This window comes from Microbulbifer rhizosphaerae (assembly GCF_014191725.1).
GTDB classification, from domain to species: domain Bacteria; phylum Pseudomonadota; class Gammaproteobacteria; order Pseudomonadales; family Cellvibrionaceae; genus Microbulbifer; species Microbulbifer rhizosphaerae.
Genome location: NZ_JACHWZ010000005.1, coordinates 57,414 through 269,388 on the forward strand (window position 1 = coordinate 57,414; position 211,975 = coordinate 269,388).

The following is a 211,975-nucleotide window of genomic DNA, read 5'->3' on the forward strand; positions in this document are numbered from 1 at the left end:
GTCGGATTCGCTCTCGTCAAAAGTGAGATGCACTTTCAGGCGCGTGCCCACTTCCGCCAGGGCGGTTTTGGATGGCTCGCTTAGACCGTCGGCGGACAGGGCGGTTACCCGGTAATGGTAATCCTGTCCGGTCTGGACATCGGTATCGGTATGGGTCAGATACTCGCCAGGGTAAATCGTGGCAATGGTGGCAAACTCACCGTCCACGTCGTCGGCACGCTGCAATTGATAACTCTCCGCGCCATATGCACCCCACCACGACAGGACAACAGTATCGCCTTCGATACGCGCTGTCAGGCCGCGCGGAGCGCCGCCGATTTCAGGTTCATCCAACGCTTCGGTCAGGGAGCCCCAGCCCAATTCATCGTTGCTCCAGCGCCAGACTTCACGGCCAACATCCGCGTGTTTGGCTTCCATCCACGGAGTCGCAATGCCGAGTCGGTTCCGGTAGTGGTTCAACGGCAACATCCAGGAACGGCGTTTGTGTCCGCGCGAGTGGCTGGAAATAGATTCATTGTACCTGTCAACACAGTTGGGTCCGTAGGGTGTGAAAGGCACTTCTTCATTGACGTTATAGCGGGCGATGTACTCCATCGCCGACAGCAAACGATAGTTCTCCCAGGCAAAAAGGTCGTCGCCCTGATTCCAGGCCTGTTTGGCAATCACACCCATCAGGGTGACGCCGAGATTGGAATGACCTTGGTCGCGTCCGCTTTCCTGATATTGCCCCATGTTGCCATCGTGCAGGTAGTACACCAGGTTATCCAGGGCACCGGTGCCCTGGCCGTGGTAGAGATAATCCAGGGCTTCCAGGTAAATGTCCTCGCGGTCGGCAAAAATGCCGATGGCCATCATCCCGGTGATGTTGGCCAGGTCCCAGTTGGCCCAAAAGTGGGACAGGCAGGAACCATCGTGTCTGGCCAGCCAATCGCTGTTTAAGGGGTAGAACAGCTCCAGTAGCATGGTTTGAAAGCGCTCGATATCGGCCTCTGCCCACCCCTCATAGCTGCGCATGATTTCCCCGATGTTGGCAAGTTGGTAACCGTAAAGACCGGCAGCAAGGTATTTGTCGGTATTGCCAGTCACTTCTTCCAGGGTGGACGACCAATCGTTCAGGAAGGTGACGGCCAGATCGCCATAGGCATCCTCTTTGGTGATATTCCAGGCCAGGGCGAGGCCGTACATAGCGCGCAGATCTTCGATCAGGGTCAGGTAATTTTCGTCCGATCCGCCTCTAATGAGAGTGGTGAACGCCTGGGGTTCCTGATCCAATTTGGTGTCTTCATAGTTGATCAGAGTATTCCAGGTTTCGGCCCAAGGGTTCTCGCCTGCGGCGATCTTGGTGCGCATACGCTCGAAATCCGCCTCGGTGTGCAAGAGGCCGGGATGAGTGAAGGGTGACTCTACTGGCTGGGATACATCCCCGCTCGTATCGGCGGTATCATTGTTGTTGTCATTATTGCCGGACGAGTCTGCCCCGTTATTATTGTTGGTCGAGGTTGTCTCATCATTATTATCGGACGAGGTTGTCCCGCTGCCCCCTCCGCCGCAAGCCGTCAATAGCATTACCAACAAACTGCCCACCAAAATCCTGTGCATAAATCCCCCCCTGAAGATAACGGCATTTGAACGCATTGGGTTTGGCGGAGAACCCGGCTTCGCGAGCCTATGGAGCCGACCAATCCACCAACAAATACCGGGCTAAAAAGAAGTGGGACACTCTATCAGAGAATGTTTTATCGAGCTGTTTGCACAACAGACATTTAATCCGGTTATGCGAACCAGTTAGCAGATCTAACGGGAGCTGGTGATTCTTGCTTCCAGTGGCATCGCGTACGTTTTGCCTTCAGCGCGTCAGCACATCCGCCAAGGTCAGCATTAACAGCAATGCAATCCACAGCAACCCGCCCAATGCGAACAGCCGCAGCAGTCCGCTGGCGGCCCGCAGTTGCATAAATACCACCATCACCAGCGCGGCCATGGCGATCGCACAAAGAAAGTGCACCGTGTAGCGCAAGGCTGTGGAAGCCATTGCGGTCGCCAGCAGGCTGATCCCGAGCAGGATGAGCAGTGCCAGCCAGGTAATTACGGCGGGGCGATAGTTCAATTCAGCCTCTCAGCAAATAAAACAGGGTAAAAATAAAAACCCACACCACATCGATAAAGGCCCAGTAGAGGCCGGCGATATGCAGCTGGCGGTCGAGGCGGTCCGGCCTGCGCCAGCGCCGTACCAGCGCCAGCATCACCACCAGTATCGCGATGCCCACCAGCATATGCACCGCGTGCAGGCCGGTAGCGATGAAATATAAGTTGAAAAACAGCTCGGCAATCGCGGGCTGTTCGCCGGGATAGCGGAACGGTAAGACCAGCACCGGCATCAATTGGTGCCGGAATTCGCTGTACCACTCGAAGCCCTTGATCGCCAGGAACGCCAGGCCGAGGAGGATGGTGGCCAGCAGCCAGTACACCGCGACTTTTCGCAGCCGCGCGCCCGCCGCCAGCTCGGCCAGCATCATGGTGAGGCCGCTGCTCAACAGCAGCGCGGTATTGATCGCGGCCAGTTTCAAATCCAGGTGATGCGCCGCTTCCGCGAAGACGTTCGCGTATTGCAGGCGCAGAATCGCGAAGGCGGCAAAGAGCCCGCCGAACAGCAGTAGTTCGGTGAGCAGGAACACCCACATGCCCAGCAGCCCGGCGTGGCGCTGCTGGTCCATATCGTCGAACTGGGTTTCCGGCGGCGTTTCGTCCTCCGGCCTTGTGCCGGCCTGTCCGCTACTTGTAGGCATAGGGTTCCTCGGTAACCACCGGGGTTTCCGCAAAATTGTGCACCGGCGGCGGTGACGGGGTCTGCCACTCCAGCCCTGTTGCGTCCCAAGGATTGGGTCCGGATTTTTCGCCGTGGCGCAGGGACCAGGACAGGTAGATCAGCGGCAGCAGGTAGCCCAGGGCCAGCACACCGGCCCCCAGGCTGGACAGCACTTGTAATATCTCGAACTCCTCCGGGTAGGAGTGGTAGCGCCGGGGCATGCCCGCGTAGCCGAGCAGGAACTGCGGATAGAAAGTGAGGTTGAGCCCGATCAGCAATGCCAGTGCGGCCACTGTGGCCCAGGGCCTGGAGTACATGCGCCCGGTGAGTTTGGGCCACCAAAAATGCAGCCCGCCCATATAGCCGGTCACCGCGCCGCCCACCATGATGTAGTGAAAGTGCGCGGTGATGAAATAGGTATCGTGCAGGTGCACATCCAACGCCAGGGCGGCGAGGAAAACCCCGGTCAGTCCGCCGACGGTAAACAGTTCGAGAAAAGACAGTGCATAGATCATCGGCACAGAAAAACTGATCTGTCCGCGAAACAGGGTCGCAGTCCAGTTCAGGGTTTTGATCGCCGAGGGCACCGCCACCAGGAAAGTAAAAAAAGAAAACAAAATCCCCGCGTACATGCTCTGACCGGACACGAACATATGGTGGCCCCAGACTACAAAGCCGAACAGTGCGATCGCCATTATCGACAGCACCATACCCATATAGCCGAAGATCGGGTTGCGCGAGAAGCAGGCGACGATTTCAGACACCACCCCCATCGCCGGCAGGATCATGATGTACACCGCCGGGTGCGAGTAGAACCAGAACAGATGCTGGAACAGCAGCGGATCGCCGCCCAGAGCCGGATCGAAAATACCGATGCCCAGCACACGTTCCAGCGCAATCAACAGCAGGGTAACCGCCAGCACTGGGGTGGCCAGCACCATAACCAAGCCGGTGGCATAGTTGGCCCACACAAACAGCGGCAGGCGCAACCAGCTGAGCCCCGGGGCGCGCATGGTGTGAGTGGTGACGATAAAATTGATCCCCGTGAGAATCGAGGAAAAGCCGACGATAAAAACCCCGGTGGCCGCGGCCAGTACCGCGGAGTTGGAAAACAGGGTGGAATACGGGGTGTAAAAGGTCCAGCCGGTATCCACGCCGCCGGCGATCACCGCCGCGAGCGTAAACAGACCGCCGAGTGTATAGATATACCAAGACAATAAATTCAGTTTGGGAAATGCCATATCCCGCGCGCCGATCATCATCGGCAGCAGGAAATTGCCCAGGGTGGCGGGTATCGAGGGGATCAGGAAAAACCACACCATCACGATACCGTGCAGGGAAAAAAGTTTGTTGTAGCTCTCCGCGCTGAGCAGGTCGCCGGCCGGGCTGATCAATTCCAGGCGGATCAGCAGCGCGGCGGCGCTGCCGAAGAAGAAAAAGCCGGTGATGGACACCGCGTACAGCCAGGCGATGCGCTTGTGGTCGACGGTGAGCAGCCAGGAGCGGATGCTCCAGCCGCCGCTCAGGTAGTCCCGAGGCGTCGCGTGGCGGTCTTCGTTTTCACTGTAAACAACGCTAGTCATTTTGCTCGCCGGGTGTCAGTGACTGGATATAGGAAATGATCTGCAGGATTTCCTCTTCAGAAATTTGCCCGGAATAGCTGGGCATGATTGGCTGGTAGCCGGACACCAGTTGTTTCTGCGGCTGCAAAATGGAGTCGCGGATGTAGGCCTCGTCCGCGACGACGGTCTCGCCGCTGGCGAGCGGCACTGGCTTGCCGAAAATGCCCGCCAGCTCCGGCGCCAGTGTGGCGTCGCCGGGCTTGTGGCAGCCGCTACAGCCGTAGCTCTGGAAAAGCTGCTCGCCGGCGTCCGCCGGGCTGGGTGCGTCGCCCTGCCCCGCCAGCCACCGCTGGTAGCCGGTCTGGCTCATCACCACCACTTTGCCGCGCATGCGCGAGTGGTCGGTGCCGCAGTACTCGGCGCAGAACAGGTGGGATTCGCCGGTGCGGATCGGGGTGAACTGGGCGGTGGTATACATGCCCGGCACTGCGTCGCGCTTGAGCCGGAACGCCGGAAACGACAGGCTGTGGACCACGTCCTGGGAGGTGATGCGCAGCTGCACCGTCTCCCCCACCGGCAGGTGCAGGGTATTGATCTCGCGGGTGCCGTCCGGGTGTTGGAATTTCCACATCCACTGTTTGGCCACCACGTCGATGGTGATGTCCGTCGCCGGTTTGCCATAGAGTTCCAGGTACAAATGGCTGGCCCAGAAGAAGAGCCCGATAAAGGCTGCGCACAGCGACAGCGCAAAGCCGATTTCCACGCGGCGGCCGCTGCGGTCGGACAATAGTTTTCCCCGCCCGCGACCCAGGGTGCGCCGGTAGCGCGCCGCGAACACCACCACCAAGCCGGCGAGAATCGCCATCAACAGCCCGGAAATACCCAGCAGGGCGTAATACAGGTGGTCCACCTGGGCCGCGTATTCGGAGCCCTGCTGGGGGATCAGTTGCAGCCCGATCTGTGGATCTTCGATCGCCTGCTCGCTCACGGCGACCTCCTCCGCTGTAGGCCGACGATCAGACCGCCCAGTGCGAGCAGGGACAGTCCGCCGGCGACCTGCAGCAGGCGCATCACCGCGACACTGTAGCGGCCCGTATCCGGATCGAAGTGATAGCAGCGCAGCAGCAACTGGTCCACCGGGCTGCCAAGTTTGCCGCGGCCGGCGTCCACCAGCGCCAGGTGCAGGTCCGGCTGTCCGCGCTCGATGCGCAGCAGGTAGCGGCTGACCAGGCCGCCGGTGGCGACCACCACCAACCCCGCCGGGTGCGCGAAGCTGTCGCGCTCTGCGTCGTAGGCATATTGAAAACCCACCGCATCGGCCAGGGTATCGATGGCTGCGGCGCCGCCGGTCAACAGCTGCCAGTTGGAGACGATTTGTCCGTGCCGCTCGCGCAGGCGCCGAGCCAGTTGCGCGGCCTGCGCCGGCGTCTCCCGGGGATCGATACTCACCACCGCCACGCGGTAATCCCCCGCGGCGAACGGCAGATCGGCCGCGGCCCCGGCGAGTTGGTCCAGCACCATGGGACAGAGATGCGGGCACTCGAACCAGGACAGCACCAATATTAGCGGGCCCTGTTCAACCAGCGCGGTGAGTGTCACGGCGTCGCCATTTGCATTGCGAAACCCCGTCGCCGGCAGCGGCGCGCCGATGCGCTGATTGAATGCCACCGCATCCAGGGTTTTCTCCGCTGTCGGCTTCGCTTCGACAGCCAGCGTGAGCAGCAGAAGCAGCGGGCAGGCGCGGGTGAGCCAGTTCACTGAGGTGCCTCCGCATCTGGCAGGCCGCGCTCGAGCAGGAGGTCCATCGCGCGCTCGATCGGCATATGCACCACCCCGGCCTCCCGGTCCACCCAGCCCACGCTGTGCAGCCGCTGTTGCTCGCGCTCTTGGTAGCCGGCCAGATCCGCGAGAGGGTTGCGCTGCAGGCGCACCTGCCCCGGCGGCACCGGCAGCGGTTCGAACACCGGGGCGGGGGGACGCGGCAGCCAGTAGAGATAGAGCGGCCACATGGCCAGGCCGCCCAGCAGCACCAGCGCCAGGGTGAACAGCAGGATGTAGACGATCGGGCGCACCCGGGAAAGGTCGGCCTCGTGTTTAATCATCTTCAGCCCCGCGGTTTATTCGCTGGCCGGCGTTGTAACCAGCCCCGTAGATGGCGCCGACGACCAATACCAGTGCCGGCACCAACCAGACCTGTGGTGCACTCCAGCCGCCGAACGCCGGCAGTATCAGCCAGCAGATTTGCAGAATATGTCCGGCCAGGCAGGACGCCGCCGCAAACATCAGCCAGTCCGCGCGTCCCTTGGCGGCGCTGGACAGCAGAACGATAAACGGCAGCAGGAAGAAGAGCACAAAGGAGATCACACTGATCGGCCGCCAGGCGCCTTGGCTGCGGTGGATATACCAGCCGATCTCGTCGGGCAGGTTTGCCGACCAGATCACGATGTACTGGGAAAAGGCGGTGAATGCCCAGCCCAGCAGTATCGCCAGCCACAGATTGGCGATATCCCGGCGCGCGCCCGGGTCCATGTGCTGAGCGCCCAGTAGCAGCGCGCAGGCGATGGCGGCGGCCACCATACCGGTACCCAGCATCAGCCCGTAGATATCCGAATAGAACTCCGGCTCCAGGGACATAAACCAGTCGAAGGCGAAAAACGTCAGCGCCAGCAGCCACAGGATCAGTCCCGGCGCCTGTACCGGCGCGGTGCGCCGCCGCCACACGCCCAGCGCCCAGGCGAGCCCCAGCCAGATCGCGAAATAGCCCAGGCTGCGAACGACAAAAAAAGGCCGGTTCAGGTAGGCGAGCTTGTTGCGCACCACCTCCGGCAGTTCCTGCGCGGGCAGGGTCCAGGAAAACAGCGTGTGCAGGCCGAACAGCAGCGGCAGCATGGCCGCGGCGAACAGCGGCAGGGTCGCCGCCAGCGCCAGCCACAGCGGGCGGCTCTGTTCGCCCCAGCGCCCGCCGGTGAGGCCCTGGGTCATCAACATCGCCAGCGCGCCCAGCGGCAGCGAGCCCCAGATCAGCGCCGCCGCCAGCCAGCTGGAGGCAAATGCCGCGCCGCCGAGCGCGGCGCCGAGCGCGCCCAGTGCCAGCAGTGCAATTCCACCGGGCAGTATCGCGCGCGGAGTCACGGCGCTTTTCCTCCCTGGTTTTGCCGCTCCAGTTCCCGGCGCTGCTGCGGGGTGAGGTCCTCCAGCGAGCCGTGCTGCGAGAGTTGCAGCGCGCGAATATAGGCGGCGATGGCCCAGCGCTCATCCGGCGGCACCCGCGCGGCGTAGGAATACATCACGCCGAAGCCGTCGCTGATCACATCGTAGAAATGGCCGAGCGGCGCGTTGCGCAGGCGTGCGCTGTGCAGTGACGGCGGCGCGGGAAAACCGCGCTGTACGATGGCGCCGTCGCCGTTGCCGGTACCGCCGTGGCAGGGGCTGCAAAAAATATCGAAACGCTCGCGGCCGAGTTCCAGCAGTTCGCGGCTCAGGGGTTCGGGCAGGGTGGTCGGGCGCGTCTCCACTGCCTGGTTGCGGGATACCGTGCCCTCCACCGGCATTCGGGCGGACTGGTCGTTCGGCCAGCCGGGCGCGGCCTGGTAGGGATCGTAGCGGGGCTGGTTGCGCATATCCTGGCCGCAGGCGCAGAGCAGGAATATTGCGGTGAATATCAGCACAGGTCCCCGGTGTGGGGCTGGGTTCCGAAGCTCCTGTAGGAGCGGTCCGGCCGGGAGCGGCCCATGGCCGCGATCGGACTTTCCGCCGGCCGCGGGCGCTGATTGCCGGCTCCCGCAACGCAGGATTACTTCGAACTCCCGGGGCGGGCCTGCGGCCCGCAAGCGGAGCTGGAGCTCCGCGTTCCCGGGCTGGGCCGCCACCACCCTGGATTCTGTGCGTGAACTTCTCACAACATCAGCTCCCGCACATTTTCGGCCCCCTGCGCGCGCAGGAAATCCTCCACCTCTGCGGGATCGCCGCCGCGAACACTCAGGAAAAATCCGTCCGCGGACGCGCGCGCAAAGTCGTCGCAGTTGAATATCGGGTGGTAGTAATGGGGCAGGCGGTCTTTGGCCAACATAGTGATGGTCGCGGCCATCACCGTGGAGAAGATGCCCACTTGAAAGGTGACCGGCAGAAACGCGGGCCAGCTGTTGAGTGGCTTGCCGCCCACCACAAACGGATAGTCGATCACCGCGGTGTACCACTGCAGGAAAAAAGCCGCAGCCGCGGCGGTTGCGCCCAGCGACAGCGCAATCAGCGGAATACCCCGTTCGCGAAAGGTCAGCGCCTCGGCCAGCCCCGGCACGGGAAAAGGCGCGTGGGCCTCCAGCCGCCGGTAGCCGGCCTCGCGCGCGCTTAGGGTGGCGGCTACAAGCGCCTCCGGGCCGGCGAAGCGGGCGATCAGGCCATAGTGGTCTTGCTCGGAGTGGTTTTGCTCAGTCACCGCTTTTCTCCTTGTGAACCGCGCGGTAGATCGACACCCGCATATCGTGCATCGACACCACCGGAGCCAGGCGCACGAACGCCAGCAGCAGGAATGCAAACAGTCCCAGCGAACCCAGTGCCACCAACAGGTCCCACAGGGTGGGCCCGGAGAGGCCCCAGGCGGAGGGCATATAGCTCGCATAGGTGCTGGTGAACACTATCTGGAAGCGCTCGAGCCACATGCCGATATTGCTGGTGATCGCCAGCGCAAGCAGCATCGCCGGCGAGCGCCGCACCCGCCTGAACCACAGCAGTTGCACCAGCAGCGAATTGCACACAAACATAGCCCACCAGGCGGGCGCGTAGGGGCCGGTCCAGCGGTTGATATACACCGCGCGCTGGTACGGATCGCCGGAGTACCAGGCGGTAAAAACTTCCTGGATATAGGCGTAGTTCACCACCAGCGCGAACAGCAGCATCATGCGCCCCAGGTAATCCAGGTGGCGGCGGGTAATCAGGTCTTTGAGGCCGAACATCGCGCGGGTGACCACCGCCAGGAAAGACACGGTGGCAAATCCGGAAAAAAGCGCACCGGCGACGAAATACGGCGGGAAGATGGTGAAGTGGAACCCCGGCACCAGCGACACCGCCAGGTCCAGGGAGATGATGCCGGTCACCGACACCACGATCGGCGCCGCCACCGCCGCCAGCACCCGGTTGACCTGCTCGTAGCGCGCCCAGTGCAGCGCCGAGCCGCGCCAGCCCAGCGCCATAACCCCGTAAAAAATCTGCAGTCCGCGGGAGTGCGCGCGGTCGCGCAGGGTGGCGAAATCCGGCAGCAGGCTGAAGTACAGAAAGCCCAGGGTGAACACGAAATAGGTGGAGATGGCGAAGAAATCCCACACCAGCGGGCTGCGCCACTGGGGCCACAGGTCCATGGTATTCGGATAAGGTATCAGGAACTGCATAAACTGCGGTCGACCCAGGTGGACGATGGCGTAGATGCCGGCGCAGACGATCGCGAACAGGGCCATCGCCTCCGCCAGCCGCGCCACCGGCGCGCGCCAGGGCTGGCGCGTGAGCAGCAGCACCGCGGAGATCAGGGTGCCCGCGTGGGCGATACCGATCCACCAGATGGTATTCACGATGGGGAAACCCCAGGCCACCGGAATATTGACCCCGAACAGCCCGACGCCGACGGTGAACACCGTGCCCAGACACACCACAAACATCAGCGCCAGCGCCGCGGACACCGCAAATGCCAGCCGCCACCGGCCTCGCGCGCGCGGCTCCAGCACCAGGCCGGCGATGCGCTCGGTCATCGTTGTGTGTGTCAGGCCCTCGGGCAGCAGGGTTTCCGGTGTTGTCTGCGGCATTTCCTGTTTCCGGCATTCCAGAGCGATGGTGCCCGCGCCTTCTCCCCTCTCCCGCACGCGGGAGAGGGGCCGGGGGAGAGGGTGGGCAGCTCACCCTGTGATTCGAAAATTGAAGATTTCAAGCGGGCTTGAAGCACCATTCAATTTCCGGAATTGTCGTCTTCCTTTAACTCGGGATTCGGATTATGCACCGCCGCCAAATAGGTGGTGCGGGGCCGGGTGTTCAGCTCTTCCAGCATGGCATAGTTCAGCGGAAGTGCTTTCAGCCGGTTGAGTTCACCGCCGGCATCGGCCAGGTCGCCGAACACGATCGCCTGCGTGGGGCAGGCCTGCTGACAGGCGGTCTGCAGTGGTGTGTCCGGGTCCCAGCGCGCGGCGGCGATGCGCTGTACGCAATAGGTGCACTTTTCCATCACTCCCCGCGCGCGCACCGTCACATCCGGATTCTGCAGCGCCGGCTGTGCCGGATAGGCGGCATTGCTGTCCGTGTAGTTGAACCAGTTGAAACGGCGCACTTTGTAGGGGCAGTTCTGGGAGCAGTAGCGGGTGCCGATACAGCGCTGGTAGATCATCTGGTTGAGCCCATCCGCGGAGTGCAGGGTGGCCTCCACCGGGCACACGTATTCGCAGGGGGCGTTTTCGCAATGCATGCAGGGTACCGGCTGGAAGGTGGTGCGCGGCTGCGGTTCTGTTTCGGGAAAATAGCGGTCCACGCGCAGCCAGTGCATATGGTGGCCGCGGATCACCTCCTCGGCGCCCACCACCGGGATATTGTTCTCCGCCTGGCAGGCGGTGACGCAGGCGTTGCAGCCGATACAGGCGGACAGGTCGATGGCCATGCCCCAGGCGTGCTCGCTCTCTTCTCCCTTTATTGGCCAGTCCTCCGGATAGAGCGACAGCTCCGGCGGATGGTGCCGGGCGAAGGCGGGGTTGCGGCGGTAGCTGTCCAGGTCTGTTGCGCGGATCAGATCCCGCCCCTCGATCCTGTCGTGGATTTGTATCAGCGCCAGTTTTTGCCGCCCGCCGGTGGGCGCCAGGGTCGCCGGCTGTGCCCAGGGGCTGGCGCTGCTGCGCAGTTGGTAGGCGCTCACTCCCACGCCGTCGCCGACCCGGCCGGCGGCGGTGCGCCCGTAACCGAGATACAGGGTGACCGCGTTTACCGGTTGCCCCGGCAGCGCCAGCACCGGCACCGGTAGTTTTCTGCCGCCGCTCTCCAGCTCGACCAGATCGCCGTCGCGCAGGTCCCGATCCGCGGCCAGTTGCGGGCTGATCAGCAGCGCGTTGTCCCAGGTCAGGGTGGTGAGGGGGCGGGGCATTTCTTGCAGCCAGCCGTTGTTGGCGTAGCGGCCGTCCCACAGCGCCGGGTCCGGGCGCAGTTGCAGGACCAGGTCTGTCGCTGTGGACGAAGGTTCCGGGAGCCGCCCGGTCCAGCCGGCGGTGGGCTCGGCGGCTACAGCTCCGGCCGCGGTGTCCGGCACCAGCCCGTCGTGCAGGCTGCGGCGCCAGAAAACCTCGAAGTCGTCGCCCCGGTGGCGGCTTTGCCAGTACTCCTGTAGCAGCTTCAGCGCTTCCTCGTCCACGCCCCGCTCCAGCGCGGCGAACAGCTGCAATGCGGATTTGCCGCCGTGCAGGGGCTGGATCAGCGGCTGCAGCAGGGTGACGCTGCCGTCGAAGGCGCGGGCATCGGCCCAGGTTTCCAGCGGGTGCGCTGCGGGGATATGCCATTGGGAGAGGCGCGCGGTCTCGTCAAAATATTCGCTCCAGTGCAGCCGCCAGGGCACTTTCCGGAAGGCCTCGGCAAAGGCGAGATCGGCGGCTGCGCTGTACACCGGGTTGCTGTCCAGCACCACCAGGTCCCGCACCGCGCCGGTGTTTATTGCCGCGGTTAGCTCCACAAGCGATTCCGCATCGGTGTCGAAGGCCACCGGCGGTATCCATTCCAGTGTTTTCCCGAAAGCGTCGAGTTTGTGGTTGATAGCGTGGGCCAGAGCGTGCACCGCGGCCGGTTGCTGGTCGCCGGGGACTACCAGCGCCGCGCCGGGATGGCGCTGCAGGTCCTTCGCCAGCGCGTCGATCCAGGGTTCGGGGAGCGGATTTTGCCGCGGCGGCGCCACCGGGATGCCCAGGGCGATGGCGAGCTGGCGCGCCGCGTCCTCTATCTGCGGGTAGGCCAGGCCGTAACGCTGGTCGGCGTTGGCGCCGGTGACGCTGGGGGTGGATTCGACGGCGTAAAGCCGTGCGAGGTTTTCATTGCCGTCCCGGGGCCGGCGGCGCGCGGTGAAATCCCGCGCGTAGCGCAGGAAGCCGGGCTGGGACTGCATAAAGTCCGCGTCCAGCGCCAGCGCCACCTGCACCCGGTCGAAGCGGTAACGCGGCTCCAGGGCCTGGCCCAGCAGTAGGCGGCTGCCGGCGTAGACACCGTCGCGGTCCACCGGATCATGGAAGAACCAGCGCGCTTCGGGCCAGCGTCGGCGCAGCACTTCGATGCGGGCCTGAACGCTCGGCGAGGTGATTCTGCCGCTGACGAAGCACAGGCCCTGGCCCCTGTTCGCATTCCACTGTGCCTGCCGTTTCTGCAGTGCGCGCAGGCATTCGGTGTAGCTGGCGATGGCGCCGCGGTGGCGCACCGAGGCGGAGCGTTCCGGGTCGTAGAGGGACAGCACCGAGGCCTGGGCGATGGCATCGCAGGCGCCGAGGGTCGCGGGGTGCTGCGGATTGCCCTCGAGTTTGATCGGCCGGCCCAAGTCGCTTTCCACCAGCACCCCCTGGGCGTAGCCGGCGACGATCGACGCGCTGGCGTAGTAGTTGGGGCGCCCCGGCACCAGGTGTTCCGGCATGCGCACATAGGGCACCAGGTGTTCCCGCGGCTCGCGGCTGCAGCCCGGCAGCCCGGCCAGGGCCAGGCTGGCGCCGAGCAATTTCAGCAGGCCGCGGCGGCTCAGGGGCCGGTCCGCCTGCGCCAGCTCCGCCAGGCTGCGCCAGTAGCCGGCGCCGCGCTTGCCGGCGAGCTGCTCTCGCAACGCTTCCGGGTCGCCGGGTTCTTTTTTGTCGCCAGGCTTTAGCGGTGGCATATCACGCACTCGGTTATTCGATCCGTGTGAATCCGGTATTGGTGCAGCAGGGCGTCGCCGTTGCCGGCGGGTGCATAGCCCATGGCGGTGATCCGATCCTTCGGGCGCAGTGCGGTTGCGGGGTGGCGGTGGCAGTCCAGGCACCACTGCATGGTCATCGGCTTCGCCTGTCTCATCAGCGGCATCCGGTCCACCCGTCCATGGCAGGACTCGCAGCCGATGCCGCGGGTTACATGGGCCTGATGGTTAAAGTAGACAAAATCCGGCAGCTTGTGCACGCGGACCCACACCAGCGGCCGGTCCTGCTTCAGGCTTTCGCGCACCGGCGCGAGCATCTGCGCATTGGTCCACAGCTGGGAATGGCAGCTCATGCAGGTGTAGGTGTCCGGCAGCCCGGCAAAGGTCGAGCGGTCCACGGAGGTGTGGCAATAGCGGCAGTCGATGCCCAGGCCGCCCACGTGATGCTCATGGCTGAAAGGCACCGGCTGTTCCGGCACCGCGCCCTGGCCGGTGAGGTAGGGGGAGCGGTCCACGAAATAGGCGACACAGGCGACGGCCAGCAGCGCCAGCGCGCCGCCGACGAGCAGAATACGTGTCAGCCCATTGATCCTGGGGTGAAAGATCTGCGGCATGGGCACCTTCCGTGGGGTGAATGCCTCGCTGGCTACAGCCTAGCGCATTTGGGCCCGTGCAGAGTCGGATTCGGAGCGCCGCCGGGCGGTGAACTGCGGCGGAAAAATTCACTCTAAACTCTCGTTATGGAATACCAATCCCTTTATCTTCTTGCCGCGGATGTCATCCTGTTGCTGCACACGCTGTTCGTGGCGTTTGTCGTGCTCGGGGTGTTGTTGATCTTTGTCGGCAAATTCCTGCGCTGGCACTGGGTTCGCAACCCCTGGTTCAGGCTGGCGCACCTGGCGGCGATCGGCGTCGTTGTTGCGGAGTCCTGGGCGGGCGTGATCTGTCCGTTCACCGTTTGGGAAATGGCGTTGCGCGCGAAGGCCGGGGAAACGGTCTATACGGGTTCCTTTATCTCCCATTGGCTGGAGATGCTGCTGTACTACCAGGCGCCGGCCTGGGTGTTCAGGCTTGTGTACAGTGCGTTTGGATTGCTTGTTCTCGCCAGCTGGTATTGGGTGCGTCCGCGGTCGTTCGGTAGGCGCCGAGTATGATCAGTCGTCTAACGCAACCTAAACCCAGAGCATGGCACCTGCTGGAGGCATCGCCCAACTTCCGCTAAAGTGCTTTGCATGAAAACCGCCGCCGCCCCTCGTATCACCTTCTACCGCCACAAAGTCCTGCTGGCCCTACTGCAGGCCTTCGGCGGCCGGCTGTCCAATATCGACCTGCAGAAATATCTGTTCCTGTTCACCGAGCAGTGCCAGCGGGACAAGAGTTATGAGTTCGTCCCCTACCGCTATGGTTGCTTTTCCTTCCAGTCCTATGCGGATCGCAGCAAGCTCGCCGAGTTGGGGGCCATCAGCGCCGATCTGGAGCGCTGGGAGCTGGCTCCCCGCGCCAACTATCTGGCCATGCTGACGGACAGCGATCGCGAGAAGATGAAGCGTTTTCAGGATAAGTACGCCGGCCTTTCCGGTGATGCTCTGGTGCGCGAGATGTATGCCCGTTACCCCTATTACGCCATCCGCAGTGAGATTGCCGGGCGGCTGATGTCGAAGGCGCAATTGGCCGCCATCGAGGCGGAGCGCCCTAAGCAGAAGCGCGCTTGCTTCTTCACCATCGGCTATGAGGGCAAGAGCTTCGAGTACTACCTGAACCAGCTGATCCGCAACAATGTGCGGGTGCTGTGCGATGTGCGAAAGAACCCACTCAGCCGAAAATATGGCTTTTCCAAGAGAGTGCTGTCGGCCACGTTGGAAAGCCTGGATATCCTTTATATCCACATGCCTGAGCTGGGCATTGTCTCAGAAAAGCGGCAGTCACTAGCTACGGTGACGGACTATCAGCGCCTATTTGACGATTACGAGGCCACTACCCTGCGCGACAGCGGGGAGGCGCTACAGCGTCTGGCCGAGGTCGTTAAACAGCACAAGCGGGTGGCCATTACCTGCTTCGAGGCGGAGGAGTGTATGTGCCATCGGGGCCGTGTCGCCAAGGCCCTTCAGCAATTGCCGGACTGGAAGTACCCGATCAAGCATTTATAAAAAGGAAAAAATGGATGGCCAGAGAAAGGATTCTTATAGCGGTCAAAACCTACCCCACCCTCTCCACCACCTATATCGAGCTGGTTCGCACCGCAGGTTTCCGCGAGGACGGCTCCTGGATACGGATTTATCCGTCGCCGTTCCGTTTTCTCGAGCGGGATAAGCAGTATGGCAAGTACCACTGGGTGGAGATGGATCTGAAAAAGAACACCAAGGACCCGCGCCCGGAAAGCTATAGCCCAACTAACATCGATGAAATCCAGGTGCTGGAGAAGGTGCCGACCGATAGGAACTGGGAGGCGAGGAGCCGGCTGATTCTCGACCGCAACACCATCTACACCAACCTGGACATGATCAATCAGGGAGCGAAGCACAATGACTTCTCACTGGCTATCTTCAAGCCAACGGAAATCCTTGATCTGGTGGCGGAGCGGTGTGAGCCGGAGTGGGAACTGACTCGCAAGGAGGCGGCACAGGCTGCGCTGCGCCAGGGCTCCCTGTTCGACGACACGGATCACTCGGATTTTGAACTGGTGCGCAAGCTGCCGTGGAAGTTCTCTTACCGCTTTCGGGACGATACGGGCAAGATCACCAGGATGATGATCGAGGATTGGGAAATAGGCCAGCTCTATTGGAATTGTTTAAAAAAATCCAATGAGACAACGGCGGTTGAAAAGGTTCGAGCCAAGTATCTGGACGATTTCGCCAGAACGAAGGACTTATACCTGTTTCTCGGTACGACATACCAGCAGCATGTGCGCAGGCTCGACAACCCCTATGTGATCATCGGGACCTTTCACCCCCCTTATGCACCTCAGCAGAGTTTGTTCTGAGAGTTTATCGCGGAGAAAATGTGGCGATCACTCCACTGCTCGAGAAACTTGACTAGTTACTACAGCAGGTTGTGGAATCGCAATATCGTTGATCAGCCAAAGTTGGCGCAGACCGGCCCGTTCATCTAGATAGACGCCGCATCATGGCACTGCTCAAGACGGGACTCCGCCAGGGCGGGCCTGCGGCCCGCTTGCCGAGCTGGAGCTCGGCGTTCCCGGGGTCGTCACCGCAAATAGATAGTTCCCTATTTTCCTCCCACCAACCCAAAAGCCGCCCCTTCGGGATCGACGGCGGTGAGGCAGTATTCCTCGCTTTGGGGAATCTGCGCGGGCGGCATGAGCAGTGTGCCGCCCAAGCGGCTAATGCTGGAGGCCGCCGCGTCTATGTCCGCCACCCGGAAAAAGTAGAGCCAGTTGGGTGCTGCGGCGTCCGGGGGGCAGGTCATAACGGCGCCGATGTCGGTCCCGTGGTTGAGGAACTCGTAGCTGCCCATTTTCCCCATATCCATTTCACCGCTTTTGCGCCAGCCGAAATGCCTGCCGTAGAAGAGCAGTGCGGTCGCCTGACCGGTGGTCATAAGCTGGTTCCAGGCGCAGTGGCCGATGGCCGAGGTATTCGTGCTAAAGGCCCGGCTTTCTTCCCCTCGGGCGGGGTGCATTATGTAGAAAGGAACGCCCTGGGGATCGCCGACCATCGCCAGGGTGCCCGCACCGGGAATCGCCATGGCCGGCATCATCACAGTGCCCCCGTCGGCGCCGATGGCCGCCAGGCTTTTCTCCACATCGTCCACGCAGATATAGCCCATCCAGTTGGGCTGCGCGCCGTGTTCCCGCTGTTCCCGGGTGAGCTGCAGCAGCCCGCCCACCGGTTCCTCCCCCGCATTCACGATGCGGTAGTCGCGGCCGGGCTGGCCGCTGTCGGAAAACCGCCAGCCCGTCAGTTCGCCGTAAAAGGCCTGGGCCCTGTCGGCGTCTGCGCTCATCAGTTCGTACCAGATAAAATCGCCGTGTCTGTTTGCCATGTCAGCCCCCTACTGCTTTCCCTCGCCCAGAACCACTACCGGCTCAAAGCCGCCGTAAATCAGGCGCATGCCGTCGAAAGGCATGGGATTCTTCTCCGGATTCATGCGCGGGTCCGTCTTCATCAACTCTTCCATCTTGCCCATGCCCGCATCGCGGGTCGCCTTGTCCGGCCATTCGATCCAGGAAAACACCACAGTCTCCCCGTCTTTGGCCTGGACGGCGCCGTAGAAGTCGTTGACCTTGCCTTTGGGCACGTCATTCCCCCAGCACTCCATCACGCGCAGCGCGCCCTGCTCAATAAACACACTGTTCGCGGTTTTGGCGTGCTCGATAAAGCGCTGTTTGTTGTCGGTGGGTACCGCCAGTACGAAGCCGTCGATATAGGACATGGGGTGATTCCTCCACTTGCCTGGTTGATTGTCCAATCCTAGTCGAACGGGCGCGGGAGATTTCGACAACTGGAGTGACGGCGAGCGGTGTTGTGTGTCGCAGCCATATCGCTCGCGGAGCCCCGGGCTCGGAAACACCGGGAAGGTGAGGGCTGAAGGGCAGACGGCGCACTCTGTTGCGCCGTCTTTCTGCTGGTCTGTTGTAGGGTTTAACCGGCTTTCTTTTGCAAGCTGTCGCGCACGCTCAGCGCATCGTAGCTGTCTCCATTGGAAGGCCTTACTCCCTTGCCCATGCGGATTTCCAGAACCGATTCCGCGCGGCTGCGCCCGCCGGCACTGACACCCGCCGAATAAGTGGGTGGGGTCGAGTAGGATCTGGTGGTGCAGCCGAGCAGGCCGCAGTCCCGGGTAATCACCCGGTCGCCGCTGCTGAACCCGCTTTGCATTTCGGTTTCCTTGCGGTCCACCAGGCTTTCGCGGTTCACGACCACGAACCAGTCATAGCCCTTGAGCAGGGTCAGCTCCGCGGCGCGCAGCAGCGCGTAGTCCATGGCCCGGTCCCGGTCGTCGCCCCGGGCTTTGAAGGTCACCCGGTAGCGATTGTCCGAAATCCGGCTCTCTTTATAGCCGTACCCGGAGCCGTTGGCCGGCTTGTAGGCCGACTGGGAAGCGCAGCCGGTGGCGAGGAGAATGGCAAATGCGATCAAAGCATGGATTTTCATGGGTCACCCCCAACAGTTTGTTTGTGTAATGGCGTCTTTATTGAGCTGACGGACGGGCCGGCGTTTTATTCCAATCTTCGGCGATAATTTTTGCCTCGGTTCCCGGGTCGATGTCCGTTGCGACCATGGCGTCCAGGGCGCTGTCCAGCAGCGAGCCGCCGCTGGCGGTCCGGTAGGTGCCGGGTTCCTGTATGGCATCCTGTTGAACCGACGCGGTCAACTGCCACTCGCCGTCCCCGCTTCGGCAGGCAATGTTTTCGGACCCTCGCGTGCCGCTTACCACCTGATACTGCCGACAGTAGTCGCCCTGTCGACTGATGAAGGTGAGCCGCGGTGTCAGTTGGCGGCCGTCGGCCAATTCCTGGGTCTTGCCGCTGGGTGCGTGCTCCAGGGTTGTGGCGACGGCCTGCCAAGCGTTATCGGCGCTTTGCCGCTGGTCCGGCAGCAGCCAGCCCGCGCCCAGGCCGATGGCCAAGGTAACCGCGGCGGCGAGGCCGGCGTGGCGCTGCAGCTGTTCGTGCGCCCGCCGCCAGAGCGGGAATTGGATCACCTGCGCCGGCCGGGGCGGGCTCTCCTCGGCGAGCATGGCGGTCACCGCCTCCGGCAGGGGGCGCTCGTCGATGGACGAGTAGGTGACGGCCAGCAGCTGGTCGACGCCGGCCAGCTCGGCGAGGCGGTCGCTGAGCGTCTCGTCATCGCACAGTCGCTGGCGAACGCGTTCCATCTCCACCTGCGGTAGTTCCGCGTCGAGAAAGGCGGACAGGATCTCGTCGCTCAGTTTGTTTTCGTTGCTGCTGTTCATGTTGCCCTCGCCGGGGATGCGTTCAGGATCTCGCACAGGGCCGCGCGGGCGCGGGCCAGACGGCTCATCACTGTGCCCATGGGAATCTCCAGAGTCGCCGCCACTTCCTTGTAGGACATACCCTGGAGGGCGACCAGGGCGAGAATGGACCGCTGGTCGTTCGGCAGCCGATCCATGGCCCGATTTACCCGTTCCAGCTCCATCTCGCCGGCAATGGCCCGCTCTCCGTCGACTATCTGACCTTCGCTCAACTCCGGCTGCTGGGCCGCCTCCTGGCGGACCTTGCGCGAGCGGTACTCATCGATCCACAGATTGCGGCACACGCGAAACACCCATTTGTTCAAATCCACGTCCTTTGGAATTTTTTTGCTCAGCACCCGCTCGACGGTGCTCTGCAACAAGTCGTCGGCGTCCGCCATGGAGCCTGTCAACGAGTAGGCAAAGCGCCGTATCATGGGCACCAGAGACGTCAGTTCTTGTTTCATATTTGAGGTCTCACAATATCTTCACCCGGAAGACGGCCGGGCCCCCGAATCTATTCCCCGGATTTTATGTCAAATCGGGGAATTTTATTGAGCCAGAAACGTGATTAGAGTATTGAGTCATAGTTAGCGGAACCGGTGATATGAAATACCACAGGCAAAAAAAGAGAAACCCTCTGATTGTGGGTGGGCTGGGACTGCTCCTGTGTCTTCCGCCTGCGGCCCAGGCCCAGGTGCTGGACTCCGGATCGATTCTGAACCAGGTGGAGAGCGTGACCAGTGAAGCGGAGCGGGTGACCCAGGACCTCGAATCCAGCGCCGCGGATGCCGTGCGGGAAACACAAGATGCGGTGGATACCGGAGAATTGACAGACGCGGTGAACGCCGGCGAATTGATAGACACAGTGAACGTCGACGAATTGACAGATGCGCTGAATGTCGACGAATTGACAGACGCAGTGAACGCCGGCGAATTGATAAACGCAGGCGAATCCACTTTGGATCCATTGACCGGTCTGCCGGAGCGATTGCCAATCGTCAATGCCGGCGGGGCCACGGTTTTTGTCGACGTCGAGGTGGAAAACGGCTGGCGTGCGGTGGAGCGCCAATGGCTGGTGATGCTCAAACCCGGTGAACTGGCTGTCTTGCGACAACTGGATATCGAAATCCTCGAGCAAACCGATTTCGGTGGACTGGGCCTCAGTTTATTGCGCTTCCGCGTGCCTAAGGAAATAGATTCCCGCGACGCACTGCGGCGGCTACTGCCGGCCGCGCTGGTGGACCGCTTCGATCGCAACCATATTTACAACCCCCAAATTTACAACCCCCAAAAAGCCGACGGCGAGACGGTTTCCCAGGAGGCGGCACAGGGGGCGTCGTCGTCGATTTGCGGGCAGTCGCTGAATATCGGCATGGTGGACACCGCCATTCAACTGGACCACCCCGCCTTTGCTCACAGCCGCATCCGGGAGAAAAGCTTTCTCGAACAGGATATCGACCAGCCCGATGCCCACGGTACCGCGGTAGCCGGATTATTCGTGGGCGCCATCGAGCAAATGCCGCCGCGCCTGCCCGGTGCGACGCTGTACAACGCCTCGGTGTTTTACTCGCGCAATCAATATGCCCAGGGCGCGACCATGATGCACCTGGTCGAGGCACTGAACTGGTTGATGAGCAAAGATATCAAGGTGATCAATATGAGCCTGTCGGGACCGGACAACCGGATCCTGGCGGCAGCCGTCGATCAGGTGATCGGGCGCGGCAAAGCCATTGTGGCCGCGGCCGGCAATGCCGGACCGGCAGCACCGCCGCTGTATCCTGCGGCTTATCCCGGTGTGATTTCCGCCACTGCCGTGGACAGTGAGCAGCGCATCTACCGCTGGGCCAACCGTGGCGGACACGTGGATTTTGCCGCGGTCGGCGTGTCCGTAGTTACCGCGCGCAGTGGCAGTGAATTCGGCCGTGAGAGCGGCACTTCCATGGCCGCGCCCATTGTTTCCGCATTCGTGGCCTGTGAACTGGCCGACAACCCCGGCGGTGCTGACGAGGTGATTGATCGCCTGGCCAACAGGGCTCTGGATCTGGGCGACCCGGGCCGAGACCCGGTATTCGGGTATGGATTGTTGCAGTGAATTCGCAGGTGGCAATGAATTAAGACGCCCTGGGAGCTGCCGTGCTCATTTGCTTCGTTTTACGGGGTTGCAATTATTCGCCCCTGTAGGAGCGGCCGCTCCTACAGTCGAACCAGGGAGACGGTTTCCCCGGTTAAAAACTGGCCTTCAGCATCAGGGAGGCGAGGGTTTCGCTGTAGTCGGCACTTTCCAGGTCGGAATCGTGGTTGCCGTATTCCACCTTTCCAACCGCGGAGATTGCCGGGCTGAGTTCTATCTCCCAACGGGTTTCCAGGGTGCTGCGCACGTCGTTGCGAGGGCCGTCAATGGCGGGGTTGAACGCGGAATAATCCCGCTCCGTACGACGCCAGGCCAGTTGAAACGTGTTATCCCTGCCCCACAGGGAAAACCGGTTGGAGTAACGGCCGCGAAAACCGAAACCCCGGTAGTCGAACAGATTTGAGTCGGCGTCCTCGTCCTCGAAGCTCAGGCCCAGGGAGAAAAAGCTCGCGGCTTCGTTAAAAAACACGAACAAGTCCGTATCCACACTATCGGCGGCGGCATCGCGTGCCGGGTTGTCGGAAAACGTTTTATCGCGCTGATTGAGTGCGGCGCGCAGATAAAATCGGTCGTTCAGCAACTTTCCCGCATACAGGCTGCGCTGTTCCAACTCCAGAAAAGGCTCGCCGGCCAGATCCGCGTTGGCGCGGTGATAACTGCTGCCCAGGGTTAGCAGGCTGAAATCGTAACTCGCCTCGAAGGACAGGTTGCCCACTGTCTGGTCGAATTCGTCAAACTCCCGGTAGGCTTTGCGGGTGTGTCGATAGCCGCCTTTCAGGGTAAGTTTTTCCGTGGGATTGAAGCGACCTTCCACGCGAGCGTTCAGGAGGGTGGCCGTATCGGCGACGTTTGCCACGCGGTCCAGTTCCTGAACCGTAAGATTGTTGTCGTATTCCAGGCCGGCGCTGGCTTCGAAATTGATGTCCGCCTTATCGTCGGCCGCGGCGGTTGTGGCGAGAGCGCAGCAGCACAGAGCCAACAACGGGTTTGAAAGTCGAATATTCATGATTCTGGCTCCTTCTATCTAATGGTTGGGGCCGTCTTGAAAAGGTCACTTTGGAGTGGGGCCACACTGCGGCCCCACGTCCGGGTTGGTGATTACAGGTCGCCCAGCAGACCGGCATCCAGACTTTCCTCGATGCTGCCATTCACGGTTTCCTGCACGGCAGCGGTGATTTCCCCATCCACCGCGGATTCCACTTGTTCGGCCACCTCGACGTCCACTGCCGCCGCGGTAGTGGCTTCCACGGTTTCGTCGATGCTGCTGGTAACCGCCGCACTAACGTCCGCGGCGATATCGGTATTTATTTGGCTCGCCAGATCCCCGACAGCCTCGGCCGAGGCGTCCATCGCGGCAGCGGCTGCTCCTTCGGTTCGGGCCCGGGCGAGATTGACATTGCTGTTGGCTTTTTCCTTTGTCTCGCCCGCTGCGTTCCTTGTCCTGTCCGCTCCGGCGCGCGCCTTAGTGCCGACAGCCACCGCCGCGGAATGGGCGTGATTGGCTCCGGCGCGAAGACCGCTTTGTGCCTTGCTGCCCGCTTCCTCCGACTGCCCGGCCGCGGTATCGGCCGACTTCCTGGCTCCCGTGCCGATTTGGAAAACCGAGTCGCCGCTTCCGCGGAGGGAGCTGCCGTTGGACAGCGATGCATTGCCGCCCGAACTTTGCCCATTGGCATTTGCTTCGGTGGACATCTGTGCGCGGGCCTGAGAGTTTTGATTCATTTGAACCTGCGACTCTTCCCCGGTACCCGTGGACACCTCCGACTGCATTTGCGCGTCGGCACTGACCTCCGCACTGACACTCGTTCCGCTTTGTGCATAAGTGTTCGCAACCAGGACAAGGCTGGCGGCGGTGATAAGGCTTGCTTCTAGAATTGATCGATAGAGTTGCATAGCTGAGTCCTCTTGTTGGTTTCACTGAGACGACGGGCGAGTGGGCGATTTATTCCATCGCCGGGTCGATTGTTGCCAACAAGGGCTCAGACAACTTGAAAGAGCACTGGTAGTTTGCTGAATGGCAGGTTGCCCGGGAGCAAAACTTCTGGACAATAAATCGGCCCGGTTCTCTGATTCCTTCTCAGCGAGTACCCGATACCATGCTCCGTCCCGATTACCTGGGCGCCTCCCGTCCGCGACTGATACTGTACCTGCCCCATCGCCCGGATGGCCTGATGCAGCTCCTGGACGCTCCCACCGCCCAGGTGTTGGTTACAGCCAACTCCAACCACTGGCGCAAGATAGTGACCCTGCTGGCCAAGATCGGGAGCCCGGTCGCCGATGACTGGCGCCGCTTCCGAGATGAAGATTTGTTCCGGCAGACGGCGCTTTGCTTTGCGCCCAGGCTGAGCGGCATTCCCACCTGGCACTGGATCGGTGGCAGGGACAACCTGCAGCGTTTTGAAGGCCTTCACCACCGTGCTCGGCCCTTTGCCGACAGCCCCGATGTTTCCATCGACCCCGACAAACGCCTGTTGCTGACGCCCTATCCGGACTATCGGCAGCTCAGCAATGCGCTGGTGAACCATATCCGCTCTGCCCTGGATAGCTGCGGCTTCTACGGCAACTGAGTCGCCGTCACCAAGGTCGATCGATGCTGACAACTCGGTAGAATGGCGCCCTGGCTCTTACTCATCGCAATGTTCAAACAATGACCCGAACCTATTTCCTCGGATGCCCGCAGTGGCAACACCCCGCCTGGAATGCAAGACTTCCGTCTGGCAGGAACCCGCTTGAGCGATACAGCAAGGTGCTTAACTGCGTCGAGGGCAACACCACCTTTTATGCCACTCCCAGCCGCGAGCAGTGCCGGCAGTGGCGTTCACAGGTGCCCGACGATTTCCGCTTCCTGTTCAAGTTTCCGCGCCAGGTCACCCACGATCGGTTACTGGCCGGGGCCGGTTCCGAGGTGCAGGCCTTTCTGGAGATTCTCGCCCCGCTCGAGGATGTGTTCGGACCTTTTCTCCTGCAGCTTCCCGCAGCATTTGGGCCCCAACACCTGGATAACCTGTGGCGATTTATCGATGCGCTGCCCGCGGCCCTGTCCTGCACTGTCGAGATGCGCCACAGCGCTTTTTTCAGCAAAGGCGAAGCGGAGAGAGCCCTGAACCGCGGCCTGCGGCAGCGGAATATCGCCCGTGTGTGCTTTGACAGCCGCGCCCTCTTCACCGCAGCGCCGGACAGCGAGGCAACCCGTGACGCCCAGCGCAAAAAGCCCAGGGTCCCGGTACACCTGCTCCCCGTCGACGCGTCCCCGGTGATCCGCTATATCGGCCATCCCGACCTGGAGGCTAACCGTCCCTTTCTGGCGCCCTGGGTAGAGCGGGTCGGCACCTGGATCGAGGAGGGGCGGCGCCCCTTCGTCTTTATGCATATGCCGGATAAAGGCGATGCCCTCTCCCTGGCTGTGCTCTGGAGCAAGTTGCTGAGCGAGCGTGTGCCGCAGGCGGCTGCCCTGTGCTTCAACGAAAAACAGCCCCAGATGGGGCTGTTTTAGAGTCTGTTCAAGTCAGATCAAATCTGAATCTCTACGCTTTATCTCTGATCAGCAAGCTTGTCCAAGCCAGAGGGTCATGAGCGCGGCCCGGCTGCTGACATTGAACTTGCGGTATATGCTCATTACATGTTTGTGCACAGTGTCGGGCTTCAGCTCAAGCTTCTCAGCCACCTCTTTTTCCGCCAAACCTGTCAACAGCAAGTGCAGGACTTTCTTTTCTGACGGTGTCAGCGGGCTGTCTGCAATCAGAAGGCCATGGGCCAGCAATACTTTTCGATGAAACCAGGCTAGTGGACGCAGAATGTCCATGGCGATGCTCAGTTCTGTCTGCCCGAAAGGCTGTTGTCCACGCATGCGATTGAAACAGAAATAGACTTCCGCATCGCGACCGGCCGGCGCCACCACAAAGAGCGTATCGCTGATCTGCTTGTCTGTATATAAGACGTGGTAATGGGCGGTGTCGAAAAATGTCTCGGACACATGGTCTCGCATTAACGTGCCGCGGAACTGCCCGGCCTGGCGGATATGATTCAGGGTGCTTTCATCAACCTCATATTTCCCCGCCACCACTTCCTTGGTGTAGAAATCGTGCTTCGGCCTGTCAGTCGGCAGCTCTTTATAGAAAAAAATGGGCCCGGGCCGCCAGCCGAGCATATAGTCCCGCTCGGGACACAGGTGCTCCAGGCACACCGCACTCAGCCAGTAACCGTGATCGGCACCGATCAGCGCACTGATTGATTCGAGGAGAAAGTACAGTCCTTCCGAGGACAGCCGAGAGGCGGGAATTTCGGCCAGATGATCCCAGATCTGCTGTTTGCCATCTTCTGTGGATAAGGTGGATGTCACAGTCCTGCCCCCTGTGTAGATGTTGGTCATTCGGTTAGTGGAACCGGCTAATCTATCACAGGGAGCAGGTGGGGACTTACCAATACATTTCGACAGTCATCCGGATTGCGGCATTGGTGATTTCCGCCTGGACGCGATTACTGTGTTCGGTATCGATAAAGGTCTCCAGGGACTCAAAGCGGGCACTATTTTCTTCGATAAAGTGGTTGTAAGCGCTCTGGTTCTCGCCGGCTTCCACCAGATTGGAAACGGATACCACCGTGGCAACTACACCGCCCACAACGATTGCTACAGGTAGCGCCGCCAGGCTGGAGGCGGTACCAACAGCTGCTGCGATACCCCCGGTGACGGCCACGGCGTGGGGAAGCGCTACGCTCAGTACGGCGGTGGAAGTCACTGCCAGATAAACGTATACCCCCGAAATGACAGCCGCGCCTCCTGCTGCGGCCCAGGTGGCGAGATCGGCATCGGTTTCAGCAATCGCGCCAGCAAGCACATCGGGAAAGCCCTGCTGCATAAACAGGCAGGCAGTGCCAACGCAGCTATCCCCAAGCTGTTGGTAGTATTCCTCGACTTTGCGCTCGGCAGTGGCCACGAGTGTTTCACGGCGATCATTGATATGCGCCATGGTAATGGTGAGCAACCAGAGTTCAGCATGATTCAGGGTGGCCTGTTCTTTCCTGGTCAGTTCCGAAATCAGTTTTTTCATCGCGGTAAACAGCAAGGCACCGGCCTCCTCATTGCCGTTGCCGGTATCGTGTGCGATTTGCGCCATTATTTCAGGCACCGGCATGCCCGAATCCAGCTGTATGTTGAGGTAATCCCGCAAGGGAGCAAGTGCTGCATCTTGCGCAGTGTCTGTTTCCAGGGCAACGCTGAAGGCCTGCAGAAATTCGTCCAGGATCTGTTGGCTTGCATTCCCTCTGACGGCGTCAAGAAACAACTGCTGACTCAGGTTGACCCCGTAGGCGGGTCCAGTGGGAACCTCAATGGTCACGCTGGGCGTATTGTAGGTCAGCTCAATAGGGTTGGGTTCAAACAGCTGCTCGAGAGGGATTGACAACAATGACGACCAGTCCGGAATTGTAATTGTGGTGCATATGGCTGGCGGCGGGCATATTTCAGCCAGTATCTCTCCGGTTGATGCCACCAGTTCCCAGCAGCGCATCAGATGATCGATATCAACCAGTGCAGACTGGTCTGCGCAGACATACTTGCGGTCGACTTCCGGAGCGGGGTTGATTGAAACACAGGTGTCATCATTGCACTCAACTTCCCACCCGGCTGGCGGGGAGCACAGTGCGGAAGGTACGCCGGTTGCGAAGATACTCTGGTCGCAAAAATAGGAGAGGAGGTTTTGTTGCGAGGTTTTACTGCCATGCAATTCCAGGTAAACGAATGCGTCTGCATTATTACTGGTCTGAATCGTCAGGTAGACAGTTCTCGCGTTATTGTTTAAAGCTCGGATCTTGACTCCTGAGGATGCAATCCCCTGCGCTTCTGGACTACCTGTGAAGTCTCCTTCCTCATATAGTTCGAGTGAATAGCGCGCTGCCTGCTCCGAGCGAATATTTTGCGCGGCAACAAAATAGTGTAGGTCCTGCATGATATCTGTTTGGGCAGGCACGGTAAGCGCTAGGTAGCCCCTGACCTCGCCACCGCCGGAAGTGGTCTCATCAAGCAGGAAAGGGCGAGCTTCGTCTGCGGCAAGCTCCTCTAGAGAAATCGGTGTGGGTGTTGCGGGATTGGTGCTGATCAACGGGGCAATACCAATACTGACCGTGGCCGGCTCTGAGGTGTAACTGCCGTCATTGACCGTGAAAGTGAAACTGTCTTCGCCACGATAATCAGGATCTGGAACATACACGAGATTTGGAGCCTTGCTCAGCAGCTTGCCGTGCTGTGGCATTGTCACCAGGGCGTAGGTCAGATTGTCTTCATCGGGATCTTCACCCGCGAGAATCACTTCGATAGGCCCCTGGTCGGGGTCCATACCAATTCGCTGAGGTATTGCCGTCGGTGCCAGGTTAGCGCTCACCAGACGCACTCTCAGGGCTTCATGGGGTTCCCTGAGCACGGCCTCACCAGACGGAACATCCAGCGCCCAGGCATGCCATTTGTCGCCGCCGTCATTGCTCCAGTACTGCAAACCCGGAGACCCGTCTATTCCGGGGAAAACCGTACTGCCGATATGGTGGACAGCGCCATTGTCGTCTTGGAATACGAGTGTTGCGAGTTCTGCTCTGCTGGGGACACGCCAATTGCTCTGGCCGCAGAGGGTGTGCATCCGTATGCGCTCGACAGAGGTGCGAGTATTGCAGTCGGAACCAGTGCTCAAGGTGCCGTCCACATAACATTGCCCCATGCCTTCAGCCTTGTTCAGGGTTTCGCTATCCGGTTGATGCCAGCTAAAACTACTATCCGCGGAATGCCGGCCTCGGTTGTCGCCAGGCTGTTTGACTTCCCAGGTCAGGCCGGTGGAGGTGTCTTGTACACAGGCCCACTGGCTGCCCTCGGTCTCACTGCCGCTGTCACTCCAGGCTACAGACTGTATTGCCAGGGGGGCTCCGTCGCTGCCAAGTTTGACCAGGGTGGATGGCTCGGAAGGTGGGGTTTCCTCGTCAACAGGTTCTTCAATCGGCTCTTCAATGGGATCCTCAACCGGGTCTTCAACCGGGTCGTCAATGGGATCTTCAGCGGGATCGCCGGTCGAGTTGTGTGGTGTTTCATTCGATGCAAAAGCTCTGGTATCGAGTTCAACCCCGTTGCCGCAGGCAGTCAGAGCCAACACAGATAGCAGCACAACGAAACTGTTGCGAATGAACATGGTTCCCCCCAAGCGTAATAGTCAGTTCTAATTATTCGCCGGGATACTATCTGAATTGAAAATTATTGGTATTCCCCAATCAGGGGGGGGCCGGCTTTCTGGCGCATAAAAAAGGCCCTTGCGGGCCCTTGATAACGTGGTTGGAGAATTACTTCTTCGCCCGCTTGCGCATATTCTCCTGCAGAACCTTCTTACGCAGGCGGATATGGTTCGGCGTCACCTCCACCAGCTCATCGTCTTCGATAAACTCCAGCGCCTGTTCCAGGGTGTGGCGGATCGGCGGGGTCAGGGTGAGGGCCTCGTCGGTGCCGGCGGCGCGGATGTTGGTGAGCTGCTTGGCCTTGGTGGGGTTTACCACCAGGTCGTTGCCGCGGGAGTGAATGCCCACTATCTGGCCCTCGTAGATATCCTCACCGTGGCCCAGGAACAGGCGGCCGCGGTCCTGCAGCGCGTAGAGGGCATAGGCCAGGGTTTTGCCCTTGACCATGGATACCAGCACACCGTTGATGCGCTTGCCCACCTCGCCCATTTTCACCGGGCCGTAGTGGTCGAAGATACTGGTCATGATGCCGGAGCCGCTGGTCATGGTCAGGAATTGGGAGCGGAAACCGATCATGCCGCGGGAGGGCACCACAAACGTCAGCCGCACGCGACCCTTGCCGTCCGGTTCCATATTGGTCAGGTCCGCCTTGCGCAGGCCCAACTCTTCCATGATCGCGCCCTGGTGCTGTTCCTCGACGTCGATGACCACCTGCTCGTAGGGCTCGTGGATTTCGCCATCGACTTCCTTCTGCACCACCTCTGGACGGGATACACCGAGTTCGAAACCTTCCCGACGCATGTTTTCGATTAATACGGAGAGATGCAGCTCGCCGCGCCCGGAAACCTTGAATTTGTCCGGGGAGTCCCCCTGCTCAACCCGCAACGCCACGTTGTGGATCAGTTCCTGGTCCAGGCGCTCCTTGATATTGCGCGAGGTGACGAACTTGCCGTCCTGGCCGGCGAAGGGAGAGTCGTTGACCTGGAAGGTCATGCTCACGGTGGGTTCGTCCACGGTGAGCGCCGGCAGCATCTCCGGTTTGTCCGGGTCGCACAAGGTGTCGGAGATATTCAGTTCGCCCATACCGGTGATGCATACGATATCGCCGGCGCTGGCCTGTTCCACTTCCATCCGCTCCAGGCCCAGGTAGCCCATTACCTGGAGTACCTTGGCCTTGCGGGATTTGCCCTCGCGGTCCAGTACCACCACCTGCTGGTTGGGCTTGAGAGCGCCGCGGGTGATGCGGCCAACGCCGATCACGCCCACATAGCTGGAGTAGTCCAGCGCGGAGATCTGCATCTGGAAGGGGCCGTTCAGGTCCACCTGCGGCGGCGCCACCTTGTCCACGATCATCTGGAACAGCGGGGTCATGTCGTCGGCCAGGTCGGTGTCGTCGAGGCCGGCGATGCCGTTCAGGGCCGAGGCGTAGATCACCGGGAAATCCAGCTGCTCGTCGCTGGCGCCGAGACTGTCGAAGAGGTCGAACACCTGGTCCATCACCCAGTCCGGGCGCGCGCCGGGGCGATCGATTTTGTTGATCACTACGATCGGGTTCAGGCCCTGCTCGAAGGCCTTCTGGGTCACGAAGCGGGTCTGGGGCATGGGGCCATCCACCGCGTCCACCAGCAGCAGCACCGAGTCCACCATGGACAGTACCCGCTCCACCTCGCCGCCGAAGTCCGCGTGTCCGGGGGTGTCGACGATATTGATGCGGTATTCGTTCCAGCGGATGGCGGTGTTCTTGGCCAGGATGGTGATGCCGCGCTCGCGCTCCTGGTCGTTGGAATCCATCACCCGCTCGGCGTTCTGGTCGCGGCGGTCCAGGGTTCCGGACTGCTGCAGCAGCTTGTCCACCAGGGTGGTCTTGCCGTGGTCTACGTGGGCGATGATCGCAATATTGCGCAACTTCTGTATCACTAGGGGCCTCTGGGGTTTAAGCGTGAAATGGTTTGAGCGGGGGGCCTGCGGGGTTTTTACAGCGGCTGTCCGGCCAAAGGCGGCGATTATAGGGCCGCAGCGCCACAATTGGGAGCGGGATTTGCGTAATATTTAACCTGCGACCCGCGTGCGGAGCTTGAGTCACCTGCACTCCAGGGTAAATAGCTCCGCGGCCCCGGGGTTACTTCTCCGGTTTCTGCGGCCGGAAAACCCCCACATTGCGATAACCCTCGTCCATCAGGTGCGCGGCGTGCAGCTGGCTCATCACCCCGCGGGCGCAGTAGAGAAGGTAGTGGCGGTCCCGGTCCAGGTTCCCGAAGGCGCTGCTCAGGCGGTAGAAGGGAATGGTCTCCACCTGGGTGCCGGGCAGTTCCAGCGGGTCCATTTCCTCCTCGGTGGGGTGGCGAATGTCGATCACCACCGCGTCGCCGGGCTCGGTGGCAATTTCCACCGGCGGGGTTTCACCCTGCAGGTCCTCCATCACCCGGTCGATGTTCTGTACCGTGCGGCTGGCGACGGCGCGATCGAGGATGGAGAAGTCGAATCGGGCCTCTTCTTTTTCCACCTTGTCCCTTTTTGCTCGGGTGGTGGGTTTTACCGAGATGACCCCGCAGTATTCGGGCATATTCGCCGCAAATTCCTCGGTGCCGATCTCCCGCGCGGTGCGGATGATATCGTTCTTGTCGCTGGCGATCAGCGGGCGCAGCACCAGGGTGTCGGTGACGCTGTCGATCACCGAGAGGTTCTTCAGGGTCTGGCTGGAGACCTGGGCGATGGCCTCGCCGGTAACCAGCGCGTCCACTTCCAGTTCTTCAGCGACGGTGCTGGCGGCGCGCAGCATCATGCGCTTGAGGATCACCCCCATATAGGAGTCGTCCACCCTTTCCAGGATCTCCGCCACCACCTCGTCGAAGGGCACGGTGATAAAGCGCACCCGGTGGGAGGCGCCGTACTTGTTCCACAGGTAGAAGGCCACCTCCTTCACGCCCAGCTCGTGCTGGCGCCCGCCCAGGTTGAAGAACAGGAAGTGGGTGCGGATGCCGCGTTTGATGGTCAGGTAGCTGGCCACGGTGGAGTCGAAGCCGCCGGACACCAGGGACAGCACCGGGTCCTGGGTCCCCAGGGGAAAGCCGCCGAGCCCCGGGGTCTGGGCCTCCACCACATTGAGTTTGTCGTGGCGAATCTCCAGTTTCACGGTGATATCCGGGTTCTTCAGCTTCACGCCGGCGGCGCCAGTGTGCTGGTTCAGGCCGCCGCCCACATACTGCTCCACATCCAGGGACTTGAAGTCGTGGTTGCCGGTGCGCTTGGCGCGCACGCAGAAGGTCTTGCCGGCCAGCTTGTCGCCCCACACCGACAGGGTCTTTTCATAGATGTCGTGCAGGTCGCCCAGGGGGAACTGGCGCACGCTGGAGAAGTTGGCGATCCCGGGGGTATGGGCCAGTACCTCCTGGATGCGGCCGGCCAGGTGGGCCACCGCGTCCGGGGCGATCACATCGATCTTTTCCCAGTCCTGGCGCACGCGGATGCGGTCGTCCAGCGGCTTCAGCTGGCGCTGCAGGTTGTCCCTGAGCTGGCGCGACATGCGCTTGCGCACCGGGTTGCTTTTGATGGTGATTTCGGGAAAGAACTTGACGACGAAGTGCATGGAGATCCGGCCGGGTACCGCAGTTGGATGAAAGCCGGGCATTATAAACCAGGTGGCGTCCTGATGGTGTGCACCGAAAATGTGCGTAACGCGACAGTTATGCGCAAATTTGGTGCGCCATTCGGTGGCCGTCCGGACACTTTGCATCTATTCTGCTCAGGTTGATCCCGCGCGCACGGCCACGGCTGTGGCGGCGTCAGCTGCGGCGCCATTGCCCCAATTTGGCACACTCTTTGCTTCACTTGATGCCACAAGAAGGGCTTAGCGACAAATAACTTTTCAAGACCTGGAGGACTGTAATGTCAGCGAAAACGCTCGGTTTGATTCAAGAGAGTGAAGCAAAATGGATAGACCTGCGCTTCACCGATTCCAAGGGGAAGGAACAACACGTATCGATTCCGGCGTCGGAAGTTAACGGCGAATTCTTCGAAGAAGGCAAGATGTTCGACGGTTCCTCCATCGCCGGCTGGAAAGGCATCAACGAATCCGACATGATCCTGATGCCGGATGACGAGACTGCTTTCCTCGACCCCTTCACCGACGAGAGCACCGTGATCGTGCGTTGCAACATCGTCGAGCCGTCCACCGGCCAGGGCTACGAGCGCGACCCGCGCTCCATCGCGCTGCGCGCCGAGGAATACCTCAAGTCCACCGGCCTGGGCGACACCGCGCTGTTCGGACCGGAGCCCGAGTTCTTCGTGTTCGACGACATCACCTGGGGTGCGGAAATGGGCGGCGCTTTCTACAAGATCAACTCCGAGGAGGCCGCATGGTCTTCCGGCCAGATCTACCCCGAGGGCAACATCGGCCACCGCCCGGGCGTAAAGGGCGGCTACTTCCCGGTTCCGCCGGTGGACTCCCTGCACGACGTGCGCGCCGCCATGTGTTCCGCCATGGAGCAGATGGGCCTGAGAGTGGAAGTGCACCACCACGAAGTGGGCACTGCCGGCCAGTGTGAGATCGGCGTGGCCGCCAACACCCTGACCAAGAAAGCGGACGAGGTGCAGATCCTCAAGTACGCGGTGCACAACGTGGCCCACGCCTACGGTAAGACCGCCACTTTCATGCCCAAGCCGCTGGTGGGTGACAACGGTTCCGGCATGCACGTGCACCAGTCTTTCAGCAAGGACGGCGTGAACCAGTTCGCCGGTGACGCCTACGCGGGCCTGTCCGAGACCGCCCTGTACTACATCGGCGGTATCATCAAGCACGCCCGTTCGCTGAACGCCTTCACCAACGCCTCCACCAACTCCTACAAGCGCCTGGTACCGGGCTTCGAGGCGCCGGTGATCCTGGCTTACTCCGCGCGCAACCGTTCCGCGTCCATCCGCATTCCATATGTGCCCAGCCCGAAAGGCAAGCGCATCGAAGCGCGCTTCCCGGACCCCACCGCCAACCCCTACCTGGCCTTCGCGGCCATGCTGATGGCGGGTCTCGACGGCATCAAAAACAAAATCCACCCCGGCGACCCGGCGGACAAGGATCTGTACGACCTGCCTCCGGAAGAAGTGGCCGAGTTCCCCACCGTGGCCTCCAGCCTGGAAATGGCCCTGAATGCCCTGGATGAAGACCGCGCCTTCCTCACCGAGGGGGGAGTCTTCTCCGATGACGCCATCGACGCCTACATCGGGTTGAAGCGCGAAGAGGTGGAGCGCCTGCAGATGACCACTCACCCGGTCGAGTTCGAGCTGTACTACTCCGTGTAAGATGGTGCGGCATCCCTGGATGCCGTCTCTCTTACAAAAGCCCGCACTGTAACCAGTGCGGGCTTTTTTATTCGGGGTACACTAGTTTGTAGAATCCCGGATAAGCCCTGTAGGAGCGGCCCATGGCCGCGATCGATATCGCTATGAAAAAATTTTCCCTGTTCCTGGCACTACTGCTGATCACCCCGCTACTGGCCCTCGCCGGCGACGACGGCACCGACGTCCCCACCCCCGGCAACACCATCTACAAGACCGTCGGCCCCGACGGCCAGGTAATCTTCAGCGACACCCCACCGTCGGGCAGCAAGGCGGAAAGAGTGGAGGTAGGCCCCACCAACGTGCAGCCGATCGTCGCGCCCCGCCCGTTGCCGACCCGCAAACTGTCGCCCAGGGACCGCGACCGACAGGACGACCAGGGGCCGATCAATTTTGCCATCGTCAGCCCACAGAGCGGCACCACCATCACCCCCGGGCAGCGCTTTATCGTGCTGCAAGTGGCGGTGAACCCGGTGCCGCGGCACGGCTACCGGTTTTTCGCGGTGGTGGACGGCCAGCCCTGGGTGGGCAGCTCCTCCGGTACCAGCCTGGACCTTTCCGCCCTGGAGCGGGGTACCCACCATATCCAGGCGGTGCTCACCGACCTCAGCGGCAACCCGCTGGCCCAGTCGCAGACCATCACCCTCTACGTCAAACGCGCCAGCCTGGACGTGCCCGACAACCCCGCGCCCCAGGCACCCCAGGCCCCCAGGGCCCAGCCCGCCCCGACCCCCTGACCCTTATCTGTAGGAGCGGCGGGGCGGCCATCCGCCGTTGGCCGCGATCGATACAGCTACGAAGCGAGATCGATCGCGGCCAACGGCGGCTCCTACGGGTGCGAAGACCTTGTCCCCTCCCTCCGCCCTTTTCTGTAGCACCAAGTCTGGCTATTTTTTAATCAATGCACAATAATGGTGCATTCGCCTGCGTGCAGATTCGCTCTGGCCCCAGCCTTTGCCCCCCTGCGCCATTTTGGTTTGCTTTTTGCACTGTCGTAGACATAGAGAGGGGAAAGTTTTTTACATGCTCAACGATCGCCAGTTGCGCCAGTTGTTGGACAACCTGACCTCCGCGGTGGTGGTGCTGGATGGCAGCCTGTTGCTCTGCTATCTCAACTCCGCCGCCGAGGACCTGCTCGCCGCCTCCAGCGCGCGGGTCAGCGGGCTGCCGCTGGAAGAAATAGTGCGCGAATCCGCCGCCTCCCAGCGGGCCATGCGCGAGGCCCTGGCCAGCGGCCAGAAATACACGGTGCGCCGCGCCAGCTGGCGCCTGCACAACCTGGAGCAGCGCACCGTGGACTACTCGGTGAGCCCGGTGCCCGAGCTGGGCCTGCTGCTGATGGAAGTGCAGTCCATGGACCGCCTGTTGCGCATCGCCCGGGAGGATGCGCTGATCTCCGCCCAGGAGACCACCCGCAACCTGGTGCGCGGCCTGGCCCACGAGGTGAAAAATCCCCTCGGCGGCATCCGCGGCGCCGCGCAGCTGTTGCAGCGCGAACTGCCGGACCGGGACCTGGCCGAGTACACGCAGATCATCATCGACGAGGCGGATCGCCTGCGGGATCTGGTCGACCGGCTGCTGGGCCCGCGCAGGCCGGCGCAGCTGAAACCGGTCAACGTGCACGAAATTGTCGAGCGGGTGGCCCAACTGATCGACGCGGAGTGCGAGGGCACACTGGACATCCGCCGCGACTACGACCCCTCGATCCCGGACATTCCCGCGGACAGTGGACAGCTGATCCAGGCACTGCTGAATATCGCCCGCAACGCCATGCAGGCCATCGACGAGAGCATCGGCCTCGCGGCCGGGGAAATCGTGCTGCGCACCCGCATCCAGCGCCAGTTCACCATCGGCCGGCGCCACTGCCCGCTGGTGTGCCGCATCGAGATCGAGGACAACGGCCCGGGCATCGCCGAGGAAATCCGCGAGCGGATTTTCTACCCGATGATCTCCGGGCGCGCCGAGGGCTCCGGGCTGGGGCTGTCCATCTCGCAGAACATCATCAATCAGCACCGGGGGCTGATCAAATGCGACAGCCGCCCCGGGCAGAGCGTCTTCCAGATCTACCTGCCCTTAGCTGGCGAATAGAGAGCCAACGAATAATTGATTACCGGAAATGTGAGTATGAGCAATCGCGTTTGGATTATTGATGACGACCGATCGATCCGCTGGGTGCTGGAGCGCGCCCTGACCCGGGCCGGTATCGAGACCAAGTGCTTTGAAAACGGCGACCGCGCCCTGGACGATTTCTACAGCGACTCGCCGGATGTGGTGATCAGCGATATCCGCATGCCCGGCGCCGACGGTTTCAAACTATTGCAGCGCTTCCAGGCGGAGCGGCCCGCGCTGCCGATTATCATCATGACCGCCCACTCGGACCTGGACAGCGCCGTGGCCGCCTACCAGGGCGGCGCCTTCGAGTACCTGCCCAAACCCTTCGACGTGGACGAAGCGGTGGCGGTCACCCGCCGCGCCCTGGCCCACGCCAGCGAGCAGCAGGGTGCCGGACAGGTGGCGCTGGAGAGCGGCAACGGCAGCAAGGAAATTATCGGCGAGGCGCCGGCCATGCAGGAGGTGTTCCGCGCGATCGGCCGCCTGTCCCACTCCAATATCACCGTGCTGATCAACGGCGAATCCGGCACCGGCAAGGAACTGGTGGCCCAGGCGCTGCACAACCACAGCCCGCGCAAAAGCCGCCCGTTTATCGCCCTGAATATGGCCGCGATTCCCCGGGACCTGATGGAATCCGAACTGTTCGGCCACGAAAAGGGCGCTTTCACCGGCGCCAGCGCCCAGCGCACCGGGCGCTTCGAACAGGCGGACGGCGGCACCCTGTTCCTGGACGAGATTGGCGATATGCCCGCGGAGACCCAGACCCGTCTTCTGCGGGTACTGGCGGACGGCGAATTCTATCGCGTCGGTGGCCACACCCCGGTGAAAGTGGACGTGCGCATTATCGCCGCGACGCACCAGGACCTGGAAAGGCTGGTGGAAGAACACAAATTCCGCGAGGACCTGTTCCACCGCCTCAACGTCATCCGCATCCATATCCCGCGCCTGGCCGACCGCCGCGAGGATATCCCGCGCCTGGTGCGCTTCTTCTTCAACAGCGCCGCCAAGGACCTGGGGGTGGAGCCGAAAATCCTCACCCGCGAGACCGAGGAATACCTCGCCGGCCTGGACTGGCCCGGCAACGTGCGCCAGTTGGAAAACACCTGCCGCTGGATCACCGTGATGGCCTCCGGCCGCGAAGTGCACGTCGAGGACCTGCCCCAGGAACTGCACCAGCAGACAGCCGCCGGCGAGACATCGCAGGACTGGCAAAAAGCCCTGCGCCTCTGGGCCGACCGCGCCCTGGCCACCGGTCGCCGGGAAATTCTCAGCGAGGCGGTGCCGGCATTCGAAAAGGCGCTGATCGAAATTGCCCTCAAGCACACCGCGGGGCGAAAAAGGGATGCGGCGGAGCTGCTGGGCTGGGGCCGAAATACCCTGACGCGAAAGCTGAAGGAGCTGGGAATGAACGGGGAGGAGGAGAGTGGTTAATCATTGCGCATGTCTCGCGTCCGATACTGACAGTCGGCACTGGCAAGGGGTGATTCATAGCGCCATTTTCGTGGATCTTCCTCCGGCGGCTTCGAAATTGGACTAGATTCACGCGAAAGTAAATAATTTACCGACGACTAACTCCATAAGGAGTCGAAGTGACCACGTGCAAAGGATTGGCACTGGCCCTATCTCTCTTTTTGCTCTTCCCCACGCCGCTGCTGGCGCAAACCTCCAGTACTACTTTTTGATGTTTCGATTACTGTCGAGAACGACTGCACAATTTCCGTCAATGACCTCAGTTTCGGTACGGTCAACGACCTGACCCCACCCATCTCCTCTTCCACTACCGGCTCGGTGACCTGCACCGGGATATCACCAGTGGAGGTGTCCTTTGATGCAGGCACCGGCGGTACCAGCACCTTTGCCACCCGACAGATGGACAATGGTACCAATACCATTGACTACAACCTCTACCGGGATGCCGCCCACACCGAGATTCTCGGCGACGGCGACGGCGACGGCGACGGCTCCGGCGGTACCTTTACCATCACTTTCACCAGTACCGGCGGCAACGATGAGTTTGACGTCTTCGGCCGGACCGATCCCGGGCAGAACCCCAAGCCGACGGGCACCTACAGTTCCACGATTACTGCAACAGTCACTTTCTGATATGAAGCTAATACATTGCGTGTTTTTGTTTGCCCTGGCGCTGTTCAGCGCTCCACTCTGCGCCAAGGGCCAGCTGCAGGCGGGGCCGATACTGCTGCAGATAGTGCCCGGAGACAGCGCCTCCCGGCTGCGGCTGTCCAACACCGGCGACAGCCCCCTGGCGGCACAGGTGCGGGTGTTTGCCTGGAGCCAGGAGGGGGGCGAGGACAAGCTGGTAGCCAGCGATGCGGTGGTGGCCAGTCCGCCGATCGTAGAATTGCCCCCCGGCGGCAAGCAGTTGGTTCGCCTGGTTCGCCTGGGGCCGGAGGCCCGGGACAGCGATGACAGCTATCGCCTGGTGGTGGATGAATTGCCGGAGGGAATCACTGGCGGGGAGGCGAAGGTCAGAGTGCGCATGCGTTACCTGTTGCCGCTGTTTGTGCGCGCCGCGGATGCGGCGGAACCTAACCTCTCCTGTTCGCTGCAGGTGGATAAGCTGAGTTGCTTCAACGCCGGCGGGCGGGCCGCGCAGTTGGGGGCCAGCCGGCTGGTGGGCGATTCCGGTGACGCGATTCAGCTGAGCGGCGGGCTTTTCGGCTACGTGCTGCCCGGCAGCCGCAGGGTATGGGCGCTGCCGGAAGAGATCGGTGCCCTCGCTCCCGGGGAAGTGCGACTGCAAACGGTGCTCAATGGCCAGCCCGCAACCATTCCGCTGCGGCAGTAAAGCCAGCGGCTACTACCTGCTCGGTTTCCTGCTCGCCTGGGCACCGGCGCCCGCCCGGGCCGCGGTCCCCATTCCCGACAGCCAGCCGCTCGCCACCAGCGGCGCCAAATTTTATCTGCGCGAGGTGCGGCGCGAACAGGAACTCTACCTGGAGATTTTTCTGGACGATGAATCCACCGGACTGATCGCGCCGGTGCTGTTGCGGGAGGGCCGGCTCTGGATTTCCTCCGCGGATTTGCGCGAAATCGGCCTGCGGATTCCGCGGGGTAGCGCGGAGCACTGAGTGCCACTGGACAGCCTCCCCGGCCTCTCCCACCACTACGATATTCCCACCCAGTCCCTGGCGCTTCACGTGCCCCCGGGCCTGCGTCGCGAGCAGCACCTGGGTTACCGGCCACCGCCGTCGGTGGAAGTGCGCCGCGATCACGGCCTGCTGTTCAATTACGATTTTTACGCGCGCGAATGGGCAGACCGTGAAAGTTACTCCCTGGGCACTTCCCTCGACTGGTTTGGCCGCTACGGCAGTGTGCAGATCTCCGGCGTCAGCCGCGGCGGCGACGAGGATGTAGGCTACCGCCGCCTGGACAGCTTCTGGACCTACAGCGACCCGCGGAACCTGTGGACCTGGACCGCCGGCGACCTGATCAGCGGCGGCCACAGCTGGAACCGCCCGGTGCGCATGGCCGGATTCCAGTGGCGGCGCAATTTCGGTGTGCGCCCGGACCTGATCACCCTGCCGGTGCCGCGCTTCGGCGGCAGCGCCGCCCTGCCCTCCACGGTGGAACTCTACGCAAACAATATCCTGCAGTACGGCGACGAAGTGGACCCGGGTCCTTTTGTACTGGACACCCTGCCCAGGATTGGCGGCGCCGGTGTGGCCACCCTGGTGGTGACCGACGCGCTGGGGCGCACCACCACCGCCAGCGCGCCGCTGTACGTGGACCACCGCCGCCTGGCGCCTGGCCTCAGCGATTTCAGTTTCGAGGCGGGCGTGCTGCGCACGGGTTTCGAGGGTGGCTGGGACGACTACGGGGAAAAACCGGTGGCCAGCGCCAGTTGGCTGCAGGGGATCACCGACACCTTTACCTTCGAGGCGCACGCCTCCGGCGCGGAGGGCCTGGGGTTGGCGGGGATCGGCGGTGTCTGGTCGCCGGATAACCGCTGGGGCCTGCTCTCCGCCTCTATCGCCTATAGCAATGGCGGCGCACCCGGCCAGCGCGACCGCTCCGGCCGCCAGTACAGCCTCGGCTATCAGTGGAACGGCCCCACCTATGGTTTTGACCTGCACAGCCTGCGGCGCAGCCGCGGCTACCGCGACCTGGCGGACCTGGACACGGACAGGACCCTGACGGAGCGCTGGCTCAATGCCCGGGATCGCGCCACCGTCTGGCTGCAGACCGGCCGCGGCAGCCTGGCCTATAGCCACGTTCGCTGGCGCGATCACCGCGATCGCCTGCTGCCGCGGGAATTTTCCAGTACCCACAGTGTGAGCTGGACGCAGAACTTCGGCTCGCGCCTGTCGGTTTCCGCAACGGTTTTCCAGGACGACGACAGCGGTTCCGGCGGCAGCCTGACCTTCAGCATCCCGCTGGACAACCTGCTCTATGCCGCGATCAGCGCCCAGCGGGGGGATGACGACATCGAGCCCAGGGCACTGCTGCGCCGCACCGCGCCCTATCACGGCGGCTGGGGCTGGTCGCTGCAGGGCGGCGATACCGACGGCGACTACGCCCAGGCGATGGTGGAAGTGCGCGGCCGCTACGGATCGGCCCGCGCGGGTATCGACAGGGACGACGGCGGGCACGGGCACTTTTTCGAAGCCAGCGGCAGCGCCGTGTTGATGGACGGCCAGCTGAAGTTCAGCCGCCGCATTCACGACGCCTTTGCCCTGGTGTACACCGGTGTCGAGGATATGCCTGTGCTCAGCGAAAACCGCGTCTACGGGCGCACCGACGACCAGGGCTACCTGCTGATTCCGGAACTGCGGGGCTGGCAGCGCAACCGCATCGGCATAGACCCGGATGGGCTGGGCCCCAAGTTTTACGTGGCGGAACTGGAGCAGTTCGCCGTGCCCGCGGATCACGCCGGGCAGCTGGTGCGTTTTCCGGTGGAGGAGCTGCGGCCGGCCATCGTCACCCTGCTCGACCCGTCCGGAACACCGCTGCCCGCCGGCAGCCGCGCGACCCTTTATCGCAACGGCGGCAGCCGAATGTTGCCGGTGGGTTTCGGCGGTGAAGTCTATATCGAGGATCTGGGTGACGGTGCGCAAATAGAGGTGGAGCGGGATGGCGGCCTGTGCAGTTATCATCTCCAACCGGAAGGGGCGACGGAAGCGCCGCTGTTGAGAATGCGCGTGCGGCCCACGATCTGCGGAGGGGAGCGGTGAAGGCGCAGTGGCTGTTATTTTTTCTGCTTTTTTCCTGCGCCGGAACGGCGTGGGGGCAGACCTGCACTTACACCGTGGAACCGACGGTGGATTTCGGCAGCATTACCGGCCTGCCCACGCCGCAGATTGATGTGAGCGCCGATATCACCGTGACCTGCCCCGCGATGGATCCGCCGGGGGAGCGCCGGGTCTGTATCAGCCTGCCGGTGGGCAGTGGCGGCGTCTCCTTCGCCGACCGTCGTATGGTCAACGGCGGTTTCGACGTGCAATATCAGCTCTACCGCAATGCCGGGCGCACCCTGGTGTGGGGCAATGTGGCCGGTGGGCAGGAGCGCATACTGCTTTTCCCCTTGGTCGGCGGTACCCGAGTGGCCACGGTGTTCGGCCGGGTATTTTCCGGGCAGACGGGAAAGTCAGTGGGGCTCTACCAGTCGGTGCTGAGCGGTATCGAAGTCCGCGAGGGAACCCCCATGCAACTCTGCAGCGCCATCACCAATATCTTCATTCTGCCCGACACCATCACTGCGCAGCTGGATATCCAGCCGGACTGCACCATTTCCGCCAATCCGTTGAATTTTGGTACCGTAAACAGCGTCGGCGTGCAGGACGCGAGCAGCAATCTCTCGGTCACCTGCACTTTGAACGGCGCTTACACTATTGCGCTGGACGGTGGCACCACCACCGGCGACGTCAACGACCGCAAAATGCAATTGGGAACCGACACCATCGACTACCAGCTCTACAGCGATGCCGCCCGCACCCAGGTCTGGGGCGACACCGCGGGCACCACCGTTGACGGCACCGGCAGCGGCGATCCCCAGTCCATCCCGGTATTCGGCCGTGTGCCGGCTCAGGGACCCAAGCCGGAGGGCACCTACCAGGATACGATTACCGCGACGGTGACTTTTTAGTGAAGTCGGGCTAGCCACCGGCCGCCGGGAAATTCTCAGCGAGGCAGTGCCCGCATTCGAAAAGGCGCTGATCGAAATCGCCCTCAAGCACACCGCGGAGCGGAAAAGGGATGCGGCGGAGCTACTGGGCTGGGGCCGAAATACCCTGACCAGGAAATTAAAAGAGTTGGGAATGAACGGAGAGGAAGAGCATTAAAATATTGTGCTTATTTCCCGATAATTCAGCGCATTAATGCCGCTGCTGAATTCGAATCTTTCCCCTGCATAAATGAGGTGGGAGGCTGAAACCCTGGGCGCAATAGCATTGATGCGTTTCAAGCCTTTGAGTAGTTCGGCGCGATAGGTGGTGCTGGACTTTATTTCGATCGCAACAAGCTCTCTGCCCTGTTGGCAAATAAGATCTACTTCATTGCCGGTGCTGTCCCGAAAGAAGTACAAGTTCGGGATCTTACCCTGGTTGGTTCTGTATTTCAGGCACTCCATAACCACCAGGTTTTCAAACATCTGGCCGACCAGTGGATCTCGTGTAACCTGCTCGGGTCTTTCGATGCCCAACAGGAAGGCGAGCAGACCGGTATCCATGAAATAGTACTTTGGAGACTTCACTACGCGCTTGCCGAAATTCTCAAAATAGGGTGGCAGTTTGTAAACGATAAAAGAGGCTTCCAATATGGAAAGCCAGTGCTTGACGGTGTTTGCGCTGACCCCTACGTCATTGGCGAGTGAACTGTAGTCCATCAACTGGCCGGTTCTGCCGGCCAGCAGTTTTATGAATTTTTCGAAATGGGAAACATCTTTCAGGTGGATAAGCTGCCTGACATCCCGCTCTACATAGGTCTGGTAATAGTTGGAGTAGGCCGGAGTTGGTCTTTGCCCCTGATCGTAAATTCTCGGCAGAAAGCCGTTGAAAATGTACTCTTCAGGTTTGTCGAAGGTAATCTTCGCCTTTGCGAGCTCTTCGATTGAAAACGGATACAGATTCAGAATACTGGTGCGACCGGCCAGGGACTGGGTAATGGCCTGTCTTAATTCCTGATGCGAACCGGTGAGCAGGAACTGCCCATTGCCCGGCTTCTCGTCGACAATGACCTGGATATAGCTGAGCAGCTCCGGCACCCTCTGTATCTCGTCGAGAATGACCTTTCCTTTAAATCTGGTCAGAAATGCCTTGGGGTCGTCCTCGGCCAGTTGGCGGGTTTCAGGGCTTTCCAGGTTGCTGTATTCATAGTCGTCCAGCAGCCCTCTGGCGAGGGTGGTCTTGCCCGCCTGTCGGGGGCCTAGTAGCGTGACCACTGGGTATTCCGCCAGTAATCTGCGCAGTTCCACACCGATTTGCCTGACAATCATTAGCCCCTCTATATATGTAAAAATGAAGTTCAACTGCATTTTTGCATGAAACTTGGGGGAGCTCAACGGCATGTCGAGGGATATTCCGTCGTACGGGTGCACTCAGTCGAACGCACGCTGATCGAAATTGCCTTGGCAGGAGTTGGCATCGGAAGAGCACTGCTCTGTCAGGCTGGGCGAGCACCTGCGCGCCTTGGGAAGCCCGAAGCCGGGTGACCGCGTAGTTATCGAAAAAGCGAAAGGAATCCGGTATGCAGCGCCTGGAAGTTGGTGCTGGCACTTTCGGTTACCAGTTGACCTTCTACCAGCGGCAGGGCTTTAGGGTTGAACGCATTGACAAGAATTTCTTCTTGAAGAGCTATCCAGAACCAATTGTTGAAAATGGGATTCAGCACGGAGATATGCTTAGGCTGACATTTGAATTCCGGGGCAAAAATTCTTGTCAACGAGCGGTTTGACGCAGGTTTTATAGTTGTTTATATCCCTATCTTATTGCAGCTCGAACTATTGTAGAATGACGCCGTTTGGGTGGCTACCGGCAGATGGAAAGCAGTCCTAGAGCCGGAAATTACAGATAACAAGCAGCGGAGCGAGCTGCACTGCGCATACCCCCCCTTTGCAGAAAATTTGATAAAAACATTGAACCCACACCGAATCGGTTGCGACTCATCGGTGACAGAGGTTCTTGCAGAGTGACCGCTGGATGGCTGTGTCCCCATTTCGACTACCGAAAACACTGGCGTTGCCGCTGCTGATCAGCAGTTGGCCGGCACTGTCTGTGCCTGTGGTACTGGCGCAGCCCGAAGCGCGGCTGAGCGCTCCGGAGGTCGACGATTTTTATCGGCCCCGCGAAAGACTGCGCCTTTCCCTGTCTGACGATACGGGAGCGGATGGCCCTGGCCAACTGAGCTTGGAATTGGATGGCATGGATGTTTCGGCACTGGTCCAGTGGCGCGGCGCGGAGCTGGTTTACGTGCCGGTGAGGCCGCTTACCCCCGGTGCCCATGAATTGAGGGTGATGTTTTACGGCGAGCGCGGCCGCGTTCAGGAGCTGGGCTACTGGACCTTTGAGGTTCGTCACTCGGCGACGCTTCGGGAGCTTCAGGCCAATGGTCAGTTGAATCTGGCGTTCAGTCAGCGTGTCACCGAGCGCGATCGGAGCGGGGGGAGCGACCTCCAAGGGGGCGGCAACCTGGAGTCCGGCCTGAGCGGCGACAACTGGCGGTTGGATAGTAGCCTGGACTTGATTGCGGTGAACAATAAGGATCTGGCCATTGCCGGGCGGAAAGTGGATCTGGCTCGTTTCAACCTGCGCGGTGAGTACGGCCGCTATCGGCTGGCCCTCGGTGATCAGCAGTTGGGCTCCGCAAGCCTGATCCAGGATGGCTTCGAGCGGCGCGGCCTGTCCACCGGTGCCCGGCTGCCCCTGTGGGACGGCACTCTGTCACTGTATCGAGCCGGCAGCCGGCAGCAGGTGGGCGTCGATGCCGGGCTGGGCACGGATGATGCCGACAATCGCCTGAGCGGCGGTCGCCTGGAGTTCTGGCCCCTGCGCGGGGACGGCGCGCAACTTATGGTGGCGGGAGGGCGCCTGTCCGGTCGAGTCGGCGAGCCGGACTACGGCAGTCTCTACCCGCAGGACGGCCCAGACAGCGATTCGGTGGTGCACGAGGGCGATGCCTGGAACCTGATAGTGGATGGCCAGTTCTTCCAGCGGCAGCTGCGTGTGCGGTTGGAGAAAGCCGGCAGTGAGTATGACTTTGACGGTATCGACAGCGGCTTTGAATCCGAGCGGGACAACGCCTGGTCCGCGCTGCTGGTATTGAACCCCACGCCGGGAGGTGAACTCGACTGGCGCCTCGGCCTGGAATCAAAAAAACTGGGCACCTGGTACAGAAGCCTGGCCAACCGGTACGCGCCCGCCGACAAACAGATGGAGCGGGTTTTCTTCGATATCACCAGGGATAAATGGACCTGGGATGGTGGCTACGCCGTAGAGGACAACAACCTCTCCGAGGACGCCGACTACGCCATATCCAGAACCCGGCAATGGCATCTCAGCACCCGCTATATGGATTACGATCTCCCCGAGTGGTCGCCGCTTGCGGCTTTGGGGCAGCCGAGTTACACCCTGTCGGCGGAGGGCGCCAGGTTGCGGGACCGATACACGCCGCAGGGCTATCTGGCGAACGATCTGGAGACCAGGCGCTACGCGCTGACGGCGGCCTTTACCCGGGAGCAGCTGCAGTGGTCGGCGGGGTACCACTACGACAGCCTGGAGGATGCCACCGGCTGGCAACCGGAGACCCGCACCCAGGCGACCCGGCTGGATGCGGGCTGGTACCCGAGTGGCCGGTACAGCCTCTTTGTCGGCTGGGAACTGCAGCACACCACCTATCCCGATCAGGGCGTCAGTACCGATCGGCATATTTACTCTGTGGATGCGAAGGCGGAATTTATCCCCGAACGGTTAACGGGCGGTCTCAATATGGGTCTGAATCAGACCAGTGCGAGAGACGACCCTTTCTTCGCCCAATGGGACGAAACCACCTATATCAGTGCCCAGCTGAACTGGCGGATTCGGCAGCCGGCCCCCCTGAGTTCGGGCCTGGAGCTGATTGTATCCCTCACCCGCAACGACTACCGGGATCGCTTGTTTGCGGTCGATTCGCCGGTCGGTTCACCGATTGATTCACCGGTCGATGGATATCAGGCATTTATTGAACTGCGCTCCAGTCTGCCGGTGGCGTATCCGGGGGTGCGACCATGAGCGTCTGTCGTCTTGCCATTGTCTTCATTCTTGCGGTCGGGTTCGCCGTCCCCGCATCCGCCCAGGAGTTGGAACTCTGCTCTTCCATGCAGCCCTGCCCGGCGCCCCGTCCGGTCACGGTGGGGGTGGAATCCACCCAGCCCATTGTCTGGCGGGGCAGGACTTATTTCGCCGGCGACATTGCCTCTGATGTGGGCTTTTTTACCCTCGACGAGACGGCTTCGGGAGAACGCCTGGGCGCTGTGCAGCGCCCCCTGGTGGGGCGGCTGGCCGGGTCGGCAGATGGCCGGTTAGTGAGTTTCACCCTCAATGAAACCGTGACGGTTCCCGCGGAGGTGAGCCAGCGCGCAGCCGCTCTGGGCGCCCGCCAGCTGTTATACGTCCGCCAGTTCAGCATCAACGGTATGTCGGTCACCGGTGTGCAAACCATTCGGCTGTCCGCTTCATTGCCCAATGCGGCGCGCTCCCTGCCTGAAGGGCAGGCGGTCACCGCCAGTGGTCTGATCGTCCGGCGGGTGGCGTTGCGATTCGATGACGGTGCCGCCGTGGCATCGGTGGGGCGTAGCGAACGACTGCGGGCGTTGGCCGCCATCCGTTACGACCGCGCCGGTTTGCTGGAGGCGGTGTGGGAGGTGGCGACCCCGGCGACCACCCGCGGCCAACCGGTATTCCGCCGGCTGGATACGGTGCGCCAGTATCTGGGGGGCGGCCAGGAGGCTTCCCTGCAAAGCCCGGTGTTACCGACCGACGAAGCCGGGCTGTATTTGCTGCGCTTACGCCTGCTGCAGCCTTCACTCGAGAGTGACAGTATCGAATTGCGCTACCAGGTGAGTGGCAAGCCGGCGGCGCCGGTGTTCGTGCCGGTGTTGCCCGTGACCAGTCCGCAGGCGGGAACTGCCCTCGACGCCGCGACGGAATTTCGTTGGCGGCCGGCCGCCGGTACACGGGCCTATCAATTGGAACTGTACGACCAGCCCCCGTCGGCAGCGACGTCGGTCACCTCGTCGGAACCCGGCACCGTCCCGGCGGAAATGACCGCGGCACCCGCTACGGGCGTTCTGCTGCAGGGCAATACGGACCGCACCCGGTTATCTCCCACCGTGTTACACCGGTTGCTGCCCGGGCGAATTTATTACTGGCGAGTGAGCGCGGTGAATGCCGAGGGAGCCATTGTGGCCGCCAGTCCGATTCAGTCGATTCGCACCGAGGAGTAAGCCGGGCCAATCTATGGAATATTCAGTACAGGATAGCGACGAACAGTTATTACGCACCATGGCGGTCGGCGATACGGAGGCGATGACCGCGTTTTATCGCCGGCACGAAACGCGTGTCTACCGTTACCTGTTGTCCAAGTTGAACGATTCATTCGTCGCCGCCGACCTATTGAATGAAGTGATGCTCGAGGTCTGGCGCTCGGCGGCACGATTTGCCGGGCGCGCCAAAGTCACCACCTGGATGCTCGGAATTGCGCACAACAAAGTGATGACCCACTGGCGCAAGCAGGGCGCGCGCGAATTTACCGACCTGGACGATAACCTGACCGACGATACGCCGGCCGCGGATCTGGAACAGGCACTGGCTGCGGTGAAGGACGGCCAGGTATTGCGCGCCTGTATGCAAACCCTGTCGCCACCCCACCGGGAAATCCTGCATCTGGTGTTTTTTGAAGAGCTGGATTACGCGGAAATTGCCAGTATTCTGCAAATTCCCGAAGGCACGGTGAAATCCCGGGTGTATCACGCCAAAAACCTGTTGAAGAAACAACTGGCCAGAGCCATGAGGTCGTCATGAACAAAATTGATGAGCAATTGAATCTGTGGGCCAACGGCAGATTGCCGGAAGCGGAACGCCAGGCGCTCGAGAAAAAAATGGCCGAGGACCCGGCCCTGGCCCGGGAAGCTGAATTTTTGAAGGCGCTTCGGCAGACGGTTCAGAATGAACCGGTGACGCCGCCGGGAGAACTCGGCCTGGCCCGTTTACAGAAAGCGATGCGGGAGGAGCCGGATGAAGCCCCGGAAATGCCGCCCCGTAAAAATTTCTGGAAACCCGTGGCGATTGCGGCCTGCCTCATGGTGGCGGTCCAGGCGGCACTGCTGCTGGGACCGACGCTCTGGAAGGGAGATACAGCGGTCGATATAAGCCCGGCATCGGGAGAGGGCATACCGGCGGGACCGCGGCTGCAAATCGCCTTCGCTCCCGAGACGACCGCGGCGGATATCCAGGCGGCCGTGCTGAGTGTGAACGGCAGCATCGTCGCCGGGCCCAGCGCCCTGGGCGTCTTTCGGTTGGGATTGCCGGAAGGCGTTTCGACCGAGGCGGCGGTGGAAACCCTGCAGGCGTTTGAGTTTGTGGATGAGGTTATTGCGCCGTGATGCCGGGGGCTGACAGGCGGTGCATTTTACTCCTGTCGATCTCGCTGTTGTCGATTTGGTCGGGTCTCCCGATGGCGCAGACGACGGAGGACGATCCGGCCACTGAAGTGCGCCGGGATGTGGAGCTTGCGGAGCGTGAAACGGCGGAGCAGGCGGTGAACTCGCGGGAAACCGGGACCGAACCAGCGGATGCCGGAACTGAACAGCCGCGCCGGCCGACGCGCGAACGAGAAGAGAATCAGGATTCCACTCCGGCTCAACCGGGCGAGGCGGAACCGCGGCCTGAAGCGGTTGCCGATCAGAAGCCCGAGCCCCAGCGCGAACCCCAACCCAAGCCCGAACCTGAGCCCGAACGCGAACCCCAACACGAGCCCGAACCCAAACCCGAGTCGAGCGCAGCGGACGTCGCCGAAACGAAAACGCCGGAAGAGGTCGAACCGGAATCCGCCGCACCCGCGCCGAGTCGCCCGCAGATTCAACGGGGCGGCAGCCTGCTGGGGCGTTCGGCCCCGCCGCCCCCACCGGTACCGCCACCGCGGCAAATCGCAGCCGCCGACCCGGCACCCGACCGGGATGCACAGAATTACGAACCGGGTGAAATATTACTGGTGAGTGCCGATATGGCCGAAGCGCAATCGGCGGCCCGCCAGCTTCAGGCTTATCAGCTGCGAGTGAAGTCCCGGCAGCGCCTTGGCAATCTGGGTTTGGTACTCAGCGTCTTCCGCCTGCCCCCGGGCGTCAGTCCGCCCACCCTGATGGCCCGGCTGCGCACGGAGTTGCCGGACCTGGACCTGGACACCAATCAGCGCTATCAGACGCTCAATGCCCGGCGGCGATACGCCCATCGGTTGATTGCCTGGCCCGATCCCATCGGCTCTTGCCATCGCGACTTCCGTATCGGCATGTTGGATACCCCGGTGGCGGACAAGCATCCGGCGCTGGCCGATGCGGCGCTGGTGCGACGCAACTTTGTGCGCGGCGAAGCGGCTTCTCCGGTACACGGGACGGCGGTGGCCAGTCTGTTGATCGGCGAGCCCGGCTCGCCAGCGCCGGGCCTGCTGCCGGGCAGCCAGCTATTCGCGGCGGAAGTCTTCCGCCAGCGGGGCGAGACCACCGACACCACTACGGATACCCTGCTGGCCGCCCTGGACTGGCTGGCCGGGCAGGACGTGCAGGCCATAAACCTGAGTCTGGGCGGGGAGCACAATCGGGTGTTTGAACTGGCACTGGAGCGACTGCTCGAGCGCGACATCCGGCTGGTGGCGGCGGCCGGCAATCGCGGGCCGGAGGCACCACCGGTGTTTCCCGCGGCGCAGCCGGGAGTGATCGCGGTCACTGCCGTGGATGCCTTGGAGCGACTGTACCCGGACGCCAACCTGGGCGATTACATCGACTTGGCGGCGCCGGGTGTGGATATCTGGGCGGCCGACGGCGAGGCTGTGGGCCGCTACCACACCGGGACATCCTTCGCCGCGCCTTTTGTGACCGCCGCGCTGCTGTTGGCGGATCACCGGGGTGTGGACCTGACCGGGACGGTGAAAGATTTGGGCCCCGAGGGGCGTGACGAGCGTTTTGGTTGGGGGTTGGTGCAGGTGGTTGCGGGGTGTCGATAAGTCGACCCTTCCCGGTTCTCTCCAGGTTGCATGCATCTATGCGAATTCAAGGCTACCTCCCCGGGATTCGGGAAAAACTCCGGGGCTTGCTGCGAAGGTCCTGGCCGCCACCGGCTCCGATTCAATGCTGTTGGGATCAGACCTTGAGAAAATAAAAGCCGGCTACTGGGAGCCGGCTTTGGCGGGTCAATCAGTGATGTCGACTAGGGGCAGGCACTGCCGCCGTTCGCATCCGAACACTGCAGTTCCAGCTCAACACTCTCACCATCGTTCAATGACCCGTAGGCAGAGAAGCTGTAGGCGACAGAACCATCATCCCCGGTGGCCATGACCTGAACCCAGTCGTTTTGAGCGGCCATACCATCCGGAAACTCCAGGGTGACCGCATCGCCCACGGGCACGTCGTCAAAGCTGTCCACTGGCCCATAGCCGGCCCCATTGCCTTCCCGGTTGATTTCGATATCGCAGGTAGTGGCCGCGGTGTCCTGACTGTTGCTGCAGTAGAGTTGAATGCTCTGCGCCGCGGGGCCCTGCACGGATTCTTCATCCAGGATTATTGCCACGCTGCTGACCAGGCCGGTTTCCTGGGTGCCGGACAGTTCGACAAACTGACCGTTCTGGCTGTAGGCACCGTTGGAGGTGGCGGACCATTGAATCAGGGTGGCCTCCGAGGGAACGTTGATGCTGAGACTGTCAGTGATCGACACCTCGGGCTGTGTAAATTGCTCACCGTTGGGCAGCGAGGCTACCAGTTCCACGACGCACGGAATGGTGGTCCCCATCGAGGACAGGCATTGAACATCCACGGCTTCAACCGGTGTTGTGGTGAGTGTGAGCAGCACGTCTTCGGCAATGCCGGAGTTGACGCTGCCCTCCCCCAACACCTGTTGTCCAGCGAAATCCACCGGGTTTGGGGTTACAGCCACCCAGCTGAACTCGGTGAACTCATCCAGGGCCGGCCAGCCGGTGAAGATGGTGGCGCCCTGCGCCGGAACGGTTTGAGTCAGATCGTGGGTGCCATCCGTCAGGGTGACCGAGCAATTTACCCCAGTGCCATCGGGCAGCTCGCAGCGTACAAAGTTCTCACTGGTGGGTGCGTCCAGCGCAATGACCACGTCGGCGGACATATCGCTGGTCAAGTCGCCCATAAAACCGCCAAAGGAAGTGGCATGCCAGTCGATGGTTGCGCTGGTGGGCATGTTGATAATGGTGGAACCGCCTTCCGGCAATTGCCCGTTGCGGGTAAAGACGGAACCGTCATCCAGCGTTACCTCGGCACTGATACCGCAGGGTACTGGGCTGTTATCGAACAGCCGACACTCCACATTGATGCTGCCCCCGTTTTCGAATTTGAAATCCCAGTTCCAGGTGGAAAAGTGGCTGACTTCCGCGTGCACCGCCAGGCCGACCGGGGAAGTGGCCGAGGCAACCACGGTACCGATGATGGAGTCGTCCTCTACCCATATGCCCTGGGTTTCGTCGAAGTGCCACATGGGCACAGTGCTGCCAACCGTGAGCGCCGCATTGTTGATACTGCCCTGCGGCAAATCCATCTGAATTTCCGCGGTGGTGCCGGGAGCCAACTGCAGGTAGTCACCGGCCTCGTTGTGCACGGAGAGCGTCAGCATCCCGGCGCTGATCAGCTCCGTTGGCGCACCCGCGGCGTCCACTGCCTGGCCGTTTCCGGGCATGGCATTGAGCTCGCCATTGGTGATATCCCAGGGGGTGATCTGCACCCTAGCAGAGCCGGTGGCTGGTTCGCCATCGGGAGTAACAAAAGCACCGGCGGGAAAGGTAATCCGCGCACCCAGGTCTGCCGCGCTCAGGGTCCGGGCCGATTCGATATCGTCCAGGCTGAGGGTCTGCTTTACCGGTGTCAGCCGGATGGGCATGACGCTCTCATTTTCGCCGTTGACTTTCATTGCCTGGGAGACAAAGCCCTCCGCTTCGGCGCGTACTACATAGAACTCCTGGTCGGGCAGGTTGAAATGAGCCCAACCGGTTTCATCGCTCTGGATGGTCGAATCATCGAGGGTAACTGACACACCGGATAACCGGGCGCCGTCGTGGGTTTGCACCACAAAGCTGAGATCGACACTGGCCGGCGGGGGATCAGTAACGTCGTTGTCGCTATCCGGTAAGGAGCTGCCGCCGTTACCACCACAGGCGAACAGGGTGGTGGTCAACAGCGCGAAAGATAACGTCTTCAGGTAGGTTTTAGGTTTGGCGAACAGTAGTTGGCCCATGGTGATTGCCTCTTCGGTTGCTTGGGTAAACAGCGTTTCCGTAGAGGTAGTCGCAGCGGCGGGCAGTGAGGTTCAAAAAAATGGTTCTGCTTTTCAGGAAATTCGGATAGGGGCTTCCGCCCAGCCTCTCCGCAACGGGCCGAACAGCAGCGCATCTTGGACCTCGCCCATATGAAAATAGCATTCGCGCAGCAGGGAGTGGCACTTACAGCTCGCTCGTATTGTCGGCCAGGTAGGGGGCGAGATCGACGGCGGTCAGGAATGGTGTGTCCTCTACCAGCTGCGACAGAATCGGGATGTGCCCCTGGCCGTAGATGACGACGATGCGCTTGGCCTGTCCCTCACTCTCCTCCACTTCCCGCAAAATGTTCTGGAAGATCAGGATATTGCGCTTGTACCAGTTGGCGATGGTGTGCGCGCCACCCTGGTTTTCTCCCTGCCACTGGCGGATCTGGTGGTTGAGGTAGAAGTCCTGGTTAGCGGTGAGGGCCTCGGGGGAGTTGTACCAGGCGAGAATATCCCCGATGCTGCGGGAAGCCATAACCTCATCACTGGCGGCAACAAAAGCCTTGCCGTAGCGCTGTAATTCTTCGGACAATCCCCGGTAGCGCCCCTTGGGGGCCTTATCCAGCGCGGCCTGCTGTTCGGAATAGAAACGGTGCTCCACATCCACCGCCGCTATGCGTTCATGGCCCAGAATATCCGCGAGACGGAAACCCAGCTGATAGGCTTCGTTGCGCTTGCCCCGGTGCATACCCTCGCGATACTCCGCGTAGCGGGCATTTACCTGTTCGCTCTCATCACGTGAATATTCAAGTAGCACCAGATCCGGTTTCCACTCCGCGAGCCGTGCCACCAGATCCCGGATTTCGCGCTGGCGCCGCTCGCTCAGAACATCGTCCGCCTTTGAATTAAACATATCCCGGCCTGGATTGGCGAAGTGGTAAGTGCCCACCAACATAACTTCCGCCCAGGGGTCGGGGCGCTGCAGGATCTCACTGTCGACGGAATTTTCGTCCGCGTCGGCAAAGGCAGGCGCTACCACCAGCAGGGCGACGGCCATCACGAATCGTTTCATTTGCGCATCTCCGTTTATTGATTTTTTTGATTATCGGAGGCTTGGACGCAGCAGGGAGGGATTTGGATGCAGAGCCGGGGGCGGGCATTGTGCCCGCCTCCGGCCGATTTGCAGATCAGCGGTTGGCGCAGTGCTCAATCAGTTCTTCCACCACCGAGGAATCGGCGAGAGTGGAGGCATCGCCGAGGGAGTCCAGCGCCAGGCATCTACCGGTGGCGCACTCGCTGCAACTGCTCGCAAAGCATTTCGGCACCATCGAGTATGCGCATGGTGTGCCGCTGAATAATATCCGGAGGCACAAAAAACAAGTTCTTCTCCCTTACCGCGGTAAGCGCTGGATATTCCAGCCAATCACCCAGCCACTCGGGGCGCTGCTCGCCCATGCCACTGGCAACGATGGCGTCCGGATTGCGGGCGAGGACAGATTCGATATTGACCTTGGGCGCCAGGGATACGGCATCGGCGAAGGCGTTGCGACCTCCGCACAGGCGAATCACATCACTCACCAGATGCTCACCGTTCAGGGTTTGCAAGGGGTCGTTCCATACCTGGTAGAAAACACTCACCGGAGCGGCGCCCCGATACTGCTGCTTTAGTTCACGCAGGCGCGCAAGCCACTGATCCCCTCGCTGGTTGGCCACCTCGCTGGTTCCGGCGAGTAACCCGAAGGTACGCACTTCACCAACAATATCTTCGAGGCTGCGCAGCTCGTCCACATACACCGTGAGCCCCAGCCGCTCGAGCTGGCGCGCCACTTCCGGGCCGTTGCCCGAAGACCAGGCGAGTACCAGATCGGGCTTGAGCGCGAGCACGGTTTCGTAGTTGACCAGCTTGTAGCTGCCCACCTGAGGCAGCTCCGCAGCTTCAGGTGGGTAGTCGCTGTAGCTGACCGCCGCTACCAGTTTATCGCCAGCGCCGGCGGAATAGGCGTTTTCCACGATATGCGGTGCCAGTGCAACAATCCGGCTGGCCGGCTCCTGCAGGCGAATTACCTTGCCCCGCGCGTCGGATACTTCAATAGGTGCCGCTCCGGTCGCTGCCGGGAGCAGAATACAAAAGAGTATGAAAAGCAAAACCTTCTTCATCACCTAACCCTTGACTTCGCAAGCATGGTCCAGAGCCAGCCCCAGGCGCCGACCACCATCGTCAGCCAGCCCCAGCCGCAACCAGGCCTGTTGTTCATCCCCGGGCATTTTATAGCCCCAGCGTGAATAAACACCGGTTCGCCCCAGGCGGTGGTACAAGCCATACAAGCTTTGCGGTTCGCCACGAAGCGAAATAAACAATCCGGCATTCGTGGCAACGGCGGCCTCAGGCAGACGCCCTTCAAGCAATTCCATAAGGCGCTGACTTGTATCTGCGATGCGTCGTCGCTGCACCCCGTGCCAGGCGGAATCCGCAAGCGCCCGGGTAGCAGCCCAGAGCGCGGGGGCGCTCACTGCCCAGGGGTCCATGGCATCCCGCAGTTGCTGGACACAGAAACCTGAGCCCAGCAGAAAACCCAAACGCACTCCCGCCAGGCCAAAAAACTTGCCCAGCGAGCGCAGAACGTAGAGTCGGGGGTTTTCCGCCACCCTCCCCGCCAACGAAAGCTCTGGATTCACATCGGCAAAGGCTTCATCAACCAGCATGATGCCCGGGAGTTCCCGATAAAGGTCGAGCAGCGCTTGCGGAGAGATGCGTTCACCGGTGGGGTTGTTCGGATTGATAACAACCGCGTGACGCACGCGCCCGGCGAGAATCAGCTCGGACAACTCCTCACGGGAGCGGTAGTACAAAAGCTGGTGCCCTGCGTTTTTCCAGCAGCGGGCGTGCTCCGCATACCCAGGCGCAGGCACTGCCACCGCTGCGCCATCTACCAGGCCCGGGAATCGCGATATCGCATATTGGCTGCCCGGTACCGGCAACAGGTGTTCTCGCCCCGCACCGTAATATTCACTGGCTGTATCCATCAGCGGAGACTGATCCGCGGGCAGCGAGCGCCAGACGTATTCGGGAGCCTCTCCCAGCGGGTAGCTCCAGGGGCTGACACCGGTGGACAGGTCCTGCCAGCCGCCATCCGGTTCGCCGAACAATTCCGTGGCATGGGCGAGATCACCGCCGTGAAATGTCTTACTCAATTGCGACTCCCAAAGAGAAACCAAGAAGCATCAGCAACACCAGTGTTGCGGCAACTGCACGGGCAGCCAGAGCCTGCGCGCGGGGAATGTCCGCCGCCGTTGCCACTCGCCCGGCAGTAGCCGGTTTTTCCTGCCACTGACCGTGATAACTGGCACCGCCGCCGAGACGAAGTTCGAGAGCCCCGGCGCCGGCGGCGATAACCGGGCCGGCATTGGGGCTGGCCCAGTGGCCCGCACAGCTGCGCCACTGCTGAAGCGCCTCCGGCCTGTTTCCAAACAGGGTGAAGGCGGCGGCAGTGATACGTGCGGGAATAAAATTAAGCAGGTCGTCGAGGCGCGCGGCGGCCCAGCCGAAGGCGCGATAGCGCCGGTTGCGATAACCCCACATGGCATCCAGGGTATTGCTCAAACGGTAAACCAGCACTCCGGGCAGGCCGGCAACGGCAAACCAGAAGAGCGGGGCTACTACCGCATCGGAGGTATTTTCCAGCAGGGATTCTATAGCCGCGCGCGCCGTTTGCTCTTCGTCCAGGTTATCGCAGTCGCGGCTGACAATACGTCCCACCGCTGTGCGCGCACCGGCCAGGTCTTCCCGCTCCAATGTCCGGGCAACTGGTGCTATGTGCTCATTCAAAGCCTTCCAGCCAACCGCAAAATACACGGAGCCAGCTCCGAGAATCAGTGCCCAGGGCCCCTGCGCCTGCTGCGCCCGCTCCCAGAGCAGGCTGCCGACCAACCACACCGGCACCAGCAGCAGCGCCACGGCCAGTATTCCGTACACCTTTGGGTATTTGGCATCGGTGCAATTGAGTTTGCGCTCGAGCCCGCTGGCCAGCCGCCCGAACCCCACCAGCGGGTGAAATTGCCGGGGCTCACCCAGCAACCTGTCGAGCAGCATCCCGAGCAGCAGTGCGGCGGCGATTACCACAGCGCCACCAGGAGAATCAGGACCAGCAACTCACTCAGTTCCACCAGCGCACCCAGGCAATCCCCGGTGTAGCCGCCGATCTGTTCATGCCAGAAGCGCCACCAGTAGAGCACCAGCAGCGCAAGCGCCGAAAATAACACGCCGGCGACCAGGGGGCCGAGCAGTAAACTGACCAGGGCACAGGTGACCAGGGCCACCAGCCAGAGTGTCTGCACACCAGCCGTTTGCGCAGGTGCCACCACACCCTCGCTGCGGGCATAGTCGGCCAGGGCCATAAAGGGCAGTACCACCGTGCGCGCGAGCAGCGGAGCCAGCAATACCGCCAGCAGCGAGCCCTCTTGCCCCCCATCCTGCTCCCACAGGCTGGCCACCGCCACCACCTTGAGCAGCAGCACCAACAACAGTGCTACCAGCGCTACGGCGCCACAGGCGGGATCACGCATTACCTGCAGAATGCGTTCGCGCCTTGCCGATTTGTCGGCCATCTTGTGGCCGGCGTAGTAGCCGTCCATGCAATCCGCCAGGCCATCGAGATGCAGGGCGCCAGTGAGGAGAACCCACAGGGTCACCACCAGCGCCGCCGCCAGCCAGGTGCCCAGGGGTGCAAGGATAATAGCGGAGAGCAGCAGCAGGCTTCCCATCAGCGCTCCCACCAATGGATAGAAATACACTGCCCTGGCGGCGACTTCGGTATCTGCACTCCGCACAAACCTCTCCACCGGCAGGCGGGTGAGAAACATCAGTGCATAAAAAAATGCCTCGGTACCCCGGCGCAGTTGATCCCTCACATAGGGTTTGTCCCCGGCACGCAGCTTACCCCTGATATACATAGGCGGATTCCTGCGGATAGAGAATATTCAGATTGCGACTATCGAAATTAAGCGAAGCGGCAAAACCGTACCCGACCGTCAACTGCATCATGTCCGACGGCGGCATCCCGCGCGCCACCGAGAGCAGCAGCCTGATCACACCGCCATGGGTGACCAGCAGTGTCCTGTCACCAGCCCCCGCGCGCGCTATCTCCTCCACCGCTGCCAATACCCGCTGGCGAAAATCCCCGTAGGGCTCACCGCCGGGTGGGCCGAATTTGTCCGGCTCCCGCGACCAGGCCAGGCAGAGGCTTTCCTGCTCCCGCCAGATTTTCTCGATGCTCTGCCCTTCCCACAGGCCGAAACCGAATTCCCTGACACCCGGTTCTATACTCAGGGGCAGATTCAATTTTTTCGCCTGCTGCTCGGCGAAGGTGCGGCACCGCTGCAGCGGCGAGCTGACAATGTGCGCCCAGGGTCCGGCGAGCTGTGCCAGGCCTTCGCGCATCTGCCGCCACCCCTCTCCCGTCAAAGGCACATCGGTATCCCCGCGAAAGATATGCCCACCCTCGCAGGCTCCGTGCCGCAACAGATCAATCTGCACCGGCCACTCCGGCCTCGGCAAAAGTGGCCATTTGGTTGTGCAGCGCCAGGGCCTGGCGAATCACACCCGCCGCCATGGCCGCACCGCTGCCCTCGCCAAGGCGCATATCCAGGGATAGCAGCGGTTCTGCCCGCAATTTGTCCAGCGCCAGCTTGTGCCCGGATTCATTGGATAAATGGGAGTACACCAACCAGGGCTCTATGCCGGGATTGATTGCCAGGGCAACGGCGGCAGCGGCGGTGGTGATAAATCCGTCCACCAGTACAGGTACGCCTCGCTGGGCGCAGCTGATATAGGCGCCCACCAGGGCGGCAATTTCAAAACCGCCCAGGGTCTGCAGCAGTTGCAACGGGCTCTGGCGTTTGAGGTTGTGCAGGACCAGCGCTTTTTCGATCACCGCGACTTTGTGTTCCAGGACCCGGTCATCAATGCCGGTGCCGCGGCCGGTGATGGCTGCCACAGGCAGCTGATACAGCGCGGCCAATATTGCGGCGGCGGCGGTGGTGTTGCCGATTCCCATTTCACCACCGAGGAACACATCCGCCCCGGCGACCTGATCGCGGCCGGCATTGAGTGCCATTGCCAGCTGCTCTCTGCTCATGGCAGGCCCCCGGGTAAAATCGCCGGATGCAGGCGCGATGCGCGCGTCGATCAGGTCGGGATGCTCGGGTGTCTCGCCGGTACAACCGAGGTTGACCACCTTGAAATCCGCCTCCAGTTTCCTTGCCAGCACACAAATCGCCGCACCGCCGCGACAGAAATTCGCCACCATTTGCGCGGTTACCGACTGGGGAAATGCCGACACACCCTGTGCGGCCACACCGTGATCGGCGGCAAAAACGCGAATGGCAATGCGCTCGAGCTGCGGCTCGGCGGTTTGTTGCAACCCGGCAAAACGCACCGCCAGACTTTCGAGCTGCCCCAGGGAGCCCGGCGGTTTGGTCAGATTTTGCTGGCGCGCGAGTGCCGCCTGGATAAATGTTTCGTCCGGTACCCGGGCGGGTACCGTCAGCCAGTCCAGATCCATAATTAAACCTCAACCCTTCAGTTGCAGTGGCAGGCCAGCTACCACCAGTGTCACCTGATCACAGCGTTCGGCCAACGCCTGGTGCAGCCAGCCGCTGGCATCCACGAATTCCCGGGACAGCTGCCCCAGCGGCACGACGCCCGAGCCGACCTCGTTGCTCACGAACAGCCAGTTAGGAGCAGTGCCGGTTGCCAGGCGCCGGTCCACTTCCGCCAGCAATTGCCCGCGCTCCTTTTCCCAGCAGCCGGCGTGCAGGCAATTGCTGATCCACAGAGTCAGGCAATCCACCAACACCCAAGTATCCGGCGCGCTGATCCGCGCCAATGCCCGCGCGAGATGGAGGGGCTCTTCACAGGTTTGCCAGCGCTGACCGCGGTCGTCTCGGTGTTTGACTATACGCTTCTGCATCTCGCCATCTCGGGCTTCCGCAGTGGCGAGAAAAATCAGTTTTTTATCGCCCTCTTCCCCCAGAGCTTCAACGCGCTCCTGCGCATACCGGCTTTTACCGCTCCTGGCACCGCCCAAAATCAATTGCATCGCGCACTATCCTCCGAGAACAACCGGCTTGCCCGATTCCGGGTGAGGGATAATCAGTACCTGTGTATCGAACACATCGCTCACCACGGTATCCGTCAATACGGTTTCCGGTTCACCCTGGGCGACGCAGTGGCCATTTTTTATCAGCGCCAGCCGGTCGCTGTAGCTGGCGGCGAGGGTGATATCGTGCACGGTCATCAGGACCCCCACCCCGGTTGCGGCAAATTCCCGCACGGCGCGCATCAGCTGATGCTGGTGGCCTATATCCAGGCTGGTCGCCGGCTCGTCCAGCAACAGCAGGCGGTACTGGCCCCCGGCATCCTCCGCCCGCCAGATTTGCGCCAGTACCCGCGCCAGTTGCAGGCGCTGCTGCTCGCCGCCGGAAAGCGTTGGATACAGCCGCCCGGCCAAGTGCCCCACATCCATCGCCTCCATGGCTTCGCGACAGATGCGCAGATCCAGGGCCGCGCCGGTGCTGTGCGGGCCCCGCGCCAGTGACACCACCTCCAGGCCGGTAAAGGCAAACTCCAGCGAATTGTGCTGGGTAAGCACCGCCACCTGTCGCGCGCGCTCGCGCGCGCCTATGCCGGCGATATCCCGGCCGCCGAGCTCTATCACACCGCTGGCCGGCTGCAGGTCATTGGCAATGGCGCGCAGCAATGTGGTTTTACCTGCGCCATTGGGACCGATAACCGATACCACCTCACCGGCGCCCACGGACAGTTCGGCGGCATGCGCCAGGCGCTTGCCCGCCACATCCACGGAGACCCCCGATACTTTCAGTACTTTCTGTAGCTTCAGCGAGCTCACCGGATCAGCTCCCGGTGGCGAACCAGCAGAAAGACAAAAAAGGGCGCGCCAATCAGGGCTGTCACCAACCCCACCGGCAGTTCGGTGGGCGCTATTACCGTGCGGGCAAGGGTATCGGCCAGCAACAACAGACTGGCGCCACCCAGCGCCGACAGCGGCACCAGCATGCGGTGGTCCGGCCCCACGCACAGGCGAATCATATGGGGCACCACCAGCCCGACGAAGGCAATACTCCCCGCTACCGCGACGGATACGCCCACCCCCAGTGCCACCAGCACGATCAAGTGGGATTTCAACCGCTCCACATCCACCCCCAGGTGCCGCGCCTGGGATTCACCCAGCAGCAGGGTATTCAGCCCGCGCACCGTGGATTTCATACTGAGCAAAAGCACAGCCAGTGTCGCCAGCACCAGCAGAGCCCGCGCACCGGTGGCACCATCCAGCCCACCCATGCGCCACAGGCTCATGCGCCGCAGGTTGGCGCTATCGGCGAAGTAATCCATCAATCCGGTCAGGCTGGCGGCCAGCGCCGTAACGGCGATGCCCATCAGCAGCATGGTGGCCACCGAGGTGCCCTGTACGCCCGTGGCAACCCGGTACACCAGCCACACGGCAACCAGGCCGCCGGCAAAGGCACCCAGAGATACGACTCCCAGCATAGCGCCTCCGAACATGATCGCCGCACTGGCACCCACGGAGGCACCGGCGGTTACACCGATCAGCGAGGGGTCCGCCAGTGGATTGCGAAACATTCCCTGTAGGTAGGCGCCACACACCGCCAGCACGGCGCCCACGGAAGCCGCCAGCAGCGCCCGCGGCAGGCGAATGGCTCGCACGATATCGCCGCCAAACCCCTCCAGTTCACCACCGGCCAGGGCCCGCAATACATCGGCAAAAGGCAGAGCCACCGAGCCCAGGGCTATGGCGACCACCAGGCTTGTGGCCAGCAGTGTCGCCAACACGATGGACGTCCACAGGCGGCGCTGTATACGGTTGGCGGCTAGGTTCATTGGGCGACAAGGTTCATTGGGCGGCCAGGCTGGCGAGCCAGCTTTTATCCAGATGCTGTTCGAACACTTCCGCCAGGCGTTCCAGCTGTGCCTCGCGGTGGGTGTTCAGGTCGAACTGTGCCGGGGATTGGGATGCAAAGCCGGCCCAGAGCAACAACTGTTCCAGTGTCTCGGGGTGATCGAAGAGACCGTGCATATAGGTGGCGAGAATATTGCCGTCTTCGCTCAGGGAACCATCACGGGTTTCCCCCTCTTCTCCATGTACTTTGAAAACACCCGAGGCCATGGCGGGGCCATTGGTTGCGCCGCAATGAATTTCGTAACCGGTGAAGGGCACGCTGAGATTATTCAGGGTGAGTTGCCCTTGCCGATTGTGCAGTTTTTTATCTTCCAGGAGTTCGGTGGAATAATTCAGATAGCCCAGACCGGTGATGTGCCCGGGAGTACCTTCCATGCCATTGGGGTCGTCAATAAACTCTCCCAGCATCTGTAGGCCGCCACAGATACCCAGGACTTTGCCTCCATAGCGCAGGTGCCGGTCGAGCTTGTTCCGCCAGCTGTTGTCGAGCAGGTGCTGTAAATCCGCGCGCACGTTTTTGCTGCCGGGCAGTATCACCAGGTCACAGGGCGGCAGTTCATCCGCCGCGGACAGATACTGGAAATCCACTTGCGGGTGCAGCCTCAACGGGTCGAAATCCGTGTGGTTGCTGATGCGCGGCAATACCGGCACGATAACTTTTAGCAGCTTTGCCCCGCCCTGCCGCTGGGCGTTGTGAATGGCATCTTCCGCGTCCAGGAAGAAATCGGCCAGGTAGGGCAGCACGCCCAGTACCGGTTTGCCGGTTTTCTGCTCCAGCCAGTCCAGCCCAGGCTGCAGGAGTGAGAGATCTCCGCGAAAGCGGTTGATGACAAAGCCTTTCACCCGTGCCCGTTCGCTGGGTGATAGCAGCTCCAGTGTACCTACCAGGTGGGCGAAGACGCCGCCCCGGTCAATATCGGCTACTAGTATGACCGGACAATCCACCGCCTCGGCAAAACCCATATTGGCGATATCGTTTTCTCGCAGGTTGATTTCGGCGGGGCTGCCCGCGCCTTCCACCAGTATGCAATCGTACTGCTGGCGGAGGCGATCAAAGGAAGCCAGCACGGCATTTTTCGCTGTGGCCTTGTAGGCGTGATAATCCAGCGCCTGCATATTGCCCAGGGCCCTGCCGTGAATAATCACCTGGGCGCTGGTATCGGAAGCGGGCTTTAGCAACACCGGGTTCATGTCGGTATGGGAATCGAGGCCGCAGGCCTGTGCCTGCAGGGCCTGGGAGCGGCCTATCTCGCCGCCATCGGCGGTCACGGCACTGTTGAGTGCCATATTCTGGGGTTTGAAGGGGGCGACCCTGACACCGCGTTTTTTCAGCAGCCGCGCCAACCCTGCCACCAGTGTACTTTTACCGGCATCCGAGGTTGTGCCTTGTACCATCAGGCAGTTCATGCTGCGCGTGCCCTGTTAATAATCTACGCCCTTCCTGGCTTTGACGCCGGCTTTATAGGCGTGCTTTATATCCTTGACCTCCGAGACGGTATCGACCAGTTCCTGCAGCGCGCTGCCGCCGCCGCGGCCGGTGATCACCACGCTCTGCTCGCGCGGGCGGCCGGCTATGGCTTGCAGCACCCGGGTTTCATCCAGATACTTATAGGCGATCATATAGGTCAATTCATCGAGTACCACCAGGTCGACGCTGTCGTCGGCGAGCAGTTTTTCCGCCTCGGCCCAGGTTTTTTCCGCCGCCCGGATATCGCCGCTGCGGTCCTGGGTATTCCAGGTGAAACCGGTACCCATTTGATAGAGGTACACTTGCGGGCAGTGGCTCTTGAGGTAAAGCTCTTCACCGGAGAGCTGCGCGCCCTTGATAAACTGCACCACGCCTACCTTCTGGCCGTAGCCCAGGGCGCGCATCACCATCCCGAAAGCAGAGCTGGATTTTCCCTTGCCGTTACCGGTGAGCAAAACGGCCACGCCCCGTTCGATATTCGCGGCGGCGATGCCGGCATCCACCTTGGCTTTCTGCTTTTCCATCGCCGCCTTGTGGCGTTCGTTCTTTCTTTTTTCCTGCTCGCTCATAGTCTCCTCACAGTCGCCTCGATGGGCGCCCGCATCGCGAGCGCCCTTTCCCCTTTCCGTAGATTAAAAGCAGTTTAAAAAGTGACCTCGACACCCGCGTAACCGGAAGCGCCGGCGGTGCGGTAACCCGGCACTTCCACGTAGGACTTGTCAGTGAGGTTTTCACCGCGCAGGTATACCGTTACCGAGGGGTTCAGTGTATATCGCAGGCTGGCATCCAGTACTTGATAGTTGTCCTGTGCTTCGCCGCTGGTATCCACGGCACCCCGGGCAGCACGCAGGTTCAGGGAGGCGCTGAGCGCATCCACCGGTACGTAGGTGAGGCCGATGTTGGCCATGTGCTCGGGCATGCGCGCGCGCGGCGCGTCGGCGGCATCCTCGGCATCGGTGTAGGTGTAGTTGGTGTTCAGTACCAGGGTGTCGGTCAGGGGCGCATCGGCAATCAGTTCTACCCCGCGCGAGCGGCTTTCGCCCTCACTCTGGATGTACCCGGTGAAGCCCACCAGGTCAAAACCGATCTCGTGTTCGATGCTCTGATCGAACAGCACGGCCTCCAGGTGCAGGCCGTCGTCACCAAAATATTCCACGCCCACGTCAATGCCTTCACTTTCTTCCGGCGAGAGGGCGGCCAGTTCTATACCGTACAGTTCCAGTGCCTGGTTGTTGTAGTCGGTTTCGAACAGGCTCGGCGCGCGGAAACCCGTGCCATAGCTGGTTTTCAATTTGAGTGAGCCGGCGGCAACGGCGTCGATCAGGTAGGCGCCGCTGAGGCGCAGGCTGTCGTGACGGCCGAAATCGTCGTTATCATCCCGGCGCACGCCGGCGGTGAAATAAAAAGTATCGGCGTAGTTGCCCTGGTATTCGGCGTAAAGGGCCCACTGGTCCCGCTCCAGTTCTCCTACCGAGTCCTCGCGCTGCTCCAGGCCATAGACCAGGGCATGCACATCACTCAGGTCGGCGCGACCGGTGAGGTTGAGCTTTTCAATCTCGCCTTCGGTATCGTAGGAGACTGCCCCCCCGGCGAAGTTTTTGCGGGCAATTTCCGTGCGCGAGTAGGCCAGTTGGTTTTCCAGTATCCCGGTTTTGTAGGTCATGCTTACGCGGGCGTTGGTCTGGTCGAAATCGCCGGTGCAGTCATCCACCGTCACGGGGAAGCCGCAGCGGTCGAACTCGTTGGATGCATCCGTATCCCGCGCCACTGCTTCCAGGCGTAGCGAGTCGCTGATGTTCCAGCCGCCGCGCGCATGCAGGGTGGTATTTTTGTAACCGTCGTCATCGCGCAGCTCCTTATCGCCCAGGCTGGTATTAAAGCCATCGGTGTCGGCGCGGGTGGCGGAGACAAAATAGTCGGCGGCTTCCCCGCCACCGCCAAGGCTGACGCTGTAACGTTGCGAGCCGAAACTGCCGCCCTCGGCGGCAATGTTGACTTCCGTATCCTCCCCGGTGCTCCGGGTGCTGATATTGAGTACGCCGCCGGCATCGGCGCCGTACATCATGCCCTGCGGGCCGCGCAACAGTTCCACCCGCGACACATTGCTGCTCAGAATATGCTGGATGGGTGCGCTGGCCTGGAGGTCCGTGGGGTCGGAGACGTCCACACCGTCAATTCGCACCAGGGTGCGGAAGCGGGCCTCGCCCCGCACTCGCAGGGAGCTGGCCTTGCCCATGCCGCCGGAGTTGCTCACGGAGACGGAGGGCATGGTCCGCAGCACATCCGCCAGGGCGGTATAACCGCGCGCCTCGATCTGCGCTTCATCCATCGCCGCCACAGAGGTGGCCACTTGGCGCAACGGCATCTCCCGGCGGGAGCTGACCACCACGACGGTTTCCAGGTTTGGGGTTTCCAGGCTGGGCACGAGCTGGGTATTATCGGTCGTCTGCGCCGCAACAGGCGCACTGGAAGCGGCAGCCACTGCCGCAGTGAGAATGGATTTTTTCAAGGTTCAATCCCTAAGTTAGAAAAGCTTGGGACCGAGGGAGGAATAGCAATGCGGACGCCGGGCGCGGTGATTCGTATTGCCAGATGGTAGCCCTCCGCTCCATCACGGTTTGATATTGGGCCGGTATCGGGCTGACAGCACCTTGTGGGAGGGCTGATCACCGTTGCGGGGGCAGCGCCGGATTTCCGGACTTCCCGTTTAACCTACTCAGCTATAACACCGCCAATTAAAGACGGGCCATGCAGCAGGCACCTGATATCGTGGCGCGCAATTTACGGGGCGCCAGACAAATTGTCAATTTGGTGGACAGGAGTTCAAGTCCCCAGGCCGCTTTCCCGGGCAACGCCCGCGGTTCTGGCGGCCAGCCTCTGCCGGTAGCCCATCCACACGAAGCAGACCGCCAGCAACAGCGCAGTCACATTCACCGCAGCCACTTCCCTCACGCCGGCATCACCCCCGCGAGCCAGTCGAACATGCGCTGGTCATAGAGGCCGCGCGCCTTGGGTTCGCAGTGCCAGTTGGCGCCTTCCGCGGCGGTGAATTTGGCGATGGTTTTCGGGCAGGTGAGTGCGTTGTAGACCTCTACGGACTGCCCGGGCCAGAACTGTTCGTCCTCCGGATCGGCGACAAACATCGGGCACTGAATCCGCGCGATCACGTCGCGGACGCTGTACTGGCGCACCGCCCTGTACAGTTGGTAGTAGCTCTGCACGCCGTAGGGCTTCATTCGCCAGAGGAGGTTCTGGCGCAAATCCGCGCTCTCCTCTTCGAGTCCGGTATCCATGGCCTCGTTGAAATCCTTTTCCCTGCCCGCATCGAGAAGTTCGATCATTTCCGGCGGCGTATAGCGGAAAAAGGGCGTGAACACATCCATCACACCCGGATCGGCGATGCCCGCGGCGATCCGGTGTTCGAATGCCAGCGCGCGCAGTATCCAATAGCCTCCCTGGCTCAAACCGGAGAGAGCGATCCGCCTCGGGTCCACGTCCGGCCGTTCTTCCAGGAAATCCACCACCGGCGTGATGACTTTTTCCCAGTCGTGGCGGAAGGGTATGCCGTGCAGCCACAGCATCGCATTTTGGCCGGGGCCGTCGAACACCAGCGCGGCGTAGCCCCGCTCCAGCGCCGCCGCCACTCCGAATTGCCACATGGCACTGGTGGCGCCGTCGCTGCCGTTGTTGAAGATAATTGTGGCTCTGCGCCCACCGCTCCTGTCGGGGTGGAAGAAATAGCCGGGCAATGAAGCGCCTTCATAGGGGATGTAAACTTTCTCCGCCGGCGGGCTCAGCCCGGCGCAGAACTGCTCCCAACAATCCAGGTGCCGCTTCCAGGCGGGTACGCCCCGGGACGGATCTTCGGTGCCGTCGATAAAAATGGCGGAAACGGAGAAATAACCGGCGGCACGCAGAAAGGCCCGCCGCGCACTCACCGGGTTGCCGGTCGCGGCACAGTCTTCCGCAATTTCCTGTATCCGTTCCGCGAGCGCATGCCACTCCCGATACCATTGCTCAAAATCGCCAGACCGGATGCGCCCTATTGTGGAAAGAATTTCTCCCGCGTCCGCCGCGCCATAGTAACAGCCGCCGAGGAGGGCCTGGGTTTCAAAGTCCATTTGCTCGTGCTGCATAAAATACTGCTTGCGCTGGGTTGCACTCATTGGCACAGCTTCCCCTCAAGGTGTTTTGATGTCCCTAAGTTTAGACCGGGGGATCGGATAGAAAGCTCGGGAGGAGGATGGCGGGCGGAGGCGGGGCGCTCTTTGCCTGCAAGTCACGACGAGGTTCCCGCCCGGAGCCTGGATTCGCTGCGGGCGGTTTCGCTGGATTTTGGCGCCGGTGGGCTACTGGTCCGGAACGTCGCTTTGCTCTGGACCGGCGCTCAATGGGGTGCTGTCGGAGGGGCTGACGAACTCGCGGATAAAAATCTCCCAGAAGGCCATAAACAGCGCTGCCAGCAGCGGCCCGATGGCGAAGCCGCTGATACCGAACATCATCAGCCCGCCCACGGTGGAGAAGAGCACGATATAGTCCGGCAGTTTGGTGTCGCGGCCGACCAGGATGGGGCGCAACAGGTTGTCCACCAGCCCGACCACCGTGATGCCGTAGACGATCAGCACCGTGGCCTTGACCGGCTCGCCGGTGGCATAGAGGTAGAGGGCGGCGGGAAACCAGATAAGTGCCGCGCCCACTGCCGGCAGCAGCGAAAGCAGGGTCATGACTACGCCCCACAACAGTGGTGCCGGCAGACCCAGGATCCAGAAGATCAGCCCGCCCAGGGTACCCTGGGTGACCGCGACCACCAGGTTGCCTTTGATGGTGGCGCGGGTGACCTCGGCGAACTTGGCCAGCAGCAGATGTTCGCGTTCATCCCCCAGGGGCAGGGCGCGGATCAGCAGGGTCACCAGCTTGTCGCCGTCGCGGAGCAGGAAAAAAGTGAGGTAGAGCATCAGCCCCAGCATTATGAAAAAGTTGAGGGTGTTCTGCCCCAGGGCGAGGGCGTTTTTGGCCAGGAAGCCGCCGGCGCTCATCACCCCGCTCAGCAGGCGCTCTTTCAACTGGTCCAGGTCTATGCCGATCCGCTCCAGCATGATGTTGATGCCGGGAAAGGCGCTGTGCACCTTCTCCAGTTGCTGGGACAGGTCTATCTCCCCGCTCTGGATTTTCTGGTACAGATTGACCCCTTCGTTGATAAAGGAGCTGGCCACCGCCAGCACCGGGATCACCACCGCTACGACGCACAGCAACAGGGTGAGCAGCGCCATCGCATTGCGCCAGTTTGGATAACGCATCAGCAGGCGGCGGTAGACAGGATAAAAAATCAGGGTGATGGCGCAGGCCCAGAATATCGGAGTGAAGAACGGCTTGAGCAGCAGCGCGAAGGCCAGGGTGACCAGCAGCAAGGCAAATAAAAACGAGCGCCGTTCCAGCTTTTCCTGCACTTGAGTTTCCCCTCGGTGGTTTTTATGTGTCGACGCTATTTCAAAGCGCTGAATGCGCTTTGCGGGCTTAATCGCGGGCCAATGAAAGCAGATCGGCGCAGTTTTTACCAGCGCCGGTAGCCGCAGGTGTCCACATGAAAGCGGATGCCGCTGTAGATGCCCAGCCCCATGTTCCACTGCTTGCCGGATTTCTTATGGATATCGCGCAGTACGGGCAGCAGCTGTTTGCGGGTGAATCTGTGCTGCGGCACCAGGTCCACGCCGCAGAAATGCAGGTGCTTGCTGGCATTGGCACCGCCGGCCTTGCCGTTGTAGTGGGGAGTGCGCCAACCGGAGAGCACCACGACCGGGCCGATGCGCGGAATGATTTCCCGCTGTATCACGCGCAGGGTGTCCACCATGGTCCCCCATTGTTCCATGGGCGGAATGGCGAAGGGGGGCTCGCCTACCAGCAGCCAGTCGCTGCCTTGGCGCAGCAATTCGTAGGGGGGCACCACCTTGTCCACCCTGTGGAGCTGCAGAAACTTCTCCAGCAAGGCGAAGCGCAAGCGGTTGTCGCCGCGGCCCAGGAATTCTTCGAACAATTTTTCCGAGGCGGCGGGATAGCCCTGGATGTCGTAGACCTCCGGGGTGGGTCTGTACTCCTCCGGGGTGACGACGCGTTCGGCCAGATCCCGAATTTTGTTCACGGTGAGCACCACCAGTGTGAGCAGACCGATAAGCACCAGTACACTGATCCAGATAAACCGGCGGCGCTCGATATGGATGTCGACGTACTCTTCGTCTTTCCTCTCATGTATATCCATAGGGAGAACCCATCACTCACCAGCTCCGGTAGCCGCAGGTGTCCACGTGGAAGCGCACATCGCTGTAGACCCCCAGGCCGAAATTGCTCTCGGGTCCCAGGCGCGCGTGCAGGCTGCGCAGCTCCTCTATCAGTTCCTTGCGGCTGATATTGGATTGAGGCACCAGGTCCAGGGCACAAAAGGTCTGGTGTGCCCGCCCGTTGGCTCCGCCGGCCTTTTGGTTGTAGCTGTCGCTGCGGTAGGCCGAGACGATCTCCACCGGGCCCACAGCCGGCTGCACCCGGTCGCGCACCATGGCCAGGGTGGCAACCATATTGCGCCACTGGTCCTGGGGTGGCAGGGCAAACGGCGGCTCCTCGATATCCAGCCAGTCGGGACCCTGGCGCAGCAGGTTTGCCGCCGGGGTTACGTCGCCCACTCCCGCGCGTTCGAGGAAATCCGCGAGTTGGGCCAGCTGTGTGCGGTTGTGCTCCCGGCGCAGGAAGGCCGTGAGGCTGCGCTGGTCGGCCACGCGGTAGCCTTTGAGTTCGTAATAGGGTCTTTCCAGGGATTTCAGGTAGACGTACAGCCACAGGGCCACGAGCACAAACAGCAGCAGCGCCATAAGCGCAAACAGTACTCCCCAGTTGGTCTTCTCCCCCCGGGACAGCCGGCGGAAGCGGGAGAGCAGCGGCGTTATGGGGTTGATTGGTAGTGGCATGGGTGTAGTGGCATGAGCCTGGTGTATCGCGATATTTCTTCACTCACTATAGCTACCAACAACAAAAAGCCGCCGCAGATTGCTCTGCGGCGGCTTTACTATTAACCCGGCAACCAAATAGGTTGCCGGGTTAATTAGAGGCTGGACTGGGCTCAGGTCTGGGGGACGATGGACGCGGTCCGCCACTGATTGATTTCCCGTGCCAGCAGCGCCGGGGCCTCCAGTGGCAACATATGGCCCGCTCCGGGCAGCTCGCATACGGGAGCGTGGCGGCCGATGGCGGCCATCCAGTCGCGGTTCACCAGCCGATCCTGCTCGCCGTAGCAGTAAGTCACCTTTGCGCCCAGCGCCGCCAGCGGCCTGTACAGGTCCCGCCGATCGCTGGTGGCCGACAACTGGGACACCAGGACGGCCTGTCCCATACGCTGGTCCATGGCCTTCATGCAGCCGGTGATGGTGTGGTTGGCCAGATTGGCTGGCGCCACCATCTGCGCGATCTTGCGGTCGCTCAGGCCGCCGTACCCCTGGCACTGAACCCAGGCTAAAAGTTGGCGCCGTTGCTTCACTTCATCGGCGGGCAGGGCGCAGGGACTGTTGGCACAGACCATGACCCGCGCGAAGCGGTCCGGCGCCGCCACTACCAGGGCCGCGGCAAGATATCCGCCCAGGGAAAAACCCAGCAGATCCACCGGCGTGTCGGGCAACTGTGCCAACAGCGCCCGCACCAGTCCGGGCACCGAGTCCGCATTGGGAATCGGGATGTGAACGAGCGGCTGCTCCAACTGCGGACCCAGAAACTGCCACAGCTGCTGGTCGCACATGGTGCCGGGGATGGCGTAGAGAGGCGATGAGTCGATCATGGTCGAACCGGGCCGGCGCCTGTCGACGGCCAACCTGTTATATGAAACCCGCAAAGGCGGACAGGAACACCGAGGGAGTTCGGTTGGGCAAACCCGGGGCCCGCTTGGGGACTCCCGGGTTCCAGGACTTAAGCTTGTGGCCCCGCGGCCCTGACCCCGTCACTTACCTGGAACTTTTCGATGTTCTCGGCGAAGAGTCCGGCCAGTTTGCGCGCCTGCTGGTCGTAGGCCGCGGTGTCGGCCCAGGCGCTGCGCGGGTTCAGGAAGCCCTTGTCCACGCCCGGCACCTCCAGCGGGATATCCAGGTTGAGGATATCCAGGTGCTCGGTCTCGGCATCTTCCAGCGCGCCGCTCTGGATGGCGGCGACCACCGCGCGGGTCACCGGGATCGGGAAGCGCTTGCCCTGGTTTTGAGAAGAGCCGCCGGCGCCGCCGGTCCAGCCGGTGTTGACCAGGTAGACCCTGGAGCCGAAGTCCTCGATGCGTTTCATCAGCAGGTCGGCGTACTCCCGCGGCGGGCGCGGCATGAAGGGTGCGCCGAAACAGGTGGAAAAGGTGGGGTGGATGCCCGCCTCCGCGCCCAGTTCGGTGGAGCCCACGCGGGCGGTGTAGCCGGACAGGAAGTGGTAGGCGGCGGCTTCCTTGGACAGGATGGACACCGGCGGCAGTACGCCGGACACGTCGCAGGTCAGGAATATCACGTTCTTCGGCTCGCCTGCGCGGTTTTCCGGCTGGCGCATCTCCACGTGTTCCAGCGGATAGGAGCAGCGGCCGTTCTCGGAGAGGCTGGTGTCGTCGTAGTCCGGCACGCCGCTTTCGTCGGTGACCACGTTCTCGACGATGGCGCCGAAGCGGATGGCCTCCCAGATTACCGGCTCGTTCTCGCGGCTCAGGTTGATGGTCTTGGCGTAGCAGCCGCCCTCGATATTGAACACCGCGCCCTTGGCCCAGCCGTGCTCGTCGTCGCCGATCAGGTAGCGCTCCGGGTCGGCGGACAGGGTGGTCTTGCCGGTGCCGGAGAGGCCGAAGAACAGGCAGGTATCGCCGTCTCTGCCCACGTTGGCGGCGCAGTGCATCGACATCACGTCCTTTTCCGGCAGCAGGAAATTCTGCACGGAGAACATGGCCTTTTTCATCTCTCCGGCGTAGCGCATGCCCGCCAGCAGCACTTTGCGCGCGGCGAAGTTGATAATCACGCAGCCGTCGGAGTTGGTGCCGTCGCGCTCGGGCTCACAGACGAAATTGGCCGCGTGCAATATACGCCACTCCTCCTTGCCCTTGGGATTGTACTTGTCGGTGCGGATGAACATGTTGTGCGCGAACAGGCTGTGCCAAGCGGTCTGCGCGGTAACAACGACGGGGAGGTAGTGGTCTTCGTCCTGGCCCACGTGCAGCAATTGCACGAAGCTGTCGCCGCCGGCGACGAACTCTTCCACCCGCTTCCACAGGACGTCGAACCTGTCCTGCGGGAAGGGGCGGTTAACGCTGCCCCAGTCGATGCTGTCGGCAGTGGAGGGCTCTTCCACGATAAAGCGATCCGCCGGAGAGCGGCCGGTGCGGGCGCCGGTTTCCGTCACCAGCGCGCCGGTTTCGGAGAGCCCGCCCTCGCCGCGCGCCAGCGCCTGTTCCACCAATTGCGCTGGCGCCAGGTTCCTGAAAACCTGCGCCGTGTCGTCGATCTGTGCCATTCGTCGATTACCCGTCAGTTGTATCTAAAGAAAATAGTCGGGTCGGCGCAGAAAGCGGCGACCGGGCAAATTCGGGGGCGCATTATGGCAAACTTCAAATTACCCGGATAGCAAGTCTGGTCATTTTCTGAGCGATGTTAGCGCTATCAGAGAAAATTTTGCGTTGTTTTATCTGTTGTATTTATGTATGTTTTTTGTTGTATAAATTTAGTGAATGTTTGTCCGCTCGTCGGCGTCAGTGCATCGTATGCGGCGGGGCGCTGAACAGGGCCTCTATCTGCTCCCGGTCAAAGCGGTACTGCCTGTTGCAGAATTGGCAGTCGGCGGCGATCTCTCCACCCTGCTCTTCCAGCAGCTTGTAGACCTCCTCCGGCCCCAGGGCAACCAGTGCGCGGGCGCTGCGCTCGCGGGAGCAGCTGCATTTGAAGCGGATGTTGGCGGTGCCGAGATGCGCCGGCGCCAGTTGGTGGAACAGGCGGTGCAGCAGCTGGTCGTGCGGCAGGTTGTGCAGTTCCTCCGCGGTGACGGTTTCCGCGAGGTGCTGGGCGGTCTCCCAGGCGTCGTGATTTTCCGACTCGGCGGCGGCGTTGTTGCCCGGCAGTACCTGTAGCATGATGCCGCCCACGGTGTCGGGGCCGGATTCGATCCAGAAGCGGGTGGCCAGCTGCTCCGACTGAGTGAAGTAGTCCTCCAGGCACTCGGCCAGGGTGTCCTTCTCCAGCGGCACTATGCCCTGGTAGCGCTCGCCTTTCCGGGGGTCCAGGGTGATGGACAGCACGCCCCGGCGGCCGATCAACTCGCGCAGGGTGCTGCCCCCGGCGATCTCCGCGCCCTCGGCCACGCGGGCGATACCGCGCAGGTCGCTGTGGTGAGTGCACTCGGCGAGGATCAGCGGCACGTCGCCCTCACCGCGGGCCTGCAATATCAGCAGGCCCTCGAACTTGAGGGTGGTGGAGAGCAGGCAGGCGGCGGCGAGGAATTCCCCCAGCAGTTGGGCGACCGGTTGCGGCAACCGGTTGTTCTCCAGTACGGCGTGGTAGGCTTTGGTGAGGGTCACCACCTGGCCACGGATATCGTGGTGGGAAAAGATAAAGCGTTCCAATTGGTCGGACATGGATTGGCCTCGGCGGAAAAAACCGCGGGATTCTAGGGGTTGGCGCCTGTAAATGGTAGCTGTCCGCGAAATTATAAGGAAGGTAATCCTTAATTTCCTGGCGATACCCTCAGAGCTGGCCTGCTTTGGCTGAGTTCACTTTTTGAAATTCGCTCGGTGTCACACCTGTACAAGCTTTAAATGCTTTGTAAAATGACGAGCGTGCATTAAAGCCAACTCCCATAGCAATATTGAGGACACTATCTTCTTTATTTAACAATTTTGTCTTGGCGGCTTCGATACGCGCTGCATTAACATATTCGAAAAATGACATATTTATGGTTTGGTTCAGTGTTTGCGATAAATAGTTGGCTGAAACTCCAAGATGGTTCGCGAGCTTATACAGAGTTAGGTCCGGGTCAAGATATAATTGCTCTTCATAAAGTGCCTGTTTCAGCTTGTTGGCGATCCGTCTGGATTGTTCGTCACCCAGTGCAGAGCGTTGATATTTGTTCTTACTCTCTTCTTGAATGACTACATTTAATGGCTCGCTTATATTGTTGTAGAGTTTCATAAATCCTGGCTGCTGTTGCAGCCCGTGATAAGCAAGTACCCAGGCGACCAGCAGGGTCAACATCATCCCGATCTCTTCATTCAATAAAAACGGAGCTCGGCTATCATCACTAAGCAAAGCCAAAACAGACCAAATCCAGGCGAGGGCGATCAGGTAAGTCAGGAAATTCAACCAAGTAAGCGTTTTACTCTTATTTTCTGCAAACACCTGATTCAATTGTTTGTTATACAAAATTATGCAGCGAACTATTTTATAGAGATAGACGCTACTTTGTGTTAACCAGAGTACAACGGCAACAAACAGGCTGACAACAACGAACAAGGTATATCCTGGATCCACTTCCTTGTTGGAAAAGAAAATAGCGTGCTTGGCCTGATCAGGTAAAAGCAGGATCAATACTGTGACTATCAAAGCAAAGAAACCAGGCAGATAATGTATAAAGTATTTTTGTCGGAAGTGCCACGGTAAATGTGAGGTTAATGCCTGGGAGTAAAGCCACAAACTCGGGGCTAATATAAAAAATGTCGGTGGTATTGCGGCAATATAGTAGTAAGTTAGTGATGGTATTGCAGAGAATACTAGTGCTCCGCTCGATATTGCCGCCAGGGACAGAAGAGCGACAATGAGCGGGGCCAGATAAGGGGCCGTTTTGACTTTTATAAGCAATAGGTGCAGAGAAAAGCCAATTATGCCCAATGTCATCATCGACAATGAAAGTGCCGCCATATTGTCCAGTATCTCTCACATTTAAACTAACCAGGGAGCTGAATAGCATACCTGATCCATTTGATATCTCTAATGCAGATGTCTGGCTTTACTGCCAACTCGCAAGCTCGGGCCAGTCTACTGCTGTTGGCTCATACCCCTGTGTAGTTACTGGCTTGGTAATCTTCACGCATTGAATTGTATTTGATCAAATCCAGGAACGATATAAAATCTGTCCGCGCTTATAGTCTGGGACATCCAAATAATTCAATAACCTTAATATATTTCCATGTTGCTGGACAAATATTTAACTGAAGGAGCTACGCATGGAAATACACACTGTATTGATCATCCATATTGTTACCGGGGCAATCGCCGTAATCGCCGGTTTTATCGGTTTATTAGTTAAAAAAGGAAGTCTACTCCATAAACGGCTCGGCAAAGGTTTTGTTGTTGCCATGCTCATTATGGCTGGATCCGGCGCTATCATTGCGATTGTAAAGCCTATGGCTATTTCTACAATAGCAGCTGCCTTTACGGCTTATCTGGTGATCACTTCATTATGGATAGTGCAGAATAAGTCCAAACAGCTAAGTGGGCGCCATTACATAACTCCAGTCGTGTCTGCCGCGATTGCTTTGGCCGGTGGTTACTGTGCTTTCCTCGCTGCAGGGGATGAGTATGGAGTAATGGATGGATTTGGCGCTGAACCTTATTTGTTCTTTGCTGTGCTCGCGCTGATATGCTGTATATTGGATATCCGACTTTTGGCGTCAAAAGGCTTAACTGCTACGCACCGTTTGGCGCGACATTTGTGGCGAATGTGTTTTGCGCTATTTATTGCCATCGGATCTTTTATTGAGCGGGGTGCGAAAATTCTGCCTGAGAGCATTCAACAGTCACTATGGCTTGAACTGCTGGACAAGCTCGTTCTGCTGGTCGTGCTCTTTTGGTTCATCAAACTTTTTATATCGCCGCGATTAAAATCCGGTGTGCCCTCCCCGGTAACAGGGCCGCCCAAGTCTTAACTTAGTGCCATTGACGTTAGATGGCAGTTCGGGGAAAAGTCTCAGCTGCAAACCCGCGCTATCTCCCGCTTCAACTGCTCCGCTTGTCGCTGCCGCTCGCGCTCGGTCATTTTCACTTCTTTGCCGTCCCCGCCCACGAAGGTTACGCGGCCCTGGAGAATGCGCAGTTGCCTGCGTGCGTTGTGGCAGGCTCGGGCCATCTGTTGCTGGCGCTGCTGCGCGTCCCGCTGCCGGCGGCTTTCGTATTCCTGTTGCAGTTTGGCCTGCTGTCGGGGGGCATTTCGCGCGGTGCCGCCATCGGCGCTATTGATGGGGCGAAGTTCGCCCTCGATATTCTTCGCCGCGGCTTGCGCCGGTGGGCGGTCGCCGAAGTGGACCTTGCCCTCGTCATCGACCCAGCGATAGACCTCTTCGGCGGTGGCTGCGGCGGCCGACAACAACAATGCGATAATTCCAATCCCTGCTCTTATCACGATTTCTTCTCCTCTGATCACCGGCCGCCGATCACTCGCCACCTTCCTCCTGCGCCAGGGTGCTGAACAGTCCCTGGGAGTGGCGGTTGGGGATGTGGTAGGTCTGTAGTATGAAGGGTTGTTGCTCGCGCGCGGCGGCGGCGTCCAGCACCATGCGATAGCCGCCCTGGTCCCGTAACTCGACGAAGGTCTGCTCGTTGCTTTCCATCAACTGGGCGAATTCCTCGAAGTCCGTTACCGGCGAGCCGTTGACCGAATCGATAATCCAGTTTTTCCAGTCGTGGTAGCCCAGATTCACCGCCGCCGGCAGCACCTTCAGCGCCACCACCAGTTCGCGGCGTTGGGCGTCCCCCCACTGGTTGCGCGCATGGAGGTAATCGATGGGCGCCTTGGAGTGCCAGTTGTTCCCCCAGCGCTTGATCAGGTTCATGTTCAGCGGCACGAACACCACGCCGCCGTAGATGTAATAGCGGGGACGCTGGTCGTACTGTTCGCTCAATACCAGCGAGCGTGACAGCGGCGCCGCCGCCAGTTCGACCTTCGCGCTGTGCACCTCGCCGTCGCGGGAGAAGCGCACCGGCAGTTTGTCGCCCACATGATACTGATCCACCGCGTAGTGGTAGTTGGTGCGCTGGTTTTCCCTCCACTCAACGGTGCGGTCTGCGGCCACCGCGTAGCCGTCCACCTCCAGCAGCACGTCGCCCGGGCGCAGTACCTGGGCTGCGGGCGAATCTTCGAAGACCTTCACGATCAGCGCGCCCTCCTGGCCGTCGTCGAGATCCGCCGCCTGCTTCATGGCCGGGCTCTCCATGCTCTGGGTGACCGCCCCCAGTTCTGGAAAGCCCTGGTGCACGCCGTCTTCGGCGTCCTCGAGCACGTGCTCGATCACGCTGGGGGGGACGAAATAGCCCAGGTTCTCGGCGCCCTGGCTCTGGTTGGTCTGCATGGCCACGCCGACGATACGGCCGTTGGAAATCACCGGTCCGCCGCTGTTGCCGGGGTTGATGGCGGCGTCTATCTGCCCGGCCATCAGGTAGCTCTCGGCGTGGGCGTAGTACTGGTGCTCAACCCGCGAGAGCACGCCGCGGGTGATGGACAGGGACTTGCCGCCGATGGGGTAGCCGTACACCGTGACTTCCTCCTGCAGGTCCGGCAGTTCGCCCATGGCCAGGGGGCGGGTGCCCTCGAAGAAGCTGTCGTCCTCCACGGTGAGCAGGGCCAGGTCTGCATCGTGGGACACGAACTGCACCCGGGCGCGGAATTTCTCCGCGTCTCCGTGGCGCTGTACCTGGATAAAGCTGCCATTGGCTATTACATGCGCGTTGGTGAGGATGCGCTTGTCATCGATCACCGCGCCGGAGCCGGACAGTTGCTGGGCGTTGAGCAGCGCCCAGGGATTGAAGTAGTCCGGCGCTGCGGCGGTAGTGTAGATCTTGATAATGGAGCGCTTGAGCTGCTCCCGTTCGCGGCTGTCGGCGGCGGCGGGCTGGGTGAATATCAGCAGCAGGAGGGCGAGGGGGGCTAGTCGTTTCATCATGGGCGGCGAAATTATTGCTTAGTGTGGCGAGTGTAGCAGTTGGTGCAGTACCCCTGTAGGAGTCTGTCTGCGGGCGAAAATTCCCTGGTGCCGTATCACGGCTAGTCCTGTTCGCGCAGAAAGCGGTGAATCTGCCGGCGCTGTTTCTTGTTGGGGCGCTCGCTGTGGACGCCGGCGTTGCCGGCCCGTCGCTCGGCGCTAGCCTGCTCGCGCCTGGCGATACTGGCCTCGGTTTCCCGGTACAGGGTGCGGGCGACGTCGGCGCCGCGGCGCTGATCGGACAGGGCCAGCACCTCCACTTCCACCAGATCCCATCCCTGGCGGATGCCCAGGGTGATGCCGGTGGTGATCTCCTTGCTGGCTTTGATCCGCTGGCCGTCGGCGTGCACCTTGCCGCCCTCGATGGCCTGCTTGGCGATGCTGCGGGTCTTGTAGAAGCGCGCGGCCCAGAGCCATTTGTCGATACGTACTTTGTCCATTGACGGCTTGGATTGGTTAATCAACTTTTGGGGTAACTACTTACCCCCCCTAGTAGGAGCGGCCGCTGGCCGCGATCGGTCTTGCTACGTAGCTGATGCCGATCGCGGCCAGCGGCCGCTCCTACAGCGCATAATCATTCCGAGTCCCGAATTAGATCGCCATTATCTCATCGAACTGGTGAATCGTCGGGAAATCCGCGATCTCCCGCATGGGGCCGCGGCTGTCCGGCTGGCGGATGCACAGCAACTGGCCGATGCCGTAGGCGCGGGCGGCGGCGAGTACGCTCTCGTTGTCGTCCACGAACAGGGTGCGGGAGGGCTCGAAGTCGATATGCTCCCGCAGCGCCGGCCAGAAGTGTTCGCTCTCCTTGGCGTGGCCCAGGTCGTGGGAGGAGACGATGCCGTCCAGCCAACGGTCTATGCCGGTGATTTCCAGCTTGTGGGCGAGGCCGGCCGGGTGGGCATTGGTGACCAGTTGTACCTGCTTGTCCAACCGGCGCAGCCCGTCGAGAAAGGATTCTGTCTGCGGGCGCAGGGCAATGCGGTCCTCAATCTCTCGCAGGATGGCGGCGATATCCAGTTTCAGTTCCCGGGACCAGAAGTTAAGGCAGTACCACTCCAGGGAGCCGCGGCGGGCATCGATCTGCGCGCCCAACTGCTCTTCCGCCTGCGCCAGCGGGATATCGTGGATTTCCGCGTAGCGCCTGGGCAGGTGGGTGAGCCAGAAGTGGTTATCGTAGTGCAGGTCGAGCAGGGTGCCGTCCATATCCAACAGCACCGTGTCGACGTTTTGCCAGTCGAGCATGGGATTCAGTTTACCTCTCGTTTAAGGGCGATGGAGCAGAGCATAGGCCATGTTCTTGTCGCCCTTATGAATTCCCATTATGCCCGCGCGCGAGCCAGCCCGTACAGCAGCGCCAGCTGCGCCCCGTAGTAGGTGACCATGATCGCGGTGCCGGCCATTGGCAGCGGGATCACGAATTTATTCAGCGCGATCAGGGTATCGGAAACCATAAAGCTGACAGCGCCGGCGAACAGCAGCGCAGAGTCGCTCCGGTGGGCGGCGGCGCAGAGGGCCATGATCACGATCGCCAGCAGGTAGACCAGCACTGCTGGCGCCAGTTCCCCCGCCGCCGGCAGCAGCGTCCGCGCCAGCAGGATGGCGGCGATCAGCACCGGTACGCCGCGCAGCGCGGTGCGCCGGCTGCGGAAGTCCGCCGCGCGCAGGAAGTTGCCGGCGTAGATCAGCTGCGCGAGCAGGAAGGCGCCCAGGCCATAGACAAAGCCATGGGAAAACTCCAGGGCCAGCAACAGGTCCCCCAGCGCGGAGAAAGTCAGTGCGCAGAGGGTCAGGGTGCGGGTGAGGCCGCTCAGGCTGCGCAGGGCGAGCAGCGCGAGTATGGCGATGGGCACGATTTTCATGGACGCCATCCAGGGGCCGCGCAGGCCGTAGGCGTCGAGCACCATATAAATCGCCGCACACGCCGTGAAGGCCAGGAGCGGGCGCGACAGGGACCGTGACAGCGGACTCGCGACGGTTGCGGGGAACTCGGTCATGGCTTTTCTCGCGTTTTTCTTGTATTTGTGTGGGGCAGTATTTGGCAAGAATATTCGACAGGCAAATCAGGAGAGCGTCGCGCATGAAGGCAGCCAATATTCTCGAAACCATCGGCAACACACCCCACGTTCGCATCAATCACCTGTTTCGCCCGGATATCGAGGTGTGGATGAAGGTGGAGCGCTTCAATCCCGGCAGCAGTATCAAGGACCGCATCGCACTGTCGATGGTGGAGGAGGCGGAGGCCAGCGGCGAACTCAAACCCGGTGGTGTGATTGTCGAACCCACTTCCGGCAACACCGGCGTCGGTCTGGCGATGGTGGCCGCGGTGCGCGGCTACCGGCTGATTCTCACCATGCCGGAATCCATGTCGGTGGAGCGGTGCAAGATCATGAAGGCGATGGGTGCGGAAATCGTGCTGACGCCCAGGGAGCGCGGCATGGGCGGCGCCATCGAGCGGGCCCAGGAGCTGCTGGAGGAGAACGACAACAGCTGGATGCCGCAGCAGTTCAACAACCCCGCCAACGTCAAGGCGCACCGGGAGAGGACCGCACAGGAAATCCTCGCGGATTTTCCCGAGGGGCTGGACTACCTGATTACCGGCGTCGGCACCGGCGGCCATATCAGCGGCTGCAGCGAGGTGCTGAAAGAGCATTTCCCCAAACTGAAGACTTTCGCGGTGGAGCCGGAGAAATCGCCGGTGATCACCGGTGGCGAGAAAGGCCTGCACCGGCTGCAGGGAATCGGCGCGGGCTTTATACCGAAGATCCTCAATATCGACGTCCTCGACGACGTTATCCTGGTCAGCGAGGAGGACAGCTTTGAGATGGCCCAACAGTGTGCCCTGAGGGAGGGGATCTTCGTCGGCATCTCCTCCGGCGCCACTCTGGCGGCGGTAAAACAGCGCCAGGACCAGCTCCCTGCCGGCAGCCGGGTGCTGATATTCAGCTACGACACTGGCGAGCGGTACCTGTCTATCGAGGGGTTCTTTCCCGCCTAGCATTAAAGTTACCTCCTGTGGGAGCCTGCCTCGCAGGTGATTAAATCGGTGCTATCTGGCACGCCCTATTCATCAGCGGGGCTGGCTCCCACAGAGCTGAGCCCTGGACAGCAAGGCTGATCGCCCGATGGCACGGCAGCCGGTGGGATCACCGCAGCCGATGCGTATAATGCCCCACTCATACAAGCTGGAGGGATTATGGACAAGGCGCTGGATATGAAGGTATTGGTGGAGCAGGTGATCGACATCTGCGCCCGCGCAGGCGATGCGATCCTCAAGGTGTACAACAGCAGCGCCGAACTGGAAGTGGACACCAAGGCGGACGATTCCCCGGTCACCGCCGCAGACCTGGCCGCCCACCGGTTGCTGGAGCCGGCGCTGGCGGCGCTGATCGAAGGTGTCCCGGTGCTCTCCGAGGAACAGGAAATCCTGCCCTATAGTGAGCGCCGCCAGTGGAAGCGCTACTGGATTGTCGACCCACTGGACGGCACCAAGGAATTTATCCGCCGCACCGGCGAGTTCACCGTGAACGTGGCGCTGATCGAGGACGGCGAGCCAGTGCTGGGGGTGGTGCACGTACCGGTGCTGGATATCACCTACGCCGGCTGCAAAAACAACGGCGCCTTCAAACGCAGCGCCGGGACCGAACAGTCGATTCGCGTGCGCAGCCTGGCGCCGCGCCTTGAGGCCGGCGAGCCGGTGGAGCTGGTGGCCAGCCGCAGCCACGGCGCCGGCGCCGTGGACCGTCTGGTGGAACGCATCGAATCCGATCTGGGCAGTGTGGCCTGCAAGAATATGGGCAGTTCGCTCAAGTTGTGCCTGGTGGCCGAGGGCGCTGCGGACCTCTACCCGCGCCTGGCGCCCACCTGCGAGTGGGATACCGCCGCGGCCCAGGCGGTGGTGGAGGCCGCGGGAGGCGTGGTGGTGGACGACAAGTTCCGGCTGTTGCGCTACAACACCAAGGATTCCCTGCTCAATCCCCACTTCTATGTCATCGGCGACTCCGGATTCCCCTGGCGAGAATTGCTCACAAAATAACCAATTTCAACTAAGCTTTACTGTAAGCCAAGTTTTCGGGCGACCCGGCTCGCCCGGCTGTCTGTATTGGTAGAGGTAAAGCCATGACCCGCCCCCGCAGCGCTCACGTCAACATCAGCGAGAGCGAGACCCGCAAGCTGCGCCAGCAGTTGGAAGTGGAAATCACCTGGCTGAACCGGCAACTGGAGGAGCTGCAGGGTGCGGAGACCGACCTGGATATCTCCCTGCTGCAGACCTATCGGGAGATGATCTTCTCCCGTCGCGCGCTGCTCGGCCGCATTCCCCGCTGAGGCGGAAATTTTTTCAAGGACCTGCATAGGTCTTGAAAAGGCGCGCAATTTTATTTTGGGAAAACTCCCAGGCCGGAGTTTTTTCGCGCGCAAATTTGCCACGGAAAACTGAAAGCCGTCTACGCTTGGTACGTTAATGTAATAAGAGTAACGTCCGATGCGTTATCCGGTTGTGGTTCACAATATTGAATACGCCGGCTTCGGCGCCATAGCGCCGGACCTGCCCCATTGCCATTGCCACGCCGACACCCTCGACGCCACGCTGCAGAAAATGGCGGAAACCATTTTGCAGCGCCTGGAAGAAGTGCGTGCCGTCGGAAAGGCGCCGCCGACGCCGGGCAATATAGAAACCCTGCGCAACAACCCGGCTTTTGCCGGCGGCATCTGGGCCATTATCGACGTGGCACATTCCCACTCGTCCCCCAGCGCCGAACCCTGAATATCTGTCGGTAAATCGTTTGCACCAAGGAAGGTTGTGATGAAAAAAATCCTGTTTGTCCTCGCTTTTCTCACCTCATCTACAGCCGGCGCGATAGGGTGGAACAACCCCATCGAAGGTATCTGCGCCGGCGAGTACCGGGTGATTACCACCCTAGGCTCTGGGCAGGGAGAGCTGCAGATCGAGAACGACCAGGATTTTTTCGGCCTCGCCAGTATCGGCATCACGCCCACGGTGGGAGTTTGGCAGGTGGAACTGCGCTACTCCCATTTCGACGGCAGCGGTGTCACCGTCGACCAGTACGGCATCAATTTCAAGGTGGATTTCAGCCTCGCCTGCGACGTGCAGTGCCTCTATTGGATGGCGGGCTGGAACTATGGCGAATTCGACGTGGACACCGTGGAGCAGCACGGCTTTGTGTTCCTGGTGGACGATCACGACGAGCAGGGCTACTGGAACGCCGGGGTCGGCTACCGCTACAACTGGACGGACGATCTCGACACCTCGCTGGAGTACAACTACAACGATATTGATCGGGTGGCGGGGGTTGACCTTGGGCACCTGCGTACGTGGACGCTCAATCTCAGTTATCGTTTCTAGCGCAAGCCGGCAAGCTTGATCGCGGCCAACGGCGGATGGCCGCCCCGCCGCTCCTACAAAGATTCTTTTCACTGTAGGAGCGGCCGTTGGCCGCGATCAGGTTTCCAGGTTATTTAAAAAGCGTAGGAAAGACTCATATTCACCCCATCCTCCCGCGCCAACTGGTAGCCGTTGTAGTGCGCGGAGATATCCCCCACCCACTCCAGCCCCAAGCGTATACCGGCCAGTGCACCGCCCTGCGCCACCAGGTTGAAACCCAGCCCCAGGTCCAGCATCTCACCGCCGTAGTTGCCCTGCAGATCCGCCGGGCTCGAGTGGTTGTGCGAACCCTTGTAGTGACCGTCGATATCCCCCTCTTTTGAGTACTGCAATCGCGCCGAGAGGCTCAACCAGTCGGCCACGCGGTAGGCACTCCAGGCAGTGGCGCCGTAGCGCTCGCCAAAAGCGAAGTCGGAATCGTTTTCGCTCTCCATCGGCAGGCGCGCGGAGAGCTGGGCGCCCCAGCTCAGCCTGTCCAAGGCGCTTGTGTAAGTGAGGGAGGGCAACAGGTCCCAGGTGCCGGTGCCCAACTGCATACCGTAGTGGACGAAGGTACCGTCGGCATTTTTCTCGTCCACTGAACCGGTGGGCGCGCTCACCGCCAGGGTTGCGTGCAGCCGCTGGGCGCCGGCGCCCGCCAGGCGGAAGAGTCCGCCTACCACCGTGTCGCCGGTGCCGGAAACCCGACCCCTGTGGCTGCCCATCTCGTGGCCGCCGTGCATATCGCCATGGCCGCCGCCGGTCATCGCCATATCCATCTCCATGGACATGACCTGGGGCATCAGCATCAGGGTCAGGTCGTTGGACACCGCGTACATGATGTCCAGCATATGCATTTCCATAGTCATGCCGGTGGGCATCATCGAATAGTCGGCTGCGGCCAGGTCCGTCGCCTCCACCTCGTCCGAACCGCGATAGATCCCGGAATACTCCTCGCGCATGGCGCGGTAGCCGAACATCCACTCACCTTTCGCGTGCAGGTGATCGGCCATCACTCCGGCGGGAGCGTGACCCTCGGGTAGAAAGATCGGTGCCCTGTCCCCGTGGGCGAAAGCGGTTTGCGCTGCGAAGCTAGCCGTTGCGGCCAGCAGAACGGAATTAATTTGTTTCACGGATTTTCTCCTGCAATATACCCGCACACCGCAAAAACTTTGCGGTGCGAAATCAAAAAGTTTTTTCTTTCTAGAGATGCAGGAAATTGGGAGGGGCGCGCTCGGGTGGTAGAAAATAGCGGTGCCTTTGCGCGCTATTCTGAGTGGGGCTGGAAAAGGAAGGGGAAATTCCCGCGATACCCGCGAAAATTTCCGCGGTGCCGGTGACCGCCGCGGCGGCGACGGAGGAAAAACTGCAGTGATTGTCGGCAAAACTCTGCGCCGTGGGGGCGTCGTGCTGGTGGCCGACCGGATGGTGATGGCCGTTGTGGCGCGGAGCGAGCAGTTCGAGCAGCAGCGCGCTACGGTTGTCGCCGTGGCAGTATCCGTAGGGAGCGCCGCCGGCCAGAGGCGCGGGCATAAAGCCCGCGGGCACCAGGCCGCGCACCGCGAGGAATACCGCCAGCAGCAGTGCGGCCTGCCAGCGGTGTAAATTGAAGGGTCTGCGCTGTGCCATTGTTTTTGTCGGGCCCGGCTTCGGCAGCGGGATCGATCGCGGCCAGCGGCGGATGGCCGCCCCGCCGCTCCTACAAAGATTCTTTTCACTGTAGGAGCGGCCGTTGGCCGCGATCAAAGTTTCAGGATAACCACGGGCTCAGATTCTACCGCTGCGCTTAAGGCGCCAGTAACTCTCCACCAGCGCCATATGCAGCTGCGCCGGCTCCGAGTCTACCACCAGTACGTTGCGCGCGCGCAGTTGTTGCAGCAGACGTGCGCGGCGGTGCAGGAAATCCCGCGCGGCGGTCCAGTCGATGGCGCTGTCGAAGTCGCGCACCGGTTCGTGCACCAGGGTATCCAGCGCGGTCTCCCGCAGGCTGGCCACCATCACCAGGTGACGGCGGCTCAGCAGTTGCGCCGCGGCCAGCAATTCGTCGCTGTCCTCGTCGCGCAGGTTGGTCACCAGGATCACCAGGGCGCGGCGCTGGTGCCGGGCCAGCAGCTGCTGCGCGGCGCCGCTGAAGTCGCTGTTGGCGGTGCCGGAGTGCAGGTCGTAGACGTGGTTGAGCAGTAGATTGATACCGCTCTCTCCTTTTACCGGCGGCAGCTCGCTGTCGCCGCTGCCGGTGGCGAAGGCGTGCAGGCCCACCGCGTCCCCCTGCTTGATCGCCACGTAGGCGGACAGCAGCAGCGCGTTGAGGGCGTGGTCGAAATGGCTGAGTTCGCCGTCCTTGGTGCGCATGCGACGGCCGCAGTCGAGCATGTAGACGATTTCCTGGTCGCGCTCGTCCTGGTACTCGCGGCTGATCAGTTTGCGCATGCGCGCGCTGGCCCGCCAGTCCACCTGCCGTTGGCTGTCGCCGCGGCGATATTCGCGCAACTGGCGGAAGTCCATGCCCTCGCCGCGGCGCTGCTGCTGGTGCAGGCCCAGGTAGCGCAGGCTCTGCTCGGTGCTGAGCGCCTGCAGCGAGGAGATGCCGAGGAAATTGGGGTAGACCTTCACCGTCTGCGGCTTGCCCAGCAGCACTTTTTTCTGCCAAAGTCCCCAGGGGGCGTCCGCCAAAACTTCGATGCGGCCGAAGTCGGCGCGGCCGCGATGGTGCGGTACCAGGGGGTAGTCGATCTCCGCTTCCTGGTTGCAATCCAGCTGCGCGCGGCGCGGCAGTGCGCGGCTGCGCAATTGATCGGGAAGCTGGTCGCTCACCAGCAGCGCCAGCGGGCGCGGGCCGAAATTGCGCAGGGTGAGCCGCACCCGGTTCTCAACCCCGAGGGCCAGGTTGCCGGGGAGCTGCCGTTCGCCCTCCGCTCCCCGCACTTTGCGCCCCACCAGCCAGTCCAGCAGCGCGGCCCCCAGCAGCAGGGCGCCGGCGCACCACCAGGCGGTGGCGAGCCCATCGGCGGCGCGGGGCAGCCAGATGCGCGCGGCGCTGACCGCCAGCGCCGCCAGGCACCAGTAGCCGAGCAGTTTTCCCAGGCGGCGGCTCGGTCTCACAGCCGGGGCGCTTCCACGGTGCCGATGATCTGCGCCAGCACCGAATCGGCGGTCTCGCCGTCGATCTCCATATCCGGCGACAGGCCCACGCGGTGGCGCATTACCGGGATGGCCATGGCCTTGACGTCATCCGGCAGCACGAACTCGCGGCCCTGGAGCAGCGCCTGGGCGCGGGCCGCCTGCAACAGGCCGATACTGGCGCGGGGGCCGGCGCTGCGGCGCAGCTGCGCGCTTTCGCGGGTGGCGCGCACCAGGCGCACCGCGTAGTGCAGCACCTGCTGGTCTACCGCGACTTTGGGCACCAGGGCCTGCAACTGTTGCAGCTGTTCGACGGTGAGCAGGCCGACCGGCTGTTGCAGCTGCTGCTCGATGCGCCCGCTGCTCGCCGCCGCGGCCAGTTTCAGTTCCGCCTCCAGGCTGGGGAAATCGATCAGCACCTTGAGCAGAAAACGGTCCAGCTCCGCCTCCGGCAGCGGATAGGTGCCCTCCTGTTCGATGGGGTTCTGGGTGGCCAGCACCATAAACGGGCTCGGGGTGGGCAGGGCTTCGCCGTCGATGGTGACCTGCTTCTCCTGCATCACTTCCAGCAGCGCCGCCTGGGTTTTCGCCGGGGCGCGGTTGATTTCGTCCGCCAGCAACAGGTTGGTGAACACCGGTCCGCGGCGCACCTCGAAGCGGCTCTCGCCCATGTGGTAGATGGCGTGGCCGGTGACGTCCGCGGGCATCAGGTCCGGGGTGAACTGGATACGGCGGAAGTGGCCGCCGAAGCAGTTGGCCAGGGCGCGCACCAGCAGGGTCTTGCCCAGGCCGGGCACCCCTTCGAGCAATACGTGGCCAGAGGCGAGCAGCGCAATCAGCACCTGCTCCACTACCTCCTCCTGGCCGATCAGCAGCCGGTTGATGGTGTTGCGCAGCAGTGTCAGCTGGGCGCCGGCGGCTTGCCATTGTTCGGTTTCCGCGGATTGGTCTGTGGGGGTGTTCAGGATTTCGCTCATAGTGCGGCCTCGATTTGCTGCAGTTTGCGCATCTGTTCGGTAAAGGTCTCTTCGCTCCGGGGCGGGTCGCCCCAGAGGGTCGTGGCGATGGAGGATTCGTCCAGCCCGGTCTGCGCGGCCAGCTGTGTGCAGAGTTTGCGCCGCACCGGCGGGCTGGCCCGCTCCTCGCCCAGCCGCCGGAGCAGCGCCTCCCGCTGCTGACGCACCAGGTTTTCGCAGTGCCCGGCGCGCCAGTAGTAATGGCCGCAGGCGGAGATATGTTCCAGCAGCGAGCGCCGCGCGGTCTCCGGTTCCGGCGCGCGGGGGCCGAAGCGGCGCGAGCGGTACAGCAGCCAGGCGAGCAGGGCCAGGGCGCCGGCGAGGAAGAACTCCCCGGCGTAGCGCCGCGCCAGCTCCCCCAGCGAGTCGAAACGCGGGCGGGTGAGAAAGACGAAGTCGCCGTCGGAGGCGAGCAGGCGCAGCAGGTAGGCGTGGTCGAAATGGCCGATGCGGTCCGATCGCCAGAGGCCGCCGTCCGCGACAATGGTGATCAGCCCCTCACCGCGCTCGAACTGCATAAAGGGCACGCCGGTGTCGTCGCGGTGAATTTTGGCCCAGAACACGGGCCCGTCGCTGGCCTCTTCTTCTTCCAGTGCCGGGTGTTGGAGCAAGTGGCGGCCGGTGAAATGCAATCGGTACTCGCCGCCGTCCTCGGTGGCCAGGGTGACCAGGTCCTCCGGGTCCACATCCGGATTGCGCGGCGGTTTTTCCTCTTCGGCGGGCTCCTCTTTCTCCTCCGGTTCGCCCTCGCGCAGGCGGCGGTTGTGTTCTCGGAGTATTTCGCTGGCGCTCTTGCCCTCGAATTCCCCCGCCTCTTCGCCGAGGAGTTCGCGGAAGGGGTGCTCGAAGTCGATTCCGTCCCGCTCCTCCAGGGAGACCTCCAACCGGTCCAGCAGCCAGTCCCGCTCGCCGTCGCCCGCGATGTGGGCCACCACGATGGCGTGGCCGCCGCTCTCCACCCAGCCGAGCAGTTCGTCCGCGCGCTTGAGGTTATAGGCCTGGCTGGAGCTGGCCAGATAGAGGGTGTCGTCGGGGGCGAGAGTATTCAGTACGGCGATATTGTCTGCGCGCCGGGTTTGCAGGCCGTCGGCGGCGAGGAACTGTTCCGCGGCCAGGTAGGGGTTGCGCCGGGCCTCCGGCCCCCAGCCGAGATCCACCTCCTCGCTGTAACGCTCGAACAAATACAGGAAGGCGGCGGTGGCTGCGGCGGCGATCAACAGCGTTGCAACGAGAAAGACCCTAGTCATGGGCAAACACCTCCTGCCACTGTCCGCACAGGGCCTGCACCCGCGCCGTTTCCGGCGCGCGGTGGGCATAGGCGAGTTGCTGCCAGGCCGTGGTCAGCTGCTGTACGAAGCTGCTCAGCGCCGAACTCACCGGTGGCTGCTCTTGGTTCCCGCCCCGGCGGTGCTCTACCAGCCGCGCGCACTCGCGCTCGGTGAGGTGATCGCCGAACTCAAAGAGGTAGTCCTCGATCAGGTGGGACAGGGTGGCGCGGTACAGCAGCCCCAGTCCGGCCCGCTGCTCGCCCTGTTGCCACAGGCGCAGCACTTCGGCACAGACATCCGCCGGCAGGCTGGACTGGCGAACGTCCAGGCCGAACAGGGTCTCCGGCGCGGCCTTTTTTTCCCGCGGGGGTTTTTTGCGGAATTTCAGCGCCCGGCCGAGCTGTTCGCGGTAGTGCCAGAGCAGGTAGATCGCCAGGCCGATGGCGCCGATCCACAACAGTACTTCCAGCAATCCGGCAACAAGCGGGCCCCAACTGGTTCCGTTCGGCTCCGGTGACTCATCCGCGGACAGGCTCTCCAGCCACTCGAGAAGGGCAATCAGCCATTCGGGAAAGGCCTCGTCCTCCCGCTTGAATTCCTTCAGGCGCCATCCCTTCACGGTCTCCATCCGATGGAAGTTCTCGCCCGCGAGGATTTCGTCTATCTGCTCCCGCGCCTGTTCCGGGGGTCCCCCGGTCTCGGCGCGGGCCTGCAGCGCCGGCGTTGCGGCGAAAATGCCCAGGGCGCACAGCAGCATCAGCTGCGCCGCCAGGGGGGCGGTCTTTTCGCTGCGCCGCTGGCGCTCCACCAGGTTGCGGAACTGTATCTCGATATCCCAGGCCTCCAGCTCGATGCGCCGGCCGATATACAGGGAGAAGCCGCAGACCACATAAAAAGGCGCAACCGCGGCCATCACCAGCAGGTAGAGGCCGTTCAGCGCCCACTGCAACCAGATTGCCCCGCTGCTCAGAAAGGGCATCCAATCGATCTCCACCTGCTCCGGTATCAACAGGTAGATCAGGGCCGCCAGTGCCAGGCCGAGGATCACTTCCAGGTGATACCCGGTGAGCGTCAGCCAGGTGGCGGCGCTGGCATGCTTGCGGTGCAGCACGCCGATGCGCGCCCCGCGTGCGGGGCCGCTGCTCTGCTCCAGCAGGGTCACCGGCATGTCAAAGGAGCGTGTGGGGCTGAGGCGCCGCCAACTGAGCCACGCCAGCCAGTCGCGGCGGTTGACAGAAAAGAACTGTTTCAGTGCCGCGCCGGCGGGCATCTTCTCGCCGAACAGCGCGCGGCTGGCAATCAGCAGCGGCAGGCGGTCGTACACCGGCTTCAGCCACCACACCAGGAATATTGCCCACCCCGGCGAATCCCACAGCAGCAATGCGGTAGCGCCAAACACCAGCGTCGCGGGCAGCAGCCAAACGATAAACAGCGGCCACCACTGGCGTCGCGCCAGCACCACGCCCAGATCGATGGATTCCCAGGGCGAGCGCAGCCGCGCGCGCACCGCCAGCCGGTTAAGGTCCACGGTTCGCCTCCCCGCGCCCGGCGAGGGCGAAGTAGGTGATCACCAACAGCCATAGCGCCGCGCCCACGCCCAGTTTTATTCCAATCCCCAGTTGGGTGCTGGAGGACCAGAAGGCCTCAAGGAAGGCGGCGATCACCAGCATCGCGAAGGTGCCGTACATGATCTTCATCGCCTCGACACTGGCCAGGCGCAGTGCCACCAGGCGACGGTGGCGGCCGGGATCGATCAGCGACTGGCCCAGGCGCAGGCCGGCGGCACCGGCGAAGACGATGGCGGTCAGCTCGAAGGCGCCGTGGCCGATCACGAAGGGATAAAAGGTGGATACGAAGCCCACCCGGGTGATTTGCCCGAATACCGCGCCCAGGTAGACGCCGTTGAACACCAGGAAAAAAATCGAACCCAGGCCGAAGAGGATGCCTCCCGCAAAGGTGCGGAAGGCGATGCCGATATTGTTCTTGATGTAAAAGCCGAACATCATCAGGTCGGAATCGGAGCCGCGCTCGCGGCCCAGCACGCGGTTGGCCGGGTCGTACATGGATTCGAACTGCATCACCTGCTCCGGGGTCATCACCGCGTAGATCAGCGCGTCGTTCCAGTAGCTGCCCAGGCCCAGCACCAGCGCCGGCAGCACGAAGAGCGCGGTGGCCAGCCAGACGTAGCGGGCCTGCTCGCGGATTGCCCGGGGAAAGCCGGCGGAGAGATACCACAGCCAAGTGTTTTTGCGCAGGGTCTGCTGCTGGTAGACCCGGTGGTGCGCGGCCATTACCAGCTGGTTGAGGCGGTCGACTAGGCGGTTGGTGTACTGGCGCTCCACCGCCACCGCGAGCTGCTGGCACAGGCTGCGATAGGCCGCCGGCAGGTCCAGGTCGGTATCGCCGTGCTTGAGCCACTGCTCCAACTGCTGCCAGCTTTCGCCGTATTTGTTCTCGAAATCGTTCTGTTTCATTTATCTGGAACCGAGCAGCCAGCAGCCCACGGCGCGCAGGTACTGTAAACCGGTTTCACCGGATTTGCCGGTCACCGGCTCCAGCAGTCCGGCCAGCTCCCGTTGGCGCGCCTCGCTGAGTTCGCCGTGGCGCTCCGCCAGGCTGATTACCGCCAGCTGGTCCTGCAACTGCAGGCCGCGAGGCGGCGCCAGCGGCGCGACCTTGGGCAGCTCCGGGCGCTGCCCGCCGGCCTGCCGGTAGACCACCAGGGTGCCCGCGGCCATGTCCCCGAGTCGCTGGAAGTTTTTGTTCAGAACCATGGACAGGGTGCCGGCGGCGTAGCCGAACGGCAGGAAGTCGGCGAAGCGCAGCAGGTTGCGCAGAAGGGAAGCGCCCCAGGATACGGGGGTGAGATTATCGTTGACCACGATCAGGCCGAAGGCTTTCTTGCCCGGGGTCTGGCCGTTGCGCACCACTTCAAAAAATACCGGGTAGAACCACTCCAGCAGAAAAGAGCACAGCAGCCATATCCCCATACCTGCGCGATCGGCGAACGCCAGCGCAATGCCGAGCGCGAGCAGGATCAGCGAGCGGTAGAAGACATCCACCGCATAGGCGAGGATGCGCGGCACAGGCCCGGCGGCCTGTGCTTTAAGGTCGATGCCCTCGGGGGTCTCGATACTGTAGGCGGTGTCCAACAAACCACCATCCCCCGCAAATTAAGCGTTTTCCGGCCCGGCACCGAAGACTTTGCGGTACACGACACCGTAGGCCACGGCCACGGTGGGAATCGCCCAGATCAGGCCGATCAACAGCGCCAGGCCGCCCACTATGTAGATCAGCAGGCACAGCAGCAGGAAGCCGAACATGGGGAACCAGTGCTTGGTGACCGCCTTGCGCGAGGTCTCCAGTGCCTGCCAGGGGCCGAGGCCTTTGTCCACGATCAGCGGGATCGCCAGGATGTAGGCCACCATCAGGTAAATGCCGGGGATGATCAGCAACATAAAGCCGATGACAATCAAAATCGACATCAGAATATTGCACACAACCAGCGGCACTATCTTGTCGAAATGGGAGAAGACCTCGGTGCCGGATACCGTTTCATCGCGGGCGATCTTGACGCCGATCATCAGCATCCCGGCCACCAGCGGTGCGGACAGGGCGGTGACAATCAGCTGGTGCAGCAGTGAGGAAGTGAGAGTTACGTTCGCGGCGTCCGCCGGATTGAAGGCGGGATAGCCGGTGATCAGGCTGGAGATAAAGGTAATAACCCCTACGGCGATCGCGTAGAGCAGGATGCCCAGCCACACAGTGCCCTTGTGGCCCTTGATGCGGCCCCAGGCCTCGCTGATGATTTCGCCAACGGAAATCGCGTAGTCCCCCGCCAGTCCTTTTTCCAGAGAGCCGTAGTCCCCGCTCTCTTCCCCCGCGGTCAACTCGGATTCCGGGGCTTTATAGATGTCACTCATTATTTTGATATCCTGTCTCGATTCTTTTTTGTCCAGAGTCACAGAGCCCATCCGACCAATATCTCACAGCCGCACCCCCTGCGACAATCCCACAGTAGGATTAGGCGATCGGTGCGGCAGGCGATAAGATCTGGCGGCGGAAAAAGTGAGAGCGCAAATTATGAAGAAAGGATTGCTGGTCTCGGCTCTGCTGCTGGCACTGTTTGCCGGCGGCTACGCCGCCCTGCCCTGGTACACCGCGAAGCAGATAGTGCAGGCCGCGGAGGCGGAAGACATCGAGCGGCTGCAGGGCTACATAGACTTCCCCACCCTGCGCGAAAACCTTAAGCTGCGCCTGCAGCAGCGACTGCGCGAATCCATGGGCGAGTCGGTGCCGGAAGAACTGAGCGAGCTGCTCACCGCCGGCGCCAACCTGTTTATCGTGCCTATCCTGAACCAGCTGGTAACCCCGGAGGGCATCGGTGACCTGCTGCGCGGCGGCAAAAACCTGCGCGAGTTCGAGCGGGAGCTATACCGGGATTCGCTGCCGAACGGGGAGTCTCCGGAGCCCGCCCCAATAGATCGCGAGGGCGACTGGCGGCTGCTGAGCTGGCATTTCGTGGACATCAACCACGTCGCCGCCGACTGCGGCGACGACAGCGGCGCGCAGCTGCGCCTGATATTGCAGCGGCAGGGACTGCACTGGCGGCTGGTGGATATCGCCCTGCTGGACCGGAAAGAAGAATTAAAGTGGACCGGAATTTGATATGAAAATGGAAGACTCCCTCAACGTATTCGGCGACCCCCTGCTGCCCTGCAGCACGGACCCGCTCACCGGCTTTTTTCGCGACGGCTGCTGCAACACCAACGAGCAGGACGTCGGCTCGCACACCGTGTGCGTGGAAGTCTCCGAGGAATTCCTGAATTTCTCCCGCGCCCGGGGCAACGATCTCAGCACCCCGATGGAGGAATTCGGCTTCCCCGGCCTGGAGCCCGGCGACCGCTGGTGCCTCTGCGCCGCCCGCTGGCTGGAAGCTCAAAAGCACGACATGGCGCCGCGGGTCTATCTGCAGCGGACGCATGTGAAGGCTTTGGAAATAGTGCCGCTGACGGTGTTGCGGCAGTATGCGGCGGATCTCAACTAGTTACTCGCCGAAAGGCACGGACACTTTGTAGGAGCCTGCTTGCAGGGCCAGCCCGCGCACAAAGCGGTGCTTTGTAAGCGCGCGAGCTGGCCAAGTAGGCTCCTACAAGGAAAGATCCGTAGGATGGGCAAAGCGGAGCGTGCCCATCAGGCGGTCGAAGATGGGCACGCTCCGCTTTGCCCATCCTACATAAAATCACCGAGATCAGGACGGCAGAAAGTCAATCGAGTAATTCAGCGTGGCTCGATCCACATTGGCCGCGCCGAAGTTGATCAGGCGGATTCTGGCCAGCAGTTTTCGCTCCAGGTCTGGGCTGTTCAGTTCGCTGCTGACTACCTTGATTGCGGAGACAGTGCCATTGGATTCGATGACCAACTGTACGGTGACCTTGCCCTGTAGCGTGGGGTCGCGGCGCAGGGCGCGGTTGTAGATGGCGTAGATGGCGCTCTTGTTGGCTTCCATTACGCTGCGGATGGATTCCTCGGCGCGGGCGGATTTTTCGCGGCGCGCTTTCTGGCCCGCTTCCCGGGCGGCGCCACTGGCCTGGGTGTTTTCGACCACGGTGGTCTCCCGCGCGGCCAGGGCTCTGCCGCCGGTGTCGCGGCTCAGTTTGCCGGTGTTGACGCCGCCGCTGGCAGTTTTGGAGCGGTCGGAGATCAGTGAGCGGCCTACGGTTTTCGCGCTGGTGGCGGCGCCCGCTGCCAACTGGCCGCTACTCACTTCCGCGATATCGACACTCTCGCGCATCGCCAGCAGGTCGTCCTGCATTTGCAGCAGTCCGCTGTTGGCGGCTTTCTTGCGTGCAAGCTCCACCTTTGCCGCCGGGGGCTTTTCCTGGATTTTGGGTTCTGGCTTCGGTTCGGGCTTTTTCGGTTCCGGTGCTTTTTTCTCCACCGGCTTTGGCTTGGGTTTCGGTTCCGGCTTGGGCAGGGTTTTCTTTTCCAGGATCACCTTGGCCAGTTGCGGCGGAATCCGTTCGGCCTGTTCGCGGGTGAGTTCCGGCACCGGTATCAGCGCCACGACGATGCCCAACAGGAGAAACGCGATCAGGCCGTGCTTGAGAAAGCGGACGAATCGCTTGTCCTCTTCCTCGCTGGCGGACCAGGGCAGTACCGTTTCCTGGAACAGCCAGGGGGCGAATTGGGGATTGATTGCACTGGCCATATCAGCTGCCGACCCCCACTTCCGGCGGGTCTTCCGGCGTTGTCTGGTTGACGGCAAAGGACATATCTCGGAAATCCGCCGCCGCGCAGGTTTGCATAATCTGTTTCAGCAGTTGGTAGGGCACTTTTTCGTCCCCCATGATGGTTACCGCACGGCCGGCTTCCTTTTTTTCCTCCGGCAGGGGGCCCGCGCGTTCGGCGTGGTATTTCAGTTCCGCCAGCAGCGGTGCTATCTGTTCGGCATTGCCGTCGATCTCGTCGACGCGTGCGATCGAGCGCTCGCCCACGAACAAGTGTTCGCCGTTGACGCGCACCAGGGTGGTCAACTCGGGTTTCTGGCTGGCGGTGGAGTCCGGCAGCTTGATGGTCTTGTCGGTCTGCAGCACTTCCACATCCGAGGAGTTCACCAGCAGGAAGAACACCAGGATGGTGAAGATATCCATCAGCGAAACCAGGTTGAGCTTCGACTGCTGTCTTTTCTGCCGCTGTTTGCGCTCTTGCAGCTTGGCGGCCACATTCAAATTCATTTTATTGCCCCGCTGCGGTTTCCAGGGATTGCGCTTGAGCCCGGGGCGCATCGCCCAGGGATACCTGTGGGAAGAGTTCCGCGTCCACCACCGATGCGGCTACCACCGCGCGATAGCTGCGCGCGGTGTCCATGGCGGCCACCAGGGTTTTGTAGGGGGTGTTCACTTCGGAGAGAATCACCAGGTCTTTTTTGTCGATGGATTTTTCGCGCAGCTGTCGTTTCACTTCCTGCAGGACATCCGACACAGTGTCAAAATCCGGATCGCCGTCCCGATGCGGTATGCGCTTGACCCGCATGCCCGCCGGGTAATTGATATCGATATGGGACTGGCGCAGCACCACTTCCAGCTGCCGGTTTTCCTCGCTGCTGGCGCCGCCGTCACTCAGACCGGGAAGGTTCAGCTTGAGCACTGAGATGTGCGAGAACACCATATTGAGTAGCAGCACCGGTACCAGGATGGTCATCAGGCTCATAAAGGAGGTGATGTCCAGTTCCCCTTCCTGCGTGGTGCGCCGGCGGATATTGAGCTTAAGCATGTCAGCTCTTCGCAGCCCGCTGCTCCGCCATTTGCGCGCGGCCCATGGTGAGCAGGTTGAGATACTTGACCCCGGCCATCTGCAGGCTGTCGATAATCTCGTTGGTCTTGTTCTGTAGCATGGAGTAGAAGAGCAGCAGGGGGATCGCGGAGATCAGGCCGAAGGCGGTGGTGTTCATGGCCACGGAAATACTGGAGGAGAGCATGGAGGCCTTTTCCGAGGGATCGGCATTGGCCACGGCGGTAAAGGCGGCGATCAGGCCCATGATGGTACCCAGCAGGCCGAGCAGGGTGGCGATATTGGCCAGGGTAGCGAGGTAGCTGGTGCGCTTTTCCAGGCGCGGCACCGCTTCCAGGATGCCCTCTTCGATGGCCAGGGCGATATTTTCATCCCGCTTGGCGTACTGCATGGTGCCGATGCCGGCGGCGGCGATGCGCCCGATGGCCGCCTTGTTTTCCCGCGCCAGCTGCAGTACGCCGTTGTAGTTGCGCTTTTGCAGCATCGGCAGTACTTGCTGGTAGGCGCGGCGGTTGGACGTCTTGGCGAGGGAGAGGAATATCCAGCGCTCCACCACCATTACCAGGCCGATTACCAGTACCAGCGCAATGGGGTACATGAAGGGGCCACCGTTTTGAAAGAAGCGCAGCAGCGCCTGGGTAAATTCCATGGTCAAAATCTCCGCGAAGATAAGTAATTAGTTATTTGGCAATGCGTAGGATGGGCAAAGCGTAGCGTGCCCATCACTCAGGTTTGATGGGCACGTCGCTGCGCTCCTTTGCCCATCCTACAAGCTGTTCACCCTGTAGGAGCCTGCTTGCAGGCGAACAGCTACGGAGCTCTGCTCTTGTTCGCCTGCAAGCAGGCTCCTACAGGGAGATGCTCCTTTAGTTAGCCTCTTCTTCTTCATTGGATCGCAGCAGTTTGATCTCCCGCTGAAATTCCGAATAATCCCGGTGCGCAAACACATCGCCGATGGTCTGCGGCAGGCCGCCGTCCAGGCGCGCGAGGCTGTCGGCCTGTTTCCAGGGGATGATATACAGCACCTTCGGTTGCTCCTGGTTGCCGATCACGGTGGATTCCAGTTCGATCACGTCCTCGGCGGCCGCGCCGCCGCCGGACAGTGCCGCGAGCAGGGCGCCGTATTGCAGCAGCTTTTTCATTGCAGTCTCCGCTCCAGATCCACTATCCAGCCGGCCAGCTGGCGGTCCTCTTCTTCCTGCAGCGCCTGGGCGGCGCGGTAGTGTTGCAGCGCCTCTTCCGGTTTGTGCAGGTAGAGGTCGAACAGTATGCCCAGGTTTATGTGGGCGTCCGCGTAGTCCGGCCAGCGTTTCAGCGCCTCCCGGTAGTGCTGTTCCGCCTCTTCGAAGCGGCCGGCGTCGCGCAGCAGGGCCGCCAGTTCGTTCCAGGCGAATACGTTGTCGCCGTTGGCGGCGATAGCCTGGCGTAGGCTCTGTTCCGCGGCCTCGGGTTTGTTCAGTTTTCTCTGCACTAAGCCCAGGTTGAGCCAGGGGCCGGAGAGTTTGGGCCAGCTTTCTGTCAGTTTTGTTAATTCGGCTTCCGCCGCGGCCAGGTCGTCGCGTTCAAAGGCCTGTCGTGCAATTTCCATTCCGTCCCGCGCAGCTTGCGGAGCGCGGTCCGCCTGGGACAGGTAGGGATTTGGGGTTCGCTGGCTTTCGCCGCCGGTTTCTCCTGTGCTTTCCTGCGGCCCGCGGGCGGGTGTGCAGGCGACCAGCGCCGTTAAAAATAGCGTGGTGAACAGGCGGATGCCGACGCGAAGGAAGGGGAGGGCAATCTCCTTCCAAGACCGTATGAGGCAGGGATGCCGATTACGAGCGTACAGGGAAGTATTCACAGCGTGTCTTGGAAGGAGGTTGCCCTTCCCTTCCGCCTCGTCAGTAAATTGTCTGTCAGTGCAGTGCATTGCTCCACCCCAGGGTTTTTTCCGGTTTCTGGTAGCGGGCCGGCAGCAGTTTGCCGAGGGAGTCGAAGCTGCGTTTTACCCAGTCGTCGTAGAGTCCGTCGGTGGTGCGCTGAATATTGGCTTCGTGCAGTTCAATGGCTTTTTCCTCGAAGGGATAGGCCTGTTCCTCCAGCAGGATTTCGTACTGCTCCAGCTCCAGCGCATTGAGGCCGTTGGGCCGCTGGGATTCCATCAGGTCGCGGCTCAGCTGGCGGTAGACTTCCGCCAGGCGGAAGTTCGCCTGGGTGGTGAATTCGGCGATATTGAATTTCAGCACCTTGCGGTAGTCGGCCACGGTGGTGTCCAGGGCGCGCTTCTTGTCCGCCAGGCTGGCCTTCAGCGGCAGCCGCAGGGGCAGGCGCGCGAAGGACTGGAAGCTCTGTTCCGCCAGTTCGCTCTGGGCGTAAGCGGCCAGGTAACGGCCCCGCGGGGATTCGACTTTGTTGTACGCCAGACTTTGCAGCCAAGGGTTGCGCTGTTGCCGCTGGGATTTGTCGTGGAGCTGGATCAACTGGTACTGGGCCTCCAGCCGCTGTTCCGCGGGTTGCTGCCACTGTTCGCTGTACTGTCGGTAGGCGGCGATGGCCTTCTCCGTTTCCCCCGCCTGCTGGAATTGTTCCGCGGCCATAAACAACGATTGGCGGCGCACCTCCGCGTCCGGATCGGTCTGCGCCAGCCGCAGCAGTTCGCCGGCAGCGGCGCCCGGCAGTCCCAGTGCCTGGAAAATCACTACCGCCTTCGCGGCCAGGGTCGGCGCCAGGCGGTGGGCGGGGTAGTACTGGCGGAAATCCGCCAGCTCCGCGCTGGCCCGCTGCCAGTCCTGCATGTCGATTAAATAGTTGATCGCGTCGTACTGGGCGGTGGCGGCGATATCCGTGCGCCCGCTGTCGCGAATACGTAGCAGATGGCGCAGCCCTTCTTCGTTGGGGCCCGACCCCATCGCCAGTTCCGCCTGGCGGTAGATGGCCGCCTGCAAACGCTGTTGCGCGGTTTTGTACGCGCTCTCCTCCGGCGCCGCCTCCTGAAGCACCGAGGTGTAGGCCAGCTCCGCCTGGGGATAGTCCTGCAATTCGAAATAGCTGTGCCCGAGCACTAGATAGAGGTTCTGTCTCTGGCGGCGGTCCGGTGGCGGCTGCCATTCACTGGCGCGTTGCGCTGCTGCGATGGCCTCGGGATAGCGGGCCTGGCGGAACAGGTTGTCGGCGGCGTCCAGGAGAACTGGCAGCGCGCGTCTGTCTCCGGGCCAGGCGTCGGCGAATTTCAGGCTGGCTTCGGTCTTGCGGTCCAGCCACAGGGTTTGCTGTTCACCTTCAGTGCGCTGCTGCATCCTGCTCGCGGCGAGAATGGCCCCGTAACCCGCCTCGGCGCCCCGCTGCGGGTCGCGGTATTCCCAGGCCACGGTGCTGTAAGCGATCCAGGCACCCGGGTCGTCGCCGGCGTGTTCCAGGCATTCCGCCATCAGGAAGACCATTTCCGGGGTGCCGCTGTCTTCGGGAAAGGTTTCCGCGTACTGCTGATAGAGGTCCGCCGCGGCCAGGTAGGCGGCGTGCGATTCGCGGGCAATTTTTGCCGCACTTTGTACAGACTTGCCGTTCTGTGTCGCTAGCGTCTGTTGTTTCGCTAGCGCTTGGGCCCGGGCGTGGTCGTACTTCGCCAGTTCCGCCAGCCAGGGGCGCAGCCAGTCGGCCAGTTTTTCCCGCTGGGCGTTGTCCGACTGCTGCCAGTAGTCGCTGCGGATACCGTAGCGTTGCACGAACTCCCGCTTTGCCGGCAGTACTTCTCCGGGCAGTCGGGCGTTCTGCAGTGTCTCGATGGCGCGCAGGTGGAGCGCCGGGGCCTCCGGGCTCTGTGGATGGTTTTCCACATAGGCCAGGTAGGTGTTGGCGCTCTCACGGTAGCGCTCCTTTTCCCCGTACCAGTCTCCCAGCGCGCGGTACAGATGGTGCTGGTAGGGCCGGTTTTCCCCGGCGGGGCTGAAGGATTCGATCGCCTCGGCGCCGCCCTGGTAGCTGAATCCCAGGGCCAGGCCGCGCAGGCTGTCCTCCGTCAGTCGGCGCTGGCCCGCGGGCAGTTCGTCGAAGGAAGCGCGTCCGTGGAGCTGGTCCAGTAGCTGCAAAAAGGTTTCCGCGGAGCGACGGTATTCGGAGGATTTGAATTCGGACCAGCCGAGCATGTAGCGGGCGTTGTCGGCAAAAGGGGTTTCTCCCTGTTGCAGCAGCGCGCGGAAGTCCCGCGCCGCGGCGGAATAGTCCCGGCGGTTGAAGGCGGCCTCGCCGCGGCGGAAGAGCACCTCGGCGATAAACGGGGATTCCGGGGTCTCCGCGGCGATTTTTTCCAGCGCCTGCAGGGATTCCCCCATTTCGCCATCCAGCGCCCGCGCCCGGGCGAGGCGGTAGAGGATATAGTCGTCTCCCGGGGTCCCCGCGGCCAGCGCCTCGTAGCGCTCTACCGCGCTGCGGTAGGAGACGGCGGTCCCGGGGTTGTCCGCCTGCTGCTGTTCCAGACGCTCCATTTCCAGGTCTGCCAGGCGCAGGCGGATCTGCCGCCGGGTGTGGGAATCGGTGTTGCTGGCCAGGGCCTGTTCGTAACTGCGCTGCAGTGTGGCGATATCCGGCTGTGGAATTTCGATCGCCGGTTCCTGCGGTATGGTTGCCGCGGGCAGGTCCGCAAGGGTTTCCGACGGCTGGTTGCCGCAGGCGGAGAGCAGGGTGCAGCCGATGGCGAGGGCGAGAATTTTTTTATTCACCGGCACCGCCTCCGGTGCCGGATTGCTCTCCAGATTGCTCTCCGGATTGAACAGCCGCGTCCTGCAGGCGCGCGATGGCCAGGCGGGTATGGGCGAGATACTGCTGTATCTGCCGCCGCTGCCGCGCCAGCTCGGCAATCACGTCGCGGCGTATGGATGCCTCGATGCTGCGGCTGGCTGCATCGATCTCCCGTCGCTGCGCGCGCAGCTGCGGGTGGGCCGCGTTGACTTTTTCTTGCAACAGGTTGAGTTGCGGCGCGCGCTGGGCGATGCGGTCTGCGCTTCGCCGCCGGCGGTCGGCATTTTCCAGTTGTTCGCCCAGCTCGTGCAGGGCTTTGCGCTTTTGCCAGAGGTTGTGGTGATATTCCTGGCCCGCCTGCCACAGCAGCAGGCCGCGGGCGCGCCGCAGGGTCTGCGCCTGCTGCGGGCGCGCCTTGCCGAGGGCGGCCAGTTTGCGGTAGCGGTCTTCCGCTTCCTCTGTCAGTGCGAGAAATTCCCCGCGCTCTCCATTTTCCTTATCCACCAGCGCGAGCGCGTCGCTGTCTTTTTCGATGCGCGCCAGCGAGGCCTCCAGTTGGCGATACTGCTGCCGGGCGATATCCACCTGCTGGTCGAACTGAGCACTGGTGTAGCTGTCCACGATAGCGCCGCGCCGCCGCTCCCGTTCGACGATCAACTGGTCGAACAGCGGCAGGCGCTGTTGCCAGTTGTCGATCACTCCTGCCAGCTGTCGCAAGTCGCGCAGTTCCGACAGGCGCAGCTGAAAATCGTCGCGCTGCAGAATCGGGCGCAGGTAGCGCAGGTTTTCCCGCATCAGCTGTGGGGCCTCCGCCGCCTCCAGCCAACCATAGCGCTGTGCGGTGCCGCTATTCATTATGGGGGCGGGGGAAAATTCCAGGGATTTCACCAATTGTTGCAGCTGGTGCAATTCGACCAATGCCGAGTGGTACTGCCGCTCGGCCTGTTGATAGGCGGTCAGGGCGGCGCGGGGCCGCTCGAGTTTTTCGTAGCTGTAGGGCAAGGCGGCCAGGGCTTCCTGCACCTCGGTGGACAGCGGCTCGCGCGCGGCCAGGAATTGGAGCGCGTCGATGGCGGATTGGTATTGGCCGCTGTTGATCGAGGACCATCCCAGCCCCAGCAGCGCCCGGTCCGCCCAGGGGGTGCGCAGGCGCACTTGGCGGAATTCGTCCGCGGCCTGCGCGTGGCGCTGCTGCAGGCCGTAGGCGTAGCCGGCGGCGATATGGGCCTTGTCCTTGAGAATGCTCAGTTCCCGCGGAGGTTCATCGACATCCAACACCAGGGCGCTGGCGCGGTGGTAGTGATCGATGGCTTCGGCGTAGCGCTGTGCGCGGGCCAGCGCGGCGCCGAGGTTGGTATGGCCGAGCACGCGGTATTTGAGCGGCAGGGTATCGCCGGCAAGCAGCTGCTGCGCGCGCTGCAGATCGCCGGTGCGCAGTGCCAGGTTCAGGGCCAGGTCGGTATCGTTCGCGCCGGATTTTTCCAGTTGTTGCGCGCTCTGCGGCCAATCCTCTTTCAGGTAGTTCAGTTCCGCCAGTTTCAGCCAGGCCAGCCGCCGGTATTTGGCCGGGGTTTCACCGCCGTTTTTTTCCAGCTGCTGCTCGAAGAGTTCCGCCGCCCGCTGCCGCAGGCCGAACCCCAGGCTGATACCGCCCTCGATCAGCGCCGCGTTGTCCGCGTGCGCGCGGATGCCGCCGCGATGCTCCGCCACCATCAGGGTGCTGAGTGCGTCGAAATAGTTGCCCTGGAAATACTCGTATAGGCCGGCGCCGTAGCGCATATCCTGGGCCTGTTGATATTTTTCTTCCGCCTCTGCGGGTATGGCGGCGCTGATTAGTGCCGCTGCCAGGAAGCGGGAGAGAGGAGGCACCAGAGAGGGCCGGGCGGCTCTGCTACCGGTGGCTTTTTGCGGGCACGGGCTAGGCGCCCCCCCTAAATCCGTCCCTGGAGGCTTGTCGGCGAGGTCCCTCTCGCCAACAAAACGGCAGGAACCGTTTTGGACGCCGAAGGCGCCCGAAGGGCAAGGGCCATGGATGGCCCGAGTCACTGTTCCGCAAAAAGCCACCGGCATCAGAGCCTTCGCATTGCGGTCATCGCATGGATTAGCGCTATTGGGTTTGTACTTCATGGCGAGCTAGGGCGCGGGCCACTGCACCAGCTGGAATTCCGGCTGCTGCTTGCCTTCCGAGTCCGCGATGCGCAGTTCGATCACTGCCGGTTCATCGGTTTTCTCCAGCTCCAGGTTGGCCGCGCGCTTGTACTCGCGGCCTTGGGGACCAATGCCGGTGAAGAAGGCGGAAACGCTGTAATTTCCGGATTTGAGGTTGCCCTTGAACAGCGGCTGGATGCCGCCGCGGATCAGCGCGTGCCGCTGGTGATCCGTGTACAGGTGGCTGGCCGCGAGATTGTTGTCGATATGCAGTTTTACCGCGTCCAGTTGGAAATATTCGCCCACGTCCATGGACACATAGACGGCGATCTGGCTCTGCGCCGGGTAGAGCAGGTCCTCCTCCAGGATCAGCAGGTCGCGGTTGAGCTTCAGCACTTCGCTCTTGAGCGACTCGAGTTTTTCCGCGGGAAAGTCCCCATCGCCGGCTGTCGCCAGCCCCGCGAAAGCGGCGAGGGAGATGATCAGGAGCTGGATACAGCGTCGCATCTGGGAGGTGCCTTTTTGTTTTCTTTTTGTAGGAGCCTGCTTGCAGGCGAACAACGAGGTCAAATCGAAGCTCGGTGGTGTTCGCCTGCAAGCAGGCTCCTACAGGGAATAGTGAACGATGAATTATCTCAGGGGATCATGTTTCCGGTGTGATCTGGTTGGCAGTTTGTGTCGCCGATGGTTGTTCAGTCGACGAATGGCGGGGCATATCCAGGCCGCGGCTGAAAAACAATCGTTTCTGGCTATCGATCACCGCCGCCTCGAAGCCGGGCAGGCGGTCGATCAGTGCTAGCCCTTTCTCTTTGCCCAGCACGAACACACTGGTGGACAGCGGATCGGTGTCGAAACCCCGCAGACCGATAATGCTTACGCTGATCAGTTTGTCGCTATCGGCGTCGCCAGTGTCGGTGGGCATGCCGGTAGTCGGGTTGAAGATATGGTGTACGCGGGCTTCGCCCTCGTCGATAAAGTAGCGTTCGTAGTCGCCAGAGGTGGAGATGGCGGTGTTTTCCAGCGGAATCACCACGGCGTTTTTGCCTTTGTCGCGGGGGTGGCGGATGCCCACCAGCCAGGGCTGGCCGCGTTTGTCACCGAGCATGCGCGCGTCGCCGCCGGCGCTGACACTGGCGCAGCAGACGCCGGCTTTGTGCAGGATATGGATCGCGCGGTCTACGGAATAGCCCTTGGCGATGCCGCCCAGGTCGATGCTGGTGTCCGGATGGGCGAAGCGCAGGGTGTTTTCCCCTTTGTTGAACCGCAGGTGGTGGTAGTCGATGGCCGGGAGCAGTTTTTCGGTAAGCTGGTTGTCCGCCCGCTGGTGCTTGCGGAAATCGTAGTGTTTGCCCAGGCTGGCGAAGGTGATATCGAAGGCGCCGTCGGTCTGTTGGCTGTACCAGAGGGATTTGTCGATCAGCGCGGCGAGTTCGCTGGAAATCTCCACGGTCTGTTTGCCGGCGCTGCGATTGACCCTGGAGAGCTCGCTGTCTTCCTTGAAGGGCGATAGTTCTCCGTCCAGGCGGCGGAATTCCGCCATCACCTGTCCGATCAGCTCCTGCGCCCTTTTTTCATCCTCGTGCCACAGCTGCACTGTGACTTCGGTGCCCATAATGGCCTGTTTTTCGTAGTGCCACTCGCAGAGTGCCGGTGCGGATAGGCAGGATAGGAGCCCGGTCAAAAATAATTTTTTTAGAAAGTTAACCATCAAATAATCGGTGCAAATGCAGTCATACTGTCGATTAGTGCACTGTTGCCCAGCCCGTGGTTGGGAAACAGGTTGGCAAAATTGCCCTGTTCGCCGTGCAGCGCCATATAGTTGAGTACTACGGTTTCCACCAGCAGGTTGACGTTGTTGGCCGCAGGGCTGGAGGTGGTCTCCACGTCGCCGGAGGCGCGCATATAGCCGAGCTGCTGGTGCAGAGCCTGCTGGTCGGTGCTGCCGCCGAGCAGTTGCGGGCGGCCTGCGGGATTGTATACCAGGAAGAAGGAAGCGGCGGTCTGCTGGTTGTCGCCGGTCCACACGCCTTTGCCGCGGCCGTCCACCGAGTCGTCGATCATGCCGTTGCTGAATACCGAGCCGTCGCTGAACACGTAGATCATCAGTGGCTGGTTCATCCGCGCGGCGTATTCCAGGCAGGCGCCGATACAGCGCCCGGCGCGCAGGTCGCGGATCTCGCCGGTGGCGCGGTCTCCGGTGTGGTAGTCATAGCCGCCCATGGTCACGGTGCCGGCGCCGGCGTAGCCGTTGACCACCAGCTTCATGGTGGAGGCGGTTTTCTGGAATTCGCGGTCGTTGTTGAACTCGGCACTGGTGAAGATGCCGGAGGGACCGACGATATCCGGGTCAGCGATCGGGTCAAGCTGAGAGGGATCGCCAAAGCGGTCGGCGAGATCGGCGCTTTTCATATAGCCGCACTTGACCAAGTCCTTGATTACCGCGTCCGCGGTGACTTTGGTATCCACCCTGCCCAGTTTGGCGTTGGAGATGCGGAATATGGATTCCATCACCGCCACTGTGTCCTGCTGGCTGAGCAGGCCCACCAGATCCCCCGAGTCCACCAGCCCGGTGACGTCGCTGGGCCTGTCCACCTTGGTGGGGCGCACTTCCGGATCGATCATCGCCATGGGCGCCATGGAGTTGCCACCGGACTCACTGGAATTGGAACCGATCAGGGCTAGCAGTTCGCCATTGGCGCCGGCGCGGTTGATGCCGTACATGGGATTGTGCGGGTTGTTGCCGGTGTCGTTTTCCGAGCGCGCGGGAATCACCGCGCCGTTGGTGGCGGAGGCGGTGCCCGCGGTGATCTTGTCGAGGATGCCGCGCAGCATGCCGCTGTCGCTGTGGAAGGCGAGGCCCAGGTCGGTGTTGATAAAGGGGCTGCCGGCGGTATCGGTGATGGACGGCACCATATCCCCGGGCAGCCCCTGTTTGCCGTAGCCGGCGGTGCTGAGGAAATCCAGCTGGCCGCCGCGCTGGCCGACCAGCACATTGGAACCGGCGATGTTGGCGCCGCCGGCCAGGTCGAAACAGATAAAGGGAATCTTGCCGGCGCCGCCTGCGGCGCTGACCCCGCAGGGCCCGCGCAGGGCTTCCAGGTCCGACGACAGCGCGGCGTGGGCACGGCGGGGATCGGCGAACAGGCTGAACAAGGAACCACCCAGCACCGTGGCAAGCCCGGTGCGGAATCCCTGGCCGAGAAAATCCCGGCGGCTCACCGGGCGGTGGTGGTCCGGGTGGCGCAGGGGCTGGTCGAGTTCGAAGTGTTTTTTCTTGCTCATGGTTTTTTCCCGATACCGATCGCGGCCAACGGCCGCTCCTACAGCGTGCGAAAACAACTTGTAGGAGCGGCGGGGCGGCCATCCGCCGCTGGCCGCGATCGATGTCGCTATTCCTAGTGAATCAAAATCATCGCACTGCCCATGGCCGCCGCGCAGGTCGCCTTCACCGTGGTCTCGGTACGGTCCGCTTCGCAGCCGCTGCCGCAGGCAGTCATCTTGTCGATCAGGTCCGAGAGCTCGCCTTCCACTTCCGCCCGCTCCGGGGCGGTGGCCAGCTGCGAAACAGTATTGTCGTGCCAGGTTATGTCGTGCCCCAGCAGGTGTTCGATCAGCGGGTCTATCACCAGCGACTTGTTGCTAAAGGCGGTATTTGCCGGTGCACTGAAATTGAAACCGGGGAAATAACTGCTCCGCGACGACGATTCAACCAGCGTGTTGCAGTACTTCACCGCCAACTGGGTGATGCCCATCTGCTGGGCGGCGAGGAAGCCGCGGATATCGCTGTCCACCGGCAGTTGCTGTTTCACCTTTTCCCAGGTTTCCACCACGTCGGGGTGGGTGCGGGGAATGCCGGTGGCGGCGGAGAGCGCCGCGTGTATCTGCTCAAAGCGGCGCAGGCCGATCCGCGGCTGCGGCGCCTGGTCCGCGGGCGCCGCCGGGGGCGCGGGGGTGGGCTCCACCCGCGCGAAGGTCTCGCCGCCCAGGCGCTCGAAGGTGAGGAAGAATTCGTCGAACTGCGGGCCTTTCTCCAGCGAGATAATCGTGCCCAGCGGCGAGAGCAACTGCCCCTCGGCCGGGGTGTAGCTGCCCGAATCCAGGGTGACGGAGAGGTTTGCCCAGGCCTGGCCGGTTTCCGCCTCGCGGCCGTTGATGCCGATACGCATACCTTCAAGGGCGATGCCGTCCGGATCGGCGCTGTCGTCCAGGCTGATAAATGTCGGCCGGTTGAACAGGTAGCCGTAGTTGTCGAACTGCTGCACCTCGAACATCACGTAGCTGTCGGGAATGCCGGTGTGCTCTTCCACCTTGAACAGCAGCAGGAATTTCTGCCCCACGCCCACTTCGTAGTTGGTGGCGATATCCTCCGCGGACAGCGCGCGGGAGTGAATCGCCAGCAGGCGCACCGCGCCCTGCCAGACGTTGTCGTTGGACACTTCGCTGCCCAGGGCCAGGGCGAAGGTGTCGTCCCAGGTGCTGAGGGTGTCCACCTCGGACGGATCGACGTCGCCGGTAAATTCGCCGTTGACGTACAGCTTGCGCCCCTCGACCGAATCGTAGGTGGCCACCACATGCTGCAGTGTGGCTTGGACGCGCTCGGCCATGTCGTCGGTCACCAGTGCCGGCATGCCGTCCGCGTCGGTGCTCTCGCTGCGGTTCTGGAACACGTAGTTGTACATGGCCTGGCCGAGGGTGAAGTTGCGAATATCGTTGCCGCCGGAGTAGGTCACGATGCGTGCCGGCCCCTCTTGGATGACGTTGGCCGGGGCTACCCAGGCCTCGACGGTGTATTCGCCGGTTGCTATCAAAGTGTCGTACAGCTTGCGACTGGTGGCGGTGGCCCCCTGGGCTTTGCCGCCCTTCAGCTGGATGCCCCAGGAGCCGAGCCATTCCACATCGCCGGACAGATTCAGGTCGATGGCCGGGTTGACCCCGGAGGTGTCGAAGGCGGTGGTGCCGGAACCGGTCTTGAACTCGTAGAGCGCGATCGCGTTGCTCTCGATACGCCCGCCGCTGCTGGCCACGATGCCGTCGGTGAGCAGCAGCGCCTTGCTGATCACCCAGTCGGGGTTCACCTCGGCGAGGGAGATGCCGTCGGCGAAGGCCTGGATGGCCGCGGTCATCTCTGCTTCGTTGTCCGCGCAGTCGTCCCAGCAGTTGTGGAATTCACTCCCCAGGCGCACGGAAAAGCGCGAGTCCGCCGGGTTGTCCAGGTTCATTTTGCTTTTCGCGGCCTCGTAGGCCTTGTCCACGTCGGCGCTGGCGAAATAGGGCTGCTGCGCGGTGCCGGCGTCCTCGCTGTGGCAACCTGCGCAGTATGTGCTCAGCAGTGGGTAGACGGTGGTGGAAAAGCCGGAACTGGAGGCGGGGAAGCTTTTACTCGCACCCACGGTGCGCTCCACCGGCGGGGTGAGGGTGATGCTGTTCACCAGGCTGCCGCTCTCCCTGGCCCACTCCTCGATATAGTTGGTGATGATTTCCGCACAGGCATCGGCGCTGGACAGCCAGCAGTTGTGGCCGCCGCCGACCTTGGTCACCAGGCGGGATTCCGCCGGGCGGGCCAAGTCCACCAGGCCGCGGCCGTCGCCGTAGGCCGCGTTGATATCGTCGCCGCGCACGAAGTGCGGGCTCTGGTTGCCCTCGACATGACAACTGCCGCAGCGGTTCTGCGCCGCCAGGTTGTCCCAGATATAGCGTTTGTACTGTTGTACGTCGTCGGTTTCCGGGGGTGGGCCGGAATAGCTGGTGCCGCCGCCGCCGGGATTGGTATTGGGTTGTTCTTCGGTGTCCTGGCCGCTGCCGCCGCTGCAGCCCGTCAGGATTGCCCCAGCCAGAAAAAGGCCCCAGGCAAACGGCGTTGAATGGACCCTGGTGGCGGCCCTGCTGCCGGAAGTTGTTTGCGAGACACGGGCTAGGCGCCCCCCCGGTGAATACATCCCTGTAGGCTTGTCCGCGAGGTCCCTCTCGCAGACAGTCTCGCAAACAACTTCCGGCATCAGGGCCTTAGCATTAAGTTCATAGTTTTTTACAGACGGGGTATTTTGAATTCCCATGGCATCAATCCCCCGCGCAATAAACAGCGGTGTCGGCGTACACCTGCTTGAGGCGGTAACCGCCGGTGGAAAAGCTGTCGGCAATGGTGTCTACCCGCGTGCGGTCCGCGGCGTCCTCCGGTGCGCGCAGGCAGACCTGTTCGAACACCTTGGTGACCTGGCACTGGGCGAAGGCGCGGCTGCTGGCCAGTTCCCGTCCCAGTGACTTGGCGCCGTTGCCGCTGCCGGGCAGGGACTCACTCCATCCCAGGTACATGTTCGGGCCCTGGCGCCAGTAGTTATCCCAGCGGTCGTCCGGCACCACGAAGCCGTAGGGGAAGTTGGCGCTGTTGATATGATTTTTCGCCTTTACCCGGGTGCCGGTTTGCGCATCGGTGTCCCCGGCGCTGTTGTAGTCCAGGCTGCCGTTCTCCCCTTCCGGGTCGTTGTCCGCGTCGTAGACGAAATCGTAATAGGCGAATGCCTGGGCCATGGGGTCCATGCCGCTGTGACAGCCGACGCAGTTGTTCTGGAACACCCGGCTGTCGCCGCCGGGGCTGCGGCTCACGTCCTGGCGGATGCGGTCCGGCGGGCGGCTGGTGTCGTGCACCTGCTCCATATCCCGGCACAGATGATTGAGCAGGGTGAAGCGGAACATCGCGCGGTTGGTGCCGGCGATCAGGAAAGCCCGCGCACCGGCGCGGCTGGTCATCACCCCGGCGGTGGCGTCCGCCGGCAGGCCGGTGAGTGACGACTGGCTGCTGCGCACCAGGTTGTCCTTCAGCGAATAACCGCCGGCCTCCAGTGCCTCGTAGTGGTCGTTGTCAGTGTTTCTGTAGGCAGGTAGGCCCAGGCCGTTGTCGCCCAGGTAGAGAAAATTGCCGTAGAGAATTTCCCGGAAATCCATATCATCGCGCACAGTGCCGATCACGCTCGCTGTGTAATCGTTGAGCGGTGCGAACACATTACTGTCTCGATTGGTCCAGGGCGTGGCGATGTTTTTCAGGGTGACATTGTAGAAAGCGTCGTTTTCCATCGCCGTGTAGGCGGCGGCGGTGGCGTCGCCGTTGGCGATATCCTCGGCCATATCCACCAGTACGCTCTCCTCGGGTTTTACTCCGGTGAGGCGGCTGTGGATCTGCAGTGCCTGCTCCTGGGGACCGGCGGAGGCGTATCCCGCCCAAAGGCAGGTGCCCAGCAGGGCCAGGTGCTGAACAACAGACTGTCGGGGCGATTGATTTTTCATTGAGGGTGGTAACGGTAACTGTAAGCCCCCGATACTAAGGCGTAAAAGTGATTTGACCAGTGTGGAATCTGGGAAGTGTGTCCCAGTCGGCAGTTTCAGAGTGGTTTATCTTAAGTGTCGACGAATCAACAGTGAAAATTTGACCTGCGACAATCTTTGATTTCGCGGAGCCGGCGGAAATAGTGAAAACAAAAATGAAATATTTTGGAGCGCTGTCGGCGCTGTTTCTGCTGGCTGCCTGCAGCGGCGGCGGCAGCGATGGTTCCGGCGGCGGGGACCAGTCGGAAGATCCGGTGGTGGTGGATTACCCGCTCGCCTTCGTGCGCCGCAGCCTGTCGCTCGAGGACGACGGCGGCCTGACACCGGACGACGTCTACTCCCCGGCCGCCTTCAACCCCGGTGCCCAACTGCTGCTGAAAGACCGCGCCACACCCAGCGCGCCGGAGCGGGTGCTCACCGAGGGCCTGTTCGAAGACGACGATTTCGTGGGCGGCTATGACGTAAAGGACCTGAACACCTCCGCCGACGGCACCCGGCTGGTATTCGCCATGCGCGCCCCGGAAATCGAGGACGCGGACGACGACGAACAGCCCACCTGGAACATCTGGCTCTACGACCTGGAAGAGAACGAATTACGCCGGGTGATCCAGTCCGACCTGATCGCCGAGGAGGGGCAGGACATCTCCCCGGCCTTCCTGCCCGACGGCCGCATCGTCTTCACCTCCACCCGCCAGCGCCGCTCCCGCGCGCTGCTGCTGGACGACGACAAACCGCAGTTCTCCTCCCTGACCGAGGAGCTGCAGAACGAGGCCTTCGTGCTCCACGTGATGGAACCGGACGGCACCGACATCCGCCAGATCTCCTACAACCAGAGCCACGACCTGCACCCCACGGTGCTGAACGACGGCCGCATCCTGTTCAACCGCTGGGACAATATGGGCGGAGTGAATAACCTCAGCCTCTATACCCTGCGCCCGGACGGTACCGATCTCTCTTTTCACTACGGCTACCACAGCCAGCAGACCGGTACCGGCCAGACCGACGCCGCCTTCGTAAGGCCGCGGGAAATGCCCGACGGCCGCTTGCTGGTGACACTGCGCGCGCCCGAAGGGCTGACCTTCGGCGGCGACCTGGTGGCTATCGACAGTGTCGAGTACACCGAGGCCTACAGCCAGCCCGAGGGCGAGGGGGAACTGCAGGGCCAGACGTCCATCGCCGTGGAACAGGTGATCACCGACGGCAGCCTCTCTCCCCACGGTCTCTTCGCCTCCGCCTGGCCCTTCCACGACGGCACCAGCCGCCTGCTGGTGTCCTGGAGCGAGTGCCGGGTGCTGGTGGAGGAGGATGATGATGAGGAGGAGGAAACCCTGCTGCCGCGCCCCTGCACCGAAGAATGGCTGGACACAGGGGAGCCGGTGCCGGCGGACCCCATCTACGGCCTGTGGATCTACGACTATCAGGAGGGCACCCAGCGGCCGATCGTGGTGGCGGAAGAAGGGGAAATGATTTCCGAAGGCGTCACCCTGGAGCCGCGCATCGAGCCGGAATTCCTGCCGGAGCCGGTGCCCGGCGTCGACCTGGACCGGGAACTGGTGCAGGCGGGCGCGGGCATCCTGGATATCCGCAGCGTGTACGATTTCGACGGAGTGGACATTCTTGCGGGAGAAGACGGGGCCGGCATCGCCGAGCTGGCGGACCCAGCGATCACCAGCGCGGAATTCCGCCCGGCGCGCTACCTGCGCATCGTCAAAGGAGTGGGCATTCCCGACGACGACGTGCTGGATTTCGATCGCTCGGCATTTGGCCGTAACGGTGCCCACGGTATGCGGGAAATCCTCGGCTACACGCCGATCCAGCCGGACGGTTCGGTGAGGGTTGTGTTGCCGGCGGATACCCCGCTGGCGATTTCCGTAGTGGACGCCGACGGGCGGCGCATCGTCGGTCGTCACCGCAGCTGGTTGCAACTGCGCGCTGGCGAAGTGCGCCAGTGCAATGGCTGCCACACCGCGGACAGTGAAGTCGCCCACGGCCGCGCCGACAAACAGCTCGAGCCCGCCTGGAACGGTGCCGCTACCTCCGGCATTCCCTTCCCCAACACCGAGCCGGCGCTGGTGGCGGAAATGGGCGAGACCATGGCCCAGCTGCTCGCGCGCATCGCCGGCGAGGCAGAGCTGGAAGGGGATATCACCTACGCGGACCTGTGGACCGATCCGGCGGTGCGCGCCAAGGACCCCAGCAGTGTTATTCCCTACGGCGAACTGGCCACGCCACAGCCGATGTCGCTGACCTGCCAGGACAACTGGGAAGGCAACTGCCGCATCGTTATTCACTACCCGGAACATATCCAGCCGCTGTGGGAGCGCACGCGGGAAATTACCGACGGCGCCGGCGCAGTCCTTGAGGATCACACCTGTACCGCCTGCCACTCCGCGCGGGATGCCGACGGCATGGTGCGCGTGCCGGCGGCGCAGCTCAACCTGGTGGACGACCCCTCCCCCGCCAACGCCGACTGGATGACCTCCTACGTGGAATTGCTGTTCGACAATCCGGCCCAGCAACTGGTCGGCGGCGCGCTGCAAAATATTCTGGTGCAGGATACCGACGACAACGGCAACCCGCTGTTCGAGACCGATGAGGACGGCGAACTGATACTGGATAGCGACGGCAATCCGATTCCTGTTATGGTGACCGTCGATATCGAAGGCGTGATGGGCGATTCCGCCAACGGTAGCCGCTTTTTCGAGATGTTCGAGCCGGGTGCCGGCCACGGCGATTACCTGGAGCCGGCGGAACTGAGACTGATTTCCGAATGGCTGGATATCGGTGCGCAGTATTACAACAACCCCTTTGCTGCACCGGTAAACTGATCCGTGATAACTGCTCAATCCGGTCGCGGCCCCGAACGACTCCCCTCTCCCGCTTGCGGGAGAGGGGCTGGGGGAGAGGGCTTCGGCTGGCGCCCCCTCTCCCTAACCCTCTCCCCAAGGAGAGAGGGAACTGTTTTGTGCCTAAATAGAGTCCGGTGGAGTAAGCAGTTGAGTGCCCGCGTCCATTTATATTTTTTCTGCATGGCGTTGCTCTTATGCGGTACCGCCGCGGCACAATCCCCGCCGGAGGATGCCGAGGAGGTCACTCTGCAGGCCCCCTACGTGGACGTCTACACCGGCCCCGGCCGCGGCTACCCGATCTTTCACGCACTGGAATACGGCGAGACCCTTTGGCTGCTCAAACGGCGCACCGACTGGGTGAAGGTGTCGACCCGCAGGGGAATCACCGGTTGGGTGCGCATCGCGGACCTGGGGGAAATCTACGGCGAGGACGACGAGCAGGTGGTGCTGCCGGTACCGGATTACCGCGACTACCGCACCCAGGATTTCCACCTGGGATTCAGCTACGGCGACTTCGACGGCGCCAGTTCCCTGGGAATGACCCTCGGCTACCGCTTTACCGCGAATATTTCCGCGGAAGTGCGCGCGACCCAGGCGGTGGGCGAGTTTTCCGACAGCCAGACCTACCAGGTGGCGGTGGTGCACCAGCCGTTCCCCGATTGGCGGTTGTCGCCCTACTTTATGCTGGGTACCGGGATCAATATCACCTCACCCAATGCCACTATCGTGGCCACCGAGGACCGGCGGGACACGGCGATGCTCACCGGGGTGGGAATAAAAACGCATCTCTCCCGGCGCTTTGCACTGCGCGCCGAGCTGGCCAATCACTACCTGCTCACTTCGCGGGAAAATAATCAGGAGATAGTGGAGTGGAAACTGGGTTTCGACGTTTTTCTGTAATCATCGCCGCGTCCCTGCTGGCTTCCGCCGCCTGGGCGCAGGAGGATGACGATATTCTCGGCGAAATTATCTCCCCGGATCTGGAGCGGCGGGAAATCCGCGAGGCGCAGATCGACAGCGAGAATTTCGAGATCACCGTCTTTGCCGGCGGTGTCATGAATGTGGAGGATTTCGGCTCCAATCCACTGTACGGCGCCGCGCTCGCCTACCATATCAACGAGGATGTTTTTATGGAGGCCGGCTACGGGCAGACGGAGCTGGGGGAATCCAGTTTCGAGCGTCTCAGCGGCTCGGCGCCGCTGCTCACCGACGAGCAGCGGGAACTCAGTTACTACAACCTGTCGCTGGCCTGGAATCTGTTTCCCGGTGAATACTTCCTGTTCGACCGCTGGGCCCTGAACAGCAATCTGTACCTGATCGGCGGTATCGGCAGCACGGACTTTGCCGACGAGGAACATTTCACCTACAACGTCGGTGCCGGCGTACGGGTGCTGGCCAAAGACTGGCTGGCGTTGCGCCTGGATGTCCGCGACCATATTTTCGAGCACGAGATTTTTGGCGAGGCGCAGAACACCAACAATCTGTCCGCCCAACTCGGCATTTCCATTTACTTTTAATGAGAGGGATTTTTCTCCATGATCCGTTTATTGACCACCATTTTACTGGCGCTTTCCACACAACTGGCCGCAGCCGCCGAGCCCTCCCCGGATTTCACCCTGGCCTCCAACAAGGGCGACAACCTGCGCCTGGCGGAACAGCGCGGAAAAGTGATCATGCTGAATTTCTGGGCCTCCTGGTGCGGCCCCTGCCGCCAGGAAATGCCGCTGCTGGACGAACTGAACGCGCGCTACGAAGCCGCCGGTTTCCAGGTCTGGGGCGTGAACGTGGATTCCAAGCGCGCAGACGCGGAGCAGATGCTGGGCAAGATTCCGGTGGAATTCCCCGTTCTGTTCGATAGCAAAGGCGAGGTGAGCAAGCTGTTCGGCGTGGACGCCATGCCCAGCTCGGTATTTATCGACCGCGACGGCAAGATCCGCCATGTGCACCGCGGATTCCGCGACGGCGACGAGGCCGCCTACAAAAAAGTTATCAAGGAACTGATCCGGGAGTAGAGCCATGTCCCGTTCGCTACTGCTGCTATCTGTCGCCGCCGGTCTGCTGTTCCTGCAGGGCTGCACCGTGACGCCCTGGGTGCAACCCTACGAGCGGCACTACCTGGCCGATCCGATCATGGGCTTCGAGCGGGACCCGGTGGCCGCCGGCTATATGAACCATGTGTACGAAGCCCGCGAGGCGGCCCGCGGCGCCGAGGGTGGCAGTGGAGGCGGTTGTGGCTGTAACTGATCAATTTCGACGGAACCTCCTCCTTTGTAGGAGCGGCCGTTGGCCGCGATCTGAGCGGGATAAAACCAGAAACCGATCGCGGCCAACGGCCGCTCCTACATGGGTGTTGTGGGTTTGGGTATTCTTCCCCCTCGCCGCCGGCGCCGCGGTACTGCCGGAAGAGCGCGCCGACACCATGTACCACTCCTACAGCGGCGGCGGGGTAACCATCGACGGCCCCTCAGTGCTGGTGCGCAAGAATGTCGGCAATTCCCTCTCCCTCTCCGCCAATTACTACGTGGACATGATTTCCGGTGCCTCCATCGACGTGGAGGCCACCGCCAGCCGCTATTCCGAACAGCGGGATGAATACTCCCTGGGCGCGGACTACCTGGTGGATAAAACCACCCTCAGCCTGGGTTACACCAACAGCTCGGAAAACGACTACCAGGCTGAGACGGTATCCTTCGGCATCAGCCAGGGTTTTTTCGGCGACCTCAGTACTCTGGGCCTGCGGGTCAGCTACGGCAGCGACGACGTCTTCCGCAACGGCGACGACAATTTCGCCGCACAGGCGGAACACCGGCGCTACTCCCTGAACTGGAACCAGATACTCACCCAAAAGCTGATTGCCGAACTGAGCGTGGAAACCGTCTCCGACGAGGGCTTCCTCAACAATCCCTATCGCAGCGTGCGCTACCAGGACCCGGATTCCGGCACCGGCTTCAGCTACCAGCCGGAACTCTACCCCACCACCCGCAACAGCGACGCCGTCGCCCTGCGCGCTAAATACCGCCTTCCCTATCGAGCGGCGATCAAGGGCGAGTACCGCTACTACGTCGACAGCTGGGGTATCCGCGCCGACAATATTGAATTCCGCTACACCCACCCGCTGGAAGAAAAGGACCAGTGGATACTGGAAGGCAAGCTGCGCTTCTACAAACAGTCCGGGGCGGACTTCTACAGCGACCTCTTTCCCTATATCAACGCCACCAGTTTCCGCGCCCGCGACAAGGAACTGAGCGACTTTAGCAATACCTCCCTGGGTATCGGCGTCTCCTATGTGCTGCCGGACCGCTGGTCACTGCTGGAGCGCAAGAACACCGTCAACCTCTACTGGGACTACATGCTGTTCGACTACGACAATTTCCGCGATGTGACGGTACACGGCGGCGGCAGCGACATAGCGCCGGGGGAGGAACCCACTTACAACTTCGGCGCCAATGTAATTCGGCTATTCTGGTCTATCTGGATCTGATGATCGGCAAACGCGATATCCCGCTGTAGGAGCGGCCGTTGGCCGCGATCGGCCTCACTTCGTTACACAGTCAGATCGCGGCCAACGGCCGCTCCTACAACAGAATCGCGATTTTCAAAGAAATCCTGATGACCTGGAGAAATTTACCATGGCCAAAGTACTGGTCCCCATCGCCGAGGGCTCCGAGGAAATCGAAGCGGTCACCATCATCGACGTGCTGCGCCGCGCCGGCGCCGAGGTCACCGTGGCCTCGGTGATGCCGGAAAAACACATCCGCGCTTCCCGCGGCGTGCACATCGAGGCGGACCGCCTGTTCCGTGACCTCCCGGAAGCCGACTGGGATCTGATCGCCCTACCCGGCGGCGCACCGGGCGCGGAGCACTTCCACGACTGTGAAGCGCTGATACTGCTGGTGGAGGAACAACTGAACAGCGGCCGTTTGTTGGGCGCCATCTGCGCTTCCCCTGCAGTAGCCCTGGGCCGTCACGGCTTGCTGAAGAACTACCGGGCCACCTGTCACAGCGGCTTCCGCGACGAATTGCAGAAGCAGGCCAAATCCGTGAGCGACGAACCGGTGGTCTGCGATCGCAACCTGATTACCAGCCAGGCACCGGGGACGGCGATGGCATTTGCATTGCAACTGGTTTCGAGTCTCTTTGGAGAGGAAAAAGCGCGGGAAGTGGCAGAGCCGATGGCAGTCAGTCTCTAGTCACCTGACCTCCTTCCTTGTAGGAGCGGCCGTTGGCCGCGATCGGCCTTCGATATACATCAAAACCGAATGGCCTTGGCAGACCTACCGCAACACCCAACGAAAAGCCCGTCTGAGCTCCCCAATCCCATCCCTCTCATACCAGCGCCCGTGCGCCAGAATAATACGCTCCGGATTCCAACCGATCATCGTCTCCACCGCAGACCGAAGCGTCTCCTTCGAATAGGTCATCCGCATATCGCGCGGCATGCCTCCGTCGGGATCGAGGGCTCCACCCCACCGGGTAAGCCAGCGCACAAAGCGGCCCCCGAGCTTGTGCCGCTCGAAATTCTCGATAAGGTCGGTGAGGATAAGCGTGCGGCTCGGGCGATGGAAAAAGACCACCTCGGTCATATAGCGCCCGATGATCGGCAGCGTCGTTATCTCCCCATCCCACGGATAGCCGCCGTTGGCATCGAGCGGTCGGCCGTCGAAATCGATGCGCCCGGCCGCCTGCTCCCTGATGCGCGGAGCCAGGTAGACCTCAGCCTCGGGAAAAGCGGCGTGCCAATCCGGAATCCACCAATAATGGATACGGTTCGGCCCAACGATCCAACGAGGCGGCCCGATAGCTGCGATCGCAGCCTTCAACCCGGCGGGCAGCGATGTCGGCGAATGGAGAAAAAGGCCACCCGCAAGCCTGACCACCGTCATCCGCGTGGAAAACGGCATCTTAGGCCACGGCATACCAAAGCGGATCGCCGGTCCATCGATAATCCACACATCCTCCGCGACTGGCTTTAGCGTGTGGAGCGGAGGATAAGTATTACTCGGTTCGTTATGCACAGAGCCAGCCTGCTCGGGGCCGCCGCCATTATTAAACTCTGAGATAACTACTCCCTCCCTGTAGGAGCGGCCCATGGCCGCGATCAGTCCCCACTACGAAGTGAGCCCGGTCCCAGTTCAATCACCAGCCAATGTCACAAGTTAAAAAATTGTAACGCAGGACGACTCCGCGGGCCGCAATAGGGATAGTGCTGAATGCATTTTACTGGATGGGTGTCCAACTTCTCATTATCAAGGTGCCCGGCTTCTCGTTATCCAGTTTCTCACCGGCAACATTGATGAAGTATCAGATCAAAGACTGAAAAAAAGTGTCTGTGTGGTCTTAGAGATAAGCTTATTTTTAGCACAAAACTTAATATTAATTGAAAATTTTATAGCGAATGGATATTTATGACGAAAGATAAATTTTTTCTCGCGAGGTGCAACTTTTTTAAAGCCTGTCACGTATCCCCATTGGTAAGTAACCACCAAAGGGAGGGCTTCTCAATGGAATGCCAATAAGAATAAAAGCGTTATCGACAACAACGACCTCACTTTAGCACCCAGTACAACACTCTGTGGTGGCGAAAGGGGGTCTGCATCATGACCAATGCCATTCAAGCCGGGCCTTGCTCACACCGAATTGGTATTGGCCTTCACAACCTTCCATGAGGAAGTAAATACAATCATAGATTATGGAGTATGAAATGATTAAAGACTATATCATCATTGGCGCCGGCCCTGCCGGGCTGCAGTTAGGCCACCTCATGCAGGAACATGAAGAAGATTATCTGATACTCGAAGGTGGGTCAGGTGTCGGAAGCTTTTTCAAACAATACCCCCGCCACCGCCAGTTGATCTCTATTAACAAAAAATATACGGGAGACACGGATTCAGAGCGCAATCTCAGAATGGACTGGAACTCCCTTTTGTCTGACAACGATGATCTTCTATTTACTAAATACTCGGATAAATTCTTCCCCAGCGCCGACACTTTTGTTAACTACCTGGAAGATTATTATCAAGAACATCAAATCAACGTTCGATTTAACACAAAAGTCAGTAAAATCGAGAAGAACGATACATTTACCATTCACACCACTGGCGGCGAAACCTTTCACTGCCGCCACTTGATTGTGGCTACCGGGGTTTCCAAGGAGAACGTACCGGATGTTCCGGGTATAGAGCTATGCGAACCCTATTCCACCACCAATATCGACCCAATGGATTTTGTTAACCAAAGGGTACTGATTGTGGGGAAAGGCAACTCGGCATTTGAGACAGCCGATAATCTTGTAGAGACAACGGCTTATATCCACGTCGCTGGCCGCAGCTCTATTCGCCTGGCCTGGCAAACCCATTACGTGGGGCACTTGCGCGCAGTGAATAACAACCTCCTGGATACCTACCAGCTTAAGTCCCAAAACGCGGTGCTCGATGGAGATGTGGTCAACATTGAAAAAGTCGACAATGAATACAAGGTTACCTTTAGTTTCTCCCGTTCCAATGAAGTCAAAAAGCTTCTCTGCTATGACCGGGTTATCCTATGTACCGGATTCCGCTTCGACGCCACTATATTTGACGCATCCTGCCGCCCTGCGCTGGCCATCAATGATCGCTTCCCGAAAATGACCAGTAGTTGGGAATCGGTTAATGTGCCCAACTTGTACTTTGCCGGTACGATCATGCAGCAGCGCGACTTCAAAAAATCCACTTGCGGCTTTGTGCATGGTTTCCGCTATGCGGTTCGATCCTTATTCCATATCCTGCGCGCTAGCAACAAACACATCTCTTTACCGACGCACAAGCTACCACTGGATGCCGATGCGCTGGCCAATTACATTGCCTATCGGGTCAACCGAACATCGGCACTATGGCAACAGTTTGACTTTCTGTGTGACACGTTAGTCGTTGACCAGGAACAGGGCTACTACATAGAAGAGCTACCCGTTGCCTATACCCACGACAATTTATCCCGGCAAATGCCCACCTATTTTAATATCACGCTGGAGTATGGCCCTGATCACGACAAAGTTGATCCATTCAATATCGATATCGCCCGGGTTGCCCAGGACGACCACGAAAACGCATTAAATGCGCAATATCTGCATCCCGTTATTCGTTTCTTTCAGGATGGGGAGCATGTCTCGACCCACCACATGGCCGAAAACCTGGAAAATGAATGGAACCGTTATGAATCGCATATCGTTCCATTGCGGGATTACCTGGCTCAGTGCCTGATATTCCTGACAGCCAACGAAACGATGCAGGCCGCAGTAGCGGAAGCCTGAATGGGAGTATCACGATGATTTCCCTGAGTGATCTGGAAAAACAGGCTCTTGCGCTTCTTCCTAAAGCCCATGCTGATTACTTCATCGGTGGCTCCGAAAGGGAAGTGACCGCCAACGCAAACCTGCAATCGTTTGACGGCCTTCAACTCTGGCCTCGCGTGTTGCGGGGCAACTTTGAAGGAGATCTGAACATTGACCTGTTAGGGAGCCAGCTCGATTACCCGATACTGGCCGCCCCTACCGCTTTCCATAAACTGGCGCACCCTGAAGGTGAATTGGCAACGGCGAGAGCCATCGCACGATGCAATAGCCTGATGATCGTCAGCATGGCTTCCAATACGGCCATTGAAACGATCACCGAAGCCGCTTATGAGGTTAACCCAAGGGCCGGAATCTGGTTGCAGATCTATATACAACCCGACAGGGACTTTACCCGCAGACTGATACGTAGAGCGGAAAAATCCGACTGTAAAGGCTTGGTTGTTACCGTGGATTCGCCCGTTTTTGGTGTCCGAGAGCGCGATATTCGCAACAACTTTAGCGAGCTTCCCGAGGGCCTGTACTGTGCGAATATGAAGGACCCAGACGGTATCTTTCGTGATATCGATTTCGATTCCGGACTGAACTGGAATGACATTGCCTGGCTCCGGGACAACACGCAGCTCCCCATCATTCTGAAAGGCATTTTGCACCCTGAAGATATCAGGCTTGCGATTCAGCACAATCTACAGTCTGTCATGATTTCCAACCATGGAGGTCGTCAACTCGATGGCGTACCAGCCACCATTCACGTCCTGCCCCTCCTGGCACAGGCAGCGGATGGTCGCATTCGATTACTTGTCGATGGCGGCATTCGCTCCGGTTCGGACGTGCTGAAAGCACTGGCACTGGGCGCGGATGCGGTTGCCATTGGCCGCCCTGTGATCTGGGGTCTGGCGGTAGATGGAGAGCAAGGCGTACAGGCTGTCTTTCAGCATTTACACAAACAGCTGCTGTCCTCCGTCAGATTATGTGGCTGTAGAAATCGTGACGACATCAATTCAGGTCTGATCTTTACCCCCAACAACCAAGAGGCTAAACCGTATGGATAGTTTCTTATTGATTGCAGTCTTCGCAGTCTTATTATCACTACCTTATTGGCTGCCGCCATTAGTAATACGACTTAGGATGAATATTTTCACCCGAATCAATGGTGAAGAAGCCATCCAGTTACCGGGTAACGGCTTCGACGCCGAAGACTTCAAAGCCCTCTATGCACATCCCGCCATGAAGGGAAGAAGTAAAGGCGCGGCATTGTCCGATCTTTTCTGGTACTGGTTGTCCCCCGGACCGGAAATGCACCCAGAACATCTTGAGCAGAGCGAACGCTACCGGAAGCTTGCGGGCTTCAGCCACAAGATCATGGCCATATCTCGGAAAGACATTGAAAGTCTGATCGACCAGTACCAGGATGACCCACTAAAGCTTGGTCTTGGCCCTAAAAGCAAGTGGACACATATACGTTTAAGAGATGCATTTATGTCTCTCTGGGCGGACTTCTTTTACCAGGTGGTATTTAAAGAAAAGTGTGATGATAAAACACGAAAACTGATCGTCAATCATGCCAAAGACGTCGTCAACGCGCTCAAATGCGTAAAACTACGAAACATGCGCAGGCGCAAGCAGTTGACGAATTTTCTACTGGAAAAGCTGTCACTGGGTGAATTTCCTCACACTTTCCCCGATGGCCTGACGCATCTCGAACAAGCCCATTATCTGCAAGGAACTTTTTTCAATACCGCAATTGTGCAAATGTCCGAGGCGATGGCCCACCTGACACTTGTGGTTGCCCAACACCCGGATTGTCAGGAGCGTTTGTGCGATAATCCGGATAACCATTATCTCGATGACGTGATCAACGAAAGCCTGAGGCTGCACCCCTTGTTTGGCATCGCTCACCGAATTGCCACCGAAACCGTCGAATTTAAAGGTAAAACCATACCCAAACATACGGTTGTTTGCTTTAACTACCCTGAATACCACAAACTGGACTATGACGAACCGACCCGCTTTGATCCGGGAAGGTGGGAAAAATGCCCCATCAAGGAGTCGAATTTTATTCCCTTTGGTGTCACCGCCAATCGTTCCTGCCCCGCGCAGGGCCTGGCGATGGTTTCAATGCGACAATTGACTAAACACCTATTCCGAAATTACCGCTTTTCCAGTCCGATCGTCCATACCCGATCCCTCCCTAATCGCGGTCCCTGCCTGGTCTTCAGCAATCAAAGCACAGTAAATCGGCGCTTGGTTGAATGTATTGTGTTCCCGTTGATGAAAATCAGGGATCGGTGGGAAGACCTATTCCGAAGCATCATGCAATTGTTCTTTGGAACCGCAATGATTCTCCATGCTAAAAAGCTGAGGTTGTGTGATCGCTATTTTGAGAAGCTGGAAAAACCGGCGTTCAGCTCCATTTAACCCAGTTCATAGTATCCCAGAGGCCAAAAATGAAAACCATTAACCTTTCCGTTGATATAACGCAATCCACTGAACTTCTAAAAACCTGCGCCGAGCAATTGGGGTCTTCACTGCCGACAGAGTTTGCGGAAATACTCATACGTTGGCGCCAACAAACGTTCACCGCTCCCTCTCCTTTCTTAAAGGAATTACTCGCTACGAATCCGATTCAGTGGGATAAATCTATTGCGGCTCATCGGGCACACTCCCATCCCTGGTATGATTTTATAAGTAGCACTATCGACATCGACAACATGGCCAGTTTTTTGCTGGAGAACAAGTATTACCCGACATTTATCGCGCTTCTGGAAAAAATTCTGGATATCCAGTTCACTGACGATGCAGTAAGCGCTGTTCAGGAAAATATCGACGATGAATTTGAACCGGAACCACACGCCAACCTGATGCGCAAAATGATGATGGCCGTCAAAAAAAGGGCCGCTGAACCAATCAGGCTCGACGACTACCCGGCACTGAACGACCGTACACTTATCTTCTATTATGGCTACTATCTTGAACCCTGGCACTTGGTCGGCTCCCTGTTCGCCACGGAGCAAATGGGCACGCATCGGGTTATCTGCATGAAAACGGGCCTGGAACGTATGGGCCTTAGCGCTGACGAGCTGGAATTTACCACGGTCCACTCCGAGTGCGATGAACACCACGCAGACGATTGGTTGCAGAGAGTGATTATGCCAAGCATCGAAGCACGGCCAGAGCTATTGAATAGGATTGCAGCCGGTATAGCCGAATGTCTAGATACGTCGGCGCTCTATCTGGACTATGTGCATGAACGCGCTCAACTAAGGATTGCCGGATAGTGGATTCACGAAGTACTAACGGTTTGATTGAAGTCTGAATCCATCCAGCATAAAAAGCGAGCCCGCCTGCTGTCGCAACAGCGTGGGGCAATGGCGGCCATCCGGCGGTGCCGTACAACCGCCACTGGGACCTGCGGTCTGGGCGGTTCTGTGGCTTGCAATAGGGGTAGCGCTGAATACCTCTTATTTTGGTGGGTGTCCGGCTTCTGCTGCCTTCAGCTCCGGAGGCAGCGGTGTCTGGATAAAAAGGCCATCCGTGAGCCTGCCCACTGTCACAGGCGTCGAAAACGGCATTTTCGGCCAGAGCATGCCGAAGCGGATCACGGGCCCGTCGATGAACCATACATTCTCCACGGCCGGCTTTAGTGTCTGGATTGGAGGATAGGCATTGTTTGGTTCGCAATGCATAGAGCCAGCCTGCTCCGAGGTGCCGCTGTCATTATTAAACCCCGAGATAACTACTCCCTCCCTGTAGGAGCGGCCGTTGGCCGCGATCGGCATCTAACCGGTATCGCTTGGCTCCTGGATGTAGGAGCCTGCTTGCAGGCGAATGGGCGAAGCAGGTCCAAGCCAAGAACCGCTCCGAAGCCAATGACGTTCAATCACCAGCCAAAGCCACAAGGTAAAAATTGTAACGCAGCACGGCTCCGCGGGTTACAGTAGGCGTGGTGCCGAATGCTTTTATCTAGTGGACGTCCAACTTCTATCTTGCTACTGACTACCCGTCTCAACGCAGGGTTTGTTTTGCTGGCGTCTAATTCTACCGAGATCAGCAGCGCTTGCTTCTATCTACCTGAAAAATTACGCAAGTGTTTGATTTATATGGGGATGCCGATATGATCAATAGCTGTAGTCGTTGGGGAGATATAGAGCAGCTGCTATCTATTTCTGGGGTGGTAGGCCTGGAGAATCTTCTAACTAATTGATTTTTAAAGGGAATGCCTGCATTTGGAACTATAGTGCTTAATTAGATAGTGAGCACATAGATATAAAGCAGCGTCTTTTGAATTAACTGTTATGCTTTTTAGAAAAGAGAGGAGACAACAGTGAATAAAGTAGTGAATGGAGTTTTTTCGTTGGTCATAGGCGTAGCCCTTAGCGCGTCATTTGTTTGGCTTGTCGGCGTTGGTGCCGCAAGTCCAGTACCGGAATTTCTTTCGGGCAGTGAAAAAATCGTGGTTAATTATTATTCGGGTATCGTTACGGCATTATTGGCCGTAGTAATTTCTGCTGTTTTACTTTTTGTGTCACGCCGTTTTTTCTCTGCTCCCGCGGGCAGGCAAGGAGCTCTTGCTGTTGTACCAGTCGCCCTCTACCTGTCTTATTTGGCTGTAGAAGCGCCTGCGACACTGCCAAGTATAATGTACGCTGCGGTTCCCGTGGTCCTGATTATTGCCGCATTTTTGGTGGTGCGGGCAGAAGCATAACCAAGCCATTAAATACGCTCCCTTCGGTCGCCGGACGCTCGTTCCTCGCGCCGTTTATGGCGGGCGTTAAATTTCAATCATGATTATATTTTCAGTAACAAGAAAAGGGTTTAAGGAGCTTGAGCCCATAATAAAATCGGGAAAGTATCCGGTATGGATAGGGGGCAACGTTCTTTCAGAGGAGGAAGTAGAGGCAGTTAGAGACGAAAATGTTTCTCTCACAAATTTTTCTTATCAAATCTACCCAACTGATAAAGAGGCTTTGGAGGAGGCGCTTTGCACAATAGCTGAGCACCACCCAAAAGAGAGAGTTTGGTGTGAGTGCCAACCCAAAATTTAACCAGGCCAGGCAGTACGCTCCGGCGCTGCGCGCCTCCGCCGGACGGTCTACGCAATGCGCTTTGCGCAAAAGGCGCTACGGCCGCCGCTGCTGGCAACGTTAATGGTCATTGAGAATATTAGAATAGCAGCCACCATCATTCTATCGCTCACCGGAAGTAAAGCTTTCGCATGTTCTTGCGGTGAGTTTCCAACTATTTCTGAACAATATAAATCGGCTGAAATAGTGGTTTTGGCTAAGTTGAAGGCTATCGGTTCCACTACCTTTAAGTGGAAGGTGACCGAATCAATAAAGGGCGCAAAACCCAAATTTTTAGATGTCGAGCAGGGTCTAACTTCATGTGATCCGCAAATTAAAGACGGCCAAGAATGGTTACTTTTCTTAAAAGAAAATGAGAGCCCGGTACTGGGTTGGTGTAGTTTTAATCGAAATACCGAGTTCCTTGAAAAAGGTTGGCGCCAATAGCTGGAAGGCAGTTATTAATAATGACCATTAACTTCGCGCCTGTCGCCACCGGGCAGCTTACGCTGGGCTCAGGCTGTCAGTTATAGCAACGTTATATCTGTATAGGAACGTTATGAGAAGCCTAGTTTTCCTATTATTTTTACTTTCGCTTTTAGCCTGTAGCGAAAGGCAAGTGGAGGAGTTCACCTTCAGGAAAACTCTGGAGTATGACCTTGTAAAATTGTGTGAAGATGATCAAGAATGTGCCGCTGCTGTTAAAGCTCAGATTAAAGGATGTATGGAAATCAGTGAATGGCGTAACTTTCTCAGCAATCAAAATGATGAAATAGAGCTGAAGCGATTTACAACAGAGTTCTATGCCTGCATCGTTGATTCTGAAGGAAGCCCGTACTTTGAAACCAATCTATAGATATAACCAAAGTATCAACTACGTGTCTGCGGCGCGGGACAGCCAGGGACGTGGCTTCACTACTGGTACCGGTTATAAACGGCATTATGAGCTACAGGCACCATGATTAAGTACCTTCTAAGCTTTGCGTTATTAGGGTCTGGTAGCTGTGCTCTAGCAGTTGGGCTTCCAAAGAACACTGAAGTGACTCCTGAAAATGCTGAGATGCTCTCTATCAAGCTGGCAAAGATGGATTCCGGAAGCTCGGATACCTATCTATATCGACTTGAATTCTCAGACCAACTTGAAGAATGTTCGGCGGGTCGCGTTCAAACTGCACTGATAAGTGGCGGGAATGAAATCTCAGCCTCATCTATGGATTACCAAGTAGGGAGTTCTAAACCCAGCATATTATTTCACATGCCCACGTTGGGTTATGACATGGCGGTTACTTTGCAGTATTGCTGTTCTAGCGGGTTTTCGCCCGGATGTAAGAAATCGCTTTCGATACAGTCAGTTAAGAGTTTGGCACAGGAATGAAAACTGCTCATGATAATCGCAGGTTAAGCCAGAACCCCAGGCCAATATAAGATATTGCCTCGAGAAATTGAGAGAGATGACTAAAGATCGTAGAGCCCAAGAGATCTAACGGACAAGGATAGATCGCGCGAAGCCGCGATCTTATAATGCAATGCGCACAATGTAAGCCCAGTCTGATTGCGAACATTAGGCGCCGGAGGAAGGGTACATCTTGAGAAGCCACCACTTCTATGTCATCACTGGTGCTTCGGGAGCTGGCAAGTCAACTCTCTTAGCGGCTCTGAGTGAGATTGGATATTCAACCGTCCCGGAAGTAGCCCGCGCAGTCATGCGGGAGCAATTGGAATGCAACGGCAGCATCCTTCCTTCGGTTGATCGAACAGTGTTCATGGAAGAAGTCCTAGCTCGCAGCGTCCAAGACTACGAAGCGGCTCAATTTTTGAAACCGCCCGTATTCTTTGACCGCGGCATTCCGGAATGGTTACGGTTACTGGGCCAGGACGCAACGCCCCGCCATATGGCGGCAGCTCAGTGTCGCTATGCCGATACCGTGCTTTTGGTGGAACCTTGGCAAGAAATTTACGTCTGCGACCGCGAGCGTCATGCGAGCTTCGAACGAGCAGCCCGATCTTATGAGCCAACGGTGTCAGCTTATATCGATGCAGGGTATAGGACTTGCGTTATCCCCAAAGTATCTGTCCAAGAGCGAGTAGCATTTGTTCTTGCTCAAGTAGAAGCGGTCGCCTAACAATTCATTCAACCCGCTTCGCGGCTCGACTTAATTCAGACATTTGGCAGCTCAACGAATGGAGGCTACGATGGCGAAGATTACCGGAATCGGTGGAGTCTTCTTAAAGTCTAAGGGCGATAGCGCCGCACTGGCAGCGTGGTATCAGACGCACTTGGGCATGCAACTGGAAGACTTTGGCGGCGCCATACTCAAATGGCCGGACGACAAGGCTGAAGACCGAGGCCTCACTGTGTGGCATCTCGCGGATAAAGACAGTCAATGGTTCAGTCCGAGCGATTCTTCCTTCATGATCAACTACCGCGTCGACAACCTCGATGAAATGCTTGCACAACTGGATGCGGCCGGTGTGGCAGTGATTGGTGGCCCTGAGTCACATGAGAACGGCAAGTTCGCATGGGTCATGGACCCGGATGGAAACAAGATTGAGCTTTGGGAACCGATGCTCTGGGACGACAAGAACAAAGGTGCCTGAAGTCCTTACCCACGCTGCCTAAAAAATCGCTCTAGTACGCCCAACTGACGCCGCCTGCGCCGGACCCTACGCTATGCGCTTTGCGCATAGGCAGTGTAGGCAGCCGCTCAGGCGTTATGTCTCCAAGTTACCCACAAAGGAGTTTCAATGAACTACGTACACATCGTTGCAGTGCTAGCAGTCCTTCAGTTCTTTCTGTTCGGTATTCTGGTTGGACGCGCCAGGGCAACGTATGGAGTTAAGGCTCCCGACACTTCCGGTAACGTCCACTTTGAGCGTGCTTTTCGCGTACAAATGAATACGCTAGAGCAACTAATCGGTTTTCTTCCCGCCTTGCTCATTGCTGGCCTATATTGGCCAAACGCGATAATAGCCAGCATCGGGGTGGTCTATCTGGTTGGCCGATTTCTTTATCGGCAGTTGTATATTTCAGATCCGGCACAACGCGGCGTCGGCTTCCTTCTGACAGTCATCCCTACGTTCGTTCTCTTGGCCGCAGCGCTGGTTGGCGCAGCTACCCGATTCGTGGCCTAACGATTCGTTCAAGACGAAGCCTCGGAGTTCTGCCACGGCATCTACATTGCTCTCCTCGCGAACATGAGTAAGAGACTGGAGCGCTGACAGACGGGTGTGGCCGCCGCTGCCGGCGGCCGCAGCGGGATCAGAAATCCATGCTCAGGGAGAGCGTGGACATGGTGATATCCGCATTGTCGGTGGGGTACAGGGTGTGCTCCAGGGAGTAGGTCCACTGGTCGATCCGCCAGTTGATAAAGGCTCCGTAAAAAGCATCCTGCCCGTCTTCGTCCGTGGACAGCAGCTGTGCGGAATCGTCTGCGAGGGTTCCCGAGACCATGTGGGTATAGTCCACCCGGGTTTTCGTTTTCCACGCGTGGTAGCCGAGCCGGATGCCGCCGGAATACGGCTTGCTGGTGTCGGTGCTCAGCACCGCGGCCAGGATTCCGGTGGAGCCGGAAACCTCTGTGCGAAAGGTTTTCGATTCGGAGCCATTCGCTCCCATGATGTATTCGTGTTTGTCCTTGCTTTTGCCGAAGTTGCTGTAGCCTGCTTCGAAGGCGATATAGTGATTTAGCCGGTAGCCCAGGCTGATGTTTTGCCCTCTCGGGACCTCAAGAGAGACCTCTGCGTCGGTATCCACCTCTTCTTCGATCGTGTCGGCGACGAATTCTTCGACCACAATCGCATCCGGATCGACCATTCCATAGCCGGCTTTTACATACCATTTGGGCTCCAGCACCGATGCATTGGCTGCCGAGGTAAAGATAATGGCCGAGCACAGAATCGCTTTCTTCATTTGTTGTTCCTTCTGGCAGATCCCAGCATAAATAAAAAAGCCCCGACGATAACCGAGGCTCTTCAGAAAATAATGCCCAGAGGCGGAATCGAACCGCAGAGACGGGAATTAACAGTTCTCCAGAATGGGCTGTCGGCTATTTATTGCCAAACTCCCTTAAAAGTCAATAACTTACCAGCCTGATTAAGAACCTGTTCACAAAGCTATAAACATCCATTCCCAATCAGGGGTGCCCTAATCCTCAGATAAAGTAATCCGGGGACAACATTTCACATTGCCCACAGGAGTTAGATATTTTGCGTTGAAACTTGGCGGGAACTTAGCTGCTTTGAAGGACATTAAAAAACCCGCGAAAGCTTACGCTGACGCGGGTTTGAAAATGGTGCCCAGAGGCGGAATCGAACCACCGACACGGGGATTTTCAATCCCCTGCTCTACCGACTGAGCTATCTGGGCCTTGCGCTGTTTCCGGGCTGCCCCGGTGTCGCGAGGCGCGTATTAAACCCGCTCCCCGGGGCCGAGTCAAGCCCTTGATTGCTAAATAGTTTTCTTGGAAGTGAGCGCTTCCTTACTCGCTCTTGCCGCCCTCTTCCGGAGGCACGTAACCCTCGGCCTCGTCGTAGTGTTCGCCGCTCAGGAACTTGCTCATCTGCTCGGCCAAGTAGGCGCGGGCGGAGGGTTCCATCATGTTCAGGCGCTTTTCGTTGATCAGCAGGGTTTGGTGGGCGAGCCACTCTTTCCAGGCCTTTTGGGAGATGTTCTCGAAGACGTCCTGGCCCTTGGGGCCGGGGAAGGGGGGGGCGTCCAGGCCTTCCATTTCCTGTTGGTATTTGCGGCAGAATACGGTTCTGGGCATGGGGTTCTCCGTTTTTGGTGGGCTCTTCTCCTTGTAGGAGCGGCCGTTGGCCGCGATGGTACTGTGGTTCAAACCACCGTTGATCGCGGCCAACGGCCGCTCCTACAAGGAAGGTGCAGGCGAATTGGCGAGCAATGGGGCCTGCAGGGCCAGCAGCTGTTTTGCCAGCTTGACGATCGGGGCCGGCAGGCCCAGTTGCTGCGCCGCCCGGGGGCGGTTGAGTTGGCGCAGTTTATACCAGCCGCCGCCCGCCTCTGCCACCTGCGCGGGCATTTTCTCCAATCGGACCCACACCGGGGTGATGTCCAGGTGGAAGTGGGTGAAGGTGTGGCGCAGCGGCGGCAATGTTTGTGTTTCCGCAGCGCGCCATCCGCGTTCCGCCAGCCACTGCCCCGGCTTCTCCGCCTGCGGCGGGCACCAGAGGCCGCCCCAGATGCCGCTGGGCGGGCGCTGTTCCAGGTAAATCTGTTCCCCGTGTTCGATCAGTAGCATGGTCGACTCGCGCACCGGCTTTTCCGCGCGGGGCTTTTTACCCGGATAGTCCTGGGGGTTGCCCTGGGCGCTGGCGGTGCAGGCACTCGCCAGCGGGCAGTCGCCGCAGCGGGGTTTGCTGCGGGTGCAGAGGGTGGCGCCCAGGTCCATCATCGCCTGGGTGTAGTGGTTGCAGCGCTCCTGTGGCGTGTAGCGCTCCGCCAGTTGCCACAGCCGGTTGGCCGCGGTGCTCTGCCCGGGCCAGCCGTCCACTGCGTGCAGGCGGGCCAGCACCCGTTTGACGTTGCCGTCGAGAATCGGCGCGCGCAGGCCCATGCTGATGCTGGCGATGGCCCCGGCGGTGGAGCGGCCAATGCCGGGCAGCTCCGCCAGTGCATCCGTATCCCGGGGAAGCTGGCCGTCGTGTTCCTCCATCACCACCTGGGCGCATTTGTGCAGGTTGCGCGCGCGGGCGTAGTAGCCGAGGCCGCTCCAGTGGGCGAGCACCTGGTCCAGCGGCGCCGCGGCGAGATCCGCCAGGATGGGGAAGCTGGCCATAAAGCGCTGGAAGTAGGGGATTACTGCGCTGACCTGGGTTTGTTGCAGCATGATTTCCGATACCCAGACCCGGTAGGGGGTGATGTCCTGCTGCCAGGGGAGGTCTTTGCGGCCGTGGTGGTCGAACCAGGTTAGGACGGCTTGTTGGAACTGGTTTGGGGTCATGGGGTTGCTGCTGGTTTGGTGGTGTGGCGGCCTTACGGCCGCTTGCCGAGCTGGAGCTCGGCGTTCCCAGGGGGCGGCCTTAGGGGCGCTTGCCGAGCGGGGGGCTCGGCGCTCCCGGCGTTAGCGGTTGAACAGGCCCTTGAGTTTGTCTTTGAGTTCTTCGACTTTTTTCTCCACTTTTTCGCCGTATTTCTTTTCGGCCTTGTACCTGAGTTCCTCGCGGAGCAGGTCGTCGAGACGGCGGCTGTCGGGTTTGCAGCTGCCGGCACCGGCGTCGGCGAAGCTGTCTTTGCAGCGCAGGGGCAGCGGGCGGTTGCGCCAGCGCTCGTTCTGCACGGTGCAGCCGTCGGCGGAGGTTTTATTACCCATCAGGGACAGGCCCAGGGCGAAGTCGAATTCCTGCTGTTCCAGGTCCACTTCGCCGTCGCCGGTGAGGGCGATATTTTCCACCCCGGCGAGTATTTCCTGAACCCGGACTTTGTCCCCCTCTACGACGATATCGGCGCGCAGGTCCTGCAGGCGGGTGCGGGCGGGCCATTCCCGCTCCGGCAGCGGGGTCTTCTCCGCGTAGCTCACCAGCTGGCACATGCCCTTTTCCAGGTTGAAGGGAGTGATCGCCAGCTGTTCGCTGGAAAGCTGCACCGCGGCGCGAAGCTGTTTCTGCAACTGTTCGGTGTCTTTGCCGGAGGTCTGCGCGGTCCAGTTGATATCGGCCTTGCCGGACAGCTGCACCCGCTCGTTGGGGAACAGGGCCTTCTGCACCTCGAAAATTTCCACTCCGGTGAGGCCGCCGCTCAAATCCGCCTGGGCGGACTGGCCGCGGGCGTTGAACTGGCCGCTGCTGTTTAATTGGCCACCGTAGAGGCCGGCGGAGAGTTTTTGCAGCCGGTATAGGCCGTTGTCCACGGTGAGCTGCAGTTGCGGCCGGTCCACCTGCAGGTCCACTGCGTTCAGCTGTTCCAGGGACAAATTCAGCTTGGCGGTGAAGCCGCGCATGGCGGTGAGTGGCAGCGGGGTGGGTTCGGTGGTTGCCGCGGGCGAGGCCTGCTCTTCCTCCTCGGCGGGGGACGGGGGTGGCAGGTAGTCGTCCAGCACCAGCTTACCGCCGCGCAGAGTCAGGTCCAGGCCGGGGATATTGTCGTTGCGAAACTGGGCGCTGCCGGCAAAGATGGTGTCGTCCAGTTGCAACTGCAGCGGGGTCAGGTCGAGTTTTTTCTCGGTGCCCTGGATATCGGTTTCCAGGCTGAATCTTTTCAGTACCGCGCCGCTCTGGGTCGCCAATTCGGTGCCGGTGAGCGTCAGCCAGGGGCGCAGGGGTTCGGCTTCCGCGCTGAGGTTCAGCTGGATCTGCCAGGGCTGGTCGGCGGCGCTGCGACGCAGGAAGCCGCGCAAGTTGATCTGCGCCGCGGCCTCGCCGCTCTCTGCTTCGATGGTCAACGGCTGCAGGCGCAGGCCGTTCAGGCCCTTGTCCAGGGCCAGGGAGCTGTTGAGCTTCAGCTCCACCGGTTGCTCGAGTGCGTTGCCGCCCACTTCCGCGCTCGCCTGTACTTGCCCGGGCTCGCCGCCGGGTACCAGGTTGTCGGCGCTCACGCGCAGCTTTTCCACGATGTATTCGCTCTCACTGCGGGCGTCGCGATAGCGGATGCGGCCGTCTTCGATGCGCAGTTTTTCCAGGGCGAAGTGCAGGCCTTCCCTGTCCCCGTCCGCGGGGACGTCCAGTTTCGGTGGTTCCTCCGCCTGTTGTTTCTGTTTGGCCTCTATCGCCTCGGTGATCAGTTCCCAGTTGCCGCGGCCCCGTTCGTCCACGCTCAGGTCGATCTGAGGGGCCATCAGGACCACTTCCCGGGCCTCGATACGCTTCTTCAGCAGCGGCATTAGCGCCACGCCGATGGAAATGGCGTCCGCGCGCACCAGCGGCTGTTCCGGCAGGGGCAGGGGCGCCAGTTGTATGCCCTCGAGCTTGAGGGCGATATTGGGCCAGAGCTGCCAGCCGATATCACCATCCAGCTTCAGCGCCACCCCCTGTTTGGCGGCCAGTTGCTCCAGTTGGGGCTTGTACTGGTTGACGTCCAGGCCGGCGAACAGCCAGGTGACGGCGCCGGCGAGAAGCAGGATGAGGACGAGCAGAAAGATCAGACCGCGTGTGATCCAGGCCATTGGAGGGGGTTCCTTGTTCTTACGTACATGTAGGAGCGGCCATTCAGAGGGCAGATGTCAGAGGTCAAACGACAGAAAAGGCATTTTCTGTCCTCTGACTTCTGTTCCGTGACCTCTGAATGGCCAGCTCCTACACATCGAGCTGTCGATCGGGGGCATGGCCCCCAATTGAAGCAGTTGCGGGCTAGAAAATAAACCTCACGCCCGCTTCAACACTTCGGCCCATCTCCGGGGCGTAGTCCCGCAGCAGGGAGGTGGAGTTGCGGATCTCCTCGTCCAGGAGGTTGCGGCCGCTGACAAAGAGCACCGCGTCGGTGTCGCCCAGCTCGAGATTGTAGCGGGCGGTGAGGTCCATGCGCGTGTAGCTGTCGGTGGGCTCCTCGAAGGCGCCGGGCCTGTCCTGCTCGTCGGCCCGGGTGGTGCGCCATTCCCAGCTCCACTGATTGTAGTCGCCGCCCAGGGCCAGGCCGACGCGCAGCGGCGGCATGCGCGGCACGTCGCGGCTATTGTTACCGGCAGCCCCGTCGATACTGTCGTCGAAGCGGGCGCGCACCGCGTCGCCGAACAGGGTCAGGTGGAGGAACTGGTGCAGCGGGACCTTCACCGAGGCCTCGGCGCCGTAGAAGGTGGCGTCGCGGTTGCCGTAGGCATACACGGGGAATCCGCTCTCCTCGTCCTCCTTGTCGGTGTTGCGGGCGTAGATATAGTCGCCCACCCGGTTGTAGAAGACGCTCGCCTCGATTCGCACGGCATGCCAGCCGCTGGCCTCCTGGTTGTGGTGGTGGTAGCCCAGCTCCAGGTTGACGGAGTTCTCCTTGTCCAGATCGGCGTTGCTGACCAGGTAACGGGGCTCGGCCACGTGGGCGCCGACCAGGTAACGGCCCTCGGCCACGTGGGCGCCGTCGGCGAACAGTTCCTCGGCCACCGGCGCGCGCTCGGCGCGGGTCAGTCCCAGGCTGAGGTGCTGGTGTTCGGCGAGGAAGTATTGCAGCGCGGCGCTGGCGCCGATCAGGTTATAGTCCTCGCCCGAGCCGTTTTGCGGGTCCACGCTGACCCGTTCCAGGCGGCCGCCCAGGTCCAGGTGCCAGTCGCCCCAGGCGCGCTCCTTCATTACAAAGGCGCCGGTGCTCTGGGTGTTGGAGGGCTGTACGAAGGCCTCCTCGCCGATGGCCGCGAAGTCCTTGTCGGACAGCTGCAGGCCGTAGGCGCCCCGCCACTCGCCGCCGCCATCGTGGGTCACTTCTATGCGGCTCTCCCAGGCCTCGTTGGTAAAGCGGGTGCCCGGTTTGCCCCCTTCCAGTTCCACGTGCACATAGTCGTTGTAGCCCAGGCGAAACAGCAGCTTGTCCCAGTACTCGCCGCCGAAGCGGTGTTCGCCCTTGAGGTCGTAGCGGGTTTGCTCCTGGTCGATGCGCACGATTTCCGGTTCTCCGCCGTGCTCCTCGTGTTCCTCTTCTTCCCCCTCTTCCTCGTGGTGGGCATGGGCGCCCAGGGGAATGCCGTAGTTGTTCTCCAGGCGGTTGATGGAGAAACCCAGATAGCCGCTGTCGGTGATCCAGGAGGCACCGCCGCTGTAGCTGTGGGCGCGGGCGTTGCTGTTGGCCACGAAGCCGTCGGTGTTGAACTCCTCTTCGTGCTCTTCCCCCTCTTCCTCCGCGTGCTCCTCTTCCTCGTGGTGGATGATCGCGAGGCCGGGGATTTCGGTGTTGTCGCTGTCGCGGTAGACGCCGTCCAGGTACCAAGCTACTTGGCCGGCGCCACCGGACAGGCGGAAGACGCCGGCGTCCTGGCTGTTGCCGGTGTTGTGGCGCATTTCCAGGGCGCCCTCCAGTTCCTCGGGAATCGCCGTGGGAATGCGCCCGTCGATCACGTTCACCACCCCGCCGATGGCGCCGCTACCGTAGCGCAGTGCGGCGGGGCCGCGCAGGATTTCGATACGCTCGGCCAGCAGCGACTCCACGGTGGCGGCGTGGTCGGAGCTGGTGTTGGAGGCGTCGCCCACGTCCAGGTTGTCGTTCAGTACCTTGACCCGATTGGCGCTCTGGCCGCGGATCACCGGCAGGCCCACGCCGCTGCCGAAGGAGGCGTTGGCCAGGCCCAATTCGTTCTGCAGCGTCTGCCCCAAGGTGGCGGAGGCGGCGCTGCGCAGTTCGTCGCCGGACAGTACTGACACCGGCGCGGCCACTGCGTCGGCGGGCTTGTCCAGCGGGGAGACGGTGACATTGATCTCTTCCAGGGTTTCGGCGGCGTAAACAGTGGGTACGGTCAGGGCGCCGGCAATTGCCAGGGCCAGTTTGCTGGTCTTGTTCATCGGTTTTTATACCTGTCACACAGGGCGGCGGGCGAAAGCCGCCACCGGAATTCGAAAACTATTGGTGTTGTGGTTTTTAGAGGTGTGACAGGGAGACGGGCGGCGCGCGGGCACTCTGGCGTTCCGGCTGGCAGTCGCGGGGGGCCGGCGCGCCCTGAGTGGTGTAGAGCACCGCCGGCGCCGGCTGCGAGAACTGCAGATCGCTGCCGTGGGCGGCGGGCATATGGTTGAAACACAGGTCGCACAGCTCCACCTGGCCGTCGTTCAGGTGGATATGCTCCGCCCACAACGGCTGTGCTGCGAGCAGTGCAAGCAGCAGCAACAGGCTGGCCCAAAAGCGGGATTGATGGCGGGGGTACTTAACCATGGCGCCTATGATAGATGTCGGTGGCCGGGAATCAAGTTTCATCTGTCACTACCGGGCCACAGGCCGGGTCTTTCGTCTTATAATTCGCGGCTTCCGCCGCAAACAGAGAAAAGCCATGCGCAGTGCCAGCGTCAACCGCGACACTCTGGAGACCCAAATCAAAGTCAGCGTCAATCTGGACGGGGACGGCAATGGCCGTTTCGACACCGGTGTGCCCTTCCTGGAGCATATGCTGGACCAGATTGCCCGCCACGGCATGATCGACCTGGATATCACCTGCAAGGGCGATGTGCATATCGACGACCACCATACGGTGGAGGACATCGGCATCACCCTGGGCAAAGCGATTACCGAAGCACTGGGGGACAAGAAGGGCATCACCCGTTACGGCCACAGCTATGTGCCGCTGGACGAGGCCCTCTCGCGGGTGGTGGTGGACTTCTCCGGTCGCCCGGGGCTGGTGATGAACGTGCCGTTTACCCAGAAGCGCATCGGCCAGTTCGATACCGAACTCTTCTATGAATTCTTCCAGGGCTTCGTCAACCACGCCCTGGTCTCGCTGCATATCGACTGCCTGCGTGGCCACAACGCCCACCACCAGGTTGAGACGGTATTCAAGGCCTTCGGCCGCGCCCTGCGCATGGCGCTGACCCCGGACCCGCGCATGGCCGGCACCACACCCTCTACCAAGGGAGTGTTGTAGATGGCAATTTTGCTCCCCTCTCCCATTTATGGGAGAGGGGCCGGGGGAGAGGGCAGGCCAGTGTGGGTGCAAAAGTTCAGTATGCGCGCTGCGCGCGCCCCTCTCCCGGCCATTCGGGCCACCCTCTCCCGCAAGCGGGAGAGGGGAAGTTTAGGCGGACCCAGGAGGTAAACTGTGCAGAAAATCGCAGTACTCGACTACGGCATGGGCAACCTGCACTCGGTGGCCAGTGCGCTGCAAAAGGTGGCGCCGGGCGAGGAGGTGGTGCTGGCCACCGAGCCGCATCAGGCCGAGGGGGCCGACCGCTTGCTGGTGCCGGGTGTGGGCGCGATCCGCGACTGTATGGAGGGCTTTGTCCGCCCCGGCTTCGCGCCGCTGTTGCGCAGCGCCATCCAATCCGGCCTGCCGGTGCTGGGCATCTGCGTGGGCATGCAGATCATGATGCGCCGCAGCGAGGAGAACAACGGCGTGGATTGCCTGGATATTTTTCCGCAGCCGGTGAAATTTTTCGGCAGGGATCTGCGCGAGAACAATGAGCGTTTGAAAGTGCCGCATATGGGCTGGAACCGGGTAGAGCAGAAGCGCGACCACCCCCTCTGGCACAATATCGAAAACGGCAGCCGCTTCTATTTCGTGCACAGCTACTATGTGCCCGCCGGGGGTAACGAGGATATTGCCGGGCAGGCCGAGTACGGCGTCTCCCTCGCCGCCGCGGTGGCGAGGGAAAACATTTTCGCCACCCAGTTTCACCCGGAGAAAAGCGCCGATGCCGGCCTGCAGCTGCTGAAAAATTTTGTCGCCTGGAACGGGCGAATTTGATTCATCCCCTGTAGGAGCGGCGGGGCGGCCAGCGGCCGCTCCTACAAAAAAATTTAAATTCATCGCCGATTTAAAGACTGAATATGATTGTAATCCCCGCAATTGATTTAAAAGACGGCCAGTGTGTCCGCCTGCGCCAGGGTGAGATGGAGGACGCCACAGTATTTTCCGACGATCCCCTGGCCACCGCGCAGCACTGGGTCGACGAGGGCGCGCGGCGCCTGCACTTGGTGGATCTGAACGGCGCCTTCGCCGGCAACCCGGTCAACGGCGAGGCGGTCACCGCCATTGCGAAACAGTTTCCCCAACTGCCGGTGCAGATCGGCGGTGGTATCCGCGATCTGGATACCGTTGAAAAATATCTGGATGCGGGTGTCACCTGGGCGATTATCGGCACCGCCGCGGTAAAGAATCCGCAGCTGGTAAAAGAGGCCTGCCGGGAATTCGAGGAGCATATTATCGTCGGCCTGGATGCCAAAGACGGCCTGGTGGCCACCGAGGGCTGGGCCGAGGTATCGGACGTTCAGGCCACCGAACTGGCCAAACGCTTTGCCGACTGCGGTGTGAGTGCCATCGTATACACGGACATCGCCCGCGACGGCATGATGCAGGGAGTGAATATCCCGGCCACCCTGGAAATGGCCCGCGCGGTGCAGATTCCCATTATCGCCTCCGGCGGCGTCAGCAGTATCGAGGATATCCAGAAGTTATTGGAGGCCGGAGAAATCTATGGAGCGATTTCCGGCCGCGCGATTTACGAAGACAAGCTGGATCTGCGCGCCGCGCAGCAGCTCTGCGACGACTGGGAAAAATAAAATGAGTCTCGCCAAACGCATCATTCCCTGCCTGGACGTGGACGCCGGCCGGGTGGTGAAGGGGGTCAATTTCGTCGATATCCGCGATGCCGGCGACCCGGTGGAAATCGCCCGCCGCTACAACGAGGCGGGTGCGGACGAAATCACCTTCCTGGATATCACCGCCACCCATGAGGAGCGGGACACCACCCTGCATACGGTGGAGAAAATGGCCTCGGAAGTGTTTATTCCGCTGACCGTTGGCGGTGGCGTGCGCACTCTCGAAGATATCCGCAACCTGCTCAACGCCGGTGCGGACAAGACCGCGATCAACTCCGCCGCGGTGAAAAATCCCGAATTCGTGCGCGAGGCCGCTGAACGCTTCGGCAGTCAGTGCATCGTCGTCGCCATCGATGCCAAGCAGGTGGGCGAGGGGCGATGGGAAATCTTCACCCATGGCGGGCGCAAGCCCACCGGCATCGATGCGGTGCAGTGGGCGAGACAAATGGCCGACCTGGGCGCCGGGGAAATCCTGCTCACCAGCATGGACCGCGACGGCACCAAGAATGGTTTCGACCTGGCCCTGACCCGCGCGGTGGCGGATGCGGTGCCGGTGCCGGTGATCGCCTCCGGCGGCGTGGGTAATCTGCAGCACTTGGTGGACGGGGTGTTGCAAGGCGGTGCCGACGCGGTGCTGGCGGCGAGTATTTTTCACTTCGGCGAATACACCATTGCCGAGGCTAAGGAGTTTATGCAGCAGGCCGGTATCGAGATGCGTCTGTAAATACTCTGTTTCAAGTCAACCGTTCACGGAATCGTCATACCGACGCAGGTCGGTTCCAGTTTAGTTGGCACCTGGGTTCCGGCCTGCGCCGGAACGACGACAGTGCGCTGTAGGGGGAACACAAGGTTCGCCCCTCCGGATGAACAGGGGTTAATCCGCGCGGGCGAAGCGCGCGGGAGCTTCCCTGTCTCGCTGGGCGTAGAGATTCAGGCCCTTCAGCACATTGAGTGCTTCGAAAATCTGGTTGTCGCGGTCGAGCCAGTTCTCGCGGCCCTCCTTCTCCCGCTTGCGGTCCTCGGCATTGCGCTCCTCGCCGCCGTTGCCGTTGCCCAGGTGGCCGGCCAGGTCCGCCTCGGTGGTGCGCGAGCCGGGTTTGACGCGGGTGACTTTGACCCGCTCCACCACGATATCCGGGGTAATGCCCTGGGCCTGGATGGAGCGGCCCTTGGGGGTGAAATAGAGCGCGGTGGTCAGTTTGATGGCGCGTTCGTTGTTGATGGGGATCACCGTCTGCACCGAGCCCTTGCCGAAGCTGTCGGTGCCCATCACCACCGCGCGGCGGTGGTCCTGCAGGGCGCCGGCGACGATTTCCGCGGCGGAGGCGGAGCCCTCGTTGATCAGCACCACCAGCGGCGCGCCGTCGGTGAGGTCGCCGGGTTCGGCGGAGTACTTCAGGTTGGCGGATTCGTTGCGGCCCTCGGTGTAGACCACCAGGCCTTCATCCAGGAAGGCGTCCGCCACTTCCACTGAGGACTGCAGCACACCGCCGGGGTTGTTGCGCAAGTCGATCACCAGGCCTTTCAACTCGCCTTTTTTCTGCAGCTTTTTGATCTCCCGCGCCATGTCGCCGCCGGTATCCAGCTGGAACTGGCTGATGCGCAGGTAGCCGTAACCTTCGTCCAACAGTTCGCTGCGCACACTGCGCACGCGCACGGTGTCCCGCTTGATGGTGACCTGGAAGGGTTCCTTGTAGCCCTTGCGCGCGATGGTCATGGTCACACTGCTGCCTTTGGGCCCGCGCATGCGCTCCACCGCTTCATCCAGGCTGACGCCCTTCATGGATTTGCCGGACAGGCGCAGGATCACGTCGCCGGCCTTTAGCCCGGCGCGGGCGGCGGGGGTGTCGTCCATGGGGGTGACCACGGTGATGTGTTCGTCCTGGATGCCCACTTCGATCCCCAGGCCGGCGAATTCGCCGGTGGTGTTGGCCTGAAGGTCGTCGAAGGATTCCCGGTCCAGGTAGGAGGAGTGGGGGTCCAACCCCTGCAGCATGCCCTTGATGGCGTACTCCAGCAGGGTGCTGTCATCGACTTCCTCGATATACCCCTGGCGGATCTGTTCGAACACTTTGGCGAAGTTGCGCAGATCTTCCAGCGGCAGGCGCATCTCGGCATCGGGGACGGTTATCGCCGGAGTTTCCCCTTCGCTGAGACCCATCAGCGGCAGTGCGGTTAGGGCGGCTGCGCCGATGAAAGTGGTCAGCGCTTTGGGAGTGAACATACTGTGGAAACCTCTGCCTTATATCTTCGCTTCTTTGCGAAAGTGTAGACCGCGGCGGCTGGCAGAGTTTTCAAGTTGGCGGACATTTTCACCATGTGAAAAGCGGACTGCCTTTCCGGCGCCTGTTTGGTAGGGGCGGATATTCAGGAGCGGCACCATACCGTGGGGTCCTGTGGCTTGCCCCGGTGGCGGATCTCGAAGTAGAGGCCGCTCTGGCTGAGGCCGCCGCTGTCGCCGACACGGGCGATGGTATCGCCGCGCTCCACCCATTCCCCAAGACTGCGGGTGAGCGACTGGTTGTGGCCGTAGAGGCTCATATAGCCGTCGCCGTGATCGAGAATCAGCAACATGCCCTGGCCGCGCAGATAGTCGGAGAATACCACCCGGCCGCGGTGGATGGCGCGCACCGGTTCGCCCTCGGGGGCGCGGATGGTGACCCCGGTCCAGGTGATGCCGTTGGCGCGGCGCTGGCCGTAGGCGTTGGCGCGGCGGCCCTTCGCCGGCCACTGCATGCGCCCGCGGTGTTTGGCGAAGGGCTGCTGGTCCTGCGGGCTCACCAGCGAGGCGATGGCCCGGCCCACTTCGTCCACCAGCCTCTGCAGGCGCGAGCGATCGCCCTTCAACTGCTGCAATTCGCCGCTCTTGTCGGCGAGGCGCGCGGCCAGTTTGTCCAGGGTGGACTGGCGCGCGCGGCGCGCGACCTGCAACTGGTTCTCCCGCTCTTGCAACTGGCGGCGCTCGGCGTCCAGGGTGTCGCGCTCGCGGCGTATGTTGCCGCTGACAGTTTCCAGGCCGGCGAGGGTGTCGAGGTAATCGTCGATAACGCGGCTGCGTTCTTGAAGGAAGTATTCGTGGTAGCGGAGCTGGCGGGCGATGTGTTGCGGATCTTGTTGGTTGAGGAGCAGCTTGATCTGCTCCTGTCTTCCCAGTCGGTAAGCGGCGGCGATCTCCTGCTCGACCCGCCGCTGCATACTTCGCCGCGATTCCTCCAGTTGCTGCTGCTCCTGTTTCAGCTCCCGCAGCTTGTCGGTGCGGCTGCGCATATCGTTTTTGATCTGGTCGACACGCCTGTGCAGCTCGGAGATATCCTTTTCATTCTCCTCCAGGTCCTTGAGCAGCTGGTCGCGCTGGCTCCGCACCTGGTTGAGTTCCTGTTGCAGCGATTCGATGCGCTGCTTGATTTCCCGCAGGCGCGCCTGCTGGTCCTCCTCCGCCCAGGCGGGCAGGACCAGCAACGCGGCGAGAACAGCGGTCAATATTTTCATTGCTCGAGTTGCACCAGGCTTTCGCCGGTCATTTCCTCCGGTTGCGGCAGGCCCATCAGCTCCAGCATGGTGGGAGCCACGTCCGCCAGGCTGCCGCCGTCGCGCAGGTGGAGTTTGCGCTCGCCGACGTAGACGAAGGGCACCGGCAGGGTGGAGTGCTGGGTGCTCACCTGGCCGGATTCGGGATCGTACATCTCTTCCACGTTGCCGTGGTCCGCGGTGATCAGCACTTCGCCGCCGGCGGACAGCGCGGCGTCCACCACGCGGCTGACGCAGGCGTCCAGGGCTTCCACCGCCTTTACCGCCGCCTCGAACACCCCGGTGTGCCCGACCATATCGCCGTTGGCATAGTTGCAGATAATGGTGTCGAAGTCGCCGCTGCCGATGGCCTTCACCAGTTTGTCGGTTACCTCCGGCGCGTTCATCTCCGGCTGCAGGTCGTAGGTGGCCACGTTCGGGGATTTGATCAGCTCGCGGGTCTCGCCGGAATAGGGGTCTTCGCGGCCGCCGCTGAAGAAGAAGGTGACGTGGGCGTACTTCTCAGTCTCGGCGATGCGCAGCTGGGTCTTGCCCAGTCCGGCGAGGTATTCGCCGAGGGAGTTGGTCATCTCCTCCGGCGGGAAGGCACAGCTGGCCTGGATACTGGCGGCGTATTCGGTGGTCATCACGAAGTCCGCCAGCTTGGGCGCAGCCTCGCGCTCGAAGCCGTCGAAGTCACTTTCGGTAAAGGCGCGGGTCAACTGGCGCGCGCGGTCCGGGCGGAAGTTCATATAGATGAGCGCGTCGCCGTCGGCGATCGGCGCCGGCTCGCCCACCAGGGTGGGGGCCACGAACTCGTCGTTCTCGCCGCGCTCATAGGCGGCGTTCAGGCCCGCCAGGGCATCGTTGACCCGGTGCCCGGCCTTGCCCTGGGTGATCAGATCGTACACGGCGCGGGTCCTGTCCCAGCGCTGGTCCCGGTCCATGGCGTAGTAGCGGCCGGCGAGGCTGGCGATGCGCGCAGTGCCCAGGGAGTCGCATACCTGTTGCAGGCGCGCCAGCGAGGATTCGGCGCTGCGCGGGGGGGTGTCGCGGCCGTCCAGGAAGGTGTGCAGGTAGATCTTCTGCGCGCCGCGCTGGGCGGCCAGGGTGGCCATGGCGATGATATGGTCCTCGTGGCTGTGCACCCCGCCTTCGGACAGCAGGCCCATGATATGCACCGCGCCGTTGTTGGCCACGGCCCTGTCCACCGCGCGGGTGTAGGCGGGGTTGCGGAAGAAGTCGCCGTCCTCGATCGCCTTGTTGATGCGGGTGAAGTTCTGGTACACCACGCGGCCGGCGCCCAGGGTCATATGCCCTACTTCCGAATTGCCCATCTGCCCCTCCGGCAGGCCCACGGCCATGCCGGAGGTCTGGATCAGGGTCTTCGGGCGGTTGGCCCAGAGGTCGTCCCACACCGGTGTTTTGGCTGCGTGGATGGCGTTGTGCTCGGGATTGTCGCTGTGGCCGAAGCCGTCCAGGATCAGCAGGATCAGGGGACGTTTTTGCGGGGACTGCGCAGATGCCATAGCGGAAAATTCCTATACCAATGTGAGTTGAACCTGAATCCGTGACTTCCGCCCTGAGTCACGGATTCAGGTTGGAGCCAGCGGCGGATTTTAACCTGTTTGCGCCCTCCAGGTCAGGTGTCCCGGTGGCGGGATGGCGAAATCACTGGTTAAGATTTCGCCACAATCGTGTATACTCCCGCCCCTGCCGACAAGGCAATAACAAGGCTAATCTCTTGGGGGAGCGGTGGATTTTTTCGTTTTTATGAGCGAGCAGTGGCTGCTGGTCAGCCTTCTGGTGGTTTTGCTCTACGCCTTTGCGCTCAGCGAGCGCTATAAAGCCGGCACGCCCGCCTCGGTGCACGAGGTGACGCGGCTGATCAACAGCGAAGGGGGGCGGGTGCTGGATATCCGCGACAAGAGCGAGTATAGCGCCGGGCACATCGTCGACGCCCTGCATATCCCCCACGGCCAGGTGGCGGAGCGGATTGCGGAGCTGGCCAAGGTAAAGGACAAGCCGCTGATCGTGGCGGATAAGATGGGCCAGCACGCCGGCGCCGTGGGCCGTCTGCTCAAGCGCGATGGGTTCCAGGTGCGGCGGCTGCAGGGGGGGATGGTCGAGTGGTCCAACCAGAACCTGCCGCTGGTGAAGGGTTGATATGGTCGCCACACGGTTGTAACGGTGCAGTCATGGCCCAAGTAGTAATTTATACCACCCGCTTCTGTCCCTACTGTATCCACGCCAAGCACCTGCTGGACAGCAAGGGCGTCGAATATCGCGAGATACCAGTGGACGGCGACCCTGAACTGCGCGCGCAGATGGCCGCCAGGGCGGGCAGTCGCACGGTGCCGCAGATCTGGATCGGCGAGCGCCACGTGGGCGGTTGCGACCAACTGGTAGCGCTGGAGCGGAGCGGCCAGCTCGACAATCTGTTGGCCGCCTGAGATGGTATTCAGGCCTTGAAAAGGTGTTCACGGGCCCCATTTGAAGGACTTTACAGGGAGTCTTTCTCACGGAAGGCATAAATCAACTCTATATAATGCACAGGCAGTAACATGGCTGAAGAACAGAACGGCGCAGCGGCAAACGCAGAGGCTTCAAAAGTACAGTTCGCGATGCAGCGCATCTATCTCAAAGATCTCTCCTTCGAGACCCCCATGGGCGCGGAGATCTTCAAGAAGCAGTGGAAGCCCCAGGTCAACCAAGAGCTGAACACCAAAACCGACAAGATCGACGAGGATCTGTACGAAGTCGCCCTGACCCTGACCATCACTATCAAGCTGGAAGACGAGACCGCCTTCCTGGTGGAAGTGAAGCAGGCCGGCCTGTTCGCCATCAAGGGCCTGGAGGGCCAGCAGTTGGCCCAGGCGCTGAACACCGCCTGCCCGCAGATTCTCTTCCCCTACGCCCGCGAAGTGGTGGACAACGTGGTGACCAAGGGTTCCTTCCCGGCCCTGATGCTGCCGCCGATCAACTTCGACGCCCTGTTCGCCGCGGCCCTGGCCCAGGCGCAGCAGCAGGCGGAAGGCGCGAAAGAGGAACAGGCCGACGCCTGATCCCTGTCCGCTGAGCGCAGAAAGGCCCCATTCGGGGCCTTTTTTGTGTCCGGCGTTTCCCGGCTCTGCCTTGTGGCGCAGTGCGACTTGGCATAGGCTCGGGGCATATTCACAAGTGGAGAATTGCCATGGCTCATCAGGGAAGCTGTCACTGCGGGCGCATTGCCTTCGAAGTGGAAGGGGATATCGACCAGGTAATGGAATGCAACTGTTCCCACTGCAGCAGAAAGGGCTACCTGCTGTGGTTCCGTCCCCGGGAGCAACTCCGCCTCGCCACCGGGGAGGGCGACCTGGCCACCTACACCTTCAACAAGCACGCGATAAAACACCATTTTTGCCCCGACTGTGGTTGCGCGCCCTTTGGTTTTGGCAGTATGCCGGACGGGGAGCCGATGGCGGCGGTGAATGTGCGCTGCCTGGAGGGTGTGGAGCCCGGCAAGCTGTCGATCCAGCAGATGGACGGCAAGAGCTTCTGAATGCAGTGGGAGTTGCCTCAGCCCTTCGTCTGGAAAGTCACGGTGCAGCCGGAACATGTGGACGGCCTGCACCACGCCAACAACGCCGAGTATGTGCGCTGGTGCGAGCGCGCCGGGTGGGCCCACAGCGCGGTGCTGGGGCTGGATGTCTCGGGTTACCAGGAGCTCGACCGGGGCATGGCCATCCGCCACGCGGAGTACGACTATATACTGGCGGCGAGAGAGGGCGACGAACTGCTGTTCGGCACCTGGCTTACCAAAGTCGACGGGCGCCTGAACATGACCCGCCGCTTCCAGGTATTCCGCGCCGGTGACCGGGCGCTGATACTGGGTGCCCAGTGGCAGATGGTGTGTATCGAGCTGTCCAGCGGCAGACCCAGGCGGATGCCGGAAGTCTTCAAGGAAATCTACAGCCCGGCAGTCATTGCCCCGGAGGCCGATCGTGAGTGAAGAATTTGCCACCCTGACCGAAAACACCGGTGCCCTCAAAGACAGGACAGTATTTATCACCGGTGCCAGTCGCGGTATCGGCCGCGCCATCGCGCTCAAGTGCGCCGCCGATGGCGCCAACATTGTGATCGCCGCCAAGTCCGCCGAGCCGCATCCCAAGTTGCCCGGTACCATCCACTCGGTGGCGGCCGAGGTGGAGGCGGCCGGTGGTACGGCGCTGCCGCTGCAAGTGGATGTACGCGAGGAAAAGCAGGTGGCGGACGCCATGGCGCGGGCCGCGGAAAAGTTCGGCGGTATCGACGCGGTGGTGAACAACGCCGGTGCCATCAGTCTCGCCAATGTGGAATCCACCCCGCCCAAGCGCTACGACCTGATGCAGAGTGTCAACAGCCGCGCCGTCTATCTCACCGCGCACCTGGCGGCGCCCTATCTCAAGCAGTCGCCCAATGGGCATATTCTCAGCCTTTCGCCCCCCCTTAACCTGAAGCCCGAGTGGCTGGGACCTTGTGCGCCCTATGCGCTGTCAAAGTTCGGCATGACCATCCTGAGCATGGGTTTGGCGGAGGAGCTGCGCGAGGCCGGGGTCAGCGTCACCACCTTGTGGCCGCGCACCCTGGTGGCCACCGCGGCAATCGAGTTCGCCGTGGGCAACCGCGAGATGTTCGAACAGAGCCGCAAACCGGCGATCATGGCGGACGCCGTCTATGAAATCCTGCTCACGGAAAACGGGGCGCTCACCGGCTACCAGCTGATCGACGAGGAACTGCTGGGTGAGCGCGGTGTGAGCGACTTTACCGACTACGCCCACAACCCGGCCAAAGCCGGCGAACTGGCCGTGGACCTGTTTCTCGATCCATAGCGAAACGCGGGGGGAAATGAAGTGACCAGCGACAGCGATCTGTTTCAGGACGCCCTGGGCCAACTGGGGGACGTGCGCCCACTGGCGCGCGAGCGCCGCGAAAAGCGAGTGGCGCTGAAAAAAGACAGCGCAGTGGAGTTGAACCGCCATATGCGCCGCGAGGCGGCCACCCGCGAAACCGCGGCGGAACTGAACCCTCTCGCCGGCGAGTTCGCGGAGCCGGTGGACCCCTGGGACCCGCTGGAATTCAAGCGCGACGGCGTCCAGAACGGCGTCTATCGCAATCTGCGTCTGGGCAAATACCGGGTGGATGCGCGGCTCGACCTGCACCGGCACACGGTGGAAATGGCGCGCCGGGCGGTGTTCGAATTTGTGCGCGATTGCGTGGAGGCGGATGTGCGTTGCGCGCTGATTACCCACGGCAAGGGAGAGGGGCGCGCGCAGCCGGCGCTGCTGAAGAGCTGCGTTAACTGCTGGCTGCCGCAGCTGCACGAGGTGCTCGCCTTCCACAGCGCGCAGAAGCAGCACGGTGGCCTGGGGGCCACTTATATTTTGCTGCGCAAGAGCGAGCGCAAAAGGCAGGATAACCTGGAAAAACACCAGCGCCGCAATCGATAGTAGGAGCGGCCCATGGCCGCGATCGATTTAACTATTCTACATAGGTAACTACTCACCCCTGTGACACTAAGCCTTAACTTAGTGCCATTCAGTTCCGGTATCTTTTCCCGAGTCCCGAGTCCCGAGTCCCGAGTCCCGAGTCCCGAGTCCCGAGGGCGAGTAGTTGCCGGCACAGACTGATCGCGGCCAGCGGCCGCTCCTACACCGAACCGCCACTGTCATCCATTTGTCACACCGCAGCGGTAGGATGTAATCACAACGAAACGCTTGTCTCGTCTCACAGAGTTTGAGGCTTTCGTTGTTCTTCTCTCAATCTTCTTGATGGTCATCGCTGTGGCGGCCAAGTGGTCGCCCTTTTTTAATTCGCCGAATTGATTACTCGATGCTTCCAACGCGCCGGAACTCCAGCCGGGTTTCGCCGCTGTCGCTGCGCAGGATCAGTGAATCCCCCTCCACCTGTGCGCTGTCGGTCCGCGGCAGGGCCTTGAGATAATCCTTTTCCAGTTCGCTGCTCTCGCGGATATCGCTCATGCGGGAAATGGTCGGCGGTTGCGACCAGGAGAGTTCGCCACCGTCGGAGAGAGAAAAGCGGCCGAGATAGGGATTGGAGCCGGCACTGCCGCGCACATAGCCCAGTTTGTCGCAAATGAAGTAGGGGCGATCCCGCCAGAATTTCCGCCAGAGCAGGCGCGAGCGGTGTTCGCGCCCGTCCACCGAGAGGCTTTCCAGCAGCCATTGATGCTCGCAGATGGAACCGTCTTCCGCGGTCTTCTCTGCCAGATCTGTCGCACCCAATTGCTCGCAGCCGCCCAGGACGAGCAGTGCGACAGCGGCGAGGGGAATCAGTGGTCTACGGGCTGGTACCATGGCGCGGGTCTCGTTGTTTTTGTGACATTTAACACTAAAAACAGACCGCGGTCTGTGGAGCCGTTCAGGGTCCCACCTTGATATATTCGATATAGATGTCGCCGGGGGGGTCGCGCAGTATCAGACGCTCGCCGCCGGATTTGGTGAACGCCTGGCGGGTGCCGGCCAGGGCGCGAAGATAGGCGTTTTCCTGCCGCATCAGGGGCTCCGGCCCAGCCTTCTTGGTGGAGGCGAAACTGGCGGAGTCCCACAGCAGCAGGCCGGTGTCGGTCACCTGCAGGGCGCCGCGGTAGGTATTGATGCCGCTCTTTCCCACCACATTGCCGTCCCGGTTGCACAGGAAGGTAAAGCGCTCGTTGTCCTCGATGGCGATGGCCTCGCCGTTGACCCGCAGTCGCTTCAGTTCCCATTTATTGCCGCAAACCGAGTTGGGATCGCCTGCGGATTGGGTGATCTTGGGGCCGGTGGTGCCCATACCGGCACAGCCTACCGCAACCACAATCACCCCCGCCAGCCACAACTGTACAGCCCTGCTCATCTGTGTCTCGCTCCCTGACTGCCTCTCAAAAAAGCCTAGCTGCTCGCTCACGCGCGGAGAGGGGATTGGTGACAAGCTATTCTTATTTCACTGACCACTAAACACCGGCCACTAGATCCCATGCTGAGACGCACCAAAATTGTCGCCACCCTGGGCCCAGCCACCGACAAGGGGGGTATCCTCGCCCGGCTGATCAAATCCGGCGTGGATATGGTGCGCCTGAACTTCTCCCACGGCGTTGCTGCCGACCACCGCCGCCGCGCCGAACAGGTACGCGAGGAGGCGGGCCGGCAGGGTCGGCATGTGGCGATACTGGGGGATCTGCAGGGGCCCAAGATCCGCGTGGGCCAGTTCAGTGAGGGTCGCGCGCAACTGGAGGAAGGCAGCGACTTCACCCTGGCCCCGGACTGGCCCGCCGACGGCGGCAACTCCCGGGGAGTGTCAGTGGACTACGGAAAACTGGCGGACGACTGCACCCGGGGGGATATCCTGCTGTTGGACGATGGCCGCCTGCGCCTCAAAGTGCGGGAGATCAAGGGCCGCACACTGCACACCCGTGTGGTGGTGGGCGGCTGGCTGTCCAACAACAAGGGTATCAACAAGATGGGCGGCGGCCTCACCGCACCGGCGCTGACCGCCAAGGACCGTAGGGATATCGAGACCGCCGCGGAGTTGAAACTCGACTACCTGGCGGTGTCCTTCCCCCGCGACGCCGCCGACGTGGAAAAGGCGCGCAAACTGCTGCGCGACGCCGGCGGCGAAGCGCACATCGTCGCCAAGATCGAGCGCGCGGAAGCGGTGGCGGACGAGGAACACCTGGACCAGTTAATCCTGGCCAGCGACGTGGTCATGGTGGCCCGGGGCGACCTGGCGGTGGAGATTGGCGATGCGGAGCTGATGGGGGTGCAGAAACACCTGATCAAGCGCTCGCGCCACCTCAACCGGGTGGTGATCACCGCCACTCAGATGATGGAGTCGATGATTTCCAGCCCGGTGCCGACCCGCGCCGAAGTGTGCGACGTGGCCAACGCGGTACTGGATGGCAGCGATGCGGTGATGCTATCGGCGGAAACTGCTGCCGGTGACTACCCGGTGGAGACCGTCAAGCACATGGCGGAGGTGATCGTCGGGGCGGAAAAACACCGCACCCGGCAGCGTCCGCCGCGGGTGATGCAGGAAAACTACCCCGCCGGCGACGCCTGCATCGCCATGGCCGCGATGACCATTGCCAACCACTGCCGGGATATCAGGGCGATCATTTGCCAGACGGAGACCGGCAACACCGCGCGGTTGATGTCGCGGGTGCGCTCGGATATCCCCATCTACGCTTTCTGCCGGCATCACTCCACCTGCAACCGGGTGGCGCTCTACCGCGGCGTAGACCCGGTGCATATGGAAATGGAGGGACTGGACGGCGCGGAGCGCGACCAGCTGGCGATCGCGGACCTGAAGCGGCGCAAACTGCTGAAGTCCGGCGACTTCGTGCTGGTGTCCCGCGGCTATCACCAGGATATTGGTGGCAGTACCGATACCCTGCGCATCGTCGAGGTGGAATAACGAGCGCTTTCGTCGTTCCGGCGCAGGCCGGAATCCAGGGACACCGGTACCGGAGCCGCCCTATTTCGACAGAGACAACGACAGCATTGCGGAAAAAGGCAGTGGCGAAAATCTCTCCTGCCCCTGATCAACTACAGGTTTTTTTCCAACACGTTTCCGAAGCATCAAACTTCTTACTATTATCGCGATCCCACTTTTTTTCACCCGCAGAGTTCAATTCCAAGGTGCCATTTTCTTTCTGGGCGCCGATGGGCTGCGCCTGCAAAGTATAGGAAGTCCCATTTGCGTCAGTAATACGCAGGTTATAAAACTTGGCACCGCCATCCAGCGGGGCCTGGGTTGGGAAAATTCCGGGAGCACCAGTATCCTTTTCACTCGCTGCCGCCTTCTCATAGGTGCCATTCTCGGTATAGTGCCGCTCCATCGCCTGCGCCAGCCCCATCAGCGTCCCCTGGGCATCCGCCCTGCGGGTGGTGCGCACATGCTCCTGGTAGGAGGGCCAGGCGATACCGGCGAGTATCCCCACTATCGCCACTACGATCATCAGTTCGATCAGGGTAAATCCGCGCTGCTTTTTCATATTTTTCACTCAATCATTCCATAGCTTACAGGGGGGTGACTTCTTCCCAGGACAGACGGCCCTCGCGTTCGCCACTGCCCGGATCAACTCCTCTCGTGCCAAGGTTTCCAGATGAATCGGGGGTTAACTGCTTGAGACCATTGCCGCCACCAATAAAGCCCGACCTGTTCGGCGATCCACCGGTTACAGGACTTCCAACCAACCCCTGGTCCGCCATGTTGATCATGCCATCACCGTTGGCATCGAATACCCCTCGATCTTCCGGCGCCAGGCCGGTGTGCACATCCACCGACATCAACCAGCCGCGGCCGCCGGCGGAGCATACCTGTCCGGTGGGGATCATGGTGTTGAAGAAGAGGGTATTGCGCAGCAGGTCCGGCGTGGTGATCACCCGCTCTCCGCCATCTACACCGGCGGGAGTATTGCCGCGCAGCAACTGGATATACCAACCGGATTTCTGGCTCCAGTCGAGCTCCTCGCCGCTCAAGGTGCGGTAATCCCGGCTGGTTCCATCCGCCACACCGGTATCGGATACTTGTTCGACTGTCCGGGTGCCGATAGTGCGGGCCGCCAGACTGCCCTTGCCCAACCCGGCAGTACCGTTGTCCGATACCACATAGAAGCCACCCGGCGTATTGTCGGCCGTATCCGTCTCGGCAAGGTACTGGCCGGTACCGAAAGTGACCAGCAGGTTGGGGGAACTGCCATCGATATAGTCGGTATTCCTCGCAACCCGGGGGCCGCCGGTAATCGGCTCGCCAACACTGAGCAGGGGCTGCGGTGTGGTAGTACTTACACCGGCGTCGTCGGTGGTCGTCTCCCCGTAGGCAATCCCCCAACTATCCGCAGAAGCATCGGAAACGTCGAAGACCCACATATTTCCCTTCAGGTCACCGGCATAGACCCGATCAATGGTGCCGTCGGTATTGGCATCGACAATCGCCGGGGTAGACAGGCCATTCTTGTCATCGGCATCGGCGGTGCTGGTGGAGAGATAAACGCCGCCGGAACCATCCAGGTAACGGATAAACAGGCCGGCGTCCCCCGTGTCGCTGTTATAGCCGTTGCCGAATACCGCCGCCCACTTGCCATTGGCCATGCGGCCTATCTGGGCACGGCTGAAGCTGAAGCCGAGATTATTGTTGTCGGAATCGGTAAATTCCCACATAAAAATGGAATCCGCATTATTCTCGCGGAAGCTGCCGGGATCGGTTACATCCAGAGCAAAGTAGCCCTTGCCGCCGCCCCCGAGGTTCCCCACCAGCACGGTTTTCCAACTGCCGCCGATATAGGCGTCGGTCACTGAGGGGGTGCCGTCCACATAATACTTATGGCTATAGAGCTGGGAGCTGAGGGCGTGCAGGCCGGTACTCTGCTGGGTACTGAGCAGCGCCTCCGGCGTATAGGCTATTACCTCTTCGCCGGTGCTGTTGCCGCTGCCGGCGTTGAAGCCGTGCAGGAAGCCGTCATTGGCACCCACGTAGACCACTGGTGTCCGATCGCGCTGCTCGTACTGGAAAGTGGAATAGCTTCCTGCCTCGGGGAAGTCCTTTCCGCCCCAGTTGGCATTGGGAACGCCCACATAAACCGGCGTGGAGTTGACGATATCGCCCAGGCGGCCGCCGCGGCGGCGGAACTCGGTGCTCTCTCTGCCCTCCTTGCTGCGGTCGCCGCGCAGGTAGGCCACGCGTTCGGCAGCCAGGTTATCGACAACAGACTCACCGCTGGAGGTATTGATTTCCAGGTCGCTCTCGTGGTCGCCGCCGTCTATCAGCGCGGAGGTGAAGGCCACGCCCGTGCCATCCTTGGAGGTGATCATTACCCGGTTGTTCGGGGTCCTGGCGTCCAACTTTTCGCTGGCACTCCAGGAGTCCGTCAGTGTGCCATCGGTTCCGAGGGTAAAGGCGGAGAGGTCACCGCTCCAGTCACTGCTGTCGAAACTGGCCGCGTAGAGCGCAGACCCGGCTTGCAGGGAGGCGCTATTGAAAGCGATGGAGCTGGAGCTGCCGTCAATGGCCCGTACTTTGTTGATAATGCGCTTGAAAGTGGTAACCAGGGTTTCGGCGTTGCTCGCCGAATAGACATCCTCCACACCGCCACTCCCCAGATCGGCGGCATTCACCATCAAATCGCTGGCAGACACCTGTTCATCGGCGAAGCCGATCACATAACTGATGATATTGTTCTTTACCGGGGAGCCGTCGGGCTTCGTCAGGTCCGGGCGCAGGTCCAGATCGTAAAGCGCCTTGATCACATCGTCCATGGATGCGTTGTTATTACCACCTTCTTCATCTTTAGTACAACCCTTTTTGCCTTCGCAGGCGTAATCGTAACCGGCCAGGTCATTCGAGACGTCCTCGTCCTCAAGCGGAACACCATCGGTCAGCGCCACCATAAAGTTCTTCTGGCAATAGTATTGAATGGCGCTGTCGGTGTCGGTTCCGGGCTTCGAAACATTCGCCCATTGCGGCTCGCTCTGGAAAATATCCTGCCCCTCTTTTTCTACGGTAACCACCTCGCCACTGTCGTTTTTCTTTTTGAAAGTCAACTTCTCGTTTTCATAGCCGGTGATAAAGTAACGCCCCACATCCTCAAAGCTTTCGCCCAGGGGGGTCCAGCCGCTGGCACTTAGCTCGTCAACGGTGCCCAGCAATCCCGCTCGTGTGTCATCGGTCACACTGGTCAGTCCGCTCAGCATTTTGGCGCCGTCGCCTCCGTCATCTCCGCCGAATTGCATAAGGCCGACGCGAACGTCCTCCAGGTCTGAGATCATGCTGACTGTGGCGCTTTTCATCGCGTCGACGCGGCGCTGGGTGCCATTTTTACTGCGGAGCACGTCATTGCCTTCCCTAAAAACATCTGGCTGCCACCACTCCCATCCACGTCGGGAAAAGTACCAATTCAGGAAATGGCCACTGTAGCGAATATTAGCCGCACCTGGACCGGTTTCGGAGGAGTAATAACTATCACTATTGTTGCACCGCCATCGCCACCGCCTTCGCCGATTATCATAATACCATTCTCCGGAACAGGCCGTATCACCGCCGGCCCACAGATAGGCATCGTAGGTTTTGTTATTGTCAAAACAGTTTGAATCCCACCAATCCCGCCTAATCTTCCATTGCTTCCATACCAGACTTCCATTCTGATCTATTTGACGATCCCTGTTATACCAAACTTCTCCAGTAGTCTTATCAACACGGACATGAACACGTCCATCAGTATCCTCCGGATTATTGCACCAATCGGCGTATCCGTAGGTTGCATTCTCGTCATATTCTTCCGGTATCGCTATATGATTCATAGAGCCGGATGAGTCAAACATCAACATAATATTCGGTTCGGCCCCGCCGAGAGTATAGAGGGGCACATCGGAAATATCTCCCGGTGCCGCCGAAGCGGCAGTGGCCAGCCCCAGGAAAAAAGCTGCGATAAAAGAGCGCAGAGATACGAGGGATATCAATTTAGGGGCAGATTGCATTTTTATAATCATTTTTTCTTCCGCTACATAGACTTGCCATAGAGAGTGACCAGTATACGCTTGGTGCCGCCCGGCCCCTCCCCGCGGGCGACTATTCTGAACACCTCGACATCCTCAAAATCAATGGCCGGCTTGTTCCCGCTGAGGTCCACGTCCGTGGTATCGGAATCGTCGGAGGCGCGGCCGAACATTTCTATAAAGACACGCCCTTTCAGAAGGCCGTCCGGGCCCTCGAGCGTCGAGTTCCGTTTGGGGGCGTAGGTGTCTTTCCAGGTGTCTTCCGAAAAAATATCCGCAGGGCCCTTCCCTTGGGTTCTGCACCAGCCAGTGTCGCCGAAGGTGGAGGTATTATCGAGACCGTCGATATGCTTTTCCGCCTGGCGCACCATGGATTCCGCAACTTCCAGCGCTATCTTCGCGTCGCGGGAGGCGGCAGTCATGCGCTCGCCCAGCAGTACGGCGCGGGCTCCGGAGATGCCCATCATGGTCAGCACCAGCAGGATGATCAGGCTGACGATCAGTACCGCGCCCCGCTGTCGGTTCATCACCATCATATCCCCCGGTTACGTATTTTTGCCGTGGCCGTATAGAGCTTTCTCAGTCGGCCATCGGTGTATTCAGTGCCGTTGATTTTCTGCTTGGAAACACCGACACTGCCGTCGCTGGCCACCAGCAGCTGTACCCGGATCACCGCCACCCCCTCCATCTGCTCGGGGCTGTTGCTGGCATCCTGCCAGGTATCCACCACGCCGTTGCCGGTGCTGTCCCGTCCGTAGCGCACCTGCATATCCTCGATACCCGGTATCAGTTCCTGGGCCGCGCGGCCGTCCTCGCTCATAAAGAGAGAGGGGGTGTCGGTAACGTCACTGTTGGCAATAAAGAAGGTGCGGGAATAGGGCCGTAGTATTGTCGAATCCGTGCCGTAGTCCTCTTGCAAGGGAGGGGAAGGGTTCAGGTTTTTGATCCAGCCCTCATCTTTGTCATCGCGACCATCCCGTCCACCTGTATGTACGAGAGTTCTCTTGCCCGACTCGCCGGTTGTCTGGCTCGCCTGCACATTGGTAATGGTCATCAGTTCGCCGGCTTTACAGTTGGAGATCAGCACTATCTGCCCCGGCTGGATATCGCAAGCGGGAGATACATGCAAAGCTTCGCCGGTGACCATCCTGCCGGTGCCGCCGCAGGCGTTTTCCGCACCACTCAAGGTCAGTGTATCCGTGTTTGCCCGTACGGACTTTCCGCCTTCGGTTCCGCTGGTTATGTTGTTCTTTCCGCGGACACCATTTGCTCCAAACTCGCCGTGGACAGCGGCTTTGTAATCGCTATCGCTCTCATCGAGATGGTTCTGGATACTGTCCTTATTTGGCGCACAGCCCCAAAAATCCGCCATGCGGATTTCCCTGGTCAGAAAATCTATGGCAAAGCGACCGCTCTCCTGCGCCCGGGAATAGGCCATCTGCATGCGCATGGTGTCGCGGTTGCTGTCGAAGACCTGCAACACCCCGAGAAGCAACAGGGAGCTGAGCAGTATGCCGATCATCAATTCGATCAGGGAGAGGCCGCGCTGCCGGGAATTCATTCGCATGATCAAAGCTCCACCGTCATTTCAAACTCGGCGTCTTCAGGCCCGCCGGCGCCGCCGCCGTAGTTTTCCCCGGTGTGCTGTTCCTTCCATTTGACCGTCACTGTAACCTCGCCGCTCTTGCGGGAGATTTCGCCGCTGGCCGAGGGCAGATTCGTTTTGATCAGCTGGCCCCACTCGCGCTTATCCATGGCGGCGAGTTCCGCGGCGGAACAGCCCCCGCTGCAGTCGCTGTTCCCCGCTTCCGAGCCATCTACTGTGCCGTCGTAGCTGCCTGTCTCCACACCTTCGAGGTTGGCCCGCATACGCTCGGCCATATCGTGTGCCGCCAGGGTGGCCATATAGCGCTGCTGGGCACTGTTGCCGTTTTTCATGCTCATCATCTGGGTGGCGGCGAGTCCCAGCAGGCCGACCGCCAGCACCAGCACGGAGATCAGCACTTCGATCAGGGTAGCGCCGCGTTGCCTAAGCATTTTATTTCTCCTGGCTGCCGGTACAGGCGATATCGGTAGTCAAGCGCACTACCCCGGAGGTGAGCAGGGTGAGTTGGCGGCCGTAATTGCCTGCGCGGTCGTCGCACAGCCCAAAAGTAGTCATATCGGTCAGCCCGGAGACGAGGCCGCGGCCATTGAAGGTGAAATCGATATCCTGATTGTCGGTGCCGCCAACGGCGGCAGCCACGGTGATATTCCCTGAGTCGATGGTGAATACTCTCAATACCTCTTCACCGTCCTCGAAGTTGCCGTTGCCGTCGTCGGCCCAGACCCGCAGGCCGTTGTTCACATCACTGTCGATGGCACCGACTCCGACTCTTCCGCCGCGGCGCACAGCCTCGGCACGGGCGTATTGCAGGGTTGCATTGAGGTCGTTGATGGCTGTCACCGCCCGATTGTCTTTAATCATGGTGCTGAAAGACGGAACACCTATGGCGATGACGATAGCCAGGATGGCTATCACACACATCAGCTCTATGAGAGTAAAGCCAGCCGCGGGTCTTGGAACGGTCATTGCTTTCTCCACGCAGGAAGAAAGAGGACCTTTCTCCATGTCTTATCAGTGGCAGGTTTGTGCTTGGAATCTTTTTGGCAATCCGGAGGCGCAATTTGAGAGAGGGGGACGGACCTTGATATTACCGGCCATACGGCCAGTGATAACAACGGAGAAAACAAAATTACAAACAATACTGAGATGTCACTCATATCCCCCCCTTTTATACGGCCAGGCTCATACATAATCCGAACCCGACCCTGTTATTTTTCTGGTGGGTCTGTGGTCATATTAAATCCAAACCGAAAAAATATGCGTGGAATTTAGTTTCAAATGCAGGGAAAATAATTTCAAAGTACAAAAAACGTACCGTATTCAGTCTGCCGCTTGCTTGAACTTTCGTAGAGTTAATTTTCCAGCAGGTGGTGCCAATTTGTTTTCCCCATCAACATTGCCGGTTTCTCCTGAATCTCCAGCCTGGTTATGGACGAGGATAGCCGGCGAGCGTGTGAACCACCGTTTGAATGGGCGTGATATTTTCCCGGAGCAGTCGTGAGAATTGATGGAAAGGGGGTGGCGCCTCATCCGGGGCGGACGGATAAAGCCTTGCTTAAACTTCTGGAAACCGCATCAAGCGGCTTTTTCCGGACCGGTTTTGGGGTGTCCAGCTGCTTGCGCACGGCCTCGCGCTTGTGCCGTATGGATGCGCATTCGCGCGCTGGTTCGATGGGGGCCCTTGCCATCCACATCATCGATCTCGCACAGCACGATATAGCCACAGTCACTTTCGCCGCGAAATGGGTCGCTAGACCCGCACGGGGGATGAGGATGCAATCGGAATCCTGGCCGTTTACCTGGTGGTCGACGAATCGTCAAAGCTTCATGGAGGTGAGTTGGTCACAAGCAGCAGGTCTGGCATGTCGATAATTCACGATTTTGACCGAATTTGTTGTGCTGGTCTCGGTCATCTATCCAGACGTACTCTACAAAGCTGATTTCATTCATGGTGATATTCATTTAATGTGTACCTGCAGGTAAAATTACCTGCATATCGCAGGCTCCGTAAGCCATAGCTCCAAGATAGCACCTCTTCTCGGGTTGCCGGGGGTAAGAAAAGAGCGCGCGAAGATTAGTTTCCAACTTTCTGAGCGAACGTTTGAATAACTGTGGCATTTACGTGGTACTTTTACGAAATATGAATGATCATAGCGGCAGACCGCATCCCGGCACGAACGAAGCCTCCGGCATTAAATCCGGTTTTATCAAACCGTCATACAGCTTTGAAACATCGCAGCTCCCCTTAAACGAGCAGTTCGATGGATATCGGGATGAGCTTCCCGGACATATTGAACGCTCGGACGGAAAGGGAATTTCGGAAAAATTCTTTGTTGACACCAAAGGCTTCAGCCTGGGTGACATCCGTGCAGTCTCATCCAGATCCGATGGGTTTTCCTTTTATAGATCCCCGCAGGATGTCAAATCGTTTGATATGGATGATTGGGTAGTGGCGGTAAGAACAAAAGGTCATGTAGATGCCAATGTGGACGGGAATGCCGTACGCTTCCAGGGAAGTCACCTGGAGCTGAGAAATACGGGGGAGCCATTCAGCGCACACCTCTCCGCCCACGAATCCCTGTATTTTTTCCTGCCTAGGAAAACCTTGACAGGGTTGGAAGGAATACTCGACCACATTTCCGTCAGCGAAAAATCCAAACGCCTGCATCCGCTGCTCGGGCACTATCTGATGGCGCTAGGGGCCAGGCTCTCATATATGACGCCATCGGAATCCCTGATTGCCGCCGAAACCACTCGGGCCATGATCCGGGCCAGCGTTGCGCGGTCGCCGGAATCGATCGCCGCAGCGCAAACCCCTATCCTGGCGACTCAGTTTGAGGTGGCGAGAAAATTCATCGAGCGCAATCTCGGGCGGCCTGACCTGACGGTGGAGAGTGTTCGCGCCGCGCTGTGCGTGTCTCGCCGACAGGTGTACAAGATTTTTGAAAATCTGGGGGGCGTCGAGCGGTATATACGTTCAAGGCGGCTCAGTGCCTGCCTCCGTGAACTCCAGAGTTCCGAAATGCGGTGGACCATCAGCCAGATTGCCGAAAGGTACGGTTTCAAAGACGTGGCGGGTTTCAGTCGGCAGTTCCGTGCCCAGTTCGGAGGCAGCCCCGGCGAATTACGTGAAGCGGCCGGATCGATGCCGAAGCGCTCGAACTATACTGAATGGCTGAATCGTCAATAAAGAGCGGACATCCGCCTATTCATTGTGCGCACATTTTCGAGGCGATCACATCTTGGGAATAACTGGCCGGACAACTGTCGATTGCAGCAGTCGTATCCGCGCTGACCGTTTCACCACGGTTACGCAGCAGCGGCGCGATCAATTCGCATACTGGAAGGAATGGGTCGCCCCCCTGGTCGATATCGAGCGCGATGAGTCCACGGAAGGCGGCTATTTCGCCAGCGCAAGGGGTCATGACCTCGGATCCCTGCACTTCGCTTCCTCCAGCATGGACCCGATGCAATACCGGCATACCGAGGATCATGTTCGTGCCTCCGGCATCGACCATTGGTGTCTTGCTATTCTCAAACGGGGAAATGAAATCAGCCGTGCCGGCGACCGGGTGCTGACGAGTTCGGCCGGTTCCCTTCAAGTCAGATCTTTCGCCTATCCATTCGTCGGACGTTCCGACGGTACCAGCAGCGCGTGCCTTTTCCTCAGCAGGGACAATTTTCCGGACATTTCCGACATGCTGGATGCCGTGCATCATATAGGGGTCACAGGCAGTCTCGTGGAGGTACTAAAGGAATACATTATTACTCTTGAAGATTACATAAAAACACTAAGAGTCTCCGAAATATCCCTCGTAGTAGAGTCACTCACTCTTCTGCTCTCCGCGGCGCTCAAGCCTGCTGCAAATAACATTGGGGTGGCCGAGATGCCGATTGCAGCAGGCCGCTTCAACCTCGCACGAAAATACATTCAGCGATATTTGGCATCGCCAGACCTGGGAGCGAATTCGATCTGTCGGACACTGGGGATTTCGCGCCGGCAGCTCTACTACCTCTTCGAGAGACATGGTGGTGTCGAAAAATTCATCAGGCAACGGCGGCTTGCGGCTTGCTGCAAGGCGATTGCGGACCCGATGGATCACAGGCTTATCAACACCATCGCTTGCAGCTATGGTTTCACAAACCAGGCACTGTTCAGTCGCCAGTTTCGCGCCGCATATGGTTTCAGCCCCACAGAGGCCCGCGCCGCCGGACTGAGCGGGCATAGGCCGGAGCCCTCGCCGCCGAAGACTTTTTCGGAATGGTTGCTTCGGACGCGTGGGAGCTAGTGCCCCTCCCAAACAAGCTTTGCACGGAGAGACAATATTAATGCATCCAGCGCCATTTGGTGGGACCTGGAAGTAGAGGACAATGTGACAGGCCCGTATGATCGCCGCCAATAACCGGAGCGGCCGCCTTCTCTGCCCCAGCACACCCGGCGACAGTACCTATCCGTGAAATAAGCAGAACTTGGTGATCAAAACAATGAGAGTTTCGCTGGAGATGCTCGGGGAGTTAAGCATCTTCCACGACGGTAAGTCTGTAACCTTGCCAGCCTCCAAACGGACACGTGCGTTGCTGGCCTACCTTGCGAGGACCGCCCGGCCCCATCGCCGTGAACGTTTATGTGAAGTGTTTTTCGAAACTCCGAATGATCCTCGTGGGGCATTGCGCTGGTCGTTAAGCAAGATTCGTCCCTTGATTAACGATGCATCAATAGAGCGGCTAGTGGCAGATCGGGAACGCGTAACCATCAGTGCCCTGGATATCGAAATTGACATCAATACGCTGTCAGAAAAGTTAACATCCCCTGATTTGCCCTTCTCGGTATTAACTGACATTGCGGGCCAGTTACAAAAACCGTTTCTGGACGGTATCGACCTGCCTGACCAGGAACTCTTCCAGCAATGGCTGTCCGCCGAACGACAAGAGATAAATCGCTTGCGTGGAAAAGTGCTGGCCCGTTTAGCCACTCACTCTGACATTGCCCCCCACGAACGATTGAGCTGGGCCCGTCAGTGGCAGGCTCTGGAACCGTTCAGTCCCCACGCAGCCACTCAATTGTTGACCCTGCTGGAGCTGCTTGATCACACTTTGGAATTGAACACTTTGTCGCACGAACTGGCTAGGCGTTTCCGGAATGCCGGGATTGCGTGGCCTCCAGATATGCGCACCCAAGGCAGCCGGATCTCCGCCGGTGTCAAGGAGCGTCCCACAGAGCGGGAATTGCTAGCCCGGCAGAAAGTCCAGTTTTGCACCGCAAACGACGGCGTGCGCATCGCCTACGCATCTGTGGGCGAGGGCCCGCCCATCATCAAGGCCGCCAACTGGCTCACCCATATTGAGCACGATTGGGAGGCACCAATCTGGAGCCCTCTGTTTCGCAATCTCGCCGCTGACCATCGCTTTATTCGCTACGATGAACGGGGTAATGGCCTGTCCGACTGGAACGTCGCTAATATTTCTTTTGACACCTTTGTGACCGACCTTGAAGCGGTGGTAGCTGCCACGGGGCTGGATAAGTTTGCCCTGCTTGGCATATCTCAGGGCGCCGCCGTATCCATAGAATACGCCGTGAGGCACCCTGAGCGGGTGACACATCTTATTCTCTTCGGCGGCTATGCGGCAGGCTGGCGAATTGGCGCAACTGACGCAGTGGCCAGGGAACGTGAGGCTGTGATGACTCTGACCGAAACAGGATGGGGAAAGGACAACCCGGCGTATCGACAGATATTCTCATCCACTTTTATGCCCAGCGCCACCGCGGACGAGCTTACTTGGTTCAATGAATTCCAGCGTTTGACGACCTCGCCCGAGAACGCAGTCCGGTTTTTATCCGTATTCGCTGATATCGACGTGCGCGACCGGCTCGCGCAAGTGGCGGTGCCGACCTTGGTAATCCATTCGCTGGAAGACCAGCGCATTCCGGTCGAGGCCGCACGCGATCTCGCCGCCTCCATCCCCAACGCTGAGTTCGTGGAACTGGAGAGCGATGGACATCTGCTGCTCGGCCGCGAGCCCGCTTCAAAAGTTTTTGTGGAGACGGTACGAAATTTCATCTCCCGCAAGCGCTGGAATGCACAGCTTGGCTGAGGTTGTGCATGTCGGGTTTGTCACACGTGTAGCTGATTCATTTACCCTTTTTTACTTTAAGGGTCTGTGATCCATGTGGAATCAGATGCGGAATTTGGTTTCATATTTGTGGAAAATAATTGCAAAGCGCTAAAACAGTACCATCTTCAGTCTCCCACCCCCGTAGAATACCTGTATTGAACTGAAAAAAATGGCCATGATGAACCTGAAAGACCCATATTCGATCCTGATAAATTGGGCGCCATAAAATGGATCAGGCGCCATTACTCGTTGGGCAGTTGGCGTGATTTACCTCACTTGCTTAGTAATTGTTCATAGGCTCTCATCCGGGCCTTTGTCAACTGACTGCAAATGTACTTGATAAAACCTGGTCCGACGTCGCCTTCAAAGGTTCCACGTCCGGATAAAGTGCCTTAAAGTCTTGGAAAAAAATAATCGAATTTTGTTTCAAATCTATGGAAAATAGTTGCAAGGCGCCACAGCAACATCACCCCCGTTTTCCCACTTCGATGGAGGAGCATCATGTTAGTGCCATTGACGTTGTCTACTTGGCCAGGGAACTAAAACGTCACTCGATCGTCGATTTCGCACAGATACAGGCTATAGATCACAGGCTTGCGGACCGTGTTATCGAGTTGGAGGAAGGGCGGGATATCTCGGAGTTGATGGAAGAGCGCTATCCGGAATCCTGGATAATCACTCTGTGGCAGCTGGTGGATGCCAACCCCCTTGCAGTAGATATCGGCGCTCGTATGGGTGCTGCTATCGTTTTGCCGGAAGCTCAAGGGCTGCTCATCAGCTTGGTCCAGCATTGCGAAAACCTGGAGGAGGCGCTGGAAACCTATCTCGCGAATACTGACTTGGACAACCCATCTGAATCCTGGCAGGTTACCCGGACGAATAACTATATCCAACTGGCTTTCCGTTTTGTTTCAGGGAAGCCCTACCCACGCTGTGCTGTGGTGTACAAGATGGTTTCCCTGTGTCACTGGGCTGAACACCTGTTCGGACAGAGGATCCCCACTTGCTGGGCTGAATTTAGTTTCCCAAAGCCACGGTACGTCGACTTGCTGCAGCTGCTGTTACCCTACGAGCTTCGCTTCGATAGCGATAGAAACGCGTTTGTTTTTCCCGAGGAAGCTCTCTCCCTGCCGTTGCGACAGCGCAACCGTCACCTTAAAGGCATATTGGAACAGAGGATTTCGAGACTGGACTTCGTGGGGAAAGGACAGTCTGTCGAGAAACGGGTTCGCCAGTTGCTGAGAGAAAATCTGGCCGCTTACAACAGCATAGACAGCCTGGCGCAGGCCCTCTGTATGAGCCGGGTGACGCTGTACCGCAAGCTAAAGGAGGCGAAAACCAGCTTCTCCCGGCTTCTGGATGAGGAGCGTCGGCAGCTGTTTGCCCGCCACCGGCACCGGTCGGTGGTGCAGTTGTGCGACCTGCTCGGCTTCCGGGATGCCAGTGCCTATTACAAGGCCCGCAAGCGCTGGAATGTAAAGCCTGGCTGAGATTCTTGCGGAGATCGGTCTGAAAGGGGGCTCATGGCCGCACGCAGCGCACCAGTACCTTGCTCTCCAGTTCCTGCTCCATACAGTGAAATTGCTGGCCGTTTACGGTCAGTGTGTCGGGGGCTCCCTTGGGCTCGGTTGTGGCACAACCGGCAACTCCTGTCGCCATGGCCGCTGCAAGCAGAATACAACGCAACTTCTGCACCGCGGATACCTCACAGCTTTTCGGGTGGGCGCGGATTCACTCCGCTCCTTTACTGAGCCTAGAGGAAGCATCTGTCAGGGTGAGGCTTTTGATGCCATTTTGTATAAAGCTGCGACTGGCGGTAATGCTGTTCAGCTATGCAATATCGGTGATCAATACGGGCTGCTTTTGGTACTGTTGCACAGAAAACTCCCGCGGCTGTTAGCTCATTCCTTTGAAAATGCTAACAGCGGCGGAAGGACTGGTCGGTATGACCAAGGTATGAGGTCAACCGGGTTTAGCGGTGGCCTCTGCGAAAGCTCCGGTGACCTCGATGAATGTGATGTCCCCGGTGGATGCGGTGTCCCCGGTGGATGCGGTGTCCCCGGTAGATGCGGTCTCCCCGGTGGAGACGATGTCCCCGATAGAGGCGGTCTCCCCGGTAGTAGTGGTGCCCGCGATAGCCTCGATAGTAGGGACGGCCGTAGCGGTAATAGGACCGGCCTTGGTAGAAACGATAGCGCGGTTGGTAGCGGTAACGGTAATAGCGCGGCGACGAATAGAAGAAATAGGCCCCGGAGGATGGGTACACATAGGGGCGCGCATAGGGATAGGAGTAATAGGAACTGCCGCCGTAGTAACCGTCGGCCACGCAGGCACTCAGACCGAGGCCGGTGCTGACAGTGATGGCGATCAGGCTTGTCTTCAATAGTCTATTCATAGTGCAAACTCCGAAGTGGGGAAAACCCGTTGGTTACGGCTTCCCTGCGACACTGGATGTCGCTCGCCTTGGGATTCGCTGAATGGGCTAGAGCGGTCTCGCCCGCGGGGGTAGGGGTCCGTAGTAGTAGGGACGATAGCGACGGTGCGGTATGGGCTGGTCAAAGCCGCCATGCCGGTAGTAGTTGGGGTGGCGCACACTGTGGCAGACGCCGTTGGGATGGCAGTGGTAGTAGGGGCCGCGGACCTCGTAGTGAGGCCTGCTGGCGCCTCCCCCCACGTAGCCGGTATCGGTACAGGCCGGCAGTGTGGCGGCGGCCAGGACGCAGCCGGCTCCGGTGAGCAGTCGCCTGCTGGACTGGGGCTTCATTGAGACCTCCGCGCCGATTGGCGGGTAAATCGTCTAATTTTCAGCCTAGCAGCATTGGCGCGATTTTCATTTATTTTTTAGCGAGAGAGGGCGAACACAGGGCTCGCCCCAAGGATCAGCTGCTGGGCAGTAGCTCCGCATCGACGAAATCGCGGTAGATAGCGCTGGCCAGCAGCGCCTTGGCCTCGGCGATATCCGGGGCGAAATAGCGGTCCCTGTCATAGAAGGAGACCCGCTCGCGCAGCTTGGTTTTAGCGGCCTCCAGCTTGGCCGAGGTCTTCAGCGGGGCGCGGAAATCCAGGCCCTGGCAGGCGGCCAGCAGTTCCACCGCGAGAATGCCGCAGGTGTTGTCGGCCATCTCCCGCAGGCGACGGCCGGCGAAAGTGGCCATGGACACGTGGTCCTCCTGGTTGGCGGAGGTGGGCAGGGAATCCACGCTGGCCGGGTGGGCCAGGGATTTGTTTTCGCTGGCCAGTGCCGCCGCGGTGACCTGGGCGATCATAAAGCCGGAGTTGACCCCGCCGTTATCCACTAGGAAAGGCGGCAGCCCGGACAGATTTGTGTCGATCAGCAGCGCCGTGCGCCGCTCGGACAGAGCACCGATTTCCGCCAGTGCCAGGGCTAGGTTGTCGGCCACCATGGCCACCGGTTCGGCGTGGAAGTTGCCACCGGAAATAATGTCGGAATTTCCCGGGTTTTCCTCGTCGGTAAATACCAAAGGGTTGTCGGACACGCCGTTGGCCTCGGCCAGAAGGACTTCCGCGGCAAAGCGGATCTGCTGTAGGCAGGCGCCCATCACCTGGGGCTGGCAGCGCAGTGAGTAGGGGTCCTGCACCTTCTCGCAGCCCCGATGTGACTCGCTGATTTCGCTGCTATCGCCGAGCAGCTCGCGGTAGGCGGCCGCCACCTGGCGCTGGGCGCGTTGCCCGCGCGCCGCGTGGATGCGGTCGTCAAAGGGGCGGCGCGAACCTTTCGCCGCCTCCAGCGCCAGGGAGCCGGTGACGATTCCCCCGGCGAACAGGTCCTCGGCGGCGAAGAGGCCGAGCAGCGCGAAGGCGGCGGAGGCCTGGGTGCCGTTGAGCAGTGCCAAGCCCTCTTTGGGCGCCAGGGTGAGCGGTTCCAGGCCGGCCACTTTCAGTCCTTCTTTTGCCGGTTTGCGTTCGCCGTCGACAAACACCTCGCCCTCGCCCAGCAGCACCACGCTCATATGCGCCAGCGGCGCCAGGTCGCCGGAGGCGCCCACGGAACCCTTTTCCGGAATCGCCGGGAAGACGCTGGCGTTGACCAGCTTGATCAGTGCCTCGATCAGCTCTGCGCGCACCCCGGAAAATCCGCGCGCGAGGGAGTTGATCTTCAGTACCATCAGCAGGCGCACTGTGGCCTCGTCCATAAAATTGCCGGTGCCGGCGGCGTGGGACAGAACGATGGCTCGCTGCAGGGTTTCCAGGTCTTTCTGCTCGATACGGGTGTTGGCCAGCAGACCGAATCCGGTGTTGATGCCGTAGACGGTGCGGCCCTCGCTGAGCACCTGGGCCACGGTTTTTTCCGAGGCCGCGATGGCCGGGTAGGCGGCTTTGTTCAGCGACAGTTTCACCGGCTCTCGGGCGACGCGGCGCAGTTGGGCCAGGCTCAGTTGGCCGGGGTTGATTTCCAATTGGTACATAAACTCTCTCACCAAAAATGCCGGTTGTGTGTTGCATTCTGTTGTTTGTGGCGAGCCTGCGGCCCGCGTGCGGAGCTGGAGCCTTCAGCGCTCAAAGGCAAACAGCTCGGCGTTAACTCGCGCCATCCATGGCGCTCGGCCTTCGGCCAGCTAAAGCTGTTCAAATCGGCAGTCCTGCCGATTTGTCCCGGGCTCAGTTCTTCAACATCGGCAGGTCCAGCCCCTGCTCCACCGCGCAGTTTTTCGCGATCTCGTAACCCGCATCCGCATGGCGCATCACGCCGGTGGCCGGGTCGTTCCACAGCACACGGGCGATGCGTTTGGCGGCGGCTTCGGTGCCGTCGCAGACGATCACCACGCCGGCGTGTTGGCTAAAGCCCATGCCCACCCCGCCGCCGTGATGGAGGGAGACCCAGGTGGCGCCGGAGGCGGTGTTGAGCAGCGCGTTCAGGAGCGGCCAGTCGGAGACCGCAGCGGAGCCGTCCATCATGGATTCGGTTTCGCGGTTGGGACTGGCCACGGAGCCGCTGTCCAAGTGGTCGCGCCCGATCACCACTGGCGCTTCCAGTTCGCCGCTGGCCACCATCTCATTGAAGGCCAGCGCCAGGCGCGCGCGGTCCTTCAGTCCCACCCAGCAGATCCGCGCCGGCAGGCCCTGGAACTGGATGCGTTGGCGGGCCATATCCAGCCAGTTGTGCAGCTGCGGGTCGTCCGGGATCAGTTCTTTCACCTTGGCGTCGGTCTTGTAGATATCCTCGGGATTGCCGGACAGTGCCGCCCAGCGGAAGGGGCCGATACCCTCGCAGAACAGCGGACGGATATAAGCGGGCACGAAGCCGGGGAAATTGAAGGCGTTTTTGACCCCTTCCTCGAACGCCATCTGGCGGATGTTGTTGCCGTAGTCCAGGGTGGCGGCGCCGCGCTCTTGCAGTTCCAGCATCGCGGTGACCTGGATAGCCATGGATTTCTTGGCCTCCTTCACCACCAGCGCTGGATCTTTGCGGCGCATTTCCGCGGCCTGCTCCAGGGTCCAGCCCTTCGGCAAATAGCCGTTCAGCGGATCGTGGGCGGAGGTCTGGTCGGTCACCGCGTCGGGCAGGAGTTTGCGCGCAACGATTTCCGGAAAAATATCCGCGCAATTGCCCAACAGGCCCACGGAAACCGCTTCGTCTTGACTCTTTGCGTCTTCGATAATCTGCAGCGCCTCGTCCAGGCTGGTGGCTTTTTTATCGAGGTAGCCGGTGCGCAGGCGGAAGTCGATGCGGGTCTCGTCGCACTCCACCGCGAGCATGCTGAAGCCGGCCATGGTGGCCGCCAGCGGTTGGGCGCCGCCCATGCCGCCGAGGCCGCCGGTCAGTATCCATTTGCCCTTGGCCTCGCCTTGGAAATGCTGGCGGGCCACTGCGGCAAAAGTTTCATAAGTGCCCTGCACAATGCCCTGGGAGCCGATATAGATCCAGGAGCCGGCGGTCATCTGGCCGTACATCATCAGGCCTTTTTTATCCAGCTCGTTGAAGTGCTCCCAGTTGGCCCAGTGGGGCACCAGGTTGGAGTTGGCGATCAGCACCCGCGGCGCGTCGGCGTGGGTTTTGAAAACGCCCACCGGCTTGCCGGATTGCACCAGCAGGGTTTCGTCTTCATCCAGGCGCTTGAGCACTTCGACGATTTTGTCGAAGCACTCCCAGTCCCGCGCGGCGCGGCCGATACCACCATAGACGACCAGATCCTCCGGGCGCTCGGCCACTTCCGGGTCCAGGTTGTTCATCAGCATGCGCAGCGGCGCCTCGGTGAGCCAGCTCTTGGCGCTGAGCTCGGTGCCGCGGGGGGCGATGATTTTGCGGCTGGGGTCATGGCGTTTGTCGGTGGTCATTTTTAACCTCGCAAAAATTTATCCCAAAGCGTTAGATAATTGGCTCTTTTTTTGTAGGAGCGGCGGGGCCGCCCCGCCGCTCCTACAGGTGTATATTCAAAATCGGAGCTGTGCGCCAAGCCGGTAGCGACTGCCCGGATGCACCAGCCGCGCAAAGCTCACGGTGCCGGTACTGCTTTTGGTGCGCCGCCAGACCTGCAGGCAGGCACTGCCGGCTTCCAGTTCCAGCGCCTCGCCCACCGCCGCTTCCGCGACGATCGCTTCCACTGTGGTGTCCACTTCGGTCAGAGGGGCCACCCGGGAAAGATAGGCGTTGGGGGTGGTGCTGGAGAAATCCTGCTGCAGGTAGTCCGGCGCCAGTTGCGGGTTGGTGAATCGCTCTTCCCATTGGATCGGCAGGCCGTTGTCGCAGTGCACGATGACCGAATGGAACACCGGCGCACCCTGCGGCAGGCCCAGGGCGTGGGCCACGTTGGCCTCCGCCGTCGTTTCCCGCAGCAGCAGGATGCGGCTGCTGTAGCTGTGGCCGCGGGCGCTGACCTCGTCGGCGATATTGCGCACTTCCAGTAGGGAGCCCGCGGGTACCGGCTCGGCCACGAAGGTGCCCAGGCCCTGGGAGCGCATCAGTACCCCCTCGTCGGTCAGTTCGCTCAGGGCGCGGCGCGCGGTCATACGGCTGACCCCGAACTCCTGGGCCAACTGATTCTCTGAGGGGACCTGGGAGTGCACCGCCCAGCGGCCGGACTCAATCTGCCCGCGGATATGGCGCTTGATGGCGACGTAACGGGGCTCTCCTCGCGCCGAGGGCCTTTTACCCTCCGCTGAGGGCTTTTTGCCCCCCGCTGAGGGCTCTCTTGCAGTATTCATGGACTTCGGTAAAGTGCTCCACATACTTGTATATGGTTGTATATACAAGATTCTGGTTACTATGGTGGCCGCACCGGCCGGTGTCAAGCCTCCCCTGTGGGAGCCAGCGCGGGATACTATTGGGGAGCCTGCTCGTGAGGATACCGAGCGTCTATGGTTAACAAGAGGAAAACCGCGCCTGCGGGAAAGCTATGACAGAACGCTGCGAGCTGCTGATTACCAATGTCCACGCCGCCACCATGGACCCCTCCCTGCCCGGCGCCTACGGCGCGGTGGAGGATGCCGCGGTGGCGGTTACCGGCGGCCGCATCGTGTGGCTGGGTCCGCGCACCGAACTGCCGGACACCACTCCCGACGAGGTGGTGGACGGCGAGGGCCAGTGGCTGACCCCGGGCCTGGTGGACTGCCACACCCACTTGGTCTACGGCGGCCACCGCGCCTCCGAGTACGCCCGCCGCCTGGGAGGCGAGAGTTACGAAGAGGTGGCCCGCGCAGGCGGCGGCATTCTGTCCACGGTGCGAGCCACCCGTGCGGCCAGCGCCGAACAGCTGTACCGCGCCGCCGAACCCCGACTGCGCGCGCTGATGGCCGAGGGCGTGACCACCGTGGAGATCAAATCCGGCTACGGCCTGGACCTGGATACCGAACTGAAACAGTTGCGCACAGCGCGCCGCCTGGCCCAGCACCACCCGGTGAGTATCACCACTACCTGCCTGGCCGCCCACGCGCTACCGCCGGAATACGACGGCCGCGTCGACGAATATATCGATCTGGTGTGCGAGGAAATCCTGCCGGCGGTGTCCAAGGAGCAACTGGCGGATGCGGTGGATATGTTCTGCGAGTCCATCGCCTTTTCCGTCGACCAGTGCCGGCGGGTGATCGACTGCGCGCACAAGCTGGATCTGCCGATCAAGGTACACGCGGAGCAGCTCTCCAGCAGCGGCGCCACCGCCATGGCCGCGGCCGCCGGCGCCCTGTCCGCGGATCATATTGAGTACATTACCGAAATGGATGTGGCCGCCATGGCCGAGAGCGGCACGGTGGCAGTATTGCTGCCCGGGGCCTTTTACACCCTGCGCGAAACCCGGGTGCCGCCGGTGGACAGGCTGCGCGCCGCCGGCGTGCCCATGGCCCTGTCCACCGACCTGAACCCCGGCAGCTGCCCCATCGCCTCGCTGCGGCTGATGATGAATATGGGCTGCAACCTGTTCGGGTTCACCCCTGCCGAGGCACTGGCCGGAGTGACCCGCGCTGCGGCCCGGGCGCTGGGCCTGTGCTGTTCCCGCGGCGTGCTGCGCGCCGGGTTGCGTGCGGACATGGTGCTATGGCCCATGGATACTCCCGATCAACTTGCCTATGAAGTGGGCGCGCTGAAACCGGCACGGATTTTCCTCGCCGGTAGAACAGTAGGAGGCAGAGATGTTACAGCTGGCTGATATGCGCCTGTGGAGCGGGCGCACCGATAGCGAGGACGGCAAGGCCGGCGAGCGCTGGCACCAGCGCATCACACCGCTGCAACTGGACAGTTCTCCGGGTCTGGCGATCCTGGGCTTTGCCTCCGACGAGGGGGTGCGCCGCAACAAAGGCCGCATCGGCGCCGCCAAGGGCCCGCGCATCCTGCGCCTGGCCATGGCCAACCTGCCCGCCACTTTCGACACACCGATGTACGACGCCGGCAATGTGAAGATTGAAAGGGAGGACCTGGAATCCGCCCAGTCCATGCTCGGCGCGCGTATCAAGGAGCTGCTGGATGGCGGCCACTTTCCCCTGGTACTGGGCGGCGGCCACGAGGTCGCGTTCGGCAGCTATCAGGGCATCGCCCGCTGGATGCGCGAGCATCACCGCGACAAGACCCTGGGCATTATCAATTTCGACGCACACCTGGACCTGCGCGTGCCCTCCCCCCGGGGGTCGTCAGGCACGCCCTTCTACCAGATCGCCGAGCAGTGCGAGATCAACGGCCGTCCCTTCAACTACCTATGTATCGGCGCCGCCGACAGCGCCAATACCCCGGCGCTGTATAACCGCGCCCGCGAACTGGGTGCACATGTGATCCGCGACCGCGAGATCACCAGTTGGCAGCTGGACAGAGTGCGGGAACAGATCCGGGAATTTATCGACAGGGTGGACTTCGTCTACCTCACCATCTGTCTGGATTTTTTCCCCGCCGCAGTAATGCCCGCGGTCAGCGCCCCCGCCGGGCGCGGCGTGTCGCTGGAACTGTTCGAGCCGCTGCTGGATACGGTACTGGAATCGAAAAAGGTGTGCCTGGCGGATATGGCGGAGTTCAATCCCTATTTCGATATCGAGGACCACGCCGCGCGCACCGCGGCGCGGATTGCGTTTCAGGTTGTCAATGGCGTGGCAGGAACGGGTTAAAGCCTAGATCTGAGTTGTATTCAGCGGGAAGAAAGAATATCTGGCGGGACATTCGACATCTCTGGCGACGATACTCACATGCGCCGCGGGAGGGCGGTAAGGTGTCAGCTAAAAGGGTTTGCATTGTGTGACTAAAAGAGCATAAAGTTGCTCGACGTGATGTGCGTCACAATAAAAAAAGCAAAATAATTCCGTCAATTGCGAAAACAAAAACAGGCATTTCCCTATCACTGCGTGCCGCAATAACCGCAAAGAGGCTGAAACCACAATGTTTAAAAAAGCTCTCGCTATCGCTCTTGTTGTTACCCTCTCCGGCTGCACCTATCTACGCCAGAAGACCATGCCCAGAGATATGGACCTGCTGAGTGGCCCGGCGAGCCTGTTTGACGAGAAAAAGACCGCCGACGCGATACTGCAGAAATACGGCTATTTCGATGCAAGCGGACAATATACCCCCATTCAGGAAGACGCCGTTCTCGACGGTAACCAGGAAAAGCACCGCAGAAACTCCCTGCAGGATGAACTGATCGCCCTCTCCAACGAGCGCTGCAACCACTACAAGCGGGTGCTTATGTCAGCCAAAAACCAGGCCAGCGTGCTCTGGGGCAGCACCAGCCTGCTGATGTCCGGCGCCGGTGCCATAGTGTCACACGCCCCCACTGCCAACGCCTTTTCCGGTGTCGCCGCTGCCGCCACCGGCATCAATTCGGAATACGATAAAGCTTACTTCAACGAACTGAGCGTGAATGTAATTATTTCCGGAATAGACAAGAAGCGGGGAGCCGTTCTCGATCAGATCCGGGGTGAGCAGGATAAAGGCCTGGTAAAGTACTCCGCCCAAAGAGCCATCTCCGAAGTGCTTGAATACCACGGTGCCTGCAGCGCAGTGGCAGGGCTTTCCGCAGCGGGCACATCGCTGCAGAAGATCTCCAAGGCGCAACTTATCGGCGATTAAAATGGATGAGGGCTGTGGTGTACCTACTGCGGCGCGGCTCGCCTCTAAAGATGCCAATGAGATGGCGGTGGGGCGAACGGCATCCGGCGGTAGTGCCAACAGCTCAATCAACTAATAACTGAGCGCCGCCGGAACAAAGGCATATTAAAGTTCCCGCCACACCGCCAGGCTACCCAACTGTGGCAGCTCGGCCTGCTCCTCAAATTCGCGGCTGCGCAGATAGCGCGCGAAGGCGAACTTCCATTTGCCGTAACTCGCCGCCACGCCGACCCCCAGATCGGCGACAAGGGGATTTCGCTGCACGCTGTGACTGTCTTTCCAGGTGTTGCCGTCGAGGGTGATGTCGTGGAACACTGCTCCGGTGCCTGCAGGAATTTCTGGGTATTTTCCTCCATCCTTGGGGACCGGCCGCAAATACGATGGCAGTATCCAGGGCGAAAAACAGCAGGAAAACCAACCTCGGTAAAACTAGTTTATTCACGACTCTAGCCTCCGATATTTCGGCGTTAGCCTGGATCGTGTTCAGGTGGAGACGTGCAGGCGCACATCCACGTTGTTGCGGGTGGCGTTGGAGTAGGGGCAGACCTCCTCGTGGGCCCGCTTCACCAGCTTTTCCGCGGTTTCCTTATCCAGGCCCGGCAGGCTGACAAACAGGTCGATATCCAGGCCAAAGCCCTTGTCCTGCGGACCGATACCCACCTCCCCGCGCACGCTGGTGTTTTCCGGCACCTTGACTTTCTCTTGACCGGCGACAAATTTGATCGCGCCGATAAAGCAGGCGGAATAGCCCGCGGCAAACAGCTGTTCCGGGTTGGTCGCGTCGCCGCCGGGGCCGCCCAGCTCCTTCGGGGTGGTGAGTTTTACGTCCAGGATGCCGTCGGAAGATTTGGCCTGGCCGTCGCGGCCTCCGGTGGCAGTGGCTACGGCTTTGTAGAGTACTTGCATGACAGTGTCCTCGTTGGCTGGTTTTGAAGTCTAGGTTGCCGTGCCGGGCTCGGAGAGAAAATTATCGCGATAATCATTAGCTGCTGTGGAATCGTTTCGACCCGGTGCTGCATGGACCTGCCGGCGGCAGTGAGCTGCAGATGGACCCGGCGCTCGTCCTTGGTTGGGGGCGCGCCGGCGGTCGATCAGGCCCTGGGCTTCCAGGCGCCTGATCACCGGGCTCAGAGCGCCTTTGCCGTGTATCTGATCGCGTACAGATTCAGCGCCGCCAACGTGTTCTGGGCGCTGGTGTTCTCTGTCAATAACCGCCGGGATACCTGGTTGCCGGCGAATGAGAGCGCGCGGGCCTATCTGGACCTAGGGAAATTACCCGATAGATAAATGGAATGACATCATGAGTTTTGATTTCTCGCAACTAATTAACAAACTTGCCGAGGCCTTCAGCGGTATGAGCTTGGTCCAGGCACTGCTTTTTGTACTGCTTTTTATGGCGGTCTGGTTTCTTCCAACCATTGTGGCGCTGTTTTGCAATCGCAAGCATCTGGGGAAAATTCTCCTGGCAAACGTTCCCGCCGGTTTATCTTGGGTCGCCTGGCTTGCGCTGCTGGCATGGGCGGTGACGGGGAAAGTACGGGGAAAAAACAGGGCAGAAAGTCCGGCGGAGCCGACTGCCTGAAAAACCGTATACTTGCGCGGCACCTTTCAGCTCAGGAGGGCCAGCATCATGCAGCCCTCCCGGGCTGGGACCCGTTTCCTGTTGTTCGGTCCCCTACACATCCGTCTTCGGACTGCCAACTACGACGCCGGGGTTTTTAGCCGGGCCGGGGCCCCTGGCCCGTGTGGCGTGGCGCGGCGGGCGGTCAGGCCTTATCATAGGATCTTCCGCGCGATCTGTATAAAGGCAATTAAATGACGTCTCCTTCCCGCGTCCGTTCTTTTCCGGTGCATATACCCGTATTTTTCATCTTGTTGGCCCTGGTTTCCGTACTGCTGTCTTCGCCGGCTGCGGCCGCGGACTACGAGCTGGCCCCGCGTCCCCAGTGGCTGCAACCGGTGGCCCTGCCGGAGAGTGAAAACCTCTCCAGCGGTGAGAGTCTCCACTATCTGCTGGTGGACACCCAGATCAATGTGTCCGGGGAGGAAAAGGAGCGCTTTTACCGAGTTGCCATGCGGCCCCTGAACCAGCAGGGTTTGCAGCAAATTTCCAGTATCAGCCTCGGCTTCGCTCCCGCCTACGAGAAGCTGGTGATCCACGATATCAGCGTGCTGCGCGACGGCAAGCGCCGGGACCGGCTGAAATCGGCGGAGATAAAAGTCTTCCAGCGGGAAGATGAACTGGATCGGGGCCTCTACGCCGAGCGCTGGACGGCGATGCTGTTGTTGAAGGACCTGCGTGCCAGAGATGTCGTCGAGTACAGCTATACATTGCGCGGCTCCAACCCGGTGCTGGGAGATAAATTCTTCGGCCGTGAGCTGCTGGCCTGGGGTGTGTCCATCGAACGGCTGTATATCAGCGTGCTCAGCCCTCGGGAAAAGGCGCTGCAAGTGCGTATTGCAGATACGAAAAAGGGCCATGAGATAGACATCCAACAGCACACCAAGGGCAATACAGTGCGCTATTTTGCCGACCTGCGGCACACCGAGGCAGTGCGCCAGGAAGACGGCATTCCCGAGTGGCTCTCACCCCTCCCGGTTCTCCAGTACAGCCAGTACGCTGACTGGCGCCAAGTGAACGACTGGGCTCACGCGCTCTACCGTACACCGGGCGAGTTGCCCGAGGAATTTGCCCGCATGGTGGCGGAGATGGAGGGCAGTCCGGCGCAAAAGGCCGCCGTCGCCACCCAGTGGATTCAGAACAACATCCGCTATTTCGGCATAGAGCACGGTGTCAACTCCCACCGTCCCTCGGCGCCGATGGAAACTTTCGAGCGCCGCTTCGGCGATTGCAAAGATAAAACTGTCCTGCTGGTTGCCGCCCTGCGCGAGCTGGGAATAGACGCACACCCGGCGTTGGTGTCTTCCGTAAATAATCTGTATTTGGATGGACGGTTGCCATCCCCGGGAAATTTCGACCATGTCATCACCACTTTTACCCTGGATGGAAAGCGCTATTGGGTGGACCCCACTGCAACCAGTCAGGCCGGGTCCCTGCAGGAAATGTCTCTACCGGATTTCAACTGGGCACTGGTGGTCGATGGAGAGAGAGATTCCCTGACTGCCATCGAGGCGCCGTCGCAGAGTCAACGCCGGGCTCGGGTAGTGGTCAGGGAGATAGTGACTCTGGCGGACAACCGGAAGGCAGCGACTTTTGAAGTGACCAGCCGCTACAGCGGATGGCGCGCGGAGCAAATGCGCTCCTATACCGGATACCGAGACAGGGAAACCCTGGGAGCGGAATTCCTGCAGTACTATTCGCGCTATTTTCCCTCCATCGAAATCCTGGAGCCGATTGAAGTCATCGACTCAGAGCATGGCAACGAGCTGGTGCTGAAAGAGAAGTACCGGCTGCGCAAAGTTGGCGATGACAGCAGCGGAAAAAACATGCTAAAGCTGGTGGCTTCCAATGTGGTGGAAACCCTGCGCCTGCCGAATTCTCTCCAGCGCCAGTACCCCTTCCGCCTGCCGGGAGACCTACAGATAGAGCAGACGCTGGAAGTGGTGGCTCAGAGTGCGGCGGATATCCGCTGGTCAGAAAAAGGGGGCGGGGAGGCGATTGCCAATCCTTGGTTTGAATTCGAGCGCGAGGTGCGGAAGGACGGCAACAGGGTCACCGTGGAGTACCGTTACAATTCCAGGCGCAAATCCGTGTCTGCGGCGGATTTCCCGAAATACCTGGAGCAGATCAATCGCGTGGAAAGCGATCTCAGTTATGTTCTGTGGCTGTCGTCCGCGTCCGCTTCCCGGGAGGAGCGCCGCAACCGCGCCAGGAATCTTGCGCGGGACCTGCTTTCCGGGAAGAAATCCGATAGCGCAAACGGAGGTGTGCAGTGAGGAAATGGCGTTTTCTGCTGCCGCTTGTGGCCGCCACCAGCGGTTGTGCCACCGCGCCCGAAACAATCGACCTGCCGGTTATCGCGCCCGCGGAAATGGCATTCGAAGAAACGGATTTGCGGGCCGTCGACTTGGCCGCTCCCGCCGCCGATAGCGCTATTGAAGCTTTCGCCGACGCCGACACCCGCCTGGCATTCCTGGCGGCGCGTATACTGGAAGATGTGGATGCAGTGCCCTTCGAGGAATTCTGGTCCGCCTATCTGGATAGCTCCAAAGTGCACACCGCCGTGGTGGACCGGGAGCAATTCCAGCAGGCCGTGGAAAAGCTGTCCGATGGCGAGGGGGCGGACTGCGCCGCGGTGGACTGGGACAAGTGGACGGAACAGAACTTCTTCGAGCTGGAACCCCACCTGGCTGCGCAGGACTGCTATGAACAACTGGGCGATACGGACAAGGCGGAACGGCATGCGCGCGCGGTACAGTTTATCCTGCGCGGTGTGCTCGGCGGTGGCGACGGCAAAAACCATGACTCCGCCTATGAAATCGGCATACTGGATCACGCCGAAGACGTACTGGATCTGGCGGGTTACCAGCTCCTGGATGCCTTTCTGTTGCCCTTCAGCCGGGGGCGGGCACTCTACTACGTGGTGCTGGCCGAAGATCCGGACAGCGGTGAGCAGCGCCACATCTATTTCGACAACCAGCAGGCCATACACCGGCTACTGGGGGACAGTTTCCCCTTCGGCAGTCTGGATGGCCTCTATATCGGACAGGTACTTCAACCGCTTTCAGCGCAGAGTACCGCCGCAAAAATCGGTATGGGCCTGTATCTCGAAAGCATCGGTAAGGGCGAAGAGGCCGCGGAGTACTATCTGGATGCCACCGCCCTCGGCAGTCAGGTGGCGCAATTCCGCCTGGGCAAGGCCTGCCTGGAAGAAAAAGTGCCGATGTTTTCCCCGGAAGACTGCGTCGACTTCCTGCTTTCCGCCGCCGAGCAGGGCTACGCGAATGCCATGGTGACACTCGCCCATGTCTATCGGGAAGGCCTCGGCGTGGAGCCTAGCGAAGAACTGTTCCAGCAGTTCATGGAGGCGGCGCAGCGGCGCCTGGAGCCGGGCCTGGGCTGGTACCGGCTCGCGAGTTATTACGGGGGCAGGAAGAGGGCCGTGGAGCCACAGACGGAGCGGAAGTTCCTGCGCCGCGCCGCCGCCGATGGCCTGCAGGATGCGCAGTATCGGCTGATCCGCCGCGAGCAGGGGGAGTGGTCGGAGGTGGAAGCGGCGCAACTGCTGCCGCAGCTGGCCGGGCTCGCCCGTCGGGGGCACAGGGCATCGGGTCTTGCTTATGCGCATCGGGTTTTTGCCAGCGCCTCCGAGCGCACCCCGGAAGAGCTGGCGGCGGCGCGGGAGTTTCTCGATGCCGCCCTGGCGGTGAATTCGCGCGCGGCGCACAGCCTGCAGGGCAGGCTGCTGGCGTCCGGGCTCCTGGGGCAGCGGGATTTTGCCATGGCCGAACGCCACTTCCTGAGGAGCGCCCAGCTAACGGCCTCCCAGGTCGGCCTGGCGCGGCTGCACCAGCAGCAGCGCCTGTCTGAATCATCCCCCGAGATGGCCGCGGCGTGGTACATGATGTGCGCCGACACGGAAGCCTCCGAGTGCCTCTACCAACTCGGTAAAATCTTCCGCAGTGGCGAGGGCATCGAGCGAGACGCGGCGCTGGGGCGGACCTTGATCCTGCAGGCCGCGGAACAGGGCCACAAGCGGGCGATGCTGGAGGTTGGCAAGTGGGAAGGGGATTGAGCGCCTGCGCCACTACCGGCGAGGTGACTCTTCGCCCCTCAGGGTCAGCACCTTGCAGCCGTCACCCGTAACGAGCACGGTGTGCTCCCACTGGGCGGACAGTTTCCTGTCCCGGGTGACCACGGTCCAGCCGTCCTTTTTCACTTTCGTCTGGCGGCCGCCCTGGTTGATCATCGGCTCTATGGTAAAGGTCATGCCCTCCCGCAGCACGGCGCCGGTACCGGGGCGGCCGTAGTGCAGTACCTGGGGTTCCTCATGCATTTCCCGGCCTATTCCGTGGCCGCAGTATTCGCGCACCACGCTGTAACCGCGGCCTTCCGCATGGCGCTGTATCGCGTGGCCGATATCGCCGAGGCGGGCGCCGGGCCTGACAGCTTCGATACCCCGCCACATGGCTTCGTAGGTGGTTCGCACCAGTTGCCTCGCCGCCGGTGAAACGCTGCCGATCAGGTACATCTTGCTGGAATCGGCGATAAAGCCGGATTTCTCCAGGGTGATGTCCACATTGACGATGTCGCCGGATTTCAGCTGCCCGGTTGTCCGCGGCATACCGTGGCAGACCACCTCGTTGACCGAGGTGTTCAGCGCATAGGGGTAGTCGTACTGCCCCTTGCTCGCGGGCCTGGCTTTCAGTTCGTTGACGATATAGTCCTCGACCCTAGCGTTGACCTGCATGGTGGAAACCCCCGGGCCGATAAACCCGTCGAGCATGGCGAAGACGCGGCTCAATAGCTGGCCGGCGTCGCGCATCAGCATCTGTTCTGTGGCGGTTTTGATGGGGGCGCTATTCACGGGTCAGCTCTTCCAGGGTCGGTGCCTGCTCGCGCAACAGCTTTTTGGTGAGCTGGTTATAGCTGAGTTGCGGATTCAGTTCGGCCAGCATGCCTATCCTGATCCAGAATTCCGCCTGGGCGTTGATGGACCTGGCCATGGCCGAGCTGGCCCGGCGGATTTCGTCATGCAGCTCCTCGGAAATTTTCACTATGCCCATATTCTCAGTCTCACAGGTTTATATGAATCGTATATAAAACATATATTAAACTCAAGCCTCCTGCTGGAGTATGCAATTTTTTGCATATGGGACAGTGGGTCGCTATGGTTGGGCAATTAACGGCAAAACTACAGAATGACGAGGTGGCCATGGCGGAAAAGACCCCAGCGAAGCGCCCCCAACCCAGCCGGCTGCGCATAGGCCGGCGCTACCGGGCCAGCCGCCTCCAGGGCCCCTACGATGCACTGGTGATCGGCTCCGGTATTGGCGGCCTTACCACCGCGGCCATGCTGAGCGCGACGGGCAGGAAGGTGCTGGTGCTGGAGCAGCACTACACTGCCGGTGGCTTTACCCACGCCTACGACCGCAACGGCTACGAATGGGATGTGGGTGTGCACTATATCGGCGACGTGGGCGGACACCCGACTGCGACCCGCAAGCTGTTCGATTTCCTGTCCGCCGGCAATTTGCACTGGGCGCCGATGGACGACACCTACGACCGCATCTGCATCGGCGACGAGCAGTACGATCTGCGTGCCGGGCGCGACGAGTTTATCGCCGGGCTGCTGAAACACTTCCCGAATGGCAGAACTGTAATCGAAGCCTACCTGCAAAGAGTATCCGCGGTTGGCCGGGCCATGCGCCTGTTCACCATCGCAAAGCTGCTGCCCGGCTGGTGTGGTCCGCTGCTGGCGCTGTGGAAAAAATTTACCTGGCCGGACTACCTGAACAAAACCACCTATGAGGTGCTGCGCGAACTCACCGACAACGAAAAGCTGATCGCGGTACTGAGCGGTCAGTGGGGTGATAACGGCATGACGCCGAAGACCGGCAGCTTTATTATTCACGCGCTGATCGTTAAGCACTATCTGTACGGCGGCTACTATCCAGTGGGTGGGGCCAGCAAGATAGCGCAGACGATTATTCCGCAGATACAGGCCGCGGGCGGTGAGGTATTCACCTACGCGGAAGTGGAGACCATCCTGCTGGACGGCAACCGGGTGCGCGGCCTGCGTATGGTGGACGGTACGGAAATCGAGGCGTCGTTGGTGATCTCCAATGCCGGGGTATTCAACACTTTCGAAAAACTGCTGCCGGAGAGTGCCAGCCAGCGTGCCGGCTATTGCCGCGATCTGCAAAATGTACAGCCGTCCACGGCGCACCTCTGCCTGTATGTCGGCCTGCGGAAAACCGCAGAGGAGCTGAGGCTGCCGAAAACCAATTACTGGCTGTATCCGAGCACGGATTACGACGGCGATGTACGGAAATTCCTCGCAGACCCTAATGCGGATATCCCCCTCGTTTATATCTCCTTCCCCTCCGCCAAAGACCCCGTTTTCCCGCAGTGCTACCCGGGCCGCGCCACCATCGAGATAGTGGCGCCGGCGAAATACGAGTGGTTTGCAAAATGGAGGGACAAACCCTGGGGGAAGCGCGGCGAGGACTACCAGGCGTTGAAGGGCAGGTTCAGTGAGCGCCTGCTGGAGCATCTGTACAAATACTTTCCACAGCTGCGCGGACAGATAGATTACTTCGAACTGTCCACGCCGCTGTCCACGGATTACTTCTGCCGCTACGCGCGGGGCGAAATCTACGGCCTGGAGCACGGACCGAAGCGCTTCGAGCAGTCCTGGCTGCGCCCCAAGAGCCGTATCAGAGGGCTGTATCTCACGGGCCAGGACATTCTGAGTTGCGGCGTGGCCGGCGCCATGTTCGCCGGCGCGGTGACGGCGCAGAGTATCCTTGGTTGGCGCAGGGGCACTGCACTGCTGAGGCGGGTGTTTGCGGAGAGATTGGTCGCGGCCAGCGGCCGCTCCTACAAAGAGCGGGTGGATACCCTGTAGGAGCGGCGGGGCGGCCATCCGCCGCTGGCCGCGATCGGTTTCGGCGGAGCGATTACTCGGGTTTCTTCACCCGAATCCCCCATAGTGGCTATTGCGATCGCAAGTGGTATCCGGCCAAATCACCAGCCATTTCTCTACGTCTGAGGTCTATTGGGGAGCAATAGTGCGGGAGTACTGTCCACCAACCGAACCATTTCTCTCGATAGTTTACTGTGACGAGGCGCTGCTGGTGCTCGACAAACCCAGCGGGCTTCTCAGTGTGCCCGGGCGGGACCCCGCGCATCGCGACAGTCTCGCCAGTCGTGCCCAGGAGCAGTACCCGGGTTCCCTGACCGTACACAGGCTCGATATGGACACCTCCGGTCTGGTGGTGATGGCGCGCAATCCGGTGGTGCATCGGAAGCTCAGCGCCGGGTTCCAGAACCGGCAGGTTGAGAAAACCTATTGCGCAAAGGTGTGGGGCGAACTGGAGGGCGACGCTGGAGAAATCGACCTGCCGCTGATCTGCGACTGGCCGAACCGGCCGCGCCAGAAGGTGGACCAGGAAGTGGGCAAGCCCTCCCTGACCCGCTGGGAAAAAATCTCCCTGTCCGACGGCTCCAGCCTGGTGAGGCTGAAGCCGGTTACCGGCCGTTCGCACCAGCTGCGGGTGCACCTGCAGGCGACCGGCCATCCGATTCTGGGCGATCCCTTCTATGCCCACCCTCAGGCACGGGCGGCCGCGCCGCGGTTATTGCTGCACGCGACAGAACTCGCGCTCACTCACCCCGAGTCCGGCGAGTGGATGCGATTTACCAGTGCAGCGGATGAGCGGTTTTTCCATTAAGGAAAAAGGGCGATCAAATTGACCGCCCCAGTGCTTTCCCGGCCGACTTAACCTTTGCGTTCAACGCCGAGTTCACCCAGGGTCCTGGCTATATCCTCTGCGCTGGTGGCCGGTTTGATATCCTCGTCGATCTTGAGAATGTTGCCGTCCATCCCGATGTAGATAGTGACGCGTCGCGCGACCTTCACTGCCGGAACAAGTACACCATAGGCCTTGGCCACGGCGCCGTCCGGGTCACTCAGCAGGGGAAAGTCCGCCTCCTGCTTTTCGGCGAACTTGGTGTTGGTCTCGACTTTATCGGTGCTGGCCATGAAATAGGTGGTGTCGTACTGGCGGATCAGGTGGCCGTTTTCGGCCAGTGACTTGCATTCGATGGTGCAGCCGCGGGTAAACGCTTTCGGAAACCAGGCGATCACTACGGCCTGCTTGCCCTTGAAGTCCGCGAGAGAGTAAGTCTTTCCATTGGAGCCCTGCAGCGAAAAGTCCGGGGCGGGATCGCCGACTTCCAGTGCCAATGCAGGAAGGCTGAGAATTGACGCGAGCAATAAGCCGAATAAGCGTTTCATAGTCTGATCCTTGTTGTGATTGCCCATGGTTGACCAAATGCAGGCCTCTATCCTACCCCTCGGAGACGGAAGACACCACGAAATTGGGCGCAGGTAATTTATCCGGTTGAATACCCGCGGCCAAAATAAAAATGGCGACCACAGGGATCGCCATTCTTGACTGCCCGGGTATGCGAGCTACTTCTTGTCTTTGTTCATCGCCGCCGCCAGCAGGTCACCCATACTGCCGCGGCCGCCGCTCTGCTGGCCGCGGCTCTTGTTGTTGTGACGCTGGGCCTGGCGGCTTTCGCGGTGGTCGCCTTTCTTCACGCCGCCGCTGCCCTGCTCGCCCGGTTCGTCGGACAGGCGCATGGACAGGCCGATGCGCTTGCGCGCCACGTCCACTTCCATCACCTTCACTTTGACGATATCGCCGGCCTTGATGACTTCGTGGGGGTCCTTGACGAATTTTTCCGACAGCGCGGAGATATGCACCAGTCCGTCCTGGTGTACGCCAATATCCACGAAGGCACCGAAGTTGGTGACGTTGGTGGCGGTGCCCTCGAGAATCATACCGGGGCGCAGGTCCTTGATCTGCTCCACACCCTCTTCGAATCTGGCGGTGCGGAATTCCGGACGCGGGTCACGGCCGGGTTTTTCCAGTTCGGCGATAATGTCGGTCACTGTGGGCAGGCCGAATTTCTCATCGGTGTAGTCCGCCGGATTGAGTTTGCGCAGAAACGCCGAATCGCCGATCAGGCTGTTGATCTCGCGGCCGTTTTTCTCGGCGATGCGCTTGACCACCACATAGGCCTCCGGGTGTACGCCGGATTTGTCCAGGGGGTTGTCGCCGTTGTTGATGCGCAAAAAGCCCGCGGCCTGCTCGAAGGCTTTCGGGCCCAGGCGCGGCACTTCTTTCAATTGGCTGCGACTTTTGAAGGCGCCGTTCTGGTCGCGGTAGTTGACGATATTGTTGGCGATGGACTGGCTGAGGCCGGACACGCGCGCCAGCAGCGGCGCCGAGGCGGAATTCAGCTCGGCGCCGACGCCGTTTACACAGTCCTCCACCACCGCGTCCAGGGAGCGCGCCAGTTGGGTCTGGCTGACGTCGTGCTGGTACTGGCCCACACCGATGGATTTTGGATCGATCTTCACCAGCTCGGCCAACGGGTCCTGCAGGCGGCGGGCGATGGAGATGGCGCCGCGGATGGTCACGTCCAGGTCGGGGAATTCCCGCGCGGCGAATTCGGAGGCGGAGTAGACCGAGGCGCCGGCCTCGTTGACCATCACCTTCTGCGCGCCGAGTTTGTACTGCTTGATGGTGTCGCCGACGAACTTGTCGGTCTCACGGCTTGCGGTGCCATTGCCGATGGCGATCAGGCCCACGTTGTACTTTTCGCACAGGGCGGCGATCACCGCGGCGGATTCCCGGGTGCGGTTCTGCGGGGGAGTGGGATAGATGGCGGTGTGGTCGAGTATCTTGCCGGTGGCGTCCACCACCGCCACCTTGACCCCGGTGCGCAGGCCCGGGTCCAGGCCGATGGTGGCCTTCTGGCCTGCGGGGGCGGCCAGCAGGAGGTCCTTGAGGTTGCGGGAAAAGACCTTGATCGCCTCTTCCTCGGCCTTTTCGCGCAGCTCGCCCATCAGGTCGGTTTCCAGGGAGGTCAGCAGCTTGATGCGCCAGGTCCAGCGCACCACCTCGCCCAGCCACTTGTCCGCGGGGCGGCCCTGGTCGGAAATCTCGAAGCGTCTGGCGATCATGGTTTCGCAGGGGTGGCCGGCAGTTGGTGCCGTGTCTTCTTCCTCCGGCAGGCCGACGCTGATGGCGAGTATGCCCTCGTTGCGGCCGCGGAAAATTGCCAGGGCGCGGTGGGAGGGGACTTTGGCCCAGTCTTCGGCGTAGTCGAAGTAGTCGCGGAATTTGGCCCCTTCCTCTTCCTTGCCGTCCAGCACTTTGGATTTGACCTGGCCGTCGCGCTTGAGGAAATCCCGCAGTCTGCCCAGCAGTTCCGCATCCTCGGCAAAGCGCTCCATCAGGATAAACTTGGCCCCGTCCAGCGCCGCTTTGATGTCTTTCACCTGCAGAGAGGCGTCTTCATTGTCGGTGTTGAGGTACTTCTGTGCCTCTTCTTCCGGATTCAGGCTCGGGTTGTCGAACAGCGCGTCCGCCAGCGGCTCCAGACCGGCCTCGATGGCGATCTGGCCCTTGGTGCGGCGCTTGGGCTTGTAGGGGAGGTAGAGATCTTCGAGGCGGTTTTTGGTGTCCGCGGCCTCGATCTGCTGCTGCAGCTCCGTGGTCAGCTTGCCCTGCTCGTCGATGCTCTTGAGCACGGTGGCGCGGCGCTCTTCCAGTTCGCGCAGGTAGCGCAGGCGCTCTTCCAGGGTGCGCAGTTGGGTGTCATCCAGGCCACCGGTAACCTCTTTCCGGTAGCGGGAGATAAATGGCACGGTGGCGCCTTCATCCAGCAGTGCTACGGCGGAGGCCACCTGCTGGGAGCGCACATTGAGTTCTTCGGCGATTCGCGAATTGATATCCAGCATCTTTTTCTCTTCTTACCTCTGACCTGTATGGCGCTAAGCTATGGGCTTTCACATTGCGGTTATCGCTTAACTCAGCGCCATTGACCTCTGAACGGCGCGACATTATGCGCGACCCGGGCGCAGGGAGAAAGGTTTGCGGCAGAGTGCAGGGGTTTGCGACAGCCTGCATCCAAAACCGGTACAGGGGACGTCGAACTCCAGTAAAATGCTCAACTAGTTAAAATTTGATCAACGGGGATGGCTGGTGAATCTGTCCAATAAAAACAAACTTCTGATTATTGTCCTTCTCACGGGAGCAGCCCTGACGGCGGCGGTTCTGATGATGGCGCCCAAGCCGAAGGAGAAGGAGACGGAAGCGGCGGTGCCTCCGGTGGCCGATGTGCTCTATGCCGAGCCGGGCCGGCAGACCCTGCTGGTACCCAGCCAGGGCTCGGTACAGGCCCGCCACGAGATAGAGCTGGTGGCCCGGGTCGGCGGGGTGATCCAGAGCGTCAACGATGCCTTCGTCGCCGGTGGCTTCTTTGTTGAGGACGAGCCGCTGGTGCAGATAGAGGCGGCGGACTATGAACACCAGCTCATCCGCGCCGAGGGCCAGGTGGCCAATGCAGCCTCCGCCCTGGCCCAGGAACAGGGGCGCTCCAAGCAGGCCAAGCGCGAGTGGCGCGACCTGGGCAGCGATACCGCCAACAGCCTGTTCCTGCGCAAGCCGCAACTGCGGGCGGCGGAGGCGGAACTGGCATCGGCCCGCGCCGACCGTGACCAGGCGGCGCTGGATTTGGCCCGGACCAAAGTCAGGGCGCCCTTCGCTGGTCGCGTGGTGGAAACTTTCGTGGATCTGGGCCAGTACGTCACCGCCGGCACCCGCCTGGCGCAGATTCACAGTACCGGTATCGCCGAAGTGCGCCTGCCGCTCACCGATCACCAGCTGTCCCTGCTGAACCTGCCGCTGGGCAAGTCCATCGAAAATGGCCCCGCGGTGCGCCTGCGCGCACGGATCGCCGGCCGCGAGCGCGAGTGGCGCGGCCAGTTGGTGCGCACCGAGGCCAGTATCGATCCGAACAGCCGTTTCGTCTATGCGGTGGCCCAGGTGCAGAATCCCTATAAGGGCGAGGTTCCGCTAGTAAACGGCCTCTTCGTGGAGGCGGACATCGCCGGCAAGACTTTCGACAATATCACCCGGCTGCCGCGCCAGGCGCTGCACGAAGGCGACCACGTGCTGGTGCTGGATGCGGAGAACAAGCTGCGCTTCAGGGAAGTGGAATTGTTGCAGGCGGTGGACGAGGATGTCTGGGTGCGCGGCGATATCGTCCCCGGCGAGCGAGTGATCGTGTCCAGTCTCGGCTACTCCCGCGAGGGCATGGCGATCACCGCCAATCCACTGAACGACAAGCCGGCCGGCCTGTTGCTCGGCGATGAGGACGCGGCCGTTGAGCCGGCCGCTGAAGCCGCCTCTTCGGCCGCAGGCGCTGCAAGTGCCGCCACCGTGAGCGAGGGCTGATCATGCAGGGCATCATCGGATGGTTCGTACGCAACAGTAAGGCCGCCAACCTGCTGATGATCATGATCATCATCGGCGGCCTGTTCGGCATTTCCCATATCGGCCGCGAGGTGTTCCCGACCATCAACCCGGGCATAGTGCGGGTGGAAATCAGCTACCCGGGCGCAGGCCCTAAAGAGGTGGAGCAGCAGGTCACCCTGCGGGTGGAACAGGCCATCGCCGACGTCAAGGGCATCAAGGAGGTGAACTCCCGGTCCATGCGCAGCCACAGCTCCGTGCAGGTCCAGGCGGTGGACGGCTACGACGAGCTGCGTCTGCTCAACGATATCAAGGTGCAGGTGGATTCCATCAACACCTTCCCCGCGGATATAGAGCGGCCGGTGATCTCCCTCGCTGAGTGGTCGGCGCAGATGATGCATATCGCCATCGGCGGACCGGTATCGCCGCGACAGCTGAAGGACACGGCGTTGGACCTGCGCGACAAGCTGCTGCTGATCCCCGGCGTGCGCCAGATTGAAGTCTGGGGAGACCGTGCCGACGAGGTCTCCATCGAGGTCTCGGAACTGGACCTGCGTCGCTACAACCTGAGCTTTGACGATGTCGCCAATGCGGTGCGCCGCTCCTCCCTGGACCTGCCCGCGGGCATGGTGCGCTCCGACCGCGGCGATATCCAGGTGCAGACCCGCGGCCAGGCCTATACCGCCGCCGACTTCGCGCGCATTCCGCTGATCAGCCGCGCCGACGGCACTCAACTGCTGCTGGGCGACGTGGCAGACATAGAGGATGGCTTCGAGGAAGAGGGCTCGGTGATCCGCTTCAACGGCAAGCCGGCCATGAACCTGCGTGTCATGCAGGGCGAGCCCCTGGACGTGGTGGCCACCGCGGAGAGCATCAAGCAATTCATGGCCGAGGCCCGCGAGCAGCTGCCGCCGGGCATGGAATTCGAGATCTGGTTCGACTTCTCCAAGGCCTACGAGGGCCGCATGAACCTGCTCGCGGGCAACGCCCTCGGCGGCCTGGTGCTGGTGTTCGTACTGCTGATGCTGTTCCTGCGCCCGCTGCTGGCGGTCTGGGTCACCATCGGCATCGCCACCGCCTTTATGGGCGCCTTCTGGCTGCTGCCGGTGACCGGGGTGACGCTGAACATGCTGTCGCTGTTCGCCTTCCTGCTGATCCTGGGGATCGTGGTGGATGATGCGATCATCGTAGGCGAGGCGGTGCACGCGGCCCACGATCGCGGCGTGACCGGGCTGGCGGCTGCCGAAGAGGGCGTTAAGCAAGTCTCCTCGCCGGTGATTTTCGCCGTGGTGTCCACCATGGTCTTCTTTGTACCCATGCTGTTCCTGCCCGGCTATACGTCGCAGATGATGCTGCCGCTGCCGGTGGTTGTGCTGCTGGCGCTATCCTTCTCTCTGATCGAGTCGCTGTTGATACTGCCGGCGCACTTGGTGAATATGAAGCCGGAAAAAAAGGCTACATCCGGCCTTGGCCTCAAGCTGCAGAAACTGCGCGCCAAGTTCGCCGGCGGCATGACCGTGGCCAGCGAAAAATACTATATGCCGCTGCTGGAGAAATCCCTCGGCAACAGCCGCGTCACGGTGATGGTCTTCCTGATGTCGCTGCTGCTGTCCTTTGCGGTGTTCAAGGGCGGCTATATCGGCTCGGCCTTCTCGCCCAAGGTTCCCTCCGACCTGCTGGAGTTGAGCACCACCATGGCCCCCGGTGAATCCTTTGAGGAAGCCAAGCGGGTCATGGAGCAGTTCGAACGCGCCGGTGACGAACTGGCACAAGACGAGGAAATGCTGGAGCTGAACAGCGGCGAACCATTTGTGAAGAACACCATGGTGTTCCTGTGGCGCGGCAACATCTACGTGATATTGCAGCTCACCGAGGGCGAGCTGCGCGATGTTACCTCCGAACAACTGGCGCTGCGCTGGCGCGAGTATATCGGCGAGTTGCCCGCCAGCGTCGAGGAGATGAACATCACCGCCACCATCAACGAAGACAACGGCGGCATGTCTCTGAACCTGAGCACCGCTTCCGGCGATATGGACGAACTGCGTGAGGCCGCCGATGCGGTGAAAAAGGCGCTGGACGGCTACGCCGGCGTCTACGATGTGCGCGACAACCTGGTCAGTGCCCGCCGAGATATCGAGATCCAACTGAAACCCCACGCCACCAATATGGGCATCGGCCTCGCCGACGTAGCCAAGCAGGTGCGCCAGGGTTTCTACGGCGAAGAGGTACAGCGCATCCCCCGCGGCCGCGAGGACGTGCGCGTAATGGTGCGCTATCCAGAAGAGGAGCGTGCCAGCGAGGAGCAGATGGACCGCATCCGCATCCGCACCAGTGGGGGCGAGATTCCGTTCAGTGCGGTGGCCGATGCGGTCTATGTGCCCGGCTACACCACCATCCGTCGTCACGACCGCGAGCGCACGGTGCAGGTTACCGCGGAGCTGACCCCGGGCGCGGCTTCGGCCCACGAAATCCTGCAGCAGCTGCGCGAGAACAACGTGCCGGAATGGGAAAAGCAGTTCCCGGGTTTCTCGCTGAAAACCGGCGGTGAAATGCAGGAAGAGGAGGAGTTCAGTGGTGCCATCATTGCGTTCTTCGTGCTGTCGCTGTTTACGATCTATGCGTTGCTGGCGATCGCCTTCCGCTCCTATTCGCAGCCGTTGCTGATCCTCACCGCAGTGCCCTTCGGCTTCTTCGGCGCCCTTCTCGGCCACCTGTTGATGGGCCACGATATCAGCATCATGTCCATGCTCGGCTTCCTCGCCGCTGCGGGCGTGGTGGTGAACGACAACCTGGTACTGATGGATCGCATCAACCAGCTGCGTGCCGAGGGCATGGCGGTGATGGACGCTGTAGTGCAGGCCGGGCGCGACCGCTTCCGTCCGATCATCCTGACCTCGCTCACCACCTTTATCGGCCTGGTGCCGATCATGTTCGAGCGTTCGATACAGGCGCAGTTCCTGATCCCCATGGTGATCAGCCTCGCTTTCGGCGTACTCTGCGCCACCGCGGTGACCCTGATCCTGGTACCCAACCTGTACAAAGTGATCGAGGTGCTGCGCGTGAAAATTCGCGGCCGCCGTGGGCTGGAAGAGGAACTGCCTGTGTCGATGGAAAAAGCCTGATACTCTGCCCGGGACCGCGGAGCTCCAGCTCCGCTTGCGGGCCATAGGCCCGCCCCCTGGCCTTTGCAGGTGATAGTACTCCGAGGAAATCCACAAACTCCTACAGGCCTGTGCGTTGCGAAGATCGACCCTAAATGCCTAAACTATCCACGAGCCAAAGCCGACCCGAGTCGGCTTTTTTATATCTATAACCTACTCCTCAAGGAATTCCCGGAAATGCGCATTCCGCGTATCTTTTCCCCCGATCCGCTGGCCGGCCGCGACGAAATTGAACTGGACGAAGCCGCCTCCCGCCACCTGGTGAAGGTGCTGCGCCTCACCCCCGGCCGCCCGCTGGTGCTTTTCGACGGCAGCGGCGGTGAGTACGCTGCAGAACTGATCGATGCCGGCAAGAGAGCGCGGGTGCGCCTGGGAAGTTTTACCGCTGAGGATCGCCAGTCGCCGCTGGCACTGACCCTGGCTATCGGCATCTCCCGCGGCGACCGCTTCGATTGGGTGGTGCAGAAGGCCACCGAACTGGGCGCGACGCAGATACAGCCGCTGTTTACCGAGCGTTGCGAGGTCAAACTGAGCGGCGAACGGCTGCAGAAAAAACTCGGCCACTGGCGCCAGATAGCCGCCAGCGCCTGCGAGCAGTGTGCGCGCAACCGCCTCCCGGCTATTGCCGAACCACTGAAGCTGGCGCAGTATTTCCAGACGGCCGAAAGCGGCCTGAAGCTGGTGCTGCACCATCGTACCAATCTCGATCTGCGCGAGCTGGATCGACAGCGCGGCAGACCGGATTCGGCGCTGCTGCTGGTGGGGCCGGAGGGCGGCCTGTCGCCGGCGGAGATTGATGCGGCGCTGCAGCGGGGATTCCTGCCGCTGCGCCTGGGGCCGCGGGTGTTGCGCACCGAAACGGTACCGGTGGCGGCGCTGTCAGTACTACAATTCCATTGGGGTGATTTTTAATCCAATAAACACAAACGCACGGAGCAGCTCATGACAAAACTCATCCTGTGGTTCCTGGCTCTTTTCATTCTCGTCGGGTCCCTCGCCATCCTTATCAAGCCGGAACTCCAGCGCCAGTGGGTGGATAAACTCACCGGGGCGACCTACCGATTCCTCGCTTGGATGGCCGTGGTCATCGGCTTGATATTGTTGATGCTGGCGGACACACGCAGCTGGGTGATCCTCTTCAAGGTCCTCGGCGTGATCGCGGTGCTGAAGGGCGCCTGGTTGCTGCAGTCGGGTTATCCGCACGGCAGGGATCGATTGCAGCGCCTTGTGGGCGGCAATGACCTTCTGGTACGTATCGTTGGCGGCATCGGTGTGCTGCTCGCGCTGGTACTCTTTTCTGCGAGCTAGTGTGGTGTAAGGTACTAAAGATGTTTGCAACAGAACTGGTGATTTTCGATTGCGACGGTGTGTTGGTGGACAGTGAAAGTATTGTCTGCCGCATCCTCGCCGAGGAGATGAACAAGCTCGGCCTGGAGGCGACCGCCGAGGAGCTGGACGAACAGTTCAGCGGCCGCCCGGCGGGGGACTGCCTGCTGGAAATCGAAACCCTCTATGGCGGCCCGCTGCCGGAACACTATTTCCACAACACTGAGCGTCGCATCCGCGAGGCGTTTCATGCCGAACTGCAGCCGGTTTCCGGCATCGAGGACCTGCTCGATCACCTGCTGCAGGTCAATCTGCAGAGCTGCGTGGCCTCCTCCGGTTCCCACGAGAAAATGCAGCTGACCCTCAACCGCACGGGCCTCTACGAATACTTCGATGGGCGTATCTTCAGCGCCGACGACGTGTCCCGCGGCAAACCCTGGCCGGACCTGTTCCTGCACGCGGCGCAGACCATGGGGGTGGAGCCCCAGCACTGCCTGGTGGTGGAGGACTCCATTCCAGGGGTCAAGGCCGCGGTGGCCGCGGGTATGCCGGTGATCGCGTACAGCGACAACCCCCGGCGCGCGCGGCAGCTGGAAAAAGCGGGCGCGCGGGTAGTGAGCGATGTGGTGGGGGTGCTGAACTTCCTTTGATCTGATCTCTGGAGCAAGGAAGCCCTTTCCCTCCCTCCCGGGCGCTATGGTCTACAATGAATTTAACGCCAGCCGCCGCCAGATGCCGGAGGTTTCCCGCCCATGGCGAACGCCCGTTTTGCCGTTTTCCTGTCGTTGCCCCTGCTCGGTGCCCTGGCGCTGGGCGGCTGTTACGACCCCCACAAGAAATACGCCCTGAACCCCCTTCCAGCGGTGGCGGACAGCGAAGGCGAAAAAGCCGCGCGCAATGCCGCCCCCTTTGCCGATGAACTGGTGCGCTATCTGCGCGGTAAACCACGTGACCAGGGTAGTGAATTTATTCTGAATGTGGAGTTCGAGTACGGTGGCTTTGCCCCCCGTATGGACAGCCTCGGGGATATCGAGGCGCTGCTGGTCATCATGCGTGACTATCCGGACCTGCGCATTGTCATCGAGGGACACACCGACAACGAGGGCAAGGCGGAGAAAAACCTGAAACTGTCCCAGTGGCGCGCGAACTGGGTGCGCAGCTTCCTACTGGAAAGGGGCATTGCCGGGGACCGGGTGCAGGCCGAGGGTTTCGGCGACAGCCGGCCGATCGCCGACAACGACACCCCGGAGGGGCGCAAGCAGAACCGCCGGCTGGTGGTCCGCATTCTCAATTTCGATCAACCGCCGGTATCGGCGGAGTTATAAGAGGAGCTTCCCGATGCCAGGTTGGCGTTTGCTGGCCGCGGTGAGTTTCGCCGCGGTGGCCGGCCCGGGCTTTGCCGACACCTGGTTCAATTAACTGATAACTGACTGTCGATTTCCCCCGCCCCCGCGCGACTAGTTGTGAGGACACAGCGAGTGTGAGGGCATCGTGAAATATCTGGGGCTGGTTTACCCGCCGGAATCCACCGCGCTACATTTGGCGCCACCGCTGGTGGCGGTGGCGCTGATTGCGGCTCGGGACCTGAATCAGGCCGTTCAGCGGGCCCTTGCATTGCTGCGTTTGAAAAATAATATCGCCGTTCTCCGGCGTATAGTACCGACCGCCGGCCAAGGCTTTGCCGGCAACACAATAAACGAGGAGATCGCCATGAAGTATCTGTGTCTGGTTTACAGCGAAGAGGACAAACTGCACTCGATGCCGGACAGTCCGGAGGATCCCGAGTGCCAGGCCTATGCCGAATCCGTGGCCGCGAGCGGCCGCATGCTGGCAGCGGAAGCCCTGAAGCCGGTGAGCAGCGCCACCACAGTGCGTATGCGCGGCGGTGTGGTCAGCATCACCGATGGCCCTTTTGCCGAAACCAAGGAGCAACTGGCCGGCTTCTACCTGCTGGACGCGCAGAACCTGGACGAGGCGCTGGAGATCGCCGCAGGCATACCCGCCGCGCGGGTGGGCAGTGTGGAAGTGCGCCCGGTGCGCCAGTTGGAAGTCTAGGCACCTCAATAATTACCCCCTCTCCCCTCTGGGGAGAGGGCCGGGGAGAGGGGAGCTTCAGGGCCCCCTCTCCCTAACCCTCTCCCCAAGGGGAGAGGGGACTGAATGTAGCAAACCACTCAACAGGGAAAATAGTTATGCAATTCAGCCCCTATTTGAATTTTCAAGGCAACTGCAAAGAGGCATTTGAGTTCTACGCCCAAGTACTCGGCGGAGAGATCATCGCAATGATGTCCTTTGCCGAGGCGCCCCCGGAAGCGGATATTTCTCCGGAAGCGCGCGATCAGGTGATGCACGCGCAGCTGAAAGTCGGCGAGCAGATTTTTATGGCCTCCGATGCCCCGAGCAGCTACAAACCCGCGCAGGGAATGCATATCACCATCGGCGTCGACACGCCGGAAGAGGCGGAGCGCATCTACAAGGCCCTGTCGGAGGGCGGTGAGATCACCATGCCCATGGAGGAGACTTTCTGGGCACAGCGCTTCGCCGTGTTCACCGACCGCTTCGGTACCCCGTGGATGGTCAACTGCGACAAGCCGCAGCAATAGTGCCTGTTATCCGCCGCCATTCGATGGTTGAATAACTGCCTCGGTTTTTTGTAGGAGCGGCCCATGGCCGCGATCGGCCTTGCCAGTGGCAAAGACCGATCGCGGCCATGGGCCGCTCCTACAGAAATTTTCAGGCAGAGAGGCGCGGCGGTGGTACAGGAAAAAGCAATACAGACACAACTCGAGGAAATCTACCGCGCGGAATCGCGCCGGGTGCTGGCCACCCTGATCCGCCTGCTGGGAGATTTCGAACTGGCGGAGGAGGCGCTGCACGAAGCCTTCACCGCCGCCCTCAAACAGTGGCCGGAAGAGGGCGTGCCGGGCAATCCGCGCGCCTGGCTGGTATCCACCGGCCGTTTCAAGGCCATCGACCGGCTGCGCCGTCAGGCTCGCCAGGACCCGCTCACCGAGGAAATGGCGCAGAAGCTGGAGTCCGATACCGGTGATCCCGCCGACTGGGCCGAGGACCGGGTGGAGGACGACCACCTGCGGCTGATCTTCACCTGCTGCCACCCGGCGCTGTCCATGGACGCGCGGGTGGCCCTCACCCTGCGCGAGGTCTGCGGCCTCACCACCGAGGAGATCGCCAGCGCCTTCCTCAGCGCCCCCGCTACCCTGGCTCAGCGCATCGTGCGCGCGAAAAACAAGATCCGCAGCGCCGGCATTCCCTACCAGATCCCGGGGCGGCGCGATCTTCCCGAGCGATTGGACGGCGTACTGCGGGTGATTTACCTCGTCTTTAACGAGGGCTATTCCGCGTCCACCGGTGAAGCGCTGACCCGCGCCGACCTGAGCGGCGAGGCCATCCGCCTAGGCCGCCTGCTCAACCAGCTATTGCCAGACGCGGAAGTCAAGGGCCTGCTGGCACTGATGCTGTTGAACGAATCCCGCCGCAACGCCCGTACCGACGCCGCCGGCGAGCTGGTACTGCTGGAAGACCAGGACCGCAGCCAGTGGGATCGGGAGCTGATCGCCGAGGGCGTGACACTGGTTCAGAGCGCGCTGCGCTCCCAGCGGTTCGGACCCTATTCGCTGCAGGCGGCGATTGCCGCGGTACACGCCGAGGCCCCCAGCGCCGGTGAGACGGACTGGCGGGAGATCGTCGGCCTCTACGACGTGCTGCTGCGACTGGCTCCGGGGCCCGTTGTGGCACTGAACCGCGCGGTGGCGGTGGCCATGCGCGACGGACCCGGAGCGGGCCTGGAGCTGGTGGAGGAAATTCTCGCGAGTGGCGAATTGGCGGACTACCACCTTGCCCACGCTGCGCGGGCGGATCTGTGCCGGCGGGTGGGTAAAATCCGTGAAGCGAGGAATTCCTACGAAAAAGCGCTGCAGCTTGTACGGCAGGAGCCGGAAGTGCGGTTTTTACGAAATCGATTGTTGGCCTTGAAATAAGGTGCAGTTGGCAGTGCGGCTTCCTGTCGGCCGGCTTATTGATGAGGACAACTGGCCGAAAAACCTGCTATTTGTTGTCTATGACTTAATCAAAATGATCCGCAGAAATTCTCCTCCAAAACTTCTCGCTTATATTCTGCGGCAACAAATCGGTGATAAACAGCTCAACGCTTTGTTACAGGCGTAACTATTGTGGCGCTGTATTCATCCTAAAGATGATAAAACTTTTCATTTTTCTCGATCTCTCCGCAAATACTCGAGCGGCTGTTTTGTTCTCGTTATTATCAAAACGTTCTACAGAGCAATGCCCGATAAGTAAAGTAAGCCTGTAGGACGATTTTCATTACAAGTAAAAATAATAATCCTTGGAGGGTTACATGGAGCTTAAGTTCAAAAAGAACTTTCTAAGTGCTGCGATTGTCTTCGCGACTGCAAGTTCTTCAACTGCGTTTGCGCAGGGAAGTGAAGAAAGGACCGATGCTGAATTACTGGAAGAGGTTATTGTTACCGGTTCGCGCATCAAGCGCGCGAATCTGGAAACCGCCAGTCCCATCACTTCGGTAAGCGCCGAAGATATAGAGTTGAGCGGTAACATCAGCCTCGGGGACTATCTGAATGAGCTGCCAGCACTGCGTTCTACTTATTCTAACAACAACGCCGGCCGGTTTATCGGTACCACGGGTCTGAATTTGCTGGACCTCCGCGGTATGGGCACTGTGCGCACGCTAGTACTGCAGGACGGTCGTCGCCATATTGGCTCCTCCAGCGGTACCTCTGCGGTGGATGTGAACACCATTCCTGAGGACCTGCTGGTGCGTGTGGATACGGTGACCGGTGGCCAGTCTGCCATCTACGGTGCCGACGCAGTTACTGGGGTGGTGAACTTTATTACCCGCGATGATTTCGAAGGCCTTAAGGTCAACTTGCACCATATGCAGCCCAGGCTTGACGGTGGTGAAGCGAGCGAATTCAGTGTGACTTGGGGCAGCAACTTTGCCGACGGTCGCGGCAACGTCGCGATGAGTATCCAGCATTCCCAAACTGCAGAGGTGTTTGGTAAAGACAGACCCTGGGTCGCCAGCCAGCCCGGCTACCAGATCAACCCGGAAGACACCGGCGATGACGGCATTCCTGACGAGATCCTGGTATTCAACAGCACCAACAACCTGTTGAGCGAAAACGGCGTTATCTGGGGGCCACATCCCCTGACTACCATCTTTGGCTATCCGGAGGCGGCTGCTCCGCAATTGGGCAGCCTGCTTTCCGGTCCCTATACCTTTACTGACAGTGGCGAGTTCGTCACTTTTAACCCGGGGAACCACCCTCCAGGGGAAACCACTTCCGTGGGTGGCGATGGTCTCAACTTTATCCGCTCCACTCAGTTGTACCCGGACCTGGAATCACAGAACTTCTTCACCAAGGCCCACTATGACCTGACCGACAGCATTCGTTTTTTCGCCGAGGCCAAATACAGTCGTAATCACGGGGAGAGTTATGGTCAGCCCTCTTTCGACTATTTTGGAGATCTGGTTATTTCCGCCGACAATGCTTTTGTACCCGCGGAACTGAAGCAGCAGTTGGATGCGGCCGGCATGGACAGTTTCTGGTACCACCGTTTCCATTCGGACCTGGGCCTGCGCGGCGATGATGCGGAGCGGGAAGTACAGCGCTATGTGTTGGGTGTGGAGGGTGACCTCAGCAGTAGCTGGAGCTACGAGGTGTCCGCGGTTTACGGTCAGTACGACGCTGAGGTGGATTATACGAATAACCGCCACAATGCCCGCTTCTTCGAGGCTATAGAGGCGGTGGTGGACCCTGATAGCGGCGAGGTTGTCTGCCGCAGTGAAAGCGCCCGCGTCAACGGCTGCCAGCCGATCAACCTGTTTGGTTTTGGCCTCAACAGCCAGGAAGCCATCGATTACTTTATGTTGCAGGATACCGGTTCCACCGAGAAGATGACCCAGACTGTCTTCTCCGCCAATGCCACCGGTGATCTGTTTGAGTTGCCCGCGGGTGCTTTGGCCACCGCAATCGGTGTCGAGTACCGCGAGGAGACTTCCGAGGTGGACTACGATCAGGTCATCAAGGACGGCGAGACCTTTATGAACGCTCTCGCCCCTACGTCTGGTGAGTACGATGTGGCCGAGGCATTCTTCGAACTCTCCGCGCCCCTTTTGGGGGACCTGCCGGCGATAGAGAGTCTGACACTGGGCGCCTCCGCGCGCTTCTCGGACTACAGCACCATCGGAGCTACATCCACATGGGGCGCGTCTATCGACTGGGCAGTAATCGAGGATGTTCGCGTCCGAGCCACCAGTTCCGAGGCGGTGCGCGCGCCCAATATCGACGAGCTGTTCGCCCCGCTGGGAGAGAACTTCTTCACTTGGGATGACCCCTGTAGTTTCGATAAGATCGACGACGCGCCCGATCCCGACCAGCGGGCGGCACGCTGTGCGGAACTGGGCGTGCCGGCGGACTTCAACTCGGTACGAGATTCCTCCAGTCTCAACGGGCTCAGCGGTGGCAATCCCGACCTGAAAGAGGAAACTGCGGAGACTATCACCTACGGCCTGGCCATTACCCCGCGTTTTGCGCCGGGGCTCGCGATCACCGTGGACTACTGGGATATGGAGATCACTGATGCGATCGCCGGTATTCCCGCACAGGAGATATTGGAGCGTTGCGTCGACAGCGCCAGCATCAATAATATCTATTGCCCGCTGGTTCCGCGTGATTCCACTAGTGAGGTTATTTCTCTGACTTCCCCGCTGCTCAATATTGCCAGCTTGACTGCTCGCGGTATCGACTATCAGGTGGATTACAGCTTTGACCTGGCTAACATTATTACTACTGAGTCAGACTGGGGATCGCTGAAGTTCAGCCTGCTTGGCACCGAATTGCTGGAGCGCAACGACTATCCGTTCCAGGATAATCCGGATGATCCCGACGAGGAGCGTGGAGAGCTTGGTGACCCGATTCGCAGCTATACCACCAACCTGACCTACAGCCGCGGCGATTTCGAGGTCAACTGGCGCAGCCGTTACATAGACGACATGCTGTTGATTGAAGCGGACGAGCGTAACGATCTTCAGGACCCCTACAAGACGCCGAGCATCCGTTATCACGACCTGCACGGCCGCTATAAGTTCGCGGAGTTCGAGATCTACGGTGGTGTCAACAACATCGATGACGTAGAGCCGCCCGTTGGGCTCTCCGGCACCGGTGGCGATTCAGGTATCTACAATACCTTGGGTCGCAATTTCTACTTGGGAGTCAACTACACGCTGTAGATGACTGATCTTAAATCGCAGGTAGAAAAAAGAAGCCCGGCTACGCCGGGCTTCTTTGCTATTGAGATTACTGATTGAAACCGAGATTCCTAAGTATTGTTGTGTTGGGTTCTACCTGGTTCATAGTGTAAAAATGCAACCCCGGAGCTCCGCCTTCCAGCAGCGTCTCACACAGATCAGTCACCACTTCCATCCCCAGCTTTTTGACATCCTCCAGATCTCGATAGCTTTCCATACGCAGCCGCAGCCAGCGCGGAATTTCCGCACCGCAGTTGCGGGAGAAGCGCGCCAGGTTGGCGAAATTGGTGATTGGCATGATACCCGGGTAAATGGGTGCGTCTATGCCGGCCTTTTCGCATTGATCGATAAAATAGAAATAGGCGTCCGGATTGTAGAAATATTGGGTCAGGGCGCTGTTGGCGCCGGCATCGAACTTGGCTTTCAGGTAGCGGATATCGTCGTCGTAGCTCTCTGACTCCGGGTGGATTTCCGGGTAGGCAGCCACCTCCAGGTGGAATTGGTCGCCGGTGTGGCGGCGGATAAAGGCCACGAGTTCGTTCGCATACACCATCTGCGCCACCGCGCCCATGCCAGAGGGCATATCGCCGCGCAGGGCGACGATACGGTCTACGCCCGCTTCCTTATACTGGTTCAGCAGTCCGAGAATCGTTTCTTCGTTGTCGCCGCCGAAGGACAGGTGCGGCGCGATGGAGATGCCGTCGCGACGCAGGCCGGTAACGATATCCGCGGTGGTCTCGCGGGTGGTGCCGCCGGCGCCGTAGGTGACGGAAAAGAATTCCGGCTGGAATTCCTGCAGTGCCTCGCGGGTCTTGTACAGTTTCTCCCGGCCCTCGGGGGTTTTGGGGGGGAAGAATTCAAAGCTGATGCGAATCGAGTGGGTCATAATGCAATTCTCAGTCCCCAGGTTTCTGGATTCCGGCATGAGCTTCGCTGCTCTAGCGAGTCGCCGGAATGACGACAGCTGAATCGTCATGCCGGCGGAGGCCGGCATCCAGTACCCGGGTAATTAATACTTGTAACTTTCCGGCTTGTAGGGCCCTTCCACGGAGACGCCAATATATTTGGCCTGCTCCTCGGTCATCCGTGTAATCACGCCGCCGAAGCCTTCGACCATATAGCGGGCCACTTCCTCGTCCAGTTCCTTCGGCAATACTTTCACGTAGAGCGCGGAGACCTTCTGGTCCGCCGGCAACTCGGCAAATTTTTCCTTGAACAGGTGGATCTGCGCCAGCACCTGGTTGGCGAAGGAGCCGTCCATAATGCGGCTGGGGTGGCCGGTGGCGTTGCCCAGGTTGACCAGGCGACCCTCGGAGAGCAGCAGCAGGTGGTCGTTGGTTTCGGCGTTGCGCACTATCTTGTGCACCTGCGGCTTCACTTCCTGCCATTCCCAGTGCTTGCGCATATAGGCGGTGTCTATCTCGTTGTCGAAGTGGCCGATATTGCACACCACCGCGCCGCTTTTCAGCGCCTGCAACATATTGGCATCGCACACATTGGTGTTGCCGGTGGTGGTCACGATCAGGTCGGTGTTGGCCAGCAGCTCGCGGTTGATGCCGTCGGCGGTTCCGGTATTGATGCCGTCCTTATAGGGCGACACCAGCTCGAAGCCGTCCATGCACGCCTGCATCGCGCAGATGGGGTCCACTTCGGAAATTTTGACGATCATTCCCTCTTGACGCAGGGAGGCGGCGGAGCCCTTGCCCACGTCGCCGTAGCCGATTACCAGCGCCTTCTTGCCAGCCAGCAAATGGTCGGTGCCGCGCTTGATGGCGTCGTTGAGGCTGTGGCGACAGCCGTATTTGTTGTCGTTCTTGCTCTTGGTGACCGCGTCGTTGACGTTGATCGCCGGCACTTTCAGCGTGCCCTCGCGCAGCATTTCCTGCAGGCGGTGCACACCGGTGGTGGTCTCCTCGCTGATGCCGTGGCAGTTATCGAGAATTTCCGGGTATTTGCGGTGCAGCAGTTCGGTGAGGTCGCCGCCATCGTCGAGAATCATGTTCGGCTGCCAGCCGGCCACGCCCGCGCCCACGGTGTGCTCCAGGCACCATTCGTATTCCTCTTCGGTTTCCCCTTTCCAGGCGAACACCGGAATACCATTGGCGGCGACGGCCGCCGCGGCGTGGTCCTGGGTGGAGAAAATATTGCACGAGGACCAGCGGACTTCCGCGCCCAGCGCAACCAGGGTTTCGATCAGCACCGCGGTCTGGATGGTCATATGGATGCATCCCATGATGCGCGCGCCGGCCAGCGGCTGTTCGGCGCGGTACTTCTCGCGCAGCGCCATCAGTGCGGGCATTTCCCCCTCGGCGATTTCGATCTCGCGGCGGCCCCAGTCCGCCAATGTGATATCGGCCACTTTGAAATCTTTAAATTCGGTGCTCATCTGGTTCATCGTTCTGCCTCAAGTATTTTTCTCTGCTGTAGGAGCGGCCGTTGGCCGCGAACAGAGTCCGATCGCGGCCAACGGCCGCTCCTACATTGATAACTGTTCATTGACTATTGATCACTGAATCAAATCCCCGCCTGCGCGCGCAGCGTCTCCGCCTTGTCGGTCTTCTCCCACGGAAACGCGGTAAAGGTCTCGCTGCGCGCCTCGCCGTCGCTGTCGGTCCAGTTGTAGGTGTGGGTGAAGGGCTCGCGGCCGAAGTGGCCGTAGGCGGCGGTCAATTGGTACATCGGGTGCAGCAGGTCCAGTGCTTTGGAAATCGCATAGGGGCGCAGGTCGAAGTGCTCGCGCACCAGTTCGATCAGTTTGTCCTCACTCACCCTGCCGGTGCCGAAGGTGTTGATGGACACCGAGGTGGGCTCGGCCACGCCGATGGCGTAGGAGACCTGGATTTCACAGCGGCTGGCCAGTCCGGCGGCGACGATATTCTTGGCCACATAGCGGCCGGCGTAGGCCGCGGAGCGGTCCACCTTGGAGGGGTCCTTGCCGGAGAAGGCGCCGCCGCCGTGGCGGGCCATGCCGCCGTAGGTGTCGACGATGATCTTGCGTCCGGTGAGACCGCAGTCGCCCACGGGTCCGCCGATCACGAAGTTGCCGGTGGGGTTGATATGGTATTTGGTGTCCGCGTGCAGCCACTCCGCGGGCAGCGTGTGGTGCACGATCAGCTCCATCACCGCCTCGCGCAGGTCCGCCTGGCTCACCTCCGGATTGTGCTGGGTGGACAGCACCACCGCGTCGATGGCGCAGGGCCTGCCCTGGTCGTCGTAGCGGAAGGTCACCTGGCTCTTGGCGTCCGGGCGCAGCCAGGGCAGCAGGCCGGACTTGCGCGCTTCCGCCTGGCGCTCCACCAGCCGGTGCGCGTAGTAGATGGGGGCGGGCATAAAGGTGGAGGTCTCGTCGGTGGCGAAGCCGAACATCAGCCCCTGGTCGCCGGCGCCCTGGTCGTCAGGCTTGGAGCGGTCCACGCCCTGGGCGATATCCAGGGACTGCTTGCCGATCACGTTGAGCACGCCGCAGGTCGCGCCATCGAAGCCCACATCGGAGGAGGTGTAGCCGATATCGCAGATCACCTTGCGCACCAGTTCCTCCAGGTCCGCCCAGGCGGTGGTGGAGATTTCGCCGGCGATAACCGCGATGCCGGTTTTCACCAGGGTCTCACAGGCCACCCGCGCCTGCTTGTCGCGGGCCAGCAGGGCGTCCAGTAGTGCGTCGGATATCTGGTCGGCAATCTTGTCCGGGTGTCCCTCCGATACGGACTCCGAGGTAAACAGTCTGTATTCACTCATGTGGCAGTCTCCTTGTTTTTGCCTGCGGCAAAAATAAAAAATCTCGCTCGATGTTGCCTGTAGGAGCCTGCTTGCAGGCGAATGCTACGGAGTTGCCGGCAATATTCGCCTGCAAGCAGGCTCCTACAGGGTTATGGTTTGATAAATTCCCGTATTTGAATCTGGAAGCCGTTGCGTAGCGCGCTGTATACGCTGCGGCCGCTCTTCAGGCCGGCGTCTTCCGCCCAGCCCTGTAATTGTTCCGGGGCAAAGCCCAGCCACAGGTCTCCGCAGGCCTCGCGGGCCCAGTCCTGCCGATGGTCCTGCAGTTCGGCCACCAGCAGCTGGCCGCCGCTCTTCAGCGCCGCCTGCAGGTCCCGGAAGATCTGTGCCGGCTCCGGCGTGTGGTGCAGCACCATATTTACCACGACGCTGTCCGCACTCCGCGGCCGATCCGCCGCCTCGCGGGTGTCGCCGCAGATAAATTCGATGTTGTCCAGTCGCCGCCCGGCGGCGAACTGCTGTGCCCGCTCCAGCATGGTGGGGGACAGATCCAGGGCGGTGACTCTCTGGTAGCGCTCGGCCAGTTCGGCGAGAAATTCCCCCTCCCCCGGCCCCACCTCCAGCGCCGCGGCGCCGGGTTTCAGCAGCTGCGCCACCTGCGGGCCGTAGACCTCGTAGCCGGCGATCAGCTCCTGCTGCTCGCGAAAGCGGTTGCCGTAGTCGGCGAAAAAGCGCCGCGAAGCCTCGGCCCGCTCCCGCGCCACCGCTTCCACCACCTCCCCCCGCTCCGCGGACAGCGGCAGCCGGTCCAGGCCGGTGAACAGCTGCTGCAGGGTTTCGCTGTCGCCGGCGCGGCGGTAGAAGAGGTTGTTGCCCTCGCGCCGGTTGTTAACCAGGCCCGCCTGGGCCAGCACCTTCAGGTGGTGGCTGAGCGCCGGCTGGCGCAGGTCGAAAATGCGGCACAGCTCCAGCACGCTGTAGGAGTCCTGGCTTAGCAGGCGCAGTATCTCCAGGCGCAGCGGGTCGCCGGCCGCCTTGAGGCGGGCCGCCAGCCGGGGGATCGCGTCGCTGTCGGAGTGCTGGGATTGAGGCATGGCGAGCAGTCTAGCAGTGCCTGCGATCTATATCAAAATTTTTTGATATAGGTATATTTGCGACAGATTAGCAGGTTGGAGCGGCCAGACAGCCTTTGCGCCGGCGGGACGATTACGGGAAAATACGCCCTCATTTTTGTCGCCGCGACAAATCCGGCCCCACACCGATCCCAGAGAGTTGAGTCCTATGTCTTCCCGCACCCCGTCCCGCACCGAACTGGCCAACGCCGTTCGCGCCCTGTCCATGGATGCCGTCCAGAAAGCCAAGAGTGGCCACCCCGGCGCGCCCATGGGTATGGCGGATATTGCCGAAGTCCTGTGGAACGACTACCTGAAACACAACCCGGCCAACCCGGATTGGGCCGATCGCGACCGCTTTGTGCTCTCCAACGGCCACGGCTCCATGCTGCTCTACTCCCTGCTGCACCTGTCCGGGTACGACCTGCCGATGGAAGAGCTGAAGAATTTCCGCCAGCTGCACTCCAGGACCCCGGGTCACCCGGAGTACGGTTACGCCCCCGGGGTGGAGACCACCACCGGCCCGCTGGGCCAGGGCGTCACCAATGCGGTGGGCATGGCGCTGGCGGAGAAGGTGCTGGCGGCGCAGTTCAACCGCCCCGGCTATGAGCTGGTGGACCACCACACCTACGCCTTTCTGGGCGACGGCTGCCTGATGGAGGGTATTTCCCACGAGGCCTGCTCCCTGGCCGGCACCCTGGGGCTGGGCAAGCTGATCGCCTTCTACGACGACAACGGCATCTCCATCGACGGCGAAGTGCGGGGCTGGTTTACCGACGATACCCCGAAGCGTTTCGAAGCCTACGGCTGGCACGTGATCCCGGGGGTGGACGGCCACGATTCCGCGGCGATCAAGGCCGCGATCGAGGACGCCCGCGCGGAGACCGGCAGGCCCACCCTGATCTGCTGCAAGACCGTGATCGGCTTCGGTTCCCCCAACAAGCAGGGCCGCGAGGAGTGCCACGGTGCGCCCCTGGGTGACGACGAAATCGCCCTGGTGCGGGAGACCATCAACTGGCAACACGCCCCCTTCGAAATTCCCGAGGAGATCCGCGCGGGCTGGGATGCGCGCGGCAAGGGCCAGGCCCAGGAAGACGAGTGGAAGGATATTTTCGCCGACTACCAGGAGGAGTTTCCCGATCTGGCGGCGGAGTTCGAGCGCCGCATTGGCGGCGAGCTGCCGGCGGACTTCCCGGTCAAGGCTGACCAGTACATCCGCGAGTGCCAGGAAAACGCGGAGAAGATCGCCTCGCGCAAAGCCAGCCAGAACACGCTCAACGCCTATGGCCCGCTGTTGCCGGAATTCCTCGGCGGCTCCGCCGACCTGGCCGGCTCCAACCTCACCATCTGGTCCGGTTCCAAGGGCATCAGTGCCGACGACGCCTCCGGCAACTACGTCTACTACGGCGTGCGAGAATTCGGCATGAGCGCGATCATGAACGGCATCGCCCTGCACGGCGGTTTCGTACCCTACGGTGCCACCTTCCTGATGTTTATGGAGTACGCGCGCAATGCCGTGCGCATGGCCGCGCTGATGAAGCAGCGGGTGATCTTCGTCTACACCCACGACTCCATCGGCCTCGGTGAGGACGGTCCCACCCACCAGCCGGTGGAGCAGCTCACCGCCCTGCGCGCGACCCCCAACCTGCACACCTGGCGCCCCTGCGACGCCACCGAATCCGCGGTATGCTGGAAAATGGCTGTGAGCCGCAAGGACGGCCCCAGCGCACTGATATTCAGCCGCCAGGGCCTGTCGCCCCAGGGCCGCGACGAAGCACAGGTCAAACAGATCGAACGCGGCGGCTATGTGCTGGCCGACTGCGAGGGCGCGCCGGAGGCGATCCTCATCGCCACCGGCTCCGAAGTGGAGTTGGCTATCGCCGCCAAGGAGGAACTCTCCGGGCGCAAAATCCGCGTGGTCTCCATGCCCTGCGCCGAAGCCTTTATGGAGCAGGACGAAGCCTACCGTGAATCTGTACTGCCGGCGGCGGTGCGCACCCGCGTCGCAGTGGAAGCCGGGCACGGAGACTACTGGTACAAATTCGTCGGCTTCGACGGCGCCATCGTCGGCATGAAGACCTTCGGCGAATCCGCCCCCGGCGGCGAGCTGATGGAGTACTTCGGCTTTACCGCGGAAAATGTTGTCGCCACAGTGGAAAAACTGCTGGGTTAATTGAAAAAGCTCCCCCCTCTGCTGCTCCCCTCTCCCCTGCGGGGAGAGGGGCTGGGGGAGAGGGGCCAGTGGAGAGGGCTTGAATGCCAGTAAGACTCGCCATCAACGGCTACGGCCGCATCGGCCGCTGCGTACTCCGCGCCCTTTACGAATCCGGCACCCGCGACCGTCTGCAGATCGTCGCCATCAACGAGCTGGCCGACTGCGCTACCATCGCCCACCTTACCAAATACGATTCCGTGCATGGCCGTTTCAGCGGTGTTGTCTCCTGTGAAAAAGACACACTTATTGTTAACGGCGACCATATAGCGGTAACTCACCGCAAAAAACTCGAAGACCTGGACTGGTCCGCCCAACGGGTGGACATAGTGCTCGAGTGCACCGGCAGCTTCAGCGAGCGGGAGCGAGCCGAACTGCATTTAAAAGCCGGCGCAAAAAAAGTACTCTTCTCCCAGCCCGCCAGCCGTGACGTGGACGCCACCATCATCTACGGGGTCAACGACAATATTCTCACCGGCGATGAAAAAATTATTTCCGCCGCCTCCTGCACCACCAACTGCAGCGTACCGGTAATCTCCGCCCTGGACGAAGCCTTCGGCATAGAAGCCGGCGTAATCACCACCATCCACTCGGCGATGAACGACCAGCCGGTAAACGACGCCTACCATCACACAGACCTGAGAAAGACCCGCTCCGCGGTCACCTCGATTATCCCGGTGGACACGGGTCTCGCCCGCGGTATCGAGCGCATACTTCCGCACTTGGCCGGAAAATTCGAAGCCCAGGCCATGCGCGTGCCCACCGTTAACGTTTCCGCCATCGACCTCTCCGCGCAACTGCGCAAACCCGTCACTCAGGGCGAAGTCAACGCCCTGCTCAAATCCGCCGCGGAAAACCAGTTTTCCGGAATCCTCGGCTACACCGAAGAGCCTCTCGCTTCCTGCGATTTCAACCACGATTCCCGGTCCGGCATTGTCGATGCCAGCCAGACGCGGGTGGCTGGTGGCCATCTGGTTAAGGTGTTGATCTGGTTTGATAATGAGTGGGGGTTTGCTAATCGGATGCTCAGCGTCACCCAGGCCCTGGCGGCTAGGCTGTAGGAGTGGCCGCTGGGCGCGACAGATTTATCCGGAACAAATGAGTAGCCGACCCGTACTCTGGGAACGTTGAATTTCCGTTCAGCACACGGACCGGAGACCCGCCCCTCGTAGGGGCCTGCTTGCAGGCGAACAAAAAATCAGAACAGGGCCCTGCCGTATCTATGGGGCATATCTTTCCGTCCAACCTTTCGGCCAGTTTCACCATACTACGCCCGTCAGCCGTCCTTTACGAAACTGATACCGTAGGATGGGCAAAGCAAGACATGTTCGTCACTTCTGCTACTTCTACAAATTATGGTTGTTTATCCACCATTGTGTTTGCTTTCTCAGCCTTCGCGACAGCTTGTGCAGGAAAGACAGTGGTGTAATGGTCGTGTTATCACGAGGCGCTTCACTTTTAGATAAACAGCGGTTAAGCTCCCGCGTTGTTCTTTCCCGCCTAATTTATTAAATGGCGAACAGATAAATAGATTTGGAGTTTTGGGGGGTATAGGGATTATAAGCTGTGTTCGTCAAATGTAATTCTTGGGGTCCTTTTGCTGCTGGCCTCTGTATTTGTGCAAGCCAGTGTTTCTGGCCCCAGTGGTAATACAACCGGACAGTTCACGATATCCTATACCAGTGTGTACTGGAATGAGGTAACGCAGGCTTCAGCGCGGCGCGGGTGGTTGCCGCAGCAATAGTCGGTGGTACGGCTTCGGAAATTTCTGGAGGGAAGTTTGCAAATGGGGCTGTAACCGGGGCATTTTCTAGAGCTTTTAATGACGAGCTGGAAAAGCCAAGCAAAGGTAATGAGTACGATGCCAAAATTGGGGCAATGTGATCAGAGGGGGCCATAGGGGCGGCCTCGATCGATTTTTGAGCTTTTGGAACAGCTGGCTCGCGTCCAAACTTACATTTGACATTTCAATAAAGAAATCAGAGCAGGAGAGAAGTAAATGAAGTTCAAATCCATCACAGCGGCTGCTATCGCAGCCGCGATGCTATCGCCAGTCGCGCTGGCCAAGCCGGAAGGCTTCTACGCTGGCCTCCATGCGGGCGGTGTGGATTCAACACCGTCCGCCAGCGGACCCGGCTTTAATCTCGGCTATCAGGGCAATGGCGGTTGGGGTGTGCATGCGGAATACACCAATGACAATATCGGCGGCTTCGGTGGCGTGTTTGGAACCTACCGGACTTCCGGAAGCGTTTACTTCCTGTTCAAGGGCGGCGTCGCCGGCGGGCGCTATGCCAACGGTCTGGCCGGCGGCCTGGGGGCGGGCTTGAATCTGGGTCCGAGCCTGAACCTGGAGGCGGACGCCAATCGCTACGGTGACGAGAATGTGGCGCACTTGCGTTTGAGCTACAGTTTTTAGCTGAAATTGATGAGGCGGAGTGGAACGCTGGCGCGATATCGCGCCAGTGCTTTCGGCACCCAAGTAGAGTCCAGCAGCATTAGCTGTTTAGCAATTTAGATCTGATAGCTCTTGACTATCATCCGTAGTGAAAAAATCCATTTAACTTGAAAACCACTCCCCGCTACTCTGCCTGTGTTCCAAATAACAGGAGGGGACAATGAAAGCCGTCATAGCTGTCGTAAATAAATCCATAGATATAAAAGCGCCTGGGCAGTCTGGTTCCGTTGAGTGCAACTACTCTGACAACTACTATGGGGATCAGGTGTGTGTGCTGCGCCGGAGTGTGTAGCTCTTCTGATCATCTATACGAAGTAAACCGCAAAGTAATTTTCGCACCGGTTCCTGCCATAGGGTGCGCCCTGCGCACCATTCAGAGTTGATATGGGTTCCAGTGTTCTTTGGTGCGCACGGCGCACCCTACGATGACTAATCTAACCGGTCTTCATGATATCGTAAGGTGCCAGTGCGGGAATGGACCGGTGCAGCTCGCGCTCAAGTTGATCAATACTTTCCAGCTGTTCACACAAGTTCCCGGCACGCTTTTCGAGCAGCTCAGCCCGCTTTTCGACCTTCTGCTCAATCTCCTCAGCCGCCCGCTCCGCCTCGTATTCGATACTGCGGCCGCCGGTAAAGGCGGCTTTTAGCGCATGCCAGGCAATGGTGCCGGCGGATTCCCTGGCCAGTTTCTCGATTCTGGGCTCGAGCTCTTCCGTGATCGCCTGCTCGACAAATTCGTCGATATCCGGGTCGCCCAGGAGATAAATCTCTCCTTCGTGGTTGAGCCGCTCTTCAACGCGTCGCAGTATCTCGTCCGATGTCTGCTGTAGTTCGATATTGTTCGGGTGGTCAGCCCCGGCGAGCGCTGTCACGGCGACAGACAGGCCGTTCAGAGCCACATCCACGGCTTCCAGTGAAAGAAGCAGGATTTCTCTCCCGCTGTTGTGCAGCTGGCTTCGATAATCCTTCAGCAGCTCCTGCTGGCGGTCATCCAAATCCACTGTCTCGCCCGCGACGATCAGCTGTGCCGGAGACTGGTAGCGAACCAGGAGTTCGCTGTCATCGCTATCCGTACGGCTTTCAAAAAAATCCGGTCCAACGCGCACGGCATAGTCCAGTTCTGCGTTGCACTGTTCGTCATCTCCCACAATGAGATTCATACCTCTTGCCTGCGCCGAGGCGCTGAGGGCGATCAGTCCCGAGATTGCCAGTGGCTTCCACATTGAAGTCATCTCCAGGTTATCTGTATTGCCATTGAGACGATCCCTGAGGCGGGATTGGATGCAGTGACGGGTAAAAATTATCGAAAGTCCGGTGCAGGAGGTTCCGGAGAGGGCGGTTCATCGAGGGATAAGGTGGTAATCTAGAGCGCTATCTGCACGCATACCCGCTCCCGGAAGGAGCAAATCCAATAAAGTGGGGGAAGCAAATGTCGATTAGCAGGCTCATCTTTGTGGTATTACTGGCGCTGCTCACTGTGGCGGCGCAAGCCAAAACCATCACCGAATACACCGCGGGCATGGAAAAGCATGCCGGATATCACGACTTCTACTGGGACGACCATAACGGCAGGATCCTGTTGGAGATTGCGGACTTCGATCGCGAGTTCCTGCTGCTGACCGGCCTCGCGCAGGGGCTGGGCTCCAACCCGGTGGGGCTGGATCGCAACCAGGTGGGCGACAACCGGCTGGTAAAGTTCCAGCGGGTGGGGAACAAGGTGCTGCTGCACCAGCTGAACCTGAAGTACCGGGCTGAGTCCGATAACGACGCGGAGCGCCGGGCGGTGGAGGAGGCCTTTGCCTCGTCGATATTGTGGGGCTTCGAGGCGCTGGTGCGGGAAGACGACCGCGCGTTGGTGGATTTCACGCCATTCCTGCTCTCTGACCAGCACGGTATCGCCAAACGGCTGAAGGCCACCGAGCAGGGCAGCTTCAGCATCGATGCGTCCAAATCCGCCGTCTATCTGCCGCGCACTAAAAACTTTCCCAGGAACAGCGAATTCGAGGCACAGCTGACCTTTGCCGGCAGCGAGCCGGGTAACTACCTGCAGGAGGTGGTACCGACGCCGACACTGGTCTCGCTGCGCCAGCATATCTCCTTGGTGGAACTGCCCGACGACAACTACCGGCCGCGCCGTTTCCACAGCCGCAGCGGCTATTTCCCGTTCGAGTACCGCGACTATGCGACGGCCATCGACCAGCCGCTGGACCAGCGCTTTATCTACCGCCACCGCCTGGAAAAGAAAACCGGTAGTGACGAAGTGGTGGAGCCGATCATCTACTACGTGGATTCCGGTGTGCCCGAGCCGGTGCGCAGCGCCCTGATCGAAGGCGCCAGCTGGTGGAACCAGGCTTTCGAGAGCGCCGGCTATAAAAATGCGTTTCAGGTAAAGCTGCTGCCGGAAGACGCGGACCCGCTGGATGTGCGCTACAACGTGATCAACTGGGTGCACCGCTCCACCCGGGGCTGGTCCTACGGTTATTCCATTGCCGATCCGCGCACCGGTGAGATTATCAAGGGCAATGTCACCCTAGGGTCCCTGCGGGTGCGGCAGGACTACCTGATTGCGCAGGGGCTGCTGCAACCCTACGGCAGTGACGGTGCCGACACCGAAGCGCTGAAGGCGATGGCGCTGGCGCGCATCCGCCAGCTGTCCGCCCACGAAGTGGGCCATACCCTGGGCCTTGCGCATAACTTTGCCGCCAGTACCGAGGCGCGCGCCTCGGTGATGGATTACCCGGCGCCACTGGTGACTTTGCAGCAGAGCTCCCTCGACCTGGCGGATGCCTATGCCACGGGAATCGGCGACTGGGATAAATTGGCGATCCGCTATGGCTACGGTGATGGCAATGGAGACGAGCAGCGGCATCTGGATGCGGTTATTGTCGAAGCGCGAACGCGAAACCTGCGTTTTATCTCCGATCCGGATTCCCGTGAAATCAACAATGCCCACGCCGTCTCCCACCTGTGGGACAACGGCCGTGAACCCCTGCAGGAATTTGCGCGAGTGACCGAATTGCGCCGCTTTGCGCTGGACAACTTCTCCCCTGCGGCAAACCCGAAAAGCGCGCCCCGCTCATCCTTGGAGGAAACCCTGGTGCCCGTCTACTACGGCCACCGCTACCAGGCAGAGGCCGTGGGCAAGCTGATCGGCGGCCTCGATTACGATTATCTGTACAACGGTGCCGAGCAGAACAGCTACACGCTGGTGCCTGCGGAACGGCAGCAACAGGCAATCGAGGCACTGCTGTCGACACTGACACCGGAGTTCCTGGCGCTGCCGGAGCGCGTTCTCCAATTACTGCCGCCCAAGTCCTACGGTTATGCGCGCACCGCGGAGAGCTTTCCCTCTTATACTGGCGTCGCTTTCGATGCGGTGGCCCTGAGTGAGGCCGCGGCGGGCCATACACTCGCGATACTGCTGGACCCGCAGCGCGCCGCGCGTATGGAGCAGCAGCACGGCCGCAGCAGTGAAATCCCTAGTTTCGGCACAATGCTTGAGCAGTTGACCGAACAGGCCCTAGATTCCGGCAGCCACAGCGGGCTGCAGGCTGACATTCACCAGCGTGTTAACCACGTCTATATCCACCGGTTGATGATGCTGGCGGGCGACAAGGGCGCGTCGGAATCGGTGCGCGCCAAAGCTCACTTGGAGCTGGCCAGGTTTCAGCACGCCATGGGTGGGATGAAACTGTTCGGCGAGGACCCGGAGGGTTATAACGCGCACTACTTCCATCAGGCGCAGCGCATAGCCGCATTTATGGATGGTGATCTGAAAGTTGAAGCTGGGGATTTGAAAACGATGCCGCCGGGGTCGCCGATTTAATATGGCTGAAGGGATGCTGATGAGTTGAGATTCGGCACCCTGTAGACATCATGGATTGACCTGCCCAGCCTCGACATCGTGGGTTATGTTTGGAGGCTGGAAAGAACCCTAAACACAGAGCCACATCGAGGGGGC

196 protein-coding genes, 1 tRNA gene, 2 pseudogenes and 1 riboswitch (1 of these 200 running past the window's edge) are annotated in these 211,975 nt (G+C 60.7%); of the genes and pseudogenes, 87 read left to right on the forward strand and 112 right to left on the reverse strand.

The features are described 5' to 3' along the window. The 13 genes from FHS09_RS06415 to FHS09_RS06475 all read right to left on the reverse strand — a co-directional run. Window positions 1–1,599: the 5' portion of a LamG-like jellyroll fold domain-containing protein gene (locus tag FHS09_RS06415; protein WP_183457929.1), read on the reverse strand. It extends 585 nt beyond the left edge of the window; 1,599 of the gene's 2,184 nt are visible here — the first part of the coding sequence; its start codon is at window positions 1,597–1,599; its stop codon lies off the left edge, out of view. Window positions 1,600–1,846: 247 nt separating this feature from the next. Next, window positions 1,847–2,107, reverse strand: coding sequence for an oxidase (locus FHS09_RS06420; RefSeq protein ID WP_183457931.1), 261 nt, complete (start codon window positions 2,105–2,107; stop codon window positions 1,847–1,849). Between the two features lies 1 nt (window position 2,108). Beyond that, entirely contained in the window at window positions 2,109–2,786 is a 678-nt protein-coding gene (locus FHS09_RS06425) for a cytochrome c oxidase subunit 3 (RefSeq protein ID WP_183457933.1), read from the reverse strand. Beyond that, window positions 2,773–4,389, reverse strand: coding sequence for a cytochrome c oxidase subunit I (locus FHS09_RS06430; protein WP_183457935.1), 1,617 nt, complete (start codon window positions 4,387–4,389; stop codon window positions 2,773–2,775). Before FHS09_RS06430 ends, FHS09_RS06425 begins: the two co-directional genes overlap by 14 nt. Beyond that, on the reverse strand, window positions 4,382–5,356 hold the full coding sequence (gene coxB / locus FHS09_RS23200) for a cytochrome c oxidase subunit II (RefSeq protein ID WP_183457937.1): 975 nt from the start codon (window positions 5,354–5,356) through the stop codon (window positions 4,382–4,384). The genes FHS09_RS06430 and coxB overlap by 8 nt, the downstream gene beginning before the upstream one ends. After that, complete coding sequence (locus tag FHS09_RS06440) at window positions 5,353–6,126, reverse strand: SCO family protein (protein WP_183457939.1); 774 nt, start codon at window positions 6,124–6,126, stop codon at window positions 5,353–5,355. Before FHS09_RS06440 ends, coxB begins: the two co-directional genes overlap by 4 nt. Next, window positions 6,123–6,470, reverse strand: coding sequence for a hypothetical protein (locus tag FHS09_RS06445; protein WP_183457941.1), 348 nt, complete (start codon window positions 6,468–6,470; stop codon window positions 6,123–6,125). The genes FHS09_RS06440 and FHS09_RS06445 overlap by 4 nt, the downstream gene beginning before the upstream one ends. After that, on the reverse strand, window positions 6,463–7,500 hold the full coding sequence (locus FHS09_RS06450; RefSeq protein ID WP_183457943.1) for a hypothetical protein: 1,038 nt from the start codon (window positions 7,498–7,500) through the stop codon (window positions 6,463–6,465). The genes FHS09_RS06445 and FHS09_RS06450 overlap by 8 nt, the downstream gene beginning before the upstream one ends. Further along, window positions 7,497–8,036 (reverse strand): c-type cytochrome, encoded by a 540-nt coding sequence (locus FHS09_RS06455; RefSeq protein ID WP_221191835.1) that lies wholly within the window; start codon window positions 8,034–8,036, stop codon window positions 7,497–7,499. Before FHS09_RS06455 ends, FHS09_RS06450 begins: the two co-directional genes overlap by 4 nt. A gap of 227 nt (window positions 8,037–8,263) precedes the next feature. Continuing rightward, window positions 8,264–8,803 carry a quinol:electron acceptor oxidoreductase subunit ActD gene (locus tag FHS09_RS06460; RefSeq protein WP_183457945.1) on the reverse strand — a complete coding sequence of 180 codons (540 nt, stop codon included), beginning with the start codon at window positions 8,801–8,803 and terminating at the stop codon, window positions 8,264–8,266. Further along, complete coding sequence (gene nrfD, locus FHS09_RS06465; protein WP_183457947.1) at window positions 8,796–10,160, reverse strand: NrfD/PsrC family molybdoenzyme membrane anchor subunit; 1,365 nt, start codon at window positions 10,158–10,160, stop codon at window positions 8,796–8,798. The genes FHS09_RS06460 and nrfD overlap by 8 nt, the downstream gene beginning before the upstream one ends. Before the next feature lie 140 nt (window positions 10,161–10,300). Then, the gene (locus FHS09_RS06470; RefSeq protein WP_183457949.1) at window positions 10,301–13,231 is read right to left on the reverse strand and encodes a 4Fe-4S dicluster domain-containing protein; all 2,931 of its coding nucleotides are present in this window, start codon (window positions 13,229–13,231) and stop codon (window positions 10,301–10,303) included. Then, the gene (locus FHS09_RS06475; protein ID WP_183457951.1) at window positions 13,219–13,863 is read right to left on the reverse strand and encodes a cytochrome c3 family protein; all 645 of its coding nucleotides are present in this window, start codon (window positions 13,861–13,863) and stop codon (window positions 13,219–13,221) included. The genes FHS09_RS06470 and FHS09_RS06475 overlap by 13 nt, the downstream gene beginning before the upstream one ends. A gap of 126 nt (window positions 13,864–13,989) precedes the next feature. On the opposite strand from FHS09_RS06475, the gene FHS09_RS06480 reads away from it, so the two are divergent. The 3 genes from FHS09_RS06480 (at window position 13,990) to FHS09_RS06490 (ending at window position 16,229) form a co-directional block, all read left to right on the forward strand. After that, window positions 13,990–14,403, forward strand: coding sequence for a DUF2784 domain-containing protein (locus FHS09_RS06480; RefSeq protein WP_183457953.1), 414 nt, complete (start codon window positions 13,990–13,992; stop codon window positions 14,401–14,403). Between the two features lie 78 nt (window positions 14,404–14,481). Beyond that, window positions 14,482–15,396: a DUF488 domain-containing protein gene (locus FHS09_RS06485; protein ID WP_183457955.1), complete on the forward strand. Its 915-nt coding sequence runs from the start codon at window positions 14,482–14,484 to the stop codon at window positions 15,394–15,396. Between the two features lie 14 nt (window positions 15,397–15,410). Further along, on the forward strand, window positions 15,411–16,229 hold the full coding sequence (locus FHS09_RS06490) for a hypothetical protein (protein WP_183457957.1): 819 nt from the start codon (window positions 15,411–15,413) through the stop codon (window positions 16,227–16,229). 245 nt (window positions 16,230–16,474) lie between these two features. Here FHS09_RS06490 and FHS09_RS06495 read toward each other — a convergent pair whose 3' ends face one another. From FHS09_RS06495 to FHS09_RS06515, 5 genes are all read right to left on the reverse strand, one after another. Beyond that, on the reverse strand, window positions 16,475–17,251 hold the full coding sequence (locus FHS09_RS06495; RefSeq protein WP_183457960.1) for a VOC family protein: 777 nt from the start codon (window positions 17,249–17,251) through the stop codon (window positions 16,475–16,477). Window positions 17,252–17,260: 9 nt separating this feature from the next. Continuing rightward, window positions 17,261–17,641, reverse strand: a complete 381-nt coding sequence (locus FHS09_RS06500) for a DUF1428 domain-containing protein (protein WP_183457962.1) — start codon at window positions 17,639–17,641, stop codon at window positions 17,261–17,263. Between the two features lie 209 nt (window positions 17,642–17,850). After that, entirely contained in the window at window positions 17,851–18,363 is a 513-nt protein-coding gene (locus FHS09_RS06505) for a CC0125/CC1285 family lipoprotein (RefSeq protein ID WP_183457964.1), read from the reverse strand. A 37-nt stretch (window positions 18,364–18,400) separates the two neighbouring features. Beyond that, window positions 18,401–19,165 (reverse strand): anti-sigma factor, encoded by a 765-nt coding sequence (locus FHS09_RS06510; RefSeq protein WP_183457966.1) that lies wholly within the window; start codon window positions 19,163–19,165, stop codon window positions 18,401–18,403. Beyond that, window positions 19,162–19,650: an RNA polymerase sigma factor gene (locus FHS09_RS06515; protein WP_183457967.1), complete on the reverse strand. Its 489-nt coding sequence runs from the start codon at window positions 19,648–19,650 to the stop codon at window positions 19,162–19,164. The genes FHS09_RS06510 and FHS09_RS06515 overlap by 4 nt, the downstream gene beginning before the upstream one ends. Window positions 19,651–19,790: 140 nt before the next feature. Here FHS09_RS06515 and FHS09_RS06520 point away from each other — a divergent pair, with 140 nt between their 5' ends. Continuing rightward, the gene (locus FHS09_RS06520; protein WP_183457969.1) at window positions 19,791–21,278 is read left to right on the forward strand and encodes a S8 family serine peptidase; all 1,488 of its coding nucleotides are present in this window, start codon (window positions 19,791–19,793) and stop codon (window positions 21,276–21,278) included. Window positions 21,279–21,411: 133 nt separating this feature from the next. Here the strand turns inward: FHS09_RS06520 and FHS09_RS06525 are convergent, their stop codons facing one another. Beyond that, window positions 21,412–22,323: a hypothetical protein gene (locus tag FHS09_RS06525; RefSeq protein ID WP_183457971.1), complete on the reverse strand. Its 912-nt coding sequence runs from the start codon at window positions 22,321–22,323 to the stop codon at window positions 21,412–21,414. A gap of 92 nt (window positions 22,324–22,415) precedes the next feature. After that, entirely contained in the window at window positions 22,416–23,039 is a 624-nt protein-coding gene (locus FHS09_RS06530) for a hypothetical protein (RefSeq protein WP_183457973.1), read from the reverse strand. Between the two features lie 374 nt (window positions 23,040–23,413). Between FHS09_RS06530 and FHS09_RS06535 the strand changes: the two genes are divergently transcribed. Further along, window positions 23,414–23,884 carry a DUF6942 family protein gene (locus FHS09_RS06535; protein WP_183457975.1) on the forward strand — a complete coding sequence of 157 codons (471 nt, stop codon included), beginning with the start codon at window positions 23,414–23,416 and terminating at the stop codon, window positions 23,882–23,884. Between the two features lie 80 nt (window positions 23,885–23,964). After that, window positions 23,965–24,810, forward strand: a complete 846-nt coding sequence (locus FHS09_RS06540; RefSeq protein ID WP_183457977.1) for a DUF72 domain-containing protein — start codon at window positions 23,965–23,967, stop codon at window positions 24,808–24,810. Window positions 24,811–24,858: 48 nt separating this feature from the next. On the opposite strand, the gene FHS09_RS06545 is transcribed toward FHS09_RS06540, so the two are convergent. The 4 genes from FHS09_RS06545 to thiI all read right to left on the reverse strand — a co-directional run bounded on the left by FHS09_RS06545 (window position 24,859) and on the right by thiI (window position 32,109). Continuing rightward, window positions 24,859–25,686 carry a helix-turn-helix transcriptional regulator gene (locus tag FHS09_RS06545; RefSeq protein WP_221191837.1) on the reverse strand — a complete coding sequence of 276 codons (828 nt, stop codon included), beginning with the start codon at window positions 25,684–25,686 and terminating at the stop codon, window positions 24,859–24,861. A 46-nt stretch (window positions 25,687–25,732) separates the two neighbouring features. Then, window positions 25,733–28,483, reverse strand: coding sequence for an Lcl domain-containing protein (locus FHS09_RS06550; protein ID WP_183457979.1), 2,751 nt, complete (start codon window positions 28,481–28,483; stop codon window positions 25,733–25,735). Window positions 28,484–28,631: 148 nt separating this feature from the next. Next, entirely contained in the window at window positions 28,632–30,440 is a 1,809-nt protein-coding gene (gene typA, locus FHS09_RS06555) for a translational GTPase TypA (RefSeq protein ID WP_183457981.1), read from the reverse strand. A 202-nt stretch (window positions 30,441–30,642) separates the two neighbouring features. Further along, window positions 30,643–32,109, reverse strand: a complete 1,467-nt coding sequence (gene thiI, locus FHS09_RS06560; RefSeq protein ID WP_183457983.1) for a tRNA uracil 4-sulfurtransferase ThiI — start codon at window positions 32,107–32,109, stop codon at window positions 30,643–30,645. Window positions 32,110–32,408: 299 nt separating this feature from the next. Between thiI and glnA the strand changes: the two genes are divergently transcribed. The 10 genes and pseudogenes from glnA to FHS09_RS06610 all read left to right on the forward strand — a co-directional run. Further along, on the forward strand, window positions 32,409–33,815 hold the full coding sequence (gene glnA / locus FHS09_RS06565) for a glutamate--ammonia ligase (RefSeq protein ID WP_183457985.1): 1,407 nt from the start codon (window positions 32,409–32,411) through the stop codon (window positions 33,813–33,815). Between the two features lie 122 nt (window positions 33,816–33,937). Next, on the forward strand, window positions 33,938–34,588 hold the full coding sequence (locus tag FHS09_RS06570; RefSeq protein WP_246394635.1) for a DUF4124 domain-containing protein: 651 nt from the start codon (window positions 33,938–33,940) through the stop codon (window positions 34,586–34,588). Window positions 34,589–34,874: 286 nt separating this feature from the next. Beyond that, a complete protein-coding gene (gene glnL, locus FHS09_RS06575; RefSeq protein ID WP_183457987.1) occupies window positions 34,875–35,939 on the forward strand; it encodes a nitrogen regulation protein NR(II) in 1,065 nt (354 codons plus the stop codon). A gap of 36 nt (window positions 35,940–35,975) precedes the next feature. Further along, entirely contained in the window at window positions 35,976–37,394 is a 1,419-nt protein-coding gene (gene glnG, locus FHS09_RS06580) for a nitrogen regulation protein NR(I) (protein WP_221191838.1), read from the forward strand. A gap of 255 nt (window positions 37,395–37,649) precedes the next feature. Next, window positions 37,650–38,066 (forward strand): annotated as a pseudogene (locus tag FHS09_RS06585) (Csu type fimbrial protein); the annotation flags it as partial. A 1-nt stretch (window position 38,067) separates the two neighbouring features. Further along, complete coding sequence (locus FHS09_RS06590) at window positions 38,068–38,769, forward strand: fimbrial biogenesis chaperone (protein ID WP_183457991.1); 702 nt, start codon at window positions 38,068–38,070, stop codon at window positions 38,767–38,769. Continuing rightward, window positions 38,735–39,052, forward strand: coding sequence for a hypothetical protein (locus FHS09_RS06595; RefSeq protein WP_183457993.1), 318 nt, complete (start codon window positions 38,735–38,737; stop codon window positions 39,050–39,052). Before FHS09_RS06590 ends, FHS09_RS06595 begins: the two co-directional genes overlap by 35 nt. Continuing rightward, window positions 39,053–41,155: a fimbria/pilus outer membrane usher protein gene (locus tag FHS09_RS06600; protein ID WP_183457995.1), complete on the forward strand. Its 2,103-nt coding sequence runs from the start codon at window positions 39,053–39,055 to the stop codon at window positions 41,153–41,155. Next, window positions 41,152–42,066, forward strand: coding sequence for a spore coat protein U domain-containing protein (locus FHS09_RS06605; RefSeq protein ID WP_183457997.1), 915 nt, complete (start codon window positions 41,152–41,154; stop codon window positions 42,064–42,066). Before FHS09_RS06600 ends, FHS09_RS06605 begins: the two co-directional genes overlap by 4 nt. 10 nt (window positions 42,067–42,076) lie before the next feature. Beyond that, window positions 42,077–42,262 (forward strand): annotated as a pseudogene (locus FHS09_RS06610) (helix-turn-helix domain-containing protein); the annotation flags it as partial. On the opposite strand, the gene FHS09_RS06615 reads toward FHS09_RS06610, so the two are convergent. After that, window positions 42,259–43,485 carry an ATP-binding protein gene (locus tag FHS09_RS06615; RefSeq protein ID WP_246394636.1) on the reverse strand — a complete coding sequence of 409 codons (1,227 nt, stop codon included), beginning with the start codon at window positions 43,483–43,485 and terminating at the stop codon, window positions 42,259–42,261. The pseudogene FHS09_RS06610 and the gene FHS09_RS06615 sit on opposite strands and share 4 nt — an antisense overlap. Window positions 43,486–43,664: 179 nt before the next feature. On the opposite strand from FHS09_RS06615, the gene FHS09_RS06620 reads away from it, so the two are divergent. The 6 genes from FHS09_RS06620 (at window position 43,665) to FHS09_RS06645 (ending at window position 50,168) form a co-directional block, all read left to right on the forward strand. Beyond that, entirely contained in the window at window positions 43,665–43,871 is a 207-nt protein-coding gene (locus FHS09_RS06620; RefSeq protein ID WP_221191839.1) for a hypothetical protein, read from the forward strand. 251 nt (window positions 43,872–44,122) lie between these two features. Continuing rightward, entirely contained in the window at window positions 44,123–46,183 is a 2,061-nt protein-coding gene (locus tag FHS09_RS06625; RefSeq protein ID WP_183457999.1) for a hypothetical protein, read from the forward strand. Continuing rightward, window positions 46,180–47,397, forward strand: coding sequence for a hypothetical protein (locus FHS09_RS06630; RefSeq protein ID WP_183458001.1), 1,218 nt, complete (start codon window positions 46,180–46,182; stop codon window positions 47,395–47,397). The genes FHS09_RS06625 and FHS09_RS06630 overlap by 4 nt, the downstream gene beginning before the upstream one ends. A 13-nt stretch (window positions 47,398–47,410) precedes the next feature. Beyond that, window positions 47,411–47,974: an RNA polymerase sigma factor gene (locus FHS09_RS06635; RefSeq protein WP_183458003.1), complete on the forward strand. Its 564-nt coding sequence runs from the start codon at window positions 47,411–47,413 to the stop codon at window positions 47,972–47,974. Further along, complete coding sequence (locus FHS09_RS06640; RefSeq protein ID WP_183458005.1) at window positions 47,971–48,555, forward strand: hypothetical protein; 585 nt, start codon at window positions 47,971–47,973, stop codon at window positions 48,553–48,555. The genes FHS09_RS06635 and FHS09_RS06640 overlap by 4 nt, the downstream gene beginning before the upstream one ends. A 71-nt stretch (window positions 48,556–48,626) precedes the next feature. Further along, the gene (locus FHS09_RS06645; protein ID WP_183458007.1) at window positions 48,627–50,168 is read left to right on the forward strand and encodes a S8 family serine peptidase; all 1,542 of its coding nucleotides are present in this window, start codon (window positions 48,627–48,629) and stop codon (window positions 50,166–50,168) included. Window positions 50,169–50,371: 203 nt separating this feature from the next. On the opposite strand, the gene FHS09_RS06650 is transcribed toward FHS09_RS06645, so the two are convergent. From FHS09_RS06650 to FHS09_RS06755, 23 genes are all read right to left on the reverse strand, one after another. Next, window positions 50,372–52,414, reverse strand: coding sequence for a hypothetical protein (locus tag FHS09_RS06650; protein WP_183458009.1), 2,043 nt, complete (start codon window positions 52,412–52,414; stop codon window positions 50,372–50,374). Window positions 52,415–52,619: 205 nt separating this feature from the next. After that, the gene (locus FHS09_RS06655; RefSeq protein WP_183458011.1) at window positions 52,620–53,492 is read right to left on the reverse strand and encodes a DUF5694 domain-containing protein; all 873 of its coding nucleotides are present in this window, start codon (window positions 53,490–53,492) and stop codon (window positions 52,620–52,622) included. A gap of 206 nt (window positions 53,493–53,698) precedes the next feature. Next, window positions 53,699–54,577 carry a cobalamin-binding protein gene (locus tag FHS09_RS06660; protein WP_183458013.1) on the reverse strand — a complete coding sequence of 293 codons (879 nt, stop codon included), beginning with the start codon at window positions 54,575–54,577 and terminating at the stop codon, window positions 53,699–53,701. A 3-nt stretch (window positions 54,578–54,580) separates the two neighbouring features. After that, complete coding sequence (locus FHS09_RS06665) at window positions 54,581–55,612, reverse strand: threonine-phosphate decarboxylase (protein ID WP_183458015.1); 1,032 nt, start codon at window positions 55,610–55,612, stop codon at window positions 54,581–54,583. Continuing rightward, complete coding sequence (gene cbiB, locus FHS09_RS06670; RefSeq protein ID WP_343057423.1) at window positions 55,605–56,540, reverse strand: adenosylcobinamide-phosphate synthase CbiB; 936 nt, start codon at window positions 56,538–56,540, stop codon at window positions 55,605–55,607. The genes FHS09_RS06665 and cbiB overlap by 8 nt, the downstream gene beginning before the upstream one ends. Then, window positions 56,534–57,370 (reverse strand): adenosylcobinamide-GDP ribazoletransferase, encoded by an 837-nt coding sequence (gene cobS / locus FHS09_RS06675; RefSeq protein WP_183458017.1) that lies wholly within the window; start codon window positions 57,368–57,370, stop codon window positions 56,534–56,536. The genes cbiB and cobS overlap by 7 nt, the downstream gene beginning before the upstream one ends. Then, window positions 57,354–57,953, reverse strand: a complete 600-nt coding sequence (locus FHS09_RS06680) for a histidine phosphatase family protein (RefSeq protein WP_183458019.1) — start codon at window positions 57,951–57,953, stop codon at window positions 57,354–57,356. Before FHS09_RS06680 ends, cobS begins: the two co-directional genes overlap by 17 nt. Continuing rightward, window positions 57,943–58,980 (reverse strand): nicotinate-nucleotide--dimethylbenzimidazole phosphoribosyltransferase, encoded by a 1,038-nt coding sequence (cobT, locus tag FHS09_RS06685; protein ID WP_183458021.1) that lies wholly within the window; start codon window positions 58,978–58,980, stop codon window positions 57,943–57,945. The genes FHS09_RS06680 and cobT overlap by 11 nt, the downstream gene beginning before the upstream one ends. Before the next feature lie 9 nt (window positions 58,981–58,989). Then, window positions 58,990–59,517: a bifunctional adenosylcobinamide kinase/adenosylcobinamide-phosphate guanylyltransferase gene (cobU, locus tag FHS09_RS06690; RefSeq protein ID WP_183458023.1), complete on the reverse strand. Its 528-nt coding sequence runs from the start codon at window positions 59,515–59,517 to the stop codon at window positions 58,990–58,992. Between the two features lie 6 nt (window positions 59,518–59,523). Further along, window positions 59,524–60,327 (reverse strand): heme ABC transporter ATP-binding protein, encoded by an 804-nt coding sequence (locus tag FHS09_RS06695; RefSeq protein WP_343057424.1) that lies wholly within the window; start codon window positions 60,325–60,327, stop codon window positions 59,524–59,526. Continuing rightward, on the reverse strand, window positions 60,324–61,337 hold the full coding sequence (locus FHS09_RS06700; protein WP_183458025.1) for a FecCD family ABC transporter permease: 1,014 nt from the start codon (window positions 61,335–61,337) through the stop codon (window positions 60,324–60,326). The genes FHS09_RS06695 and FHS09_RS06700 overlap by 4 nt, the downstream gene beginning before the upstream one ends. 13 nt (window positions 61,338–61,350) lie before the next feature. Beyond that, a complete protein-coding gene (locus FHS09_RS06705) occupies window positions 61,351–62,823 on the reverse strand; it encodes a cobyric acid synthase (RefSeq protein ID WP_183458027.1) in 1,473 nt (490 codons plus the stop codon). A 15-nt stretch (window positions 62,824–62,838) separates the two neighbouring features. Then, window positions 62,839–63,453, reverse strand: a complete 615-nt coding sequence (cobO, locus tag FHS09_RS06710) for a cob(I)yrinic acid a,c-diamide adenosyltransferase (protein WP_183458029.1) — start codon at window positions 63,451–63,453, stop codon at window positions 62,839–62,841. A 74-nt stretch (window positions 63,454–63,527) separates the two neighbouring features. Next, on the reverse strand, window positions 63,528–65,393 hold the full coding sequence (locus FHS09_RS06715) for a TonB-dependent receptor plug domain-containing protein (RefSeq protein ID WP_183458031.1): 1,866 nt from the start codon (window positions 65,391–65,393) through the stop codon (window positions 63,528–63,530). A gap of 101 nt (window positions 65,394–65,494) precedes the next feature. Further along, window positions 65,495–65,632: riboswitch (cobalamin riboswitch) on the reverse strand. A gap of 75 nt (window positions 65,633–65,707) precedes the next feature. Beyond that, the gene (locus tag FHS09_RS23075; protein WP_281383091.1) at window positions 65,708–65,836 is read right to left on the reverse strand and encodes a hypothetical protein; all 129 of its coding nucleotides are present in this window, start codon (window positions 65,834–65,836) and stop codon (window positions 65,708–65,710) included. Then, complete coding sequence (locus FHS09_RS06720) at window positions 65,833–67,050, reverse strand: alpha/beta hydrolase family protein (protein ID WP_183458033.1); 1,218 nt, start codon at window positions 67,048–67,050, stop codon at window positions 65,833–65,835. Before FHS09_RS06720 ends, FHS09_RS23075 begins: the two co-directional genes overlap by 4 nt. A 183-nt stretch (window positions 67,051–67,233) precedes the next feature. Next, a complete protein-coding gene (locus FHS09_RS06725; RefSeq protein ID WP_183458035.1) occupies window positions 67,234–68,331 on the reverse strand; it encodes an AI-2E family transporter in 1,098 nt (365 codons plus the stop codon). A gap of 104 nt (window positions 68,332–68,435) precedes the next feature. Then, a complete protein-coding gene (locus tag FHS09_RS06730) occupies window positions 68,436–69,137 on the reverse strand; it encodes a D-Ala-D-Ala carboxypeptidase family metallohydrolase (protein ID WP_183458037.1) in 702 nt (233 codons plus the stop codon). Between the two features lie 16 nt (window positions 69,138–69,153). Next, a complete protein-coding gene (locus tag FHS09_RS06735) occupies window positions 69,154–69,837 on the reverse strand; it encodes a D-Ala-D-Ala carboxypeptidase family metallohydrolase (RefSeq protein WP_183458038.1) in 684 nt (227 codons plus the stop codon). 152 nt (window positions 69,838–69,989) lie between these two features. Beyond that, window positions 69,990–70,697 carry an alpha/beta fold hydrolase gene (locus FHS09_RS06740; RefSeq protein WP_183458040.1) on the reverse strand — a complete coding sequence of 236 codons (708 nt, stop codon included), beginning with the start codon at window positions 70,695–70,697 and terminating at the stop codon, window positions 69,990–69,992. Between the two features lie 128 nt (window positions 70,698–70,825). Further along, window positions 70,826–72,385: a phosphoenolpyruvate carboxykinase gene (locus FHS09_RS06745; RefSeq protein WP_183458043.1), complete on the reverse strand. Its 1,560-nt coding sequence runs from the start codon at window positions 72,383–72,385 to the stop codon at window positions 70,826–70,828. A gap of 235 nt (window positions 72,386–72,620) precedes the next feature. Further along, window positions 72,621–73,499 carry an Hsp33 family molecular chaperone HslO gene (hslO, locus tag FHS09_RS06750; RefSeq protein WP_183458045.1) on the reverse strand — a complete coding sequence of 293 codons (879 nt, stop codon included), beginning with the start codon at window positions 73,497–73,499 and terminating at the stop codon, window positions 72,621–72,623. Window positions 73,500–73,608: 109 nt separating this feature from the next. After that, window positions 73,609–74,778 carry a helix-turn-helix domain-containing protein gene (locus FHS09_RS06755; protein WP_183458047.1) on the reverse strand — a complete coding sequence of 390 codons (1,170 nt, stop codon included), beginning with the start codon at window positions 74,776–74,778 and terminating at the stop codon, window positions 73,609–73,611. A 305-nt stretch (window positions 74,779–75,083) separates the two neighbouring features. Here FHS09_RS06755 and FHS09_RS06760 point away from each other — a divergent pair, with 305 nt between their 5' ends. Continuing rightward, window positions 75,084–75,785 carry a DUF2306 domain-containing protein gene (locus FHS09_RS06760; RefSeq protein WP_183458049.1) on the forward strand — a complete coding sequence of 234 codons (702 nt, stop codon included), beginning with the start codon at window positions 75,084–75,086 and terminating at the stop codon, window positions 75,783–75,785. Window positions 75,786–75,826: 41 nt separating this feature from the next. Here FHS09_RS06760 and FHS09_RS06765 read toward each other — a convergent pair whose 3' ends face one another. The 5 genes from FHS09_RS06765 to FHS09_RS06785 form a co-directional block, all read right to left on the reverse strand. Further along, window positions 75,827–76,258, reverse strand: a complete 432-nt coding sequence (locus FHS09_RS06765; protein ID WP_183458051.1) for a DUF4124 domain-containing protein — start codon at window positions 76,256–76,258, stop codon at window positions 75,827–75,829. A 31-nt stretch (window positions 76,259–76,289) separates the two neighbouring features. Next, complete coding sequence (locus FHS09_RS06770) at window positions 76,290–77,795, reverse strand: S1C family serine protease (RefSeq protein WP_183458053.1); 1,506 nt, start codon at window positions 77,793–77,795, stop codon at window positions 76,290–76,292. A 101-nt stretch (window positions 77,796–77,896) separates the two neighbouring features. Beyond that, window positions 77,897–78,274, reverse strand: a complete 378-nt coding sequence (locus FHS09_RS06775) for an RNA-binding S4 domain-containing protein (RefSeq protein ID WP_183458055.1) — start codon at window positions 78,272–78,274, stop codon at window positions 77,897–77,899. A 151-nt stretch (window positions 78,275–78,425) separates the two neighbouring features. Next, complete coding sequence (gene yrfG, locus FHS09_RS06780) at window positions 78,426–79,079, reverse strand: GMP/IMP nucleotidase (RefSeq protein WP_183458057.1); 654 nt, start codon at window positions 79,077–79,079, stop codon at window positions 78,426–78,428. A gap of 77 nt (window positions 79,080–79,156) precedes the next feature. After that, entirely contained in the window at window positions 79,157–79,831 is a 675-nt protein-coding gene (locus FHS09_RS06785; RefSeq protein ID WP_183458059.1) for a lysoplasmalogenase, read from the reverse strand. An 83-nt stretch (window positions 79,832–79,914) separates the two neighbouring features. On the opposite strand from FHS09_RS06785, the gene cysK reads away from it, so the two are divergent. The 5 genes from cysK to FHS09_RS06810 all read left to right on the forward strand — a co-directional run bounded on the left by cysK (window position 79,915) and on the right by FHS09_RS06810 (window position 83,199). Further along, complete coding sequence (cysK, locus tag FHS09_RS06790; protein WP_183458061.1) at window positions 79,915–80,832, forward strand: cysteine synthase A; 918 nt, start codon at window positions 79,915–79,917, stop codon at window positions 80,830–80,832. A gap of 198 nt (window positions 80,833–81,030) precedes the next feature. Beyond that, entirely contained in the window at window positions 81,031–81,870 is an 840-nt protein-coding gene (gene cysQ, locus FHS09_RS06795; RefSeq protein WP_183458063.1) for a 3'(2'),5'-bisphosphate nucleotidase CysQ, read from the forward strand. A gap of 83 nt (window positions 81,871–81,953) precedes the next feature. Next, the gene (locus FHS09_RS06800; RefSeq protein WP_183458065.1) at window positions 81,954–82,160 is read left to right on the forward strand and encodes a hypothetical protein; all 207 of its coding nucleotides are present in this window, start codon (window positions 81,954–81,956) and stop codon (window positions 82,158–82,160) included. A 157-nt stretch (window positions 82,161–82,317) separates the two neighbouring features. Further along, the gene (locus FHS09_RS06805; protein ID WP_183458067.1) at window positions 82,318–82,599 is read left to right on the forward strand and encodes a type II toxin-antitoxin system HicB family antitoxin; all 282 of its coding nucleotides are present in this window, start codon (window positions 82,318–82,320) and stop codon (window positions 82,597–82,599) included. 39 nt (window positions 82,600–82,638) lie between these two features. Then, the gene (locus FHS09_RS06810) at window positions 82,639–83,199 is read left to right on the forward strand and encodes an outer membrane protein (RefSeq protein ID WP_183458069.1); all 561 of its coding nucleotides are present in this window, start codon (window positions 82,639–82,641) and stop codon (window positions 83,197–83,199) included. Window positions 83,200–83,312: 113 nt separating this feature from the next. On the opposite strand, the gene FHS09_RS06815 is transcribed toward FHS09_RS06810, so the two are convergent. The 9 genes from FHS09_RS06815 to FHS09_RS06855 form a co-directional block, all read right to left on the reverse strand. Beyond that, window positions 83,313–84,350, reverse strand: a complete 1,038-nt coding sequence (locus FHS09_RS06815) for a hypothetical protein (protein WP_183458071.1) — start codon at window positions 84,348–84,350, stop codon at window positions 83,313–83,315. 70 nt (window positions 84,351–84,420) lie between these two features. Continuing rightward, window positions 84,421–84,846 (reverse strand): hypothetical protein, encoded by a 426-nt coding sequence (locus FHS09_RS06820; RefSeq protein WP_183458073.1) that lies wholly within the window; start codon window positions 84,844–84,846, stop codon window positions 84,421–84,423. A gap of 138 nt (window positions 84,847–84,984) precedes the next feature. Further along, window positions 84,985–86,319, reverse strand: coding sequence for a DUF58 domain-containing protein (locus FHS09_RS23205; RefSeq protein ID WP_183458075.1), 1,335 nt, complete (start codon window positions 86,317–86,319; stop codon window positions 84,985–84,987). After that, entirely contained in the window at window positions 86,316–87,314 is a 999-nt protein-coding gene (locus FHS09_RS06830) for an AAA family ATPase (protein WP_183458077.1), read from the reverse strand. Before FHS09_RS06830 ends, FHS09_RS23205 begins: the two co-directional genes overlap by 4 nt. Further along, window positions 87,311–88,600 carry a DUF4350 domain-containing protein gene (locus tag FHS09_RS06835; RefSeq protein ID WP_183458079.1) on the reverse strand — a complete coding sequence of 430 codons (1,290 nt, stop codon included), beginning with the start codon at window positions 88,598–88,600 and terminating at the stop codon, window positions 87,311–87,313. Before FHS09_RS06835 ends, FHS09_RS06830 begins: the two co-directional genes overlap by 4 nt. Then, window positions 88,593–90,149: a DUF4129 domain-containing protein gene (locus FHS09_RS23210; RefSeq protein WP_183458081.1), complete on the reverse strand. Its 1,557-nt coding sequence runs from the start codon at window positions 90,147–90,149 to the stop codon at window positions 88,593–88,595. The genes FHS09_RS06835 and FHS09_RS23210 overlap by 8 nt, the downstream gene beginning before the upstream one ends. Beyond that, window positions 90,139–91,095 carry a stage II sporulation protein M gene (locus tag FHS09_RS06845; RefSeq protein ID WP_183458083.1) on the reverse strand — a complete coding sequence of 319 codons (957 nt, stop codon included), beginning with the start codon at window positions 91,093–91,095 and terminating at the stop codon, window positions 90,139–90,141. The genes FHS09_RS23210 and FHS09_RS06845 overlap by 11 nt, the downstream gene beginning before the upstream one ends. After that, window positions 91,096–91,776 (reverse strand): RDD family protein, encoded by a 681-nt coding sequence (locus FHS09_RS06850; RefSeq protein ID WP_183458085.1) that lies wholly within the window; start codon window positions 91,774–91,776, stop codon window positions 91,096–91,098. Window positions 91,777–91,794: 18 nt separating this feature from the next. After that, window positions 91,795–92,544, reverse strand: coding sequence for a DUF975 family protein (locus tag FHS09_RS06855; protein ID WP_183458087.1), 750 nt, complete (start codon window positions 92,542–92,544; stop codon window positions 91,795–91,797). A gap of 160 nt (window positions 92,545–92,704) precedes the next feature. Between FHS09_RS06855 and FHS09_RS06860 the strand changes: the two genes are divergently transcribed. Together FHS09_RS06860 and FHS09_RS06865 are read left to right on the forward strand one after the other, a co-directional pair. Beyond that, window positions 92,705–93,289 carry a DUF2939 domain-containing protein gene (locus FHS09_RS06860; RefSeq protein WP_183458089.1) on the forward strand — a complete coding sequence of 195 codons (585 nt, stop codon included), beginning with the start codon at window positions 92,705–92,707 and terminating at the stop codon, window positions 93,287–93,289. Window position 93,290: 1 nt separating this feature from the next. Further along, on the forward strand, window positions 93,291–93,668 hold the full coding sequence (locus tag FHS09_RS06865) for a DUF2237 family protein (protein ID WP_183458091.1): 378 nt from the start codon (window positions 93,291–93,293) through the stop codon (window positions 93,666–93,668). 204 nt (window positions 93,669–93,872) lie between these two features. On the opposite strand, the gene FHS09_RS06870 is transcribed toward FHS09_RS06865, so the two are convergent. The 13 genes from FHS09_RS06870 to FHS09_RS06930 form a co-directional block, all read right to left on the reverse strand. After that, window positions 93,873–94,832 carry an AgmX/PglI C-terminal domain-containing protein gene (locus FHS09_RS06870; protein WP_183458093.1) on the reverse strand — a complete coding sequence of 320 codons (960 nt, stop codon included), beginning with the start codon at window positions 94,830–94,832 and terminating at the stop codon, window positions 93,873–93,875. Window position 94,833: 1 nt separating this feature from the next. After that, window positions 94,834–95,358, reverse strand: a complete 525-nt coding sequence (locus FHS09_RS06875) for an ExbD/TolR family protein (protein WP_183458095.1) — start codon at window positions 95,356–95,358, stop codon at window positions 94,834–94,836. Window position 95,359: 1 nt separating this feature from the next. Beyond that, window positions 95,360–95,896, reverse strand: coding sequence for a biopolymer transporter ExbD (locus tag FHS09_RS06880; RefSeq protein WP_183458097.1), 537 nt, complete (start codon window positions 95,894–95,896; stop codon window positions 95,360–95,362). 1 nt (window position 95,897) lies between these two features. Then, a complete protein-coding gene (locus FHS09_RS06885; protein ID WP_183458099.1) occupies window positions 95,898–96,563 on the reverse strand; it encodes a MotA/TolQ/ExbB proton channel family protein in 666 nt (221 codons plus the stop codon). Window positions 96,564–96,780: 217 nt separating this feature from the next. Then, window positions 96,781–97,056 carry a hypothetical protein gene (locus FHS09_RS06890; protein ID WP_183458101.1) on the reverse strand — a complete coding sequence of 92 codons (276 nt, stop codon included), beginning with the start codon at window positions 97,054–97,056 and terminating at the stop codon, window positions 96,781–96,783. Then, window positions 97,053–97,502 (reverse strand): tetratricopeptide repeat protein, encoded by a 450-nt coding sequence (locus FHS09_RS06895; protein WP_183458103.1) that lies wholly within the window; start codon window positions 97,500–97,502, stop codon window positions 97,053–97,055. Before FHS09_RS06895 ends, FHS09_RS06890 begins: the two co-directional genes overlap by 4 nt. A 301-nt stretch (window positions 97,503–97,803) precedes the next feature. Further along, entirely contained in the window at window positions 97,804–100,602 is a 2,799-nt protein-coding gene (locus tag FHS09_RS06900; RefSeq protein ID WP_343057425.1) for a tetratricopeptide repeat protein, read from the reverse strand. After that, window positions 100,595–102,490 (reverse strand): hypothetical protein, encoded by a 1,896-nt coding sequence (locus FHS09_RS06905; protein WP_183458105.1) that lies wholly within the window; start codon window positions 102,488–102,490, stop codon window positions 100,595–100,597. Before FHS09_RS06905 ends, FHS09_RS06900 begins: the two co-directional genes overlap by 8 nt. A 264-nt stretch (window positions 102,491–102,754) precedes the next feature. Beyond that, window positions 102,755–103,276, reverse strand: a complete 522-nt coding sequence (locus tag FHS09_RS06910; RefSeq protein ID WP_183458107.1) for an AraC family transcriptional regulator — start codon at window positions 103,274–103,276, stop codon at window positions 102,755–102,757. 136 nt (window positions 103,277–103,412) lie between these two features. Continuing rightward, the gene (locus tag FHS09_RS06915) at window positions 103,413–104,477 is read right to left on the reverse strand and encodes an FAD:protein FMN transferase (RefSeq protein ID WP_183458109.1); all 1,065 of its coding nucleotides are present in this window, start codon (window positions 104,475–104,477) and stop codon (window positions 103,413–103,415) included. After that, window positions 104,477–106,051: a general secretion pathway protein GspF gene (locus tag FHS09_RS06920; RefSeq protein ID WP_183458111.1), complete on the reverse strand. Its 1,575-nt coding sequence runs from the start codon at window positions 106,049–106,051 to the stop codon at window positions 104,477–104,479. The genes FHS09_RS06915 and FHS09_RS06920 overlap by 1 nt, the downstream gene beginning before the upstream one ends. 113 nt (window positions 106,052–106,164) lie before the next feature. Beyond that, entirely contained in the window at window positions 106,165–108,705 is a 2,541-nt protein-coding gene (locus FHS09_RS06925) for a LamG domain-containing protein (protein WP_183458113.1), read from the reverse strand. 121 nt (window positions 108,706–108,826) lie between these two features. After that, a complete protein-coding gene (locus tag FHS09_RS06930) occupies window positions 108,827–110,047 on the reverse strand; it encodes a hypothetical protein (protein ID WP_221191840.1) in 1,221 nt (406 codons plus the stop codon). Between the two features lie 194 nt (window positions 110,048–110,241). On the opposite strand from FHS09_RS06930, the gene FHS09_RS06935 reads away from it, so the two are divergent. The 7 genes from FHS09_RS06935 (at window position 110,242) to FHS09_RS06965 (ending at window position 117,125) form a co-directional block, all read left to right on the forward strand. Next, window positions 110,242–112,914: an HzsA-related protein gene (locus FHS09_RS06935; RefSeq protein ID WP_183458115.1), complete on the forward strand. Its 2,673-nt coding sequence runs from the start codon at window positions 110,242–110,244 to the stop codon at window positions 112,912–112,914. Between the two features lie 168 nt (window positions 112,915–113,082). Then, window positions 113,083–113,835, forward strand: a complete 753-nt coding sequence (locus FHS09_RS06940) for an SH3 domain-containing protein (RefSeq protein WP_246394638.1) — start codon at window positions 113,083–113,085, stop codon at window positions 113,833–113,835. After that, complete coding sequence (locus tag FHS09_RS06945) at window positions 113,805–114,452, forward strand: outer membrane beta-barrel domain-containing protein (RefSeq protein ID WP_343057426.1); 648 nt, start codon at window positions 113,805–113,807, stop codon at window positions 114,450–114,452. Before FHS09_RS06940 ends, FHS09_RS06945 begins: the two co-directional genes overlap by 31 nt. 18 nt (window positions 114,453–114,470) lie before the next feature. Beyond that, window positions 114,471–114,947, forward strand: coding sequence for a TlpA family protein disulfide reductase (locus FHS09_RS06950; RefSeq protein WP_183458117.1), 477 nt, complete (start codon window positions 114,471–114,473; stop codon window positions 114,945–114,947). A 4-nt stretch (window positions 114,948–114,951) separates the two neighbouring features. Then, window positions 114,952–115,179 carry a DUF4266 domain-containing protein gene (locus tag FHS09_RS06955; protein ID WP_183458119.1) on the forward strand — a complete coding sequence of 76 codons (228 nt, stop codon included), beginning with the start codon at window positions 114,952–114,954 and terminating at the stop codon, window positions 115,177–115,179. Window positions 115,180–115,282: 103 nt separating this feature from the next. After that, on the forward strand, window positions 115,283–116,416 hold the full coding sequence (locus FHS09_RS06960; RefSeq protein ID WP_425487765.1) for a DUF3570 domain-containing protein: 1,134 nt from the start codon (window positions 115,283–115,285) through the stop codon (window positions 116,414–116,416). Window positions 116,417–116,564: 148 nt separating this feature from the next. Then, complete coding sequence (locus tag FHS09_RS06965; RefSeq protein ID WP_183458121.1) at window positions 116,565–117,125, forward strand: DJ-1 family glyoxalase III; 561 nt, start codon at window positions 116,565–116,567, stop codon at window positions 117,123–117,125. A gap of 84 nt (window positions 117,126–117,209) precedes the next feature. On the opposite strand, the gene FHS09_RS06970 is transcribed toward FHS09_RS06965, so the two are convergent. Then, window positions 117,210–117,887, reverse strand: a complete 678-nt coding sequence (locus tag FHS09_RS06970; RefSeq protein ID WP_221191841.1) for a DUF4336 domain-containing protein — start codon at window positions 117,885–117,887, stop codon at window positions 117,210–117,212. A gap of 749 nt (window positions 117,888–118,636) precedes the next feature. Here FHS09_RS06970 and FHS09_RS06975 point away from each other — a divergent pair. From FHS09_RS06975 to FHS09_RS06990, 4 genes are all read left to right on the forward strand, one after another. Further along, the gene (locus FHS09_RS06975) at window positions 118,637–120,220 is read left to right on the forward strand and encodes an NAD(P)-binding domain-containing protein (RefSeq protein ID WP_183458125.1); all 1,584 of its coding nucleotides are present in this window, start codon (window positions 118,637–118,639) and stop codon (window positions 120,218–120,220) included. Window positions 120,221–120,234: 14 nt separating this feature from the next. After that, complete coding sequence (locus FHS09_RS06980; RefSeq protein ID WP_221191842.1) at window positions 120,235–121,311, forward strand: alpha-hydroxy acid oxidase; 1,077 nt, start codon at window positions 120,235–120,237, stop codon at window positions 121,309–121,311. Window positions 121,312–121,387: 76 nt separating this feature from the next. Beyond that, complete coding sequence (locus tag FHS09_RS06985; protein ID WP_221191843.1) at window positions 121,388–122,677, forward strand: cytochrome P450; 1,290 nt, start codon at window positions 121,388–121,390, stop codon at window positions 122,675–122,677. A gap of 29 nt (window positions 122,678–122,706) precedes the next feature. Continuing rightward, complete coding sequence (locus FHS09_RS06990) at window positions 122,707–123,537, forward strand: iron-containing redox enzyme family protein (protein ID WP_183458129.1); 831 nt, start codon at window positions 122,707–122,709, stop codon at window positions 123,535–123,537. A gap of 183 nt (window positions 123,538–123,720) precedes the next feature. Here FHS09_RS06990 and FHS09_RS06995 read toward each other — a convergent pair whose 3' ends face one another. Beyond that, a complete protein-coding gene (locus FHS09_RS06995) occupies window positions 123,721–124,038 on the reverse strand; it encodes a hypothetical protein (protein ID WP_183458131.1) in 318 nt (105 codons plus the stop codon). Window positions 124,039–124,583: 545 nt separating this feature from the next. Between FHS09_RS06995 and FHS09_RS07000 the strand changes: the two genes are divergently transcribed. The 7 genes from FHS09_RS07000 to FHS09_RS07030 all read left to right on the forward strand — a co-directional run bounded on the left by FHS09_RS07000 (window position 124,584) and on the right by FHS09_RS07030 (window position 128,454). Continuing rightward, window positions 124,584–124,964 (forward strand): hypothetical protein, encoded by a 381-nt coding sequence (locus FHS09_RS07000; RefSeq protein ID WP_183458132.1) that lies wholly within the window; start codon window positions 124,584–124,586, stop codon window positions 124,962–124,964. A 79-nt stretch (window positions 124,965–125,043) separates the two neighbouring features. Beyond that, window positions 125,044–125,304 carry a hypothetical protein gene (locus tag FHS09_RS07005; protein WP_183458134.1) on the forward strand — a complete coding sequence of 87 codons (261 nt, stop codon included), beginning with the start codon at window positions 125,044–125,046 and terminating at the stop codon, window positions 125,302–125,304. 54 nt (window positions 125,305–125,358) lie between these two features. Then, window positions 125,359–125,769 carry a hypothetical protein gene (locus FHS09_RS07010; RefSeq protein WP_183458136.1) on the forward strand — a complete coding sequence of 137 codons (411 nt, stop codon included), beginning with the start codon at window positions 125,359–125,361 and terminating at the stop codon, window positions 125,767–125,769. Window positions 125,770–125,941: 172 nt separating this feature from the next. Further along, entirely contained in the window at window positions 125,942–126,178 is a 237-nt protein-coding gene (locus FHS09_RS07015; RefSeq protein WP_183458138.1) for a hypothetical protein, read from the forward strand. 730 nt (window positions 126,179–126,908) lie between these two features. Further along, window positions 126,909–127,445: an AAA family ATPase gene (locus FHS09_RS07020; RefSeq protein ID WP_183458140.1), complete on the forward strand. Its 537-nt coding sequence runs from the start codon at window positions 126,909–126,911 to the stop codon at window positions 127,443–127,445. A gap of 70 nt (window positions 127,446–127,515) precedes the next feature. Beyond that, the gene (locus FHS09_RS07025) at window positions 127,516–127,920 is read left to right on the forward strand and encodes a VOC family protein (protein WP_183458142.1); all 405 of its coding nucleotides are present in this window, start codon (window positions 127,516–127,518) and stop codon (window positions 127,918–127,920) included. Window positions 127,921–128,067: 147 nt separating this feature from the next. Further along, window positions 128,068–128,454, forward strand: coding sequence for an MAPEG family protein (locus FHS09_RS07030; RefSeq protein WP_183458144.1), 387 nt, complete (start codon window positions 128,068–128,070; stop codon window positions 128,452–128,454). 127 nt (window positions 128,455–128,581) lie between these two features. Here FHS09_RS07030 and FHS09_RS07035 read toward each other — a convergent pair whose 3' ends face one another. From FHS09_RS07035 to FHS09_RS07065, 7 genes are all read right to left on the reverse strand, one after another. Further along, window positions 128,582–129,232, reverse strand: coding sequence for an outer membrane beta-barrel protein (locus tag FHS09_RS07035; protein ID WP_183458146.1), 651 nt, complete (start codon window positions 129,230–129,232; stop codon window positions 128,582–128,584). 380 nt (window positions 129,233–129,612) lie between these two features. Then, window positions 129,613–129,688: transfer RNA gene (locus FHS09_RS07040), tRNA-Phe, on the reverse strand. A 112-nt stretch (window positions 129,689–129,800) separates the two neighbouring features. Further along, window positions 129,801–130,088: an oxidative damage protection protein gene (locus FHS09_RS07045; protein WP_183458307.1), complete on the reverse strand. Its 288-nt coding sequence runs from the start codon at window positions 130,086–130,088 to the stop codon at window positions 129,801–129,803. Between the two features lie 102 nt (window positions 130,089–130,190). Then, window positions 130,191–131,282 carry an A/G-specific adenine glycosylase gene (gene mutY, locus FHS09_RS07050; RefSeq protein WP_183458148.1) on the reverse strand — a complete coding sequence of 364 codons (1,092 nt, stop codon included), beginning with the start codon at window positions 131,280–131,282 and terminating at the stop codon, window positions 130,191–130,193. Window positions 131,283–131,402: 120 nt separating this feature from the next. After that, a complete protein-coding gene (locus tag FHS09_RS07055; protein WP_183458150.1) occupies window positions 131,403–133,439 on the reverse strand; it encodes an AsmA family protein in 2,037 nt (678 codons plus the stop codon). A 184-nt stretch (window positions 133,440–133,623) separates the two neighbouring features. After that, window positions 133,624–135,750 carry a TonB-dependent receptor gene (locus FHS09_RS07060; protein ID WP_183458152.1) on the reverse strand — a complete coding sequence of 709 codons (2,127 nt, stop codon included), beginning with the start codon at window positions 135,748–135,750 and terminating at the stop codon, window positions 133,624–133,626. Between the two features lie 76 nt (window positions 135,751–135,826). After that, window positions 135,827–136,117, reverse strand: coding sequence for a hypothetical protein (locus FHS09_RS07065; RefSeq protein ID WP_183458154.1), 291 nt, complete (start codon window positions 136,115–136,117; stop codon window positions 135,827–135,829). Window positions 136,118–136,232: 115 nt separating this feature from the next. Here FHS09_RS07065 and hisB point away from each other — a divergent pair, with 115 nt between their 5' ends. The 4 genes from hisB (at window position 136,233) to hisF (ending at window position 139,217) form a co-directional block, all read left to right on the forward strand. Continuing rightward, window positions 136,233–136,820 carry an imidazoleglycerol-phosphate dehydratase HisB gene (gene hisB, locus FHS09_RS07070; protein ID WP_183458156.1) on the forward strand — a complete coding sequence of 196 codons (588 nt, stop codon included), beginning with the start codon at window positions 136,233–136,235 and terminating at the stop codon, window positions 136,818–136,820. Window positions 136,821–136,994: 174 nt separating this feature from the next. After that, a complete protein-coding gene (hisH, locus tag FHS09_RS07075) occupies window positions 136,995–137,639 on the forward strand; it encodes an imidazole glycerol phosphate synthase subunit HisH (protein ID WP_183458158.1) in 645 nt (214 codons plus the stop codon). An 83-nt stretch (window positions 137,640–137,722) separates the two neighbouring features. Further along, window positions 137,723–138,454 carry a 1-(5-phosphoribosyl)-5-[(5-phosphoribosylamino)methylideneamino]imidazole-4-carboxamide isomerase gene (gene hisA, locus FHS09_RS07080; protein ID WP_183458160.1) on the forward strand — a complete coding sequence of 244 codons (732 nt, stop codon included), beginning with the start codon at window positions 137,723–137,725 and terminating at the stop codon, window positions 138,452–138,454. 1 nt (window position 138,455) lies between these two features. Continuing rightward, window positions 138,456–139,217 carry an imidazole glycerol phosphate synthase subunit HisF gene (hisF, locus tag FHS09_RS07085; RefSeq protein WP_183458162.1) on the forward strand — a complete coding sequence of 254 codons (762 nt, stop codon included), beginning with the start codon at window positions 138,456–138,458 and terminating at the stop codon, window positions 139,215–139,217. Between the two features lie 150 nt (window positions 139,218–139,367). On the opposite strand, the gene FHS09_RS07090 is transcribed toward hisF, so the two are convergent. The 3 genes from FHS09_RS07090 to gpmI form a co-directional block, all read right to left on the reverse strand. Then, the gene (locus tag FHS09_RS07090) at window positions 139,368–140,717 is read right to left on the reverse strand and encodes a S41 family peptidase (protein ID WP_183458164.1); all 1,350 of its coding nucleotides are present in this window, start codon (window positions 140,715–140,717) and stop codon (window positions 139,368–139,370) included. Between the two features lie 143 nt (window positions 140,718–140,860). Further along, the gene (locus FHS09_RS07095) at window positions 140,861–141,982 is read right to left on the reverse strand and encodes a murein hydrolase activator EnvC family protein (RefSeq protein WP_183458166.1); all 1,122 of its coding nucleotides are present in this window, start codon (window positions 141,980–141,982) and stop codon (window positions 140,861–140,863) included. Continuing rightward, a complete protein-coding gene (gpmI, locus tag FHS09_RS07100; RefSeq protein ID WP_183458168.1) occupies window positions 141,979–143,529 on the reverse strand; it encodes a 2,3-bisphosphoglycerate-independent phosphoglycerate mutase in 1,551 nt (516 codons plus the stop codon). Before gpmI ends, FHS09_RS07095 begins: the two co-directional genes overlap by 4 nt. A 226-nt stretch (window positions 143,530–143,755) precedes the next feature. Between gpmI and FHS09_RS07105 the strand changes: the two genes are divergently transcribed. The 7 genes from FHS09_RS07105 (at window position 143,756) to smrA (ending at window position 147,468) form a co-directional block, all read left to right on the forward strand. Beyond that, window positions 143,756–144,166: a rhodanese-like domain-containing protein gene (locus tag FHS09_RS07105; RefSeq protein WP_343057429.1), complete on the forward strand. Its 411-nt coding sequence runs from the start codon at window positions 143,756–143,758 to the stop codon at window positions 144,164–144,166. 32 nt (window positions 144,167–144,198) lie between these two features. Next, a complete protein-coding gene (gene grxC / locus FHS09_RS07110) occupies window positions 144,199–144,453 on the forward strand; it encodes a glutaredoxin 3 (protein WP_183458169.1) in 255 nt (84 codons plus the stop codon). 111 nt (window positions 144,454–144,564) lie between these two features. Continuing rightward, window positions 144,565–145,065, forward strand: coding sequence for a protein-export chaperone SecB (gene secB / locus FHS09_RS07115; RefSeq protein ID WP_183458171.1), 501 nt, complete (start codon window positions 144,565–144,567; stop codon window positions 145,063–145,065). Window positions 145,066–145,193: 128 nt separating this feature from the next. After that, window positions 145,194–145,541: a GFA family protein gene (locus FHS09_RS07120; protein WP_183458173.1), complete on the forward strand. Its 348-nt coding sequence runs from the start codon at window positions 145,194–145,196 to the stop codon at window positions 145,539–145,541. Continuing rightward, complete coding sequence (locus FHS09_RS07125; protein WP_183458175.1) at window positions 145,542–145,991, forward strand: acyl-CoA thioesterase; 450 nt, start codon at window positions 145,542–145,544, stop codon at window positions 145,989–145,991. It abuts the gene before it with no gap. Next, complete coding sequence (locus FHS09_RS07130; protein WP_183458177.1) at window positions 145,984–146,850, forward strand: SDR family oxidoreductase; 867 nt, start codon at window positions 145,984–145,986, stop codon at window positions 146,848–146,850. The genes FHS09_RS07125 and FHS09_RS07130 overlap by 8 nt, the downstream gene beginning before the upstream one ends. Window positions 146,851–146,871: 21 nt before the next feature. Then, window positions 146,872–147,468, forward strand: coding sequence for a DNA endonuclease SmrA (gene smrA, locus FHS09_RS07135; protein ID WP_183458179.1), 597 nt, complete (start codon window positions 146,872–146,874; stop codon window positions 147,466–147,468). Window positions 147,469–147,843: 375 nt separating this feature from the next. Here the strand turns inward: smrA and FHS09_RS07140 are convergent, their stop codons facing one another. Both FHS09_RS07140 and FHS09_RS07145 read right to left on the reverse strand, forming a co-directional pair. Beyond that, window positions 147,844–148,335, reverse strand: coding sequence for an META domain-containing protein (locus tag FHS09_RS07140; RefSeq protein ID WP_183458181.1), 492 nt, complete (start codon window positions 148,333–148,335; stop codon window positions 147,844–147,846). A gap of 64 nt (window positions 148,336–148,399) precedes the next feature. Continuing rightward, complete coding sequence (locus FHS09_RS07145) at window positions 148,400–148,873, reverse strand: META domain-containing protein (protein WP_183458183.1); 474 nt, start codon at window positions 148,871–148,873, stop codon at window positions 148,400–148,402. A 120-nt stretch (window positions 148,874–148,993) separates the two neighbouring features. Here FHS09_RS07145 and pyk point away from each other — a divergent pair, with 120 nt between their 5' ends. Continuing rightward, window positions 148,994–150,430 carry a pyruvate kinase gene (gene pyk / locus FHS09_RS07150; RefSeq protein WP_183458185.1) on the forward strand — a complete coding sequence of 479 codons (1,437 nt, stop codon included), beginning with the start codon at window positions 148,994–148,996 and terminating at the stop codon, window positions 150,428–150,430. A gap of 127 nt (window positions 150,431–150,557) precedes the next feature. On the opposite strand, the gene FHS09_RS07155 is transcribed toward pyk, so the two are convergent. The 6 genes from FHS09_RS07155 to FHS09_RS07180 form a co-directional block, all read right to left on the reverse strand. Beyond that, entirely contained in the window at window positions 150,558–151,010 is a 453-nt protein-coding gene (locus FHS09_RS07155; RefSeq protein WP_183458311.1) for a type IV pilin protein, read from the reverse strand. A gap of 25 nt (window positions 151,011–151,035) precedes the next feature. Then, window positions 151,036–153,846 carry a PilC/PilY family type IV pilus protein gene (locus FHS09_RS23215; RefSeq protein WP_183458187.1) on the reverse strand — a complete coding sequence of 937 codons (2,811 nt, stop codon included), beginning with the start codon at window positions 153,844–153,846 and terminating at the stop codon, window positions 151,036–151,038. A 668-nt stretch (window positions 153,847–154,514) separates the two neighbouring features. Continuing rightward, complete coding sequence (locus FHS09_RS07165) at window positions 154,515–155,036, reverse strand: pilus assembly PilX family protein (RefSeq protein ID WP_183458189.1); 522 nt, start codon at window positions 155,034–155,036, stop codon at window positions 154,515–154,517. Between the two features lie 5 nt (window positions 155,037–155,041). Continuing rightward, window positions 155,042–156,076 (reverse strand): PilW family protein, encoded by a 1,035-nt coding sequence (locus FHS09_RS07170; protein ID WP_183458313.1) that lies wholly within the window; start codon window positions 156,074–156,076, stop codon window positions 155,042–155,044. A gap of 2 nt (window positions 156,077–156,078) precedes the next feature. Then, complete coding sequence (gene pilV, locus FHS09_RS07175; RefSeq protein WP_183458191.1) at window positions 156,079–156,546, reverse strand: type IV pilus modification protein PilV; 468 nt, start codon at window positions 156,544–156,546, stop codon at window positions 156,079–156,081. A 1-nt stretch (window position 156,547) separates the two neighbouring features. Continuing rightward, the gene (locus FHS09_RS07180) at window positions 156,548–157,081 is read right to left on the reverse strand and encodes a GspH/FimT family pseudopilin (protein ID WP_183458315.1); all 534 of its coding nucleotides are present in this window, start codon (window positions 157,079–157,081) and stop codon (window positions 156,548–156,550) included. A gap of 1,174 nt (window positions 157,082–158,255) precedes the next feature. Between FHS09_RS07180 and FHS09_RS07185 the strand changes: the two genes are divergently transcribed. The 4 genes from FHS09_RS07185 (at window position 158,256) to FHS09_RS07200 (ending at window position 163,719) form a co-directional block, all read left to right on the forward strand. Then, window positions 158,256–159,305, forward strand: a complete 1,050-nt coding sequence (locus FHS09_RS07185) for a helix-turn-helix domain-containing protein (RefSeq protein WP_183458193.1) — start codon at window positions 158,256–158,258, stop codon at window positions 159,303–159,305. Between the two features lie 52 nt (window positions 159,306–159,357). Continuing rightward, a complete protein-coding gene (locus tag FHS09_RS07190) occupies window positions 159,358–160,404 on the forward strand; it encodes a helix-turn-helix domain-containing protein (protein ID WP_183458195.1) in 1,047 nt (348 codons plus the stop codon). Window positions 160,405–160,588: 184 nt separating this feature from the next. Continuing rightward, window positions 160,589–162,208 carry a bifunctional AfsR/SARP family transcriptional regulator/alpha/beta hydrolase gene (locus FHS09_RS07195; protein WP_343057430.1) on the forward strand — a complete coding sequence of 540 codons (1,620 nt, stop codon included), beginning with the start codon at window positions 160,589–160,591 and terminating at the stop codon, window positions 162,206–162,208. A gap of 665 nt (window positions 162,209–162,873) precedes the next feature. Beyond that, on the forward strand, window positions 162,874–163,719 hold the full coding sequence (locus tag FHS09_RS07200) for an AraC family transcriptional regulator (protein WP_183458197.1): 846 nt from the start codon (window positions 162,874–162,876) through the stop codon (window positions 163,717–163,719). Between the two features lie 31 nt (window positions 163,720–163,750). Here FHS09_RS07200 and FHS09_RS07205 read toward each other — a convergent pair whose 3' ends face one another. The 6 genes from FHS09_RS07205 to hutC all read right to left on the reverse strand — a co-directional run bounded on the left by FHS09_RS07205 (window position 163,751) and on the right by hutC (window position 169,393). Beyond that, on the reverse strand, window positions 163,751–163,888 hold the full coding sequence (locus tag FHS09_RS07205) for a hypothetical protein (RefSeq protein ID WP_183458199.1): 138 nt from the start codon (window positions 163,886–163,888) through the stop codon (window positions 163,751–163,753). Window positions 163,889–164,201: 313 nt separating this feature from the next. After that, on the reverse strand, window positions 164,202–164,624 hold the full coding sequence (locus FHS09_RS07210) for a hypothetical protein (RefSeq protein ID WP_183458201.1): 423 nt from the start codon (window positions 164,622–164,624) through the stop codon (window positions 164,202–164,204). Window positions 164,625–164,711: 87 nt separating this feature from the next. Then, a complete protein-coding gene (locus FHS09_RS07215) occupies window positions 164,712–164,993 on the reverse strand; it encodes a hypothetical protein (protein WP_183458203.1) in 282 nt (93 codons plus the stop codon). 115 nt (window positions 164,994–165,108) lie between these two features. Continuing rightward, the gene (gene hutH / locus FHS09_RS07220) at window positions 165,109–166,656 is read right to left on the reverse strand and encodes a histidine ammonia-lyase (protein WP_183458205.1); all 1,548 of its coding nucleotides are present in this window, start codon (window positions 166,654–166,656) and stop codon (window positions 165,109–165,111) included. A gap of 193 nt (window positions 166,657–166,849) precedes the next feature. After that, complete coding sequence (hutU, locus tag FHS09_RS07225; protein WP_183458207.1) at window positions 166,850–168,526, reverse strand: urocanate hydratase; 1,677 nt, start codon at window positions 168,524–168,526, stop codon at window positions 166,850–166,852. Between the two features lie 96 nt (window positions 168,527–168,622). Next, the gene (hutC, locus tag FHS09_RS07230) at window positions 168,623–169,393 is read right to left on the reverse strand and encodes a histidine utilization transcriptional repressor HutC (RefSeq protein WP_183458209.1); all 771 of its coding nucleotides are present in this window, start codon (window positions 169,391–169,393) and stop codon (window positions 168,623–168,625) included. 191 nt (window positions 169,394–169,584) lie between these two features. On the opposite strand from hutC, the gene hutI reads away from it, so the two are divergent. The 3 genes from hutI to FHS09_RS07245 all read left to right on the forward strand — a co-directional run bounded on the left by hutI (window position 169,585) and on the right by FHS09_RS07245 (window position 172,727). Beyond that, window positions 169,585–170,829 carry an imidazolonepropionase gene (hutI, locus tag FHS09_RS07235; RefSeq protein ID WP_183458211.1) on the forward strand — a complete coding sequence of 415 codons (1,245 nt, stop codon included), beginning with the start codon at window positions 169,585–169,587 and terminating at the stop codon, window positions 170,827–170,829. Further along, the gene (hutG, locus tag FHS09_RS07240) at window positions 170,813–171,772 is read left to right on the forward strand and encodes a formimidoylglutamase (protein ID WP_183458213.1); all 960 of its coding nucleotides are present in this window, start codon (window positions 170,813–170,815) and stop codon (window positions 171,770–171,772) included. The genes hutI and hutG overlap by 17 nt, the downstream gene beginning before the upstream one ends. A 268-nt stretch (window positions 171,773–172,040) precedes the next feature. Continuing rightward, window positions 172,041–172,727 carry a hypothetical protein gene (locus FHS09_RS07245; protein ID WP_183458215.1) on the forward strand — a complete coding sequence of 229 codons (687 nt, stop codon included), beginning with the start codon at window positions 172,041–172,043 and terminating at the stop codon, window positions 172,725–172,727. Window positions 172,728–172,871: 144 nt separating this feature from the next. Here FHS09_RS07245 and FHS09_RS07250 read toward each other — a convergent pair whose 3' ends face one another. Beyond that, window positions 172,872–173,081: a lipid A-modifier LpxR family protein gene (locus FHS09_RS07250; protein ID WP_221191846.1), complete on the reverse strand. Its 210-nt coding sequence runs from the start codon at window positions 173,079–173,081 to the stop codon at window positions 172,872–172,874. Between the two features lie 168 nt (window positions 173,082–173,249). Continuing rightward, complete coding sequence (locus tag FHS09_RS07255) at window positions 173,250–173,672, reverse strand: organic hydroperoxide resistance protein (RefSeq protein WP_183458217.1); 423 nt, start codon at window positions 173,670–173,672, stop codon at window positions 173,250–173,252. 394 nt (window positions 173,673–174,066) lie between these two features. Here FHS09_RS07255 and FHS09_RS07260 point away from each other — a divergent pair, with 394 nt between their 5' ends. The 3 genes from FHS09_RS07260 (at window position 174,067) to FHS09_RS07270 (ending at window position 178,462) form a co-directional block, all read left to right on the forward strand. Continuing rightward, the gene (locus tag FHS09_RS07260) at window positions 174,067–174,348 is read left to right on the forward strand and encodes a superinfection immunity protein (RefSeq protein ID WP_183458219.1); all 282 of its coding nucleotides are present in this window, start codon (window positions 174,067–174,069) and stop codon (window positions 174,346–174,348) included. A gap of 233 nt (window positions 174,349–174,581) precedes the next feature. Further along, a complete protein-coding gene (locus FHS09_RS07265; protein ID WP_183458221.1) occupies window positions 174,582–176,663 on the forward strand; it encodes a DUF3857 domain-containing transglutaminase family protein in 2,082 nt (693 codons plus the stop codon). Then, window positions 176,660–178,462, forward strand: coding sequence for a tetratricopeptide repeat protein (locus FHS09_RS07270; RefSeq protein ID WP_183458223.1), 1,803 nt, complete (start codon window positions 176,660–176,662; stop codon window positions 178,460–178,462). The genes FHS09_RS07265 and FHS09_RS07270 overlap by 4 nt, the downstream gene beginning before the upstream one ends. A 12-nt stretch (window positions 178,463–178,474) precedes the next feature. Here FHS09_RS07270 and map read toward each other — a convergent pair whose 3' ends face one another. Next, window positions 178,475–179,254 (reverse strand): type I methionyl aminopeptidase, encoded by a 780-nt coding sequence (map, locus tag FHS09_RS07275; RefSeq protein ID WP_183458225.1) that lies wholly within the window; start codon window positions 179,252–179,254, stop codon window positions 178,475–178,477. Continuing rightward, window positions 179,247–179,453 carry a ParD-like family protein gene (locus FHS09_RS07280; RefSeq protein ID WP_183458227.1) on the reverse strand — a complete coding sequence of 69 codons (207 nt, stop codon included), beginning with the start codon at window positions 179,451–179,453 and terminating at the stop codon, window positions 179,247–179,249. Before FHS09_RS07280 ends, map begins: the two co-directional genes overlap by 8 nt. 104 nt (window positions 179,454–179,557) lie before the next feature. On the opposite strand from FHS09_RS07280, the gene FHS09_RS07285 reads away from it, so the two are divergent. Together FHS09_RS07285 and FHS09_RS07290 are read left to right on the forward strand one after the other, a co-directional pair. Next, entirely contained in the window at window positions 179,558–181,297 is a 1,740-nt protein-coding gene (locus tag FHS09_RS07285) for a phytoene desaturase family protein (RefSeq protein ID WP_246394641.1), read from the forward strand. 163 nt (window positions 181,298–181,460) lie between these two features. Then, window positions 181,461–182,123, forward strand: coding sequence for a pseudouridine synthase (locus tag FHS09_RS07290; RefSeq protein WP_183458229.1), 663 nt, complete (start codon window positions 181,461–181,463; stop codon window positions 182,121–182,123). A gap of 47 nt (window positions 182,124–182,170) precedes the next feature. Here the strand turns inward: FHS09_RS07290 and FHS09_RS07295 are convergent, their stop codons facing one another. Together FHS09_RS07295 and FHS09_RS07300 are read right to left on the reverse strand one after the other, a co-directional pair. After that, window positions 182,171–182,689, reverse strand: a complete 519-nt coding sequence (locus FHS09_RS07295) for a peroxiredoxin (RefSeq protein WP_183458231.1) — start codon at window positions 182,687–182,689, stop codon at window positions 182,171–182,173. Between the two features lie 177 nt (window positions 182,690–182,866). After that, the gene (locus tag FHS09_RS07300; RefSeq protein WP_183458233.1) at window positions 182,867–185,209 is read right to left on the reverse strand and encodes a Tex family protein; all 2,343 of its coding nucleotides are present in this window, start codon (window positions 185,207–185,209) and stop codon (window positions 182,867–182,869) included. A 244-nt stretch (window positions 185,210–185,453) separates the two neighbouring features. Between FHS09_RS07300 and FHS09_RS07305 the strand changes: the two genes are divergently transcribed. From FHS09_RS07305 to FHS09_RS07355, 11 genes are all read left to right on the forward strand, one after another. Continuing rightward, window positions 185,454–186,707 carry an efflux RND transporter periplasmic adaptor subunit gene (locus FHS09_RS07305; RefSeq protein WP_343057431.1) on the forward strand — a complete coding sequence of 418 codons (1,254 nt, stop codon included), beginning with the start codon at window positions 185,454–185,456 and terminating at the stop codon, window positions 186,705–186,707. A gap of 2 nt (window positions 186,708–186,709) precedes the next feature. Further along, the gene (locus FHS09_RS07310; protein WP_183458235.1) at window positions 186,710–189,847 is read left to right on the forward strand and encodes an efflux RND transporter permease subunit; all 3,138 of its coding nucleotides are present in this window, start codon (window positions 186,710–186,712) and stop codon (window positions 189,845–189,847) included. A gap of 216 nt (window positions 189,848–190,063) precedes the next feature. Further along, window positions 190,064–190,798 (forward strand): 16S rRNA (uracil(1498)-N(3))-methyltransferase, encoded by a 735-nt coding sequence (locus FHS09_RS07315; RefSeq protein WP_183458237.1) that lies wholly within the window; start codon window positions 190,064–190,066, stop codon window positions 190,796–190,798. Between the two features lie 30 nt (window positions 190,799–190,828). After that, window positions 190,829–191,194 (forward strand): hypothetical protein, encoded by a 366-nt coding sequence (locus FHS09_RS07320; protein WP_183458240.1) that lies wholly within the window; start codon window positions 190,829–190,831, stop codon window positions 191,192–191,194. Window positions 191,195–191,214: 20 nt separating this feature from the next. Next, complete coding sequence (locus FHS09_RS07325) at window positions 191,215–191,862, forward strand: HAD family hydrolase (RefSeq protein ID WP_183458242.1); 648 nt, start codon at window positions 191,215–191,217, stop codon at window positions 191,860–191,862. 102 nt (window positions 191,863–191,964) lie between these two features. Further along, window positions 191,965–192,537, forward strand: coding sequence for an OmpA family protein (locus FHS09_RS07330; protein ID WP_183458244.1), 573 nt, complete (start codon window positions 191,965–191,967; stop codon window positions 192,535–192,537). Between the two features lie 166 nt (window positions 192,538–192,703). Then, entirely contained in the window at window positions 192,704–193,267 is a 564-nt protein-coding gene (locus FHS09_RS22760) for a YciI family protein (RefSeq protein WP_343057432.1), read from the forward strand. 137 nt (window positions 193,268–193,404) lie between these two features. Next, window positions 193,405–193,815 carry a VOC family protein gene (locus tag FHS09_RS07340; protein ID WP_183458246.1) on the forward strand — a complete coding sequence of 137 codons (411 nt, stop codon included), beginning with the start codon at window positions 193,405–193,407 and terminating at the stop codon, window positions 193,813–193,815. A gap of 150 nt (window positions 193,816–193,965) precedes the next feature. Then, the gene (locus FHS09_RS07345; protein ID WP_343057433.1) at window positions 193,966–195,210 is read left to right on the forward strand and encodes an RNA polymerase sigma factor; all 1,245 of its coding nucleotides are present in this window, start codon (window positions 193,966–193,968) and stop codon (window positions 195,208–195,210) included. A 1-nt stretch (window position 195,211) separates the two neighbouring features. Continuing rightward, window positions 195,212–195,397, forward strand: coding sequence for a hypothetical protein (locus FHS09_RS07350; protein WP_183458248.1), 186 nt, complete (start codon window positions 195,212–195,214; stop codon window positions 195,395–195,397). Window positions 195,398–195,587: 190 nt separating this feature from the next. Further along, window positions 195,588–198,500, forward strand: coding sequence for a TonB-dependent receptor plug domain-containing protein (locus tag FHS09_RS07355; protein WP_183458250.1), 2,913 nt, complete (start codon window positions 195,588–195,590; stop codon window positions 198,498–198,500). A gap of 67 nt (window positions 198,501–198,567) precedes the next feature. On the opposite strand, the gene metF is transcribed toward FHS09_RS07355, so the two are convergent. The 4 genes from metF to FHS09_RS07375 all read right to left on the reverse strand — a co-directional run bounded on the left by metF (window position 198,568) and on the right by FHS09_RS07375 (window position 203,329). Further along, entirely contained in the window at window positions 198,568–199,404 is an 837-nt protein-coding gene (metF, locus tag FHS09_RS07360) for a methylenetetrahydrofolate reductase [NAD(P)H] (protein ID WP_183458252.1), read from the reverse strand. Between the two features lie 123 nt (window positions 199,405–199,527). After that, window positions 199,528–200,904 carry an adenosylhomocysteinase gene (gene ahcY, locus FHS09_RS07365; RefSeq protein ID WP_425487766.1) on the reverse strand — a complete coding sequence of 459 codons (1,377 nt, stop codon included), beginning with the start codon at window positions 200,902–200,904 and terminating at the stop codon, window positions 199,528–199,530. A gap of 128 nt (window positions 200,905–201,032) precedes the next feature. Continuing rightward, on the reverse strand, window positions 201,033–202,253 hold the full coding sequence (metK, locus tag FHS09_RS07370) for a methionine adenosyltransferase (RefSeq protein ID WP_183458256.1): 1,221 nt from the start codon (window positions 202,251–202,253) through the stop codon (window positions 201,033–201,035). 131 nt (window positions 202,254–202,384) lie between these two features. Beyond that, on the reverse strand, window positions 202,385–203,329 hold the full coding sequence (locus FHS09_RS07375; protein WP_183458258.1) for a metalloregulator ArsR/SmtB family transcription factor: 945 nt from the start codon (window positions 203,327–203,329) through the stop codon (window positions 202,385–202,387). 187 nt (window positions 203,330–203,516) lie between these two features. Between FHS09_RS07375 and tkt the strand changes: the two genes are divergently transcribed. From tkt to FHS09_RS07390, 3 genes are all read left to right on the forward strand, one after another. Next, window positions 203,517–205,520: a transketolase gene (tkt, locus tag FHS09_RS07380; protein WP_183458260.1), complete on the forward strand. Its 2,004-nt coding sequence runs from the start codon at window positions 203,517–203,519 to the stop codon at window positions 205,518–205,520. An 83-nt stretch (window positions 205,521–205,603) separates the two neighbouring features. Next, window positions 205,604–206,620 (forward strand): type I glyceraldehyde-3-phosphate dehydrogenase, encoded by a 1,017-nt coding sequence (gene gap, locus FHS09_RS07385; protein ID WP_183458262.1) that lies wholly within the window; start codon window positions 205,604–205,606, stop codon window positions 206,618–206,620. Window positions 206,621–207,558: 938 nt separating this feature from the next. Beyond that, window positions 207,559–207,975, forward strand: a complete 417-nt coding sequence (locus FHS09_RS07390) for a hypothetical protein (RefSeq protein WP_183458264.1) — start codon at window positions 207,559–207,561, stop codon at window positions 207,973–207,975. A gap of 473 nt (window positions 207,976–208,448) precedes the next feature. On the opposite strand, the gene FHS09_RS07395 is transcribed toward FHS09_RS07390, so the two are convergent. After that, window positions 208,449–209,174, reverse strand: a complete 726-nt coding sequence (locus tag FHS09_RS07395) for a DUF2884 family protein (RefSeq protein WP_183458266.1) — start codon at window positions 209,172–209,174, stop codon at window positions 208,449–208,451. 269 nt (window positions 209,175–209,443) lie between these two features. On the opposite strand from FHS09_RS07395, the gene FHS09_RS07400 reads away from it, so the two are divergent. Next, window positions 209,444–211,840, forward strand: coding sequence for a zinc-dependent metalloprotease (locus tag FHS09_RS07400; protein WP_183458268.1), 2,397 nt, complete (start codon window positions 209,444–209,446; stop codon window positions 211,838–211,840). Window positions 211,841–211,975 lie beyond the last annotated feature (135 nt).

Bases quoted from the DNA above. Each gene is read 5' to 3' on its own strand.
- FHS09_RS06760 (WP_183458049.1), top strand. From the start codon at position 75,084: ATGGAAATACACACTGTATTGATCATCCATATTGTTACCGGGGCAATC.
- FHS09_RS06845 (WP_183458083.1), bottom strand. From the start codon at position 91,095: ATGAAACAGAACGATTTCGAGAACAAATACGGCGAAAGCTGGCAGCAG.
- FHS09_RS07035 (WP_183458146.1), bottom strand. From the start codon at position 129,232: ATGAAGAAAGCGATTCTGTGCTCGGCCATTATCTTTACCTCGGCAGCC.
- thiI (WP_183457983.1), bottom strand. From the start codon at position 32,109: ATGCACTTCGTCGTCAAGTTCTTTCCCGAAATCACCATCAAAAGCAAC.
- FHS09_RS06865 (WP_183458091.1), top strand. From the start codon at position 93,291: ATGAAAATGGAAGACTCCCTCAACGTATTCGGCGACCCCCTGCTGCCC.
- FHS09_RS06425 (WP_183457933.1), bottom strand. From the start codon at position 2,786: ATGCCTACAAGTAGCGGACAGGCCGGCACAAGGCCGGAGGACGAAACG.
- FHS09_RS07280 (WP_183458227.1), bottom strand. From the start codon at position 179,453: ATGGGCATAGTGAAAATTTCCGAGGAGCTGCATGACGAAATCCGCCGG.
- FHS09_RS06545 (WP_221191837.1), bottom strand. From the start codon at position 25,686: ATGACCAACATCTACACAGGGGGCAGGACTGTGACATCCACCTTATCC.
- FHS09_RS06650 (WP_183458009.1), bottom strand. From the start codon at position 52,414: ATGGGCCAACTACTGTTCGCCAAACCTAAAACCTACCTGAAGACGTTA.
- FHS09_RS06500 (WP_183457962.1), bottom strand. From the start codon at position 17,641: ATGTCCTATATCGACGGCTTCGTACTGGCGGTACCCACCGACAACAAA.
- FHS09_RS07120 (WP_183458173.1), top strand. From the start codon at position 145,194: ATGGCTCATCAGGGAAGCTGTCACTGCGGGCGCATTGCCTTCGAAGTG.
- FHS09_RS07165 (WP_183458189.1), bottom strand. From the start codon at position 155,036: ATGAACCGACAGCGGGGCGCGGTACTGATCGTCAGCCTGATCATCCTG.
- hslO (WP_183458045.1), bottom strand. From the start codon at position 73,499: ATGTCCGACCAATTGGAACGCTTTATCTTTTCCCACCACGATATCCGT.
- FHS09_RS06880 (WP_183458097.1), bottom strand. From the start codon at position 95,896: ATGCTTAAGCTCAATATCCGCCGGCGCACCACGCAGGAAGGGGAACTG.
- FHS09_RS07375 (WP_183458258.1), bottom strand. From the start codon at position 203,329: ATGCCTCAATCCCAGCACTCCGACAGCGACGCGATCCCCCGGCTGGCG.
- FHS09_RS07395 (WP_183458266.1), bottom strand. From the start codon at position 209,174: ATGAATCTCATTGTGGGAGATGACGAACAGTGCAACGCAGAACTGGAC.
- FHS09_RS07140 (WP_183458181.1), bottom strand. From the start codon at position 148,335: ATGGTACCAGCCCGTAGACCACTGATTCCCCTCGCCGCTGTCGCACTG.
- FHS09_RS06520 (WP_183457969.1), top strand. From the start codon at position 19,791: ATGAAATACCACAGGCAAAAAAAGAGAAACCCTCTGATTGTGGGTGGG.
- FHS09_RS06570 (WP_246394635.1), top strand. From the start codon at position 33,938: ATGGCCGCGATCGATATCGCTATGAAAAAATTTTCCCTGTTCCTGGCA.
- FHS09_RS06955 (WP_183458119.1), top strand. From the start codon at position 114,952: ATGTCCCGTTCGCTACTGCTGCTATCTGTCGCCGCCGGTCTGCTGTTC.
- FHS09_RS06920 (WP_183458111.1), bottom strand. From the start codon at position 106,051: ATGAGCAAGAAAAAACACTTCGAACTCGACCAGCCCCTGCGCCACCCG.
- FHS09_RS06890 (WP_183458101.1), bottom strand. From the start codon at position 97,056: ATGAAAAAGCTGCTGCAATACGGCGCCCTGCTCGCGGCACTGTCCGGC.
- FHS09_RS06705 (WP_183458027.1), bottom strand. From the start codon at position 62,823: ATGAACTGCCTGATGGTACAAGGCACAACCTCGGATGCCGGTAAAAGT.
- FHS09_RS06835 (WP_183458079.1), bottom strand. From the start codon at position 88,600: ATGACTAGGGTCTTTCTCGTTGCAACGCTGTTGATCGCCGCCGCAGCC.
- pyk (WP_183458185.1), top strand. From the start codon at position 148,994: ATGCTGAGACGCACCAAAATTGTCGCCACCCTGGGCCCAGCCACCGAC.
- glnL (WP_183457987.1), top strand. From the start codon at position 34,875: ATGCTCAACGATCGCCAGTTGCGCCAGTTGTTGGACAACCTGACCTCC.
- FHS09_RS06485 (WP_183457955.1), top strand. From the start codon at position 14,482: ATGAAAACCGCCGCCGCCCCTCGTATCACCTTCTACCGCCACAAAGTC.
- FHS09_RS06785 (WP_183458059.1), bottom strand. From the start codon at position 79,831: ATGACCGAGTTCCCCGCAACCGTCGCGAGTCCGCTGTCACGGTCCCTG.
- mutY (WP_183458148.1), bottom strand. From the start codon at position 131,282: ATGACCCCAAACCAGTTCCAACAAGCCGTCCTAACCTGGTTCGACCAC.
- FHS09_RS06985 (WP_221191843.1), top strand. From the start codon at position 121,388: ATGAATATTTTCACCCGAATCAATGGTGAAGAAGCCATCCAGTTACCG.
- FHS09_RS07145 (WP_183458183.1), bottom strand. From the start codon at position 148,873: ATGAGCAGGGCTGTACAGTTGTGGCTGGCGGGGGTGATTGTGGTTGCG.
- FHS09_RS06895 (WP_183458103.1), bottom strand. From the start codon at position 97,502: ATGGAAATTGCACGACAGGCCTTTGAACGCGACGACCTGGCCGCGGCG.
- FHS09_RS06535 (WP_183457975.1), top strand. From the start codon at position 23,414: ATGCTCCGTCCCGATTACCTGGGCGCCTCCCGTCCGCGACTGATACTG.
- FHS09_RS07300 (WP_183458233.1), bottom strand. From the start codon at position 185,209: ATGCTGGATATCAATTCGCGAATCGCCGAAGAACTCAATGTGCGCTCC.
- FHS09_RS06770 (WP_183458053.1), bottom strand. From the start codon at position 77,795: ATGATGAAACGACTAGCCCCCCTCGCCCTCCTGCTGCTGATATTCACC.
- metF (WP_183458252.1), bottom strand. From the start codon at position 199,404: ATGACCCACTCGATTCGCATCAGCTTTGAATTCTTCCCCCCCAAAACC.
- FHS09_RS07340 (WP_183458246.1), top strand. From the start codon at position 193,405: ATGCAATTCAGCCCCTATTTGAATTTTCAAGGCAACTGCAAAGAGGCA.
- FHS09_RS07315 (WP_183458237.1), top strand. From the start codon at position 190,064: ATGCGCATTCCGCGTATCTTTTCCCCCGATCCGCTGGCCGGCCGCGAC.
- cobO (WP_183458029.1), bottom strand. From the start codon at position 63,453: ATGAGCGAGCAGGAAAAAAGAAAGAACGAACGCCACAAGGCGGCGATG.
- hisB (WP_183458156.1), top strand. From the start codon at position 136,233: ATGCGCAGTGCCAGCGTCAACCGCGACACTCTGGAGACCCAAATCAAA.
- FHS09_RS07045 (WP_183458307.1), bottom strand. From the start codon at position 130,088: ATGCCCAGAACCGTATTCTGCCGCAAATACCAACAGGAAATGGAAGGC.
- FHS09_RS07210 (WP_183458201.1), bottom strand. From the start codon at position 164,624: ATGAATAGACTATTGAAGACAAGCCTGATCGCCATCACTGTCAGCACC.
- FHS09_RS06445 (WP_183457941.1), bottom strand. From the start codon at position 6,470: ATGATTAAACACGAGGCCGACCTTTCCCGGGTGCGCCCGATCGTCTAC.
- FHS09_RS06740 (WP_183458040.1), bottom strand. From the start codon at position 70,697: ATGATCGACTCATCGCCTCTCTACGCCATCCCCGGCACCATGTGCGAC.
- FHS09_RS06525 (WP_183457971.1), bottom strand. From the start codon at position 22,323: ATGAATATTCGACTTTCAAACCCGTTGTTGGCTCTGTGCTGCTGCGCT.
- FHS09_RS06925 (WP_183458113.1), bottom strand. From the start codon at position 108,705: ATGTATTCACCGGGGGGGCGCCTAGCCCGTGTCTCGCAAACAACTTCC.
- gap (WP_183458262.1), top strand. From the start codon at position 205,604: ATGCCAGTAAGACTCGCCATCAACGGCTACGGCCGCATCGGCCGCTGC.
- FHS09_RS06635 (WP_183458003.1), top strand. From the start codon at position 47,411: ATGGAATATTCAGTACAGGATAGCGACGAACAGTTATTACGCACCATG.
- FHS09_RS06490 (WP_183457957.1), top strand. From the start codon at position 15,411: ATGGCCAGAGAAAGGATTCTTATAGCGGTCAAAACCTACCCCACCCTC.
- hisA (WP_183458160.1), top strand. From the start codon at position 137,723: ATGATTGTAATCCCCGCAATTGATTTAAAAGACGGCCAGTGTGTCCGC.
- FHS09_RS07205 (WP_183458199.1), bottom strand. From the start codon at position 163,888: ATGGCGACAGGAGTTGCCGGTTGTGCCACAACCGAGCCCAAGGGAGCC.
- FHS09_RS06830 (WP_183458077.1), bottom strand. From the start codon at position 87,314: ATGAGCGAAATCCTGAACACCCCCACAGACCAATCCGCGGAAACCGAA.
- cysK (WP_183458061.1), top strand. From the start codon at position 79,915: ATGAAGGCAGCCAATATTCTCGAAACCATCGGCAACACACCCCACGTT.
- FHS09_RS07260 (WP_183458219.1), top strand. From the start codon at position 174,067: ATGAGTTTTGATTTCTCGCAACTAATTAACAAACTTGCCGAGGCCTTC.
- FHS09_RS06550 (WP_183457979.1), bottom strand. From the start codon at position 28,483: ATGTTCATTCGCAACAGTTTCGTTGTGCTGCTATCTGTGTTGGCTCTG.
- FHS09_RS06495 (WP_183457960.1), bottom strand. From the start codon at position 17,251: ATGGCAAACAGACACGGCGATTTTATCTGGTACGAACTGATGAGCGCA.
- FHS09_RS06595 (WP_183457993.1), top strand. From the start codon at position 38,735: ATGGCCAGCCCGCAACCATTCCGCTGCGGCAGTAAAGCCAGCGGCTAC.
- FHS09_RS06645 (WP_183458007.1), top strand. From the start codon at position 48,627: ATGGCGCAGACGACGGAGGACGATCCGGCCACTGAAGTGCGCCGGGAT.
- hutU (WP_183458207.1), bottom strand. From the start codon at position 168,526: ATGACCACCGACAAACGCCATGACCCCAGCCGCAAAATCATCGCCCCC.
- FHS09_RS06860 (WP_183458089.1), top strand. From the start codon at position 92,705: ATGAAGAAAGGATTGCTGGTCTCGGCTCTGCTGCTGGCACTGTTTGCC.
- FHS09_RS07255 (WP_183458217.1), bottom strand. From the start codon at position 173,672: ATGCAAGTACTCTACAAAGCCGTAGCCACTGCCACCGGAGGCCGCGAC.
- FHS09_RS06950 (WP_183458117.1), top strand. From the start codon at position 114,471: ATGATCCGTTTATTGACCACCATTTTACTGGCGCTTTCCACACAACTG.
- FHS09_RS06965 (WP_183458121.1), top strand. From the start codon at position 116,565: ATGGCCAAAGTACTGGTCCCCATCGCCGAGGGCTCCGAGGAAATCGAA.
- FHS09_RS07325 (WP_183458242.1), top strand. From the start codon at position 191,215: ATGTTTGCAACAGAACTGGTGATTTTCGATTGCGACGGTGTGTTGGTG.
- FHS09_RS06540 (WP_183457977.1), top strand. From the start codon at position 23,965: ATGACCCGAACCTATTTCCTCGGATGCCCGCAGTGGCAACACCCCGCC.
- hutH (WP_183458205.1), bottom strand. From the start codon at position 166,656: ATGTACCAATTGGAAATCAACCCCGGCCAACTGAGCCTGGCCCAACTG.
- FHS09_RS06885 (WP_183458099.1), bottom strand. From the start codon at position 96,563: ATGGAATTTACCCAGGCGCTGCTGCGCTTCTTTCAAAACGGTGGCCCC.
- FHS09_RS07285 (WP_246394641.1), top strand. From the start codon at position 179,558: ATGGTTGGGCAATTAACGGCAAAACTACAGAATGACGAGGTGGCCATG.
- tkt (WP_183458260.1), top strand. From the start codon at position 203,517: ATGTCTTCCCGCACCCCGTCCCGCACCGAACTGGCCAACGCCGTTCGC.
- cysQ (WP_183458063.1), top strand. From the start codon at position 81,031: ATGGACAAGGCGCTGGATATGAAGGTATTGGTGGAGCAGGTGATCGAC.
- FHS09_RS07065 (WP_183458154.1), bottom strand. From the start codon at position 136,117: ATGGTTAAGTACCCCCGCCATCAATCCCGCTTTTGGGCCAGCCTGTTG.
- FHS09_RS07265 (WP_183458221.1), top strand. From the start codon at position 174,582: ATGACGTCTCCTTCCCGCGTCCGTTCTTTTCCGGTGCATATACCCGTA.
- FHS09_RS06775 (WP_183458055.1), bottom strand. From the start codon at position 78,274: ATGGACAAAGTACGTATCGACAAATGGCTCTGGGCCGCGCGCTTCTAC.
- FHS09_RS06980 (WP_221191842.1), top strand. From the start codon at position 120,235: ATGATTTCCCTGAGTGATCTGGAAAAACAGGCTCTTGCGCTTCTTCCT.
- FHS09_RS06745 (WP_183458043.1), bottom strand. From the start codon at position 72,385: ATGGCACAGATCGACGACACGGCGCAGGTTTTCAGGAACCTGGCGCCA.
- FHS09_RS06755 (WP_183458047.1), bottom strand. From the start codon at position 74,778: ATGGCGGCACTTTCATTGTCGATGATGACATTGGGCATAATTGGCTTT.
- FHS09_RS06475 (WP_183457951.1), bottom strand. From the start codon at position 13,863: ATGCCGCAGATCTTTCACCCCAGGATCAATGGGCTGACACGTATTCTG.
- FHS09_RS06530 (WP_183457973.1), bottom strand. From the start codon at position 23,039: ATGAATCAAAACTCTCAGGCCCGCGCACAGATGTCCACCGAAGCAAAT.
- FHS09_RS07295 (WP_183458231.1), bottom strand. From the start codon at position 182,689: ATGAAACGCTTATTCGGCTTATTGCTCGCGTCAATTCTCAGCCTTCCT.
- FHS09_RS06805 (WP_183458067.1), top strand. From the start codon at position 82,318: ATGCGTTATCCGGTTGTGGTTCACAATATTGAATACGCCGGCTTCGGC.
- FHS09_RS06470 (WP_183457949.1), bottom strand. From the start codon at position 13,231: ATGCCACCGCTAAAGCCTGGCGACAAAAAAGAACCCGGCGACCCGGAA.
- nrfD (WP_183457947.1), bottom strand. From the start codon at position 10,160: ATGCCGCAGACAACACCGGAAACCCTGCTGCCCGAGGGCCTGACACAC.
- FHS09_RS07320 (WP_183458240.1), top strand. From the start codon at position 190,829: ATGACAAAACTCATCCTGTGGTTCCTGGCTCTTTTCATTCTCGTCGGG.
- FHS09_RS06700 (WP_183458025.1), bottom strand. From the start codon at position 61,337: ATGAACCTAGCCGCCAACCGTATACAGCGCCGCCTGTGGACGTCCATC.
- FHS09_RS07180 (WP_183458315.1), bottom strand. From the start codon at position 157,081: ATGACCGTTCCAAGACCCGCGGCTGGCTTTACTCTCATAGAGCTGATG.
- FHS09_RS06935 (WP_183458115.1), top strand. From the start codon at position 110,242: ATGAAATATTTTGGAGCGCTGTCGGCGCTGTTTCTGCTGGCTGCCTGC.
- FHS09_RS06640 (WP_183458005.1), top strand. From the start codon at position 47,971: ATGAACAAAATTGATGAGCAATTGAATCTGTGGGCCAACGGCAGATTG.
- gpmI (WP_183458168.1), bottom strand. From the start codon at position 143,529: ATGGCATCTGCGCAGTCCCCGCAAAAACGTCCCCTGATCCTGCTGATC.
- metK (WP_183458256.1), bottom strand. From the start codon at position 202,253: ATGAGTGAATACAGACTGTTTACCTCGGAGTCCGTATCGGAGGGACAC.
- FHS09_RS06615 (WP_246394636.1), bottom strand. From the start codon at position 43,485: ATGCCGTTGAGCTCCCCCAAGTTTCATGCAAAAATGCAGTTGAACTTC.
- FHS09_RS06870 (WP_183458093.1), bottom strand. From the start codon at position 94,832: ATGGCCAGTGCAATCAATCCCCAATTCGCCCCCTGGCTGTTCCAGGAA.
- FHS09_RS06515 (WP_183457967.1), bottom strand. From the start codon at position 19,650: ATGAAACAAGAACTGACGTCTCTGGTGCCCATGATACGGCGCTTTGCC.
- FHS09_RS06655 (WP_183458011.1), bottom strand. From the start codon at position 53,492: ATGAAACGATTCGTGATGGCCGTCGCCCTGCTGGTGGTAGCGCCTGCC.
- FHS09_RS07310 (WP_183458235.1), top strand. From the start codon at position 186,710: ATGCAGGGCATCATCGGATGGTTCGTACGCAACAGTAAGGCCGCCAAC.
- FHS09_RS06510 (WP_183457966.1), bottom strand. From the start codon at position 19,165: ATGAACAGCAGCAACGAAAACAAACTGAGCGACGAGATCCTGTCCGCC.
- FHS09_RS07010 (WP_183458136.1), top strand. From the start codon at position 125,359: ATGCGCTTTGCGCAAAAGGCGCTACGGCCGCCGCTGCTGGCAACGTTA.
- hutI (WP_183458211.1), top strand. From the start codon at position 169,585: ATGACAGAACGCTGCGAGCTGCTGATTACCAATGTCCACGCCGCCACC.
- FHS09_RS06810 (WP_183458069.1), top strand. From the start codon at position 82,639: ATGAAAAAAATCCTGTTTGTCCTCGCTTTTCTCACCTCATCTACAGCC.
- FHS09_RS07355 (WP_183458250.1), top strand. From the start codon at position 195,588: ATGGAGCTTAAGTTCAAAAAGAACTTTCTAAGTGCTGCGATTGTCTTC.
- glnG (WP_221191838.1), top strand. From the start codon at position 35,976: ATGAGCAATCGCGTTTGGATTATTGATGACGACCGATCGATCCGCTGG.
- FHS09_RS06855 (WP_183458087.1), bottom strand. From the start codon at position 92,544: ATGAGTGACATCTATAAAGCCCCGGAATCCGAGTTGACCGCGGGGGAA.
- FHS09_RS06720 (WP_183458033.1), bottom strand. From the start codon at position 67,050: ATGAGTGCAACCCAGCGCAAGCAGTATTTTATGCAGCACGAGCAAATG.
- FHS09_RS06800 (WP_183458065.1), top strand. From the start codon at position 81,954: ATGACCCGCCCCCGCAGCGCTCACGTCAACATCAGCGAGAGCGAGACC.
- hisF (WP_183458162.1), top strand. From the start codon at position 138,456: ATGAGTCTCGCCAAACGCATCATTCCCTGCCTGGACGTGGACGCCGGC.
- FHS09_RS06820 (WP_183458073.1), bottom strand. From the start codon at position 84,846: ATGGCACAGCGCAGACCCTTCAATTTACACCGCTGGCAGGCCGCACTG.
- FHS09_RS06995 (WP_183458131.1), bottom strand. From the start codon at position 124,038: ATGCCGATCGCGGCCAACGGCCGCTCCTACAGGGAGGGAGTAGTTATC.
- FHS09_RS07155 (WP_183458311.1), bottom strand. From the start codon at position 151,010: ATGAAAAAGCAGCGCGGATTTACCCTGATCGAACTGATGATCGTAGTG.
- FHS09_RS07095 (WP_183458166.1), bottom strand. From the start codon at position 141,982: ATGAAAATATTGACCGCTGTTCTCGCCGCGTTGCTGGTCCTGCCCGCC.
- FHS09_RS06975 (WP_183458125.1), top strand. From the start codon at position 118,637: ATGATTAAAGACTATATCATCATTGGCGCCGGCCCTGCCGGGCTGCAG.
- cobT (WP_183458021.1), bottom strand. From the start codon at position 58,980: ATGGATCTGGACTGGCTGACGGTACCCGCCCGGGTACCGGACGAAACA.
- FHS09_RS06660 (WP_183458013.1), bottom strand. From the start codon at position 54,577: ATGAAGAAGGTTTTGCTTTTCATACTCTTTTGTATTCTGCTCCCGGCA.
- FHS09_RS07025 (WP_183458142.1), top strand. From the start codon at position 127,516: ATGGCGAAGATTACCGGAATCGGTGGAGTCTTCTTAAAGTCTAAGGGC.
- FHS09_RS07400 (WP_183458268.1), top strand. From the start codon at position 209,444: ATGTCGATTAGCAGGCTCATCTTTGTGGTATTACTGGCGCTGCTCACT.
- FHS09_RS07390 (WP_183458264.1), top strand. From the start codon at position 207,559: ATGAAGTTCAAATCCATCACAGCGGCTGCTATCGCAGCCGCGATGCTA.
- FHS09_RS07215 (WP_183458203.1), bottom strand. From the start codon at position 164,993: ATGAAGCCCCAGTCCAGCAGGCGACTGCTCACCGGAGCCGGCTGCGTC.
- FHS09_RS07060 (WP_183458152.1), bottom strand. From the start codon at position 135,750: ATGAACAAGACCAGCAAACTGGCCCTGGCAATTGCCGGCGCCCTGACC.
- FHS09_RS06505 (WP_183457964.1), bottom strand. From the start codon at position 18,363: ATGAAAATCCATGCTTTGATCGCATTTGCCATTCTCCTCGCCACCGGC.
- FHS09_RS06910 (WP_183458107.1), bottom strand. From the start codon at position 103,276: ATGCGACGCTGTATCCAGCTCCTGATCATCTCCCTCGCCGCTTTCGCG.
- FHS09_RS07185 (WP_183458193.1), top strand. From the start codon at position 158,256: ATGAATGATCATAGCGGCAGACCGCATCCCGGCACGAACGAAGCCTCC.
- hutG (WP_183458213.1), top strand. From the start codon at position 170,813: ATGTTACAGCTGGCTGATATGCGCCTGTGGAGCGGGCGCACCGATAGC.
- cobU (WP_183458023.1), bottom strand. From the start codon at position 59,517: ATGCAATTGATTTTGGGCGGTGCCAGGAGCGGTAAAAGCCGGTATGCG.
- FHS09_RS07330 (WP_183458244.1), top strand. From the start codon at position 191,965: ATGGCGAACGCCCGTTTTGCCGTTTTCCTGTCGTTGCCCCTGCTCGGT.
- FHS09_RS07030 (WP_183458144.1), top strand. From the start codon at position 128,068: ATGAACTACGTACACATCGTTGCAGTGCTAGCAGTCCTTCAGTTCTTT.
- cobS (WP_183458017.1), bottom strand. From the start codon at position 57,370: ATGTATATCAGGGGTAAGCTGCGTGCCGGGGACAAACCCTATGTGAGG.
- FHS09_RS06875 (WP_183458095.1), bottom strand. From the start codon at position 95,358: ATGAATTTGAATGTGGCCGCCAAGCTGCAAGAGCGCAAACAGCGGCAG.
- FHS09_RS06620 (WP_221191839.1), top strand. From the start codon at position 43,665: ATGCAGCGCCTGGAAGTTGGTGCTGGCACTTTCGGTTACCAGTTGACC.
- FHS09_RS06590 (WP_183457991.1), top strand. From the start codon at position 38,068: ATGAAGCTAATACATTGCGTGTTTTTGTTTGCCCTGGCGCTGTTCAGC.
- grxC (WP_183458169.1), top strand. From the start codon at position 144,199: ATGGCCCAAGTAGTAATTTATACCACCCGCTTCTGTCCCTACTGTATC.
- FHS09_RS06915 (WP_183458109.1), bottom strand. From the start codon at position 104,477: ATGGTTAACTTTCTAAAAAAATTATTTTTGACCGGGCTCCTATCCTGC.
- FHS09_RS06735 (WP_183458038.1), bottom strand. From the start codon at position 69,837: ATGCCACTACCAATCAACCCCATAACGCCGCTGCTCTCCCGCTTCCGC.
- FHS09_RS06480 (WP_183457953.1), top strand. From the start codon at position 13,990: ATGGAATACCAATCCCTTTATCTTCTTGCCGCGGATGTCATCCTGTTG.
- yrfG (WP_183458057.1), bottom strand. From the start codon at position 79,079: ATGCTCGACTGGCAAAACGTCGACACGGTGCTGTTGGATATGGACGGC.
- ahcY (WP_425487766.1), bottom strand. From the start codon at position 200,904: ATGAGCACCGAATTTAAAGATTTCAAAGTGGCCGATATCACATTGGCG.
- FHS09_RS07245 (WP_183458215.1), top strand. From the start codon at position 172,041: ATGTTTAAAAAAGCTCTCGCTATCGCTCTTGTTGTTACCCTCTCCGGC.
- glnA (WP_183457985.1), top strand. From the start codon at position 32,409: ATGTCAGCGAAAACGCTCGGTTTGATTCAAGAGAGTGAAGCAAAATGG.
- FHS09_RS07090 (WP_183458164.1), bottom strand. From the start codon at position 140,717: ATGTTCACTCCCAAAGCGCTGACCACTTTCATCGGCGCAGCCGCCCTA.
- FHS09_RS07005 (WP_183458134.1), top strand. From the start codon at position 125,044: ATGATTATATTTTCAGTAACAAGAAAAGGGTTTAAGGAGCTTGAGCCC.
- FHS09_RS06930 (WP_221191840.1), bottom strand. From the start codon at position 110,047: ATGAAAAATCAATCGCCCCGACAGTCTGTTGTTCAGCACCTGGCCCTG.
- pilV (WP_183458191.1), bottom strand. From the start codon at position 156,546: ATGCTTAGGCAACGCGGCGCTACCCTGATCGAAGTGCTGATCTCCGTG.
- FHS09_RS06630 (WP_183458001.1), top strand. From the start codon at position 46,180: ATGAGCGTCTGTCGTCTTGCCATTGTCTTCATTCTTGCGGTCGGGTTC.
- secB (WP_183458171.1), top strand. From the start codon at position 144,565: ATGGCTGAAGAACAGAACGGCGCAGCGGCAAACGCAGAGGCTTCAAAA.
- FHS09_RS06430 (WP_183457935.1), bottom strand. From the start codon at position 4,389: ATGACTAGCGTTGTTTACAGTGAAAACGAAGACCGCCACGCGACGCCT.
- FHS09_RS07055 (WP_183458150.1), bottom strand. From the start codon at position 133,439: ATGGCCTGGATCACACGCGGTCTGATCTTTCTGCTCGTCCTCATCCTG.
- FHS09_RS07200 (WP_183458197.1), top strand. From the start codon at position 162,874: ATGGAAGAGCGCTATCCGGAATCCTGGATAATCACTCTGTGGCAGCTG.
- hutC (WP_183458209.1), bottom strand. From the start codon at position 169,393: ATGAATACTGCAAGAGAGCCCTCAGCGGGGGGCAAAAAGCCCTCAGCG.
- FHS09_RS07125 (WP_183458175.1), top strand. From the start codon at position 145,542: ATGCAGTGGGAGTTGCCTCAGCCCTTCGTCTGGAAAGTCACGGTGCAG.
- FHS09_RS06730 (WP_183458037.1), bottom strand. From the start codon at position 69,137: ATGGATATACATGAGAGGAAAGACGAAGAGTACGTCGACATCCATATC.
- FHS09_RS07170 (WP_183458313.1), bottom strand. From the start codon at position 156,076: ATGCGAATGAATTCCCGGCAGCGCGGCCTCTCCCTGATCGAATTGATG.
- FHS09_RS06990 (WP_183458129.1), top strand. From the start codon at position 122,707: ATGAAAACCATTAACCTTTCCGTTGATATAACGCAATCCACTGAACTT.